The following is a 193,000-nucleotide window of genomic DNA, read 5'->3' as shown; positions in this document are numbered from 1 at the left end:
ATCTGGCGCCATTGCTTCTCTACTCCAGACCTGCACATGGCTGTAGCCCAGGCAGCGGCCAGTATCCGCTTGCACCACCAGCGAAGGATGCAGGAAAAAGCCTAAGGACTGCTTATCTCCAATTACGCCTAATTGCTGCTGGTCGGAAATGTTGCGCCGGTTGCGTTCAAAGTTAGGCTGCGTCGTATCCTGAAATACTAAATAATGGGCGCCCACCTCCACTTGCCGCGCACAGTCCGCTTGCAAGTACGAAATGATTTGACTGGTCTGCAAACGGGGGTTATGCAGCAGACGGTAGTAACTCCGCTGCTCGGCTTCGCTCGCACTTAGCTGATGTATCACCACACTTTGCTTTTCTATTATCTTTTCTACTACTTGCTTGACCCGTCGCTCTATCCGAATGTTGCTAAATATTGCATCTGCCATTTACCCCCAACAGCTCCCCGCTCCATTTTGTGTCCTAATCGTAGCCCTAATTTAGGGAAGGTGCCCGGAGGGCGGAAGGGTTAAGCTACGCCAGAAGAAAAGCCACACCAATAAAAGCTAAAAAGGCCGAAAAAGCTCCACAGCACACCAAAGAACCTTCATTTAAAAAGAACACCTGTTCAGCCTTCCTCTGGAATATTGCTAATAGGAATTGGTATTCCCGAAACAGCTATTAGCAAACAGCAATAAAGTGTTGTTAACAAAATTTCAAAAAACAGTTTTAAAAGAGCTGTAATAGAACTCTAACTAAATTCTTTAGCCCCTGATAATTATAAATATTTAAAATAATTATTTTTTTTACCCCCACATTAAACTTATCCTTCCGGGCACCATCTAAAAACAACACCGGCCAAAATTTAGGTGTTAACAGCAACATTAAATGAAACCAAAACATCTACTCGTCCTCCTGTTTTTACTGCTTAGTCTGCCGGGCTTTTCCCAGACTTTTCCTGTCTCTGGCAAGATAACCGATGCCAAAGACAACTCAGCCCTGCCCGGAGCCACGGTCATGCTTATCCGGCTGCCCGATTCCGTTCGGAGTGTTTCTATTACCGATAACCAAGGTACTTTTAACTTTCAGCCGGCAGTTGGGCAATATTTGCTGCGGGCCAGTTTCCTGGGTTTCCAAACGCTGCAACGGCGCGTAGTGGTGGCCGATAAGCCAATTGCCTTGGGTAACTTAGCCTTACAGGTAAATACTACCACCTTAAAAGAAGTACAGATAACCGAAAAAGTGCCAACAGCAGTGCAAAAAGGCGATACCACTGAGTTTAACGCCAAAGCCATGAAAGTAAATACCGATGCCAACTCCGATGAGTTGGTGGAGAAAGTGCCTGGTGTGGTGATTCAGGATGGTAAAGTAACGGCCCGGGGCCAGGATGTAAAGAAAGTGCGGGTAGATGGCAAAGAATTTTTTGGTGACGATGCCATGGCCACCCTCCGGAATTTGCCGGCCGATGTAGTAGATAAAATTCAGTTGGTAGAAGAGCAAAGCGAACAGGCCCGCTTATCGGGTGTAGACGATGGTAACCGCAACATGACCATGAATATTGTAACGCGGCCAGACCGCCGCAACGGTATTTTTGGCCGGGTGGCTGCCGCTGCCGGTACCGACGACCGGTACCAGGCCGGTGGTACTATAAATATATTTAAACCTAAGCGCCGGCTTACTTTGCTGGGCGGAACAAATAATATTAACCAGCAAGGCTTTGGCATGGAAGATTTCCTGGGCGGCGGTTTTGGCGGCGGCCGGGGTAACCGCGGCGGCGGCATGGGCGGCGGTGGTTTTGGTGGTGGCGGCTTTGGCGGCAGCGGTATTACTACAACCCACAATGCCGGTATAAATTATTCCGAAGAATGGGGTAAAAAAATAACCTTAAGTGCGTCTTATTTTGGTAACTACACCGATAACAGCGGTTATAATAATTCTTACCGCGAATATTTTCAGCCCGATACCTTGCAACGTAGTAACGAAGCGGAAAAAGAAAATTTTGCCCGTCGCAACACCAACCACCGGATTAATGCCCGTTTTGAGTACAAGATAGACTCCGCCAACACCTTATTTTTTCAGCCTCGGTTAAGTTTCCAAATGAACGATGGCTTTTCTAACTACAACCAGGACGTGTTTTACCGCGAAAACCCGGTTAGTATTTCGGCCAACGAAACCAGCAGCGATTTATCGGGTTATAATATTGGCTCCGATTTAATATTCCGGCACCAGTTTGGTAAAAGAGGCCGCAGCGCTTCGATAGGCATTAATTTTGGCGCCAACGAAAACGACAACGATAACTACACTACCTCCGATAATACCACTTACAACGCCAGAACTGGTTTACCTAATTATATTTACACCGATCGGTTCCGCGATCAGGTAAGCGAAGGGGTAAACTTTAGCACCAATTTAACTTATACCGAACCTATTTCTAAAACCAGCCAGGTTAATTTAAATTATAATTACGCTATAAACCGCAACGACTCCGATAGCCGCACTTACGATTATTCGGAAGTGGACGAAGCTTATTCTTTGTTTAACGAGTCGGTTTCCAATGTTTTTAACAACAACAGTTTTGCGCACCAGGTTGGGTTAGGCTATAATTACTTTAACGCTAAAATAAATTTCAGTGCCCGGGGTTCTTACCAATATTCCGAACTGGATAACCAGCGTTTGCTGCCGAACAAAACCCAATTAGGTAAAAGCTTTGTGCGGTTTATTCCGAATGCCAATTTCCAATACCGGTTTTCCCGTTCCAAAAACCTGCGGGTTTTCTACAACGGCAATACCGTTAATCCATCGCTGGAACAGTTGCAGGACGTAATTGATAAAACCAACCCATTGGCGCACCGCATTGGTAATCCGGATTTAGACCAATCGTACCGGCATTTTCTTAATTTCCGGTATACCGCTACTAATACCGAAAAATCGACTACGTTTGTGGCTAACGTAAGCGGTAACTTAACGCAGAACCAGATTGTAAACAACCGTTTTGCCAACAACACCGGCGACTTGCTGTATATTTTCGGCGATACCCTGCAGGATCGGGCAACGCTTTCGCGGTACGAAAACCTGAACGGCCAGTACAGCCTGCGGTCTTTTATCAGCTACAGCATTCCGCTTAAATTTATTAAATCAAACCTTAATTTCGATGTTTCGGCCGATGTTAACCGCACACCTGGTATTACCACCCCCATCCGGAATGCCGATGCGATACAGTCCATTAACACGTATTCTTACTCGCAAAATTATGGTGGTGGCGTAACGTTGAGCAGCAATATTAGCCAGAACCTCGATTTTAATATTTCCTCACGGTCGTACTACAACAATGCTTATAATACCTTAAACCCCGACCAGAAAACCGGTTATTTCAATCAATTCAACCGCGTTCGGTTAAACTGGGTGTTCTTTAAGGGTTTTGTGTTCCAGACCGATTTTACTAACCGGGTTAATACCAGCGTAGCCGCAGGTGCCGAAAATATTAACTTTAACATGTGGAATATGAGTGTAGGCAAAAAGTTGTTCAAAAAACAAAACGGCGATTTACGCTTATCGGTATTCGATTTATTAAAGCAGAACCAAGGCTTCCGGCAGGTAGTAACCGCCGATTATTTAGAAGAAGTACAAAGCCAGGTACTGCAGCGTTATTTTATGCTAACCTTTACGTACAACATCCGCAAATTTGGTACTGGCAGCAGCAATGCACCTGAGCCCGGCGAAAGAGATGGTATGCGCGAAAGAGGCCGGTTTGGTCCGGGCGGACCAGGTGGTGGCCCTGGTGGCGGTGGCCCCGGCGGTGGCGGCTGGAATGGCGGCGGCGGCCGTGGAGGGTTCTAATCAGAAAAACACACTGAATATTCTTAAACAAAAAGGCAGCTTACTTAGCTGCCTTTTTGTTTTGTAAGTGTCGGGTAAAGCTGTTTTATTTGCCAGCCTTTGCAACAAAACTAGGCCGCATTAATATTAAACAACTTTAATCGCCTTATACTCGTCTGCTCAAATAATTTTATCCTTGGTTTGTTTTATGAGAAAGATTTTCCTGCTGTTCTTTTTTTGCAGTATTTGGTTTAATGCCTTGGCCCAGCGCCAGGTGGCAGGTAGGGTACTGGATAGCCAGTTACGGCAACCGCTGGCAGGCGCTTCGGTAGGAATATTAAATACCGGCGAAGGTACCATTACCGACGAAGGCGGCCGTTTCTTGCTTACTGTTCCTTCAGAAACCGACAGCCTGGTAATTTCGATGATTGGCTACCAGATGCGCAACGTAAAATTACCCCGAACTGAACGGGATATTACCGTACTGCTGCAAACTACCAATGCGCTCTTAACCGAAGTAAAAGTAACCGGCTACGAAACCAACCGGCCCCTGATGGAAACCGCCGGGGCTATTGGCGTACTGCACGCCCGCGATATAAACCGCTTTAATACTACTACCTTGGTGCCGGCCTTAAATTTAGTGCCAGGTGTGCGTATGGAAGAACGCGCTACCGCCAGTTACCGGCTTTCTATCAGAGGCAGCAGTTTGCGGGCGCCGTTTGGGGTACGCAACGTAAAATTATACCTGAACGAAATTCCGCTGGTAGAAGCCAACGGCACCATTCCGCTAAATTTATTAGATGCCGCTACCATTGGCCGGATTGAAGTAATTAAAGGACCGGCCGGCAGCACTTACGGGGCCGGTACCGGCGGCACCGTGTTACTGGAAACCTTACGCGCTCCCGCCGGCGAAACCAGTGCCGAGGTAGGCGCTATGATAGGTTCTTTTGGTTTACTCCGCTACAATGCCACGGTAGCCGCCGGCTCCGATAAAGCTAGTTTCCTGGTGCGTTATACCAAACAGCAATTAGATGGCTACCGGCAGCAAAGCGCCATGGACCGCGACGTGTTGTTAATTTCCGGCCAGTTATATCCTTCCGATAAACAAACCTTTTCTTTCCACGGGTATTATTCTGATTTGTACTACGAACTGCCCGGCGCGCTTAACCGCGAGCAATACGAAGCCAATCCGCGGCAGGCCCGCCAACTAAATGTAGACCAAAAGGCTGCGCTTAACCTGAACGGGGTAAATATTGGCCTGAACCACAAATACGATTTTAGTCCGCAGGTAAGCAACAGTACTTCGGTTTTTGGGGTTTTCAGTTTCCTGAACCACCCGTTTACGAACGACTACGAACGCAATACTAACCAGGCTTTTGGCGGCCGTACCAAAACTACTTACAAAACGGTTATTGGTGGCGTAGGTACCCGGTTTATGCTGGGCGGCGAGTGGCAACGCAGTTTTGTTAATTCGCGGCATTACGAAAATATTAAAGGCGTATCGGGTAAGTTAAATTTTGACGATGAGGTTACGCTGGAGCAAGGTTTTGTTTTTGCCCAGGCCGAAGCCGACTTACCCAAGAATTTTATTTTTACCCTCGGGGCTAGCCTAAACGACATGCAGTACCGCCTGGACCGCGTAACCGGCCCGGGACAGACCAATATTATGGAGAACCGCCGGCAGTTCGATCCACAGTTTTCGCCGCGGGTAGGTTTGGTAAAAGTATTTTCGCCGCAGTTAGCCGCACACGGCAGCATTAGCGCCGGCTTTTCGCCGCCCACCGATGCCGAAATTCGCCCTTCCGATGCCAGCTTTAATAGAAGCTTAAATCCGGAGCGCGGCACAAATTATGAACTAGGTTTGCGGGGAAATTTATTTAACGAAAAACTTACTTTTGATTTAACCGGTTTCCAGTTTCAGCTAAACGAAACCATTGTGAGCCGCGCTACTTCTACGGGCGTAGTGGTATTTAACAATGCCGGCGCTACAGACCAGAAAGGTGTAGAAGCGGCTGTTTCGTATAATATTATTCAGGCGCCTACGCTGCCCGTTTCGCTGTTAAAAGCCTGGAGTACCTATGCCTACAGCCACTTCCGGTTTAAAGATTACCAACGCGACGACCAGGATTATTCGGGCAACGAACTTACTGGTACGCCGCCGCACGTGCTTACAGCCGGTCTGGATGCTGAAAGCCGCCTGGGCTTCTACCTGAATATTACAGGTAACTACACTTCGCGCTTGCCGCTGAACGATGCCAACACAGTTTACGCCGATGAATTTGTATTGCTGGGTGCCCGCGCCGGTTTTAAACGTACCCTGAGCCAACGCTGGCAAACCGAAATTTATGGCGGCGTTGACAATGCGCTGGATAAAACCTATAGTTTGGGCAACGACTTAAACGGGTTTGGTAACCGCTATTTTCAGGCAGCGCCCGGCCGGAATTATTATACCGGAGTACAGGTAAAATATTTACTCGTAACGAGATAGCGTAGTAATCTCAATTTTTCCCAAAGCTTAATCCGTAAGAATAAATATTTGAGATTAAGCAAATATTAAAAATGAAAGTTTAAGTAACTCATCTCTGTCATTCAGGAGGAACCTATTTGGTTGCCTGCTAAATAGGTTCCTCCTGAATGACAATTTTGGATTACTTAGGCTTACAGACTGTTCTCATCTTAGTTTAACTTTAATGCCGATAAAATATAATTGGTAAGCCAAGAATATTGCTGGCATGCCTGCAGCCGTAAACCGGTTTGGCATAAGCTTAAATTATTACCTTTAAAGCATGAATTTGATTCAACGAATCAGGATAAAGCTTAATTATTTTTCGCGGTGGCGGAAGCAGGCTTTAAAGGTAGTGGAGCAAATTACCTTGTTTCTGAGCCTGGTAGCCATGCTGCTGATGCTTTATAATATTGGGTTTACTTACACCGCCGAAACCGAAAGAGCTATTCATAAAGCTAATTCTTATTTGCTCGTTACTTTTTTTGTGGTGCTGGGTATGCGGTTTCTGGCTTTGTTTAACCCCCAGAATATTACCCGCAAACGCACCTTAGAAATTATTCTGCTTTTGTTCTTTTTTGTGGCCCTGTGCCTGCGCTTTTTTATGCGCGATACGCATTTCGGCAACCTGGGCTGGGTTAATTTTTTCGACCGCCGGGCTTTTACCCACTTGGTTTTTATTTACATTTTTCTGGTACAGTTATCCCGGGTAAATTTCCGGCTTTCCCGGTTTAACTTTAATCCGGCCCTGCTCTTTATTTACAGCTTTTTGTTTTTAATTTTTGCCGGCGCTGGTTTGTTGCTATTGCCGCAGTCAACGCACCACAATATTTCTGTTTTAGATGCTTTTTTTACCGCTACCAGTGCCGTTTGCATTACGGGTTTAACAGTAGTAGATACAGCTACTACTTTTACGCCTTTCGGTAAAAAAATAATTATCCTGCTGGTGCAGTTAGGCGGATTAGGCATTATGACGTTTACCAGTTTTGTAGCGTTATTATTCCAGAGAACCAGCACTTTTAAAAACCAGTTGTTTTTGCAAAGCATGGTAAACGAAGAGCATCTGGGCCAGACTTTCCGGACGATTGTTAAAATTGTGGGCATTACGCTTGGCATAGAAGCTATTGGCGCATTACTCATTTATTTAAGCATGGATAACCAGCTTTTTTATAACCAACCCGAAGAGCAATGGGCTTTTGCGGTTTTCCATGCAATTTCGGCTTTTTGCAATGGTGGTTTTTCTACGCTTAGCCATGGTCTTTACGACATAAGAATACGCTATAATTATAATTTACAGCTAACACTGGCCTGGCTAATTATTTTGGGCGGCTTGGGTTTTCCTATCATGTTTAATATTTATAAATATTTAAAGCAGGAAATATTAAAAGTATTTTATTCTTTTTTTAAGTCGCATGCTTATAAACATAAGCCCCGGCTCTTAAACATCAACTCCAAATTAGTACTTATAACCACCACCATTCTGCTAATATTAGGTACTATTTTGTTTGGTTTACTAGAATATTGGCATGCCTTGCAGGAGCACTCCTGGTACGGTAAAGTGGTAGTTTCCTTTTTTGGGTCGGTTACGCCGCGCTCGGCGGGTTTTAATACCGTAAACATGGCTACGCTTACTACGCCCACCATTTTAGTTTATTTACTCCTCATGTGGATTGGCGCTTCGCCGGCTTCTACGGGTGGCGGTATTAAAACCACTACCCTTGCGGTCGCTTTTTTAAATATTATTAGTATTGGCAAAGGCCGCGACCGCTTAGAAGTAATGAACCGGGAAATTCCGAACGAATCGGTTAAAAGAGCTTTTGCGGTAATATTTCTATCTTTTATGATTATCGGGCTGAATATTTTTCTGGTAACCCTTTTGGATGCCCGCCATGATTTAAAAGCGGTAATATTCGAAGTTTTCTCGGCATTTGCTACGGTAGGGTTAAGCCTTGGCCTAACGCCGCAATTAAATGATGGCAGCAAAGTTATTATTATGCTTACCATGTTTCTGGGGCGGGTGGGCCTTATTACGTTTGTATTAAGCTTTATTAACCGCGATATAGCCATGCACTACCGTTATCCCAGCGAAAATATTATTATCAGCTAATACAAAGCACCGCCATGAAGTACATAATTGTGGGTTTAGGTAATTTTGGGGCAACCCTGAGCATGCAGCTTACCGATATGGGGCACGAAGTAATTGCCATTGATAAAAGCCTGGAGAAAGTAGATAATTTCAAAAACCAGATAACCCATACCATTTGCCTCGATGCCACCGACCAGCAAGCCCTTTACACGTTACCGCTGAAAGAAACTGATATTGTGGTAATAGGTATTGGCGAAGACTTTGGTGCATCAGTAATGGCTACGGCCTTGTTTAAACAACTTAACGTAAAGCGCATTATTGGGCGGGCTATTTCGCCTATTCACCAGAAAGTACTCGAAGCCATAGGCATCGACCAGATTGTACGGCCGGAGCAGGAAGCTGCCGAGCGCCTGGCCAAACGCCTGGAAATGCGCGGCGTAATAGATTCGTTTGATTTAGGCGAAGATTACAATATTATAGAGGCTACTGTGCCGGACCGTTATATAGGGCAAACAGTTATAGAATCTAACATCCGGAACGACTATAAGGTAAACGTACTAACCATATTGCGGGCCGATAACAGCATAAAACTGTGGAACAGAAGTGTACAACGCCGGGTACTGGGTGTAGTAACTGCCGAAACCCGTTTCGAGCAAAACGATATTCTGGTTTTATTTGGCCGGATAAAAGATATTGAGCGGCTACTGCACGCCGATTAATATTTTTTCTATTTACCCCAGTTCCTCGTTTTCAGGATTGTTCTGTCTTTTCAATCTTCCCAATTTTCGGGATTACCTGTATCAGGAAGCGTTTGTTGCTGTATTCGCGCTTACCGGTATAGCGCCCGGTGCCGTAAAAACCACTACCGGCAATAATTATTTCAAACCGATTGGGGTTAAACTGAATATTGCGGGCCTGCCAGAAATTAAGCAAAGCCAGCGCCCGGTTATAGCTTAGCTGATAGCCGTAATCGCGTTTATCCACGTGAAACCTGGGGTTATATGGATCGCGAGCAGCCATGCCTTCAATAATAACCAGGTACTTTACGCCCTGATCTTCTTTAATATCTTCAATTATTTTTTTTAAGGTTAAGCCGGCCTGGTATAGTACTTCTTTATCTTTTTCCTTAATTACCCAACTGTCTTTGTCAAAAGTTATATCCACTTTCAGTTCGTGGCGTTTATTTACCGGATCGAAGCGGAAATATTTGCCTTCCAGGCCTTTCAACGCCAGTTCTATCTCCTGAATTTTGCGGAGTTGCGCTACCTGCACCAGCAACTCGCTCTGCTTATCCTGAAATAATTTATAACTCAGCACAAACAACACCAGCATCACAATAAACAATGCCGTCATGAGGTCGACGTAACTGGGCCAGAAAAAGTCTTTATTATCTTGTTTCAAAATTTAATATTTAATACCTGCACAGCAGATTAACTCATGGTGAGAGTTGTATGATAAATTAATTTCAATCTGATTTATCTGATTATTTCTTTCGAACAGATGTTATACAATAACTATAATAATTGAGGTTCAAGTAATTCACTCGTGTCATTCAGGAGGAACCTATTTGGCTACCTGCTAAATAGTTTCCTCCTGAATGACAGGGATGGACTCCATAGGCTTAAAAAAGTAAACAGGCAGAAAGTGCGTAATATCAATTTTTAATAAACCAAATTAATTTAAGTACTGATACACCAACTAAAGAAAGCCGAATAACGGATAACGACCAACGAATAACTACTTTCCTATCATCCGGTTCATCATTTTCTTAAACATGCCGGGTTGGGTTAGTTTATCAAGGTTGTGGTTCATTATTTCCATTTGCCTTAACAAGCGGGTTTGGGTTTCGTTGTCGCGGTCTATTTTTTCGAGCAGGGTGCGTTGCGTTTGGTTCAGTTCCTGGCGCATGGTTTCCTGCTGGCGATGGAGTTGCCCAAAAGGCTCCAGGTAATTAACAATGCGCTCGTAAATATTATCGCGGTTCAGGTGCTCGAAATGGTTGGCCCAGCGTTCGTAAGCATTTTGAGCATCTTGCTCTAAATATTTCATCCGGGCGTCCATGAGTTCGGTTAAGCGGCCCGCCGACTGGTCGTAAAACTGCTCAATCTTGGCCGAAATATCTTCCATTTCGCGCTCGTGCTTGCTGAAAAAGTCGAGCTGCTTCTGAATCAGGTTGTCGTGCTGACCAATATGTTGCCCCAGGTTGTTAATGCCTTTCTCAAAGCTGCTCATGCGATCGAGTAAACCATGAATTTTGCTTACCGTCTGGTCGCCCATTTCCAGTGATTTATTCAGCGAAATCTGGTAACCTAAAAACTTCTGAAATTCCTCGGTACTCCGGGTAACCTTATCGAACACCTGCACACTGGCGTTGGCGATTTCGGTGTAGCCTACTTCTTCCATCTTCACCAGGAAATCGCGCTGTACCTTAATATTTTCGGTTATGCCGGCAATAATGGGTTTAAAATCGGCTACCTTATCAAAAAAATCTTTGTTAAACGCATCCAGCACCGATTTTAGGTTACCTAAACTGGTAGCCATATCGGAGTGCAATTTGGGCAGCAAGCGCGCCTGCAAAAAGGTGTAGTAATTGTTTTTTAGACGGTCGCGTTCGGAGCGGGCATTTTTAAACAGGTTGTTGCCCCATAAAGTAAAAAGCAAACCGGCAAAGCTGCCCACCATGGCCACCACCACACCCGTTATAAAAGTCTGGATGGATTCGTTGCTGACACCTTCGCCGAAAATAATGCCTGATAAGCCCAGGATTACACCCAAAAAAGTACCCAGCAAACCAATGTAAAGCGGCGTAGCCACCGTAGCTTGTATTTCACTTTCTAGCACTTCCGATTGCCGTTCCGCAATATCTTTTAAAATATTAAAATCGGCGGCTGCGCCTTTGTTGTGCCGTAAATAATCGTTTGTATCCTGAATAATTTCGGCAAAAGCCGAAGAAGGCCGGTCGGCGGCGATAATGTCAATTTCTACTTCCGGTGCAGTGGTGGTTGATGCCGGCGGAACATTATTTCCGGCAGTTTCCAATCCTACTATTTGGGTATCGGTGTTCTGGGCAATATTTAGCAGCCGCAGGTACGGCATCTGGTAAGTTTCGGAGGTTGAAGTAAAACCATCGTAAACGGTTTTCTTCATTTCTATTGCTTCGCCGCGGTTATTCAGGTTTATAACCTGGTGCAGTTCCGAAGGCTTGCTCAGAAATAGAAATTTTTTGCCTTGTTCCAGTAAGGCTAGCTTTTCGGCAGCAGCCGGCTGTAAACTATTACGGGCTTCGTTGGGCGTTTTGCCGCTCGCATCTACGTATTCTTTGGCAATTCGCAACCGGTTTTTTGACGGGAATAACTCCGCCAGCCGGGCTATCTTTCCACGGTTCTGGAGAAAGATAAAGCCTTGCAGGAGTACAATCCCGATGATTACGAATATCTCTAATATTACTTCAAACATGTTTAGTTTAAGGTCGAATTTTACTTTTGTTATAAGTATTCCTCCTTTGTTATTCAGCAGGAAACTATTTAGCTGTTTTTTATCCTGTTGCTACCCTAAAACTGCTATAAGGTTGGAATGCAAATGTAAGGTACTATTTTTTATAGGATTGATAATTACCCAAATAATGGATTTACTCTCTGGAAAAATTTACCTTTTAAATTTCAAGTCGCTGAAATAATAAAATGTCATTCGGGAAGAACCATTACTGCTACCTGCTAAATAGTTTCTTCCTGAATGACACCTACAAAGTGAGAAACAGCTATCAAATAAATTAAGTAAATTAAGCTAAAAAGCCATCAACTACTTGCAAGTTAGCTTTTACTCGAAATGAATATTCGCCTTTTTATCAATACGCCAAAAACCATCCTGGTAAGTAAGGGTGCCGGGCTCATCCGTAATAATGCGGGTTGCATGCTGGTTGTTTAGCTGGTACGTACAAGCATCTTTCAGCGATAGATAAGCACTCTCGATAGCGGTACGGTGTACCGGCGAGTTGGGTACAATCCGGAAGGCAGCTTTGCTGGGGTCCTTACGGCTTACCCGGATTTCGTAGATGCTGTCGTGCTGCTGCGTCGGGTGTAAATCCTGCTCGTGGAAGCCGCCGTTTACGGGTACCCGGGCAAATTTGCTTTGGGGTTTATCCGGGGCTGGCGCAGGAGCGGGTTCTGGTTGAACGGCAATTGGTGCTGGTGGCGGGTTTAACAAGGCTTCTTCTAATTCAGCAGGCAATTCTACCTTTGGTTTAGGCGCTTCTTTGGGCGGAGCAGGGACCGGAACCTCGGCTTTAGGAGCTGCTGCAGGTGTTGAACCGTTTTTCAGTTTGGCGGTTTCGCGGGCAACTGCCTTCTGCACCAGGCTTTCTATTTCTTCGCGCGAGAGTTGGCCGTTGCCACCGTTTGTTTTCCGGCCAGGGGCATTTGCCTGTTGCGTTAAATAATCAATATCTTTTTTGCGTTGGTCCATGCGCTTGTTCAGCGCATTAATTTTGGTATACAGGAAATATATTAATCCTAAACTTAGTATGCTTAACAATAAGGCCGCAGTCGTCATCCAGTTGGTGGTTTTAGTTTGGTCTTGTGGTTGTTTTTTCGATAAAGAACTCAATTGATTCTCGGCAAAGGCACTTTCAACCGCCGTGTCCGGATCGGTTTCGGTGGCATCCGGGGCGGTAAACGCTTCGTCGCCGGTGGTAGGGTCATCGGGCAGGCCGGCACCGGCTACCGCAGCCGGCGGATTTACATAATCGGAGGCAATTTGCTGTAATTGCTTATATAAATCGCTTAGCTGTTGCCGCCGGTTTATATCTTTCATGCGCTGCTCATTTTCGCGAAGCTTTGCATTAATAGATTTAATTAATAAGTCGAGCTGCGCTTTCGCATCTTTACCGCGCTTGTAAGTACCGGTTTGTTCTATGGGCCGATACAGCTTAGAATAAATCTGCGATTTGCTGTCTTCCTGCCGGATAGCTTCTTCAAACTGCTTTAAAGTAGTTGAATTACTAATATTCTGCGGCTCGGTTAACTTGGCATCGCGGTAAACAAAAGAGGCGGTTTCGGTCCAGATATCCAGCTTGGCCTGCTCCATTTGGTTCGGCTGCTGGGCCAAAGCTATGCTTTGTAATCCAACGAATAAACCTATAAATACAACCAGCTTAAGCCTCTTTAAACCCGACGCGTAATTACTTTTAACTTTTAGCTTTGCTTTAAACCGTTGCTTTATGGGCATAATGCTTTTCATACAACTCTCTCGATAAATTAAATAATGTTTGCTTTAACGGGTAGAAGAACAGCGTTTCGGGCAGTACTTCATCCTGGCGCAAGTGTTTATGTAGTTGGTTCAGGCCGATGCTAAGGCTGTCGGAAATCTGCTGCCGCAAATATTCCCGCATAAAGTTCATGTCTACCTGCACGCCTAAATCCGGTAGCAAGGATACCACTTCCGGGTCTTGTAGAACCAAGTTCAAATATGCTTGGGAATTAGCCAGCACCGATTCGCGCACAGCGGCATCTACCTGCTCGCCGGTTGTAAAATTAACCCGGATATCCTGGGGCTCGGTGCCGCCCAATAATTTGGTTTCCTGGATATAATCGTAAGCCCCGTGCTCGGCCGACCCATCGAATAATACGCCACCGTTGGCCGTAGCTTCTTTGGGGTTATTAGCCAAAATAATTTTAAAGTTGGCTTTCGGTTCCTGGCCGGTTACTTTCTTCAGAATCGCTTTGGTCAGGCGTTCTACCACCATCATGTTGGCGCCGCCGCTGAGTAATTTCACGTACAAACTGCCCTTGCCACTGAAACAGAAATACCGGGGGGTATCTATGCCCAGGTGTTTAATCAGTTGCCCGATGTGGTAAATAATGGCGGTGTAATGCAGGTAAAAAATAATGCGTAGCTGCCGCGATTTAAGCAAGTGCTGACTAAACCGCAGTTCATCGTCGTAACTGAATAGTAAACTCACCACGTCGGCCGAGTGGAACTGCTCGTTATTCATGGCCAGTTCAAAGGCCTGACGGGCTTCCTGCTCCTGGCTGGAGGTAGGCATAGCGCGGCTTTCCTGCCGGTAAGATTGCAGGAAACCATTTTGCTTGCCGTTGCCCTGCATCCGGTTATAACCTTCGCTCCACAGGTCGTCGCCGGCAAACCTAAACGAGGTACTGAAAGCGGGTTGCTGGCCTTTCAGGAACAATAAATCGGTGGTACCACCGCCTATGTCAATATTTACCACGTTTTCGTCGCGGTTGGCTACTACCTGATTGGTGGCCGTTAAATAATAGTAAGGCGCTACCGATTCGGTAATATTGATGGTAGACTGGCTGGTTTTAAAAGTTTGCTGATACGCCTCGTCCCACTTGCTTTTAAACTGGTTCAAAGAAAACATATCGAAGCTGAGCGGCCGGAACCAGATAAGCTTAGTGTTTTCGATGATACCGTTGTTCAAAGCAACCTTGTGCTTCATCATCCAGAGCAATTCCCGGAAAAAAGCTTCGATCCGGTCCTCGCCGTGCGTATCCAGTTCCATCGACCACTTTAAATTCGTTTCGTAACGGGCCTGCTGCACCGCCGATACTTCGGAATTAATGGCAAAACCAATATTTATATTGCCAAGTACCTGGGTAGGTTCGTTCGGGAAATTAGGGGTTTCGCAGGTAGCCGTCCGGATCGGGAATTCAAAAATAGAACCCTGCTCGCCAATAAACGAGGGCACAAATTCGCGGTTCTGAATCAGCAGTACCGGGAATAATTCGCCGAAGCCGGCCCGGTAGCGTTCATATACCGTTTTATTCGCGTCGGCCGAGGGGCTGTTGAGCAGCACCACCTGCATATCGCTGAGGCCAATAGTAAAGGTTTTCGGGTGGGCACCCGGTTGGTTGTTGTAGGCTACGTGCGTATTGGTCGTGCCAAAATCCACCGAAAAAGTGAAATTCTGGGTGCCACGGTCTAACTCCGTCCATTTAGGCACTACCAAGCCTTTTACATTATCGCCCTGCGGACAAATCAGCTCTAAATAATCAAAGTGCGTATGCCTTACTTCAAAATAAGTAGAGCCCGCCGACGCCATGGTTTTGGAAGTACGCTGTATTTTATTCGCACTGCGGCTGCCGCCTTCCGGGGTTATCAGCTGGTTCTGCACATAGAAATTCAGGTCGTAGCGTTTGTTAACCAGACTCGGAGCAGTATCATCATCTACCAGCATCACCTTGTACAAATCGTTGTGCTGCGGCTGGCTGCGCATTTTGTAGAACGGGAAGAACCCTAAACCAATTTTGGCTTTGATAATAGCCCCTTTTTCCGGTACTTCCTTACCGTACTGGTCTTTGGGGTTTTGCGGATTGGTGTAATAACTGCGCTCGTAGGTAATAAAGTCGTTGCCCTGCACCGGAATGCGAAGGCTTACTTTAATATGATTAATATCGATGGCAAAAGTCAGATTCTCATACAAATCGTGCACATCAAAATAATCGAAGAAAGTGCGTTTGATGGGCAGCAAATACGGAAACTTGTGTTTTAAGCGGGTATCGGCACCGTAGCTGTAGGTAACCTGGCCGGTATGGAAGCGGTCGGTGTTTACCTCGTAAGGCATCTCGATTAAATGTTCTTCCAGAAAATCGCCGATGGTCAGGTACGGATATTTATATTTCTTGCCCGGCAGAATACGGTTTTCCAGTGGCGCATGCTCTACCCAAGGCACGGCCGTAGCGGCATCCCAGCGCTGTCCGTTTAGGTAATTTGCTTCAATCTTCAGGTTCGGCTTCAGCACGATTGGCAACACTGAAGGCTGCGACACCGTTGGGCTAACCCGGATAAATAAATCGCTGCTGATTTCGATGGCGTTGGACCTAGTAGGCAGCACCAAATCCTTAATCGTAACGGGATTGCCCTGTACATCGGCCAGGGTACTGTAGGTGCTGGCAAAGCTGGTAGGCGTAATATCGCCGCGCAGTTCCAGGGCATTAAACCGCTCCAGGTTTAAATTGGCAAATACGCTGCCGCTAAAGTTTTTCTGCCGGAGCTGCGGTTTGGTCAGGAACAGGCTGTAAACAAATTCCTGAAAAGCCCGGTCCCGGTCGTGCAGCAGCACAATATTTTTATCGAAATAATGGCCGCGGGCCTGCGGGCGCTCAATATCCAGAGGCTGCACCGCTGGTGTGGTAAAGAGCAGGGTAAACGGCGAGGTGCCGCCAATCAGGCGTTCGGCGGTTTCGCCGTTGGGCCGGGTATATTCGTAATAAATCAAATACAAATCGGCAAAGCCCTGGAAGCGGCCATCGTTTAAGAACAACCGCAGGGTATCGCCCAATAATTTGGTGCCTGGGTTGGTTCTTAATATTTGCAGCTCGCTCTCAATATTCCAGCGGCGGATGCTGATTTTTTTGCCGGCTTCCTGGTAATGGTGGTAGTTAAACAGCAGCTCGAACAAATCCCAGTAATGCGACACCAACTCGTGGTACAGCGATTGCTGGTGCCGTCCTTTATCGGCGTTCACAAAATCAAATGCCGTCTCGAACAAGTGCATCCGCGCAAAAGGCGTAGGGATAGACGTAACAATTTTGCTCGCCTTGGCCCCGGTCGGGTCGGTGATATCGTTAATTTCAATGTGCGTTATCTGCGACGATTGCTGCCAGCCTTCTATCTGCTGTTTTCCTTTGTCGTGTAAGCGAAATACCTTTGGCATAAGCTAATTTTTTAGTTAATAGTGCGGGTGTTAGCCCATCTTGGTTTGGTAACAGGCAATATTTTAAAGCCTATTGTTTCTATTCTTATTTCCTGCTGTTTAGAGAACCATTTATAAAATATAGTTTCTAAAACAGGTTGATTTTGGATTATATTTTAGTAAGCAATAACTGCTATTCCTTTAACCTTCCGCCCTCCGGGCACCTTCCCTAAAACAGGGAAGGAGTTGGGGCTAATGCATTGGATAGGTCTAAAATTATAGTTAGCCGCAGTTCCCCGCCTATTTTAGGAGGGGTTAGGGGTGGTAAAATTTTGTCTAATCTCCTCTAGCACGCCCTCTAATTGTTCAAATACTGCTTTATTCTCAAACCGAATAATTTTAATATTCAAGCTGTTTAAATATTCTGTTCTTTTACTATCAGCTTCATAGGCACTATCTGTAAAATGAACCTGACCGTCTAATTCTATGCCTAATTTCTCCTGCGGGCAATAAAAATCTAAAATGTAATTACCAATACTATGTTGTCTTCTGAATTTCCGGCCATCTAGTTTGCTGCTTTGCAAATGCTTCCACAACTCGGCTTCGGCAGGTGTTAAGCTGCTTCGGTTTTGCTGCCGCAGGTCTTTTAGGTTTTTACGGTTGTGAGTATTGTCGGCCATAATTCAATATGTGTATCAAACCACCCCCTGCCCCTCCTTATCCAAGAAGGGGAGCCTTTGATTACCTTTTCTGCTTACCTGATTCCAATAATTTATTCTCTGGTTATTAACATCCTTTTACCAATATCTAACTTCCAAAATCCAACTACACCGCCTTTACTTTTTCCGAAAATGCTTTTTGGGTGGCGTTTTCGAAGAGCATGATGAATTTGCGGAAGCGATCGGGTTCGGTTATTTTCTTTTCGGTGGCGTCGAGCTCGTTCCGGAAAAAACCGTGGCTGATCCCTTTGTCAAAAGGGTTCCAGGCTTTGGTGATAATTTCTTTGCCCCGGATCATCAGGTTGAAATCATCGGTGCTCAGGTTGAAGGGCGCGAACGAGCGCTGGTTGTGGTTAAGTTCTTTTAACCAATTCAGGAAGCCAAAATCGTTGCTGTTGATAATCTTATCTAAATCTTTGAACAGGCTGTCTTTACCTATTAGGTTATTTAGTTCCAGGGTTTTGTAGTACGGCGAGTCGCTGTCTTCGCGCAGGTAATTGTTAAAGTAAGTGGCAAAATACAGGAAGCGGCTCAGGCTTTCGGCAATTTTCTCTTTTGATTCCGGCGATAAATGACCAAACTGAATTTCCCGGGCATCTTCGGTGAGGCCAAACTCGTGGTATAGGGTATCGTTGCCAAAATCAGCTGGACCGTAATCCATGAAATCGAGCACGGCCATGGCGCTGAGTAATTCTATAATATGGGCGCGGTTTTGCTGACCGCTGCCGCCGGGCTGGTTCTGGTAAGGCGCATCGGGCGTATCGGCAATGTAATACAAAGCCTCCAGGCCGTTCAGGTGCTGCTCGTAGTACGAGAGGGCCGCCCGGGTTTTGGTAATAAAAGTGTTCGAGTCGATTACGCTGCCGTCGTCGGCTTGCAGGGCAAAATAAGGCAGTACGGTAATGGCACCCGTTAGCGCATCCTGAATGTAACCGGCGTTGGCGAGCGGCGAATTGGCATCTTTTAGATTTTTAAGGAGCAAAGGGAAACCCGCCGCGCCGGTACCGCCAAATATGGAGCTTACGAAAAAGATGCGATCGCCTTTCTGGAAGTTCTTTGCAAAATATTGGATCTCCGCCGACTCTACTACTTTGTTCAGAACGATGCTGCCAATGTTGGGGCTGCCCCGGAAACCAATGGTAAGCGGACTTTCCAAGTTATCTTCGGTGAAGAGCAAATCCACGACGCTTTTGGTACCTGGCGTGAGATTATTATACTGAATATAATCGCGGAAACGCTGGTTAATGCCGCCAAAGTCAAAAACAAAAGTATCCTGCACCGCGCCGTCGGTGTCGTTGGCCAGGCTCGAAAGCGTGCTGATATCGGTTTTGAAGAACCCGTTGGGGCGGTTGCCCAGGTGCTTGTGCAAGCGGCGGTATACTTTTAATAATTCTACCGTCCGGTTCATGTCGCCGTTCTGCGCATCCGGATCGATGATGATGGGAATTATTTTTTCACAGTTTTTGATTTCGGCTCCGGCGGCCAGCAACATCGTTAAAGACCGGATAACGCGGGAACCGGTGCCCCCTATTCCGAATATAAAGAGTTTAGACATAGTATTTAGTGGTTAATAGCAGAATGAAGCTTTTAGTATCCATCCCTTTCATATTTTATTAGGGCTTACAATTTTACGTCCGCAGCAGAAAGTTCTCTTTTTGCTACTTTCACCTCGCTGGTTTCTCATTATTAAAATTAACCCTTCCGCCCTCCGGGCACCTTCCCTAAATTAGGGAAGGAGTTGCAGAAGCACCCTGGTTTATCCAACTTGCTGCTCGATTTAACAATTCTAATTATTGCCGCTTCGGCTCATCATACCGGATAATCTTGTGCTACTGCCGCTCCCCTCCTTGGATAAGGAGGGGCAGGGGTGGTTTGATTTCTACCACCTCAAAACAGTTCTTAAAACCGAACCGGCGTTGTACTAGCACCCCTGGACCATCTACGGAATAGGAACGAGAAAATAATGTAAAATAATGCCCCGTATAAAGCATTAATTGTGGCAAAGCTCCAGACGTACGAGTTTTGTTCTACTTCTTTGGTATCGCAATATTGCAGCGCATACCCAAAACCAATGACAGCACTCAGCAGCATAAATAGCGCCCAATGCCAGGCTTTCCGGAAAAAAGCAACCGGTAAAATGTGGTTGATGAGGTAATAAAAAACAAACATCAGCAGCAGGCTGGTAATAATATTAACCAGGCCCACATTCGGGAATATTTCGTTCCAGAATACTGGCCGGGTTTGCGGCGGCTGCGGCGATGACAAGAATAACTCGTAAATAAATTTAAAGAAACCTGGTAGCATATCGTTTATTTTTCTTTTTGTAATCCTATTGCAATATCAAAAATATTCCCGCCGGTGCCCGCGCCAAAAGCCCGTTCAACGCCATCCATAATGCCCGCCAGGTTAAAGGTTTTAGCCCCTTCCTGGTTTATCTGGCTATCGTTGGGGGTGGTCCATTGTTGCACCCAAGTTGGACGTTGGTTAGCCAATTGCAGGTGCATCTCGGTTTGCGGCGCATTTAGTTTGGTAAATTTTATTTTGATAAAGTGGGTAAAGGGTTTTAGCGGATCAGTGTTTTTGCCGCTAACGCCGGGCAAAGTCCGGAATTGCGCCGCCGGGTAAATATTTGTTATTTGGGCATCCGTATTTTCGGCCTGAATTTTTAAATTTTGTTTCAGGTAACCGGCGCTGGTAAAGGCGCTGGGTAACCCGTTAAAGTTGGCCCCCACAATCATTTCTACCGGCGCTTTCATGTCGCTGATGGTAATGGCCTGGCAACTGCCGTTTTCGGCCACGCAGTACCAGTTGCCAGCCGGCATGTATTTATCTAATACCGAATAAGCCGGGGCCTCAAAAGTAAAACCCGAATGTACTTGTTCCGGAAAGGTATTTTTTACGAGTTCCCGGTTAAACAAACTTACCAACTCGGGTTTGCCCATTACCCAAACGTAGTACGGAACAGGTGTGTCGCAGCAATTAGCAATGGTGCGCTGGGCTGATTTTTCGGCTGGGTAAAAAGTGCCGTCGAAGTCGGAAGTGGCAGCGAAAACCGACACCGCTTGCCCTTGTTGTTTCGCTTTGGATAAAACGCGGTAAATATCGGTGCTCACGAAACTTACGGCCCGGTTATTCTCCGGTGAATAAATAAAATCGGAAATTAAAATATTAACGCCGTCCTGGTTTTGCGAAATAATAGAATCCAGAATAGCCGGAATGGTGGTGCTGGAAGCCGATTGTTGAATGCCGTAGCGCACGGTGCGCGATAATTGTTCGTAGTTAATCGGGTAAGGCTTTTCGCGCACTTCAAAATAGCCCTTGTTTTGAATAATATTGCTTTGCTGAATGGTAGCCAGAAAAGGATCGATGGTTTTCTGAAACTCGGTAATGCCTTCGGCCTTGTTGGTAGGCATAAAACCTTTCATGCTGCCTGAAACTTCCAGAAATACGTTTACCTGCCCAATATTGGTGTTAGCCGCTGGAGTGGCTGGCTTTTCTTTATTCGTGGTTTTACTGGTTGTAGATGTTGTTTCAGATGTCTTTTCGTTCTTGCCACAAGCCGACACAAAAAGCAACAGGAAGCACGCGAAGACAGTGAGTAGCTTCATCGGTAAAAAAATAGAACTGTGGGTCATGTAGCTAATATTTTTATATCAGAGGCAAATTAAATACCAAAACTGCAATGTATGTCTTACGAACGAACGATACGAGTGTTGTTAATTGTATAAGTGTAAAAGGCTGGTTACAGTAAATATATAGTAATGTACTTATATTTTGGCGGTTAGCGTTTTTTATATCTGATTATTTAATCCAACGTTGCTGCAAATATTTTAAGAATATTTATGCGGAATGGCAATTAAATTATTCGCTGAAATTAATCTCGGTATTATCGCCGATGTTAAAGCTGTGAGTTAAGCCCAGCAGAGAAGCATCGTTGCCAACGATAGAATCGTGCATAACGGCATTACGCAATTCGCTGTAAGAGCCAATAATAGAGTCGTGCAAAATGGTGTGCTGCACAATGGTGTAATCGCCGATGGCTACGTTGGGGCCAATAATAGAGTTGGCAATGGTACAATTCTGGCCAATGCTCACAGGCGGAATAATAATCGTATTCGGAAACTGTAAATTATCGGCGTTCAGGTAAGGTGGGCGGTTGAGCAAAATGGCATTAGCTTGCAACAAGGTTTCTTTCCGGCCGCAATCAAACCAATTATCTACGGGCAGGGTAGCTATTTTTTCGCCGTTTTTAATCAGGTGCATCAGCGCATCGGAGAGGTGATACTCGCCCAACGTTTTTATTTCTTCCTGCATCATATACGCCAGCGCCGCTACCAATTTTGCCGGGTTATGAATTTTATAAAGCCCTACCAAAGCAATATTCGACTTTGGTATTTTAGGCTTCTCTACAACTTTGGTTACCAGTTCATCCGGGCCCAGCTCGGTTACCCCAAAAAGCGATGGCGTATCTACTTTTTTCACGCCCAGCATCGTGCCGGGGTGTTCCAGCAGCTTTTGCATATCCACATCTACCACCGTATCGCCCAATATTATAATAATATCGGTTTCGTTTTCGTACGTTTCCCGGGCTACGTATAAAGCATGGCCCAGGCCTTCGCGCGGTTCCTGCACCACAAACTCCGCCCGTATATTTGGGTATTCGCGCTTTACAAAAGCTTCAATTTTTTCGCCCAGGTACCCAATTATAAATACAAAATCTTCGATGCCGGCCGCCAGCAAGCGTTTTATAATATGCCCCAGAATAGTATTGCCCGCTACCGGAATTAGTGCTTTGGGTTGGGTGTGGGTGTGCGGGCGAAGCCGGGAACCAATACCTGCCACGGGAATAATAGCTTTCATGCTGGTTTTGTTAGGTGGTGCAATTTAAATAATTAAATGGCTCGTGAAAGTGCTTTAAGTATAAACTGAGCGCAATTGGTTTAAACTACCGGGCAAACTAAACTTAAAAGAAAACTTAAAAACAGATTAATTAATAGGCCATATTTAATATTTATAACTGTGATTACCTAAATTCGTACCTCTAAGGCGTTATCATATATAAATGCCGTAATTTAATTTCTAAATAATAAACAGAAACTATGAAAAAACTGATGCTTTACTTTTTTGGGTTAGTCGTGTTGCTTTCCCAGACCTCCTGCGGATACAACGAAATGGTATCTAAAGACGAAAACGTAAGTGCAAAATGGGCCCAGGTACAAAATGCCTATCAGCGCCGGGCCGATTTAGTGCCTAACCTGGTAAATACCGTAAAAGGAGCCGCTAATTTCGAAAAAACCACTCTTACCGATGTTATAAATGCCCGGGCCAAAGCTACCAGCATGCAAATAAGTCCGGAGAATTTAACACCCGAAAATATTGCCGCATTTCAGGCCGCGCAAAGCCAGTTAAGTGGTTCGCTGTCAAGGTTATTAGCCACCGTTGAGAGTTACCCCGAGCTAAAAGCCAACCAGAACTTCCTGGAATTGCAAGCCCAGTTAGAAGGTACGGAAAATCGCATTTCGGTAGAACGGATGAATTTTAATAATGCGGTGCAGGATTACAACACTTATATCCGATCGTTTCCGCGCAATATTTTTGCCGGTTGGTTTGGCTTCGAACGCAAAACGCCTTTTGCCGCCGACCCAGACGCTCAACACGCGCCAACGGTACAGTTCTAAATTTTAGTTAAGCGTTATGAGTTAAGAGTTAGTATTTCCCAAAATACGTTTATTTCAGCTCTTAATTCATAACTCTTAACTTTTAACTACACAAAGCATGAGAGATACTATAACGCCCGAGGACGAGCAGCAGATAGTAAACGCGATAAAGGAAGCCGAAAATAATACTTCCGGCGAAATTCGCGTGCACATAGAAAATACCTGCGACATAGCTGTACTGGATAGGGCTACCCAGGTATTTGCTTACTTACACATGCACCAAACGGCGTTGCGCAACGGGGTACTTTTTTACGTGGCCCTCCAGAGCCATAAATTTGCCGTACTCGGCGATGCCGGTATAAATGCCGTAGTGCCGCCTAACTTCTGGAACGAAATAACCAGCCTCGTAATTGGCTATTTTAAGCAGGAACAGTACGCCGAGGGTTTAGCCAAAGGTATTTTAATAGCCGGCGAACAGCTAAAAGCTTATTTCCCGCACAAAGGCGAATCTGATGTAAACGAATTGAAAAACGATATTTCCTTCGGGAAAGATTGACAACGGCAACCATTAAAGATGCAGCCGGGTTAGGATATATTTTAAATTCCTGCACGGCTAAACTGGTTGCCAACACCCAGGTCATGATGATGAAAAAAGGTTTTCTGTTAATATTATTTTATGCCGTTCTTAGCTTGTCGGCCGCTTGGGCACAGGAAGGTACAGAGCTTCCGCCGCGCCCCAATCCGCCGCGTTTGGTAAACGACCTGGCCAATATTCTGAGTCCCGATGAAGAAGCAGCCCTCGAACAAAAGCTGGTGGCTTATAACGATTCCACTTCTACCCAAATTGCGGTTGTAAATATTACCTCTATCGGGCCTTACGATATTTCGGATTACGCCGTGCGGCTGGCCCAACAGTGGGGCATTGGGCAGGAAGGCAAAAACAACGGTATTCTTATTTTAACGGCGGTAAACGAACGCAAAGTAAATATTACCACCGGCTACGGCATGGAAGGCGTAGTGCCCGATGCCATTGCCAAACGCATTACCGAATATACCTTAAAACCCAATTACCGCAACGGCAATTATTATCAGGGCCTGAACGAAGCCACCAGTTTTATTATTGATGTAGCCAGCGGCCAGTACAAAGCCGACCCTAAGGATAGTAGCGGCGACGGCGGTTCATCCATTTTCTTCTGGCTGATTATTGGTTTCCTGGTGCTGATTGTGCTCATAAACCTGCGCAAGCGTGGCGGTGGTGGCCGGGGTGGCGGCGGTATGCGCACCTTGGGCGGACCATTCTTTCCACCGGTTGTTTTCGGCGATTTTTCCGGTGGCCGTGGTCCTTTTGGGGGCGGTGGTTTTGGGGGAGGCGGGGGTGGCGGCTTCGGCGGTTTTGGCGGCGGTTCTTTTGGTGGCGGCGGTGCCAGCAGCGATTGGTAAAATTATTTAGCCCGGTTTATACCCAATATACCTTCATCCATTCGTAAACATTTCTATGAATATTATAGAGAAAGGTACCGGCAAACAGATAGAATTTCTGGAAAAGGTAAATAAAAGTACCTGGAAGAAGTGGTTAGCCGTGGCCATAGTTCTCTTATTGCTGGCTGGTGGTGTGTTTCTGTTAAAATTATACCCACTGGTTTTTTCGCCTTACGATTTTATTTTCATTGCCTTTTTTATTGTGGTAGCCAGCTATCTTTTAGTGCGGGTGCTTCGCATGAAATAATTGTAGTCAGATGAAATCTTCGGTCTTTATCTTTTTTCTTGTACTTATAATTCCGGTTTGCTGTGATGCACAAACTAATAATGCTGCTAAAGCTCCCGGCGATAGTATTATGATTACCATATTCCTGAAACATCAGCAGGATAAAAATTTAAAGGAAATTCAGAAAGTACAGGAAGCTAATAAATTATGGGAAATATTTCCGCCCAAAGAAGCCCGGGTAGTTTCGTGGTATGTTATGATGGGTATTGGGCAGGTAGTTACGGTAAAAATACCAGCACATGCTTTAAGAACCTTAAATCTGGCTATTGAGAACGGCGCCTGGGGTGCTTTCGACACTGAGTTTTACCCGACCTACGATTACAAACCTATTTGGCAGGATAGAGTAAAAAATAAAAGCACTCCTCTCAACCATAATATTCTAGAATATGCCGTCGGACAGAATCTACTATACCTTACTCGTTTATCTCCGCGAAGGGCAGGACCCTATTTATCAGGCGTATGAGAATAAGGTATTACCGCTTTTACCTAAGTATAACGGCAGGCTTGAACTCCGGCTAAAATCGAATAAAACAGCACCCAATCAGCCCGACGAAATTCATGTGGCCTCTTTCCCATCCGTAGCTGATTTTGAAGCTTACCGGGATGACCCTGAAAGGTTGAACAGTGCCGGTATGTTCCAGGATTCTGTTGCAGAAGCGGTGTTGGTGCAGGGCGTTAGGATTGATTTTTAGAAAGATAGATTATAGGTGTTGAGGAAATTAGATTAAGATAGCTTATACCCTAGAAAATATCTCACCCCAAACTCTTCAAAAACACCTCGGCCCATAATAAGTCTTCGGGAGTAGTAATTTTAATATTATCGTAACTGCCGGCCACCAGGTTAATCTTCTGGCCAAACCGCTCTACTACCGAAGCATCATCGGTAAAAGTAGGTTCTTCGGGAAGTTCGTATGCGCGCCGGAACAAGGGTAACCTAAAACATTGGGGCGTTTGCACCAAACGAAACTGGCTGCGATCCAAGGCTTTGCTCTTGGTTTTAAATACCTGCCGGATAGATTCTTTTAAAGGTACCGCCACCACGGCATTCCCCTTTTCGGCGGCAACGGCAAAAGCCGCTTTTATAATAGCTACTGGTACAAACGGGCGCACACCATCGTGCACGGCCACAATGCCATCTGATGTTTTAATAGCGGCTAATCCATTTTTTACGGAAGCAAAGCGGGTTGCACCACCCGTTACCACTTCGTGTTTAACCTCGAAAACGTGGGTATAACATAAAGCCTGCCATTTGGCAATCTGGTTCTGGGGCAACACCACTACTAATTTTATTTGGGGATTATATTCGTAAAACCGCCGGATAGTATGCATCAGAATAGGCTGCCCGCCAATAGCTATAAATTGCTTGGGCACCTCGCTTTGCATACGCGACCCTGTACCGCCTGCCACCAATATTGCTGCCTCCGGAAGTTCTACTGCCATAGATAAAAATTTTATTATCTTGAATAATTAGCTAACACTACGCATAAATAAATCCGTTGTAAATGTAAAAACAAAACCCGCCTGACCTTAAATCAAGCGGGTTGTTGTTATACCAATTTGGTAAAAGCTTATTTATTTAGCTACCAAACTCCTGTTACAAATATCTAAAGATTAATTACAGAATTAGCATTACATCGCCGTAGCTAAAGAAGCTGTATTTTTCCTTAACAGCCACTTTGTAAGCATCCATAATTAAATCGTAACCACCAAACGCACAGGTCATCATCAGCAACGTAGATTCGGGCATGTGGAAGTTGGTAATCAGGGCATTCGGAATTTTAAAATCGTGCGGCGGAAAAATAAATTTATCGGTCCAGCCTTCGGTAGCCTTCAGGCGGGCATTCGCCGATACCGACGATTCCATGCCCCGCATGGTAGTAGTACCTACGGCACAAACCCGTTTTTTATTATCGAGCGCCTGGTTCACTACCTGGGCCGTTTCATCCGAAATAATAAAATGTTCGGAGTCCATTTTGTGCTTGGTCAGGTCTTCTACGTCTACGGGCCGGAAAGTACCCAAGCCCACGTGCAAAGTAACCGGCACCACGTCTACACCGTTCAGTTCCAAACGCTTTAGTACCTCGCGGGTAAAATGCAAGCCGGCCGTTGGAGCCGCTACCGCACCTACGTGCTTGGCGTAAACGGTTTGGTACCGCTCCCGGTCTTCGGGTTCTGCGGCCCTTTTTAAATATTTAGGCAGCGGTGTTTCGCCTAAATCGTTAATGGTTTTGTAAAAATCTTCGTCGGAGCCATCGTACAAAAATTTAATGGTGCGGCCGCGCGAAGTGGTATTATCAATTACTTCGGCTACCAGGTCGCTGTCGCCAAAATATAATTTATTGCCTACCCGGATTTTCCGGGCGGGGTCTACCAGCACATCCCACAAATGGTTTTCTTTGTTTAGCTCGCGCAGCAAAAAAACTTCGATTTTAGCGCCGGTTTTTTCTTTGTTGCCGTACAAGCGGGCCGGGAACACTTTGGTATCATTTACCACCATTACATCGCCCTCATCAAAATATTCCAGGATATCCTTAAATACTTTGTGTTCTATTTTACCGGTACTCCGGTGTACCACCATCATACGCGCTTCGTCGCGGGCTTTAGCCGGGTGGGTAGCCATTAAATTAGCAGGCAGGTCAAATCTGAATTCAGAAAGTTTCATCTTTAAATATTACGGTATTTAACTTAAGTGTATAAAGCAATTAGGAGAACAGGTGTTGGAGGAAGTGGTGGTATTCCGCAACAAAAGTTTGTGTGCACTTTGCAGATAACTGTTCTAAAATTGAGGCGCAAATTTAGTTACTTTTACCGGACTTTTGTTTAAATTTAAAAAATTTAGTTTATCAACCACCATTGTGATATACCTCCGGCTCATATTCGAAAGTTTTCGGTTTGCCTGGCAAGCGTTAAAAGCTAATTTACTGCGCACGATTTTATCGTTGTTGGGCGTAACCATTGGAATATTTGCCATTATTTCGGTTTTTACCATTGTCGATTCCCTAGAACGTAATATTCGCAGCAGTGTTAACTTCTTAGGAAATAACGTTATTTATATTCAAAAATTTCCCTGGGCTTTTGGCGGCGATTACCCGTGGTGGAAATATTTTAAACGGCCCAGTACTAATATTCGCGAGTTCCGGCTCCTGGATCGCAAAATCGAAAACGACGAAGGCGTAGCTATTTTCTGGGGGCGGGGCGGCAATACCCTTAAGTTCGGCAACAACAGCATGTCGGATGTAAATTTGCAAGGAGTATCGTACCAATTTAACCGGGTATCGGATGTGCCCGTAGGGCAAGGCCGTTATTTTACCGTAGCCGATGTAGATGCCGGCCGCAATGTAATTATAGTGGGGTACCAGGTAGCCAAAAATCTTTTCCGTGATTTAGACCCGTTGGGCAAAACCCTAAAAATACGAGGTTTAAAATTTACAATAATTGGGGTAATGGAAAAGCAGGGCGATAGTTTTTTGGGTATGCCCACCAACGATAAAAATGCTTTTGTTCCTTACGGTGCTTTTAATAAATTATTCTCGATTGGGCAGCAGGGACTGGAACCGGTAATTGCCATAAAAGGCTGCGAAACCGATATTGGTTTGCAAGAACTGGAGTACGAAATACGCGGCGTAATGCGCAATATTAGAGGCTTAAAACCGCGCGACGATGATAATTTTGCGCTTAACCGCCCCGAGCTGGTAGCCAACCAAATTTCGAGCATGTTTCAGGTAATTGGTTTAGCCGGTTGGGTTATTGGGGGCTTTTCTATTTTGGTAGGCGGCTTTGGTATTGCCAATATTATGTTCGTGTCGGTTAAAGAACGTACCAATATTATTGGCATTCAGAAATCGCTGGGCGCTAAAAATTACTTTGTGCTTTTCCAGTTTTTATTCGAATCGGTGTTTCTGAGTTTGATTGGGGGTGGTATTGGCATTTTACTCGTGTTCCTGCTCACCCTTATTCCGCAGGACGCTATGGAAATATTACTCTCAATGGGAAATATTGCCCTGGGATTAGGTGTATCGGTGGTAATTGGCGTGTTATCGGGTATTATTCCGGCCGTGCTGGCCTCTAACCTCGACCCCGTAATTGCCATTCGATCGAAGTAATATTTTCTGGCCTGTAAAATATATAATTTTTAGTATATTTGTTCTTTGCTTAGACCCGGCATCTTTCAAGAGCAAAACCAACGTGCTTAAAATTATTCTTAAAACTTTATTTATACTGCTGCTTGCTCTTCCGGCATATAGCCAGGCAGTTGATACGCTAAATACACCGGCCAAACCCAGGGACGGTTTAACGCAATTAGCTTTAGCTTATTATAAAATAAAATTTACTAAAGAGCAGCGCAAGCAACTGGTAGGCGTAGAACTGGAATTTATTTATAGCGTTACCCCAGATGGCACTCCTACCCTGGAAGAAGTACATGGCACAAACGAACCCGCCATTATAGATAGCCTAAAACGCATCACCAGCTTATTACCAAAATTTCAGCCTAAAAGAGAAAATGGTATAAACGAAAGCGACCTTTTGTTTATGAAGCTGCAATTTCCGCGTTACCGGGTAGCCGCGGAACCGCTGCACAACTACAACTTTGGTTATAAAGCTTTTACCCTGAATGATTTAGAATATATTCACAAATCGGGCAGCCGGATAGACGGACTGATTGGTGTTTTAGGCAATGGCTTTGCCGGTAATGCCGGTAAGCATTTAGGTTTGGGCGGCGGCATGAAAATGGATATGCTTTACACCGGCAAAAATGGTTTTGGCGGCGGCATGACCATGAGCTTTTACGGTAATAAATTAAAAGAACCTTACCCCCTCCAGGTTACCCGCGCGCAAAATAATGCACCTCCTACCCTGTTCTTGGGTATAATTGCCAGTAAACTACTGTCGCAAAAAGAACAAAGCAATTTTAATTTACAGTTAGAATTAAATTATGCTATTCAGAATGTTACGCCCAAAGAAAGCGAAAACGATAAAGACTGGGTACAACTCCAGGGTTTTAGTCCGGGCCTGGTAGCTAATTATGCGCTTAAAATAGGTAAAGACAAACTGTATTATTACTACGGCAGCCCCATGCTGTATAGCAATTACTTTAATTTAAATGGCGGTATCAGGCCAATATTTTTTAACTTAAAAGAAGCCTCCGGCTTAATGCTGGAATTTGGCATTTCGTTCCGGATGGGCATGCACGGCGTAACCGAATACAAACTAAAACCCGAAGCTTTAGTGCCAGGTAAATAATCGTTGCTCAGCCGGCCCCAAACCGTGCCTGCTTCAACTGCTGGCTACTATTGCTATTCTTTTGTTCATTTTCAATCAGCTTTTGTTTCATAAGAGTACCCGCCGGGCTTATCTTTCGGTTGGGTGTAACTTCTTTTTACCAGATTAAGTAGACCAAGAGGTACGGCCGGCGCAAAGCATTAAACGTTCAGGCAAATGGCTAATTATAGCCTTTAAACGCCGTCTTAAGCTTAACCTAACAACAGCGCTTGCTATTACCATAAATAAAATATTGTTCTTTTTTTCAGAACAAACTACTTTAACCGTTACCGGTAAAAGAATGCTCATTTTAAAATACAAGAATACGCCGGCAGCAAAAGAGGCCCTGACCGGCATTTAGCAATACCATATGACCAAACTCAGAAAAACCAGTAAAACCAAACTCCAGGAAGAGAACACCAACGTAGGCAGCGGGCAAACCATTATTCAGCCCGAAGTAAACGAGAATAAGGCCAAATCTATTAAAAAGGCCCGGCAAATGGCCCGCGAGGAGAATATTCAGATTTCGGAAGAAGATCAGAAAATCCGGAAGGCTTTTGTAGATAAAGACTGGAACGAGATAAAAATTGCCGATTCCTGGCAAATATTTAAAGTAATGGCCGAATTTGTGGAAGGCTTCGAAAAGCTTTCGCGCATTGGTCCCTGCGTTTCTATTTTCGGTTCGGCACGCACCAAACCCGATAGCCCGTATTACATTATGGCCGAAGAAATTGCGGCCAAGCTGGTGCGCCACGGCTACGGCGTTATAACCGGCGGTGGCCCGGGTATTATGGAAGCCGGTAACAAAGGCGCCCACGCCGAAGGCGGCAAATCGGTAGGTTTAAATATTGAACTGCCGTTTGAGCAGTTTCATAACATTTACATCGATTCGGATAAACTGATTAATTTTGATTACTTTTTTGTGCGCAAAGTTATGTTTATTAAGTACGCACAGGGCTTTGTAGTAATGCCGGGCGGCTTTGGCACCCTCGACGAATTATTTGAAGCGATTACGCTTATCCAAACCCGCAAAATAGGCCGTTTCCCCATTATTCTGGTAGGCAAATCCTACTGGCAGGGGCTCATGGACTGGATAGAAAGTGTTATGCTAACCCAGGAAAGCAATATTAACCCCGAAGACCTGAAGCTGGTAAATATTGTAGATACGCCCACCGAAGCCGTTAAAGTGATTGACGAGTTCTACAGCAAATATTTATTATCGCCCAACTTTTAAGGTTGCGGCTTAGTAAAATAGTTAATGCAAAAGCCGCTTTCCCATTGTAAAGTGGCTTTCCTAATACTTCACGCAATAATTAAGCTACAGTAGCTCTTTATTTCTAACTAAATCCATAGCGTACCATTGCCTTTAAGAGCATTATACAAAAAGTACTTAGTATATGTAACAAGTATATAAATATACCTGTTATACTTGTGTTGTATGGTTATCATACCGTGGTAAATTTAATAATGCAGTTGCTCCTAAATTAGAGCAAATAATGTAGACAGGAGGCTTCATGAAACTCACATTAGTTATAGAAGAAGGCAGAAGTGGCTTTTTGGTTGGTCAAATAAAAGAGATTCCTGGTGTTATAACCCAAGGCACTACTATTGAAGAAGTAAAAGAAAATATCTTGGATGCCCTGGAGTTATATTTGGAAGATATGCGCGAAGATTTCAAAGGCTCTTCTGAAAAAAAGGTTTATGAAGGAGATGTAGAGCTTGCTTAGTAAATGAAGCGCAACAAATTTATTAAGCATTTAAATGATAATAATTGTATACTTCATAGAAACGGAAGTAAACACGATGTCTTTATTAATATCCTTACTAAAAAGAAAACCACAGTACCAAGACATGCGGATGTAGACGATTTATTATGTGATACTATCTGTAAACAATTAAGCATTCCGAAACCATAAAATTTATAAGGTTCTAAGCACGCTCAATCAAAAGAATCTGCTACTCGGAGTTTTTTCTTCTTAAATACTTCTCTAAAGAGAAACTCTAAGGTTAACCTTTTTGGCTTTGTGCAATCAATTAGTAGAAGATTAAACCTTAATATTTTGGTAACGCTACAGCTTTAAATATTATTCAAGCTAAATATTGGAATTACCAAATATATTATTGATATTGTTTTCACAAATTCGAAGAAGAGCGGTAATGGTGATAACTTTTAAGATCCGAAAGGATAGTTAATAGCACACTCTGAAAGTATTTGTTAAAACCCGCGGTAAGCAAGCACATGCTTATGAGGGAAAGGTTAATGCTAATGTGCTCAGCTATTAACGATTCCTTCTTTCCGTACACGCACAAACAATAAAAAATAAAGGAGCCAATCTTAATATTAAGATTGGCTTCTTTTATGCGCTTAACTTTAATATAACAGATAATTCTGTTCCAATATTTGTTACCAGCAATTCTTCTGAAAATTGGTAGAAAGCAAAAAAGCCAGTCATCTTACGGGATAACTGGCTTTTTTGCTTCAGGTTTCTTTTGGTTACCTAACGTTAGCTAAGGTATAAATTTATTTTTTATGAAACAAGCTCTTTATCAACAAAATACATATCTACATCGCCCTTATTTTTAGCCAAAACTTTACCCCGGTGCAAACAACTAAACCAATCTTTTACCATGGCAAAAGTAGCGTCCGATATATTTACCCGGCCACTCTCGCCACTCGATTCCATGCGACTGGCAATATTTACGGTATCGCCCCAAATATCGTAGGCAAATTTTTTGCGCCCTACTACACCCGCCACTACCGGACCAGTATGAATGCCGATGCGCAAATCCCAGGGCGGCTGCCCGTCGGCTAAGCGGCTTTCGTTCAACTCCCTAATATATTCCTGTATTTCCAGAGCCGCCAGAATGGCATCTACAGCGTGCGACTGGTTTGGTACCGGAATACCGCCGGCACACATGTAAGCATCGCCAATGGTTTTAATTTTTTCGAGGTTATGTTTTTCAATAATAGCATCAAAGGCCATAAAACAATCGTTCAGTTCGGCTACCAGCTTTTGTGGCGAAAGCCCTTCAGCAATTTTAGTAAAACCTACAAAATCGGTAAATAGCACCGAAACACTCTCGTAATAGCGGGGTGTAGCTACACCTTTTTCTTTTAGTTCGTGGGCTACTTCGGCGGGCAGAATATTCAGCAGCAACTTTTCTACTTCCATTTTCTGCAGGTTTACTTCCAGGGTGCGTTCTACTACTTTCTGCTCTAACTCTTCGTTAGCGTCTTTTAATTCCTGTATTAGTTGTTTATTCGCGCGCCGCAACCGAAAAGCCTCAATGGCGTTGTCCATGGTAATTTTAAGCTCTTCTTTATCCCAGGGCTTTACAATGTAGCGGTAAACTTTGCCCGTATTAATGGCCTCAATAATCGATTCCATATCGCTGTAGCCCGTCAGAATCATGCGGATCAAATCTTTTTCTTCGGGCAGGTTCTGTAAAAATTGCACGCCGGTCATGCGGGGCATGCGCTGGTCGGTTATTACCAGCGAAACGTCTTTATCTTGCAGTATGGCTAAACCTTCTTCACCGGATATGGCAGTGTGCACTTTATAATACCGCCGGAAAGCCGATTTAAAAACCAGTAAATTATCTTCCTCATCATCGATGTAAAGAATTTCGGGCTTTTCGTACGCATCTACCGCCGCCGCAACCGGTTTATCTAAAGTTAAATTTTCCATGATAAGGGTAAATATTTAAATAAAAGCGTAATACTTTAAGGCCTAATATTTTATGTAGGCTAGGCTGTTGCTACTGCCAGCGGTTTGGCCGTTTCAGATAAAATAAGCGGAATTCGGATGATGAATTCGGTTCCAGCGCCGGGCTGGCTTTCTACTTCTATTTTGCCTTTATGCTTTTCAATAATGCCGTACGAAATAGATAAACCCAAGCCGGTGCCCTCTCCTACATCTTTGGTGGTAAAGAAAGGCTCAAAAATGTGCTTTTTCACTTCCGCGGTCATGCCGCTACCAGAGTCTTTAATGCGGATTACAGCAAAATCGTCTTCGGTGTAAGTTTTAATGGCAATAGTGCCCTCGCCTTTTATGGCCTGAATAGCATTGCCCAGAATATTCATAAACACCTGATTTAACTGGCCCGGATAACAATTAATGGGTTCCAGGTGGCCGTAGTTCTTACTTATTTTAATTCTTTCTTTTATCTGGTTGTTCAAGATTACCAGGGTAGAATCCAGTCCTTCGTGAATATCGGCCACTTTCAGGGTATTTTCGTCGAGGCGGGTAAAGTTTTTAAGGCTTCTTACAATTTCTTTGGTGCGGGTAGCACCGTTTTTTATGCTCCGCAGCAGTTGCTCCGATTCTTCAATGAGTTCATCCAGATCAACTTGTTTTTTCAGCTTGTTTAGTTTTTGCAGCGTTTGTTTATTGTCGGTATCGGGATCTAAAGCCAGGTAACCTTCTACCACTTCCATTATTTCGGTAAAATTATGCCGCAGCGAATCAATGCCGGCCGAAACAAAGTTGATGGGATTATTTATTTCGTGGGCAACGCCGGCGGTAAGCTGGCCCAACGATGCCATTTTTTCGGCCTGAATAAGTTGGGCCTGGGCACTAATCAGGTTGTTATACATTTGCTCCAGGCGGTCGCGCTGCGTGGCTATTTCTTCTTTTTGCTGATTTATTTCTACGTTTTTACGAGTTAGCTGCCAGTTTACCTTTACTTTGTTCCGGTAGTTGCGGTATAAAATACCGGCCAAAATCAGGATAAAGGCCAAGCCGGCAAACAGCGCATTTTTAATAATTTTTTGCCGTTGCAAATCCATGTGCTGCAAGGCTTTATCTTTGGTTAAGAGGTTTATCTGGGCTTGTTTTTTTTCGCTTTCGTAGTTGGCTTGCAGGTCTACAATTTTTTCGTTGGTTTCGGTATTGTAAATCTGGTCTTTCACGCTCGAGAGTAGCAATTGGTAATCGTAAGCTTTTTTATAATCGCCGGCTTTGCCGTAGAGGGTGGCCAAGCCTTCGTAAATAGCCTTTAGCTCGTAATTAGAACCCAACTCCTGCGCAATTTTCTGGGCTTGATTATAGGTATTTAAAGCCGCTTCCGGTTTCTCTTGTTTATCGTAAATTTGAGCAATACCTACTAAGGATTGGGCCATTTCGAGATTGGCTTTTACCTTTTGCGCCGTGGCGAGCGCCCGCTGGTGGTAGTTCAGGGCCTGCGTTAAATTGCCCTGACGCGTGTAAACTTTAGCAATATTATTTAACGCGTAAGCTACTTTGTCCTGCTTATCGGTTTCTTCCAGGGTTTTAAGCGATTTCAGAAAATATTGCAAGGCAGCGGCATCGTCTTCGCGGGCCAGGTATATTTCGCCAATATTTACCAGCAAGGTGCCAATGCCGGCTTTGTAGCCTATTTCTTCGCTTATTTTCAGGGCTTTGGTATAATATTCCAGCGCTTTTTGGTGCGTAGCTTTGTTGTTGTTATACACCGCCCCAATATTACTCATGGTAGTGGTCATGCGTTGTTTATCGCCTATTTCTTCGGCCACCTGCAACGACTGCAAATAATATTCAATAGCCCGGGCATCATCGCCTTTGTTAAAATAAACCGCCCCAATATTACCCAGCAGGTTAGCTACGCCGGCCTTATCGTTTATAGACTTAAACACCCGCAACGATTGCTGCCAATATTTAAGCACTTCTTCGTACTTGCCTTCCTGGTAATAAGCCAGCCCCATATTTTTCAGGGCTGCCGCCGCTCCTTTTGGGAAATGGTGCTGCTCGGCGAGTTGTTTGGCTTCCTGGGCGTATTTTACCGCTAATGCCAGATCGGTGCCCGCGTAAGATTTACTAATCGAAAGCAGCAGGTTAACCTTGGTGGTATCTTTGGCCGCAGCCAGGGCGGTAACTAGGCTATCGGGTAAGTTTTGCTGCGCCAGCAGGGTTATTTGGCTGAAAAGGAAAAAAGAAAAAAGTAAAAGTTTCTTCATAAATCCGACTGATTAAAACAGCTGCTTAACTAATATTAAACCAGTCGGCCGTAGCGGCTGATTATGGTACTAATTTTACTTAAAAAATACCTAAAAAGCAATCAGCAAACACAATTATAATTTGATTTTCAATACCTTACCGGTTTTAAACGCACCCCAAAGCAGCACCGGCAAAGCCCACTATTTAAGTTAGCTTTGCCGGTAACAGAAACGCGTTCGGGATTTAACCGAAAGCACCAGGTAGCATATTTATTCTTTAATAATTTTCAGTTGCTTCAATTGGTCGCCGCTTTCGATGCGCAGCAGGTATACACCGGCTTTAAAACGGCTCAGATCCAGGGCCACCGCATTTGCTTTTACTTGTTGCGCAGGTATACAAACCCGGCCCAGCATATCGAATAAGGTAATTCTGCTTTCCGGCAAGTTGCCGAGAGTTACCGATAATATATTTGAAACCGGATTGGGGTAAGCGGCTATTTCGGGAGCTGCCTTCAGATCAGCTTCTGCGGTTTGGTCGCGGGTAGCCAAGGCCGCCAGGCCAGAGGAGCTTTTACACCGCGCTGAGGAAGAACTCGCATCAGAAGCCACGGCAGTTTTACGGGTGTTGTTGTTGCTGGTTAAGGTCCAGGTTAGCTTAGAGCCATTAAAAACCACGGCCAGTTGTCTTGTATTTAGCCCTGGCCGGAAAAGTGTAGGCAATTGCCCGCCAATAACCTGAATTACACCCGTTCCTACTAAAGTATTAAGCGCGCCTGCCGGAATATAAACGGGCCCTTTGTTGCCATTGTCGTAACCAAAATGCGCAATATATTTACCACCGCCAATATCTTCTACGCATTCCAGAATAGGTTTAACTGCTTTTACGCCTGCACCAATGGGATTTACGCCCAAAATACCGTTTACATAATTAACAACGTAATTGGCCGGCCTGGTTGCGCTAGGCGGATTAACCGTTAAACCACCAGGCATAATCGCGTAAGTGCCGGCACTGGTTATAGGCAGCGGCGGATTTAAGCTGTAGCTAATGGCTCCGGAAAATAGGGGAATAGTGGTGCCGGGGTTGTTAGAAGTTATGGTTTGATTATAAGCAAAACCGGTTACGGTGGAGGTAAACGGCGGCAGCGGGGCACCCAAATCTATTACTTTGTCATCGGCTTTAACGATTAAGGTTTTGGGGTTTACTTTAAGCTTGCCTAAGCCATACGCCACATCAAAGTTATACGAGAGCAATGCGCCCGGCACAATCCAGTGAAATTCGGTTTCCTTCGTTACCGCAATACCAGAAATCAGGTTAATGGCATACACATCTGAAAGCATGCGTTCGCCGGGGCTGTAAATAATAATGGCATTGGTGTTACTAGCGGCATTTACAATATTGCTATTTACCAGGGCAGTGCCATTTACCAGTGCCGTAGCATCCACCAAAGCCGTGGCATCTACTAAAGCAGTTCCGTCTACTAAAGCAGTTGCGTCCACCAGCGCTGTGCCATCTACTAAAGCCGTGCCATCCACCAAAGCCGTTCCGTCTACTAGAGCCGTGCCATCTACCAGGGCGGTGCCGTCTACTAAAGCTGTACCGTTCGAGAGGGTGGTGCGGTTAACCAAGGCCGTGGCACTAACCAAAGCACTCCGGTTTACCAAAGCAGTTCCGTCTACTAGCGCCGTGCCATCTACCAGGGCGGTGCCATCTACAATAGCCGTAGCATTCTGGTCGGTGGTATATTTTAGGGCGGCGGTATGGGCGGCGGCGGCTTTGCTTACCAAGGCGGTTTTTACCGCATCAGAAACCGGAACAGCACCAACGGCATAGTTAAACGTGATGCCCTGAATTTTATCGCCGTAAGCCAAACTAAGATTATTGGGCGTAATGGTAAGCGGGACTTTTTTAACCTGGAGCGTGCCGTTTAAGAACACCAGCGCGTATTTAGCCGGATTGGTCAGCACCTCTTTTAGTTCGCCGGTCAGGCCATCGGGCAGCGGAGTTAAGGTTGGGCGCAAGAGATAAGTACCGGCATCCAGAAAAGCGCCTTGGTCGGTGGTGCCATTGGCTGGGTTCGAAATATTGATATACTGTTTAACCTGAGCTTCGGTAACGCCGGCCGGCAAACCCGAAATAGTGGCCGTAATAGCCGGCATGGGCTCACCGTAATATTTAGTAGCGTTACTGGCTTTAACTGTTACCACAGTCCGGTTGAAGAAATAAAGCGCATTCGACAGGCCGCCATCGTTGCCGTTGGGTACCGTTGCCGGATTCTGCACCTGAATATAAGGATTACCGCCTGGCCAGGAAGCAATCGTTACTTCTAACCGCTTTGCGTTTACAAACCGGAAATTGCTTTGGTTTAATTCGGTACCGTTAAGTAAAACCCGGGAGCCAGCCGATAAATAATTGCCTTCTACGGCTACTACAAAAGGCGTAGTAACCGGCGTGGTTGGGGTTACTGCGGGCGGTAAAACTAACCGCGATAGTACCGCTGCCGGATTAGCCAAATAACTTAAAGCGGCATCGGCCTGCACAAAACCGTACCCACTCAGCACATCAAACCCAGTGGTTTCTATATCCAGCGCTCTTTGGGTTAAAATATCTTTTACCTGGGTTGGGTTTAAAAAAGCGGGGGTAGCCGTTGTTCCGTAAAATTTATTGCGGGCACTTTGCAGCAAGGCCGCAATACCGGCCGCGTGGGGAGCAGCGGCCGATGTACCCGAGAAATTCGGAAACTGATCGTTATCAATGGTGCCGTCGCCGCCTACTGGCACGGTAGTATTCGCGCCATTGGGGGCTACAATATCGGGCTTGGCCCGCAAGGCTGGACTAATAGGATTGCCGTTCAGGTCGCGCAAAACAGGCGTTCCGCCTCTCGACGAAAAGGAAGCAACGGTGGGGGTGTTCTGGCCAAAAGCCGGCGTATTTTTGTATAAAACTGCGCCTACAGTAATCGCGCCGGTGGCATTGGCCTGCCCCACAATGGTAGAAGTATTATTATTGTATTCCAAAATACCGGCATCGCCGCGGAAAATCACGTATTTAAACCGCACGTTGGCACTAGCCGAACCGGCCGCTTTTACCACCATAAGATTGGTAATGGCGCCGCCGGCAGTAACCCGGAAAGGCAATATTTCTATGGGGTCGCCGCCCAGGTTGTTCCGGTTAAACCCGTAAATTGGGGTACCCGCATCATTGGCCAGGTAAATATCTAAATCGGTGGTAGTGCCGGTAGCGGTTTGGCCTAAAGAATAAAACGGATTATCCCATTGCAGCATAATGGTATATTTGCCCTCTGGTAAGGAAAGCCGCTGCAATACATCGCCGGTACCAAAAGCGTGCGGCTGCCCCAGGCTGTTGGCCGGAGCGGGGGTAAAAATATTGTCGTAAGACTTTACACCGTAGTTCCCGGCGGCCGAAAAATAAGTTACGCCCTGGCTACTAACTTGGTTAACGGCGCGAGCTACGGCTCCATCCTGGTAAAATGGTTCGGTTATATAGGTAATATCGTCTACAATAATATTGCTGCCAGCATTTTTAAGCTCAATAATACCATTAGCAAAATCGCCGGCACTAATAAAGCCAGTCCGGAAAGCCAGTGTTGCTTTGGGCGCTACATCGTGAATAATTTGCAGCATAGCCCGTCCTTCATCGGTGCCGCTACCATCTCTTAAATCTTGTAAAACTTGTACCGGTACCGAATTAAGCGAACTGCCCGAGCCGGGTAAATCGCCGGTACGTTCGTCTTGGGCGGCTCCGCCCCGGTTGTTATAACTATCCGATATTACACCTACTTTCACGCCTTCGCCCTGCACTTTAAAAGCCTGCCGCGCTAAACCTGATTGCTGAGCCGAATCGCCGGCACTGGTTACGCTGCCCGCATTAGAAATAGGGGTAAAAGCCGGCCTTACGTAATTAACCAGTTCGGGTAAATTATTTAATTTGAGTAAGTTAGCCACCGGGAAATAGCCGGTTATAATGAGGGTGTTGGGCGCATTGTAAATATTATTGCCGAGCAACCCATAAGCTACCGGGTCGCTGTCCAGGTCTTTCAGTTTTGCTAACAAAGCATCGTATTTCCCGGCATTTGCAATTACTTCTATCAGCACATAATTAGATTGAAACTGAAAAACATCTTCGGAAGGCGGTATACTTGGGTTAGGATTTTGGACCAGCGAAGTTAGTTCGGAACCCAGTTTGGTATTGGTTTTCAGGGCCGGCGGCACATAGCCCGGCACAATATTGCCCGTAGTAGGGCACGGACTAGCATTGGCACTGGTAGAAACTGTTCGGGATTTGCCATTGGGCAGGCTAATGGTCCAGGTGATTTTACGGCCATCATATTCCACGTCAAAAGCATTTTGCACCCGACCGGGTTTAAAAACAGTTAAAGGTTTGCCTATAGGCTTTTCCCCTTCGCCGGATAATAAGCTGCCTGTTTCGGGTATTATTAAGTCAGCCTTACCTTTATTGGTGTAGCCAAAGCTTACCACAAACTTATTATTGCCTACATATTTGGTGCAATTAGGGGTAATGGTAAGGTCATCTAAAGAAGTAGTTTGGGCTAGCGCTAGCCGGGGCCCCAAAGCAAGCCAGCTAAAAGCCGCCAGCCACAGAAAACAGACTGGTGCCACCAAGCGGGTAGTCTGATACCGAAAAAGAAGATAAAGGTGTTTCATGGTGATGCATATAGTTTAGGCGGGAAAAACGTGTTGTAAAAGTAAATGCGGGCACCCAACAACCTAGGCACCTGGATTTGAGGTTAAAATGTATGCCAAACCGGCATACAAGTAATTGTTTTATAAAAACGGAATAATCTTAGCCAGCCCAGATTAACTACTGCCCAAGCTATGGGTAAATATGCACCAAATTATCAAACTAAATACTTGATAAAAAGACGATTACACGGCTTAAATAATTCGGACAAATAATAATCAGTTGGTTTATATTTATTAATACAACCTGATTTATACACGCAATTGGAAAAATATTCTTTTGTATAAGATGTTCCTGTTTTTTGTATTCCGGCTATTTACCGGGTAATACATTAACTGTCACCACGAAAGAACTATAAATTAGGTAAAAAAATAAGCAAAAACCAAGAACTCATTGTAGTATTATAATATAGTTTGGCAAAAGTGCTTGTATAATTAATACAGGCCTTTATTTTGCTAGAATAATTTTAAACCTGGCAGTACAAGGAGTTCGGCAGCCAATACCAGAAGTTTAGCTAAATATTCATTTAAAACCGTTTATGCACCTGGAACTAGTAAATAAATTGTATGATAATGACTGGTTTTAAGAAAGGGAATAGCAATATTATTAAGTTAGCTTTAGTTGAATAAATTTATAAAACGTGTTTGGCTTACCCTGCGGGCAATTGGGCAATTTATCGGGCAATATTTGCTACACCCAATTTCCAGATTCTTCCGCCCACAATCCGGTGTATTTAACGGTAGGCATAAATCTAAACTAAGCGCTGCTTATTGGCAAAAACAATGGCAGCATCTCCGGGCTTTTAATTGGCGAAATCTACGAACAGGTAACTTTAAACCGGTTCTCCGGGGGGCGTACAAGTTAATTTTACTGGTTCTACTTTTCTGGGTGGGCTTATACCTGGCAATTTACGTAGGTTTATTTGGGCGCGTACCCTCCCGTACTGCGCTTAAAGCCCGGCAAAACCATACGGCCTCGGAAGTATACTCAACCGATAATATTTTGCTGGGCCGCTACTACATCCAGGATCGCACCAATGTAAACTTCGAAAATATTTCGCCGACGGCGGTAAAAGCATTAATTGCCACCGAAGATGCGCGCTTTTACGACCATAGTGGCGTAGATTACCGGAGCTTGCTGCGGGTATTATTTAAAACCATGCTACTGCAGGAAGAAAAATCGGGTGGGGGCAGTACCATTAGCCAGCAATTAGTTAAGAATTTATATCCGCGCCGGCAATATTATTTCTTAAGTACGCCCATTAATAAGCTGCGCGAAATGATAATTGCGCGTCGGCTCGAAAATATTTATTCTAAAACCGAAATATTAGAACTTTACCTGAATACCGTACCCATGGGCGGTGATTTATTCGGGATTGAGCGGGCGGCCCGGCGCTTTTTTAATACCACTGCCGACTCGGTTAAAACCGAAGAAGCGGCCGTTTTAATTGGCATGCTAAAAGCCACCACTACCTACAACCCGCGTCTGAATTTAGAAAAATCGCGGCAACGCCGAAACGTAGTGTTGAACCAGATGGCTAAATACGGTTACCTCCCTCCGGCCCAAGCCGATTCTTTAAAGAACCTGCCCCTGAAATTAAAATACCGTTACGAAACTCACAACGATGGCCTGGCCCCTTATTTTCGGGAGCAGTTGCGCCTGGAGCTGGTAAAATGGTGCGCTACCCAAGTAAAAGCAGATGGCAAGCCTTATAATTTATACACCGATGGCCTGAAAATATATACCACCTTGCACGCGGGTATGCAAACCCACGCCGAACGCGCTATGCGCAAACGAATGGCCCGCCTGCAAAGCCAGTTTGATGCGCACTGGAAAAACCGCTCGCCGTGGGGCAACAACCCCGAAATAATGCGGGCTGCCATGCGGCGCTCTAAACATTACCAGAAACTAAAAGCTGCCGGCTTAACCGATGCAGCCATTCAGGAGCAGTTCCGGCAACCAAAAGAAATGAATTTATTTAGCTGGCGCGGCACCATTAAGCGCACCCTAACGCCCAACGACTCGTTGCGCTACTACGAACGCTTTTTAAATACCGGCTTGCTGGCCGTAGAACCCGAAACCGGTTACGTGCGGGCCTGGGTGGGCGGTATCGATCACCATACGTTTAAATACGATCATGTGCGCTCGCGCCGCCAAGCCGGTTCTACGTTTAAGCCCATTGTTTATACCGCGGCCCTGGAACGAGGCCTGGAGCCCTGCACTTATTTCCCGAACCAATTGCAAACCTACACCGAAAGCGACAACTGGACGCCGCATAATGCCGATAATAAATACGGCGGCGAATATTCGATGCGGGGTGCGCTGGCGCACTCGGTAAATACTATTTCGGCGCAGGTGCTCATGAAAACCGGCCTGGAACCCACTATTTCGCTGGCCCGGCGCTTGGGTATTCAGAGCCCATTACCCAAAGTACCGTCGCTGGCCTTAGGCACCGCCGATTTATCGCTGCTGGAACTGGTTACGGCTTACGCTACTATTGCTAATAATGGCTACCGCATAAAACCAGTTTACATTGCCAAAATAACCGACCGTAACGGTAAAATATTACGGCAACACCGGCCCGGCGCAGGCGTAGCAAAAGCGGTAGCTACTGAACACGCCGCTACTATGCTGGAATTACTAAAAGGCGTTGTACAAGAAGGTTCGGCTAACCGGCTCCGTTCAGAATTTAGCTTAACCCTGGATATTGCGGGTAAAACCGGCACTTCGCAGGACCACGCCGATGGCTGGTTTATTGGCATTACGCCCCAATTGGTAACCGGCGTGTGGGTAGGCGCGGAAAACCCGGCCGTACGTTTCCGAACCTTAAGCCTGGGACAAGGGTCTAACACGGCTTTACCTATTTGGGGCGATTTTATGAGCCGCGTGGTCCGCGACCGGGAATTTGCTAACTGGCGCAACAGCCATTTTCCCCTTTTACCACCTGAGTTGCAACAACGCTTAAATTGTCCTTCTTTTCTGGCCGAACAGCCTGCCGTTATTAAACAAACATCTTTCCTGGATAAACTTTTTGATGTATTTAAAAGCAAAAAGAAAGAACGGAAGGAACGGAAAAAAGAAGAGAAAGAGAAAAAGAAAGGCCGGGGAAGATTCTGGGATTGATATAGCCACAGAAACAAAAAAGCTCCTGTTTAACCAAGAGCTTTTTGTAAAATATTTATTCTCAATATTTAATAATTCGGGTTCTGGGTTAAAGTAGGTTTGCCCGCTACGGTGCTGTTTAATATTTCTTGTATGGGAATCGGGAAATATTCGTGCTTACCCTTTACAAACTGTACCCCTTTTAAATAAGAGCGCTTGTTGCCTTCTACTGCGTAGTAAGCGTTCAGTACCTGGTCGGCAATGCCCCAGCGCACCAAATCAAACCGCCGGTGGCCCTCCATGCCAAATTCTAGCCGCTGCTCAAACTGAATGGCTTTTCTGGCTTGGGCCTTATCGGCCCAAGGGGCGGTATATTCTTTTATTACGTAGTTAGCGGCCGGGGTACCATCGGCCTTTTTCACGAAGCCATCGGGGTTGGCGGCTCTTCTTCTGATTTGGTTTACGTAGCCCCGGGCGGCGTCCAGGTTACCTAATTCGGTTTCAACTTCGGCCAGCCAAAGCAATACGTGCGAGTACCTAATCATGCGGTAATTATTGGCGTTTAAGCGCGGGTTACCGGCAAAGGTATTTGTGCCCACATCGGTGCGGTACATCACGTGTTTTTTAGGCGAATAAGGTCCGCCGTAAGCCTGGTCGCGCACGTAAGTTTTACCCGGATGTACGCCCCAGTCCAGGAACGGAATGCCGCGCCGGCCAACGGTCCAGTCCAGGCGCGGATCAAAAGTACCTTCGTCGGGGGTAAATGGTTGCGTGGCTTCTATGCCCTGGTCGCTTTTGACGTCGCTGCTGTTAAAGGTATCGAGCAAGGGCAAACCATCGGCACTGGTTTTAAAAGCATTAACCAGGTTTTGCGAAGGCTGAAAGAACCCGCAGCAGGTAGTTACGCCGCCGCCGCCGTAAGGGTAATTAAGCGTAGCGCCAATATTGCCGTTTTCGCCACCCGGCGCCCCATCGTTCACGGAATTTTGTATTTCAAAAATAGACTCCGCATTATTATTCGTAACCGCCTTGAAATTATCGTGGTAGCGATCTACTAACCTAAACTGGTCGCTGTTTACAATAGCTTCGAGCAAAGGCTTGGCTTCGGTGTATTTCTGCTGAAAAAGATACGCTTTGGCTAATGTAGCGGCGGCCGCCCACTTACTAGCCCGGCCGGGTTGCGCTTGTTTGGCTGGTAGTGTATTGTAGGCAAAAGTTAAATCTTCTACAATTTTCGGCCAAATATCGGTGGTATTGGGCTGCTTGGTACTTTCCAGGTTGTTGGGGTCGTAAATGGTTTCATCAATATACGGCACGTTGTTAAACATTTTCTTCAGCTCTAAGTGGAAATGCCCCCGTAAGAACCTAGCCTCAGCGGTAATTTGCTTAGCGTCTGCTTCTGATACATCGGTGGCTTTTACTAAATTCTGAAGTACATCGTTTGTGCGGGCAATGCCATCGTACATGCCCCGCCACTTGCCCCGGAAATAAATATTATCGGAGGCAATATTATGCTGCTCAATTAACGAAATAGGTGGCTGATCGCCGGCAATGGTACCTTTGTAAGCATCATCCGAAGCCACACTGCCATAAACCCAGTTATCGGCAGAAGCCTGGTAAGAACGGTAAGCCCCTTCGGCGGTGGCCCAGCCATCGAGCAAAGAATAGGCGCCTACCAGCAAAGAATTAATGCCTTTGCTGTTTTGCAGGGCCCCACCGCTTAAAGCGGCCTTGGGTTGTACATCCAAAAATTTATCGGAGCAGGCGCTAACTATACTCAGCAGCACCGCACTTATTATAATTGTAGTCTTTTTCATTTCTTTAAAAATTTACTTAACAGAAAATAAGAGGAAACTGCCCTACTTAAAAACTAACATTTACCCCTATCAGAAATTGCTTGGCTACCGGGTAAGATCCGCCGTCTACGCCAATCTGACGGTCGTTACCCGAGGTATAATTGCGCAGGTTTATTTCGGGGTCCATGCCGGAATAATCGGTAATGGTAAACAGGTTCTGTGCCTGCAAATACACACGGGCGCTGCCTAAGCCAATTTTGGTAAACAAGGTTTGGGGCAAGGTATAAGTTAACTGCACGTTCCGCATCCGGAAATAAGATCCGTCTTCGAGGTAATAAGTAGAAGGCAAAATACTTACCTGGTCGCTGGAAGTGAGTTGGGGCAGAATAGCATCGGTTTTACCGGGCCGCCACGAATCGTACAACATGCGGGTGCTCCGGTTACCGCCAAAAGTCGGGAAATCGGTCCAATATTTTACGTAGTTAAATATTTCGTTCCCTTGCGAGCCCTGGCCAAATAAAGTTAAACCAAAGTTTTTGTAGTTCACATTAATATTCAGGCCATAAGTAAAATCGGGGTGCGGGTTACCGATGATCGATAAATCCTGGGTATTAATAACTTTATCGCCGTTAATATCTACAAAGTGGAAGCGGCCGGCTTTATTCTGGTTAGTGCCCAGGTTGTTTTTAGGCGCGGCCGCGGCTTCATCGTCGGTTTGGAAAATACCATCCAGGGTGTATCCAAAGAAAGAAGAAATAGGATGACCTTGCTGGGTTACCACAAAATTCTGAATCCGTTCGTCGTTAATGCCAAAATATTGGGTATTGGGGTCGCCGGTGGTTTTGGTTACCTCGTTGCGGTAGGTACTTACATTACCGGTAATGCTATAGGTAAACTGGTTATCCATGGCCTCACCGCTATAAGTTAAAGCCAGATCTACGCCCCGGTTGCGCATTGAGCCAATATTCTGGAAAGGCGCGGTAGCTACCCCGGCGGTAAGCGGTGCCGGCACCGGAAACAGCATATCGGTAGTAAGGCGGGTATACCAATCGAAAGAAGCATCTATTTTATTGCCCAGTAAACTTAAATCCAGGCCAATATTAGTAGAAGTAGTGGTTTCCCATTTAGCCCGGGCGTTGCCAAACTGCGTTAGCTCGTAACCCGGTATTGCCGAGGTGCGCGAACCGTTTAAATCGTAGAAAGAGTTGGCCGGGCTGGTGGTAAATTGGGTAACCGAATTATAATTACCAATTTCCTGGTTTCCGGTTTGTCCCCAGCCGGCTCTTAACTTAGCCCGATTAAGCCAGGTGGTTAGGCTTTGGGCAAAAGTTTCTTCGGAGAAAACCCAACCCGCGCTTACCGCCGGAAAAATAGCTGTCCGGAACTGCGGCGCAAACCGCGAAGAACGGTCGCGACGCAACGTACCTTCGAGTAAATATTTATCGCCGAACGAATAGTTTACCCGGGTAAATTCCGAAGCTAAAGCCCAGTTAGAAGCGCCGCCATTATTGGTTTGTACGCCCGTGCCGCCGCTTAAATAACGGTTCTCAATATCGTCGGAAGAGAAGTTGGTACGGGAGGCATCAAAAAATTCGTAATAATCTTTAATCGATTCAGTACCAATCAGGAAATTAAACCGGTGGCGTTCGCCCAGGTTAAGCGTGTAAGCCAGGGTGTTATACCAGGTCCAGGTCCATTCGTAATTATTGGTGGTTTGCAAACTGTTAGAGCCCCTGGCCTCGGCCGATTCAATATCGCGGATGGTATAATTGCGGAAGTTATAGGTATTGTAGTCAATCCCGAAACTGGTTTTGGCCGTTAAGTCTTTCAGAATATCTATTTCGGCGTAAGCATTACCAAATAAGCGCAGTTCTTTCTGGTCGTTATCTTTATTCCGCCACAAATCGCCAACGGGCTGGCGCGAATTATCCAGGTCAGTACCCCGGGTACCGGCAAAGGTTGTTCCGGACACATCGTAAACCGGCACAATGGGCTGAATGCGGTAAGCAAAAGATATAGGGTTGCTCTCGCTGTTGTTACCGCTGGGCTGACCAATGCGGCTACTATGCCCAAACTGGAAGTTCTCGCCTATTCGGATGCGTTTGTTCACATTAAACTCGGTATTGGCGCGCAGCGAATAACGTTTAAATCCGGTATAAATCATAATGCCTTCCTGGTCGAAATAATTTAAAGACATGGCATACCGGCCGCTTTCGTTGCCGCCCGAAACCCCTAGCTGGTGATTCTGAATAGGAGCCGGATCAAATATTTCGTCCATCCAATCGGTACCGGCTTTATTGGCTTTGGTAATCATCCACCTGGTGCGGTTAAAGTCGGCGGCATCAATATTATTGCTGTAGTTAATATAATTGCCGTTGGCATCCTGGGCTACGCGCGGGTCGCCTTCCATGGCGCCGGCCGGAAATATATAATCCGGAATTACCGGCTCCGGCCCGTTGCCAAACTGCGCGTGCACCGGGTTGCCGTTAGGCCCTACGGCGCCAGCATTTTTCCGCGATTCCCATACTAGTCGGGCGTATTCCTGGGTATTCAGCATATCTAAGAACTTGCCGGGCCGCTGGGTGCCAAAGTACATATCGTAAGTAAACATGGGTTTACCCGCTTTACCCTTTTTGGTCGTAATAATTACCACGCCGTTACCTGCCCGCGAACCGTAAATAGAAGCCGCCGAGGCATCTTTCAGAATCTGCATCGACTCAATATCGTTGAGGTTCAGGGTATTCAGGTTGCCTTTGGTGGGTACGCCATCTACCACGTACAGCGGCGAGTTATCGTTAATGGTACCAAAACCCCGGATGCGCACCATCACGCCGCCCCCCGGACTGTTTTCGTTGCCTACTGTTACCCCGGCTACTTTACCCTGCATGGCTTGCCCCAGGTTGGTAGATGGCGTAGATAATAATTGCTGGGCATCAATGGTAGATACGGCACCGGTAATATCTTTTTTAGACTGGGCGGTATACCCCGTTACCACTATTTCCTGTAGCGCTTTGGCATCTTCTGTAAGCGTTATATTTACGGTGCCGGGCCCGGAAAAATTTTTCTCCTGGGTAGCGTAGCCAATAAAAGAAAATACCAGGGTACCAGCCGTTTCCGGTACGCTTAAACTGTAAGAACCATCTGGGCTGGTGGTAGCGCCGGTAGAGGAGCCTTTCAGGAGCACCGTAACGCCGGGCAAAGGTTCGCCGGTTGGTGAAGTTACCCGACCGGTTATTGGCCAGACAACCAGTTTATCGGCCGTTAAAAGATGGGAAGCAGTAATTTTAGTACCCGCTTTGGCATTAGTACCAGCAAATACCGCTGCAGGAGGGCTATTTGCCAAAAAACCGGCAAAAACCAGTAGGCAAATATTCCGCTGCCATTGCTGGGAATTTTTTGTTTTTTTCGACATGGGAAATGGGTGTTTAGGTGAGATTGGATTGTAAAATTTAATGAATTCTAAGGTATTTTTTCTATATATAAATATTACTTGTAAAAAATTTACATTTTTAATATTTTATATAGATATTCTTTGAATTTTTATTAATAAACAGCTATTACTTATAAACAATTTACATTGCATTTAACTAAATTATCTTACTCATTATTAATACCTTACCGGTTATAAGCGACCAAACAGACGGGCAAACGGCTACTGAAAAAGAGTTGAACGATTTAAAAGTTGTATGAACAAATATTAGCAGCCAGTTTACTTTAGGAAGCAGATCACCACCTTGGCTTACAGAAATTATTTCTTTCGTGCGGCAAATTTTTATAGCTTGGTATTATTTTTTTGATGTTTCCTGATTAGTTTATGAATACTTACCCGCTGGTGTCGGTGCTGATGCCCGTTTACAATGCCGAAAAATACCTGGCAGAAGCCATAGAAAGCATTTTAAACCAAACCTACCCGCACTTTGAGCTGCTGCTTCTGAATGATGGTTCTACGGATGCCAGCGCTGCCATTATTGGCCGTTACCACGACAATCGCCTGCGGGTTATGCATTCGCCGGAAAATATTGGTTTAATCGCGCAATTAAATAAAGGGTTGGCGCTAGCTACGGGCCAATATATTGCCCGCATGGATGCCGATGATATTAGCTTGCCGAACCGGCTTGAAAAGCAGGTCGGGTTTATGGAGGCGCATCCGGAAGTAGGTATTTTGGGCTCGGCCATAAATCATTTTAAACACAACAAAATAATATATACCGAAACTTTTGCGCTGGAGCACGACAAAATAAAGAGCTTCTTAATATTTGATACCCCTTTTGCCCACCCGGCAGTAATTATGCGGCGCCAGGTATTGCTAGCTAATAATTTAAGTTATCAGCCGCAGTACCAAGCTGCCGAAGACTATAAATTTTGGCTGGATATGCTCCTGGTAACGCAAGGGGCAAACCTGGCCGAGCCGCTGCTGCTTTACCGCGATTCCGGCACCCAGGTATCTAAACAGCACCAAAGCCTGCAGGTAACCAATGCGGGTAAAATTCGGGCAGAAGCGTTTCAGTTACTCAGCCTGCAGCTCACCCCCGAAGAATTTAATTACCATAACCAGCTTTGGTACCACCCCTGGGAACCGAATGAATTATTTTTTAGCCAAGCTATAAATTGGTTTACCTACTTACTGGAAGCAAATAATAAAAGAAAATTATTGCTGCCGGCTGCTTTGGGCTACACGTTGGGTTTATTATTATTTCGGCAATGCCTGCAACATGCCGCAGTTGGGTTTAATGCGTTTAAAATTTACCAATCTTCGCCGCTTTATGCTTATTACCAGCCTACAGCAGCAGCGTTATTTAAACTTAGATGGGCGCCTTTTTACCGGCACGCCAATTATTATTTTCGTTACAACGGCTCTTTACTAAAGCAAAAACTCAAAAAGCTGCTGCCCCTAAAAAATTAGATCTCGACCTAATATATCGCTTTAAATTTACCCTAAAGTGCTGAATGCAAAATATTGCCACTGCCCGGCAGCATGTTGTTTTAACCGTGCTAGTGCTCCAAATAAAATACATTTAACTTAAGCCGAAGCCATTTTATCGGATTTAAAAGCAATCGGAACCGCATTTAGCCGTTTATTCGTAAACACCCAAAACCAACCTGCAAACTCTGATGATGCAATTACAGCCCTACTGGAAATATTTGTTTTTACTGGCCTGCCTTTTGGGAGTGGTAAATTTGTGCAGCCAGCAAGTAATACCCAGTCAACCCGGTAGTGGCGTTTACCGTCCGTTTCCGTTGCCCCAATCTTTAACCTTTGCCGGCGAACCAGTGCCCCTGGAAATACCAGATGTAGCCGAGCGCCTGGACCGCGAACTGCAATCCACAGCTTACTTTCATTCGAATACCTTACTGGCCCTAAAACGGCTGCAACGTTATTTACCCGAATTAGACCGTTTGCTCCGCGAAAACGACATGCACCCCGATTTTAAATATTTAGCGCTGGCCGAAAGTTTATTAAGCAATGCTACTTCGCCTAAAGGTGCGGTGGGTATATGGCAGCTAATGCCTGCTACGGCTCAAGCCCTGAAACTAACCATAAACGACGAAGTTGACGAACGCTATCATTTTGAGAAATCTACCATAGCCGCCTGTAAACACCTGAAATACGGGTATAAACGCTTTGGTTCCTGGACCAGCGCGGCGGCCGCTTATAACCGGGGAGCGGGCGGCCTCGATGCTGCTTTTAAAACCCAAAAAGTAACTTCTTACTACGACCTGTACCTGAACGATGAAACATCGCGCTATTTATTCCGGATATTAGCGTTAAAAGAAGTACTGGAAAACCCTAAACGGTATGGCTTCAGCATGATGGACGCCGATAGCTACCCTGCTACGCCTACCCGAGCCCTAACTGTAGCCACCACCATTACAGATTTACCCGAATTTGCTTTGGCACAAGGCACCAACTACAAAACCTTGCGGCTGCACAACCCGTGGCTTCGCGGCTACAAACTTACTATTAACGATACTACCTCCCGCTATACGCTTTTAATTCCGGCGTCAGCAGCCAAAGAATAATATACACTTTTAACCAATTAAAATTCGCAATAAAGCCCATAATTTATACAGCACAGTTAAAAGGCTACCCAAAACAAGCGTTTCCGGGTGGCCTTTTTTATATTTACTTAATTATATTCCTGCGCTAAAGCATTGTATACCGGTAATTGCAATTATTCTATAGAATAAAACAGGTATTTTCTTTAAGCGCGGGTTTACTGGAATAAAGCTTCATGAAGCGCAAACCCAAAATAAAGCAGAAAAAATAGTTTAGCCCTAATCTTTTGCTAAAGCTTTACACGTAAACGAATCTTACAGGAATTAATATCCGGTAAAACAGAACCAAACCACTTTACGAGTAAGCTAAGGCATTTTTCTTTTTTATAGTGGCTTTAGATTTGTTTATAACAAAATATTCTTGTTATTTTTAAGTTCTGCTTTTTAAAAAAGATTTCTTCCGGGAGTTTTTTAAAATATTTAGCTCAGTAAAGCGTATTTATAAAAGAACAGAATTAGCAGATTATAACGAGTAAAGCAATTTTAAAGCTGTTTTAAAGAAAATAAATATTATATTATTTATATATATTAAATATTAAATAAATATATTTGTATTGTTTAGTGCTGTTGGTTTCAGGAATTATTTATTTTGTATGTACAATATTGTTTTTTAAATGAATGCAGGAATATTAATTAAGTCTTTAAACTGCATTAAATACTATTTAACTTCTTCGCAAAAGCGGGAAGGAATGGCCATGCTGTTTTTATCTATATTTTCGTCTTTACTAGATGTAATTGGGTTAGCAGCACTGGTACCCCTTATTATTGCTGCTTCCGAAACCGGTTACATCCAAAAAAATAAGTATTTTTCGTTTTTGTTTTCCAGCCTGGGCTTTTCTTCCGAAAGTGCTTTCCTGATTTTTGCGGTACTGGTAATCTTTTGTTTCTTTTTGCTGAAAAACCTTTTTTCTACCTGGATAAACTACCGGCAGGTAAAATTTTCGGCAGCTATTGCCAATACTATTATTCACCGGCAGTATACCAAGTTTACCGGCTTACCTTTCTGGCTTTTTAACAACATGGGGCATATTAATATTATGTATTACATAATAGATATTCCGTCGCAGTTTATAAGTGGTATTTTCCGGGGCTTGTTCGTTATTTTTTCCGAGTTCGTTATTTTAATTATCATTATTGCGGGTATTCTGCTTTTTAAGCCCACCCTGCTAATCTTGCTCGTGGTTATTCTGGGGCCAACTACCATTTTAACCTATAACGCGCTCAAAAAGCGGGGCAGCAAAATAGGGCAGCGAGCCAACGAAATCAGGCCGGTGGCCACCGGCATTACCGCCGACTCACTTTTGGGCCATGTAGAAATAAAATTAGCCGAGAAAGAAGAAGAATTTAAAAATATTATCTCGGGTTATATTAAGGAACTGCAAACCTTAGAGGCCAAAGGCTATTTACTTTCGCTTATTCCTATTAAAATTATTGAAATGGTAACCATTTTGGGTGTGGTAACTATTTTTATTTACTCTTTAATATTTGTAGACAACCCCAAAGAGTTACTGGCCATTCTGGGCTTATTTACAGCGGCGGCTTACCGGCTAATGCCATCGGTAAACCGGCTGATGGTGGGCATGGTAGAACTGAAAAAAAACCAGTATACCATTAATTTGCTCAAAGAATTTGATGAATACGACGAGCAGGTTACCGGGCCAACGCCGCAAAAGCCACTGCAGTTTAAATCCGAAATCAAACTAGACCAGGTAAGCTTTTCTTTTCCGGGCAAGGATATACCGGTTTTAAAAGAAGTTTCCTTAGAAATAAAAAAAGGCGAAAAAGTTGGTTTTATAGGTAGCTCCGGTGCCGGCAAAACTACTTTAATGAACTTGCTATTGCGGTTTTATACCGAAAGTAATGGCGGCATTTATGTAGATGGAGTGAAATTATCGGACAAAAATTTAAAAGCGTGGCGCCGGCTAATTGGCTATGTAAAGCAAGATGCCTTTTTAATGAATGCCTCCATTAAAGATAATATTACCTTATTCGACAAAGCGGTAGATGAGCAACGCTTAGCCGATGCCCTCGAAAAAGCCTCGCTTCAAGAGTTTGTGGCCGCTTTGCCCAATGGCGTAGAAACACCCATCGGCGACCGCGGCTCTAAATTATCGGGTGGCCAGCGCCAGCGCATAGGCATTGCCCGGGCCTTATACAAGAAAACCGAAATACTAATTTTTGACGAAGCTACCAGCGCTCTCGACAACACCACCGAAAAAGAAGTAAACGAAGCTATTAAGAATCTTTCAGATACCAATATTACCATTTTAATTATTGCCCATCGGTATACCTCTTTAAAGGAGTGCAACAGAATATTTGAATTAAAAAACGGAGAAATTATATCGCAGCGGAGCTATTCAGAATTAATAAAAGAAGCAATTTAAATTTTCTGATAATTTTTTTTACAAAATATTTATATATTAAGATTTACATATTTAACTTTATATAAATAATTTTCAACTTACTGCCCAATGGTAAGCAGCAACCACAAAAGTATGGCCATGCTGCGCTTAAAGCAAAGAGTCTAATTTTTTTAGTGGCAATATTCATGTTTCATTTTTCCGGCCCTTTAGAAGATATTGTGTGTTACAAGAATGCAGTTGGCATAACGCATCGCCCTGTTCCCATCAACCAGGCGAGTCCTTCCTTTCCTGAACAGCCATTAGTTTCGGTTATTATTCCGTGTTATAATCATGCGCACTTTTTGTCCGAAGCCATCGAGAGCGTATTAAACCAAACTTACCCGTTCATAGAAATAATTGTGGTAGACGATGGTTCAAAAGATAATACCAGAGAGGTAGCGCAGCGGTATCCGGAGGTTACTTATATATATAAGCAAAACCAGGGCCTTTCGGCAGCCCGCAATACCGGCATAGACCAGAGTAAAGGCGCGTACCTGGTGTTTTTAGATGCCGACGACTGGTTATACCTGGATGCTATTGAAACCAATGTAAAATATTTGCAACAAAATCCGGATTTAGGTTTTGTTTCGGGCGGGTTCGACGAGGCAGATGCAAATAAAAACAGAAATATAATAGGCTCTTATCCGGTAACCCAGGATCATTTTGTGTGGCTGTTAAATGGCAATTATATCTGTATGCACGCTACCGTTATGTTTCAGCGCTGGATTTTTAAAAAATGGCGGTACGATACTTCTTTAAAAGCCTGCGAAGATTATGATTTGTACTTGTCGGTAGCCCGCAACCACCCGGTTATGCACCACCAGCACAAACTGGCCGTTTACCGGCGCTACGATACCAGTATGTCTTTTAACATACCGCTAATGCTGCGCAATTCCTTAAAAGTTTTGGAAAAACACAGCAAAGACTTGCGTAGTGATAATGAAATAGAAGCCTTTAAAAAAGGAATATTGAATTATCAGAAAAACTATGGGCCGCAAATAATTAGTAGCTTTTTAAAGAACAGCGCTAAAACATCGCAAAACCTGGAGAAAGAAGATTTTCGTCTTTTATCAAAATATTTACCCCGCTTAATGGTTAATTTTATAAAACACCTGGCTCTGGGGCCGGTTAAAACGCTAATAAAAAAATATTCGCCGCAGTTTTTCCTGCGTTCGTTGCACAAAGCTGGTATTTACAAAGAATTTTACGAAGCACCCCGGCATATAAATAAAGGCGATTTTGACCGCACCATGCCTTTTAGCATCCGGTATGGCTTTGACCGCGGCGGGGCTATAGACCGTTATTATATCGAAAACTTTTTGCAGCAGCAGGCTAACTGCATTAAAGGCAACGTACTGGAAATAGGCGATAACGAATATACCATGCGTTACGGCGGCAAAAAAGTAAGCAAAAGCGATATATTTCACGTAAACGCCGATAACCCCAAGGCCACCATTATTGGCGATTTAAGTAACGCCCCGCATGTACCCGATAATAGCTACGATTGCATTATCATGACGCAAACGTTACAGTTTATTTATGATTTTAAAGGCGCTTTACAAACCTGCTATCGTATTTTAAAACCGGGCGGCACTTTATTATTAACGGTACCGGGCATTAGCCAGATAGAATACGGCGAACTGGAAGAAAGCTGGTTCTGGTCGTTTACCAGACCGGCGATGCAGAAAGCTATGACCGAAATTTTTCCAGTTCCTAACGTAGAGGTGCAGAACTTTGGCAACGTTTTCGTAGCTACTGCCCTGTTATACGGCATGGGTCTGCCCGAAATAAAAAAAGAGCAGATGGACTTTACCGACCCGCATTACCAAGTTATTATTACCGTTAAAGGTACAAAACCAGCAATTGCTTGAACCAGAAGTGGCATAACCGGCTAAAAAAGGTAAAAGGTCTGTGGGGTAACCGGGCGGTGGTACTCATGTATCATCGCATTGCTAGTCCAGCCTGCGACCCGTGGGGCTTGGCGGTAAGTGAGGCTAATTTCGAAACGCAGCTGCAAATAATGCAGCAAACCGGCCACGTGGTATCGCTGCCAAACCTGCTGAATCAGGTAAAAACCGGTACTATCCGGCACAAAAGTATTGTGCTTACCTTCGACGATGGTTACGTAGATAATTACTTAACTGCCAAACCTTTGCTGGAGCAATACCAGTTGCCGGCTACTTTTTTTATCCCGACCGGCAATTTAGGCCAGGCAAAAGAATTTTGGTGGGATGAACTGGAACGGATTATTCTACAAACGCCAATATTACCCGCCCGGTTATCTATTAAACTACTAGGTAAGCAACATAATTTTAGCCTGGAACCCGAAACCGAACTAACGCTCACAATCCGGCAGCAACACCAGCAATGGCACGAATCGGTACCGCCGCCTACTACCCGCACCAAAGTTTATATGTTGCTGTGGCAGGAAATAGTTCAGGAAACGGCCGCGCGGCAAAGCCAGCTACTGGCCGAACTCCGGGCCTGGGCCGGTTTGCCGGATGCTGCCCGCCCCGATTACCAGTGCATGTCGGAGCAACAACTGCTGGATTTAGCCCATCACCCGCTGTTTAGAGTTGGCGCGCATACCGTAACCCATACAGCTTTAGGCTTTCAACCGCCCGAGGTGCAGCAGCAGGAAATTATTGGCAGCAAAAACACGCTCGAAAAAATAACAGGCCGTGAAATAGACTTGTTTTCTTTCCCGAACGGCAGTTATAACCAATCGGCACAAAATATTTTAAAAGCAACGGGTTTTAAAACCGCTGTAACCACTTTTCACAGTGCGGTTAATAAAGCAGCTAATCCTTTCGAGATGGGCCGGTTTCATGTAAATAATTGGCCCGAAGCCGAATTTCAGGGTTACTTAAACCGTTGGCTGAAAGGGTATTAATATTTTAATAAATTTATAAAAACAGTCTTTTTGCCATACCCTTTAAACAATTAATTAATATTCACTAAAATTATAATGAGTAATTCGTTTAATCCTTTGGTTTCAGTCACCACCTGTTTTCTGAACTTAGAAGAATATATTGGCGAAATGATTGAGAGCGTTCTGGCGCAGGATTATCCTAACTGGGAGTTAATTTTACTTGATGATGGGTCAACGGATAACAGTACGGTTATCGCAAAAGACTACGCGCAACGGTATCCAGATAAAATTTTTTACCACGATCATCCGGGCCACCAGAACTTAGGCCTCAGTGCCAGCCGTAATGCGGCCATTAAGCTAGCCAACGGCGAGTTTATTACCTTTCTGGATGGCGATGATGTTTTCTTACCGCAATATTTGTCTCATCAGATTTACTTACAGCAAAATAATCCGGAGGCAGGTTTAATTTGTGAAGCAACAGAATATTGGTACACCTGGACAGAACAAGATAAGGAGAACGTGGTGGTGCAAGTAGGTGCTGCACCCAATCAAATGTATTATCCGCCCCAATTAAGTTTACAGTTGTACCCCTTGGGCAATGGCGCTTCACCGTGCGTTTGCGCCTTGTTAATAAGAAAATCGTTGCTAGAAAAATATGGCATGTTTAACGCCGCATTCAAAGGCATGTACGAAGACCAGGTGTTAATGACCAAAATCTTCTTAAACGAACCAGTATATATTTCTGCTACTTGTAATAACCGTTATCGGCAAAGAGCAGATTCTATGTTACATTCATCGCATGCTACCGGTGGCTACCAGCGCATCCGGAAACGCTTTTTAAGATGGATGCTGAGCTACCTGCAGGAAGAAAATTTAAATTTTCCGGAAGTAAAACAACTGGTAGAAGAAAATTTAGCTTATAGCCGGCCATTTTACCTGTTGGTAAAAGATTATTTATGGAAGGTTAAAAAGCGGATGCAGGGCAAAAAAGTTTTATTTCATTAAACCATACCTATTAACTTTTAATATTAATAAGCCATTTAAATTTACCGGTACATTTAATTTTTACGCAATATTAATGACTTTCTTTTGAGTTAAGAATCCAGAACTTCTTATTCAGATTAACAGTCCGGTAGCAACACCAGCTTCGTTTAGGTTTTGCTACCGGGTTTATCTCCATCCTAATATTCAATCTGTTTTCCCGGATTTAATATTCATTGCCTTGTTGCGGGTAATATTTTCTTCTGATATAAGTAAGCTTATCGTCTTAATTATTCAGCGAAAAAATATTACAGCTTTCCCCGCTAAAATACTTTAGCAGCTACAACTGGCACTATTGCCGCTGTTGCAACTTCTCTTCCTAATATTTATTACTGGATTTATTACTGGTTTATCTGATTTTTGGCAGAACCAAAGCCCCGGCAAATCTGTTAAGAAATGATTCACCTTAACCTGCACAAGATTGGGCATTTGCGTATCTTTGCAGATTAATTAAGACCAGCAATGGCTCAGACAAAAGAAGAAACTCCTGCTATAAATAATAACCCGGCTTTAGTTACCGAAACCCAACAAATAGAAGTTTACGGTGCCCGGGAACATAATCTAAAAAATATTAGCCTTTCTATACCGCGCAACAAACTGGTAGTTTTTACCGGCATTAGCGGTAGTGGCAAATCGTCGCTGGCTTTCGATACCATTTACGCCGAAGGGCAGCGCCGCTACATGGAAACCTTTTCGGCGTATGCCCGCTCTTTTCTGGGCGGCCTGGAACGGCCCAACGTAGATAAAATTGAAGGTTTAAGCCCGGTAATCTCCATTGAGCAGAAAACCACCAGCCGCAACCCGCGCTCTACCGTAGGCACCATTACCGAAATTTACGACTTTATGCGCTTGCTTTTTGCCCGTACAGGCGAAGCGTTCAGCTACGTAACCGGCAAAAAAATGATCCGGCAAAGCGACGAGCAGATTGTGCAGCACATCCTGGAAAATTTTAACGGTAAAAAGTTAATTATTCTGGCGCCGGTGGTAAAAGGTCGTAAAGGTCATTACCGCGAATTATTTGAGCAAATCCGGAAGATGGGTTTTGTGCGCGTGCGGGTAGACGGCGAAATGCTGGAACTGGTGCCCAAAATGCAGATAGACCGTTATAAAATTCACGACATTGAAATTGTGGTGGATAAAATAGTGGTGAACGCTGATGATCGCTACCGGATTTCCAGTTCCGTGCAGAATGCGCTTACGCACGGCAAAGGCACCATCTCTATTCTGGAGCCCGATACCAACCAAGTGCATTTTTTCTCGCAGCACCTCATGGACCCCGAAACCGGTATTGCCTACGACGATCCGGCCCCAAATACTTTTTCGTTTAACTCGCCTTACGGCGCTTGCCCAACCTGTAACGGCTTAGGCGAAATTCAGGAAATTACCGAAGAATCGATTATTCCGGATAAAACCTTAAGCATTAGCCGCGGCGGCATCGCGCCCTTAGGCGAATTCCGCGACATTTGGATATTTAACCAAATACAGGCGCTGCTCCGGATACATAAACTAAATATTTCCACTGCTATTCAGGATTTACCTGAGCCGGTATTAAACCAGTTGCTGCACGGCGTAAAAGAAGAACTGGAAGTTAAAGCCAAAGGCCACAGCTATACCATCGAGTTCGAAGGCATTATTAGCTTTTTGCGCAAGCAAATGGATTCTGATTCGGATGCTATCCGGAGCTGGATAAAAGAATTTACCCAAACCAGCGAATGTCCAGAATGTCACGGACTACGCCTCAAAAAAGAATCGCTGCACATAAAACTAGATAGCAAAAATATTGGTGAGTTATCGCAGTTTAATATTGGCCAGTTAGCCGATTGGTTTAACAACCTCGAAGAGCGTTTGAACGAACGCCAGAATTTAATTGCCCGCGAATTGTTAAAGGAAATTAGAAAGCGGATCGGTTTTTTGCTGGATGTTGGGTTAGATTACCTGAATTTGCACCGCTCGGTGCGTACGCTTTCGGGCGGCGAATCGCAGCGCATCCGGCTGGCTACCCAAATAGGTACGCAGTTGGTGGGTGTGCTGTATATCATGGATGAGCCGAGTATTGGGTTGCACCAGCGCGACAACGAAAAACTAATAGCGGCTTTAAAAAACCTGCGCGATATTGGTAACTCGGTAATTGTAGTAGAGCACGACAAAGACATGATTATGCACGCCGATCACGTGCTGGATATTGGTCCGGGAGCGGGCATCCACGGCGGGCACATTGTAGCAGCCGGCTCGCCGCAGGAAATATTCTCGTCGGGTAGTTTAACCTCGCAATATTTAAGTGGCCAGAAGCACATTGAAGTTCCCGCCGAAAAACGTCCTGGGCACAACAAAATATTAACCTTGCGCGGCGCCACTGGCCATAATTTAAAAAATGTAACGGCAAACTTTCCCTTGGGTAAGTTAATTGCCGTAACGGGTGTTTCGGGTAGCGGGAAATCCACGCTCATCCACGATACACTGTTTCCGATTCTGAACCGGCACTTTTTTAACGCCAAACGCGAGCCACTGCCTTTTAAAGGCATCGAAGGGCTGGAGCATATAGATAAAGTAATTGAAGTAGATCAATCGCCGATTGGCCGGACACCGCGCTCCAACCCGGCTACCTACACCGGCATGTTCACCGATATTCGGGCTTTGTTTGCCCAATTACCCGAAGCCAAAATACGCGGTTACTCGGCGGGGCGCTTTTCGTTTAACGTAAAAGGCGGTCGCTGCGAAACCTGCGAAGGCGCTGGCATGCGCGTAATCGAAATGAATTTTTTGCCCGATGTAAACGTGCCTTGCGAAACTTGTAAAGGCAAACGCTACAACCGCGAAACCCTGGAAGTACGTTTTAAAGGCAAATCTATTACCGATGTGCTGGACATGACCGTGGAAAAAGCCGTGGAGTTTTTTGATAACCAGCCCCGGATATTGCGCAAAGTAAAAATATTGAACGAGGTAGGTTTGGGCTATATTACCTTGGGCCAGCAGGCTACCACGCTATCGGGCGGCGAAGCCCAACGGGTTAAACTGGCCACTGAGTTATCTAAAAAAGATACCGGTAAAACCTTCTATATTCTCGACGAACCTACCACCGGTTTGCATTTCGAAGACATCCGGCATTTATCTGATGTAATTCATAAACTGGTAGATAAAGGCAATACGGTTTTAATTATTGAGCACAACCTGGACATGATTAAGGTAGCCGACCACATTATTGATATTGGCCCGGAAGGTGGCGAAGCCGGCGGTACCATTGTGGCCGAAGGCACACCGGAAGAAGTGGCTAAAGTTGATAAAGGTTACACCAGCCGCTTTTTACGGGAAGAACTAGCCACGAGTAAATACCGCGATGTGCCTGCTTAATTTAGAGCAGGCACCGCTTTAAGCTTTTTTAAAGAGGTGTTTATAACCCTATTACTTGGTTCTGGTTAATTAAAAACTTTATTAATTCTGAAATAAACAGCAAAATAATACAACCTTAAGTTATTTAGCACGTAAACCTACACCGAAAAATAGTTTTTAGTTATTTTAATTGAGGATTGGAAGGGAATGAATTATACCGATAATTCACGAATAGTAACAGATTGCGGAAAGGAATTTGATTTAAATAAACTGGAAGTAATAGGAAATGGTAGTTTAAATTCGAATAAGAATTATACTTATATTATTTACAGAACACCTGCGCAGGAATATATTCAGAAAAAGAGTTTTTATAATCCGTTAATGAATCATACGTCCATTAATTATCAACTGATTCCGGAAACAGTAGTCAAAAATTATACATCTTTTTACTAAAAGGTTAAAGGTACTTTTATCCATAAAAATGTGCTGATTTAGAAAGCCGCTAGTAGAGCGGCTTTTTTTATTTCTGATTATCAATAAATTCTAAATTAATTTGCAAAAGATTCAACTGGTATTACTATTGTACCGTTAAAGCAATTTGATTGCAGAATGGAGTTTGTATGAAAGATAAAAATAATCTTAACCTGATTACAACGGAATGCGGCAAGCAATACGTAATTGATTATTTAGATCAGGTTGCCTTGGGCATTATTAATACCGAGGAACACACCCGCAACGCCCTGTTTATTCCGCCTACTTACTCGTTGTACAAAACAGTTTCGGAGGAATATTTGCTCGAAATTACCCGGTTCAACACCCGAACCCATTTATTAAATACCACCTATCGCCTGATAACACCGGCAGAAGCAGTTCCCTTTCTCGAAAACGGGAATATAAATGTATTGCTTCACTAACCTAGCCTAATGTGTTAGCTAAATTTTATAAGAACTGCAGAAGAGGTATAAGCCGGTGCTCGCATCAGCTTGGTTAGGAGAAATGCCATAATGTAAAAAGCTATAAATAAATAATCCGGCTAATGCATTAGCCGGATTATTTATTTATAGCTTTTTCCTTACTTAACTTTTGCCTGGGTTTGCTGTGCCAATTGCAAGTGGCTTTTTAAAACCGGTAAGGTTTTCTGGGCAAAGGCCTTCAGCTCAGCATCCTGGCTATTATCGTTGGCAGTAGTCTGAAACAAGGTTACATCTTCCTCGTGATCTTCTACCATCATGGTCATGTAATGCTTATCAAATTCAGCTCCGCTTAAACTACCCATGTGGTCGATGTGTTTCTGATGCTTCGGCAAGGGGGTAGACGGAAGTTGAATATTTTTAGCAGCAGCAAGGGTTTTTAATTCGGCATTGGCTTTACTGTGGTCGGTTACCATTTGCTGGCCAAACTTTTTCACATCGGCATTAGCGGCTTTCTGCTGGGCCATTTCTCCCAAGGCTACTTCCATTAAACCGCCACTGGCTGCTTTTACGGCAAAACTAGTGGTATCTAATTGCTGCGTAGTGGCCGCGCCGCTGTTATTATTAGGGTCATTGCCGTAACCCGACTGGGCATTATTTTCGGCAGTGGCCTGGTTATCGGGCTCCTTAAGTTCTGTATTTTTGTTTTGAGTATCAGTTGTTTTAGTATTGCAGCCAACACCCCATACCAGGGTTAGGGCTACTAAAACAGGTAATATTTGCGTTTTCATAGTTTGTGGTTTTAGTTTTTATACTAAATTCTTTACGATTGCCTAAAACCAATGTTGTTGTATTTTTATATTAGCCACGAATAGCTGATAATAGCCCGAAAGATTACGCTTTATTGCCCCTTGAAATTTGGTTTACGCTTCTCCCGGAACGCTTTTATGCCTTCCCTGAAATCTTGGGTATGGCCGGCTATTTCCTGGCAATACGCTTCGTAATCCAGCATCTGGTCCAGGGTAGCGGCATGCGATTTATTCAGCATTTTTTTAATTAAACCAATGGCTTTTGTAGGCGCAATTGCGTACCGGCTGGCCAATGTTGTTACGGCTGCCGTTAAGTTTTCGGGTGCTACTACTTGGTTTACCAAACCCAGTTGCAATGCTTCTTCGGCTTTTATCTTGGTGCCCAAAGTACTTAATTCAAACGCTTTAAGCGAGCCCACCATCCGGGGCAAAAAAAACGCCGAACCCGAATCGAGCACTAGGCCAATATTAATAAAGGCTTCGGTCAGGCTGGCCTCGGCAGAGGCAATAATAACATCACAGGCTAAGGCCAAAGAACAGCCGGCCCCGGCAGCCACCCCGTTTAAACCGCAAATAATGGGTTTAGGCAAATTTCGCATAGCCTTAATAACCGGATTATAACGCTTATGCAACGATTCTGATAAAGAACGGTTACCCAGTTCTGCCGCCTCATTCAAGTCCTGCCCGGAGCAGAACGCTTTGCCGGCACCCGTAAGTACCACCACCCGCACCTCTGCATCTTTAGCAACTTGCTTTAAAGCATCCTGTAGCTCAAAAGTTAGTTTGGTGTTAATAGCATTATACAGTTCGGGCCGGTTTAGCGTAATAGTGGCAATGCCATTATTTATTTCGTAAAGCAGGTGTTCGTACATAAGCTTTTGCAGATTAAAGGATAAGCACTAAATATAATAAAAGAGTAAGCCTGACACAGGTTAAAAAAGTAAGTTATATTTTTACGATTACTTGAAAAATCTGAAGCTGCCAATGTTGCCTTTCTTAAAATCTATATTTAGTCTGGTTAATTTAAGAGTATTGGCTTGGCTAACATTGGGGGCAGCTATTTTTCCTTTTCTGGTAGTGGCTTTTTATACCCATCCTTCGGCCGATGATTACTGGCTTACCAATATGGTTATTGCCACCGATGCCTGGCAAGCCCAATGGGATATTCGGCAAAATTGGAGCGGCCGGTATATGTCTATGTTTTTGGGCAGCTTTAATCCGCTGGTTTATCGTGCTTTTGGCGCATATAAGCTAATGGCTTTCCTGATGTTTATACTTACTTATGCGGCGCTGTTGGCATTTGTAAAAACCTTCCTTTATCGTGCTTTCCCCATGAGCATGGCGGCTCTGTTAAGCCTGTTACTATTGGTACTGCACGTTGGCTTTATGCCCACAGTGGCTCAGGGTTATTACTGGTTGTCGGGTTCTTTAAGTTACCAAACAGCCAATATTTTTATGCTGTTTTTGCTGGCCACCCTCTGGCATTTTTATCAAAACCAAAATACTCCCAAAAAAGCATTCTATATTTTCCTGATTACAATTTTGTTATGCATCAACATTGGTTTAAACGAAACCAATATGGCGTTACTGGCTTTTCTGATGACTGCATTTTTGCTGGTTGATACCTTCTTACACCGGCGCCTTAATTTTACGCTAGTTTATTTTCTGATAATTACAGGTATTTGCTGTGCCCTGGTATATTTTGCCCCAGGTAATTTAAACCGGTTAAAAGAATATCCCGACCACGGAAACTTAATATTTGCCGGTGCTTATGCTACTGCTATTGCGGTTAATAATAGCCTCAACTGGCTTGCTACTACGCCTATACTGCCCCTTACTGTATTGTTTATTCCGTTTAGTTTAAAACTAGCGCATTACCAGAAATATCAAAAAAATATTCACCCGGCCACTGCCATCTTTTTGTTTTTCCTGAGTTTAATTATTTGCTTTTTTGTTGCTTACTGGAGTAAAGGCGATCATGCTCCGCCCAGGGTACAAAACAATATTTACCTGGTGTTCTTTATTGGCTGGTTCTTAACTATCCACACCACCGTGGCTTATTTAGGAGGAAAATATTCGTTACAAATATTGCCCGTACCCATTTATGCACGCTGGCTTATTTGCCTCTGGATAGGGTTGCTACTACTCTACAGTAAACAATCTAATATCCGGCAGGCTTACACTGATTTATTTTCTGGTCGGGCGAGCCATTATAACCAGCAAATGAATGCCCGCTACACCTACCTCCAAAAAAGCGATTGTCAGGTATGTCCTATTCCGGAAATCCAGAATATTCCCAGAACTATATTTTTTGAAGAAATACCCGCCGATACCACTTGGAAAAACCGCTATTTCTCGGAATATTTTGGCAAGAAATTAATGCTGCTGCAACCTGATACAGTATCGTCAGGGAAGCAACTAAAATAAAAAGCAGCGTAAGAACAATCTCCTACGCTGCTTTTTTATTCTTTACTATTCTTATACAAATAGTCTAATAATTATAGCTAATGTTTAAAACTCCGCACTTTTCGGGAAGCGAGGAAAAGGAATAACATCGCGAATATTGCCCATACCGGTAACAAACAGCATGAGGCGCTCAAAGCCTAAACCATAGCCGGCATGCGGGGCCGTACCGAATTTGCGCAGCTCTAAGTACCACCACAGTTCTTCTTCGTGAATACCCATTTCCTGAATACGCTGGGCTAGTTTCTCGTAGTTTTCTTCGCGCTGGGAGCCACCAATTATTTCGCCTATACCCGGGAACAGTACGTCCATGGCCCGTACGGTTTTGCCATCTTCGTTCTGCTTCATGTAAAAAGCTTTTATGTGTTTGGGGTAGTTTATCAGGATAACCGGTTTCTTAAAATGCTTCTCTACCAGGTAGCGTTCGTGCTCGCTCTGCAAATCGGTACCCCACTCTACCGGAAACTCAAATTTCTGTTTGGCCGATTTTAATATTTCAATGGCTTCGGTATACTCCAGGCGCTGAAAACTGTTTTGTACCACAAAGTTCAGGCGGTTTAGCAGTTCTTTGTCGTACATGTCGTTCAGGAACTGTAAGTCGTCTTTGCAGTTGTTCAGGGCGTACATCACCAGAAATTTCAGAAATTCCTCCGCCGAATCCATGTTGTCGGTCAGGTCGGCAAAAGCCATCTCAGGTTCAATCATCCAGAACTCGGCCAGGTGGCGCGTCGTGTTCGAGTTTTCGGCCCGGAAAGTTGGTCCGAAAGTATAAATCTGACCAAGCGCCATAGCGGCTACTTCGCCTTCTAACTGCCCCGATACGGTTAAGTTAGTTTGCTTGCCAAAGAAATCCTCGGTATAGTCAACTTCACCGGTTTCGGTTTTGGGCGGGTTAGCGGGGTCTAAAGTAGTAACCTGGAACATTTGCCCGGCGCCTTCGGCATCGGAACCCGTAATAATGGGCGTATGCACGTAGTAAAAACCGTGGTCGTTGAAATATTTATGCACCGCAAAAGCCATGGCGTGGCGCATGCGCAGTACTGCGCCAAAGGTATTGGTACGCGGGCGCAGGTGCGCTATTTCGCGCAAAAACTCCAGCGAGTGCCCTTTTTTCTGCAACGGATATTTCTCCGGATCGGCGGCACCTAAAACCTCGATATTATTAACCTGAATTTCAACGGTTTGGCCTTTGCCCTGCGAAGCCACCAGAATACCGCTAGCCGCGATGCAGGCGCCGGTAGTTACCTCCCGCAAGCTATCTTCGCTAAACTTTTCGGCATCGGCTACTAACTGAATATTATTTATGGTAGACCCATCGTTCAGGGCAATAAAACTGACAAACTTATTTCCTCTTTTAGTCCGGACCCAGCCTTTTACCAGTACTTCCCGGTCTATTTCCGTAGTCGCTAATAATGCGGCAACTTTGCTTCGTTTCATGTTTTTTTAGTATCAGGTAGCACGTAGCAGGTATCAGGATTTAGTTAAAATGAAAGAAGGCTAACTACCCGGTACTTGCTACCTGCTACAATTTATGCGACGCAAAGTAACGATATTTTAACCTTTTTTATTAAACGCTAGTAAAAATAACCTAAATTTGAATATAAATTTCATACATGCCTTGGGTATGAAAACCGTATGCAGCGACTAGATTTAAAGCAACTTTTATCGCAAAAACTGTCTCCCCAGCAGATTCAGTTCATTAAGCTGTTGCAGATACCAACAGCCGAATTGGATATGCGCATAAAAGAAGAAATGGAGGTAAACCCGGCGCTGGAAGAAGGTCCGGAAGATGAATTTGAGCGCTCCGAGGAAGAAAACGATAGCGGCGATGATTTTGACAGCGACGACAGCCTGGACGAGGACTTTGATAACAACCGCGACGATGATGGCCCGGGCCTGGAAGACGACTACCGGCAGGATAACGACGATATTGATTTAGGCGATTACATTCACGATGATGAAATTGCCGGTTATAAAATGCAGGGCGATGGCCCGGGTGAGGAAGAAGACCGCGATATGCCCATTGCCGGCACTTCTACCCTTACCGATGCGCTCCTGGATCAGCTTAATTTTCTGAACCTGGATGAAAAACAACACGCCATTGGCGAGCAACTTATTGGCAGCATTGACAACGACGGCTACATCCGCCGCGATTTAAGTGCCATTGTAAACGATTTAGCCTTCTCGCAGAATATTGAGGTAGATTTGGAAGAAGTGGAGGCTGTGCTGCGCGAAATTCAGACGTTTGACCCACCAGGAATTGCGGCGCGCGACTTACAGGAATGCTTGTTATTGCAACTGGAGCGGCGCGAGCAAGATTATATTGCCGAAATAGCGGAGCAAATAATTCAGGATTGCTTTGATGAGTTTACGAAAAAACATTATTCTAAAATTCAGTCCAGGCTGGATATTGAAGATGACGAACTGAAAGAAGCCCTGAATATTATTCTGAAGCTGAACCCCAAGCCCGGTGGCACCTCGGCCGGGTTGGCGAAAGCGCAATATATTGTGCCCGATTTTATAATTACCAACGAAAATGGCCAGCTTAATATAACGCTTAATGCGCGTAATGCGCCCGATTTGCGCGTAAGCCGCTCTTATTCCGAAATGTTTGATGCCTACGACAAAGGCGCTAAAAAAGACAAAAAGCTTAAAGAAGCTGTAACGTTTGTAAAGCAGAAACTGGATTCGGCAAAATGGTTTATAGATGCCATTAAACAGCGCCAGAATACGTTGCTGCGCACCATGGAAGCCATTGTGCGTTTTCAGCACGACTTTTTTCTGGACGGCGACGAAACCAAACTGCGGCCCATGATTTTAAAAGATATTGCCCAGGAAATAGATATGGATATTTCTACGGTATCCAGGGTGGCCAACAGCAAATGGGTACAAACGGAGTTTGGCGTATATCCGCTTAAATATTTCTTCTCCGAAGGTATTGCCACCGATTCGGGCGAGGATGCCAGCAGCCGCGAAGTAAAGCAAATCTTGAAAGACATTATTGATAAGGAAAGCAAGAAAAAGCCTTTATCAGATGATAAACTGGAGAAAATGCTGAACGAGAAAGGCTACAATATTGCCCGCCGCACCGTAGCCAAATACCGCGAGCAACTAAATATTCCGGTTGCCCGGCTACGGAAAGAATTATAAATTAGTTATGAGTTAAAAGTTATGAGTTAATCATACTTAATTTTATTGGGAAGGCGGTTAAACTTAGAATATACTCTTTTAGTTGTTTTAAATATAATTTCAATATTTAACAACCTTTAACTCTTAACTTTAAACTCTTAACTTTTAACTCTCTTCGTGAACCGCACCCTGGCGCTGGCGCTTTCTGTTGTATTTCACCCGCTGCTGATTCCGACTTACTTGTTTGGGTTGGTGCTTTATGGGCTGCCGCAGTCTATGATTACTTTTCCGGCCGAAAGCCGCTGGGTAATTATGGCAATTATTTTTTTCACGACGTTTATGGTACCGGGTTTGGGCACCTACTTTATGTACCGCAACGGGTTTATTAGTAGCATGCACGTAGAAAACCGGCCCGAAAGAAATTTACCTTTTTTCTTCACCACGGTTTGTTTTGCAGTAACCAGCTATCTTTTTTACCAGGAACAGGTATTCGACCGGCTGCTTTTTTACATTATGTTCTTAGTTACGCTTTCGGTATTTTTAGTTTACCTGATTTCTTTTCGCTGGAAAATAAGTGCCCATAGTGTGGGTTTGGGCGGCGCGTTAGGAATTTTGTTTTTTCTGCACGCCAACTTACCCGAAAACTTTTTGCTGTACGTTATAGTAGCTGCTGTTTTAGTGGTTGGGGCAGTTATGTCGGCACGATTGGCTTTACAGGCGCATACCCCCGCCGAAGTTTATACCGGCTTTTTGCTGGGTTTTCTGGTAGGTTTAAGTATTTGGCCGCTTATTCGTTAAGTTGCTCAGAAGAGGTTAGAAATATTCAGTACCGTCATAAAAAAGATAAACAAGGCCATAGCTTCCATCCCAATCAGCATATTTAAGGTTGTTTCGGAAGGCTCGCGTATTCTTAAAGCTATTAAAGAAACCAGTATAAGCGCCAGCGGGAAAAATATACCCGTTAAGTAGCGCGTGTAATAAACATGAGTTGCCAGCTGATTTTTTAGACCGTATGCCTCTATTATTTTCAGCATTCTGGATACCTCTACGTTAATGGTATCGCCCACCTCCGAATCAGACAGAAATTCGTCCGAAATAGGAAAGGTATATTTTTCGGTAATAATATTATACGTGGTAGCAGAGCCGCCCCGAACCCGGGTAGTAAAAACATCATATTCCTGAATAACTACTTCTTCCAAAGAACCCGGTAATAAATAATCCAGGAAAAGCAGCAAAGAACAGAAAAGCACCAGCACCGCTGCTATTTTGTTAATAGCATTTAGCAGCGCGGAGGCATCATTCTTTCCCACTATCAGGGCTTTGTGCTGCTTTTAACTAAATCGTCGTTGCCCAATATTTGCTGCCGGATTAAATTTTGCACTCCCGGCTTGTCAAAATCAGCTTCGGATTGAATTTGCGGCATTATTTGGGCCATTATTTGTTCCTGGCGTTCGCCGGCGGCTTTGGCCTGGGCGTAAGAAATATCGCTAAAGGTTACCATGGAGTAAAGTGGCAGCCAATGTTCCGGATACAAAGTACTTATTTTACTTTCTATTTTTTTCTGTAACAAAAACCGTGGGTCGGCCACTTTATCGCGCATTTCCAGAAAGTTATAGATAGCCAAATCGGCCATGGCATCGGTATCGGGTTTACGTATTTTCTGAAACTTATCGAAAATAGTATGCCAGTCGCCGGTATGCTCGTTTAGCAAATCGTTAAAAACCGTACAATCTTCAAAGCCAGCGTTCATGCCCTGGCCGTAAAAAGGCACAATACCGTGCGAGGCATCGCCCAGCAACAAAACTTTATCCTGAAAAGCCCACGGAAAACACCGAATGGTAACCAAATCGCCGACCGGATTCTTAAAGAATTCATCTACCAGGTTTGGCATCAGGGGCATAGCATCCGGAAATTGCTTCTTAAAAAACCGCTTTACATCGCTTTCGGTTTTCAGGTTGGCAAACGATTCGTGGCCTTCGTAGGGGTAAAACAAGGTACAGGTAAAGCTACCGTTCAGGTTGGGCAAGGCAATCATCATAAAATTACCACGCGGCCAAATATGCAAAGCTTCTTTCTCCAGCAACCACCGCCCAAAAGGCCCGGGCTTAATAGTTAATTCTTTGTAGCCGTAGTTCAAATAGCATTGCGAAAAATCAAACCGCTCAGTTTTTTGCATGGAGTAGCGCACCATCGAATAAGCACCATCCACACCAAACAAGCGATCGGCATGAATTACTGATTCTTCGCCGGTAGCCGAATCGCGCAGGTGCACTTCATTGGTTTTCAAGTCTACGCGTTCGCATTGTTTGCTAAAGTGCAGGGTAATATTATGCTCGGCCTCTACCAAATCGAGCAAGGCAATATTTAACCCGCCCCGTGAAACTGAATAAATGGCCTGCCCTTCTTTGCCGTAAGGCTGAAAACTTAGCTTACCCTGCAAATCGTGAATCATGCGGCCGTACATGGGAATGGCTACTTTCCGGATTTCGTCGCCAATGCCAATGCCATTCAGGGCTTTCCAGCCGCGGTCGCTGAGAGCCAGGTTAATGGAACGGCCGTATTCTTTGTAAGCTTTCCGCAGGTCGGGTTTGCGCTCGTATAAATCTACTTTATACCCTTTTTTACCTAGGTATAAACTCATGAGGCAGCCAACCAATCCGCCCCCCATTACGGTAATATGTTCTCTTCTTGACATGCCTTTGGTATGAGCAGATGCTTTTGTTACTGGTAAAGATATAAATTTAAAATATTAGCCGGGTACCTCGATATTCTTAAATAAAAATACCCGGCTTACTTGAGTCGGGTATTTTTATTTTTCCTTTTGAAAGATTACATCTTTCAATGGCTAGGTGCTAACTGAATTTATAAGCCTAAGTTGCCTCCTGCCCGGCGGGGCCCGTTTGGTCATTCGGGCTGCTCATCTTTCCTTTGCTCGTACCTCGCAATGCTGCGCACCGGAAACCTGAAAGGCCCTCATCGCCCAAACTGCTGTCGTTTGCTTCGTAGCTGCTGCTTTTCGGTTTAATATTTAAATATGTGAAAAGCTTTCACTATTTGCATTAACCCATAGAACATCCGTTGGCCGGGCTCCCCGCCTATTTTAGGAGGGGCTGGGGGTGGTAAATTTAACCTACGAAGCTAGACCAGTCTTATAAATAATGGTTAAAGTGCAGGCCGTAGCTTTCTTCCTGCAATACGCCTCTCCATTGCTTAATTATTTTCTTGTACTCTTTACCAACAGCCCGAATATTACGGTCCATGTCGTACAGACCCAAGGCATTAATATTACCGGCATCGTTGCGCAGCGCCGAATCCCAGTCTACCTGGTCGATGAGGCTGTACCAGGTAAAACCAACTAATGGAATACCGTCGCGTTTGAGGCGTTTGGCGTTGGCCCATTCTTTGCGCAGCCAACCCACGGAGTTGGGTTCAATCATGTTGGTTTCGGTGTGCATTACCGGCAGGCGGTAGCGGCGGTAATATTGGTGCGTAATAACGTAGTAACCAAATATTTCGCCGGAGGCACTGGTGGTTCCGTTGGGGTGCACCATGTGCTCGTTGGTATAATAATAATCGTTACCCATAATACAATGGGCTTTAACCTGGTTATCGCGGAACCACTGGTACTCTTCACGGGTCATGCCATTGTCCTGCAAATACAAAAACATTTCAGCCGAAATAGGATAACCGTAGGTTAAATCGAGTGACAAGAAACGCTTTTGATTCAGGAAATGGGCCAGCTTAGAACAACTTGGGTCTTCGGCATGGAAATATTCCGACGACTCGCTTTGTATGAAAATAGCATCGGGCTGCACCCGCATAATTGCTGCCATTGCCAGCACATTGGCTTTACATAAATTTTTTAAAGCCGTAACGTAAGCCCGGTCGCTGGCCAAACACTCGTTCCACCAGCCATATTGGGCCGAGAACATTGCCGTAATAAATATCTCGTTAATAGGCGTATAAAACTGCAAATATGGGTACCGGCGGGCAAACGCTAGCGCGTACTCCGCAAAGTAAGCCGGGAAATCGGGGTTCTGGAAATTACCCAGCCAGTTAGGCATCCCAAAGTGGCAAAGGTCCACAATCGGGATAATATTCATTTCTTTCAGGGCATTAAACGTTTCGTCGGTAAAATCCCAGTTGTACCGCCCCGGACCTTCAAAAACCGAGTAAAAGGGTGGTCCGTAGCGCAAAAACTCAATACCCATTTCTTTTACCAGGTTAAAATCCTCGCGCCAGCGCTCGTAGTGGTTGGCTTTCTCCATCTCATCTACCCGTTTTACGGTACCATCCGGCAAGATTATGTTCGGATAACTATTCTCGATGCCGGTGGCAAACATGAATTGACTGATTGGTTTCATATAAAAAGCATTAAGTAAGTACTACGCTGCTTTTTTAGCTATCTTAAAGCACCCGCAGGTTTAACATTTATTTCCGATTATTATTTTAATTCAAGGTTGTCCGGTGGCAATAGCGGTAGCTTATTACCCAACGGCTTAACACCACTTCAGATTCTTAATTTAAAACTGCACATACGATAGAGCGCTTTATACTGGTTGCAATGCGTATTCTTAACTTGGGCCAACCCTACTGGGTATCAGGTTGTTTATTTTCGAAACCATTTATTCGGGAAAGTGGCCCCTTAGGTTTTAATTAGGCGCTTAAAGGTTTATTTTATCTCCCGGAAAGTAAGATTAAGGCGGGGTTGGGTTAATTTAGTAGCTTTTGGCACTTGGTGCTGCCAGTAATGCTGGGTTGGGCCTTGCATTAAAAGTAAACTGCCGTTTTCTAGCCAGATTGATTGCTTTGGAATATTTTTATCGTGCCGGTAGCGGAAATCGAAGCGCCTGGTTTGCCCAAACGAAACGGAGGCAATAACTGGATTTTGGCCTAGTTCGGGTTCATCGTCGCTGTGCCAGCCCATGCTGTCTTGCCCCTGGCGGTAATAATTTAGCAGTACACTGTTAAAAGTATGGCCGGCGGCCGCCTCAACCGCTTCTTTCAGGGGCAATAAAACAGGCAGCCAAGGCAAAGGTATATTGGTAATGCCGGAATAACGGTAACTTTTGCCAGGGTCGGCGTACCAGGCGGTTAAACGCGGCAGCGGTAGCTCTTTGCCAAACATTTTTATTTTATCTTGCTGCCAGGCCACTGTGTCAATAAGTTCGGTCAGGTAATAATTGCTCTGCACCGGGCTAAAAAACTGCGACCAGAAATAAATTTTGGCATTAGGCATGCATAACTGCGTTTTCATTTCCTGACCAAATTTGTTTTATTTTTCGTTGGTATAATTATCTTGCTGCTATTATTCACCAAAACAGGATACGAATGGAAAAAATATTTCGGGCTTATTATCTTTCTCCTATCGGCACGGTAGAAATAACAGCTACGGAAGAAGCCATTGTATCGGTGCTGTTTACGGAAGAAACTGCGCAACCCAACGCGCCCAATTTACCAATTTGCCTAACAGATTGCCTGCAACAGTTAAACCAATATTTTGCGGGTGAGCGTAAAACCTTTGAACTACCCGTTGCTTCGGCCGGCACTAATTTTCAGGAGCAGGTGTGGCACCAACTCGAAAAAATTAACTTTGGGCAAACGTTATCTTACTACGATTTATCAGTGCAACTAGGCAATTTAGGTGCTATTCGGGCAGTGGGCAGCGCCAACGGTAAAAACAAATTATTGCTAATCCGGCCCTGCCACCGGGTTATTGGTGCTAACGGACAATTGGTAGGCTACGCGGGTGGCTTGTGGCGAAAAAAATGGCTGCTGGCCCACGAGCGCAAAATAAACGGCACGCACCAGTTAACGTTGTTTGGGTAATATTTTTACCAGAACTTAATTTTCCGGTATAATAACCAAAACCAGGCACCACTAATTTCTTTTGGCTCAACGCGCCGCCGCCAGCTGTTTTATCCAAGATCTAACCAATTTATACCAAATAGTATTAGTTTTCTTCTATAACAACCCTCTCTCTGTCATTTTGAAAAAATCTATTGTTTAAATGACCTTACAGGCAACTACAGATAAAGGCATATTACCTACTTAATTTTCTAACCAAAAGATCCTTACAGGATGACAACAATAATGTGTTATTTTATGGAAGGTAATATTTACTATTTAGTATTATTAGCGTTTAATATTCCAAACTCTTGCGCAATATTTCGGCAAAGCAAAAAACATCTTCAAAAGTATTATAAAGCGGCGTGGGAGCTACCCGGATAACGTTGGGCTCGCGCCAATCCAGAATAACGCCGGCTTGGGTAAGTTTCTCGAATACCTGGCGGCCGTTTTTATGCACCAGCAACGATAACTGGCAACCGCGCCAGGCCGGGTCATGCGGCGTAATAATTTCTAATATTTCCGGCGAAGCGCCTATCTGGTTGATTAAATATTCTAAATAACCGGTCAGCTTTTCACTTTTAGCGCGTAAGGCCGGCATGGTAGCCGCATCAAAAATATCCAGAGAAGCTTTGTGAATAGCCATGGGAAAGATAGAAGCATTGCTTAACTGCCAGCCGGAAGCGCCCGGCATGGGTTTAAAGCCTTTGCGCATCTGAAAACGTTCTTCTTTGTTGTGGCCCCACCAGCCGCCAAAGCGGGGTATACCCGGAGTATTGCCGTGCCGGGTGTGCACAAACGTGCCTGCTACGCCGCCAGGGCCGGAGTTCATATATTTATAAGTGCACCACACCGCAAAATCTACGTTCCAGTCGTGCAGGTTTAGCAAAATATTGCCGGCGGCATGGGCCAGATCAAACCCTACCTGCGCACCGGCTTCGTGGCCGGCTTGGGTAATAGCCGCCATGTCGAAAACCTGCCCGGTATAATAATTAATGCCGCCCATCATAACCAGGGCCAGATCGCGGGCATGTTCCCGGATAGCTGCTAAAATATCTTCGGTGCGCAAAATATGTTCGCTGGGTCGGGGAATTAGCTCAATAATGGCTTCTTCGGGGTCCATGCCGTGGTATCTTGCTTGGGTTTCGAGGGCATATTGGTCCGAAGGGAAAGCGCCTGCTTCGGTAATTATTTTGTAGCGCAAGGGGGTTGGCCGGTAAAAAGAAACCAGCATCAGGTGCAGGTTGGTAGTCAGGTTATTCATTACCACTACTTCTTCGGGGCGCGCGCCAACTACGCGTGCTTCTTTTTCCTGCAAATATTCGTGGTAGTGCAGCCACGGATTGGTACCATGAAAATGACCTTCTACCCCTAAATTCTGCCAATCCAAAAATTCCTGTTCGGCAGCGGCCCGGGCGGTTTTAGGCTGTAGCCCCAGCGAATTTCCGCATAAATAAATGGAATCTTTGTTGTTTACCGGCGGTATATAAAACTGGTCCCGGAAATGCTGTAACGTATCCTGGCGATCTAAATCTCGGGCAAAATCTAAGGTATTCTGGTAATTCATATATTAATAAATAGACTTAAAGGCATGGTTAGGCTTACGCAACAACCCCGCAAAAGTCCGACTCTAAATATTTTTTTACTATTACAATTACAACGGCCATAGTAATTTTTCCCTTGTAAACTTTTTAATTTTTAACTGATACTTCCCAAATTAATTAATTCACCTGCTTTGCTTAGCGCTGATTAGGCTTATCTATTAAATATTCTGTAACTAATAAAGTAAAATATTAAACTTTTTTAGCTAAACAGGCGGAAAAGTCGTATAGGCAATTTATCTTTACAGAAATATTTAAATAACAATGACCTTAATCAACCTTTCTTCCGTTCTATCTAACTACAACTGCCAGGCATGTTGTATGTGTTGTATGGCGCTTGCGTGAGGGAAGGTTATATATATAGCACAAAACTATAAAACTTTAAAAAGTCTTTCCTCATATAACCAGGAAAGACTTTTTGTTTTTTAAAGCTATAAAAAAGAAGATGACAAGCTTTTTAAGAGAAGATGCAATGTGTTGTTGCTGCCGCAATTCGGCAGAGAGGCTTGATGATGCTTTTACTTTTTAAAAGCAACTAGTGTAAAAGCCTTTCTGCTAAACCAGAAAGGCTTTACTGTTTAAATAAGAAACTAATAAAAAGAATATACCAATGCTTAGTTTTCGTTCCGAGTTAGAAAACCCGATAGTTCAGAAAGAAATTATCGATTTAGATAAAAAAATACGGATGTTCCGGGGCGGCCAAATGCCCGAAGAAAAATTCCGGAGCCTGCGGTTAACCCGGGGTATTTACGGCCAGCGCCAGCCGGGCGTGCAAATGGTACGCATTAAGCTGCCGTTTGGCCGGCTTACAGTAAAGCAGTGGTACCGTATTTGCGATGTTTCGGATGAATATGCGTCTAAAAACCTGCACTTAACTACCCGCCAGGATATTCAGATTCACTTTGTGAGCCTGGATCGCACGCCTGAACTTTGGGAGAAATTAGCCCACGATGATATTACCCTGCGCGAAGCCTGCGGTAATACCGTACGTAACGTTACGGCTTCGCCTAACGCCGGCATCGACCCGAACGAGCCATTTGATGTATCGCCGTACGCGCACCAAACCTTTCAATATTTTGTGCGCAACCCTATTTGTCAGGAAATGGGCCGCAAATTTAAAATTGCTTTTTCTTCCAGCGACGAAGACACGGCTTTTTCTTACATCCACGATATTGGATTAATACCCAAAGTACAAATACAGAACGGCGAAGAAGTGCGCGGTTTTAAAGTTAAAGTGGGTGGCGGTTTAGGTGCCCAGCCGATGCTGGCTTACACTGCTTACGAGTTTTTGCCCGAAGACCAGGTTATTCCGTTAATTGAAGCTGTAATCCGGGTTTTTGACCGCCACGGCGAGCGTGTGAGCCGCAACAAGGCCCGCATGAAATACCTGATTCAGAAAATTGGCTTTGATGCTTTTATGGAATTAGTGGCCCAGGAACGTACTGCCATTAAAACCAAATCGTACGTATTCGACCGCAACAGCGTACCACAGGCTGACCCCGCGCCGGAAAAAGAAGTACCGGCCGTAGAAATATTAAACCAGAAGCATTACCAAGATTGGTTAAAAACCAATGTGGTAGAGCAAAAGCAAAAAGGTTTTTACGCGGTTTGGGTGCGGGTATTAAAAGGCGATATCCCTACCGATAAAGCAAGAATATTGGCCCAACTGGTTAAAGATTACGCCGCCGACGATGTGCGGATTACACCTAACCAGGGCTTGTTGTTTAAATATATCCGCAAAGAAGCGTTGCCTTATGTATTTCACGTGCTCGATACCTTAGGTTTTGCTTTGCCTGGTTTTAACAGCACTACCGATATTACCACCTGCCCTGGCACCGATACCTGTAATTTAGGTATTACCAACAGCATGAACCTGGCCGAGGTATTGGAAAAAATGATGCTAGATGAATATCCGGATTTAATTTACAACAACGATATTAATATAAAAATAAGCGGTTGTATGAACTCCTGCGGGCAGCACGGTCTGGCCCAGATTGGTTTCCACGGCAGCTCTATTAAACATGGCACCAACGTTATTCCGGCTTTACAAGTAATGTTGGGCGGGGGCACGGTGTCCGACGGCGAAGGTCGTTTGGCCGAACGGGTAGTTAAAGTACCTACCAAGAAAGGCCCGGATATTCTGCGCACCTTGTTCAACGATTTTGAAGCCAACGGCCAGGAAGGCGAATTATTTAATCAATATTACGACCGCCAGGGCAAAAATTATTTCTACCAATTATTAAAGCCATTGGCCGATTTAACCAAACTACAGCCGGGCGACTATGTAGATTGGGGCCACGTAGAAGAATTTGTTACCGCCATTGGTGTAGGCGAATGTGCCGGCGTAATGATTGACTTAGTAGCTACTTTGCTGTTTGATTCGGAAGAAAAAGCCGAATGGGCAGCCGAAGCCTTAAAACAAGGCGCTTATGCCGATGCTATTTATTACAGCTACAGTGTGTTTGTAGGTACAGCCAAAGCGCTTTTATTAGCCAAAGGCCTGAGCGGCAACACCCAGATTGGTATTATCAATGATTTTGACACCAACTTTGTAAAAGACGGTACTTTCACGTTTGAGCCGGATTTTAAAACGCATGTAATGCAAATTAACCAGAACGAGCCTTCGGCAGATTTTGCGGCCAGCTATTTAGCCGATGCTTTCCGTTTTCTGGAAGCGGCCAGTGCGCACCGCGGCGCGGAAGTAAGACGGCCCGATGTATTAACCGAAATATTAAAAGTAAACGCTTAAGCTTATAAATCTTTATTTTATTTCGGTTTAGAAAGCGTTAAATCAACTTAAATGGCAATAATCCGAAAGAAAATATTAGCAGTTTCAGGTAGTCTTAGAAGTAATTCTGTAAACGAATTGCTTCTAAGCTATTTAGCTGAACGTTATAAAGAAACCCTGGATATTCAGCTTTATAACGGCCTTGCCGAGCTACCCCACTTCAACCCCGACTTAGATAACGAAAACCTTCCGGTTAGTGTCAGAAAATTGCGGGCGGAAATAGAAGCGGCTGATGGCATTATTATTTGCACCCCCGAATACGTGTTTAGCTTACCTGGTGTATTAAAAAATGCGCTGGAATGGACCGTATCCACTACTATTTTCTCCGGTAAGCCGGCTGCTTTAATTGTGGCTTCGGGGCAAGGCGAAAAAGCTTATGAAGCCTTAATTTTGATTATGAATACTTTAGGCGCAAAAATTGGCGAGCACGCTAAACTGTTAATTTCGGGAGCCAGAAGCAAAATTAGCAAAATTAAAACCCAAGGCAATATTTCCGATGCGTTAACCGCCAAGGAGCTTGATACATTAATGCAGTCTTTGCTGGAAACCATTACCAATGAGCAACCGGTTATAAATTCAATATAAAAGTAACAAGCAAGTGAATTTGGCTTTTAGTATCAAAGGCAAAATATTAGACAGATTACCCTAAATCATCTTCCTGCCCTTTTAAACCTACCTTTCTTCACCCAGGAAAGGTAAGGGCGGAACAAAAATTAAATACGTGTTAACCGAAACCGAGCAGAAAACTTCCGCCGCAGAAAACCACTTATTTCCGGTTTTTCTGAAATTACATGATTTGCATACCCTGATAGTTGGCGGCGGTTTTGTAGGCGAAGAAAAACTTACGGCCGTTTTACGCAACAGCCCGGAGGCCACCATAACCTTAGTAGCACCCGAAATCCGTACTGAGATTATCGACTTAGCGGCCCAATACCCCAAACTCACCTTAATTCAAAAGCCTTTCGAAGAAACCGATTTAAATGGCAAAGACCTGGTTATTGCGGCCACCAACGATAAAGGCGTGAATACCTACGTAAAACAGGTAGCCCGAGCCCGCAAAATATTAGCCAACGTAGCCGATACGCCGCAGGAATGTGATTTTTACCTGAGTTCGATTGTTCAGAAAGGGAATTTAAAAATTGCTATTTCTACCAACGGCAAATCGCCGACGGTAGCCAAACGGGTAAAAGAAGTTTTAAACGAAACCTTTCCGCCCGAAATGGATAGCCTGCTGCAAAATATTGAGCGCATTCGGACTACTTTAACCGGCGATTTTGCCGAAAAAGTTAAACAACTGAACGCAGTAACGGCTTCGCTGGCTCCCGATGTAGCTCCCGCAACACCTACCCCACCAGTACCACCAACCGCCATTACCACGCAAAAAGTACCTTTTATCCGGCATAGCTGGCGTTACCGGGTGCTCATAGGGTTTTCGGCCATTGCCTTAATGATTCTCGGGCACTTGCTCTTCAGCTTTATTCCTTTAGCAACTATTGGCGGCTACGCGATGGAAGCTGCCGGCAGTATTGAGTCGGATATTTTGTATTTTATGCTGGCCGGTTTTATTGCCCAAATGATTGATGGCGCACTGGGAATGGCGTACGGTGTAAGCGCAACTACTTTTCTGCTTTCGTTTGGTATTCCGCCGGCAGCCGTAAGTGCCAGTGTACACGCCTCCGAAATATTTACCAGCGGCGTATCGGGTTTAATGCACTTGCGCTTCGGCAACGTAAACAACAAATTATTTAAAACCTTGCTGCTGCCCGGGGTTTTGGGCGCTATTTTGGGTGCCTATATTTTAACTTCGGCCGAAGAATACGCCCATATAATTAAGCCTTTGGTAGCTATTTATACCTTGGTGCTCGGGTTTATTATAATTCGCAAAGCTATCCGGCGAACCATAAAGAAAAGAAAGATTCGCAAAATGGGCTTATTGGCCGTAACCGGGGGCTTCCTCGATTCGGTAGGGGGCGGCGGCTGGGGACCAATTGTTTCCTCTTCGCTTATTGCCAGTGGTCGGCACCCCATGTATACCATTGGGTCCGTAAACCTAACCGAGTTCTTTGTGTCGTTTGCGAGCTCTGTAACATTTATCACCCTAATTGGCTTTTCGCATTGGCAAGTAGTGCTGGGCTTGGTACTAGGCGGCACCGTAGCTGCCCCGTTTGCTGCTCTTATTGCCCGCCGGCTGCCCGTTAAAACCATGATGATAATTGTAGGTCTGGTTGTAATTATCCTTAGCCTGCGCAATATTTACACTTCGGTGTTTTAGATGTTGGATATTGGATGTTAGATATTAGACGCTCGATATTAGACTTTGAATATTACTTATAAATTAAATATTGCCTGTTAAAGGAACTGAAGGTTTAACCTTCAACTATTTTTATCACTTTAAACCTGAATTAAATTGAAAAATAAGAATAAAGAAACGCAAACCATTCGTACCCAGGCTGCCCGCTCCGAGTTCCGCGAGCACTCGGTACCTTTGTACTTAACGTCCAGCTTTACGTTTGAATCCGCGGAGCAAGGCCGGGCTTTGTTTGCCGATGAGCAGGAAGGCAATATTTATTCCCGGTTTTCGAACCCGAATACCTCGGAGTTTATAGAGAAAATGTGCTTGCTGGAAGGAGCCGAAGATGGGTTTGCTTTTGCATCGGGTATGGCGGCGGTTTTTACGGGTTTTGGCGCTTTATTACAAGCCGGCGATCACATTCTGGCCTCCCGATCGGTGTTTGGTTCTTCGCACCAGTTACTTACCCGAGTACTGCCTAAGTGGGGTATTACCAGTACTTACGCTGATGCGGCCCGTCCGGAAGAATGGGAAAGCCTGATTCAGGAAAATACCAAAATGATATTTATTGAAACGCCTTCTAACCCGCAACTGGAACTGATAGATCTGGAATGGCTGGGCAAGTTGGCGCGTAAGCATAATATTATTTTGAGCGTTGATAATTGTTTTGCTACGCCTTACCTGCAAACGCCCATCCAGTACGGCGCCGATTTGGTTATTCATTCGGCCACTAAATATATAGATGGTCAGGGCCGGGTTTTAGGGGGTGTTATTGTGGGCCGCAAAGATTTAATTTCCGAAATCCGGTTTTTCTCCCGCCATACAGGTCCGGCTTTGTCGCCGTTTAACGCCTGGATTTTATCAAAGAGCCTCGAAACCTTACCCGTACGTATGGACCGCCACTGCAGCAACGCTTTGGCTTTGGCCCAGCACCTGGATAAACATGTCGAAATGGAACTGGTTTTATACCCGATGTTGCCATCGCATCCGCAGTACGAACTGGCGCAAAAACAAATGACGCAAGGTGGCGGCATTGTAACGTTTGTAGTAAAGGGCGGCTACGAGCGGGCCCAAAAATTTATGGATGCCCTGCAAATTGCCTCTAAAACGGCCAACTTGGGCGATACCCGCACCACGGTTACGCACCCGGCTTCTATGACGCACTCTAAACTAACCCCGAATGAACGGGCAGCCGTTGGCATATTTGATGGCCTTATCCGGATTTCGGTTGGCTTAGAAAATATTAACGATATTATCCAGGATATCGAACAGGCGCTGCAAGCTTCGGCCTAAATAATTCTTCAGAAAACCTGATTCTGCTCTACCGGAAATATTTTTTAGCTGGTAGAAGAGAAGCAGGTTTTCTGTTTTATTTATCTGTTGTAATCTCAGAAACGTAACATACTAAAACATTGAAAAAGCTGCACTATTATTTAGCCGATGTTTTCACGGACGAAGTATTTGGCGGTAACCAACTGGCTGTTTTTCCGGAAGGACAGGAAGTACCGGAATATTTAATGCAAAAAATTGCGAAAGAACTTAACCTTTCCGAAACCACCTTTGTACTGCCGCCAGCCAACCCCACCAATAATATTAAACTACGCATTTTTACGCCAGGCAAAGAACTGCCCATGGCCGGACACCCTACCATCGGGACGGCTTTTGTGCTGTTGCAGCAAAATATTTTAAAGCCCACTGGCAACCGGCTAATATTTGAAGAAGGCGTTGGCGACATTGCGGTAGATTTCAGGAAAAAAGAAGATAAACTGGACCTGATTACAATGGGGCAACCGCTACCCCAGTTTGGCGCTACTTTTACCGATGTGCAGATACTAGCCGATTTACTTTCTTTAACGCCCGCCGATATAGATGCTACTAATCCTACCCAGGTAGTTTCGTGCGGAGTGCCTTTCTTTTTTGTGCAGCTTAAGTCTTTGGCGGCTGTTAAAAAAGCCAAACTGCGGCAAGATGTACTGGAAAACCAGTTAAAGCACATTGGAGCCGAAAGTGTTTTTCTATTTTCTACCGAAACAGAAAACCCGGCTCATACCGTACACGGCCGTATGTTTGCGCCTGCTTTTGGCATACCCGAAGACCCCGCTACCGGCAGCGCCTGCGGACCATTGGGCTGCTATTTGGTACATTATGGGTTGGTGCCAGCGCAACCGGAAGCGCAAATTATTTGCGAACAAGGTTACGAAATGGGTCGCCCCAGCCTCCTGTATATTACCATTGGGCAAGTAAATAAAAACATAACATTGGTGCAGGTAGGTGGCAAAAGTGCATTGGTTGGTGAAGGGTATTTTTATCTGTAATCCTGAATAGGGGCAAATAGTTTTTATTTTTTACTCCAGGCTTATCAAACTCGGTACCTTGTTCAAAGCTGTAGTGTTAAATAGCAGCGCTAAATTATTTATTGGTTTGATGCTGCCTTCGATAATTGCTATTACGCAAAATATTCTTACAAATAGTTTTTAGTCGAAGGAAATCATCTCTGTCATTCAGGAGGAAATTATTTGGTTACCTGCTAAATAGTTTCCTCCTGAATGACAGAGATGTATTTGTATTGCTTAAACCTCTTTCTTTTACAATTGCGTAAAATTAGCCAGCAATATCTACGCTAATTATTATTTCCCATTTGTCTGAACATTTCTGGAATATTCAGGTTGTAGTTCCGGAATATTTATCGAGCACTTTAAATTAAAGAGTTTCACCCTTTTATTAATATTTCAAAAGTTAAAGCCAGAATATTTATTTATTTGGCTTAAAGTAGGTTTACAGATACCTAAATTGAAATAAATACAAAACTTTAGGCAAAAGCATTAAAGTTTACAGTCAGTACTTTTTTGTTTGATAAATAATCTTTAATATACATTAAGTTTTATCTAACTCTTGGCACTATGAAAAGAATCCTACATTTTAGAATCTTACATTTTCTTATGATTTTGGCCCTTGGTTTAGGGCAGGCATGTAAAGGCCCGGAAGGCGATCCAGGACCAAAAGGTGATCCAGGCACGCCAGGTGCTCCTGGAGCTCAGGGCCCGGCTGGTCCTGCCGGCCCGGCAGGTACACCCGGTACTGCTAAAGTTTTTGAATTTGCATGGGATTTTACTGCAGCCGATGGTTACGAGTTAGGTTTTGAATTTGGTGATTTAGAAGAACCAATTGAAGTAGGTGAAACAGATGTGGTTCTGACATATATGGCTTATGGCACTTACAGTGATCTGCCCATCTGGGCTCCTCTACCACAAAATTTTAGCTCTAATTTGGGGCCGTACAAATTTAATTATGCTTTCAATGATTTAGCTATGTTTATCTTTATTGAAGGAGCTGCTAATGTTCTGGCCGGTCTTACCCCAGCACAATTGAATGACCATGGCTTCAGAGTAGTAATTATTCCAGGAAGCCCAGTTAACGGCAGAGTTGTTAAACCTAATATTAATTTAAAAGACTACAACGAAGTTGCTAAATATTACAATATCACCGAAGCTAAAGTAAAAAAGATAAAAGTAAAATAACTAACCATATCGGTTACATAAAAAGGAGCAACTTCATTAAGTCGCTCCTTTTTTATTACCGTTCTTCTTACAAAACATGATTGTACACTCATTTGTACTTACCAAAAAGCATTTTAAGTTTTAGGCGAACTTTCATTATTCTAATTTTTAAACCACTATCTGATAAATATTTTAGGGGCTTTATATTAGAATAAAACTGTAAATATTACTTCGTAAACCGGCCTGTAAACCAAAACTTTCAATACTTTAAAACAATTTAGAACCAGAACGTAAAATAGGGCTAAAAGAAGAAAATTTTAATTAGATTTAATCGTTTTCATAAGAAACCCAAACAACCCAACTGCTTACAAAAGAACGCTTATGAATAAAACCATTTACTCAAAAGTAAAAGGTAAAGTCTTACTGTTGCTGCTGACCGGTATCTGCCCGATGGTAACCAATAATGCCTATGCTTTTAAAGACGAATCAGAACATATAATTCTGGCCGATATTGTGGTTAAAGGCACCGTGCGCATACAAGGAAACGGCGCTACAACCGAAACTGTACCGGGCATAAACGTAATTGAAAAAGGCACCCAAAACGGAACCATTACCGATGCGCAAGGCAATTTTCAGCTTACCGTTAAAGACAATGCGACGCTGGTTTTCTCGATGGTGGGTTATAAATCACAGGAAGTTCCGGTTAATAACCGCACCTCCATTATCATAACCCTGGAAGAAGAAGGCAAAAGCTTAGACGAGGTAGTAGTTACGGGTTACCAAACCATCGACCGCAAAATGTTTACCGGTTCAGCCACCTTACTCAAAGGCGATGATGCTAAAAGAAGCGGTGTTACCGATGTGAGCCGGATGCTGGAAGGCCGCGTAGCGGGAGTTTCGGTACAAAACGTTTCGGGTACTTTTGGTGCTGCCCCTAAAATACGGGTACGTGGTGCCACTTCTATTACCGGCGATAACAAACCGCTGTGGGTGGTAGATGGTGTTATTCTGGAAGATGTGGTAAACGTATCGAACGAGCAATTATCTACCGGCGACCCGGCCACGCTAATTGGTTCTTCGGTAGCCGGCCTGAACCCCGACGATATTGAAAGTTTCCAGATATTGAAAGATGCTTCGGCTACGGCCATGTACGGTGCCCGCGCCATGAACGGCGTGGTAGTAATTACGACCAAAAAAGGTAAAATTGGTAAGCCTATTGTGTCCTATACCGGTAACTTCAGCACTTACTTAAAACCTACTTACCGCAACTTCGATATCATGAATTCAGCCGACCAGATGTCGGTTTATGCTGAGATGGAACGCAAAGGCTGGCTAAACCACGCCGACGTATCGCGGCGGCAGGATGGCGGGGTATTTACCAAAATGTACGACCTGATAAATACCTTTGATCCTGGCACCGGCACTTACGGTTTAGAGAACAGTCCGGCGGCCCGCGCTACTTTTTTAGAACGCTACGCCCGCGCCAACACCAATTGGTTCGATGAGTTGTTTCAGAATTCTTTTATGCAGGAGCATTCTTTAAGCATTTCGTCGGGCACCGAAAAATCGCAGCTATATTTTTCTACGAGTTATTTGCAGGATAATGGCTGGAGCATTGCCGATCAGGTAAAACGCTTTACGGGCAATGCACGGGCTAACTTTAATATTTCGGATAAAATATCGGTGGGTTTAATATCGCAGGGTTCTATCCGGGACCAGCGCGCACCCGGTACTTTGGGCCGGCTCAGCAATCCGGTTTCGGGCCAGTACGATCGCGATTTCGATATTAACCCTTTTAGCTACGCCATTAACACCAGCCGCACCTTAACCGCTTACGACGAAAACGGCAACCGCGAATTTTTCCGCCGCAATTTTGCGCCTTTTAATATTCTGGATGAACTGGAAAATAATACCCTCGACCTTTCTTTACTGGATTTAAAACTGCAAGGCGATTTTTCTTATAAGATTCGGAATAATCTGAAATATTCTTTTCTGGGCGCTTTGCGTTACGCCAAAACCAACCAGGAACACAAAGTGCGCGAAAACTCCAACATGGCCAATGCTTACCGCGCCAACCAAAACGCTGTTGTAGAGGAAGAAAATAAATTTTTGTACCGCGACCCGGATAACCCGGATGCGCAACCCGTAGTGGTTTTGCCGTACGGCGGTTTTTACAATACCAACGACGATAATTTAGTAAGTTATAACTTCCGGAACACGCTGGAATGGGATAAAACCTTAGCTGATATTCACACTTTTCGTCTTTTTGCCTCACAGGAACTCCGCTACGCCGACCGTCAGAATAAAAGTTTTAACGGCGCCGGTTACCAGTACGACAAAGGCGGCGTGCCCTACATTGATTACCGCATTATAAAGCAAAATGTGGAAAGCAATTTCAATTATTACAACATGAGCATGCGCTACGATCGGTTCCTGGCTTATATGGCTAATGGCGCTTATTCGTACCGGGGTAAGTATAATTTAAATGGCACCGTGCGTTACGATGGCTCCAATGCTTTGGGCGAAGCCCGCACCGCCCGTTGGCTACCCACCTGGAATGTGAGCGGCTCCTGGAACGTAGACACCGAACCTTTTATGGCGCGCCAGAACACAGTAAACCGACTGACTTTACGGGCTACTTACGGCCTGACGGCCAGTATGGGTAACGCCACCAACTCCAGTTTGGTCCTGCAAAACACCAGTACCCGCCGGCCTTATTTAACCGAGGTAGAATCGATGATATATATTCAGAACCTGGAAAACTCGGAGCTGACCTGGGAGAAACAATACGAAACCAACGTGGGCGTAGATGCCGGATTGTTTAACGAAAAACTAACTGCAACCGTCGATGCTTACCTCCGCAACGCTTTTGATTTAATTGGCCCTATTCGCACCTCCGGTATTGGCGGCGAAGAAATAAAAGTAGCCAACTACGCCGATATGCAATCTTACGGACTGGAAGTAGCGCTGGGCGCCGGCATCATCAACACCAAAGACTTAGGCGTAAGAACCCAGCTTACTGCCGGTTACAACAAAGGCAAAATCACCAACCTGGCAAACAACCCGGATATCTGGTCGCTGGTTATTCCGGAAGGTGGCCCGAAAGAAGGCTACCCATACCGTGGCTTGTTTTCTATTGATTATCAGGGCTTAGACCCTGAAACCGGTATGCCCCGTTTTATTAACGAAGAAGGCGAAACCAGCGGCAACGTATATTTACAAAGCGACGACACCCAATATTTAAAATACGAAGGTCCGGTAGATCCGCTCCTGAACGGTGGCTGGTTTAACTCGGTGCGTTACAAAAACTTTTCGCTATCGGCACTGGTAACTTACAGCGGCGGCAATAAAATACGTTTAACCCCGGCTTTCCGGACCAGTTATACCGATTTAGATGCCATGCCTTACGACTTTGTTTACCGCTGGACTTTACCCGGCGATGAAGAAACCACCAATATTCCTTCTATTTTGGATCGCATAGCCGCAGCCGGTTTAGAAGGCTATCCCTACAACAACTATAATTATTCCACAACCCGCGTAGTAGACGGTGATTTTGTCCGTCTGAAACAGGTTTCGCTTACCTATGCTCTGCCACCTACCCGCTTAAGCACGATTGGCCTGAATAATTTATCGTTAAGTCTGGTAGCCAACAACATGTGGTTAATTTATGCCGATAAGCGTTTAAACGGTCAGGACCCGGAGTTCTTTAGTTCGGGAGGTGTAGCCATGCCTATTCCAAAGCAATTTACACTCTCGCTGAAAATAGGCTTATAAAATATTAAAAGGTAAAGGCTGAAGATTACGGGTTAATATTTTAAGTAGTAAAACTTTAAATATAAAACTAACTACCAAATACTATCAGCAGCATAAGCAACATTAAAAATGAAAAAAGTTTATATATATACTACTTTTCTTTTCGGCCTGGGCATTTTGGCAGGTTGCGAAAAATATTTAGAGCAACCCGTAGACCAGCGAACCCAGTTAGACACAGTAGAAAAAGTAAGCGAATTATTGGTGGGCGCTTACCCTAAAGCCGATTACGCTACATTTACCGAAGCCATGTCGGACTTAGCTTTAGATAAAGGTACTACTGGCCCGGTTTTAATTGAAGAAGAAAACCGCAACCCTTATTTTTTCCAGGATGTACCCACCCGCGCCCAGGGAACGCCTAACAATTACTGGAATGCTTGTTACGCGGCTATTGCGGCGGCTAATCATGCTTTAGAAGCCATTGAGAATGCGCCTAATCCCGCCGAATACCAAGCCCAAAAAGGCGAAGCTTTAGTAGCAAGAGCTTATTCGCATTTTATGCTGGTAACGCTTTTTGCCAAAGTTTATAACCCTGCTACCGCTGCTTCTGATCCCGGCATTCCTTACGTTACTACTCCGGAGAAGGTAGTAATGGGCCAGTACGATCGCGGAACCGTGGCTTACGTGTACGAACAGATTGAAAAGGATTTAACGGAAGGTTTGCCTTTGCTGAATAACAACGCCTACCGCATTCCAAAATATCATTTTACTACTACTGCCGCCAATGCCTTTGCTACCCGGTTTTATTTGTTTAAAAAAGATTACCAAAAAGTAGTGCAGCACGCCAACCAGGCTTTCCCGGGCGGCAATATTGCTCCTAGTTTACGCCCGTGGGTAAGTGTTTACCTAAACCTAACTGTAAACGAAATGCTGGCCAATTACACCAAAGCCGCCGAAAATGCTAATTTACTTTTGGCCGAAACTACTTCGTGGTGGTCGCGGTATTATGGCCGGTACCGCTATGGTTTGGCTACACCCATTGTAAACACTTTAATTACCGGCACCAACGTAACCGGCACCCGGTTTGCGTTCCCAACTTATACCCAAGGCGACGACAACTGGCTTATTCTAAAATTTAATGAACACTTTGTGCGGGAAAATGCCAATGCCAATATTGGGGTAGGCTACACCATTTTTCCGTTGTTTACCGCCGAAGAAGTGTTGTTTAACCGCGCCGAAGCTAACCTGGAATTAGGTAACCTGGAAGCTGCCCGCACCGATCTTAATTTATACGCCAGTACCCGCATTGAAAATTACAGCGCTACTACCCACAATATTACCAATATAAAACTCCGGAATTTTTATGGCACTACCAACGTAAAAGATGGGTTACTAAGCACACTGCTTGATTTTAAAGCCGCCGAATTTGTACAGGAGGGCATGCGCTGGTTCGATATTTTACGACATAATATTACCGTTGAACACCCTACCACCGATGGCCAGGTTATTACTGTTGGTCCTGACGATCCGCGCCGGGTACTTCAGTTACCGCAGGAAGTAGTGCTGGCCGGTATCGAACAAAATCCACGTTAAAAGCAAAAAGTACTAAAATGAAAATAAATAAATTACCCTTATTGCTGTTGTTGTTTATGGCAGGTTTTATAACAGCCTGTTCCGAAGACGACGATAATTTAGATATGCCTATTACCGGCTTGGGCGGCGATAGCTGGGTTAAAGGGCCAGTAGATAACTGGATTGACGAAAACTACCTGAAGCCCTACAACATTGAAGTAAAATACCGCTTCGACCGGTACGAACTGGCTTTAGACAAAGTACTTACCCCGCCCCGCGAAGACAAAATTATTCCGGTAATGGAAACCATTAAAAAAACATGGATAGAACCTTTTGAGCAGGAAGGCGGCGCTAATTTTATTAAAAGTTTAGCACCCCGGCAGTTTGTGCTGGTGGGTAGCCCTCAATTTAACACCGATGGCACCATAACACTAGGTACCGCCGAATCTGGCCGGAAAATAATATTGTATGTTATAAACGATTTCGACAAAAAAGATAAGTTTCAGGTAAAACAGATGTTGCAAACCATACATCACGAGTACGGCCATATTTTACATGAAACCATTATGTTTCCGGCAGAATATGCCAGCATTACGCCGGCTTACACCGCCAACTGGTTCGATTACTCGTTGGCCGATGCCCGCTCCCGCGGTTTTGTTTCGCAATACGCCCGCAACAACGTAAAAGACGATTTTGTAGAAATGATTGCCCTGATGCTAACCGAAGGCCGTACTGGTTTTAATACTATGGTTAACAGCGCTCCGGCATCGGCCCAACCGCTTTTAAGACGCAAAGAAGAACTGGTGGTACGGTATTTTAAAGAAGCCTGGAAGATTGATTTTTATAGCTTGCAAACCAAGGCCCAAGCTGCTATTAATGCTTTATAAAACGGCCGGTTTAGTTAAATCAGAATTATTAATATGAAAAAAATATTACACTTGGGTCTGCTGCTGATTTTGCTGCTTTCGGCATGCGACAACAAAGACGAGATTGCCCCCGGCGAACGGCCGGATGAACGCCTGAACCAAACCCTTAGCGATTACAAAAACCAATTAGTAGGCGCTGAAAACGGCTGGAAAGCCATTTTATACCCGGCGGGCGGCGCGGCGTACAGCTTTTTCATTAAGTTTAACGCCAACGATCGCCTGTCTATGGCAAGCGATATTAACGCCAACACGGCAGCTACACCACTCGAAAGTACCTATCGTTTAAAAGCCATGCAGCAGCCGGCTTTAATATTCGATACGTATAATTACATGCACATTTTGGCCGATCCCGATCCCAGACAAAGCAACGGCGATGTAGGAGCTGGTAAATATTCTGATTTTGAATTTTCGTTTGAATCGGTAACGCCCGAAACAATTACCCTGAAAGGTAATTTGCAGGGCAGCCGCCTGGTTTTAACCAAAGCCACTAAAGACGGAGCCGATAATTTTATTAGCCGGATAGCCGAAAGCGTAAAGACCTTTGAAAGTATAAATAATTTTACCACTTATTTTAAACGGTTACTTATTGCTAACCAAACGTTTGATTTTTCGGCGGATACCAACCTGCGGCAAATTACCATAACTTATTCTGAAGGCGGCACTACCAAATCCTTTACTACAGAATATTATTATACCGAAGCGGGCATTGAATTTTTAACGCCATTTGCGGTGGGCAGCACCAACATTACCGGCCTGAGTGCCATGCAATATAATGCCAGTAATAAAACTATTCAGTTTACGGTTAATAACGTGGCCGGTACCATCCGGGAATCTACCAGTCCTGCTGCCGTAGATTTACAAGCTGCCCGCCGGTTCTATAACAACCCGCCTAACGGGGTATATTGGGTAAACTTTACAGGTTTTACTGTTGAAGGGGTAGAAGATGCTTTTGGTGTAAACAATATTAATGGCTTCGAAATTATTACTTTTTATAAACAACCCGATCCGCCTTATGACGGATTTATATTCTGGACAGCGGATGATTTTTTCGGGCCAGCAATCAGAACTCAGTTTAGAAACGATGGCAGAATAGTATTTGCTTACGACGGTGCAGAATTTGGCACCCCGCCTGCGGCGGCCGAAGCTGTTGTGGATGCTACCCGCGCGCAATTAATTATACCAGAAGGCTACTATGTAATACAGGTTGGCCCCAATAGCTACGATTTGGTTAGTGCCAAAGACGCAAAAACATGGATTAGCTTTTAATAAAAAGCATCAGCCTACGGCAACAACCTGTCAGATAAACTAAAAGCGGCCCCAAGGGGCCGCTTTTAGTTTATAGAGAAAGAATGGGTAATAACGGCGGTTTTATTTAGAATAGCCGTAACGGAGCAATATTTATCCATTGATAATTCAATCGCCCGTTTAACTTTATCTTCGTTCAGGTCGCCTTTAAAGTTGTAGTGCACATGAATATTTTTGAAAACCGAAGGTGTTTCGTTGGGTACCCGCTCGCCTTCAATACTAATACTCATGTCTTCAATTACCTGGCGCTGCTTTTGCAGAATTAATACAATATCAATGGCGCTGCAACCACCTAAGCCCATTAATATCATTTCCATAGGCCGGGCACCAGCATTTTCACCGCCTATGTCCGGCGAGCCATCTATATGTACGGGTACGCCAGCGGTACCTACTGCTTCAAAATGAAAGGCTTCGTTTACGCGCCTTAATTCTACTTTCATATTTATAAATCTAGTGTTTCTGAATTATTTACTGCCGGCAAAATTAATCTTTTCGGCTTAATTCATACTTATAACACCAGTACATTCAGGATAATTTCAAATATTGAAACCGCTATTACGGCGGGTGCTGTTTAATAATATTACGTTGCCTTAGGCGGTTTTGGCGGTTCCATTACGGTACCGCAGTTTTTGCAGGTGCGTTTATCTTCCGAAGCATAAAATTTATTCATTACTTCGGGCAATTGCTTTACAATATCGGTTACCTCTAAATATTCTTCGTACAGCTTTTCGCCGCAATTTTCGCAGAACCACAAAAAGCCATCCTGCTCGCCGGGCTGTCGGTAACGCTCAATTACCAGCCCAATGGTGTTAGCGGGCCGCTGCGGCAAATGCGGCACTTTAGCTGGCAACAGAAATATTTCGCCTTCTTTTACCGGCACATCCACGGGCTTGCCATCTTCAATAATCCGCACGTTTATATCACCTTGAATCTGGTAAAAGAATTCTTCGCCTTCGTCGTAATGAAAATCTTTACGCGAGTTTGGGCCGCCCACCACCATCACAATAAAATCCTGGTTGTCTTTAAATACCTGGGCATTGCCAACGGGGGGCTTTAAAATATGCCGGTGCTCATCAATCCACTTCTGAAAATTAAAAGGTCTGGTTATCATGGCGTTGTTCGTTAATCGTTGTTCGTTAATTGGTTTGGTGCTTACCAAAGCAATACTGTTTTTATAGCAAGCTAATTTATACGGCTAAAAGTATAAAAAAGCATTTACCAGAACTATAAAACTTGCAGCTAATAACCTCCTTTATTAAAAAGAGCTAAAAAATATTAAGCCTAATTACTTATTTGCCGATACCGAACAACGGTTAACAAATAACAACTAAATTTAGGCATGGATTTAAACTTACACCAGAAACAAGCCATTGTTTGCGGCAGTACCCAAGGCATTGGCAAAGCCACGGCGGTAGAATTAGCGTTACTGGGCGCTTCGGTAACCTTGGTAGCCCGCAACGAAGAAAAGTTAAAAGCCACCGTAGCCGAACTCGACACCAGCCAAGGCCAGCAACACGATTATATTGTTGCCGATTTTACCCAACCCGAAATATTAGCCGAGAAAATACAACAGTATGTGCAACAGAAAACCGCCGTGCATATTTTAGTGAACAACACGGGCGGCCCGGCTGGCGGCCCTATTCTGGAAGCGAAATTAGAAGAATTTACAGCAGCCTTTGCCAGTCATTTAATTTGCAACCATATATTGGTGCAGGCAGTTGTGCCTTTAATGAAGCCGGCTAACTACGGCCGGATTATTAATATTATTTCTACTTCGGTTAAGCAGCCGCTGCCAGGTTTAGGCGTTTCGAATACTACCCGGGGCGCGGTAGCCAATTGGGCCAAAACCTTATCTTTTGAGTTAGCGCCTTTTAACATAACTGTAAATAATGTGTTGCCGGGCGCTACTATTACCGGTCGGCATACCTCTTTAATTCAGGCCAGAGCCGAAAAATCGGGCAAATCCGTAGCCGAAATTGAAGCCGATATGTTGAAAAATATTCCGGCCGGCCGCTTTGGCGAGTCGAAAGAAGTAGCCGCTGCCGCGGCCTTTTTAGCTACGCCGGCCGCCGCTTACATCAACGGCGTTAGCATGCAGGTAGATGGTGGCCGCGTTAGCAGTTTGTAAAGACCTTAAACTTAATTTACACGAACTTTAAGCTTTGAGTATTCACAAACTAACCATTATTATTCCGGCTTATAACGAAGCCGCCACCATTGGGCCGGTACTGGAAACCATTACCCAATTAAAACTAAACGCTTCTGTTCAGAAAGAAATATTGGTAGTAGACGATGGTTCACGCGACGGAACTACGGCCCGCATTCAGAATTTTATACAGGAATATACCGGCGAAAATATTCAGTTAATCAGGCATGAGCAGAATCGGGGAAAAGGGGCGGCCATCCGGACGGGCATTAAATTAGCTACCGGCGATTGCATTATTATTCAGGATGCCGACTTGGAATACGACCCCGAAGAAATTAATATTTTGCTGGAACCGGTTTTAAAAGGCAAGGCCGATGTGGTGTATGGTTCGCGTTTTCAGGGCGGGCAAGCGCACCGGGTGCTGTTTTACTGGCACTCTGTTGGCAATAAATTTTTAACCTTTCTCTCCAACATGTTTACCGACTTGAACCTGACCGATATGGAAAGCGGCTATAAATTATTCCGGCGCGAAATGCTGCAAAATATTAACCTGCAGGAAAATGGGTTTGGTTTTGAGCCCGAAGTAACCGCTAAAATGGCGCGGATTAAAGGCATTCGGGTGTACGAAGTGGGTATTTCGTATTATGGCCGCACCTACGAGCAAGGCAAAAAAATTAATTGGCGCGATGGCATTTGGGCTATTTGGTGCATTGTAAAATATGGCCTGCTGCGGAAATAACTACATTTACCTGATTATTCTCAAAACTGAAAAAGATTAGCTGTAGTCATTTCAAATAATTACATCTTTAAAATAGAGGCGCTGCAATATTATAATACTTAAACAGATGGGTTAATGCAGCTTTATAGTGGTATATAAGCTAATTTTACTAATTCCTTCGTTAAATACTAAGTATTAAGTAAGTCTCAAGAAGAAATTTAGAATATAAATGCGCCCACAATCTGTTTTATTATCTTATTTATTAAGCCTCTGCGTGTTGCTTTTTACCAGCTGCGATAGTCCGGAACCCCGCACCCGGTTATTATTTGCCGCGGGCAATGGGCTAATTACCGGTAACCAATCCGTAACCGGGGGTAATATTCTCTCCACCTCGGTTTATGCCGAAACCGGCACCGGCAACACCTTAAAAAACTTTAAAATTACCCGCATCTACGACAACAAAGATTCGCTTACTTACCTGGACTCTACCTTAAATGTACCGGAGTTTGGTTTATTTTTCACGTTTGCTACTCGCAGCCTAAATGGTAAAGAAACCTGGCGGTTTACGGTTACCGACGAAAAAAATACGGTTTACGAACGAAAATATACCCTTACAACCACCTCCAGCAATGCCGCCCGGCAACCTTTTTATACTTATTCGAGCTATTTTTACCAAAAATCGGCGGTTGAGAACCTGCGGTATTTTTCTTTAGCTGATGGTACGGCTTACCCGGGCTATGCCGGCCGCAATAATCCCGAAATTAAGAATAAAGTCGATTTTTATTTTAGCCAACTAACCGATAAAAGTATTTCGTTGCAGGCGGTGCCAGGAGCTGGCATCCGGTTCAAGACTACGCCGCTTACGCCCGCCGACTTTAGCGATATCCGCACCGAAGAAGCATTGACCAGTGTTTATGCCAATAGCAGTGCAACTCCTACCGAAGTGTTGCCGCGTTTAAGTAAAAACCAATTAATTGCTTTCCGTAACAACACCAAATCGGGCATTATCCGGATTGCCGGCTTCGATAAAGCTTTTGATGCTGAAAAGAATGACTCGGTGCTGGTGCGGATGCGCTACGAAGTAAAAACCCAGAAGTAAGATTTACCCAGAGGAATATTTTGCAATAGTATACTGTTACTAAGTAGAATATGCGCTTAAAATATTGCGGTCCTGTTGAGCTTATCGAAATAGCTAAATTTCACTTTACAATGCTGTTACAGATCCTGCGACCAGCTCAGGATGACAGGAACGCTGTTTAAAGCGCAATTTCTACATAAGAGAATATTATTTCTGCTGGCCAAAATAATTGACGCCACAGTATTTTTCAGCATAAATCATAAAAAAGGAACTGCTCAACAGCAGTTCCTTTTTTTATTTAGGCAATAACTAACTTAAAAGTTTAAGCCAACGGTAAATAATAAATTATTGACCCGGCTTTTGGTATTAACTACTGGCTGGTCGGCTACATCGTTAAGGGTGTACGGCGAGTAAACCGAGTTAGCCGATGAGGTAACAAAAGCCAAATCGGCAAAATAATTGGCTTGCCGGATACCGGCCCCGGCGGTAATAATTGATTGCTTCCGGTCGATGGTGCCATTTTTATAAGGGTCGCCTAACAAAGCGTAACCCGCCCGCAACCGGAAAATATCGTAACGGCCTTCGGCACCCAATTTCAGGTTTACAGCCGATTTAAAATCGGTGCTTATCCGGTTATTGGTCGCACGAAAAACATCGCTATCAGTATCATCGTTTAACCGGGCTTTGCTGTAATCCACGTATTCCAAATCGCCGGAGATAAATCCGTTTTTACCTAGGATAAAGGCTAATCCGCCATTCAGGCGCATGGGCGTAGTCAGGTTATAACTGTATTCGCCCGGATCGGTGCTTACATCATGGTTTTCAAACTCCTGCACTTGCAAAGAAGTTTGGTAACTATCGTTCATGGCGTAATAAGTGGGCGTTTGGATGCTGGCTCCTACCCGGAATAAATCAGTAGGTTTAAAAATAACGCCCAGCCGGCCATTTATACCATTACCGGTGGTGGTAAACTCATCGCGCAAAGTCAGGTTCTGGAAAACCGTGGTGCTATTATTTTCTGCTTCTTTAAAAGTACTAACCTGGTTGTAGCGCAGCGTAGAGAGCCCAATAGAAGCACCTAAGTATAATTTATCGCGGTAGCTGGCCCCATAAGAAAAATCCCACTGGTTTTGCGCACCCTGGCTCAGCACATCTTCCGACTGCTGCACTACGCCAATCCGGTTGGTAGCATAATATTCTTTTGCATCCTGGTCGTAATTTATCAGGAAAGTTTCATAAGCTAATCCTTCGCGGTTCTCAAAATTGGTATCGCCAATGCCGTAGCGGTTGGCACTTTCGGCCAGCGATTCCACAATGGTAGCGCCACTGGCAGCGCGTTGGTAATTAAACTTATGCTGAAAAGAATTTTGCCTGGTAAAGCCAATGCCAAAGGCGCCACCCCGCCAGGCACCTTCGGTACCATCGCTTTTACGGCGGCCAAATACCAAGCCCAAACCCGAAAGGTGCAAATTTTGGCGCTGATCTACAGACTTATTGCCATCTACGGTACTGTTGGTATTGCCAAACTGAATGCCCGGGGTAAAAGTAAACTCAGACCGCCGGTAAAAACCCAGGCCAGCCGGGTTACCCGCTAAGTTGCCGGCATCGGCCCCAAGGGCTACTTGCGAGCCACCAATAGCCTGCACACGGGCAGTTCCGCCTAAACCCAACCGGGAATAACGCAGCGCGTCGTTTTCGTTTTGGGCCATTGCTGTACCGGAGAGGCAAAGCAATGCCACCCCGGTTAAAATATTAATCGATTTCATGATAATTTAAAGCTAAACGTAACTAATTAGTTTCGGGGCCGGCCACCACGGCCGCCACTACTGCCGCCACTATTGCTACCACCATCGTTGCTGCTGCCCGAAGAGGGCCGACTGCTGGGCTGTTCGTAAGAACGAGGTGCTTCATAACGTGGTGCCTCATACGTTCTTTCCCGACGGGGAGCCTGGTAAGTAGGTTCCGGACGAACCCGCTCCTGGCGCTGCGGTTCATACTCGCGGCGTTGTGGCTGGGTAGTAGCCGGGGTGTAATTCTCCATATTTCGCCGCTCACTACGCGGACGTACCGCTGGGCGTTCTTCTACGTTGCGTGGCTGATCCGGAATATTATAATTATCGGTTTCTATCCGGGCACGGCGCGAAGGACGTTCACCAGGTTGTACGGTAGTACGTTCGGCCTCATTTCCGGAAAGGTTTTCATCGTTCCGGCCTTGGCGGCCCACGCGCGTAGCTCTTTCAGGAGAATTTGTTGGCCGGGCCATATCCGGCGATGTATTACGACTAGTACCTTCTACATTTGGTGTACCCTCGGTACTGGTAGCTCGGGAACGGGTAGAGCGAACATCTGCATTGGCAGGACGAGCACCCCGGTTATCGCCGGGAGCAACTACCCCACCGCCGCCACCTGGCACAACGTTACCACCATCACCCCGCGGACGGGCACCGGTGTTGTTGGTACCGGCGCTTCCGGTTGGTACTACACTACGCTCGCGGCGCGGTCCATACTGTACTTTAGTTGGTGCATTGGTATCGTTGCGGTACCAGCCGTTACCAGCATAATACCGGTTGCCACCGCCAAACCAACCCCGGTTAAAACCACCGTAACCACCATAGCCACCATAATATGGATTACCGCCGTACAAACCACCATAATAAGGCCGGCCGATTACCACGGTTAAACCAGTATATATGCGCGGATATCTAAACCCATAATCGTAAGGGCTGTAAAAAGGATCGTAATAAGAATATGGGGAATAAAACGGATCGTAAAACGAAGAACGGCCATACAGGTAAGGGCTGCGGTTATACCAGTAATCTGAGTAAGCTAAATCGTAGTAAGAAAGGCCAGACCGGTAAGGCGCATAACGCCGCAACGAGTATAAGTAATCATCAGAATAATAATCTTCTGTATTCGCATAATCGCGCGAACTATAACCCGTACCGCTGTTTTTCTCTGAATATTCCGGATTAGGCACTGCATTTTCTTCTGGTGCCTGTTCTGCTACCGCAGATTCAGTATCAGCAGAAGCAACTACCCTGTCCTGAATAACCGTGTTATCTTTAGAAGAATAATAAACATCGTCGTATTCAGAAGACTGAAAGGCAACGGGGCTGCTACACCCAACTGCCAGGGCCGCAAACGCGGGTATTAAAAGTAATTTGTTTATATTTTTCATGGCCTTGCTGATAATGAATAATACCTGGAACAAAATTTAAAGACAATCGCGCTTCCAGGTAACAGTTATGTTATTTATTAACGTAATTTTGACCCAGATTGGTGCAACTAATATTTATTTTTATATAGCAAAACTTGTACCAAACCCATAAGTTTTAATATACTACAAATATAAGAATAAAAATGAGCAAAAGCTTACCTAAAAGAAGCGAAGATTACTCTCTGTGGTACAACGAATTAGTTAAAAGAGCCGGCTTGGCCGAGAACTCTCCGGTGCGGGGCTGTATGGTAATAAAACCTTACGGTTATGCTATCTGGGAAAAGATGCAACGGGTGCTCGATGACATGTTTAAAAGAACAGGCCACACCAATGCTTACTTTCCGCTTTTTATTCCAAAATCTTTCTTTAGCAAAGAAGCCAGCCACGTTGAAGGCTTTGCCAAAGAATGCGCGGTAATTACGCACTATCGTTTAAAAAATGCCGAAGACGGCAGCGGTGTAGTGGTTGACCCGGATGCTAAACTGGAAGAAGAACTAATTGTGCGCCCAACTTCCGAAACCGTAATCTGGAATACGTATAAAGGCTGGGTGCAATCTTACCGCGATTTACCCTTGTTAATTAACCAATGGGCCAACGTGGTGCGTTGGGAAATGCGTACCCGTTTGTTTTTGCGTACCGCCGAATTTTTATGGCAGGAAGGCCATACCGCCCACGCTACTGCCGAAGAAGCTATTGCCGAAACCGAACAAATGCTGGATGTATACGCTGACTTTGCCGAAAATTTTATGGCAGTGCCGGTGGTAAAAGGTATTAAAACGCCCAACGAGCGCTTTGCCGGGGCCTTAGAAACTTATTGCATCGAAAGTTTAATGCAGGATGGCAAAGCCTTACAAACCGGAACTTCGCACTTTTTAGGACAGAATTTTGCCAAAGCATTTGATGTAAAATTTGCGACGAAAGAAGGCGGTTTGGAATACGTATGGGGAACGTCGTGGGGCGTGAGTACCCGTTTAATGGGCGCTTTAATTATGGCGCACTCCGATGATGAAGGTTTGGTGCTGCCGCCTAAATTAGCGCCTATACAAGTAGTAATTATACCAATCTTCTTTAACGATGCGCAGTTACAGCAAATCAGCGAGAAAGCGAAACAAATAAAGAAAGCGCTGGAAGCCAAAGGTATTTCGGTAAAGTTCGACGACCGCGATACGCAAAAGCCCGGCTGGAAATTTGCCGAGTACGAGTTGCAGGGTGTACCGGTGCGCATTGCCATTGGCGCCCGCGACCTGGAAAACGGCACCGTAGAAGTAGCCCGCCGCGACACCAAAGAAAAAGCTGCTTACCCCCTGGAAAATATTGAAAACAAAGTAGAAGAATTATTAGAAGCTATCCAGACAAATATTTACCAGAAGGCTTTTAAATTCCGGGAAGAAAATACCACTAAAGTAGATTCTTACGACGAGTTTAAGCAAGTCCTGGATACCAAAGGGGGTTTTGTGCTGGCTCATTGGGATGGCACCTCCGAAACAGAGGAGCGCATTAAAGAAGAAACCAAAGCAACTATTCGCTGCATTGCTTTAGATACGCAGCCCGAAGAAGGCACCTGTATGGTTACCGGTAAACCATCTGCCCGCCGGGTATATTTTGCCCGGGCTTACTAAAGGATTTTGGTATCTGGTAATAGGTATTTGGTAGCAGGTATCTGGACTATAATAGTTAAAAAGGAGCAGAAAATATTTTTTGTGCATTTTTTATATTCTCTGGCAGGTTTACCACTCCCCGGCCTGTGCCCTGACAGGCCGAACCCAAAACTTGCAATTTCATAGCCTGTCAGGGGGCAGGCTATGGATAAGTAGTTGGAAGCCGGTAACTAGACTGTAATAATAAAAAAGGCGCTGCAAATATTTGCAGCGCCTTTTTTATTATATGGCTGTTTCTATTTTTATCAGCCATTAACTATAAATTATTTCTTCAGAATCACGAAATCTACGCGGCGGTTCATCTTCCGGGTTTCTTCTTTCGCGTTGCTGTATATTGGTCTGGAACCACCGTAACCACGAGCCCGAATACGCTTCTTATCAATACCTTTGGCAATTAAATATTTCCGTACCTCGTTAACCCGATTCTGCGATAGTTGTACGTTTAACTTGGCATCACCTTGGTTATCGGTATGGCCCTGGACTTCTATCTCCATGGTTGGATTATCGGTCATGTGCTTCACAAGTAAATCTAACTCGGTAAATGAGCTTTCCAGTAAATCGTATTTACCGCGGTCAAACACCAAATTTTTCAGGTTAAGTTTTCCGCCTACTTCTTTTGCTACCAGTTCTAAATCTTTCGATTCTTCTTTGTAAGCTTTGGTGTCAATGGCATCTACTTCTTCGTTCATGGCAATATAACCTTCGGCTTCGGCGCGGTAGCCGTACTTGGTACCTTTGGGTAATACAATGGTGTAGCTACCGTCTTTAGGGTTGGTACGAGCTGTTCCAATTTCTTTGCCGCTCGGGTACTCTACGTACACAATCTTGGCATCAATCGGCTTGCCGGTAGCTTTGTCAATTACTTTACCGGTTACCAATATTACTGCTTCCGGTTTGAAACGCTCTTTGGTAGCAATCCGGAAAATATCGCGCGAGCCCTGGGTGCCTTCTTTCGACGAAACCAGGTAAGCATCGGTACCAGCTGCCGATACGGTATAATAAGCCTCCCAGTCTGGGGTATTTACATTAGGCCCTAAGTTTACGGGTGTCGACCAGTTCTGCCAGGTATCATCGAGGCGCTTGGCATAGAAAATATCGCTTTTACCAAAACCTTTATGACCTTCCGAAGCAAAGTAAAGGGTTTTTTCGTCGGCTGCCAGGAAAGGTGCAAAATCAGCTTTACCGGAGTTTACCTGTTTTCCTAAATTTAAAGGCTTCGTCCAAACGCCAAATTTTTGCTGAAAGCTCACAAATAAATCCAATTCACCTACGCTTTCTTCGCGCTCAATGGCCATCAGCAATATTTTACCGGAGTTCGACAAAAAATAATCTACGTTTTCTTTATTGGTGTTGTAATAATTCAAAATATTCACCTTGGCCGGCAGGCTCCAGCCTTTTTTGGTGCGGGTAGTAATAGAAGCGCCTTCCATTACCATCGAACCATCAGGGTTATAATTATTAATGAGCAACAAGGAGTTGCCATCGGGTGTTACAGCGCAAACGCCGTTAGGATCAGCGGTATTAACCGGCGAACCCATACTGCGGGCTTCCGACCATTTTTGTTCTTTGGTGTTGGAGCGGGTAGAATACCAAATATCCTGCTCATCTTGCTGGCCACCTTTGTTCTTAGGGAAGAATTGCCGGGCAAAGTACAAGGTTTTACCATCCGGCGAAATAACAGGTCGCACTTCGGTAAAACGGGTATTAATAGCCGGCCCTAAATTTTGCAACACCGAATCGTACCCAATTACCTCTTTCTCACCTATTTCGGGGTTTTGTGCTTTGGCCAAAAAGGCCATACAGAACAGAAAAGCTACAAGCGTAAAATTTTTATACCACATAACTGAAATTAAAATAATACTAAAAGTATGAATTTATTTTCAGTTTAAACAAACAGAATGGAATATTAATTTAATATAAAAATAAAAAAGCCAGATAAACCTGAAAATATAGATTAAATCCAAGTTTACCTGACTTAAACCTCTTAAGGGTTAAGAAAATATTAAGAAGCTTTCAGCATAAATTTACGCTCTACGGTATTAAATGGTCCTGGCACTACCTTGCCATCTTTATCTAATAACTCTAATTTAATGGTATTTTCGCCCATAGGCAAACCCTCTATGGTATAAGGCAGCCATTCGTGCAGCATAAACTCGGTGCCATTAATAGTAGCTCGTACTTTATTGCCATTCTCCGACAGGTCGGTATTTACCAGGTAGAAATCCAACATTACTTTTTTGGTATCATTACCCGTATAATCCCCTTTTGGCCGGCTGTAAAACAGGTGTTTCCCATCTTCATCAAAGTTAGCGCCTGGCCCGGTAGTACTATTTCCTACGTTAATTACGCTCAAGTCATAAGCATCTTTGTGCTTTAAGCTTTCGTGGTAAGAGCGCGACAGGAAAGATAATATTACGTGACTGCCATCTTTTATAGGTTTGGTAAAAGAGGTAGTGTAATGCGCGGTATAAGGCTCGTTGTCTACAATATTATGAATGTGCTGACCTTCTTTGGAGTTGGCGTGATCCTGGTGGGCGGGCCCTTCGGCGGTTTGGGCCGTTAACTGGTAATTTTTCAGTTCGTAAACAAATTTAACTTCGCCGGACGGCACTTTGCTATCATCGTCTGGTTCTTCCAAATCCAGGTCGGCATCCGGAAACTTAGGCGAGGTATTAAAAGAATAAACTTTCAGGCCATTCTTTTCCATTACGGTACCGGTACCACCCGTTGCCGAAGTATCAGTGGCGGTGGTGGTTGCTTCACCTGCACTTTGCCCGGTTTCAGTTGTTTCGGCTTCGGTTTGCCCTTTATTACCTGAATTACAGGCGGTAAAATTAACGGACGCTGTTAGGGCGGCAAAAATCATTAGTTTCTTCATAGTTTGGTAACGTTAATAATGGTTAAACAGTAAATCAAAATTATAAAATTTGGTAACTTGCAGGGTTTATTTCCCCCCATTATTTGTGATTATTATAAGTATACGATATGAACGACCAGTTAGTAGAAAAAATACCTTCGCTGGATTTGCATGATTTTACATCGGGCAATGCGGAGCAGAAAAATAAATTTGTGCAGGACTTAGGAGAAGCTTTCCAAACGATTGGTTTTGTGGCTATCCGCAACCATGGTTTAAGCGATACCCTTACCAGCGATTTATACGAATCGGTTAAAAAATTCTTTTCTTTACCCGACGAAGTAAAACAAAAGTACGAAAAACCAGAATTAGCGGGCCAGCGCGGCTACATTGGTAAAGGTAAAGAACACGCCAAAGGCCGCAACACCGGCGATTTAAAAGAATTTTACCACGTGGGCCAGGAGCTGTCCGTAGCAGAACTTAAAGCCGAAAATTACCCGGCAAATATCTGGCCCGACGAAGTACCGGAATTTAAAGAGAATACCCTCACTGCTTATAAAGCCCTCGAAAAAGCCGGCCAGAATATGTTGCGGGCCATTGCGCTTTACTTAAATCTGGAAGAAAATTATTTCGACGACAAAGTGCATAACGGCAACAGCATTCTGCGCCAGATTCATTATTTCCCGATTGAAAACCCGGATAGCGTACCGGCCGATGCCGTAAGAGCCGCCGAACACGGCGATATAAATTTGATTACGCTGCTAATGGGCGCCAGCGCCGATGGTTTACAAGTACTGCGCCGCGATGGCAAATGGATACCTATAACGGCTTTGCCGGAACAAGTGGTGGTAAACGTAGGCGATATGCTATCGAGGCATACCAACAACAAATTAAAATCTACGATTCACCGGGTGGTAAACCCGCCACGCGAACTCATGCATACTTCCCGTTACTCTATTCCGTTTTTTATGCACCCGCGTACCGAAATGGATTTAACCTGCCTGGAAAGCTGCATTGATGCCGAAAACCCCAAAGCTTACACCGACATTACCGCCGGCGAGTTTTTAACCGAACGCCTGATAGAATTAGGCTTGCTTAAAAAATAATTTGTTTTCTATTTCTAAAAAAAGCTTGTTAACAGATAAAAAGAGCATTTCTGAAAACCTGAACCGGGCATAAAAGTTTACCAATAAGGTAGCTTTTTGTACCCGGTTCTTTTTTTATGAGACCACTTAATGTAAGCCAGTAGCAGGATGTTAATAATAATTTAATTTTTTAGTTTTAATTAGCCACAGAAATTACTTACTTCAATACCAAGTTCTTAACCCAGGTCATTTAAAGCTAAAAATATAGTCAGGCATAGCGCGGGTAATTATGAAATTAACTTCTATTGAACAACGTATTTCTAATAACCAGCCCCTTAGTTTGAGCCTCCGCCATTATATTTTTCTGAAAGATGTTTTAAAACTGGCCCTAACCGCTTTTGGGGGTCCGCAGGCCCACATTGCCATGATACTTAAATTAATGGTGGAAAAGCGCCGGTACCTGACGGAGAAAGATTTAATTGAATTAAATGCCTTGTGCCAAATATTGCCTGGCCCTACTTCTACCCAAACCTTAACGGCCATTGGTTACCGCGTAGGCGGCGCTAATCTGGCTTATCTCACTTTAATTGTCTGGATTACGCCTACTGCCCTATTTATGACCGCCGTAGGGTTAGCCATGACTTACCTGACCCGGCACAATATTTCGCTCCATTTTTTGCGGTTTATTCAGCCTATAGCGGTAGGGTTTGTGGCTTTTGCCGCTTACCGGATAAGCACCAAAGTAATTGCTACCAAAACCAGCATTTTTTTAATGGCAACCTCGGCAATTATTTCTTACTTTTTTAATTCGCCGTGGGTTTTTCCGGCTTTATTATTAGCCGGTGCTTTTACCACCTCTTTAAGGTTTAGAAAACACCCGAAAGAGCAAAACAAAAAGCTAAATATAGACTGGCGCAATTTTATTTTATTTGGCGCAGTCCTCATTTTTGCGGCGGCACTGGGGGGTGCTACCCGCTGGTTACCGGTTCGGCTGTTCGAGAATTTTTACCGGAACGGCAGCCTGATATTTGGGGGCGGCCAGGTACTTATTCCGCTCATGTACACCGAGTTTGTAGAATTTAAGCGATATTTAACTTCTCAGGAATTTTTATCGGGTTATGCTTTAGCCCAGGCTATTCCGGGCCCTACCTTTATATTTTGTACATATATTGGTACGCTGGCCATGCGGGGCTATGGTTTCTGGGGACAAATGCTGGGGTCTTTTGTAGCTACTACCGGTATTTTTTTACCCGGCACTTTTCTGATTTTCTTTATTATTCGGTTCTGGGAAGAACTTAAAAAATACCGGTTTATCAAAGCCTCTTTAGAAGGAATAAATGCCGTTAGTTCTGGTATGGTGTGCGCGGCGGCCCTGTTACTTTTTCACCCAATCGAATCTTCGGCGCTGAATATTGCTGTAATACTAATAACGTTCGGGCTTCTCCTCCGAACTAAAATTCCACCTTATGCTGTAATATTTACAGGTATTCTGGCGGGGGTAATTATTCCTTAAACAATACAATTAAAAAAGCTGAAACAAAAAGAGCAACTTTGTATTAAGCTGCTCTTTGAATAATCTGGAATCCTAAATTTCCGTTTTCTCCACTATTTTATCTTCCAACAGGCGCAATAAATATTCACCGTAACCGCTTTTTACCAGCGGCGTAGCTACCTGCCGGAGTTGTTCCGTCTCAATAAAGCCCATGCGATAAGCAATTTCTTCGATGCAGCCAATTTTAAGACCTTGCCGCTCTTCTATTACCTGCACAAAATTACCGGCCTGCATCAACGAATCGAAAGTACCGGTATCGAGCCAAGCCGTGCCACGCCCCAAAATACCTACTTTTAGTTTGCCCCGGCGCAAATATTCCTGATTTACATCGGTTATTTCATATTCACCGCGCGGGCTGGGCTTTAAATCTTTCGCAATTTGAATAACCTCGTTGTCGTAGAAATATAACCCAGGCACCGCGTAATTAGACTTGGGCTGTTTGGGTTTTTCTTCAATCGAAAGCGCTTTTTGGTTTCCGTCGAATTCTACTACACCGTAACGCTCCGGGTCGTTTACGTGATAGGCATATACCACGCCCCCCTCGGGGTTGTTGTTGCTTTGCAATAATTTGGCTAAGCCGGCTCCGTAAAAAATATTATCGCCTAACACCAACGCCACCTTATCCTGACCGATAAATTCTTCGCCGATTACAAAAGCCTGCGCCAAGCCATTGGGTTTCTCCTGAATGGCGTACTGGAAATTACACCCTAAACTACTGCCGTCGCCCAGCAATTTTTTAAATAATTCATTATCGTGCGGCGTGGTAATAATTAATATTTCCCGGATGCCGGCCATCATTAATATCGATAACGGATAATAAATCATGGGTTTGTCGTAAACCGGCATTAATTGCTTGCTTACGGCCAACGTGAGCGGATGTAATCGGGTGCCGGAGCCACCAGCCAGAATAATTCCTTTCATGTTTTTTAATCGTTGATTGTTAAATTGTTGAATTGCTGAATAGTTGCATGGTTTATTTGCTGGAAAGTTGAATGGTTGAATTGCGGGATGGTTGTGTCCTAATTTTAGCTTTGGCAAGTAGTGTACAAATTTCTCTTACCTGTTATCCTATATTTCCGGTAACCATTCAACAATTTAACCATTCAACTATTCAGTAATTCAACTATTATTGCTCGTTATAAATAAACGCCTGGTTATTGCGGAACCAATCTAAGGTTATTTGCAGCCCCTCTTTTATTCTGATCTGCGGATTATACCCTAACAGCCTTTGGGCTTTCGAAATATCGGCTAAACTATCGCGAATATCACCCGCCCGGTCGGGGCCGTATTCCGGTGAAATATCAGAACCAGCTTCTTCCTTTAAAATATTAAACAAATCGTTTAACGAAGTACGATCACCAACGGCAATATTATAAACCTGGTTTATGGCTTCGGGGTTCTGCACCAGCGCAGCCCTGATATTAGCCTCCACGCAGTTCTCCACGAAAGTAAAATCGCGGGTTTGGCCGCCATCGCCGTTAATGCGCGGCGAATTACCTTTTAGCACCGCATCTATAAACAACGGAATTACCGCGGCGTAAGCGCCATTCGGGTCCTGGCGCGGCCCAAAAATATTGAAGTAGCGTAAGCCAATAATTTCCATGCCGTAGGTTTTGCCAAACACATCGGCGTACAATTCATTGGCATATTTGGTAACCGCATACGGCGATAAGGGCTTGCCAATATTATCTTCCACCTTGGGTAAGGCTTTGCTGTCGCCGTATGTAGACGACGAAGCTGCGTACACAAAACGCTTTACACCCTGATCTTTGGCGGCCAGCAGCATATTTACAAATCCGCCAATATTAACGTTGTTGGTGGTAACCGGGTCTTTGATGCTGCGGGGTACGGAACCCAAAGCCGCCTGGTGCAGTACCACATCTATACCAGCACAGGCGCGGGTACAAACTTCTACATCCCGAATATCACCTTCAATTACTTCGAACGCCGGATTATCTAAAAAGAATTGAATATTTTTCCGAAAACCATTCGATAAATTATCTAATATCCGCACTTTACCGGCTTCATATTTTAATAGGTACTCTACTAAGTTAGAACCAATAAATCCGGCTCCACCGGTTATCAGAAATGATTTATTTTTTAAAGACTCTTGGTGAAATGGCTGTTCGTACACTATTTTTTTAATTATGAATTAGAAATGATGAATTATGAATTAATTATTGAATCAGAATATACGAAGTGCCCAATTGTGCATTCATAATTTCTAATTTATAATTCATAATTATATTATCGGGTGTATTGCTGCTCGTAATAGGCTTGATAACTGCCGGAAGTTACGTGCTGCAACCAATCTGTATTAGCTAAGTACCAATCTACGGTTTTAGAAAGCCCTTCCTCAAAGGTTACTGAAGGTTGCCAGCCCAACTCGCGCATTATTTTAGAAGAATCGATGGCATAACGTAAATCGTGGCCGGCCCGGTCGGTTACAAACGTAATTAGTTGTTGCGAAGTACCTTTTTCTTTACCGGTTTTCTCATCCATAATATCGCATAATAACCGGATGAGGTCAATATTTTTCCATTCGTTTACGCCGCCAATATTATAGGTATCGCCAATCTCGCCTTTATGAAAAACAGCATCAATGGCGGTGGCGTGGTCTTTTACGTACAGCCAATCGCGCACATTTTCGCCTTTGCCGTAAACCGGCACCGGCCGGCCATTCTGAATATTATTAATAGCCAGCGGAATTAGTTTCTCCGGGAAGTGGTTGGGACCGTAATTATTAGAACAGTTAGATACTTTTACCGGCAAGCCATAAGTATGGTAATAAGCCCGCACAAAATGGTCGGAACTGGCTTTAGACGCAGAATACGGCGAACGCGGGTCGTAAGAAGTTTCTTCGGTAAACATGCCATCTTCGCCCAAAGAACCATACACTTCATCGGTAGATACGTGGTAGAAAACATGCCCGGCAAAGTTATCCTTCCATAATTCTTTAACAGCATTTAGCAGATTAACCGTACCTATTACGTTGGTAAAAACAAACGCCAGCGGGTCAGTTATAGAACGGTCTACGTGCGATTCAGCGGCTAAATGAATAACGGCATCAAACTGGTGTTCCTGAAACAAACCGTTAATAAAATCTGCGTCTACAATATCGCCTTTTATAAAAGTATAATTAGGCGCATCTTCTATGTCGCGCAGGTTTTCGAGATTGCCGGCGTAGGTTAATTTATCAAGGTTATAAATCTGGTATTCAGGGTATTTGGTTACGAATAACCGCACCACGTGCGAACCAATAAATCCTGCCCCGCCGGTAATTACTATCTTCATGTATTACTTTTTATTGTTTTTCAGGTTCAGTTCCCATTGCCAGGCACTGGCTAAACCTTCTTCCAAACCTAACTCCGTTTTAAATCCTAGTTCCTGGGTTGCCTTGGTTACATCGGCGTATATTTTAGGCACATCGCCCGCGCGGCGCGGACCAATTTCGTAGTTGAGCTTTTGGCCCGATACTTTCTCGAAAGTTTTTACTACTTCCAGCACCGAATTTCCCTGACCGGTACCAATATTAAACATTTCAATCTGTTTGGCTTTGCCCGCTAATAACCGGTCGATGGCTACTACGTGCGCTTTTGCCAAGTCTACCACGTGAATATAATCCCGAACATTACTACCATCTGACGTATCATAGTCGGTCCCGAATACCGTTAATTTCTCGCGGATGCCAATAGCGGTTTGGGTAATAAAAGGCACTAAATTATTGGGTACGCCCAGCGGCAATTCACCAATTTTAGCCGACGGATGCGCGCCAATAGGATTAAAATAGCGTAAGGCAATGGTATGGATTTTACTGCCGTCGCTGTTGGCCAGATCGGTTAAAATATCTTCGCAGATTTGTTTGGTGTTGCCGTACGGCGAATTGGCTTTTTTAACCGGCGTTTCTTCCGTAACGGGTAACTGATCGGGTACACCGTAAACGGTACAGGAAGAAGAAAACACCAGGTTGGTAACGTTAAATTCTGCCATTACCTGAAGCAGCGCTACCAAAGACCCAACGTTGTTGTGGTAATATTTCAAGGGCTCGCGTACCGATTCGCCTACGGCTTTATAGGCCGCAAAATGAATAACGCCGGCAATATTCCCTTCGTTTTGGAAAACTTCCCGTAAGGCAGCCACTTCGGTACAATCAATACGGTGACAAGTTACATCGGTATTTAAAATAGCCGCAATACCCGCCAAAGCAGATTCTTGTGAATTGACGAAATTATCAATAATTACTGGTTCGTAACCAGCCTGAAACAATTCTATAACGGCATGGGAGCCAATATAACCAGCACCACCGGTTACCAATATTTTACCTTTTGTTTCCAACGTTTATCTTTTTATCCGGAGTGTTTGGGTTAATGTGCTAATTTCTTAATGTGCTGATGTGGTAATTTGCTGAACATGAGCCTCATCTAAATAATGACTTAATGAATATGCAATATTTTTAAAATATCTACAAATCTGCCTAGGTTAGCTACTGCCTTATTAGATAACTTTTAAATTAACAATCAGCACATTCAAAAAATCAGCCTATTAATTCTACAAACTCCAGTAAGTTAATTTACTATTTATTTTATCGCGGTAAATGCCTTTCACATCAATGAACACGGCTTTATCTTGAGTGATAGACTCAAAGTAAGCTTGCTCCAGATTGGCATAAGGCCGGTGGTTTACCGCTACAATAACCGCATCGTAATCTTTGGCGGGTTCTGCTATTAAGCCAAAGCCATATTCGTGCTCCAGTTCTTGTGAATCAGCAAAAGGGTCTATTACGTCTACATTCACCGAAAAGCCTTTCAGTTCATTGATTACATCGGCTACCCGGGAATTGCGGATATCGCCTACGTTTTCTTTAAAGGTAGCACCCATCACCAGCACTTTCGCCTTGGAAATATCTTTGCCTTGCTTCACCATAAACTGCACCGTTTTTTTAGCAATGTAAGCGCCCATGTTGTCGTTAGTCGTCCGGCCGCTCAAAATTACCTTGGCATCGTAGCCCAGTTCTTTGGCTTTGTAAGTAAGGTAATACGGGTCTACGCCAATACAATGTCCGCCTACCAATCCCGGTGAAAACTTCAGGAAATTCCACTTGGTACCGGCGGCTTCCAGTACTTCGTAGGTGTTAATTTTCATCCGGTCGAATATGAGCGAGAGTTCGTTCATTAAGGCAATATTTACATCGCGCTGGGTATTCTCAATAATTTTAGCGGCTTCGGCTACTTTAATAGAAGAAGCCCGGTGAATACCGGCTTCAATAACCAGTTCGTAAGTTTTAGCAATATTATCCAAAGATTCTTCGTCACAACCCGAAACGACTTTTACGATTTTAGCCAGCGTATGCTCTTTATCACCCGGGTTAATCCGTTCCGGCGAATAGCCTACTTTAAAATCCTGCTTAAACTTCAAGCCCGAAAGTTCTTCCAGAATGGGAATACAATCTTCTTCGGTACAACCGGGGTAAACCGTAGACTCATACACCACATAATCGCCGGATTTCAATACTTTGCCAACGGTAGTAGAAGCCCCAATTAAGGGTTTTAAGTCCGGCATAGCGTGCTCATCAATGGGAGTAGGTACCGCCACAATAAAAAATTGCGCTTGCCGCAGTACATCCAAATTATCAGTAAAGGTAATATCGCACTCGGTAAACGCCTCGGCTTCCAGTTCTCCGCTTGGGTCTACATTGTTGCGCATCATCTCCACGCGAGCTTTATTTATATCAAAACCTATTACCTTTATTTTACGGGCAAATTCCAAAGCAATTGGCAATCCCACGTATCCTAACCCGATTACTGCCAGCGTGGCTTCTTTGTTAAATAATTTATTATACACAGAAAAAGAATTTTAAACTTTTATGAAAGCTTACTTAATGTTTATTGCCCTGACTGATTAACTTGTTAACCTCTAAAGTATTTGGAGGTTTAGCTATTCTATACGCCATTGGGTTAATAATTTTAAAACAGAAACCTATCTATTTTATTAATTAACTTTCAAACCTTGCCTTAATGAAATTGCTTAAGCAAACTAGTTGGGCTAATAACCTGATTATCTGTTTCGGCACGCAAATTTATAGGTTTATCCGGAAAATAAAGCATCTAAATTAAATACTATTAATTGTGGCGCGAATAAACCGATCTTTGCCAAACATATCTTTTAATATTTTAATTGTTTTATAACCCATCTCCTGCAACATAAGCGTAAGACTGGCAGCTTTATTCTCGTTTATTTCAAAATACAAAATACCGGTTGGTTTCAGCAAGGTTAGGGCTTGGATGGCAATTTGCTCGTAAAACTGTAAGGCATCCTCATTGGGCACAAAAAGAGCCAAGTGCGGTTCAAAATCAATTACATTGGCGCGCATTAATCTTTTTTCCTGCTGTAACACATAGGGCGGGTTACTCACAATAATATCAAAGCTGCGAGGTGGTAAATTTAACGGACCGGCTAAAATATCCTGCTGAAGCCATTTTACAGGCTGCTGGTACTTTAAAGCATTGTGTTGGGCAACAGCCAGCGCTGGCTCCGAAATATCTAATCCGTACACAGCTTGAGCCTTCAGGTGCGCCGATAAGGCAATGGGAATACAACCGCTGCCGGTACAAATATCCAGCACCTGTAGATTGTGGCCGGCAATATTTTCTTTAATAATAATATCTACCAGTTCTTCGGTTTCGGGCCGCGGAATTAGTACAGCCGGCGATACTTTTAGTTCCAGTCCGTAGAAATGAGCCGTTCCCAATACATATTGCAAAGGCTCGTGCTGTTGCAGGCGGCTAATTATTTTTTCAACGCTGAGCCAGGTTTGTTCGTTTACCGGAGTTTGACGTTCGGTGCTCAATTGCAACCGCGTAAGCTGCAATACGTGTTCGGCAACCTGCATAGCTAGGGCATCAGCCTCTGGTTTTTCGTAAATATTACTAATGGCGGTACGGATATGGCTTATGAGATCTTGGATATTTTTCACGCAGCAGGTAAGGGTTCCTGTTTCCTTTTATAATTTTGTAAAAATAAGAAAGTCAAGTGACATCCTCCGACGAAATATTTATGCGCCGTGCCCTGGAACTGGCTTTACTGGGCCAGGGCAAGGTGGCACCTAACCCCATGGTTGGTTGCGTAATTGTACACGAAAATAAAATAATCGGCGAAGGTTGGCACCAGCAATACGGCGGACCGCACGCCGAGGTTAATGCCATTAATGCCGTAGCGGATAAAAGTTTGTTGCCAGCCAGTCGGCTTTATGTAACCTTGGAGCCTTGCTCGCACTACGGCAAAACGCCGCCCTGCGCCGATTTATTAATTCAACACGGCGTTAAAGATGTAGTAATCTGCAATACCGATCCTAACCCTTTGGTAAAAGGTGCCGGCATCCGGAAATTATTAGCTACTGGTTGCCAGGTGCACGTAGGTTTATTAGAGGCCGAAGGACTGGATCTGAACCGTTTCTTTTTTACTTACCATACCCAGAAGAGACCTCATATATTATTAAAGTGGGCCGAAACCGCCGATGGCTTTATTGGTAAAACAGACGGCACCAAGCTTTGGATTTCGAATAATTTATCTAAAAAACTGGTGCACAAATGGCGCACTGAATTACCGGCCATAATGATAGGCACCCGCACCGCGTTAATAGATAACCCCCAACTAAATACCCGCGCCTGGACCGGAAAAAACCCAACCCGGATTATTCTGGATAAAGATTTACAACTACCCGCTTCTTTAAATTTATTCGACCAAAGCCAACCCACCCTGGTTTATAATTATAAAAAACAAGAAACTTTGCCTAACCTGGAATGGGTGATGTTAGATAAAAACGAGGATTTAATACCCGCTCTGCTGCACGATTTATACAAACGCCAACTGAATGCCGTTTTAATAGAAGGGGGTGCGGTATTGCTGAATAGTTTTATTCGGGCGGGCTTATGGGATGAAGCCTGTGTATTTAAAAGTAACGCTAACCTGGCAGATGAAGGCATCTTGGCACCCATTTTGCCCTTAGCCTTGTTAAAACACGTGAGCCACGTAGCCTCCGATAAACTATTAATTTATTTAAATAATCAGACAAAATTACCCGAAACCGGGGAAGCATAGCCCAGTTCACTTTTAAAAAGCAGGTTAAAATATTACCATGGCAGACTCAATAATAATAGATAACACCTTAACCAAAGAAGAAAAATACCAGGCTTTGCTGCCCCAAATAGAAGCGCTGGTAACCGGCGAAACAGACTTAACGGCCAACCTGGCAAATGTGATGGCAGCTCTAAAATATAGTTTAGGTTTTTTCTGGGTGGGCGCTTATTTGGCAAAAGAAGGCGAATTGGTGTTAGGGCCTTTCCAGGGACCGGTTGCTTGTACCCGTATACCGTTTCATAAAGGCGTTTGCGGTGCCAGTTATACCCGCAAAAAAACCATTCTGGTGCCCGATGTAGAAGCTTTTCCGGGCCATATTGCCTGCAGCAGCGACTCTAAATCAGAGATTGTAGTACCGGTGCTAAAAGACGGCGAAGTAAAAATGGTGCTGGACGTAGACAGCAATAAACTGGATGATTTTGACGAAACCGACCGAATTTACCTGGAACGGCTAGCTGATTTAATGGCTGGTTGGTTTTAAGTTGAATTGGACGTTGGTAGCAAGTAGCAGGTAACAGGATTTAAGATTTATTTGAATATACCTAAAAACAAGAGAGCCGCTTTCTGAAGGAAGCGGCTCTCTTGTTTTATTAACTTTCAAAAATATTTATCCAACTACCCAATACCTGCTACCAATATCCAACCTCAACATCCAACCCTACCCAAAGAAAGAACCGGTTTCGGTTTTTATTTGCGCAATAACGGTTTGGCCGCCTTTGGTCTTCTGCCCGATGGTAACTTTAACCTCGGTATCAACGGGCACAAAAACATCTACCCGCGAGCCAAACTTAATAAACCCGAACTCCTCGCCCTGCGATACTTCGTCGCCTTCTTTCACATACCAAACAATACGGCGGGCCATAGCGCCGGCAATTTGCCGGAATAAAATATCGGGACCGGCGGTAGAGGAAACTACTACGGTGGTGCGTTCGTTTTTGGTGCTCGATTTAGGATGCCAGGCTACAAAATAATTACCCGGATGATATTTGAAATATTTAACCACGCCAGCTACCGGATTGCGCGTAATGTGCACGTTTATCGGCGACATAAAAATAGATATTTGCTTACGCACATCGTTGAAGAACTCTGGTTCGTGCACATCTTCAATTACCACCACTTTACCATCGGCGGGCGCAATAATTAAATCTTCGTGCAGAATTAAATTCCGGAATGGGCTGCGGAAAAACTGCAGCAACAGCAGGAAAACAATAACCGATATGGCCGAAAATATTTTATTAAAAGTAACGTGAATGGCATTAAACTGGTACAGCAACAGATTTACGACTAAAAGCCCGAGCAAGGTAAATAGTAATATCCTGCGTCCTTCCTTGTGAATTTTCATGTAACTTTGGTTAACCCGCTCCCTATAAACGTGATATCCTACCTAAATAGTTAGGATATTCTGTGCCGGCACGCAAATTAAAGGGTAAAATATGAATTTTAAAATAGACTTTGCTGCCGCTCCTGTATTTCTCAAGTTAGGTTTACTTTACCCGTAGCCTAAAATATTCCGAATAGCCTTGCCTAAAGTGCGTCCTGCAATTACGGAATATATACCGGCTTTAATGAAATACTTTTAAAAATGCCACTACAAAAGGCGTTATCATAAGTAAACTATCGAACCGATCGAGGATGCCGCCGTGGCCTGGTAACAAACTACCGGAGTCCTTAATCTGCATGCTGCGCTTTAGCATCGATTCTACTAAATCTCCGATTACCCCAAACACCGACACAATTAGGCCAATGCCAATCCAGGCGGTTAGGTCTAAATCCTGAAAAAATAAAGAAAGCAAATAAGCTACGCCCAGGCAAAGCAGCGTGCCACCCAGCCAGCCTTCCCAGGTTTTGCCCGGCGAAATGCGCTCGAATAATTTAGTGCGGCCAAATGATCGGCCAAAAATATACCCGCCCGTATCGGCCGCCCAAATTAAAAATATAGTACCCAGAATAATGTGCCAACTATAATAATCATTGGGAAAGCCCAATAAAATAAGCAGGGTAAAAGGCATGGCTACGTACATTACGGCCAGCAGGGTAAGGGCAATATTTATAAAAGGTTGCTGCTTTTTCCGGTAAAGTTCGGCTACCAGGCACAATAACATAACCGGCGGCAGCACAAACAACACCGAGGCGGCTATAAAATCTTTCTGAATAAGAAAAACCAGCACGTACAAACCGGCGCCTAGTATTAAGCCTATATTATGATTTGGCTCGAAACCCTTGGCGGCAATAATTTTATAAAACTCCAGCATTCCCAAAACGGTCAGGCCCAGAAATAAGGCCCCAAACGTCCACTCGTTAAACCAGATACTGCCGATAAAAACTGCGCCGCCTAAAATACCGGTTAAAACCCGTAGCTGCAGGTTTGATAAATTAGCTGATTTAAAACTCATGAATAACTGTTTAGGTATTTTTGTTACGGGTTTTAAGTACGTAAATAATATTAAAAAATAGTATCTGTTTCGGTTGGGTTATTTCCGGAGGTTGCCGGCATGGTTTTAAATTGCTGCCACAAATAATACAGCAACCCAGCGGTGGCTATAACGGAAAAAATAATGCTTTGGATGGGCATGGCTTCTTCGGTATCTATCTGGTAGGTAATAACTTTGCGCTGGAGCAAATACATGAGCAATACCGTGAAGCCATTGTTTACAAAATGCCCGATAATGGGCACCCAAATATTGCCCGACCACCAGTACAAATATCCGAGCAAGGCACCCAATAAAGTGCGGGGCAGCATGCCGTAAAATTGCATGTGAATGGCGCCGAAAATAATGGCTGTTACCCAAATACCTACGTGCGGCTGCCGAAACCAGCGGATTAGTTGGGTTTGCAGTACACCCCGGAATACCAATTCTTCGCCAATGGCCGGAATTAAAGCAAATACCACCATGCCCAGCACAAACTGACCTACCGAATCGAACTTGATTAAATAATTGGTTAACTCTTTTAAGGCTTCTTCTTTTTCTTTCGCCCACAACTCAAACCCGTGCAAAAAGTCTGGCAAAACCATATGGCTATTAATATCTATAAACCAGGAGTTTAGCGGCATAATAACCACAATAAGTAAAGCCGAAAGCAAAAACAATAAGGCCGGCACGTGCCATTTCGGCGATAAATACCGTTGCAGGTTAACTCCCGTAGCCACCAACAGCATTACAGGCCCCAAAGTAAACGCGCAGAAATGCGAAATGCCTTGAAATAAATTAACTGCTACTTTGCCGTTGGGGTAATCGGCCGGGTTTTGTACCACGTTGGCTAAATCTTGTAACCCGTAATTAAAAAAGCCATACAGCACCGATAACGAAATAAAATTGCCTACAAAAAAGCCTCCCAGCATAAACACCAGCAGCAACATAATATAATAAACCGGATGCATATTTTGCGGAATGAAACCTTTCATGGGTGTGTTTGAGTTTAAAATGACGTAAATTTACCCTAATTTTTAAATATCGCTACGCGTGGCACAAATTGGAAATATTACTTTACCAGACTTTCCGCTGTTATTAGCCCCCATGGAAGACGTAAGCGACCCGCCATTCCGGGCCGTTTGCAAAGCCAACGGGGCCGATTTAATGTATACGGAATTTATTTCGTCGGAGGGTTTGATACGGGATGCGGCTAAAAGCCGGCAGAAACTAGACGTGTTTGATTACGAGCGGCCCATCGGCATTCAGTTGTTTGGTTCCGATGTGGAATCGATGCGCGAATCAGCCGAAATCTCTACCTTGGCCGGCCCAGATTTAATTGATATTAATTATGGTTGCCCGGTAAAAAACGTGGCCTGTAAAGGTGCGGGTGCGGCTTTGCTGCGCGATATTCCCAAAATGGTAGAAATGACCTCGGCAGTGGTAAAAGCTACGCACTTACCCGTTACGGTTAAAACCCGCTTGGGCTGGGACGATGCCACTAAAAATATTACCGAAGTAGCCGAACGCTTGCAAGATATTGGCATTCAAGCATTAACCATCCACGGCCGCACGCGCGTGCAAATGTACAAAGGCGATGCCGACTGGACCTTAATTGCCAAAGTAAAAGAAAACCCGCGCATAAAAATACCTATTTTTGGTAACGGCGACATTGAAACCCCGCAAAAAGCCCTGGAATACCGGCAGCGCTACGGCGTAGACGGCATTATGATTGGCCGCGCTTCCATTGGTTATCCTTGGATTTTTAGAGAAATAAAACATTATTTCGAGACCGGCGAAATATTGCCGCCGCCTACCTTGCAAGAGCGCATGGAAGTTTGCAAAATGCACTTTACCAAATCGCTGGAGTGGAAAGGCGAACGCTTGGGAATATTTGAAATGCGCCGGCATTACACCAATTATTTCCGGGGTTTGGCTAATTTTAAGCCTTACCGCATGCGCCTGGTCCAAACCGAATCGCCGGAAGAAGTTTATAATATTTTGGATGAAGTAGCCGGTTCGCTGGTTTATGCCGATTAATTTCTGTACTTAAATTTATTAAGTTATCAATTCTTCCTCTTCTGCCAGTCGGGTTCCTGACCAAGCAATGGCCTGGTTTATTTTGCTGTTTCTCTCCCTGGTCTGGGGCACTTCTTTTATTTTAATAAAAAAAGGGCTGGCGGTATTTTCTTCGGATGAACTGGGAAGTGTGCGTATTACCATTGCTTGCCTGAGTTTACTGCCTTTTGCTTTAAAAAATATTAAGCAAGTACCGCCCGATAAGTGGAAGTATATTATAGGCAGTGGCTTTGTAGGCAATTTATTTCCGGCTTTTTTGTTTGCTTACGCCGAAACCAAATTAGCCAGCGGCCTGGCCGGCGTATTAAACTCACTTACGGCTTTGTTTACGTTAATTATTGGGGCAATATTTTTTCAGCAGAAAATTGCCGGCTTGCGTTTAGCCGGTATTTTAATTGGTATTGCGGGTACCGCAATTTTAATATTTGGCGGAGGCTCCCAGGCAACAGGTACGAGCAATGCTTTTTTCGGAATATATGTGGTAATTGCCACCGCCATGTATGGCCTTAGCCTGAACCTGATTAAACACCGCTTACAAGGTATTCCGGCCTTGACGATGGCCAGTATGGCTTTGTTTTCGGTGGGGCCGCTGGCTTTTGGTTATTTGTGTACTACTTCGTTCTTTTACAAACTTGCGCACGTGCCCGGCGCTTACGAAGCTTTGTTTTATATTGCTTTATTAGCCATATTCAGTACCGCCATTGGGTTAGTATTATACAACCGGCTAATTCACCTGACAAATACGTTGTTTGCGAGTTCGTCTACTTATTTAATGCCAATTGTGGCTTTATTATGGGGCGTGCTCGACGGGGAACAAATATTATTAATGCATTATATTGGCATGTTGGTTATTCTAGCCGGCGTTTTAATTGTAAACCGCAGTCGCTGATTCCAAACCCAGCTAAAAAGCAGAAGCGCCGTTTAGAATATCTTAATATTCTAAACGGCGCTTCTGCTTTTTACTTCTTACACTTCTGCTATGACACGTACTGATATGCTATAATTTTTTAGTGACAGTAAATCTTCAAATAGATATTATTAGAAAATAAAGCAACAAGATTACACCATCAGCAGAAACAAAAACTGATAAGAAAATTAACTAGTCTATCATCACCCCTTCTTTGCCTTATTAAGAGAGTCATACTCGTTAACTACATTTTCAACATAATGTTCAATATCTTTTTTTGATTTGGTATCAGCCTTAATATAATCTATTATCATCTCGTAAGCCATCAAGGACCTTGGTAAAGAGAATACTTTTATCTCTTTTTCTGACAGACTTCTTTCAAGCTTCTTTTCTAAAGCTTTTAAAATGGCATTTGTGAAGCTTTTATCTAATTTATCCAAATCTCCTAAGTTTGTATTACTGCCAACTGGTAATTATTTTATTACTTCCGAAATAGGCTTACCAATACTGCCGCTCGGTGCCTGAATACGCAGCAAGGCAGCTACCGTAGGCGCAATATCCGACATGTGGGTAGGACGGGTAAGTTTGCCGTGGTTAATGCCCCAACCCATCCAAACCAACGGAATGTGTGTATCAACGGGGCTCCAGGTGCCGTGCGAGGTACCGGTAGCGTTGGCCGAACCGCTGTACCAGCCTGGTTTCATAAATAATTGTATAACTCCGCTGCGCTCCGGGTGGTTGCCTTTTAACATCCGGGTCCGGAGTTCGTCGGGGATGCCGGCAGTCTGCACATCTTTTACATCTATGGCATATGCCACGCCTTCTTGTTTTTCCATAAACTGCACGCAATCTTTCCGGATAGCTACTTCATCTAACTTATTGCTGGCAATTACCGGATTATTCAGGTTTACCTGGTAGTTACTGAGGCTTAAAACAATTTTACCTACTTTGTATTTAGCTTCCAGCATATTATTTAGCTCCTTTAACTGAGCACTAGCAGGCCAGAAACCGCCCGGGATTTTATTATCGATCAAAAAATTAGGATTGTGCGATGCTCCGTGATCGGCGGTTAGGAAAACGGTATAATTACCTTTGCCCAGCGTTTTATCCAGGGTAGCAAAAAAATCGGCTAGCTCCCTATCCAGGCGCAAATACATATCTTCTACCTCAATGGCATTAGGGCCAAACCGGTGGCCAATATAATCTGGGGTAGATAAACTTACTGCCAGAAAATCGGTTACATCGCGTTGGCCTAGTTGTTCGTTTTGGAGTGCGGCTTTGGCTAAATCTAAGGTTAAGATATTGCCAGCCGGTGTAGAGCGAATAATGCCTACGCCTTTGGTACGAAATAATTCAGAAGTTTTTACCGGAAATACCGGACCAGCTGAGGCCACAAAGGCACCTTCGTAGCGGGTATTATCGGGGGTGCTTTGCACGTAAGTAGTTATGGGGTAAAGCGTAGTCCAGTCTTGTTGCAAATATTTTTCCGGTAATTTCTGAGCGTTAAACTGCTGCACCCAGGTTGGTAGTTCTTTCATGTACCAGGTGCTGGTAACCCAATTGCCACTGGCATCATCGAACCAATAAGCCGCATTAGCACTGTGGCCGGCCGGCAGAATAGAGCCCCGGTCTTTTAAGGCAATGCCAATTACTTTAGACCGAAAATTAGTAGCCAGCCGCAGTTCATCGGTAATGGTGCTAGCCAGCATGTTGCGCGGCGACATCTTGCCGGCTGCGGCCGTCGTGCCTACTGGTTCTACCGAATTATCTTCGGTGCAATACATAGATTTGCCGGTGGCCTGTATAATAAAATCGTTGCCGGCAATACCGTGTAAGGCCGGTACCGAACCGGTGTAAACGGTGCTGTGGCCAATAGCTGTAACCGTTGGTAAATAATCAATATTGGTATTTTCGCAGGTAAAGCCTTCGTTCAGCATGCGCTTAAAGCCGTTCTCACTGTAGCGGTCGTAGTAACGGTACAGAAAATCCCAGCGCATTTGGTCTACCATCAGCCCCACCACCAACTTAGGCCGGGCCAGCGTATTTACGTTCTTTTTTGTTTTCTTTTGAGCCGAAGCCGAAATAATTAAGGCAAAATAAAAGAGGCAAATTAATTTTAATCTCATGCGAGCATTTTTAAACTACCAGTAAAAATAATTTTGAGTTAAAGGTAAATAAGTAAGTTAAAACATAAAAGGATAAATATGCAGGCCCTTGCCGCTGGAAATAAGTAAAAACTGTTTTAGCAACAGGTAAAGCTATTGCCAAAACAGTTTAATAAATTTAACAAAACTTAAAGCAGGTATTAATCCTGTTTGCCTACTTGCTTTAAACCCAAATAGCATTTAGGTTTACAGGGCTTGTTGCATTATTTTTTACCACCGTAGGTTAATTCTACTAAAATCGGGAAATGATCGGAGGGAAATTTACCGTGGTAAGTATCGGTTAAAATGCCCCACTTGTTAACCTTAAAATGATTGGTAACAAAAATATGATCGATAATCTGTTCGCCATCTAACTTACTGCCAAAGGCATTAAAAGAAGCATTGCTGGCATAAGGGTACTGCACTTGTTTGTAGGTATCTTTTAACACACCGGAGTTGGCAATTGTCTGGTACCACTCGCTGCTATGGTCGCCGTTAAAATCGCCGGTTAAAATTACCGGTTCTTTGCCCGCGATTTCGGCTATTTTCTGCAATATTAGTTTGCTGCTTTCACGGCGGGCTTCTTTGCCCTGGTGGTCGTAATGCACGTTAAATACATAGAACTTCTTTTTATTTTTAATGTCTTGTAAATAAACCCACGAAGCAATGCGGTTGCAGCAGGTAGCATCCCAGCCCAGCGAAGGTTTATCGGGGGTTTGGGATAGCCAGAAATCGCCTTTATTCAGGAGTTTAAACTTATCTTTCTTGTAAAAAATAGCAGAGTGCTCGCCTTTTTCTTTACCATCATCGCGACCCAGACCGTAACGGGCATAAACCGGTAAAGCATTACTAATATCGTCTAGTTGGTTCTTCAGGGCTTCCTGGGTACCAAAAATATCAAAATCATGAAAACGAATTAAGTTGGCCACTACCGGCGCGCGGTCGGGCCACAGGTTACCTACGTCGTTGGTATTGGCATACCGCACATTATAAGAACCAACCCTAAGCCCCTGTGCCAGGGTCTGAAAAACTACAAATAAGATTAAAAACAGTGATAGCGCTATTTTTTTGATATTCATCAGGTATTATTAATTTGTTTTAAGATCTAATTTATTTAAATATATCGCCCGAAAGTATGTTTGTGACTGATTAAAGCAAAGGAAATAATTTCGAGCGATATATTTAAATATTTACCAACCTGTATTCTGTCCGAGTTTAGGGTTTGTTAGTAAATGCGTTTCCGGAACCGGATAGAAATATTTCTTTTCTTCCCATTTCCGAACAATATTAGGTAACCAAACAATTTGCCCACTGGTACCATTTGTTAATTTATAAGATTCGGTAGCTACGTTTATGTAGTTAACGCCGTTAATTTGGCTGGCTGGCGCTTGCGTGTAAAAATATACGTCAGGCGTACCGTCTTCATTTAAGTCCATTAATTTATTTGCTTCGGGCACGTAAATACCGGTCCAGGGCATTTCCATCAACTCACCTCGTTTCCACCGGATAATATCATAAAACCGGAAACCTTCCAGCGCCAGTTCAATACCTCTTTCGCGGCGAACCTCTAATATTACAGGGTCTGAAATACCAGGGAAATAGGTTGATTGCAAATAGGGATCAGCCACGGTAGGCAACGCAGACAAACCGCCGGTAATACCAGCCCGGCTGCGTAAGGCACCAATTGTTTTGGTCCAATCATCAGTGGTAAGCGTGCCTAATTCTGCTTTTGCTTCGGCGTAGTTCAGTAATATTTCGGCATACCTAAAAATTGATACGGCATTGGTATTGTTGTTACCGCCATCAATAGCTACATTATCTACACTCCATTTAATGGGTTGATAACCGGTATACGTGTAGGTAAAAGCGGGTGGCGCGGGCACCTGGTTGCCGGCGTTAACTCTTTTATAACTACCTGTCCGGATGGTTTGGGCAAGCCGCTTATCTCTGCCTTTTACTTCGTCCATAAATGTTTGGGTCTGGTAATCGGCTTCATCTGTAAAAGGGGTACCATCAATATTTAAGTAGGTATTAATAAAGGGCCTTATAAAGCTGAAACGGGTACCGGTAGTAGCACTGGTAAAATACCAGTTAGCGGCATGTCTTACATTTAAAGCCGTACTCGATACAACAGCCAGTATTACTTCAGAAGCAACCGGAGCATCGCTGATAAATAATTGCCGGTAAGATAAATCAGTACCTCCTCCTTTATACAAACTATATCGGCCACTATTCATTACAGTTTCTGAAGCATCGGTTGCGGCGGCCAGCCAGGTAGTAGCAGTATTGGCCAAACCTTTATCTGTATGATATTTCCGGAAGGTTCCTTCGAACAAAGCAATCCGTGATTTTAAGGCTAGTGCCACATCTTTGGTTATTAAAGTCCGGGAAGATTCATTAACCGTCCGGATGTTAGCAATGGCGTAGTTGATATCGGCCAGTACACTATCCATTACCAGCGTTCGCGGATCGCGGCTTCCGTAAAGTTGAGGGTCGGCTACATCCAAAGGTTTGTTTATCCAGGGCACTTCGCCGTATCTTTTAACCTTTTCGAAGTAAAACCATGCTCTGAAAAACCGGGCTAATCCATTGTAATGTTTTCTTACTTCGGGCGCAATTTTGGGGTCTTTATTATTTTCCAGGAAAAAATTAATGTTCCGCAAAGTTCCCCAGCCCCAGTTCCAGTCGGAGCCCAAAGCAACCATATCGTAACCGGAAGCCGAAGTATTATCGGTGGTTCTGGAGGTATACACATTGCCGGCTCTCAGGAAATCGGGCGCATTCCGGCGGGCCGAGTAATCCGATATGGCATCGGCCTGGTGAATATTATTGGCGCTGGGCAGCCAGTCGTAGAATGAGTTGGCATATAATTGCAAGCCGTTCTCACTGCCAAATACAGCGCCTTTGTTGGCGGTATCAACCGGCACTTCTTCCAGGTCGCAACCCAGCAGCACCGTACATATTAAAAAAAGCCAGCGGTAACTATTCTTTATAAAATATTTATTTTTCATAACCATGTATTTAGGAATAAGAAATTAAAAAGTGACGGATAACCCCAGGTTCACACTTTTGAGCATAGGATAATTATAACCGTCGCCGGCGTTGGAGCTGGAAAAAAGCTGGTCTGATGGTGCCGTTGCATTTTCTACATCCACGTTATCCAGAATTTTGTAAAGCGGCGACCAGGTCCAGAGGTTTTCGCCGGACAAATAAATGCGGGCACCTTTTACTACTTTAAGCCGCGCCAGCATATTGGGTGATAAATTATATCCTATCTGAATATTTTTCAGACGCAGATAAGCCGCATTCATTACATATTTGGTTTGCTGTTCGCGCAACGTACCACCGGCCCGGTTAGCTAAGCGCGATACGTATCTGGGGAAAAATGAATTTGGATTCTCCGGTGACCAGATATTACCATCTTCCAGGTGCCACTTAGGAATATCGCCATAAGGCCGGTTATACTGGCCCCAGAACACATTCGACTCGGCCTGCGGATACCAATCCTGCTTGCCTACACCTTGGAAAAAAGTGGAGATGAAAAAATTGCTCCAATCGGCGCCTAAGTTTATACCATAAGTGTAACGTGCCGCTCTATTACCAATAATTACCCGGTCGCCAGGGTTAGCTACGGTATTATCGCCGGGCGTTATTTTGCCGTCGCCGTCTACATCTTTAAACTTAATATCGCCGGGTAAATATTCGCCTCGGGCGGTAGAAAGAAATAAACTCTGGCTGGCGTGGTTTTTAATTTCGTCGGCAGAGGTAAAAAAGCCTTCGGTTACGTAGCCCCACATTTCACCAAGCTTCATGCCTTCGTAGTAATCGTTCAGGAATTTATTGGGGTTATTATACTTTAATATTTTAGATTTATTATCGGCCAGGTTAAACCCAACCCGGTAATTAAATGGTTTAGAACCTACCTGAAATTGGTCGCGCCAGTTCAGGTTTATTTCCCAACCGGTAGTCTTTAAATCGGCATAATTACCTCTGGGCGAAGTTGCTCCAAAGATGGCCGGCAAGGTCATGCCAATGGTATACATATCGGTGGTTTCCCGGATGTAGGCATCGCCGGCAACTTGTAATTTTCCCGAAATCATGGCCAAATCAACGCCAAAATTAGTGGTAGTGGCTGTTTCCCAGGTTAGGCCGCTAGGTAATACGGTAGGTCGACTGGTTTTTTGGGGTAAAATTCCGTTTAGTATTCGGCCGGATTGGGTTATATCAAAAGTTTCCTGAAAGGCATAAGAACCAATATTACCATTGCCGAGAGAACCATAGGAAGCCCGGAATTTTAAATCCGACACAATATTATCGGGTACTGGCCAGAAAGGCTCTTGCGAAACACGCCAGCCCACCGAAACCGACGGGAAAAACGCATATCTTTCATCGGCGGGGAATTTAGACGAACCATCGTAGCGGCCGTTAAATTCTACTAAGTAACGGTCGTTAAATATATAGTTTAACCGGGAGAAGCCCCCAAATATCTGCCATCTTTCGTATCCGCCGGAAGTAAGAATAGATTGACCTAACGCTAAATTTATATCGCTCGCATCTTCAAAAATAAGTCCGTTCCGCTGCGTTAAGTTACGCTGAAACGTAGACTGCTCGTAGTTGGTACCCACCATGGCTTTAAAATAATGTTTATCCCGGAAGGTGTTTTCGTATTCGGCATACAGGTTAGATGCATTATAGTTGGTGCGGTCATTTACGTTCCGGATATCGTTGTACTGAGTACCCACGTACTCTACTACGCCTGGCGCGGTGCTGTAGGGTACCTGTACCCGCTTTGTAAATTCATCGTTAAATATTCGCTGAAAGGTAAAATTCCCGATTACCCTGATTTTATCCTGGAATACTTTTGCTTCAAAACCGGTGGTATTGCGGAGAATACTTCTTTTAGTATCGATACCATTTTTTCCGTAGTAAAAATCGCCTACAGTATAAGCAGATGAATGGGTAAGCGTTCCGTCGGGGTTAAGCATAGGCGCCAGTACGTGTCCTTCATCGGCAATATTGCGCCAAATACCGGTTCCCTCGCCCACGTTTAGCGGGTTATGATAATTCCGGTTAGAATAATCGAAGTTGTTGTTTACCTGCAACCATGGGTACAATTCAATAGAGCCGCGAGCCCGCATATTATAGGTTTCAAAGTCATCAGAATTATAGCGGAACAAGCCCCCCTGCCCTAAATAACGGCCCGAAACTGCGAAATTAGCTTTATCGGTACTTCTGGAGAGTGAAATATTATGCTGGTTAGAATACAGTTGGTCTTTGTATAAATGCTTGTACCAATCGGTACTCTCATAATATACATATTTGCCATCAGGGCCAACCTCCGTTTTGGGGAGGCTCGGGTCTTTAGATCTTCTTTCTAATTCCTTCAGGTATTCCTGCGAAAAAGTAAGCGTTTTATTAACGTTTTGCGGATAGGTACCTTCCCAATTATAAAAAGACTCGTTAAACTTAGTAGCCCACAAAAAGCCATCTGTAACATAATTAGGCAATACCGTAGGTTCTTTTGCCCCAAAATTGGCGTCGTAGGTAATAGAAAAAGCATCTTTCGTTGGCGTTTTGGTAGTAATTAGCACCACGCCAAAAGCGCCTCTGGCCCCGTAAATTGCTGCCGAAGCCGCATCCTTCAACACCGAAATTGAAGCAATATCGTTCGGGTTAAGCATACTCGGGTCGCCTTCTACGCCATCAATTAATACCAGTGCACTACCACCCTGCCCAATAGAAGTAGTACCTCTAATATTAATGCTTGGTGAGGCATTGGGTTTGCCATCCATCATTCTGATGTTCACATTGGGCAATACCCCCTGCAATCCTTGGGTTGCATTGGGAAGCGGGCGGTTCTCGAAGGTTTCACTGCCTATCTGATCTACCGCGCCGGTTAAGTTCCCTTTTTTCTGGGTACCATAGCCCACTACTACTACCTCTTCCAGCGATTTTGCATCGGGGAGTAGTTTAATATTTATAGAAGTTCGGTTATTAATAGCTACTTCCTGGGTAGTAAAACCTATAAAAGAAATTACTAAAGTATTAGCGCCACTGGGTACTGGTAAAGCAAAGTTACCGCTTGGATCGGTAGTGGTACCATTATTGGTACCTTTTACCAGTACGGTTACACCCGGAAGCCCTTCCCCCATTTCGCCGGTAACTTTACCGGTAATATTTTGCGCTTGTTGAGAAAGGGCAGCAATGCTGTAACATAAAGTCAGCATTAGCAATAAGCCGGGTTTCCATCTAAAAAAAGGTAGCGTAAAGTTTTTCATAAGCATCATTGTTTTTGAATTAAAACTATTTTGAAATTAAGCCGGGCAAATCTGCGATGGTGTAGCAGTTATATTTAGTAGTTAAAGTTTAATGGTACTTAGTATAATAGCTACTAAGTACAGCCTATTTAACTAAATATTATTCTAGTTTTACTATTAAACCTACTTCTGCTTTTATATAAGTAGAATTACCTATATGCTAGCTTAATATAAATAATAATATTAATAAATTCAAAAATTTTAATAATGCAGCGTTTCTTTTCTAAAAAAATAGAAAATGTATAAAATATTTATCTCGCCCATGTTGCCAAAGCAAATGGATTAATAAAAAAGATATTCTTTATTTTAGTCTGTTAAAGAGAAGTATTATTGGAGGATGCGGCCTGGTTAAGTTTGCTGTGGCGGTTACCGTAAAAGAAATAAACTACTAAGCCCAGTCCTAGCCAGATTAAAAAGCGGCTCCAGTTGGTTATGCCCAGTTCGGTCATGAGGTAGAGGTTGGTAATAAGCCCCAGCACCGGAATAAGCGATAAATTGCGCAGAAAGGAAAGAATGGTAATAACTATACAAAATATAATAAACCCAATCATCGGAATTTTGTGCTTAAACACGTCCCAACCCTGTTCCTCGCCGTTGCTTAAACTAAAAAAACTTTGCAAACCGGCCTGGTTAAAACTATAAAGCAACACTATTAAAGCCACCATCAGCAGCGGCACAATATATTTACTATTGTAATACGGCACTTTAAACCCGGAGCGGCCTTTGTGCTGACCGGTACTATCCATGAGCAGAATGCCCCCGCACACCAGTACAAAAGCAAACAAAGTACCAATGCTGGTGAGATCGGTTACTTCGGTCAGGTTCATAAACAAAGCGGGCACGGCCACTACAATACCGGTAATAATTGTAGAAAATGAAGGTGTTTTATGGCGCGGGTGCAAACGGGCAAAAACTTTCGGCAGCAATCCATCGCGACTCATCGACATCCAGATGCGCGGCTGGCCCAACTGAAACACCAATAAAACACTGGTCATGGCAACAACGGCACTTACGGCCACTACCCCCGAAACAAAGTCTAAGTCTACTCTTTCAAAAACATACGCCAATGGGTCGCCAACGGCTAATTCCTGAAACGGCACCATACCGGTTAGTACCAGGGCCACCAATACATACAGCACCGTGCAAATAATTAACGAATAAATCATGGCCCGGGGCAAATCGCGCTGCGGATTCTGGCATTCTTCGGCGGTTGTAGAAATAGCATCGAAACCGATGTAAGCAAAAAATACAGCCGATACACCTTTTAAAATACCGCCTACGCCGTTGGGGGCAAACGGGCTCCAGTTAGCCGGCGTAACGTAAAATATGCCTACTAATATTACCAGCACAATTACCAGCAACTTTAACAGCACCAGCAAATTAGCCGTTCGTTTAGATTCTTTAATGCCAATATAAACCAAGTACGTAATGGCCACCACAATTAATAAAGCCGGCAAATCGGCTACCAGGGGCAGGTTACCCAGGCGGGGCGCATTGGCCCAGGCCTGATGTGCAGCTTGCAAATTAGGTGTTAAGTTGGCAAAAGCTGTTCCGCCGGCCAGCAGGGCTTCGGCTTCGTCAAAACCGCGGGAGGCACTCAAAAAATCCATGGTTAAGTAAGCCGGTACGTGCAGGCCCACGCCAGCTAATAAACCGGTAAAATAATCGGACCACGAAATAGCTACGGCAATATTGCCAATAGCGTATTCCATTAATAAATCCCAGCCAATAATCCAGGCAATCAGCTCGCCGAAAGAAGTATAAGCGTAAGTGTAGGCGCTACCGGCTACGGGTAAGGTAGAGGCAAACTGCGCATAACACAACGCCGAAAATGCGCAGGCAATAGCCGTAAAAATAAACAACAACGAAACACCTGGTCCGCCGGCGGCACTGGCATTGCCAATGGTACTAAATATACCGGCGCCAATAACGGCCGCAATTCCCAAAGCAGTCAGGTCGCGCAGGGTTAGGTTCTTTACCAGGCTTATACCGTGTCCTTCTTGTCCTTCGGCCTGTAAATCGGCCAGCATTGTATTTATATCTTTCTTCCGGAAAAGCTGTCTGAAACCCATGAACCCGCTAATTTGAGGCAAAAGTTAAGGAATAAATTAGAAAATACGGCGAATTTAACAACTACCAGCCTTAGTTAGATGCAGCCTAAAGTTATTTTTTAAATTTATTTAAAACAGCCGTTATCCGGTTTAGATTATATTGGGCAAAGAAAGTGTGTATTCAGGCCAATTAAAACTACTGGTTTTAGCCTTACCGATTAAGTAATAACCGGAAAGTAGTGCCTTTGCCTACCTCCGACCATTTTACAAAAAGTTTGCCGTCGTGGTAGTTTTCGATGATGCGCTTAGCCAAGGCCAAACCTAAACCCCAGCCCCGCTTTTTAGTGGTATAACCCGGCAAAAACACATCGTTTACTTTGGCTTTGGGAATGCCTTTACCGGTATCGCGAATATCAATGGCAATATTATTTTTACCGGCGTAAGATAAAGTCAGGTCTATTTTGCCTTTGCCTTCCATGGCATCAATGGCATTTTTGCAGATATTTTCGATTACCCACTCAAACAACGGAATATTTACCTTGGCGGGCGTATCGGACGGGAACTCGGCTTTAATCTTAAATTCTACTTTTTTAGACACCCGGTTTTGCAGGTAAGCAATCGCGTTTTCGGTTACCCGCAATATATTTTCGTCTTTTAAGGCCGGCACCGACCCAATATTGGAAAAACGTTCGGTAATAATTTCGAGGCGTTTTACGTCTTTGCCCAGTTCTTCCACAATGGGTTCATCGGCAAACTTAGAACTGGCTTTTAAATATTCGTACCAGGCCATAAGCGACGAAAGCGGTGTACCCAACTGGTGCGCAGTTTCTTTGGCCAAGCCCACCCAAACCCGGTTTTGCTCGGCTTTGCGCGAATAACTAAACGTAAAATAAGCCATCATAAAAAAACAGGCCATAACCGTTAGCTGCACATAAGGGTAGTAGCGCAGTTGCACCAGCAGGTCAGAATCTTTGTAAAATATATAGTTTTTGTTTTCGCCAAACGTTACCACAATGGGTTCGTGCTGCGCTTTCATACGCACTATTTCACGCCGGAAAAAGGCTTCTTTCCGGCTTTCCGGCATATTAGGCGGCAAATTCAGGTTAAGTGAGCTAATAACCTGCTCGTTGGCATCTGTTAAAATTACCGGCACCGATTTATTGGCCGTTATTACTTCTTCCAGAATAAAAACCAGGTTATCTTCGCTGCCCGTGTTGCGGGTCATAAACTCTTGCCCTTTGGCGTATAAATCAATAAGTTGCCGCTCGCGCTCGGTTAACTTAGAAACCAGAATATTGGTGTAAACCACCGTAGCAGTACCAATAATTAAGGCCACCAAAAGTAATAATAATTTTATTCGTGACTTTTGAGAATAAATTGGGAGCATTTTTTGTTAGGTAAATAGCCGCGAGCTTTAAGCTTTTGGTATTTTGTTAATTTTTGTAAAAATAAAATATTACTTATAGCAGAAGCACTAAATAAACGTATTCATACTATAAAAGTATATGTATGGTATAAAATTAGCTTGGCTATAAATTTTATAATTCAAAGTTCAATTTCCGGCACTTATTGCTGCTTTTTTGGCATTGGGCTTAATAAATTAGAAATAAAAGAAAATTTAGTTTTACTTTACCATAACTAGCAGTTAATTTTGCAGGCTTAGTTTTAGGACTTGAATATGCTTCACAACTTCAAGGCAGTAACCTTATCATACAAAAAAGCGCCTTTAGACATACGGGAGCTAATTGCATTAGACGAATCAGCGTGTAATCAATTTTTGCGTACCCTTAAAGATTTCATTCAGGCCAGCGATATTCTGGTACTATCTACCTGTAACCGCACCGAGGTTTATTATACCGCCGATGTAGATTACAGTCAGGAAATTATAAAGCTGCTGGGTATACAAAAAGGTATTGCGCATATTACCCAATATTTCGATTATTTTACCATTATTAATACCCACCACGATGCCGTACAACATTTATTTGATGTAGCTATGGGCCTGGAAGCCCAGGTGGTCGGCGATATTCAGATTTCGAACCAGGTAAAGCAGGCCTACCAATGGTCCGCGGATAACGAAACAGCCGGACCGTTTCTGCACCGTTTACTGCATACTATTTTCTTTACCAACAAACGCGTAGTGCAGGAAACTTCTTTCCGCGATGGTGCCGCTTCTACTTCTTACGCTACCGTGGAGCTGGTAGAAGAACTTACCAACGATATTGATAACCCGCGGATTTTAGTAGTAGGCATTGGCGAAATTGGGGCCGATGTTTGCCGGAACCTGAAAGACTCGGCGCTGAAAAATGTGGTAATTACCAACCGCACCAACGCTAAAGCAAAATTACTAGCCGAAGAATGTGGTTTTGAAGTATTGCCTTTTGAGAACCTGGTACAAGGCCTGAAAGAAGCCGATGTTATTATTTCGTCTATTTCGCGCGACTCACCTTTTTTTACCGCCGAAATGATAAAGCGGCTGAATGTGCTGTCTTATAAATTTTTTATTGATTTATCGGTGCCCCGCAGCATTGAACCCGAAGTAGAAAATATTCCGGGCGTGCTGGTATATAACATAGATACTATTCAGAACAAAGCTACGGCGGCGCTGGAACAACGTCTGGCTTCGGTGCCCAAAGTAAAACAAATTATTTCGGAGTCTATTGAGCAGTTTCAGGACTGGACCAAAGAAATGGTTGTTTCGCCAACTATTCATAAGCTTAAAAATGCGCTGGAAAATATTCGGCAGGAAGAACTAGCCCGCCATTTAAAGAAATTAACGCCCGAAGAAACCAAGCTGATAGACGATGTTACGCGCAATATTATGCAGAAAATAATTAAACTGCCGGTATTGCAACTAAAAGCCGCCTGCAAACGCGGCGAAGCCGAAACCCTGATTGATGTGCTGAACGATTTGTTTAACCTGGAAAATCAGCCGGAACCAACGCAGAAATAAATATATTTACCGATACTAAAAAAGGCGGCCGGGTTTAAAAACCTTGCCGCTTTTTTTGCGTCCTATTTTTAGTACCACTTCTTTGTATTACCACTTAAATTTGTGGCCAAATTTCCTAAACCACCATTGTTATGACTTTCCAGAAAAAATATGTACTCGTTTATTTAGTAGTTGCCACTTTTATAATTATAGCTAATTACGGTGCCCACGCCCAGCAGGTAATTCCGGATTATAAGCTTAAAACCAATATTTCTGCTTTAAATAATTCTTTGGAATATATTGTGCAACTGCAACCCAAACGGTTTGAGTACAACACCCAACAGTTCCGGCATTTGCAGCTACCGGCTGGCGGCTCTTACGGTTTTATTTCAGAAGAATTTAAGCAAGTAATGCCAAACCTGGTTAAAAACGAAGTTAAGTTTTATAACACCGGCAAAAACAGTCAGGCGGCAGCAGTAATCCCGATGGTGGAGATGGAGAAATTAGTACCCTTACTGGTGGGCGCCATTCAGGAACAACAAGCCATGATTCAGAAGCTACAGGAAGAACTCGCCTCGTTAAAACAAAATATGGCGCCGTAAGGAACAGAAAGGTACAGGCATTTTACCTAATATTTGTGATACCAGGTTTATTAGTTGCTTTTAGAAAAACACGAAAAAAGGGCTGCAAATAATCACAGCCCTTTTATAGAAAATCTGGTGATACATCAGATTACATGTCGGTACAACACTCTTCCAGGCAATCAATCACATCAATGAGTTTCGGGATAGACAAAGAATAATAAATCTTTGTACCCACCTTAAAAGATGAGAGCACCCCTTTGTCTTTGAGTGTAATTAAATGCTGTGAGGCAATTGCTTGTGGCAGGTCCAGGTACTGGTAGATCTCGGTCACGGTCATCTTCTCCTCTTTTCCTAAAAGATCCACTATAGCCAGCCGTTTGGGGTGCGCCAATACTTTCAGCATCGAAGCAGCTTTGTCGATCTTTTTGGACTCAACCCTGGACAATAAATTTCGCATACTCATAATTCAAAACAATTTAACACATCATTACTTACAACACTCACTACTTACACGTCAAATGAAACAAGTGCCACAATCCGCCGTATTATTTGCCTTATCTGTTTTACTAGCAATCAGTTCCTCCAGACACTCAAATACTAAATTAGTTAGCGGTTAAAGCCGGGCACCGCACTGGATGGAGTCGACTTAGCATACTGCCTGTTTACGCATAAAAATAACAATTGGATATATAAAATACTAAATACTTATAGATTTTTATATATAGCTGCCTAAAAATAGCAAAAAATTAATTTAAAAAAGCAATTTTTTTTGCAATTTATTGTCTGTCAAGATACTTACGGTCAAACACCACTCAAGTTTACAAAAAAATTCATCTATGTAAATATTTTAAAAATGAATTTCTTTCGTGGTACATGTAAATTTTCTAATACTTTAACTATAACCAGCTCTTTGCAACCTGTTTGGCTCTTATTAGCCAGTAGCAGGCAAACCCCAATTATAGTTTATGGTCCGGCAGCCGCTAAGCATCATACTTACAATTGCTTAAAATTACGGTAAAAACGGCGCTTAAAAGAAATTATTGCTTCTAGCAACTGCTGCCATAATTTCTGCTATTTTTACTTAATATACCGGTAGTACGCCTGCTTGTGCAATTAATAAAACCACTCCGGCATTAATTAATCTATAATCAAGCATTAGCGATGCCCACCTAATACCGAGCCCAGGATAGAACCAAGCCCACCGCTGTTGTAGCCTTGTTGCCGGCCCAAACCGCCTAACACTCCCATTAAAGACCCTAAACCGCCACTTGCCGGCTGTTGCCCGGCACGCCCAGGCTGCGCGGACTGGTTACCGCCGAGAATGCCACCTAAATTGCCTAAACCACCCATATTACCAGCACCGCCACCCATAACACTGCCTAATAATCCGCCTAGTAAGTCGCCGCCCATACCGCCACCGGTGTTGCCGGTACTCCCTTGCCGGCCCGCTAATACTTTAGAAATAATTATCGGCGCTAAAATTCCTATTAAACCTTGCATCATGCCGCCGGTAGGCACACCTGCCTGCCCTAAAGAATTGGCTAAGCCCGTTCGTTGCAAAAAATTAGGATCGGTGGGGTTTTCGCCGTGTTGCTGGGCTTCTTCGGCTTTGTGTACAAATTGCTGCAACGCGCCAAATTGTTGCTGGTTAATATTCAGGTATTGCGCCATTTCCTGAATTTTGCTTTGCTCCTGTGCATCCAGTTTACCATCGGCTTTGGCAAAACTCATGACATCGGTAATAAAAGAAAACCGCAGTTCGCTGTTTTTTAAAATATCTAAACATTGCCGGATGCTTATATTAGAAGAATCGTGCGCAGCCGCTACTACTTCTTGCTGTCCTTCGGCGGATAAGCCCGCCGATTGGGCAAGCAACGTTAAAAACTGAACTTCTTCCGGAGAAGCCACCCGGTCGGCGGAAGCTACACTGGCAATGGCTCCTAAATAAGCGGCTTTCTCTTGCTCTGAATAATCTTTTAGTAATTGGGGTTCCTGCTCATTCATAATTTATCGGTTTAAGGGTGTTTACAATTGGAGCTATACTTAACGCAGATAAAAAGTAAATGTGACGTTATGGGAAAACACAGGTTGCCTGCTAAAGTTAATTTGTAGGAAAGGTGAATATTAAAATAATTGGGGTGATTATCTTTTGAAAGATTACATCTTTCAAGGTGAAGGTGCTAACTGTTAGCTTCCGTCTAAGATTGCTCTAGCCCGCGAGGGCCCGTTTGGTCATTCGGGCTGCTCATCTTTCCTTTCCTCCTCCGTCGGAATGCTGCGCACCGGAAACCTGAAAGGCCCTCATCGCCCAAACTAGTGTAGTATGCTTCGTAGCTACTGCCTTCTCCTAATGATAAAGAAAATAATACGTTGAATTTAGATTAATTCGCTTAATCATGGCATCAACTTACAACTTGTAATAGCTTATTCCACTCCACAGGGAAATTAGGGTGGATGTATTCCTAATTCACTTGGTTATTAAATAATATTTAAGCGGATAAATATTAAAATAGGGTAAAATTTTCTGCTACGAGATTTAGGATGCTGAGGCAGGAATATTTTGGTAAGCAACTTCAGGATAAGTAATATTTCCGGATTAAAAAGGCCGGCAGGTTTCATTAGAAATCAAAATATTCACCTTCTTCGGGCTTTACTTCTTCTTTTCTCTTTTCGGGCCTTTTATTTTTTAGAACTTCTTTTAAACCTACTTTCTCTTTTGGGGCGGGCGTTTTACGTTCTTCCGCGTTGCCCGATTCAGGTGTGGGTGCGCGCCGTAGATTCAAGGTAATTTTATTTTTTACGCGCGATTTATCCATCGCTACTTTATAATCTTGCTCGTTGCCTTTCAACGTCAGGAAAAGATTAGGCGTACCAGCCGTAACCGCAACCGGCGTACCCGATTCTTCCGGCAAACGCACCTTCCGCAAAATTAAAGGTATCCGGAATTTATAATCCATTTCCTGGTCGAAGGTATGCGTGCCCTGCACACCAATAACCGAAGCCCGTGTAACATCGGTCCGGATTTCCATTTCGGGAATAAAAACAGTACGTTTCTGAATCCAGAAATTATTGCTTAATTCGGCAAACCGGATATTTTCCAGTTCCTTGCGTTTTAAAAATCGCGATAGCTTTTGCAACGGTTCAAAATTAAGAAGCTGCCCGTTCCGGACCATGGCCTTGATTTCCGCTTCCATTAAATCGGTTTTAGCCTGCAGGCGGCTGTTAAAATATAAATCAGAATTAATATTGGCGGTTAAGACGCCTCTGAGATGCTGTTGCAGAATAAATTGCTGCCCAAAATTTTCGAATTCATAAAATAAACTATCTACCTGCATATTGGCCAGGTTAGCCGTAGTTGTAATTTTAATATTATCGGGCACGTGGGCATCCATGCGGCCATGCAACGTAAATTTCCCGCCGGCCACGTTCATCGAAATTTGCGGCGAAGAAACTACCTGGCGTTGTAATTGCACGTTGCCTTTAATATTTTTAGCCCGAAACCGTCGGAATTGCAGATGGCGCACCGAGGCATTAATATCGAAAGAAAAACGGGGCGAAACCCGCAACCGGTAATTATTTATGCCTTTAGCCGAATTATGCTGGCGCTTATTTGCCGTTTGAGCCACCCCACCCCTTAGTAGCTGGTCGCCGTTTATAAATTTAGATTCCAGATCTGCTTCGATGCGTAAGCCCTGATTTTTGAGAAAAAGCCAGCTCAGCGCATTTTTAAAAAAGCCGTTTAATTTAAAATCAGAATTTCCCAGCCAACCCCTAAAATTGGTTACGGCTACATCGTTTTTGCGAATTAAGAAATTACCATATAGCCCCCGAAATGGGAGTTGGTAACCACTTAGTTGCAGCATGGCATTATGCAACGTTATATCGCCGTTAGCCTTTACAGCCGCCTCGCCACCGCCCGTCCGGAACAATTTAAGGGGTCCCGCAAATGCCACCGCCACCTGGGCCTGACCACTGCCGCTTTTTATTTCGGCAACCGGAAATATTCCCAGCACATCCGCAATGGCTAATTTCCCTTTCAGGTCCAGTTCCAGGTAAGGATTATCGAAGTTCCGGTATACCAGGTTGCCGACTATTGGCTCGCCGGCCAAACGTGCTTTAAAGTTTTTCAGCGCCAGCACCGAGGTAGCGCTTTTGTGGCGAGCTCCGTTGGTAAAGCTCCCATTCAGGCTTAAGTGCGTTATTTTTTGTTTATAATCGGGTTGGTAAAAAGCAGCATTGCGGCAACCAAAACTAATATTTACCAACGGCGATTCGGTAGGCGATAAATGCCCTTTTACCAAACCATTAAAATAAACCGCCCCGCTGCTTTCATACTGGCCGTATTGGCGGTAATATTTTTCGGGCAACAAAGCCACCACCGACTGCACACTGGTATTGCGGCCTTTAAATATTAAATCGTAATAAATATTGCGGGCGTAATTAATTTGCCCGGCCACCTCATAACTGGCTTTGTTTACCTGCACCAGCGAAGGCGCTAACCAAATACTTTTCGTATCCAGGTTCAGGCGCAACGACGATTTAATATAAGCCTCTTTATTTTTGAAATATTCGTTTTCGCGCAGCCGTACTGTGTGTACATAAGCCTGGCCTTCGCCCTGAATAGTTATTTCGGGTCCGTTAACCGTCAGGGCGGCCTGTACCTGGTGGGCCATTATTTTGTCGTACTGTTGCAGGGGTTGGTCGTTGTAGGTTACCAGCACATTCCGGAGCGAGATTTTTTGCAGGTTAAAGGCAAATTTCTCATTAGGTGCGGCGGTGGTATCTTTCCCGAAGATGCGGTAATTTATTTCGCCGGAAGGCAACACCTTTACGTGCACTTCGCCGTTTTCCATAAACAATTCGCGCACCTGGTACTTTTTCAGCAGAATATCCAGCATACTAAACGTGCAGAATATTTTATCGGCGCTGGCTAAGGGCATCTGGCTGCCCGCTACCGATTCCATTACCTGTACCCCGTCGAGCGTAACCGATACCTGCGGAAATTTATCGAACAACGAAAGCGCTATTTGCCTTACCTGCACCTTGGTTTTAATGTGCTTGTTGGCTTCTGCTACAAATAGCGCAATTACTTTGTCCTGGTAAAAATAAACCAAGCTGGCCGCCAGGCAGATAAGCAAAACCAAGCCACCTACCGTCCACCCCAAGAGCTTACCTATTTGTTTAGCCTTCAAGCAATTTACTTTTGTCCAGAGTTAAAGATACAGTAGTCTGTTAAACTACCCAAGCTTTTGAACGGCAACGGGGCTTAAATATTTTTTTTATTTTTTTTGAACAAGTACTTGCAGATTCAAAAAAAACCACGACATTTGCATCACCAAACAACAACAGCAGGTTGTTAACGGTACAAAAAGGGGTGTTAGCTCAGCTGGTTCAGAGCACCTGCCTTACAAGCAGGGGGTCACTGGTTCGAATCCAGTACGCCCCACAATAATTAAAGCCTTACGATATAAATCGTGAGGCTTTTTTGTTTTGGTGCAACTCAATTCAATATTAAATTAATGGTTCTGTAAGCAATCGCACAACAGGATAAATATTACCTGATGCAGCAGCTTAACCAAACAAGCAACAATATGATACGGCTCGGTTTCACCAGTTTAAAGCATTGCACATATCGAAGTACAGCACTTCATTATTTCCTTCTCTATATGCTACTATAATTTTTACTATCGATAGGCATCCCCATCCCCTATAGCTGACTAAAAAACCATTTGAGTTATCATTGGATTCTCTATTTCGCAGGATAAAGGTATCATGCCCAAACTGATAACTAACTTTGGAAATCTTATTTAGGGTATGCTGACTGGAAGTAACCCAGACCGTAAAATCATAAACTTGCCTTTTTTGTGAATCGAAAACTCCTGGTATTGCAACAGCCCGCACTTTTGGCTGAATTCTGGGGTCTTTAAGTTTATTAATTTCGCTGATTAAAGTATCTATTAAAACTTTCTTAGCTTTTATATCTTTATTCCGGTTCTTAATAAGCGCGTCGAGGGCATTAATTTCCTTGTTTTTGGCTGCTACTGCTGAATTTAATCTTTTTAATTGCCAGGAGGCAAAACCAAAAGCCAAAATGATTATTAAAAACCCAATAGCAGAAATAATTGCAGCCTGCCGCGACCTTTTCTTGATTATATTTTTATCTATCATTTTGCTCTAAGACTTTTTGGATAAGCTGCATTGCCTCAGACCACATTTTTAAAAGCCTTCCGGTTGAATATACAATACCGCCTGTAGATCCAAAAAGCCCCATAATAGCTATTGTATTCTCCTGGCTATCACTTCTTAGAATTAAAGAAATAGCGGTTACAATAAGCACCAGAACCGATACTAAAGTAATAGTTAAATAAACTGTTCTTTCAATTTTAAATAAAGCAACTAACTCTTTAATAGCCTTAACTGTATTGTCTAACTTAGTTGCCATTAGTTTTAAATTTATAAGGTTAAAGTCAAGTAAAGAATGCTTGCTTCGTTTTTACAATTTTATCTCCTTATTAAAAAAGCAAGTGTTTCTCAGGAGTTTAAAACCGAAATTAATATCAGCTTGTGGTTTTGTCAGATTGAATTTCTATATATCCTACTTAAAATAGTTATTAATATTCTAAAAAACAATAGAAATATATAAAGTTATATGCTTAAACGCTTCCTGGGTAGGGGAACTGCCAAAACAAGTCGCCATTTAATTGAAAGACTACCCAGCCATTTTAAGCAACTGGTTTAATTAAGCTAAAAGACCATTCTTTTCTTATTTAATAAGTTTAATTATTCCAGAAGAACTTACTTAGCAAGCGCTCAATATTACCCTCCCGAACAATTGACATGGTGCAGTACGGTTTTGGTTTTATATAAAAGCACATTAATCATTTCTGATGAATGTAAATTCTTTAGCTATTCTGGGAGAGTGTTGACAAGAATAAGACCAAATCGGAAGAAGTTTAAAGCAGGCCAGTTGCCCCAATTTAATTTTTAAGCTGCTATTCATAAATAATTCAGATATTCCGATTCCTTCAGGATACTGGAGTTATTATCTGTTTTAAATACATTACCTAATTTATGTTTTCTTTCCGGTCCTTAACTAATAAACTGGTACTGTTCCTCTTTTTTAGCTTGCTGTTAGTAGCCGGCTTAGAGCTTTATCCGGATTATGGCATTTCTTTCGATGAATTTTTTGAATTACAAACCGGGCTCGTTTCCTTAAAATACCTCGTTGAATTATTTGCGCCCCAATTGCTTACCCAACACGAATGGCTGAAAAATGTACCCCCACTGGAAACCTATGTGGATGCGGATCATGGTGTAACGGTATTGCTGCCTTTTGCCATCCTGAAAGCTGTTTTGGGTATTCATACCTGGCAAGAAACCTTTTTACTGCGGCACCTTTTAACTTTTCTAATATTTTACGTGGGGGTCTTCTTTTTCTATTTGCTTGCCCGGGAAAGATTCCGGGACCCAAAAGTAGCATTATTGGGGTGCCTCATACTGGTATTAAGCCCTCGGATATTTGCCGAAGCCTTCTATAACTCCAAAGATATTCCCTTTCTAAGCTTTATGATTATGGGTGCTTACACCTTAATCCGGTTTATGAAAGCGCCTTCTTTTAAAACAGCTTTTTTTCATGCCATTACCTGTGCGTTGGCAATAGACACCCGCATTATGGGCGTTATTTTGCCTTTTATTACAGCAGTACTGGTATTAATAGCAATATTCCGCTCTAAAAGTAGCCTTCGGACCTATGTACTTTACTTTGGGGTTTACCTTCTCTTATTGGCACCTATTATGGTGGCGCTTTGGCCTTACCTATGGGAAGACCCAATAGATCGGTTTATTTTAGTGTTCCGGAACATGCAACGATTTCGGTGGTATGAAACCGTTTTTTACATGGGCCATGCTGTGCTGGCCACAAATTTGCCATGGCATTATATTCCGGTGTGGCTGATAATTACTACGCCTTTAGTATATTCAATTCTTTTCTTTATAGGTCTGGGTTTTATCCTTAATCGTGTTTTTAGTTCTGATGGGGCTATTACCCAAAATATCTTTCAGTTCGATCTAGCCTGTATCCTGTTTTTATTTATACCTATTGCAGCAGTAATACTTCTAAACTCGGTCGTTTACGATGGCTGGCGGCACTTATACTTTATCTACTTCGCTTTTTTGCTGATAAGCTTAGTAGGACTGGAAAACCTGTGGCAATTAACAACTAAACTTACCTTGTACCAGCAGTACGGACGAATATTCTTGGTAACGTTAGTGGGCATTAGCTTGATCCATTCGCTTTGGTTTATGGTCCGGAATCATCCGCACCAAAACGTATACTTTAGTTTTTTAAAGGGCAAAGCCGTTGAACAGAATTTTGAAAGAGATTACTGGGGCTTATCTTATCGGCAGGGGTTGGAATTTATTTTGCAACAAGACAGCAGCGCCGTTATTAAATATAATTGTGCTAACCCACCAGGATTGTTAAATACCTTTATACTCCCGGAGCGGCACCGGCAGCGATTTAAACTTGTACCGCTATCAGAAGCTACTTATTTTTTAACAGAATATCGGTGGCACCCCGGCACCTATCCTTACCCCAACGAAATTTATACGATTCAAGTAAACGATTTTAAAATATTATCAATTTTTAAACTAAGATAAAATTACGGCGCGTTTTCCGGCAAAAACAACGCTATTCAACCATATTGGCAATAAAAATTTCCTAACTTAATTGCACCAATACCTCATGCAAGGCCAGCACCTGCGGAATAACGGGTTGCTGGTCGTTGTTGTAAATAATGTAATCGGCGCGTTGCTGGCGTTCGGCTTCAGTAAGCTGCTTATCTATGATGGCCTGCACATCGGCGGCTTTGCGGTGCGGGTCGCGCTGGAGTACCCGGGCCAGGCGTACCTCTAATGGCGCGTTAACGGTAATTACACGCTGCACCTGTTTATAGGCATTGCTTTCGTACATCAGAGCGGCCTCTTTTAAAATATAGGGGTGGTTGTGGTGTGCGGCAACCCAATTGGTAAAATCATCTTTTACGCGCGGGTGTACCAGGCCGTTTAGTAAGGCCAATTTATCGGGCTGGTTAAATACCAGGCTGGCTAAGTAGGGGCGGTCAAGCTCACCTTTAAGCGTATAAACTTTGTCGCCGAAAGCTTTGGTTAGTTCCTGCCGCAGCCAGGTATCGTGGTGCATGACCCACTTGGCCCGGTAATCGGAGTCGTAAATGGGTACGCCCAATAAAGCAAAAATTCGGCAAACAATGGTTTTACCCGAGCCGATGCCACCGGTTATCCCTACTTTCAGCATTTTATAAAACGGGTATTATTTTAACGCGCTGGGGCTTTATTACAAACTGATGCACCTGTACCGGCTTCCGGACAATTTCTACAGCTACGGTAGAATCGGCGGGGTTTAGGGTGGCGTAGTTGAGGGTAAGGCCAAACTGTTCGGGCTTAATGGGTGCGGCATTGCTTTGCCGGTACCCATACAAGATAGTAATAGCTTGGGGATACACCTGTAACTGCACACCTTCCGGCGCATTAATAATGGTAGGCGCAATCACTTTTTCTTCCCAGGTAAGCGGACTTACCGCAAACGAAACTTCTACCTCGGGTATATTTGCCTTTACCAACGAAGTATTGTTGTATGCCAATGGCACAAAACGCTTAAAGCTCCGATCAATGTTGGTAATAGGCAACTGAACCGGAAAAGGCGAAGGGAAAGTATTTATGATAGAAGCCGGCCCATCGAAGGTTACCGAATCCGGATTAATGGCAATAGGCGAAGCAATTACCACATTATTGGCAATTTTAATCTTGGTTGAATCTACGGCCAAAGGTATGTGCCGCTGTATGCGCCTATCGAAACTGAAATGAACGGTATCGGTTAAAACAAAATTTAGCTGCAAGCCGTCGAGCACGCCCGAAATACTAGGGCGCAAAGCCGAGCCTGTTAAATAAGGCTGGCGGGGCAACGAAAATACCACAATTTCGGCGGGGCGGACATCCAACATCAAACTTTTCCGGAGCAGTTTCCAGCCTTTGCCGCTTACATTTATTTCTACCTGCTCGGGCAGTGGCTTTAAAGGTATTAGTTTGGCTTCGTCGTAAACAAAATGAATGGGATAGGACGTCCGGATGTTGGAGTAATTTTTATTAAGCGCATTGAGAAACCAGAAAGTAGCGGCTGCCATAAAACACAGCAGCACTACTTTCCAGTATTGCCTATCGTTTGAATAAAATGGTTTTAGCAACCATAAAATAAATAATTTCGATCTCTCAGCCGGCAAATCAATGGTTATTATTTAGAAGTTACTTCCGGGGCGGGTACAGTTGCACCTGTCTTCTCCGAGGCAATAGCCGATTTTTCAAACGTTAAACGCATACCCCGGTCTACCTCCAGCACTACTGTGGTATCTTCTACGGCTACTACTCTGCCGTGCAAGCCGCCAAGCGTTACTACCTGGGCGCCTTTGGTTAAAGATTCCCGGAATTTTTTCTGGTCGCGGATTTTCTTTTGCTGGGGGCGCACCATAAAAAAATAAAAGACCACCACCATGGCTCCTATAAAAACTAAGGAGGAAATATTGCTGCCACCGGCGGGCGCCTGTAATAATATTTGAAGAAGCATGTTATTTTATAAATTAAGAACGAAAAGGCCCGTTAGCCCCTGCCGCAGGCTTAACATCGGCTTTAATATTAACCTGGGTAATTTCGGGCTGGGTATTGGCTTTTATGCTAATAACCTTCAGCACCTGCTGTCCGGCTTTACCAGCACTGTTAAACTCTACTTCTATTTTACCTTCGGCACCCGGCGCAATTGGTGCTTTGGGAACTTCGGGTACAGTGCAACCGCAGGTAGAAGTAGCGCTTTCGATTACCAGCGGCGACTTACCGGTGTTGGTAAACGTAAATGTATGCCTTACCACCTTGCCATCTTCAATGCTGCCAAAATCATGTTCTGTTTCCTTAAAGCTCATGGCTGGAGCATCGGCGCTGGCAGTTATTTCCTGCGCATTGGTAGTGTTGGGGTTATGCACCGTGTTGTGGGCTACCTCAGAAGTAGCGTTGGTTGCGGTTGCCTCATCGGCGCTGGCAGTGGTATTGGTTTTCTGATCGCAGCTGGTGGTAAAAAATAAAGCGGCTGCGGCAGCTAGTAATATATTCTTTTTCATTTTTATAATTAATAATATTTTGAAAATCTACTGTTTAGCTAATAATGCCAAAACGGGTAATACTGCTTAAAATTATATAGATTTCCGGTAAAGTAAAAATCTATTTATGCCTCCACGGCTATACCACCGGGAGCATAGGCAGCCAAATTATCAATTACGTGCTGGGCAAACTCCATGGTAGTTGCTTTACCACCTAAATCGCCGGTACATTGCTCTTTGTTGAGTAAAGTTTTTTCCAGAGCTGCTTCTATTCTAAACGCCTGGCCGTGCTCATCTATGTGGTGCAACAGCATTAAAGCCGAACGCAATATAGCCGTTGGGTTAGCAATGCCTTTACCCGCAATATCGGGCGCCGAGCCGTGTACGGCCTCAAATATAGCCATATCTTTGCCAATATTGGCCCCGGCTACTACGCCCAAGCCGCCTACCAAACCCGAACATAAATCCGACAGAATATCGCCGAACAGGTTAGTGGTTACCAGCACATCAAATTGCTCCGGCCGGTCTACGAGTTGCATACACATGTTGTCGATAATTTTATCTTCAAGTTTAATGTGCGGGAACCGGGCCGATGATTTAGCAGCAGCATCGAGTAATATTTTGCCGGCCGTTTTTAAAATATTGGCTTTATGAATAATGGTTACTTTTTTGCGGTTGTGCTTGTGCGCGTATTCAAAGGCCGCATCACAAATTTTCTGGCAGCCAACGTGCGTAATGCGGGCTATAGAATCCGAAATACCCAAACGCTCGTCGTACATTTCTAAACCAGAATACAGGCCTTCAGTATTTTCCCGGAACAGCACCAAATCTACGTTGCCGTAGCGGGTTTTAATGCCTTCGGTAGATTTAGCGGGCCTAATATTCTGATATAAATCAAATTTTTGGCGCAACTGCACATTTATACTTTTAAACCCTTTTCCTACGGGCGTGGTAATAGGTGCTTTTAAAGCTACCCGGTTTTTATTCAGCGAGTCTAATAGGGAGGCGGGTATTAATTCCTGACCGGCTTCTAAACTGGCTAACCCGGCATTATGCACATCCCATACCACCGGCACCTGCGCGGCCTCAAAAATAGCTTTTACGGCTTCTGTAATCTCCGGACCTATTCCATCACCAGGAATCAGTGTTACGTGTTTCATATTTATTTTTAGTTGTTGGTTGCTAGTTGTCGGTTATCGGCGTTTATGCTACAATAATCATAAATTGCTTTTTTTCTGGTATACTACAATAGAAGTAACCAGTAATACCTGGCAACCATTAACTAACAACCAATATTTATACTTCTCTTTGTTTGTTAATCTGGTTAATGAGTGAATCTACATCGCCCAGTAATTTTTCGGCTTTGTCTTTGGCGTCTTTTATAACGCGCTGGCCTTCCGATTTAGCTGTAGAAGGCACATCTTCTTTACCGTCGCGTAAGCTATCGGTTAAGTCGTTTAACATATCGCGGTAGCGGTAAAGCTGATACGTTAGGCGATCGCGGGTTTCACGGCCTTTATCGGGTGCATACAAAACACCAAAAGCCGCGCCAGTAGCGGCGCCGGATATAAAAGCTAATAAAGTATTAAGAATTTTCTTACTCATACTAGTATCTATGTTTAGGTTATGTAAGCCTGTTGCGCTATAAAACCGGTTTTAACCAATTTTATTAACCACTCTGGCCTTAATACCTGGTTATAACTGAGCGGGGCGGTTATTTATTATCTATTAAACCCCTACCGGATTTACGGATTGTCCCGTTTTCGGTTAATTCCTGGGCCAGTTTATCTAGTACGCCGTTAATAAACTGCTTGCTTTTGGGCGTACTGTAAAGCTTCGATATTTCTATATATTCGTTTATGGTTACTTTTACGGGAATGCTCCGGAAAATATGCATTTCGCAGAGCGCCATTTTCAAAATAATTTTATCTATTAAAGCCACCCGCTCTACATCCCAGTTCTGAATGTGGCTCATAATTAACGCTTCGTAGTGGGTGTCTTCTTCCAGGGTTTTGTGATAAAGCTCTTCAAAAAATGCCCGGTCGTCTTCCCAGTTCGACGAAAGATCCAGCAGCATTAGGTTTTCGTCGCTTTCTTCGTCCAGGAGCTTTACCGTTTTATTTACCAGATTTTTCACAATTACCCGGTTTTCTTCCCAGTTCATATCCCGCTCTTCAAACAAAGATTGTAAGTTTTTATCTTTAAAAATAATGTTTTTAAAAATATGTTTGATTAGCTGGTGGTCTTCTTCGTAGGTATGCGCACCACCCGAAATATAGTTTAAAAACGCCTCGTCTTTGCGCAACACGGTTTTATATAACTGCCGGATAACGTCTAAATCGCCTTCGCCCCATTTAATATTGCGCCGCACAATATAGTTTTGGTACGATTTATTAGCTAACAGTTTTTGCAGCACTTTGTTGTGTAAAAACGGCTCCGCGCTTTTCTCGGTAGTTTCGGTGTAGCGGTTGCTGCGGCGCTGCTGCTCTTCCCCAATCAGTTTTATAAAAACATCCATTATTTGCAGCGTACCAAGGTAGTGGTCGTAAATTTTTTCTACGGCCTGCAGCATCTGGTTACCAAAATATTTAAAATCTTTTTTTAGCTGATTCTGATAAAAAACAACAGCCTGGTTAACAGCAGCTTTAATTTCGGGGTCTGTTTCGTCGTTGTCGAAGCGGCGGGTTTCGTACCACTCTTTAAAAGAAATGGCGGCTATTTCTTTCTGGCCTTGCAATTTTTTGCGGTCCTGCGGCTCCATCGACATTAAGTCGGGCGCGAACTGATCTTCAATGCGGTCCAGGGCCATCAGGTAGTCCGAGCCTTCGGCCTGTTGATAAGCGTAAATGGCTTGCATGGCCTTTATTCGTAATGTTCTGCGGTTAAGCATAAGCGATATGTTAAAGAACGTGTAATACTTTTAAGAATACAGCTTTTCGGGAGCAGAAGTTGGCCTGTTTGTGTACTTTTTGCCAGCTCCGTTGCCTGCCGTAAATTTTTTATTATAAAAACTGTTACCAATCCGGCACCTTTGTTTTCGGCTGCGGCTGTTATCTTTGCAAGACCGTTTAAACGCGAGCCGGTAAATTGGGGTGCAAAATTAACGCTTTATTTTTAATAGCCCAATGCCGATTATTTACGTTTAACCGTTTTCTACTTAAAGTTGCTTTTGTGAAGTCTCTAAGCCATTTAAATAAATATTTATATAAGTACCGGTTCCGGTTTTTGCTGGGTATTTTGTTTGTAGTGCTGGCTAATATTTTCGCTATTATTCCGGCCCAGATAGTACGGCACGCTTTTGATCTGGTAAAAGAAGGCATTACCCTGCATAACCTGTATTCGGGCCTGGATAAACAACAGGATATTTACGATGTATTTGCCCGCAACGTAAGTTTGTACGCCGGTATTATTCTGGTAATGGCCTTGCTTAAAGGCGTATTTACGTTTTACATGCGCCAGACTATTATTGTAATGTCCAGGTTAATCGAGAACGATCTTAAAAACGAAATTTACCACCATTACCAAACGTTGCCGCTAAGCTTTTACCGGAAAAACCGCACCGGCGATTTAATGGCCCGCATTTCGGAAGATGTTAGTCGCGTGCGCATGTATTTGGGGCCAGCCATTATGTACGGTATTAACTTAATTTCTTTGTTTTTGCTGGTGGTGCCCTATATGTTTTCGGTAAACCCACGCCTCACGCTTTATACCTTGTTGCCGCTGCCAATATTATCGGTTAGCATTTATTACGTAAACAGCATTATTGAGCGCAAGTCCGATGAAATTCAGAAAAGTCTTTCGGGTATTACTACTTTTGTGCAGGAAGCTTTTTCGGGTATTCGGGTTATTAAATCTTTTGTGCGCGAAGACGATTCGCACCAGAATTTTACCGTAGCCAGCAACCACTACAAAGATAAATCGCTGGAGTTGAACTTTGTAAACGCGCTTTTCTTCCCGCTTATTCTGTTTTTAATTGGCATGAGCACCATTATTACGGTGTACATTGGTGGCAAAGAAGTAATAAACGGCAGCATTACGGCCGGTAATATTGCCGAGTTTTTAATTTACGTAAACATGCTTACCTGGCCGGTTACCGCCCTGGGCTGGACTACCAGCTTGGTGCAACGCGCCGCGGCTTCGCAGGAGCGCATAAACGAGTTTCTGCAAACCAAAACCGACCTTGTTTCGCGGGCAAATATTAAGAAGGAACTCACCGGCGATGTAGTTTTCCAGGATGTTAATTTTATTTACCCTGATACCAAAATTCACGCGCTAAAAGATTTAAGTTTCCGGATTAAGCACGGCGAAGCTTTAGCGGTAATTGGTAATACGGGTTCAGGTAAAAGCACGATTGCCAATTTACTTTGCCGGCTCTACGATGCTACGGACGGCGCTATCACCATCGATGGCACTGATATTCGGGATTACGACATACCTACTTTGCGCAGCCAGATTGGCTACGTACCGCAAGATGTGTTTTTGTTTTCCGATACCATCCGGAATAATATTGGCTTTGGCATGGATGAAATTAGCGAAGACAAAATGGTACAAGCCGCCAAAGACGCCGACGTATACGAAAATATTATGCGTTTCCCGGAAAAATTCGAGACAAAGCTGGGTGAGCGCGGCATTACGCTTTCGGGTGGGCAGAAGCAACGGGTATCCATTGCCCGCGCCCTCGTAAAAGAGCCACAAATTTTAATTCTCGACGATTCGCTTTCGGCGGTAGATACCAAAACCGAAAACGCTATTCTGAACAACTTGCAGCGCATTATGGAGAACCGCACCACCATTATTATTTCGCACCGGGTTTCCTCGGCCAAACTCGCCGACCATATTCTGGTACTTGACGACGGCGAAGTAGTGCAGCACGGCACCCACACCGATTTACTGGCGAAGGAAGGCCTCTACAAAGCCCTCTACGAAAAGCAACTCCAAACCGAAGACATCGAGTAGCTTATTTGGTTCAGTAAAGAAACACACGGGCTTAAATATTAATAAAGAGATTTTAGCGCCAGGCTTTTCGGATTATTAAAATTTAATTAGTTTTGCAGCACGCTCGGGATGTAGCGTAGCCCGGTATCGCGCCAGCATGGGGTGCTGGAGGTCGTCGGTTCAAATCCGGCCATCCCGACTAATAAAGCCTTCTAGACGTAAGTTTAGGAGGTTTTTTTGTTTTTCTGCTATAAATAATTAATCGCCTTTTCAAAATATTTAGTGTAAATTTTATCTTGAATTTAGATTGGCACCATAATTTTTAATGTACGCCAATTTTAAAAACGTACTTCTTTCCTTTACCGAAATTTTCCGGTAACTTATTACAGCTCAGTTATTCTACTTTATAAATTATCCATTAATACTATTTCGCAAATAGTTATTTACTGATGTTACGCAAAAGCCAAAGCAGTGAAACTTTAAGTAACCCACATTTGTCATTCAGGAGGAAACTATGTAGCAGGCAGCCAAATAGTTTCCTCCTGAATGACAGAGATGGGCTTCAAAGACAAATGGAAAGTATACCATTTAATTTTGCTTAATAGCAGTTATTTATTAGTAATTATTCTTTTTAGCATCTCCTTAACATGGGAATCATCTACAGCCGTTACGAATTGCTTTACCAAGCACTAGAATTTCGCCACAAAACACCCGCTTTACTTTGCGAGCAGTTTGATATGCCCCTTACAGAAATTCACGAAAACCTGGAACAAGGGAATATATGCTTTATTAAACAACTTGCCCATGCTCTGAATATACCGGAGGCATTTTTCTGGGGCGGCCTGCGCCTGGAAGGTGGGCAGTTGCGCCTGAACGAGCCAGTTTAACTTTAGCCGCTTCAATATTTTTACTTAACTGCCGCCGCAGTTCGTACGGGCTTCCGAAAAGCAACTTTAAGCAGAAATACTTGATTTAGAATAACTTTAATTTAGCGGCTATTAATATCATCATATGTCTAGCGTAATATTTTAGGGCTTTATTAGGATTATTTGGCAACTTTACTTTACTTATAAAAATTTGCATTAACAAAGGCTTGTAAAGCAGTAGTCTAAACAAGCTTAGTGGCTTACCTAGTACTAAATTTATTCTGGGTTTTTGGCAAATTTTTAAATTTATGGCAGAGCTAATGGAGAGAAAGAAAGCGCTTTGTTTTAATTAAACAGTAATAATATTAAATATAGGCGGCAATAGGCACGGGTTTAACCCAGGTACTAACAGAAACTGTTTTATTAAGCCTACTTCTGAAAAGCAGTTAATATATTAACTTCTACAATACGTAAGTAACCCAATGATTAACGATAAAGAGTATTCAGCAGCAATTACCGAAAAACCCAAAGAGGCCACCTTGGGTCTTCATGATTTTAAATTGCTGCCCTATTACGAACAATTAGATTATTTAATAACCGATGGTACTTACCTAGCTACTCGTTATTGTGAGTTATACCGCATAAACACGTACTACCTGAGCACCTTTTTTGCCGAAGTTTGGTATGATAATAAATCGAACGAAGTAGCAGGCATCCGGGCATTTACCAGCAAAGAATAAGTTTTCTCAAGGTTTCTGTTTATTAGATGGCGAAAGTAAAGCCGGCATTCTGGTGAATATTATTTTAATAGTGGCAATAAAAAATTTATTACGCTTTAGATTAACTTTTGCTTAACCTTTAGGCATAAAGTCGAAATAAATTTAATTCCTATCTGGGCTTATATTATTTAACCCTACCCAATAAATTGCATCCTGCCTCTTGCAATATTAGTACCCGGCTGTAAGCCAAAACACCTAATAACTATTTTACAAATTTTGGAAACGCTTATTAGCTAATACCGCAGCTTTTAAATATTAGTAAGTTTCCGGCTTAAGCTTCCTGCACAAACTTTTTACCAGAATTATCTTCCCGTATTTAACTTTTCAGGGCAAATTCTTAGCCCAATCAGTTTTACTTTCCCTGGTATGCACACCTGATTTTACAAGCAATATACTCCTCTTAATGTAGTTTAAAACGCTTTATTTCAAATATTTCCAAAATTTAGCACAGCTTTTCCATTATCTGGAAAGCTGAAGAATGCAGCAAAATTTTATATATAATTTTTTATATATAAAGTGCTCACTATTATCATTTTTATATAAACTTATAATATATAAGTATTTTGGTATATATGTTGTAATCCTTTCGGCAAATGCATTGGTTATGAAAATGGTAACAGCTTTGGGGTATTACGTTGTATTTGTTATGTTATTAATTACCATAAGCTTATGGGAATTACACGAGGCATGGATTAAAAATAAGAGCCTTAAACAGCGTAAAACCCACGAAAAAGAAGATACTCCTGGCCTAAATATAACCAGCGGCAATTTTACCAACAACTCCTGAACCACTACCAACACAACCATTAATTACTTTTTCTAAGCCCTTAATACTACACACGAATGAAACACACCATTAAAAACAACCGCGACTACGATGCTATTGCCAAGCGCATAGAAGAACTGGTAGATGCTGAACCCCGCACACCCGGAGCTTTAGAATTAAAAGAACATATATACTCTATAATTGCCTACGAGCAGAAACGAATAAAAAAAGAAAATAAAAAAGGCAGTAGCCATACTGGCATATAAAGAGCTGCACCAAAGCATTACGACCTTTGTAAAAGCAACAAGCCTAAGTGTATTTATATCTTTACACCAATATTGAATTATTATGCGCATTTAAGAACGGGAATAGCTAAAGTTAAATAATTTCTAAAGTTACCCCTGGCCCTTCCAGGGAAGAGAATGGGCCATTCCATTATAAAAGACGATGCTTCGATTGAGCGCACAAGTACTATTGGTGTATTAAGTAGCTGCTTAAGTTATAATAATTATGGTTTTATGATGGCTTAATACATACTTCCTATGCTTAAGATACCCATTAAGTATTTAGAGGAACGTTGTTGCCGGAAAAACTTACCGGATAATGTTGTTGCAAGTTCTGGTGCCTGAATTTTACAGGGCGCGTTCCCTGGCAGCTTTTAGGCAGTCTACTAAAACGCTCTGAATAAAACAGCCGGTAGCTACAGGAAAATTGCTGACAGCATGAACATAATGAGCATAGGCCTGTTCAGGTTTTATAATGGGTAAATAAATTTATTTGACTTGCTAGGCTATGGCGGCCAACAAACCTAACAGCAACGGGAGATAGTGAAGGTATAATAAATAAGCGCGGGCGGCTGAATAAGGCTCGAATTGGAACTGAAAAACCAGCCAGCTTTTACGCGCTTCATTGTCAACTATCTGAATTACTGCCACATTGTTGTATAGAAAAGTTTTAAGAGTGCAATGCTTTTCTTAAAAAAGTACCGTTTAAAAAATTAAAGCAGTCGTATATGTTTTCGGGTCAGAAACCTGCAACCCTTAATTAGGCGTGGGTAATCTACCATAATTGTCAGGCTCATAAACAAACAGGTTTGGCTATTCTTTTACCTTAACCGTATAGCATCATGAAAAAAGGAATAAGATTACCCTCAGAATTAAGTTACAGCAACCGGCTCAAAAATGATTTAACAGCGCGCATTTTATATAACAAAGAAGTGAAAGCTAACGATACCAATCGGTTTTATGCTTATATTATTATTCCGGATTTTGGCCTTTATGCTTTTTCTGAAAATTAATTAGTACCCAACACCACCTGTTAAACTAACTTTTAAGTATTAATTTGCCTATAGCCTGGTACTAACCAGGCTTTTCTGTTTACTACCGTTTTTTAATTAGCCGTTTTTTAAATGCCGCAGTTAAACTACTTAACTACCCCGCAACGTATAATACCTGTTGTACTTAAATTATTAAATATTTAGCCGCTAGCTATAAGCTAAGTTTGGCAATTGAGTTCTTACAACAGGCCTAAACGCCTGCTTTAAATATTTCCGGAACAGTTAAACACCTTGATAAAGATAAAAAATGGCAGCTAATTTAGAACAGATAGGAACCCGGCTTCGCTTTTTCATGAAAATTAAAGGCATGGATATTTTTGCCTTAGGCGAATTTACCAACACATCTGCCATTTTAATTTCAAATATTATTGCGGGTAAAAATTATTGCATGGACGATTTATTATCGGTACTGAATAATATACCCGAACTAAATCCGCATTGGGTAATTTACGGCGAAGGCAATATTTTTAAATCTGATACTACGCCGCACGATGCAGATAGCGCAACCATGCAAAAGCACCGCCTTAAGCACCTGCAAGAAATGCAGCACTTACTCGAAACGCTGGATGCCATTGAAAAATCGAAGAAAAATAAATCGCAGATTGATGATTTGAAAGCCCGGATTACCGAATTAACCCGCAAGTTGTAATAATTGCGCCTAAATTTATTTTAAGCCGGCAACTTACCGGATCGGCTAACCTTTTATAAAACCAAAAGCCTGCTTGTTTAATTAACTTAAACAGGCAGGCTTTGTTTTATAATAAATGGGCCAGGTGGGCAATAATCCTTGGGCGGCCTCCTTATTATGGGCTCTTCAGGAGAGAGAGCCGTTATCAGTTGATTAATTTCTTTATTTCAACCACACAAACTTAAAATTGGGTATGGCTAAAAAGGTGTTTTTTAAGAGTTCTGAAAAGTAAATTTAATCGATAAGCTGTAATTAAGATACTTGATAATGTGCCGATTCGCTTCTAGCTGAAGAATTTTTCGACTTAGAGCCGTTATAAGAGTTTTGGTTGTTAGGAGATTTAACTTCTTCTTTTCTTTGCTTTTTTTCTGCAGCTATATAGCTTAAGAAATTACCTTTTGTTTTCATACGCGTTTAAAGTTTATGTGAGTTAGTTACAATTTTAAGAGCTCGGATTTAATTATTTTCGTATTATTTATAAATATTACGATTTAAAGGTACAACTTAATTAGTGTATTGTCAACTACATGTTTGGGTAGGTTTAATTAAATTTTTTCTGACTTAGTTTCTATTACAATTTTTCATTTTTTACCCCCAATTCGCCGGTAACAACCTTGCTAATTACCTGCGCTTTGCTATGTACATTGAGCTTTTTGTAAATATTACGCAAATGGTATCGCACGGTATCCAGGGCAACATCCAGCTTAAAAGCGATTAATTTATAACTCATGCCTTCTACCAAACACTGGACAATTTCTTTTTCCCGATCGGTTAGTACATCTTCAAAATCTTCTTGCGACCGGAAAAAATCCAACATCCGCCTAACCATAACCGGTACAATGTAAGCCCCGCCCTGCCGGCTACCCAAGATCGCTTCTTTTAGTTGCGCCAGGGGCGTATGCCGGGGCAAGTACCCTATTACGCCGGCCCGCAATAGGGTTATAACCTTCTTTGTGTCAGGACTATTAGCCAATATTATTATTTCGATTTCCGGATTCGTTTCCTTTACTTTTCTTAACTGTGTCGGCGATAATTTGCTTAGGTTATCGTCGGCCAGGCTAATTAACAGCACGTGCAAAACTCCGTTTCTTGGTAGCATAGTAAGCGCCTCCAAAACAGAATTGCTAACCCAGGCACACTTTAACTCCCGTTGTGCATCAATAAAATTTTTGAGCTCCAGCTTGGTCTGTTCATTTTCATCAATAATAGCAACCTTAACCATTGTCAACTGCTTAAAAGTCTATCAGGATACTTATTGGTTGCTCTCTCTCAATCAATTTCTTTCAAATTTCTAAACCCACAGGAGGCGTATAGTGCCCTTATGACTTAGAAAGATTTAATTTATTCAAATTTAGGTGCTAGACAGATACGAGGGTATACCCAATTTTGGGTATTTATAGGAAAATAATACTTAATTTTTAGCTTTAGGAAAGTATAACTACGGAAGAATTTCGGTTTGAATGAAAGCGGAACGCTCGTTCGGGAATATTTCGAGATAGGTTTGCCGGTTTTTGAGGCTTTCTTTTTTAAGATATTCGAATAAGGCAGGGTAAAGTTTTTTAGGCGATAACATGTAGTGCGCGTTAATGGTAGCCTGCACTACTTTTTTGCCGCCAGGTAGTTTTTGTAACTGGTACCCGGCCGGCAGTTGCGCAGTTGTATCCTGAATAAGAATACCAATAAAAGCTTTCAGACTATCGGTTTGCTTTTCGGGGCTGTTATAATAAATATTGGCTAATTGGCCGGCTAATTCTTTTTTCTCTAAAACTTCTGCCGCTTTCCGGAACACAAGGCCCAATTCTTCTCCTTCTATAGGGCCCGCATAATAAGTACCGGCTATGTACTGGGTTTTGGATGTGGTAACTTTAATTTCAGGATTATTAAAACCACCTAAATAGGCATAAACCGAAAAACCTACCACCAGCACTAATAATATTAACCCTAAAAAAAATTTATTCACGTTCGTATTCTAACTAAATATTATGTATCTGATTAGCTCTTGGCTAATATTTTTTTAAACGTACCAATATTAACTCAGCACATCTTTGTATTGCATCTGGTACAATTGCGCGTAGTAACCTTGCTGTTGCAGCAATTCTTCGTGGTTACCAGTTTCTTTTATTTCGCCTTTGTCCATCACAATAATTTTATCGGCTTTCTGAATGGTAGACAAACGGTGCGCAATTACAATAGAGGTACGGCCTTGCATTAACCGGTCGATGGCGTAGCGAATCAGTTCTTCAGTTTCGGAATCTACCGAAGAAGTGGCCTCGTCGAGAATAATAATGCGGGGATTATACACCATGGCCCGCACAAACGAAATTAATTGCCGCTGCCCCACCGATAAAGTAGCACCCCGTTCCATTACTTTGTAATCTAACCCTTCGGGCAGGCGTTCAATAAATTTGCGGGCACCTACCATTTCGGCGGCTTCCCAAATTTGCTCGCGCGTAATATGGGGGTTACCCAAACTAATATTATCGGCAATAGAACCCGAAAACAAAAATACATCTTGCAGCACTACCCCAATATGCCGGCGCAGTACATCTAAATCGTATTCTGTTAAATCAACGCCATCGACCTTAATGGTACCTTTGTTTATTTCGTAAAAACGGCTTAATAAATTTATGATAGACGTTTTACCAGCGCCGGTAGCCCCTACAAAAGCAACCGTTTGCCCGGCTTTTACTTCAAAAGAAATATCGCGTAATACATACTCCTCGTTGTTATAAGCAAACCACACGCGCTCAAAAGATACATCGCCCCGAATAGTAGCGGGTGCATAGGTACCGGTATCTGATATTAATTCTTTGGAATCGAGTAGGCGCACAATGCGCTCGGTACTTACCACACCCAGTTGCAAGGTATTAAAACGGTCGGCAATTTGCCGGATGGGCCGGAAAAACATGGCTATGTACATGATAAAGGCAATAAGCGTACCCAGCGTTACTTCTTCGTTTATAACACCGCGTGCCCCGTACCAAACCAATAAGCCGGTACCGGTTGCCCCAATTACTTCGGCCACCGGAAAATATATAGAATAATAGAGTACCGACCGGATTTGGGCTTGGGTATGCTCCTGGTTTATTTTCTGGAATTTCCGTTCTTCGCGGGCTTCGTTGTTAAATATTTGCACGATGTTCATGCCGGTAATATGTTCCTGCACAAACGCATTTAAATTAGCCACGGCCGTACGCACCTCCTGAAAAGATTTCTTTACTTTCTCTTTGAAAATATACGTGCTGATAAACAAAAACGGGAAGGTAGCCAAACTCACCAAAGTCAGCTTCCAGTCGATGTAGAGCATATAGCCCAGGATAAAGACGAGCTGCAGAATATCGCCCGACATGGCCGCTAGCCCTTCGGAGAACACATCCGATAGCTGCTCCACATCCGAAACGTTACGGGTTACCAGCGTACCAATGGGAGTACGGTCGTAGAATTTAAGCCGGAGTTTTAAGATATGCTTGTACAGCAACACCCGTATATCGCGCACAATATGCTGGCCCAGCCAGCCGGCAAAATACGTATGCAAATATTCCACGCCCGTGTGCACAATCAGCAATACACCCAACCCGATAAACATTTTAGTGAGGCCATCTAAATCGCCGACCATAATGTGGTTATCTACGGTGTACTGCACCAGAAAAGGCCGCAGCGCCGCCAATACCGCCGAAGTAACGGTGAGAAATATAATGAAATAAAATATGCGCTTATAAGGCTTAACAAAGGCATAGAGGCGCTTCAGAGTTGTAAAATCGAAGGTGCTGCCTGCCTGTTTACCGGTTTTCTGTTCCAATAGTAAATTCCTTTTTTAAAACAGCCGGAAGGCTACCGGCTAAACGTTGCTGCTAAAAAATATAACGGCAAAGCTACTACTTTTATTCGTAGCCCGCAGCCTTAGGTGTAACTGCTAAAGCAAGGCAGAGGTTTTATCTTGTATAAATTTTTCTTTCTGGTCGGCAAAATAACCTTCCGGGTAAGTTACCTGGGTTAAGAATAAGCCGGCAGCCGGTGCCGCAGCACTAGCTTTTCGCCGATCCTGGGCAGTCAGAATATTCTTAAAATCTTTGGGCGATATTTTACCGGTTCCTACATCCAGCAAAGTACCTACTACCAGGCGCACCATACCGCGCAAAAACCGGTTAGCCCGGATGGTAAAGCGTAAGCCGTTTTCAATTTCTTCCCAATACGCCGCGTGCATGCGGCAGCGGTAATGCAAGGTATCGCCTTTAACTTTCGAAAAGGTAGTAAAATCTTCATGGGTTAAAAGTTGGGCTGCCGCTTCGTTCAATAAATGAATATTTACGGATCGGTTTAGGTAATGCGCGTATCGTTGCAGAAACGGATTCTTCACCTGCGTAATGTGGTATTCGTAGGTGCGGGCCACGGCATCGAAGCGGGCGTGTGCCTCCGGCCCCACCGGGTAAAGCTTGATGGCGCTGATATCTGTTGGCAACAAGCGGTTGAGTCGGTAACACAAACTAGCTTCCTCGGGTAAAGCTTGGGCCAGGTCGAAATGGGCAAACTGCTGGGCCGCGTGTACGCCGGTATCGGTGCGACCGCTACCCAAGGTTTCAATGGGTTGCCGCAAAATAGTTGAAAGGCATTTATCTAATATTTCCTGCACCGTACGGGCATTGGGTTGGGTTTGCCAGCCGTGGTAATCAGTGCCGTCGTAAGCCAGTTCTAAAAAATATCGCATTAATTTTAATGTGCTAATGTGCTAATGTGCTAATGTGCTGATGTGTTAATTTTTTAATGTGCTAATGTGGTAATTAGAATATTTAAAGAGTCTTAGGCTAAGAGAAACAGACAATGATTAATTTAGAAAAGAACGTAAAACTTACTACTTATAACTTAATACTTACAACTCTAAACCTAACACTTCTCATAAATAACGGCGGCTCCTTGTCCTACCCCTACGCACATTGTTGCCAGGCTGTAACGAATATTCTGGCGTTTTTGCATTTCGTGGATGAGCGTAGCCGAAATACGGGTACCGCTTGCGCCTAACGGATGACCAATGGCAATAGCACCGCCGTTTACATTTACTTTTTTCGGGTCGAGGTTTAAGTCTTGTATACACGCAAGCGCCTGTGCGGCAAAGGCCTCGTTCAATTCAATCAAATCTAAATCGTTGCTAGTTAGGTTGGCAAGTTTTAAAGCTTTTTGCGTAGCTGGTACCGGGCCCATGCCCATAATATCCGGCGAAACACCCGCTACTGCAGCAGCAACAATCCGGGCTAGCGGCTTTAAATTATAGCGGGTTAGGATATTTTCGCTCACCACTAAGCAAGCCGCGGCACCATCGTTAATACCCGACGAATTACCGGCGGTAACCGTTCCGTTCTCGGGCAGAAAAGCCGGTTTAAGGGCAGCTAATTTCTCGGGGCTGGTTAAGCGCGGATGCTCGTCAACGGCAAATAATACAGGTTCACCAGATTTTTGTGGTACTGTAACCGCTACCAGTTCCTGCTCGAAAGCCCCTCTGGCAGCCGCTGCTTGGTATTTTTGTTGCGAGTTATAAGCAAATTCGTCCTGTTGCTCACGGGTAATTTGCCATTGGCGGGCCACATTCTCGGCGGTTTCGCCCATAGAATACGGGTGGTGCAGTTGCGCTAATTTCTTATTAATAAAGCGCCAGCCCATAGTAGTATCGTAAATTTGCGGGTCGCGGGCAAAAGGGATTTCGGACTTAGCCATTACAAAGGGCGCACGGGTCATGCTTTCTACGCCGCCGGCAATATACACCTCGCCATCACCGCTCCTAATTGCCCGACTGGCATCTATAATGGCTTGCAAACCAGAAGCACACAAGCGGTTTACCGTTACGCCCGGCACTTCTACGGGTAAGCCAGCCAGCAAAGCCGCCATGCGGGCCACGTTGCGGTTATCTTCGCCGGCCTGGTTGGCCGCTCCCAATATTACATCGTCTACCAGCAACGGCTCAATAGCCGGATTACGAGCCAGCAATTCCTGTATAACATGGGCCGCCAGGTCATCGGGACGGACGGTACTCAGGGCTCCGCCTAACTTTCCGATGGGTGTCCGCACTAAATCCACAATATATGCTGCCTGCATGGTTTTACTTTCGGCTAGGTTTACCTAATTTTGTAACTGATTTGCAAGTTAATTAACGATACTATGATCCAAAGAATTCAAAGTGTATTTCTGCTAATATTGGTAATTGCCATGGTAAGCCTGTTGTTTTTGCCTTTGTGGGCTAAGACCAATCCGGATAATAACCAGGAAGTTGTTTTAACCGCTTTCTCTTTAAGCACCCAGGCCGTTACGCCTACTGATGCAGCCAGCACCATTGGCACGATTAACCGGAACACCATAGCCATTGGCGGGTTAGCCATTGTTATTGCCTTGGTAGCCCTTTACGAAATTTTTCAGTTTAAAAACCGGTTTACCCAAATTAAACTGGGTTTGCTTAACTCGTTGTTACTGGCGGCTCTAATTGGTACTATTTTTTATTATTCATCGTACGAGGGCGATGCATTGATAAAAACAACTACGCCGGGTAAGTACCAGGCCGGCTTTTATTTGCCCTTACTGGGGTTAGTGGTAAACTCCCTGGCTAACCGCTTCATCAAACGCGACGAGGATTTGGTTCGCTCCGTAGATCGGTTACGGTAAGCTTAAAAAGATGCTACTATTTTCCAAATGAATAAAAAAGCCCTTGTTAAAAACAAGGGCTTTTTTATTCATTTGGTCGCTACCATCCGGCAAGCAATCAATTCTAATTTTTTACTTAGCCAGGTCATTAATATATCTTTCGAGTTCCCGGGCGCTCGACTCAAAGGTAAAAGCATCGTAAACCAGGTAAAAATTGCGGCGGTCGCACACGTTGTTGTAAGCAAACTTAGCTAAATCAGTTTTCCGGTTATCAAAGCTAAACTGTTTCATTACCCGCTTCAAGTCCTCGGCGTAAATCGTGCTCTGGCCGATTACCTGCTTGGCCAACGATAACTTATCATCGTCGAAGGGGCGGCTGGACAGCGTATTAAAAAAGCGCTCAAATTCGGCGCCGGCCAATAAATCCGGACAAACATTATCGCGGTTGCGGTCATCATTCCGGTCGGGGTAATCCGGACGCGGACGCGGTGGTTCGGGTACCGGATACGGTGGAGGCACAACACCTCCGTTTATTGGGTAACGGCCTACTCTATTTAAAACTACCCGGGGGCGACGGCCAACTACCTGCACCACAAACTCCGTTTCGTAACCAGGCTCTAAGAATATGCGGGCGCGGTGTACTAATGCCCCATAACGGTCCGGGAACCGGATTTCCGCAGCATGGTACCCAGCCGGAATATCATTTAGCCGTAAGCGGTCAGTAGGATTGCGGTTAATTAAACGGCCGTCGATGGCTACCAGAAAGGGCTCTCCGCGTTTGGAGGCAAAAGCGACGCTGGCACGACTGGCATAGGCTTGTTGGGTCCAGAGGAGCATTCCGAAGAATAAGACCACTAAAGATTTCATAGGGGTAAGTGTTAGGTGTAAAGTTTATATCATACTTACCCAAAGCCAATTATTATGCCAAATAATCTATATAGGCTAGTGATATACTTAACCGTCGACGAACAGCAATATTAGGGGGTGAAATAAGAGAGCTAAAGCCAATTGGAAATACTTTCCTTTGACTTCGATTTACCGGCTTTCACCAGTGCAGCGGGCATCTCATTTTCTCTTGGCTGTACTTAACCCTTCCGCCCTCCGGGCACCTTCCCTAAATTAGGGGAGGAGTTGCGGCTAATGCTTTAGATAGGCCTAAGTTTTGCATTAGCCCGGCTCCCCGCCTTAGCTAAGGAGGGGCAGGGGTGGTTTGATTTACAATACTCCTTTCTCTGCTACTAATATTAGCAGCCAGCGTTCGGCAGACATCTCACTAACAGGACACAGGCGCTGGCCTTAGCTAAATTCTAGGCCTGATGATCCGCTAATACTCAAACTGGCCGTAAGGGCTTGTAATGGTTAGGCGGTTGGTATCGGAAGCTTCTACGCGGCCAACTATTTGGGCAGGTATGTTATAGCTGGCGGCAATATTTATTAAGTCCTGGGCATACTGCTCGGATAGGTATATTTCCAGTCGATGACCCATGTTAAATACTTTGTACATCTCTTGCCAACTGGTCTGGCTTTCTTCCTGAATAATGCGGAACAAAGGCGGAATCTGGAAAAGATTATCTTTAATAATATGCACCTGCTCCGTAAAGTGCAGCACTTTGGTTTGGGCGCCACCGCTGCAATGCACCATACCGTGAATATTGGCCCGGTGTTGTTGCAATGTTTCGCGCACCACCGGCGCATATGTACGGGTGGGAGATAAAACCAATTTGCCCATGGTAATCCCTACTTCAGGTACCACATCGGTTAGCTTATATTGGCCGGAGTAAACCAAATCAGCAGGCACATTAGGGTCAAAGCTTTCGGGGTATTGCTGGGCTAAATATTTGGCGAATACATCGTGGCGGGCCGAGGTGAGGCCGTTGCTGCCCATACCGCCGTTGTACTCGGTTTCGTAAGTGGCCTGCCCATCCGAAGCAAAACCTACAATTACATCGCCGGGTTGTATGGTGTGGTTAGAAATTACTTCGTCGCGGCGCATCCGGGCGGTAACGGTACTATCTACAATAATGGTGCGGACCAAATCGCCTACATCGGCGGTTTCGCCGCCGGTGCTGTAAATGCCCATACCGTTATCCCGCAGCAGTTGCAATATTTCTTCGGTACCGTTAATAATAGCGGCAATCACTTCGCCGGGTACCAAATTTTTATTCCGGCCAATGGTAGAAGAAAGTAAAATATTATCAATGGCGCCGACGCACAGCAAATCATCCACATTCATGATAATGGCATCCTGGGCAATTCCTTTCCAAACCGATAAATCGCCGGTTTCTTTCCAATACAGATAAGCCAGCGCCGATTTGGTGCCCGCGCCGTCGGCGTGCATAATATTGCAGAAATCGGGATCGCCGGCTAATAAATCCGGAATTATTTTGCAGAATGCCTTCGGGAATAAGCCTTTATCAATATTTTTGATAGCAGCGTGTACGTCTTCTTTAGAAGCCGATACGCCGCGCCGGAGATAGCGATTTTCCATGATTTCGTTGTTCGTTACTCGTTATTCGTTGTTCGATTTAATTAATTTAAAATCAGCAACGCGCACGACAGTGCAAAAATAAGAAAGCCGCTCTAATAAGCGGCTTTCTCATAATAATTCCTCAAAGATAATCTTAAAACATTTTCTCGAATAACGAACAACGAGTAACGAACAACGAAATTATTCCGTTATCCGGGTAACTTTAAACTCGGTACGGCGGTTGCGTTGGTGTTCTTCTTCAGTTTTAGCGTTTTTCACAATTAACCGGGTTTCGCCGTAGCCTTTAGCCGTTACCCGTTTAGGGTCGATGCCTTTGGATATAATATAAGCTACGGCCGATTTAGCCCGCCTATCTGATAAATCTAAGTTATAAGCATCTTTCCCGCGTACGTCGGTGTGGGAACTTAGCTCAATCGTAATTTTCGGGTTATCTACCAGCGTTTGCACCAGTTTATCTAATTCCTGCGCCGCATCTGCCCTAATATCGGCTTTATCTAAATCGTAGTAAATATTCTCGACCACAATGGGCTTGTTTTTCACTATTTTAGACAGCGTTAAGGTAGCCGATAAACGAATATCGGTTAAAGGTTTGGTAAGCGAAGCTTGCGGTGGCGTTTTACCTTGCGTAGTTACCGCTTGGCGGGCAGCAAAATAGCCGGGCCGCTGCGCAATAATAGAATACGTGCTGGCGGTATCGAGCGAAAAACTTAATACACCGGCTTCGTTGGTTAGTTCATCTTCTATGCGTTTGCCTTGCGCATCTTGTAAAGTAACCCGAATATTATTAATTGGTTTGGTACCGGCATTGCCTTCCAATTGCTCCAGTACTTTTACATCCAGAAAGAAAGCTACCAATTTAGGCTGATTCTTTTTGAAGAAGTAAATATCGTCGCTGCCCTTACCGCCTTCGCGTTCCGAAGAAAATAACCCGGATTCCGCGCTTAAGGGGTAAATACCAAAATCATCGCCGGTAGAATTAATCTCGCCCCCCATATTTACGACCTTGTTATCTACCACCTTGTAAATATCGAGTTTGCCCAAGCCTGGATGCCCATCCGAAGCAAAATAGAAAGTACCATCTTCGCCAACGGCCGGGAAGCTTTCGTTACCGGGGGTATTGATGGGCGCACCCAGGTTTTCGGGTGCCGAGAAATTACCGGCATCATCGAGGGTGGCTTTGTAAATATCGGTACCGCCCTGGCCCCCTTTGCGGTCGGAGGCGAAGTAAAGCGTTTTACCGTCGGGCGCTAAAAATGGCGTAGAATCCCAGGCATCGGTTTTGTTCAACCGAATCAGGCGGGGCTCCGACCAGGCACCAGATCTAAATCTCGAAATAAATAAATCTACATTCTCTCTACCTTTTTTAGTGCCTTCGTTGCCGCGGGCAAATATTACGGTTTTGCCATCGGGCGTAAAAGTTGCTACCGCATCGTGAATGCCGGATAAATTCAGGAGGGCTTCGTACTTGCGCACCGAACCGGCACTGAGCATATCGTTGGGGTTGCTGGGTTTAAAGGCGTATAAATCGGTAAAGCCCTGGCCGTTGCCTTTAAATACAGCACCGCCGCCGCGCGACGAGGCAAATATTACTTCACCTTCGGCCATAGCCACTCCAAAATCTGCTGCTTCGGAATTTATTTGCTCCAGCGGCGTTATTTCGTAATAATTTTTAGCTTTTAATACTTGGGGCAATTCGGCCAGGTTAGCTACTTCGCGCTTAGCCCGCTCTACAGCCACTTTGTTGGCCCCTACCTGAATATATTTACTTAGTTCGGTGCTGGCTTCGGTGTATTTACCGTTGGCCTGCAGTGCCAAACCGTAGTTCAGAAACACATCGTCTTTTTTATAGCCGTTATCCAGCGCCGCTTTGTAAAAAGGCTCGGCCAATTGGATGCGGTTAGATAACCGATACGATTCGGCTAGTTTGTAGTTAAGTTCAGCATTATTTTCCTTGCCTTTCAGGGCTTTCTGGTAAAGCGCAATCGCCGATTGATATTCTTCGCGGGCAAAGAGTTTATCGGCCTTGCTAACTTTATCGAGAACGGCACAAGCCGCCAGCGATACAAAAAGGAAGAGATAAAGGAGCGTATATATTTTATGCTTCATTAATTTTTCTGCAGCAGTTTATAAAACAGGGTAATAAAAAGGAATAAAAGCAATATTACAACGATTTTCTCCTTTATATATTATTTTAAAAATACCGTGCCAGCCAGGTTTCTTTTGCCGGTTTAGGCCAACTGTTTAATACCTGACCGGCCGTAGGCACGGTATTATCAAAATACAGGCTATCGGCTTGCAATTCGCCGCTGCTAATTTTTTCTTTTACGGCTTTAAGCGGCACTACTTCTACGCCGTTATCTTTAAAGAAAGCCAGTTGCGTCCGGTCGAAAAATGATACGTTTAATCTTTGTTCGAGTTCTTTTACAAACCGGACCGATGCATCTATGGAGCAACCACTGGGAGAGTTTACATCTTCGTTGTTGGCGATTACCAGAAACCGATTATGAAATATTTGGGCCGAAGCCTGCAAGGTCTCGCCATGGCTGGTCCATTCCGTAGAAAATTGCGCGAGTACCGTACCTAGCGCGGCTACTTCTTCTTCGGTTAAAGCACGACTGGCCTGGTAAATCCAAACCCGGGCATTCGCCGGTAATTGACTAAATGGGATATACATTTTTACTGTTAATTGTTGAATTGTTAGATTATCGAATTGTTGAATTGTTAGATTATCGAATTGTTAGATTGTTGAATTGTTGGATGGTTAATTGCTGAATTGTTGGATGGTTAAATTGTTTTATGAGTTGATTGCTGAATGATGGCAATATTAAATTGCTTCACCGGTTAATGAATTAATTAACTATTTAATTTCAACAATCAGCCATTTAGCAATTAACAATTTAACCATTCAACAATCTAACACTTCAACAATTCATTAAGCATTTATACCTTCGGCCGAGGCAATCAGTTCGGCAATATCAAAAACTTTAACGTCTTGCTCCCGGTCTTTATTTTTTACGCCATCCGAAAGCATGGTCATACAAAACGGACAAGCCGAAGCAATAATATTGGGTTCCAGGGCCAGGGCTTCTTCGGTTCGTTCAATATTTATGTCTTTGCGGCCGGGTTCGGGTTCTTTCCACATTTGGGCGCCACCAGCTCCGCAGCACAAACCATTAGCACGGCTACGCTTCATTTCTACCAAATCTACATCCAGTGCGGCTATTACCTCACGGGGAGCTTCGTAAATACCATTGGCCCGCCCTAAATAGCAGGAATCATGGAAGGTAATACGTTTACCTTTAAAAGCGCCGCCATCGGCCAGACGTACTTTGCCTTCGTTAATTAATTGCTGCAAAAACGTGCTGTGGTGAATTACTTCGTAGTTGCCGCCCAAGGCCGGATATTCGTTTTTAATGGTGTTAAAGCAATGCGGGCAAGCAGTTACAATTTTTTTAATGCCGTAGCCATCCAGTACCTGAATATTGGTCATGGCCTGCATCTGAAACAAAAATTCGTTGCCGGCTCGCTTGGCCGGGTCGCCGGTGCAGCTTTCTTCTAAACCCAACACCGCGTATTTAATGCCCACGTGTTCCAGTATTCGCACAAAAGCCCGCGTCACATTTTTGTATCTGTCGTCGAAAGCGCCGGCACAACCCACCCAAAACAATATTTCGGGCATTTCGCCGCGGGCCATGTAATCGGCCATGGTAGGTACCGTTATTTGTTTTTTGTTAGTCATTTTAGGTGATTAGGTGTTAGTAATTAGCTTTTAGTTTAATGGTCCGGGAATTCGCAAGCGTCAGCATATTCTCCATGTAAGCACTAATAACTAAGCACTAACTACTTTTTTCATTTAAGAACAAATTATCTGCCCAGTTCAATCTATCAGAAGGCGAAAATGCCCAGGGCGCGCCATTATTTTCAATATTGGTAAACATGCTGTTAAGGGCATTTGGCGCGGCCGATTCTTCTAATACCAAATAGCGCCGCATGTCCATAATAGAAGAAAGCTGATCGATATTCACGGGGCAGGCTTCTACGCAGGCGTTACAGGTTGTACAGGCCCAGAGTTCTTCGGGGGTTACGTAGCCGCGCAGCAAGGTTTTTTCTTCGGTAGTTTTTACCCGTTCTTCGCCTTGTTCCTGGTAATGGTTGGGCCGGAATATGGCCGGGTGTTCGCCTTTTTCTTCTAACCGGTCGCGGGTGTCCATAATTATTTTGCGGGGCGATAACAACTTACCGGTAATATTAGCCGGACAAACATCGGTACAGCGGCCACACTCGGTACAGGTGTAGGCATCCATCAGTTGCTTCCAAGTCAGGTCTTCTACGTCTTTGGCCCCAAATTTTTGCGGCTCAGTTCCTGCGGGTAGTACTGGCACCTGGTAGCTGGGGTCCAGCATGGCTTTTATCTCGTGGGTAATGCTCTCGTTGGTGGTAAACTGGCCTTTGGGTTCCAGTCGTGAATAATACACGTTGGGGAACGACATAATAATGTGGAAGTGCTTGGAACTGGGCAAATAATTCAGAAAAGCCAGAATACCCAGAATATGAATCCACCAGCCAGCCGTCCGGATAACTTCCAAAGTGGCTACATCGCTGCCAAAAATATTTATGAATAATTGACTGATAGGAAAACTACCCGCCAGTTCTTCGCCGCGTTGCTCGTAAATTTTTAAATCGGCAATATTAAAAGCAAATAAGGCCAGCATCAGCACAATCTCTACCACCAGAATGATATTCGCATCCAGCCGGGGCCAGGCGCGCATTTCGGGGCCGCGGGTAAGGCGGGGTACTTTGGTAATATTGCGGCGCGCCAGGAAAATAACACAGGCGATAATTACCAGGAAAGCCAATATTTCGTTTACCCCCATTAAAGCACTGTAAACCGGACCCAGAAAACGCAACACCCGGTGCGTACCAAAAATACCGTCTATCAATATTTCCAGTACCTCAATATTTATCACCAGGAAACCTACATAAACTACGGCGTGCAGCAAAGCCGGCCAGGGGCGCTTAAACATTTTCTGCTGCCCAAAAGCTACTAGCAACAATTTATTTAGCCGCTCAGAGGCGTTGCCGGCAATATTTTTAGCGCGGCCCAGGTTTATGTTTTTCCGGATTTTCCGGACTTGCCACACAAAGAGGCCAATACCCGCAATAACTACCAACAAGAATATTATATTACTAACCATGCAACAACAGCTTGGGGGTTCTGAATAGCGTTACGTAATGATAACAAAAGTAAACTATATCTTTTATAAAAAATTATTTCGCCGAACTATTGCGTAGTAGAATCAGAATACATACTTTTGCATACTTTTTAACCAAAAGGGCTGGTGATGTAGCTCAGTCGGTAGAGCAAAGGACTGAAAATCCTTGTGTCGTTGGTTCGATTCCAATCATCACCACCAGCTAAAGAAGCCTCAGAGAAATCTGGGGCTTTTTTTATGCATTCATCCCTCCGATTCTAAATTATTTGTACCGCAAACTTGCCCTATCAGGTAAGGTTAAGTTAAAAATAATTTTTGCTACAACCTTATTCCATTTAAACTAATATGTTTCTTTTTAACCAAGTTACTTCTTAACCAAGTTACTTCAGAAGCTGTTTTTAACTAAATGCAGTATTGCTTATTTGCTTAGCCTGATTCCCACGTTTTATTTTACTCAGCATAAATCAGAAACAAATACATATTGTTTTTACAATATTTGTAATATCCAAAATATTAATTTTAACATCTAAAATATAATTATAAGATAAGTCCTACGACAAAGCTTAAAATTGCGCTTAAAAGCATTTATAACGCAATTATTTACAACACCTGTTATAAAATATCTATTTATTTAAATTAAAAATATACATTTTTGTTACACAACACCTAAATTTCGTAGTTCTACAATCTTAAAAAAAGCTGTTTTTAAGCTACTAAGGCCATTATACCCAGAAAAATGCCTTAAAAAATACATGTTACAAAACACCCCACATTGTCCTTTTTTAAATATATAGCAACACCTATGTTTGTATAGTTAAAACACACAATGCCATGAATACTACCGAAATTCTGAACAAATCGTTGACCTGGTTATACTATAAAGAAAGAAAAACTACTGGTACCAACCGGAGCATTTCTAATCTGCAGCAGGGTAATAATGCGCCTCTGTCGGGCCGCATTACTGGTTACGACATTTACGAAAAGAATAAACGCAGTAATCATGCAATATCTTCGGTTAACCAAACAACTGAGGCGACCGATCTGGCTCAGGTAGCCCCGCAAGAACTGTATATTTTAACCCAGGTAATTCTGAATACGCTTAACACGGAGCCGGACAGATTTCACGATATGTCAGAGATTCCGGGTTTAGAAAATCGGGAATGGAACCAATTGGGCCAAATTGCTTTGTACCTGATGAAACAAGGCTGGATTGAGGCCAAAGGCACTGCTACCGGATTTTTGATAAAGCTAAGCATGCAGGGCAAAATTTACCTGGGCAACAACGAAGCTTGGGCATAATTACATTATGATTTAAGCAGGCAATATTTTAAAGCATAAAAAAGACTTATTGAGAATAATTTTTACAAATGCATATTTTTAGGGTTTAAGCAACTGCCCTTAGGTTAATTCCTGAGGGCAGTTCTTTTTTATACCTTTTGCTCCTAAATCAGCTTACTGCAGCATCCCGGTTATTCAGGTATTCTAACACTTCCTCAAACTGAGCCAAATCGCCTTGCGCCTGGTATTTCGCTATTCGTTCTGCCTCGCCCTGAATTAAATCTTTTCTGAGCGCCTTTTCGTTGCCTTGCGAATGAACGGCTTCGCCCAGCCAAGGCAAGGTTTCGCCGGGCTGGCTATAGAGCTTAACTTCGGGGTACAAACGCAAGGCAGCAGTAATAGCCGTCATGAAGGCGCGGGGTTGATGGAACGGCGGCGCTACCACCACCACAGTCTGGTAACCTTTGTGCTTTACTTGCTGCATCATGGCCTCTGCCTCCGATAAGGTATGTAATATTACATCGTAACCTACTGTTACTCCCTCCATGTTAGTTTCGGCTACATTCCAGGCTAGTAATTGCTTTTTCCAGGCATCGTACCCTAAATAACCGCTCCGCTCGCCAGTTTCGGCAAACATTATTTTAGGGGTAATACTTTTCTCTAATAATTGCCGCCCTTTAAATAATACCGAAGCCTGATTATCGGGCGTTTGGGCAAATAAATAGGTTGCATCTACGGTTCGGGGAATTGTATCGCAAAGCGCCCGAATTACCAGTTCAAACATGCTTTTTACTTTAAGCTTTATTTTTATTAAGGCTAATATACACGCCGAAGTCTAAAATAATGTTTTATTAAGTTGATCTTCAGCAATATTTCACTTAGTATATACCTGTAGTTTTATCGGTGGTATAGAGTATTTCCAGCGCTTCACAAAGCGAATGCAGGGTCATATACCACAGGTGTTAACCTGTAGCAAGCATTTCCGGGGTTTCGTTTTAATTATTCCGGCGAGCTAAAAATTGTTATAGCTTGTATAACAGCGGCATAGCCTTAATTCTTTTCCTCTGCTTAAATATAAATCAGATAAATCCTAAACAACCTTGCTAAATACGCGTTTTTAATAAGCAGAACTTTGTTTTATTAAATTCTTACATTTATGAAAAATTTATTTCCCTTATTATTAATCTTGTTGCTGGTTACAGGCAAAGTAGCAGCCCAGGATATTACCAGACCCCAGTCTACCGCGCCGGTAGCATTTGATGCAATACAAAAAGGTAATTGGCTGGTTGGCGCCGGCATTGGTAATATTAGTCATAACTTTAAGTCCGAGACTTTTAACCTTAATATTATGCCCCGGGCCGGTTATTTTATTAGCGACAATGCGGCTATTGGTGCCCAGGCTCTACTAGGAGCAACCTTTTACGATGGCGGCGAAAATTTCCTTTACGGAGCCACGCCATTTGTAAGGTATTATTTCCCGGAAGGAGCAGCCCCTACGCACCGTTGGTTTGGCGAAGCAACAGCTGGGTTTGCCGGTAGTTCTATGAAAGACAGCAGTGGTGATGCTATTTTTTCGTCGGTATTTGGTTTAAGCGCCGGCTATGCGCACTTTGTGGCCAGCAACGTAGCCCTAGAAGGCGTACTTAGTTATACCCGCACCAACGCCGATATTTCGGTGGGTAATGGCATGTCGGGCTTGTCGTTAGGTTTAGGTTTTCAGATTTACTTACCCGGCCGTGGTAACCGGTAATATTACCTAATATTTTTTCTGAGTAATAATTAGCTGCGGCAGGTTTGTTTAAATAATACCCAAGGTGGTAGAAAACAAGCCTGCCGTAATTATTGCTGCGATTTCCCTATTAAAAGAAGTTAACCGGGCACCGGAAAATTTAAGGTGTTTACTACTTTAAATATTTTAGCCTGGGCCAAGCCCTGGTATTGATAACTACCAAATTCCTCGGCTTTAAAATGCGGATTTTCATCTAAAAACTCCTGAAAAGCGCGTTTTTCGCCCAGGTTTAGGCTGGCCAGGTTACCAGAGCCCCAATCATCGAAGAATATAATAGCAATATCTTTAATTAAATCTTTACAGAAAGTAAGCGCCTCTTTTGCCGATGTATAAATATCACAATCTATCATAATCAGGCTGGCTTTTTGTATTTGGTGCTGCTGCTTTAACTCGGGGGTAAGGGTATCGGAGTACCAGCCTTTAATCAGAAAAGTTTTATTCCAATCTACGCCGTTATGGCTTAAGAAACACTTGGTAGCGGCTAATTCATTGCGAAATTGCCCCGGTTGCCAAAAGCCATTATCATCTTGGTTACTAATTGCGGGCATACCTTCGAACGAGTCGAAGCCGAACAACCGCACCGTTGAAAGCCGCTGCTCCTGTAAAACCTGGGACATGCAATTCAGCGAAGTGCCATGGCAAACCCCAAATTCCAGGTAATCGCCCAAATTATCCGGCCCAACAGTACTGGCCAGAAATAAGCAGGCTTTTTGGTACTGCGGCCACAGTTCATTAACAGATACTAACTCCCGAACGGTATTCTGCTCAGCCCATTCTTTTAATTTATGAGGCATTAATTTTTTAGCCGGACGCAGTACTTCGTGCACCTTTAGTTTGCGCAAAAAGGCTACAATTTCTTTTGAATTCATACCAGGCGCGTTAATTTTCTGTATTATTAAGGTAACTAAACTTGTTAATAAAACAAATTAATTTGCTTAAAATCAGAGAATTATCACCAAGGCAGAATAGCTCTTTTTCCTGGCATTGTAAACTACTGTATTTACCGAATACCAGGCCAATAAATTCAGGGAAGAAGCGGTTACGCACGTGGCAACCGCAGCTATTTAAATGAGCAGCTTTATATTAACTAATGTTTGCCGGCAAGCCAGTATTAACCGGACACCTTAAACTACCAGGCTCTCTTTTTTCTTTTCGGCAGCATAAACCGACGGCAAACAATTAAACTCGGTTTTAAAATATTTGGTAAAATATTTCGGATTATTAAACCCTACTTCGTAGGCGACCTCCGCAACGGTAAGCTGGCTTTCGGTTAATAATTGGGCCGCTCTTTTTAAACGAACGGTACGTATAAATTCTAAAGGCGCTTTACCTGTTAGGGCCAGTAATTTTTTATACAAATATACCCGGCTCATGCCCATTTCGCGGCTTAAGTCTTCTACCGAAAAGTCCGGATTGGCAATATTCTTTTCGGTGTATGCAATGGCCTTTCTGATTAATTTATCATCGAGCGAGGTAACCTGCACCTCTTGCGGTTTAACTTCTATTTTGGGCTGCAACGCATCCCGGAAATTAGCGTGCTGGTTAACCAGGTTGCGGATGCGGGAAAGCAGAATCTCGAAATTAAAAGGCTTAACAATATAATCGTTGGCCCCAGTTTGGTACCCGGTCATTTGCTGCTCTTCGGAGGCGTTGGCAGTTAACAGAATAACTGGCGTATTGGCCGTACGCGGGTCTTTCTTTATTTTCCGGCTGAGCGTAATGCCATCCATTTCGGGCATCATAATATCGCTTACCACCAAATCGGGGTTACAGGCCAGCACCTGCTGCCAGCCTTGTTTGCCGTCGGCGGCTTCTTTAATGGTATAATACGCCTGCAAATTATCTTTCAGGTAAAACCGAAAATCTTCGTTGTCTTCGATTAACAGCACCACCGGTTTTTTGCCGTTTTTATTACCAGTTAGCGCGCCATCCAGAGCATTATTTGCAGCAGAAATTGCTACCGGTGCCTGAATTTCTTCTACTACAGGTTTAGTAGCCGGCTTGGCGGTAAAGGTGTTGGTAACCGGTAATACTACTGTAAAGCAACTGCCCTCGCCCGGGGTACTCTGCACCGAAATATTGCCGCCGTGTAGCCGCACAAACTTTTTGGTAATAGCCAGCCCAATGCCGCTACCCTGGTTAACCATGGAGCCCGGAATATCGCTCTGGAAAAACTGCCGGAATATTTTTTCGTGGTTTTCGGGCGCAATGCCAATGCCGGTATCTTTTACTTTAATAATTATATGCTGGGCACTTTTGCCGTTTTTCCGGGAAGCCGCTACCAGGTTTAGCGCCAGGCTAATCTCACCGCCTTCGGGTGTAAATTTAAAAGCGTTAGAAAGCAGGTTAAACAATATTTTCTCCAGTTTATCCGGGTCAAACATTGTTTCTAATTCGTCAACTTCCGATACCAGGTTAAACCGGATATTCTTTTTCTCGGATAAATCGGAAAAAGATAAAGCCGTTTCTTTTATAAAATGAACAATATCGGCTTTAGAAGGATGTAAGTGAATTTCCTGCACTTCCATCCGCCGGAAATCGAGCAATTGGTTTACCAGGTTTAACAAACGCCGGGCGTTCCGGTGAATAAGTAACAAGTGGCTTTTCTGGCCTTCGTCGGTGGCGTTCTTAATAATTTTTTCGAGCGGCGTTAATATTAGGGTTAAGGGTGTCCGGAACTCGTGGCTAACGTTTGTGAAAAATTTAATTTTCATTACATCAAGTTCGTGGCGACGCTTGGCTTCCTGCCGCTCCTGCACAATCCGGAATTTAAGCCGTTCGCGCTCCAGCATAATATGCCGGGCTAGCCATAATAAAAGCAATGCCAAACACACGTAAGCCGCAATGGCCGGTATGGTTTGCCAAAAAGGCGGCAGAATGGTTATTTTTAATTTAATACCTTCTTCGTCCCAGAGTCCATCGTTATTAGCAGCTTTTACGCGCAACACATAAGTGCCAGGGTCTAGGTTGGTGAAGGTTACTTTCCGCAACTTACTATCGGCGGCCAGCCATTTATCATTAAAGCCTTCGAGCAAGTAAACAAATTGGTTTTTTTCGGGCTGCAGATACCCCAGCGCGGCAAACGCCACCGAAAACATGTTTTCGTGGTGTTTCAGGGTTATTTCTTTTTTTTCGGTAATGGCTTTATCCAGTACTACGCGCCCAGCCAGCGTATCGCCTACCTGCAGGCTCCGGTTAAATATTTCTAAATCGGTAAAAACCAGGGCCGGAATATTTTTATTTAAGGTAATGCGCTCGGGCTGAAAAATATTAAACCCCTGTACGCCCGCAAATACCAGTTCGCCACGCCTGGTTTTACAAACCGCATTATTGTTAAAAGCTTTGCCTTGCAAGCCATCTAGCTGGTCGTAGTTTTTAAAACTAAAACTGTACTCTCCATTGGGCTTTTTACCTATAACTAAATTAGATAAGCCGTTAGGCGTGCTAAGCCATAAATTATGCTGATTATCTTCTACAATGCTCAAAACGGTGTTATCGAGTAAGCCGTTTTCTTGCCGGAAACTCCGGAAACTATTGCGCCTTTTATCGTATAGATTCAGGCCCTCGTGCGTGGGTATCCAAATCAGGCCGCGGCTATCTTCAATAATGCTATTTACATTATTATTGCTTAACCCTTTGGGGTTGTTGTTATTGTTTACAAAGTGCGTAAACGTACCGGTAGCGGGGTTATATTGATCTACGCCGTAAGCCGTAGCAATCCATAAATAACCTTCGTGGTCTTCGATGATAGAAGAGATATAATCGGAATGTACCGAGTTTGGTTGACCTTGCCGGTGGTGCCGGAAAGTGTTTGTTTTTAGGTCGAAAAGGTCCAAGCCGCCCCCCAAAGTTCCCACCCACAAGTTACGTTTCGAATCTTCAAATATTTCCCAAACCCGGTCGTCGGCCAGGCTGTTGGGGTTAGCGGGGTTATTGCGGTAGCGGGTAAATTGCTGGCCATCGAAACTGTTTAAACCGCCAAAATAAGTACCTACCCAAAGCTTCTGGTCCCGGTCGAGGTGCAAACTCACAATAATATTATTGCTCAGGCTATTGGGGTCTTTGGGGTCGTGGCGGTACTGCTTAAATTGGTTAGTGGCCCTATCGAAATAAATCAGGCCGCCGCCGTTGGTGCCCAGCCATAAATTACCTTTGGCATCTTCTACTACCCGGTTTATATCGTTAAAGGGCAGGCTGGCCGTGTTGGTTGCCAAATGCTGAAATAATTTAAACCGGATAACATTTTCGTGGTAATAGTTTATGCCTTCTTTATAGGTGCCCACCCACACGGTGCCAATATTATCTTTATACAAGGCATAAATACTGTTCTGGCTCAAACTCCGGAAATCTTCGGGCTCGTGCACCAGGTATTTTATCGTAAAGGTTTTTTTATCTAATAAATTAACACCGCCGTGGTCGGTACCAATCCAAATTTTCTGGCGATTATCCTGGGTTATGCCTTTTACAATATTGGCGTTTAATTTTACTTTTTCCGATGCCTCGTGAATGTGGGTGAAGGTTTCGGCTTTAACATTATAGTAAAATAAACCCCGGGCCTCGTTTTTCATGTATATCCAGGGTTCGCCGTCGGCATCCGAAAACAGGCCATACCCATCGTGAGTTTGGCCATAACTCCGGTTCAGAAAATAATTCCGGGCAATAATTTTGTTTGTTTGGCTACTAATTTTCTCCAGCACCCCATCCTGGTGCATCAACCAGATATTACCTTGCATATCTTCGTCCAGGTCCGAAATCTGGTTCGAATGAATCGACAATGAATCTGAGGTGTCGCGCGCCAGCCGGATAGTTTTTTTTGACTTACTGTCATATTTAAAAATACCTTCGCGGGCATGTACAAACCAAAAGTTACCTTTCCGGTCTTTAACTATTTTCTGAATAGCCGCATCCGGAATACCGTATTTGCGCAGGTACTTTTCGGGTTTGCTCATAAACCGCTCGGTGCTGGGGTTGTAAATATTTAACCCCGACCACCGCGTAACCACCAGCAGCATTTGTTCCGGTCCTTCGGCTAAATCGCTGATGTAATTATTACGGATAGAAGTTGTATCGCGGATATCGTGCCGGAAAGCCTTAAAATTATACCCATCGAACCGGTTAAGGCCCGACATGGTACCAAACCACATAAAACCTTTACTATCTTGCAGCATGCAGTTTATTTGGTTATGCAAAAGCCCCTGGCTGCTGTTGAGCCGGGTAAATTTATACTCGCCGGTTTGGGCAAAAACCGCTAAACAAAGCGACCAAAGCAGAAAAGTACTTAAATAAATTTTATTACGCATGCGGGTTAAATCCACTACTAGCTTAAGGCAAAACGAAGATAAATATATAAAAAACAGCGCCCAAAATTCTGCCGGCACTACCGCTATAATGCTTGTAGAATAAAGTATTATCCTTAAAAATTACAAAATAGGTTTACCCACTACTAGTAAGAACAAGTACTTAGCCGGGGTATTACAAGAAAGGAAAAAAAAGGCAGAAAAGTTCTGCCAATGGGAGCTGCGCCCTTAAAATATTCAAAAACTGTAATAGATTACGTTTAAGGCCCGATTGCTTAAGATAAAGGCGCAATATTACTTGCCTGCTACCCATAAGCAATGAACCCGGGGAACCAACTAAAATATATTAGTTGATTAAATGTGGCACTAAATATTGCAGGTTGGTACTGCCAGCAAAAAGCTTTTAAACTGTAAATATTACGCTTTTTTACTTAACCGCTTAAAATAACGGGTCTTTTTAGCCGTATTCCGGATACTATATTTATCGGTTACCGCAACTTCTAAACCCCAATCTACTAAGCCGGCAAATTTACCGTTCTGCGCATCGTTGGTCATATCCATCAGGGCACAATCGCCGTTGTTTTGTAAGCCCCACGACCAAGCCAGCCAGCCAATCTGGTTTTTCTGGCATTCTTCCATAATAATTTTATGGTCGATGTATTTTTTGCAACCTACGCCCATCGGGGCAAATTCGCCTACTATTAAAGGCAGGTTCATTGCTACAGATTCTTTTATTTCGTTAATAATGCGGGTTTTAGCACCGTCTGGAGCAGTCCACCACATGTGTACCGAAAACAATAAATTCTTCTGCGGATCTTGCTGAATTAAATAAGGCCCGTTTGCCTGTAAAATATCAATGTTTTGCCCCCATCCGGTACCGTCAATTACCAGCGGGCACTTAAGGCCGGTATTCCGGATTTGGGTAATGGCACTGGTGTAGGCTTCGCGAAATTGCTCATCTTTTATTTCCCAGCCGCCTACTTCGTTGGCAATATTTAACAAGAGGTAAGGCTCATGTTTTTTTAGTACGGCTACTATTTCGGGCTTTACCCAATAATCAACCTGACGCTGCAATTTACTCCAATTACCCGTTGCACCGTGGAGTTCAGGCATCGGAATCATACCTTGAGCTATGCAGTTAGAAATAATTTTATCCAGGTTGGCGGCACTGCCTTTGGGGTTATCGTCGCTGCTAAGCCAAACCAGCCGTACCACATTGGCCCCGGTTTTGGCTATCTCGGCAAAAGTTTTTTCCCCGGTTAAATCCGAGGACCAGATAAACATTTCGTTTACCCCGCGCAATATTACTTGCTTCCCTTTGGGGTCGTACAAAAACCGCCCTTTTACCTGCATTGTACCTTGCGCCTGTGTGCGCGCGCAAATAGCAGTTAGCGATAACAACAGCATTAGAAAAAACTTTAACAACTTAGGATTATACATACACGAGCATTTAGCCGGAGTTCCGCCAATATATTGCTACCAAAGTTAAAGTAAAATGCCCCTTTAACTTGTTTAAAATGTTAAAATTTAAGATGGCATTTGTTAATACCTTATTCTTTTGGTTGTACGCCTCTGCAGTATTTTATTTATAAGGTCGCCTTAGCTTGAGAAATACGCGCTTATTGGTGCTTTTCTATCTGGTTGCCTGATGAAACCGGGTTGATGATTTGGTTATTTTTAACTGAAACTGATTCAGCACTGTTTTTAGCAACTGCTTTGGGTAATTGGGGCGAATATTTTGAGAACAGCATATCGTACATAATCTTAGCCCAGATTAATATACAAGGCACTGCTTTTACCACGTAAGGCTGAAAATATTCTTTGCGAATAAACCTAGGGAAAATATCGGTAGCGGCTAGTTGGGTAAATACAAAGGCCAGTACAAATAGCGCTAAGTTTTCGGGTTTACGTTGCTGCGAGAAATACCAGATTACCACGCCGCTCATGGCAATAATAAAAGTAGCCGATTCGGCCCGATGGTTAAATATAATTACCCAAATCAGCACCGAAGCCAAGGCTTGCAGCCGGAAAAAATAATTCTGGTAACAATTTACCCGCAACAGCGGCAAACAAAACAAGCAGGCACCTATCAGCAATACATGCAGCTTATCTGGTTTAAAATTAAACCAGGTTTTTAACCAACCCATCACCGAAAAGCCATCCGAAATAGAGTGGTCGTTTACCAGCAGGTGCAACCAGCTTTGGTATAAACCCCAAAATTGGTCTGCGGCTACTACGGTTAAGGGCAATAGAAAAAATAGGCCGGCCCAAATACCCGTATATAGCCCTATTTTCCATTTCTGCGGATAAAACAGGAACAAGGCCATGGCTACCAAGCCGAATAATTTGATGTAAACGCTAAACACAATACAGCCCGCCGCCCACCAATAATATTTCCGTTCCAGCAAACCAAACCCCAGTATAATTAAGCCGCCGGTAAGGGCATTACTTTGCTCGTTTTGCGTAGAGGTTAATAATTCATAAGCTACGGCCAACAGCATTATGGCCTTGGTTTTGCCGGGTAATTGCGGCAGGTAACGCATTCCCCAGAACAGCGTTAAGGCATTTACCAGATTCCAGAAGAGTAAGCCTATTAAATTGGGCAGCAGTGCAAACAGGCCGAAGAAAAGCGCAAAAGCCGGGCTATATTTATATAAATCCCAATGTTCCAGTAAATAATGCCGGTACAAATCTTTTCCGGCCAGCAGATGAAAAAAGGACTGCTTAAAAATTATATAGTTATTGTAATGGGTATAATATTGGCCGCTTCCGGCATTTAGCGATAAAGGTTTTAGATAGGCTTGTACAGAAGCAAAAACAGCAAAAGCGATAAAAACGATTAAAACTAATTTATAATCAACTTTAATTTTACTTAACCATCTCACCATTCGGCAGATACCTTTAACTTTTTAAGGTTCTACCAAATCAAAGGTTTTTGGTTACAGAAAGTTTAGGCCGCGGCTTTAAATTTATTTTTACGGCTGGTTCAGCTTTTCAAATTCCTGGCGGGTAACTTTAAATACGGTGCCGTGGCGCATTCCTTTCGGAAATACCATTTGCTCTGAAATATCGGTCCAGTTTTCTAAATCCGCGGATTGTACGGCTCCCATTTTACCCTCTGTATATTTATCGAAGTACACAATCCATTTCCCGCCCAGTTTTAAGCCTGTTGGTCCTTCGGCCCAATATTTACCCGTAATAGGCGGGCCGGCTTTGGTGTAAGGGCCGGTAAGATTCTTGGCTTTGGCTATTCGCAAATTTTTCTGGGCTGGCTCGCGGGTTTCGTCTTTCAGAAACATAATAAACTCTTTGCCATCGGGTACAATATTGGCGTCTATTACGTTAAAGCCGGGCTCGTACAAAAGCTTGGTGGGGCTGAAAGTTTTAAAATCTTTGGTGGTAACGTAGTACATGCGGTGGTTGTACCCATTATCTTCTTTCGATTGGGTTTCGGGGTAGAGGCCGGTAATAGTGGTTGCCCAGTAAATCAGGTATTGCTTGGTTTTGGGGTCATAGGTTATTTCGGGTGCCCACGTATTGCGGGCATTGGGCTCGTGCTCCATTACCGGAATATATTTCTGCTCCGACCAGTTAATTAAATCGGCGGAAGTAGCGTAACCAATACCCTTTTCGTTCCAGCTCACCGTCCAGACCATGTGAAATTTGCCGTCGTGGCCCCGAATAATATTGGGGTCGCGCATTAACTTGTCTTTACCAGCCGTAGGTTTCAGGAATATTTTATCGTTTTGTAAAGCTGTCCACTTATAACCATCGGTGCTGTAAGCCAGGTGCATGCCATCGCCGTTGCCTTTAAAGTACGAGAATAAAAGCACCTCATCCTTTTTTAATAATTGCTGGCTGTTAGCCGAAAAACTAAACAACAGCAGTAAGCCCAGCAGTAACTTTTGTGTATCTAAAAACTTCATACCTACACTTCTTAATTTTCGCTCTAATTTAATGAAATATTATTTTCCTATGCAGCCCTATTAGTCGGCAATTTATTTCGGTAGCAATAATTATTATGGAGGAGCAACCATACCGGAACTAAAATCCTGTAGAAAAGAAAGCGGCCACTTACCCGAATATTTTAGGTAAGCAGCCGCTCGTAAGTTTTAAAGCTACATTAAACTTGCTACAATATCTGCTTCATTTAAGAAAAATCAGTACCGGACAAGTTTTAGAGTTTTCCAGAAATTATTTCTTTGTTAAACTTGCTTTGTTCTGCAAGGCTTCGATCCCTGAGGCCAGGTACACAAATGGGGCATTCCAGTTAATGGCAATTTCGTTGGAAGCATAAGAGCAATCGTGGTCAATGTACATTTCGTCGGCGGAGGCATTAGAGGGGTAACCGGCGCATTTATCCTGCACATTGGCGCGGGCATTGGTGCCGCCCGATAACAAACCCGGTATTGGTTCTTTAATGCCATCGGCCACCGAAGGGCGGTGGTGCGGGTTCATAGTAGATTTTTTGCCGAAGCCGGTTAAGAAAGAAAAGCCAACCGCATTGCGCCCAAGTAAATAATCGAGGTTAGAAATGGCTCCTTCCAGGTATTTTTTGTCGTTGGTCAATTTATAGGCATTAATCAGGGCAATGCCTTGGTTGGCCGCCACCGAACTGCTGCCCCAAATGTAATCTTTCTCGGTTTTGCCCATTACCGTACGATAAGTACGCTCATTTGCGCCGGCTATTAATTCATCGGCGAAGGTTACTAAACGCTTTTTCAGCTCTGGCAAATCTTTTTTAGCTACCGGAGTTAAGCTGTTTTGGTGGCGGGCAAGCGTGTAATAACCCAGTAACCGCACCTGGTTCCAGCTTGGGAGCGGCATGTTGGTATCCGGAAATAAATTTACGGCGGTGTAATATTTATCCTGTTTGGTAGAAGCGTATAATTCCGAAGCGGCCCAAATAAATTCATCGCTGAACTCACGGTCGCCGTAAGCGCCGGTGGTTATTTTGGGTTCAAATTGATTATTATTAGTTTCCTGGTCGTAGATTACCTTCGGATTCTTCTGCGCCCACTCCCAGGCGCGGGTAGCGGCGGTTAACATACTATCGGCTAAACCCGGAAAATCTTTGTTGTAGTTTTTGTACACGCGGCTGGCCTGGGCCATAACGGCGGCAAAATTTAAAGCCGCGCCCGTTCCTTTTTGTACCACATAACGCGGTTTATCAGATTTATCGGGCATAACCATGCCATCGAAAGCCGGATTCGTTAACTTATGGTAAACGCCACCATCGTTCGGGTCTTGCATGGTCAGCATCCAGCGCAGGTTCCACAAGGCTTCATCTAAAACATCAGGCACCTGGTTATTGCTTTCCGGAATATTTAATTTTTGGGTTTTAAAATATGCCGGAAAGTCTTCGTAAGCTGCCAGCAGCGTGCCCGTAGTAATGCCACTGTTTACAATATATTTGTTGTAATCGCCGGCATCCAGCCAGCCTCGGGTTGAATAAATAACCGTACCAGTTGGGCGTTTGTCCGAAGCCGCCGAAGGATGCACGATAGCTTTGCTATCAGGGTGGCCGGCTTTCCGGTGCCATTTACCGGCGTATTTCTCCGGCAAATCAATCGACATGCGCTGGTAATAAAAAGCTTTTAAGCCGGCATCGGCCACGGCTTTATGTACCTCAGGTTTGATACTAAAGGTATAGGACTTACCTACTCCGGGAATTTCCAAAACATAAGTACCTGGTTTATTGAAGCCGGAAAAATCGGCAATGCGGGTTGGCTTTTTCGAGAATTCGTTGGGTTTGCTTTGGGTAAGCTGACCGGTAAAAACAGTTTTGCTGCCATCGGCGGTTTTCAGGTAAAACTTACCCCCATTATTTTCGCCTACTACCACAGCAACTTTGGTGGCCGCCGGGTAAAACCCAATTTGGTTAAGCCGGATATTATCGGCAATGCTCTGCGCTTGCACCGCCGAAATAAATAAAGAAAAGGAGGCAATAGAAAGTATTTTTTTTAATGCATGCATGTTTAGTAAAGTAAAGTAGGTTAAGCGTATGAAATGATTAGTGACATATTATTTATAATCGATAGCCTATACCTTAAAAGATTGGTTTTGCTTGTAAGTCCGGAAATCCTAAATAAGATTTTACTTTAAATGAAAAGGAGCTTTTAGGCCTTTGCCAGTAATAATTATTGTGGCAACAACTCCAGGTTGTTTGTGCCGGCATTCTTTTTGCAGTATAGGTTCTTTTATAATTTTCTTTTAATAAATAATGGCAAGCTCTCACTTGCCATTATTTATCAGGTTAGTCTTAATATTTGATTATAAAAATCAAACGTGGCAGAATAAGTAGCTGCCAACAGGAATATTACTTTGTTGTATTAATAATCCGGATATTATCAAAACCAAGGGTTACAGGCACATCAGCCGCATTGGTATTAAAAGCAGCAACCCGGATTTGTTTACTTGCCAGTGCATCGCTGTATTTACTATACTTAGTTGAGCCATTGGCTAAATTAGCAAGCGGAACGGCTACGGTATACCATTTACCATCGGTTGAACGAACAAAGTTTTTCAGGTCTACTTTAGCGTCATACTCTTTACCATCGGCGGCCGGAATCATTACCTGCACTTGAATACCGTTTAAATTAGTATTAGCTGCAGCTACTTCCATTCTAACTTCAAAATTAGCAATTGGGTCATTGGCATTATAGTTAGCGGCCGGCGTTGTTGGCAAAATCTGAGAGCCTGCACCATAATCGGCAAAATGCATTACTCTGGCGTTAGCCCAACCACCGTTACCCGGAACTGCCATTTGAACTGTTCCAAATTTACCATCAAGGCCATTTATACCTGGTGCGCTGGTTACAATATTTTCGCCAGGTATGCCCCAACCAAAAAAGCTCTTATTATCGAAATTAGAGATTAAACCTAAAGTGCTATAAAGCTGGGTTCTGGCATTAGCCGCAGACTTACCACTTTCTGAAGTTACAATAACACTTCCCTGAGCAGGGGTAACACCAGCAGGCACCGTTACAGTTAGCGTAGTTCCGTCTGCCGATGCAGTTACGTTTGTAGCTTTTACACCACCCGGGAAAGTTACATCTTTCACAAAGTAGAAATATTTACCGTAAAGCGTAAGTACATCGCCCGCCTTAGCAGCCTCATTACTCATGGCTTCTATTATTGGAGCAGGCGGCAATACCGTAAAATCGTAAACGGCTTCGCCTTTAGAATTACTAACAACCAGTTTATTAGAAACATTGGTGGCAGTAGCAACTGTAGGGGTTAATTCCGGAATGCGAACAATCACATAGTTTTCAGACGCATAAGCGGTATTAAAACTAGCATTGTACCCATTAAAAGTAATAAAACGGGTATCTTCCAGGTTTCTGCCCTTAATAACAATGATTGAACCTAAGGTTGATTGTTTAAAAGTACTATCGGCCTTGGTTGGGTCCATAGAGCGGACAGCCTCAATTACAGGGGCCGCCTTGGCTTCAGCCGGTGCCGTAGGGTCTTCTTCTTCACAGGAGAAAAGGGCTCCTGCCACGAACAACAGCAGCAGAAAGCTTATTCGATTGATTGAATTTATGGTAAACTTCTTCATACATTAATTTATTTTATCTGTCTGCCCTAAAATCCTAAAATATTAGTGCAGACAGCATATTAACCTTTATTGAAATTGATAAGGAACTGGCGTTTTCCGTAAGTTAGGAGCCCGGCTAAGCTCTGCCGCCGGATATGGCACAAAGAAGCTAGCCTCATCTACTGAATAAAACTGCGGCGTAACCGATTCGATGGTCCAGGAAGTAGCATTTACTTTGGTATTAGGAATAATCCGGTACGTTCCTCTGTCTTGCTGGCTTAACTTTTGTAAAGCCAAAGTCGGGTTATAATAATGTAACCGCGCAATATCGTACCAAGATTGGCCTTCCATAGCTAACTCTACCCGTCTTTCTTTGTAAATATCTTCCCAGGTAATGCTTGTTTTAGCCGGCACACCACCTCTTACGCGCACCGCGTTAAAGGCCTCCAAAGCTGCTACATTAGACGTAGAAGCATTATTACCCAAAACAGCTTCCGCGTAAATTAACAATATCTCGGCATAACGCATCAGGTAAGTCTGGATTTCGGTACCCATTTGGATTACTTTACCATCATTATCTTCCGGACGGCCTACTACATATTTTTTAATATTAGCCCGCGATTTGAAAGCATCTGCTCCATTATTATCGGTGGTTACCTGTAATGGCCGCTTCATTTTGGCGCCTGGTTTATTCGGGTCGTTTACTTCTTCGGTAATGTAAGAATAAGTATCGCCAGGGAACATGTAGGTAGCTTTCCGCCGTTTATCACCAGTTTCGTAGGTTTTTAACATATCCATGGTAGCACCGTGGTCGCCACCCCAACCATCGCCGAAGCCGGTAATGCTCGAAGAGAAAGCCATGTAAGCTTGCTGGGTATTTTGCGCACCCCAATAAGTATTACCACCGTTGTATACCCACTGCAAAGCCGCTACTGTTTCTTCGTTGCCATTGTTTTTGGTTAAAAACAAATCTTCATAAACTGGCAGCAACTTATAAGCATTGGCATCCATAACGCTTTTAGCATAGTAAGCAGCGCTATCTAAATCTGCCTGGCGGCGCGTGCCATTACTACCTACACCAGCCCGGGTCAGGAACATGCGCGATAACATACCTTGAGCAGCATATTTGGTAAGCCGCGATTTTTGTACCGGAGTGGCCGGTAATACTTTAGAGGCATATCTGATATCCCGGATAACAAACTCCCAAATACTTTCTACGGTATTGCGGGTTACAGAAGTATCTGTTAATATTTTCGTGTTATCCTCAATTAGAGGTACTGGCCCGAAAGTTTGCACCAGATAAGAGTAAGCCAAGCCCCGGAAGAACCGGGCCTCACCCATAGCATGCAGCTTAATATTATCTGGTACTGTTGGCGCCGCGTATTTCTGCACATTATTAATTACCGCATTTGATTGCCCAATAATGTTAAAAAATGACTGCCAAGCACCATTTACCGATTCCTGCGTAGGAGAACTGGCTAACCGCACGTGCTCCATTTCATAGGAAGGCGAAAAGAATGTTCCGCCACGGCCGTCACCAATACCAACAGCAGCTTTATCGTTGTAACCAAACCACACACCACTATATAAAGGGGCGGTTGCCATTAAAACCTGATCGGTGGTTTTGTAATATTCTATATCCGTAATCCTATCTAAAGGCGGACGGTCCAGGAAATCTTCTTTACAGCTGGTGAACAAACCTAATAGCATCAGGCCCGCTGCAAATTTTTTATAATTTATGTTAAACATTTTCTAAGCTGTTAATTATTAAAAATCTACTCCTACACTTAAAGTATACATTGGGGTTAATGGATAACGACCAAAGTCTACCCCAATGGTTTGCGCACTTACCTGCGCATCACGACCTACATAAGCGCCCACTTCCGGGTCGAAGCCTTTGTATTTGGTGAAAGTAGCTAAGTTCTGTATCCCAAAGGTTAAGCGGGCGCCTTGTACAACACCTTGTCTGTCTAACAGTGTTTTTGGAATATTATAGCCAATCTGCACGTTTTTCAAACGAAGGTAGGAGCCGTCTTCTACATACTTGCTGGTAATACGCTGGAAGTTACCGTTAACGTTAGCAGACGTAATCCGGGGCACATCGTAACCTGGGTTTAACAAGGTAGGATTATTGGCATCGCCTCCAATTCTGGCGTAGTTGAAGGTTTCTTTCATCATGTTCTGCCCAAGGTTAATGTTATTGGGGTTGGTGTTATAGAACCGAACATAGTTGAAAACATCATTGCCATAAGAACCAGTTATTAATACCATCAGGTCGAAGCCTTTGTAATTGAAGGTGTTGGTGAAACCGAAGGTTGCTTTTGGCCAAGGATTACCAATAAAAGCCTGGTCTCTTTCGTCAATTACATTATCGCCATTGATATCTCTGTACTTCGTGTCACCTACTGAAACGCCTTCAACTGTAATAACGCCATCAGCATTCTTTACTTCAATTGGTAACTCTACCCCGTTACGGGTTGGCAAGGCACTGGCCTCAATCTCTTGTCTCGACTGGAAAATACCATCTTCGATATAGCCATAGAACTGCCAAGGAGCCTGACCAACTACTGCCCGCTGCGTAAAGGCACGCATAAACCAGGCTGAACGCTCTACAATAGCCGAAGCGGAATAGAATTCGGTTACTTTAGGCCGGAAACCCGAAACATTGAAATTGGTATTCCAGGTAAAGCCGCCGCGGTCGATGTTAACGGTATTTAAGCTAATGGCATAACCTTTGTTTTCCAGTGCACCAATATTTACATTTGGTTTACCAATACTGCCGTTTCCGGTAGCACCCATGTAATCTGGCAAAGGCAAGGTCATTAAAAGGTTATCGGTTTTCTTAATATAAAAATCACCTTCTAACTGAATCCGGTTATCTAATAAAGCCAGGTTAAATCCAATGTTGTTGGTTTTGGTTTCTTCCCATTGTAAACTAGGGTTACCGTACTGACCAACCACGAAGCCTGAACCCCAGGTAGTAGGAATAGTAGTCATGGGGGCATAAATACCACCAGAGCCTTGGTTACCGGTTAAACCAGTTTCAAACCGCAGTTTAAAGTCGTTCACCATCGGTAACGATTTCATGAAAGTCTCCTGCGAAATATTCCAGGCGGCAGAAACAGATGGGAAAACGCCCCAACGGTTATCCGGACCAAAGTTGGAAGAACCATCGGTACGGATAGCACCTTGCAACACGTATTTGTCGTTGAAAGTATAAATAACCCGGCCTAAATAAGATTCTAAAGACCAATCGCTCAGGTTGCTATTATTAGTCTGGCCTTGGGTATTACCTGCTCTTAATACCGGAAAGTCATTAGATAAAAAGCCTTGTCTGCTACCCGAAATATCTTCGTAGTTTCCGGACTGAGATTCGTGGCTGGCCATGGCATTAATGGCGTGCTTGCCAATGGTTCTGTTGTATTGCAACAACTGGTTCCAGTTCCAGTAAGTGCTGGTTGAGTTGCTAGCATTTAAGGTAGCGGTTGGGTTGTTACGGCCACCAATCTGGTAAGAAGGAACAAAATAATTAGACTTGCCAAAATTAGCATTACCACTTAAAGAGGTACGGAAAGTTAAACCTTTAAAAATGCTGAAATCTGCGTTTAAGCCCCCAATAACGCCCCTTCTTTGCAGGGTGTTTTCCACTAAATTGGCCATTGCAATCGGGTTTAACGGAGTATATTGCACTGCCGCGCCGTTTGTTTCATCGGCACCACCCCAGCTACCATTAGGATTTACTACAGAAATACCCGGCGACATTTGCAGTGCCGTAATAATTACGTTTTCCTGCGTGGCCGCTAAGTTTTCATTTGTCTGGTTAACTGCAATATTGGTCGATAATTTAAGCCACTTACGCGCTTGATTGTCGGCATTTAACCGGAAAGAATAACGTTTGAAATTAGAACCAACGGCAATACCGTCCTGGTCGAAATATTCACCCGAAATATAAACCTGCGTTTTCTCGCCACCGCCTGATAAACTTAACTGATGCTTATTTAATGGCGATCTTCTGAAAAGCGCTTCTTGCCAGTTAGTGCCATTACCCAGAATAGAAGGGTCCTGGAAATCGAGGTTTGGCGTTGCACCGGTTAAGGCCCGCATTTCGTTGGTCATGATGGCATATTCCTGCAAATTCATTACCTCTACTTGCTTAGGTTTATCCTGCAAAGAATAGGTATAGCCATAATTAACCTTCATGTCGCCGGCTTTACCTCTTTTGGTAGTAATTAAAACTACCCCGTTCGTTCCTCTGGAACCGTAAAGCGCAGTGGCCGATGGCCCCTGCAGAATCTCCATCGATTCAATATCAGCGGGGTTTAAGCCGGCTAATGGGTTAGAAGAACTGGTTGAGCCAAAACTTACGTTACCTGGTTGTAATTGAACCCCATCAATAACATAAAGTGGTTCGTTGGTTCCGTTAATAGAGTTAATACCCCGAATATTTACCGAAACACCACCGCCCGGCTGACCGGTATTTTGGGTAACATACACCCCCGCAGCGCGGCCCTGAATGGCTTGCTCTACCGTAGTGTTTACTGTTTTCTGAATTTCGGCCGCTCCAATAGTAGTCTGAGCACTTGTTAAATCACTGCGTTTTACTTCGCCGTAACCCGTAACAACTACTTCACTCAGCATTTTAGCGTCTTCTTTCAGGCCAATGTTAATGGTTGTTCTGTTACCTACTGTTACTTCCTGGGTTACAAAACCCACAAACGATACTACTAAAACATCAGTAGGAGCCGCTTCTAAAGAGAAATTACCGGTTACATCGGTAGCCGCACCATTATTAGTGCCTTTAACTACAATACTAACGCCCGGTAAAGCCGAGTTATCGGTAGCTGAAGTTACCTTACCCGTAACGGCACGTCTGGCGGCTTGCGCCATACCGTCGTAAGCCTGGATAAAAATGGCCATTAAAATAGCCATAACTTTCCAGGCAGTTTTAAATCTAAAGACACGATTACTTTTTAGATAATCTTTGTCTGGGTACATGTTTTTACTCATAAAGGAATTTGAATTAGGTGGTAAATTTTAATTTGTGTGTGCATTAATTATTAGGTTGTTCAATCTTGGTGTTACTAAAGTTTTAAGGGTTTAACTCTATTTAAAAAATTACTATTTCAATTACTTATTACTTTAATGTTTGGCTTTTAAGCCTCAACCACGCAGAGCTTCCCGCTTCTTATATGTTTAAATTACCAGTGTATTTATTTGCACGCTTTAGTTACTATTCACTCGGAACTACTCAGAAAAATAAATCTTTGCGTTATTGGTCTGTTTATCAGTACCGGCAGCATCTATCTTTCTCTGCCAACCAGCTAATTGCCCAATTTTAAAATATTGTATTTTTCCGCAAACCCAGTAGCTACTTAAATAAATATTTAATTTCTGATTTTTGCTTTCTGCGGCCTAATGCTTTCGATAAAACCTTGCTACCTCCAATATTTCAGAGCACTTACTCCTTTCTGCTAACATAAATGTAGGCACATTCTGTTAATTAATGGATTTCAAATGTTTTAGATATAGGGTCGAAATGTTAACAACGTAGGCTTTTTGGTTAAAAACAGGTGTTTTTAAGCAAGAAAGAGGGCCAATTGCGGAAAGGTCAATAACCAAAGTAGTTTAAAGTGCTGTAATAGCTGTTTTAAGTTTAGGCTGAATATTTTTTGATAAGAGCTATTCTTAATTTAGAACATATTTAATAATATCGTTTTTTGAATTTATATCCTTTACGTACTTTTTACAGTATATTTTTCTAAAGAATCTGTTTATATCAGAATACTTTTCAATGAAAATAAAGCTTTATTGAAAAAGCACTAAACAAAGGCTTGGTTTAACTTATTTTATAAATATTAAGGATAAACCTACCAGTTAGGCAGTTTACATTTAGTACTTTTATGGGGTTAATCAGTAAAATATTGGTTGATATCTCTGCTGTTTTCGTCTAACTTCAACTTTATGTAGTGCAGCAAAATAAAAGTCTGCTGCTTTTTTTATTCTCCTCTAATCTATTCTATGAAATTTATCTGCTAATAATTCTGTTTTTCAGATTAAATCTTTAGCCGCAGATAGAGTTCTGCTTCGGATTGCTTAATTTTATATTTTCTTAAATATTTAAAATGCCATTGTTCCGTACTAGTCTGTTCTTATGCCTGCTACTAGCCGTATGTCTTTTACCAGGCTGTGAAAACAAGAAAACAACAGAAGTAAAAAATACGCCTCCCGCCGAAACTTTATTTTCTTTATTATCCCCCGAAAAATCTAATATACAGTTTAGCAATACGCTTACCGAGAGTGCCGCCGGCAATGTACTAACCTACCAATATTTTTATAATGGGGGCGGTGTAGCCGTTGGCGATATAAACAATGATGGCTTGCAGGATATTTATTTTGCTGGCAATATGACCCCAAACCGCCTTTACCTGAACAAAGGCAATATGCAGTTTGTAGATATTACCCAGCAAGCAGGTGTTGCGGGTAAAGAATATGCTTGGAAAACCGGGGTAACCATGGCCGATGTTAATGGCGATAATTTACCGGATATTTATGTTTGCTACTCGGGTAATATGCCCGAAGAAAGCCGTGTAAATCAGCTTTTTATTAACCAGGGCGCAGATGCTAACGGTACCCCTACCTTTATAGATCAGGCTAAAGCATACGGGTTAGCCGATTCGGCTTTCAGCACGCATGCCAGTTTCTTTGATTACGACCGCGATAATGACCTGGATATGTTCTTGTTAAATCACAATCCGGCCTTGTTCCGCAACCTCGACGATATAGCCTTTAAGGAAATATTAAAGCAAACCGAACCTATGATGCGGGTAAAATTGTTCCGCAACGAAAACGGGCATTTTACAGATGTATCGGACAAAGCCGGCCTGCACGGCTCGGCTCTTACCTACGGTTTAGGAGCCGGCATTGCCGATATTAATGCAGATGGCTGGCCCGATATTTATGTTTCGAATGACTACTCTGCGCCCGATTATCTTTACATAAATAATGGCAATGGCACCTTTAGCAACAAGCTACGTTCCGGCATCGGGCATATCCCCATTTACTCCATGGGGAACGATATTGCAGATATTAATAATGATGCCTTACCGGATATTTATACTTTGGATATGTTGCCGGAAGATAATCGCCGGCAAAAGCTGTTATTTTCACCGGATAATTACGAGCATTTTAACCTTTTTCTGCGCGCAGGCTTTCATTACCAATACATGCGCAACATGCTGCAGGTAAATAACGGCAATGGCACTTTCAGCGAAGTAGGGCAATTAGCCGGAATATCTAACACCGACTGGAGCTGGGCACCTTTGTTTGCCGATTACGACAATGATGGCTGGAAAGACTTGTTTGTTACGAATGGCTTTCTGCGCGATTTCACCAACCTCGATTTTATTAAGTACAGAAGTTCTTACATTCAAAGCATAAATGGGCAAGTTGGGTCGCAGGATATTAAAAATTTACTAGAGAAAATACCTTCGTCTAACGTAAATAATTATATCTATAAAAATAACGGTAATCTTACGTTTGCTAATAAAGGTGCCGATTGGGGCTTTAATATACCCTCAAACAGCAACGGAGCGGCCTACGCCGACCTGGACAACGACGGCGACTTAGACCTGATTACAAATAACCTGAACCAACCCGCCTTTATTTACCAGAACCAATCCAGTAAGCAACTAAGCCACCACTACTTGCAACTGCAACTGGCGGGCAGCGGCCAAAACACGGCTGGCGTGGGCGCCAAAGTTTTCCTGTACGCTAACGGGCAGCAACAATACTTAGAGCAAATGCC

142 protein-coding genes, 3 tRNA genes and 1 pseudogene are annotated in these 193,000 nt (G+C 43.7%); 65 read left to right on the top strand and 81 right to left on the bottom strand.

The features are described from left to right. Positions 1-426 (bottom strand): annotated as a pseudogene (locus F0145_RS15215) (hypothetical protein); the annotation flags it as partial. Between the two features lie 439 nt (positions 427-865). Between F0145_RS15215 and F0145_RS15210 the strand changes: the two are divergent. The 4 genes from F0145_RS15210 to F0145_RS15195 all read left to right on the top strand — a co-directional run bounded on the left by F0145_RS15210 (position 866) and on the right by F0145_RS15195 (position 9,101). Then, the gene (locus F0145_RS15210) at positions 866-3,814 is read left to right on the top strand and encodes a TonB-dependent receptor (RefSeq protein ID WP_150089392.1); all 2,949 of its coding nucleotides are present in this window, start codon (positions 866-868) and stop codon (positions 3,812-3,814) included. Between the two features lie 187 nt (positions 3,815-4,001). Then, entirely contained in the window at positions 4,002-6,281 is a 2,280-nt protein-coding gene (locus F0145_RS15205) for a TonB-dependent receptor (protein ID WP_150089390.1), read from the top strand. Positions 6,282-6,579: 298 nt separating this feature from the next. Beyond that, positions 6,580-8,403: a TrkH family potassium uptake protein gene (locus tag F0145_RS15200; RefSeq protein WP_150089388.1), complete on the top strand. Its 1,824-nt coding sequence runs from the start codon at positions 6,580-6,582 to the stop codon at positions 8,401-8,403. Positions 8,404-8,417: 14 nt separating this feature from the next. After that, the gene (locus tag F0145_RS15195; RefSeq protein ID WP_150089386.1) at positions 8,418-9,101 is read left to right on the top strand and encodes a potassium channel family protein; all 684 of its coding nucleotides are present in this window, start codon (positions 8,418-8,420) and stop codon (positions 9,099-9,101) included. Between the two features lie 31 nt (positions 9,102-9,132). Here F0145_RS15195 and F0145_RS15190 read toward each other — a convergent pair whose 3' ends face one another. From F0145_RS15190 to F0145_RS15150, 9 genes are all read right to left on the bottom strand, one after another. Continuing rightward, positions 9,133-9,783: a hypothetical protein gene (locus F0145_RS15190; protein ID WP_223816094.1), complete on the bottom strand. Its 651-nt coding sequence runs from the start codon at positions 9,781-9,783 to the stop codon at positions 9,133-9,135. A 336-nt stretch (positions 9,784-10,119) separates the two neighbouring features. After that, positions 10,120-11,838: a hypothetical protein gene (locus F0145_RS15185; RefSeq protein ID WP_150089384.1), complete on the bottom strand. Its 1,719-nt coding sequence runs from the start codon at positions 11,836-11,838 to the stop codon at positions 10,120-10,122. Positions 11,839-12,198: 360 nt separating this feature from the next. Then, the gene (locus tag F0145_RS15180) at positions 12,199-13,617 is read right to left on the bottom strand and encodes a hypothetical protein (RefSeq protein ID WP_150089382.1); all 1,419 of its coding nucleotides are present in this window, start codon (positions 13,615-13,617) and stop codon (positions 12,199-12,201) included. Next, a complete protein-coding gene (locus F0145_RS15175; RefSeq protein ID WP_150089380.1) occupies positions 13,583-17,053 on the bottom strand; it encodes a hypothetical protein in 3,471 nt (1,156 codons plus the stop codon). Before F0145_RS15175 ends, F0145_RS15180 begins: the two co-directional genes overlap by 35 nt. A gap of 284 nt (positions 17,054-17,337) precedes the next feature. Further along, the gene (locus F0145_RS15170) at positions 17,338-17,712 is read right to left on the bottom strand and encodes an endonuclease domain-containing protein (RefSeq protein WP_150089378.1); all 375 of its coding nucleotides are present in this window, start codon (positions 17,710-17,712) and stop codon (positions 17,338-17,340) included. Between the two features lie 145 nt (positions 17,713-17,857). After that, positions 17,858-19,306 (bottom strand): hypothetical protein, encoded by a 1,449-nt coding sequence (locus tag F0145_RS15165; RefSeq protein ID WP_150089377.1) that lies wholly within the window; start codon positions 19,304-19,306, stop codon positions 17,858-17,860. Between the two features lie 344 nt (positions 19,307-19,650). Continuing rightward, positions 19,651-20,055 (bottom strand): hypothetical protein, encoded by a 405-nt coding sequence (locus F0145_RS15160; protein WP_150089375.1) that lies wholly within the window; start codon positions 20,053-20,055, stop codon positions 19,651-19,653. Between the two features lie 5 nt (positions 20,056-20,060). Next, positions 20,061-21,359: a hypothetical protein gene (locus F0145_RS15155; protein ID WP_150089373.1), complete on the bottom strand. Its 1,299-nt coding sequence runs from the start codon at positions 21,357-21,359 to the stop codon at positions 20,061-20,063. A gap of 253 nt (positions 21,360-21,612) precedes the next feature. Continuing rightward, positions 21,613-22,611 carry a sugar phosphate nucleotidyltransferase gene (locus F0145_RS15150; RefSeq protein ID WP_150089371.1) on the bottom strand — a complete coding sequence of 333 codons (999 nt, stop codon included), beginning with the start codon at positions 22,609-22,611 and terminating at the stop codon, positions 21,613-21,615. 239 nt (positions 22,612-22,850) lie between these two features. Here F0145_RS15150 and F0145_RS15145 point away from each other — a divergent pair, with 239 nt between their 5' ends. From F0145_RS15145 to F0145_RS15120, 6 genes are all read left to right on the top strand, one after another. Beyond that, positions 22,851-23,429 carry a LemA family protein gene (locus F0145_RS15145; RefSeq protein WP_150089369.1) on the top strand — a complete coding sequence of 193 codons (579 nt, stop codon included), beginning with the start codon at positions 22,851-22,853 and terminating at the stop codon, positions 23,427-23,429. A 97-nt stretch (positions 23,430-23,526) separates the two neighbouring features. Further along, on the top strand, positions 23,527-23,964 hold the full coding sequence (locus F0145_RS15140; protein ID WP_150089367.1) for a TPM domain-containing protein: 438 nt from the start codon (positions 23,527-23,529) through the stop codon (positions 23,962-23,964). Further along, positions 23,961-24,848: a TPM domain-containing protein gene (locus F0145_RS15135; RefSeq protein ID WP_223816093.1), complete on the top strand. Its 888-nt coding sequence runs from the start codon at positions 23,961-23,963 to the stop codon at positions 24,846-24,848. Before F0145_RS15140 ends, F0145_RS15135 begins: the two co-directional genes overlap by 4 nt. Positions 24,849-24,903: 55 nt before the next feature. Further along, the gene (locus tag F0145_RS15130) at positions 24,904-25,134 is read left to right on the top strand and encodes a hypothetical protein (protein ID WP_150089365.1); all 231 of its coding nucleotides are present in this window, start codon (positions 24,904-24,906) and stop codon (positions 25,132-25,134) included. Between the two features lie 10 nt (positions 25,135-25,144). Further along, entirely contained in the window at positions 25,145-25,636 is a 492-nt protein-coding gene (locus tag F0145_RS26635; RefSeq protein WP_223816091.1) for a hypothetical protein, read from the top strand. Next, positions 25,560-25,865 (top strand): DUF1330 domain-containing protein, encoded by a 306-nt coding sequence (locus F0145_RS15120; protein ID WP_150089363.1) that lies wholly within the window; start codon positions 25,560-25,562, stop codon positions 25,863-25,865. The genes F0145_RS26635 and F0145_RS15120 overlap by 77 nt, the downstream gene beginning before the upstream one ends. Before the next feature lie 61 nt (positions 25,866-25,926). On the opposite strand, the gene F0145_RS15115 is transcribed toward F0145_RS15120, so the two are convergent. Together F0145_RS15115 and queA are read right to left on the bottom strand one after the other, a co-directional pair. Then, positions 25,927-26,613, bottom strand: coding sequence for a 2-C-methyl-D-erythritol 4-phosphate cytidylyltransferase (locus tag F0145_RS15115; RefSeq protein ID WP_150089361.1), 687 nt, complete (start codon positions 26,611-26,613; stop codon positions 25,927-25,929). Positions 26,614-26,788: 175 nt separating this feature from the next. Then, entirely contained in the window at positions 26,789-27,835 is a 1,047-nt protein-coding gene (gene queA, locus F0145_RS15110) for a tRNA preQ1(34) S-adenosylmethionine ribosyltransferase-isomerase QueA (RefSeq protein WP_150089359.1), read from the bottom strand. 193 nt (positions 27,836-28,028) lie between these two features. On the opposite strand from queA, the gene F0145_RS15105 reads away from it, so the two are divergent. The 5 genes from F0145_RS15105 (at position 28,029) to F0145_RS27015 (ending at position 32,348) form a co-directional block, all read left to right on the top strand. Continuing rightward, positions 28,029-29,276: an ABC transporter permease gene (locus tag F0145_RS15105; RefSeq protein WP_150089357.1), complete on the top strand. Its 1,248-nt coding sequence runs from the start codon at positions 28,029-28,031 to the stop codon at positions 29,274-29,276. Positions 29,277-29,358: 82 nt separating this feature from the next. Further along, on the top strand, positions 29,359-30,414 hold the full coding sequence (locus F0145_RS15100) for a hypothetical protein (protein WP_150089355.1): 1,056 nt from the start codon (positions 29,359-29,361) through the stop codon (positions 30,412-30,414). A 517-nt stretch (positions 30,415-30,931) separates the two neighbouring features. Further along, entirely contained in the window at positions 30,932-31,666 is a 735-nt protein-coding gene (locus F0145_RS15095) for an LOG family protein (RefSeq protein ID WP_223816098.1), read from the top strand. A 280-nt stretch (positions 31,667-31,946) separates the two neighbouring features. Continuing rightward, positions 31,947-32,159: a type II toxin-antitoxin system HicB family antitoxin gene (locus F0145_RS15090; RefSeq protein ID WP_150089351.1), complete on the top strand. Its 213-nt coding sequence runs from the start codon at positions 31,947-31,949 to the stop codon at positions 32,157-32,159. Positions 32,160-32,162: 3 nt separating this feature from the next. Beyond that, positions 32,163-32,348, top strand: a complete 186-nt coding sequence (locus tag F0145_RS27015) for a type II toxin-antitoxin system HicA family toxin (protein WP_150089349.1) — start codon at positions 32,163-32,165, stop codon at positions 32,346-32,348. Positions 32,349-32,960: 612 nt separating this feature from the next. On the opposite strand, the gene F0145_RS15080 is transcribed toward F0145_RS27015, so the two are convergent. From F0145_RS15080 to F0145_RS15070, 3 genes are all read right to left on the bottom strand, one after another. Beyond that, positions 32,961-34,121, bottom strand: coding sequence for an adenylate/guanylate cyclase domain-containing protein (locus F0145_RS15080; protein ID WP_150089347.1), 1,161 nt, complete (start codon positions 34,119-34,121; stop codon positions 32,961-32,963). Between the two features lie 59 nt (positions 34,122-34,180). Continuing rightward, a complete protein-coding gene (locus F0145_RS15075; RefSeq protein ID WP_150089345.1) occupies positions 34,181-36,388 on the bottom strand; it encodes a tetratricopeptide repeat protein in 2,208 nt (735 codons plus the stop codon). Positions 36,389-36,637: 249 nt separating this feature from the next. Further along, positions 36,638-41,050 carry a S8 family serine peptidase gene (locus tag F0145_RS15070; RefSeq protein WP_150089343.1) on the bottom strand — a complete coding sequence of 1,471 codons (4,413 nt, stop codon included), beginning with the start codon at positions 41,048-41,050 and terminating at the stop codon, positions 36,638-36,640. Between the two features lie 658 nt (positions 41,051-41,708). Between F0145_RS15070 and F0145_RS15065 the strand changes: the two genes are divergently transcribed. Beyond that, complete coding sequence (locus tag F0145_RS15065) at positions 41,709-44,210, top strand: penicillin-binding protein 1A (protein ID WP_223816090.1); 2,502 nt, start codon at positions 41,709-41,711, stop codon at positions 44,208-44,210. A 68-nt stretch (positions 44,211-44,278) separates the two neighbouring features. On the opposite strand, the gene F0145_RS15060 is transcribed toward F0145_RS15065, so the two are convergent. Both F0145_RS15060 and F0145_RS15055 read right to left on the bottom strand, forming a co-directional pair. Beyond that, a complete protein-coding gene (locus F0145_RS15060) occupies positions 44,279-46,006 on the bottom strand; it encodes a RagB/SusD family nutrient uptake outer membrane protein (RefSeq protein ID WP_150089341.1) in 1,728 nt (575 codons plus the stop codon). Between the two features lie 46 nt (positions 46,007-46,052). Continuing rightward, positions 46,053-49,397 carry a SusC/RagA family TonB-linked outer membrane protein gene (locus F0145_RS15055; RefSeq protein WP_150089339.1) on the bottom strand — a complete coding sequence of 1,115 codons (3,345 nt, stop codon included), beginning with the start codon at positions 49,395-49,397 and terminating at the stop codon, positions 46,053-46,055. A 402-nt stretch (positions 49,398-49,799) separates the two neighbouring features. Here F0145_RS15055 and F0145_RS15050 point away from each other — a divergent pair, with 402 nt between their 5' ends. From F0145_RS15050 to F0145_RS15015, 8 genes are all read left to right on the top strand, one after another. Beyond that, positions 49,800-50,888, top strand: coding sequence for a glycosyltransferase (locus F0145_RS15050; RefSeq protein ID WP_150089337.1), 1,089 nt, complete (start codon positions 49,800-49,802; stop codon positions 50,886-50,888). A gap of 209 nt (positions 50,889-51,097) precedes the next feature. Then, positions 51,098-52,006: a lytic transglycosylase domain-containing protein gene (locus F0145_RS15045; protein WP_150089335.1), complete on the top strand. Its 909-nt coding sequence runs from the start codon at positions 51,098-51,100 to the stop codon at positions 52,004-52,006. A gap of 650 nt (positions 52,007-52,656) precedes the next feature. Beyond that, positions 52,657-54,426 (top strand): ABC transporter ATP-binding protein, encoded by a 1,770-nt coding sequence (locus F0145_RS15040; RefSeq protein WP_150089333.1) that lies wholly within the window; start codon positions 52,657-52,659, stop codon positions 54,424-54,426. A 164-nt stretch (positions 54,427-54,590) separates the two neighbouring features. Beyond that, the gene (locus tag F0145_RS15035) at positions 54,591-56,315 is read left to right on the top strand and encodes a glycosyltransferase (RefSeq protein ID WP_150089331.1); all 1,725 of its coding nucleotides are present in this window, start codon (positions 54,591-54,593) and stop codon (positions 56,313-56,315) included. After that, on the top strand, positions 56,312-57,337 hold the full coding sequence (locus F0145_RS15030) for a polysaccharide deacetylase family protein (RefSeq protein WP_150089327.1): 1,026 nt from the start codon (positions 56,312-56,314) through the stop codon (positions 57,335-57,337). Before F0145_RS15035 ends, F0145_RS15030 begins: the two co-directional genes overlap by 4 nt. A 75-nt stretch (positions 57,338-57,412) precedes the next feature. Further along, a complete protein-coding gene (locus F0145_RS15025) occupies positions 57,413-58,321 on the top strand; it encodes a glycosyltransferase family A protein (protein WP_150089325.1) in 909 nt (302 codons plus the stop codon). Positions 58,322-58,819: 498 nt separating this feature from the next. Then, positions 58,820-61,705, top strand: a complete 2,886-nt coding sequence (uvrA, locus tag F0145_RS15020; RefSeq protein WP_150089323.1) for an excinuclease ABC subunit UvrA — start codon at positions 58,820-58,822, stop codon at positions 61,703-61,705. A 599-nt stretch (positions 61,706-62,304) separates the two neighbouring features. Beyond that, entirely contained in the window at positions 62,305-62,598 is a 294-nt protein-coding gene (locus F0145_RS15015) for a hypothetical protein (protein ID WP_150089321.1), read from the top strand. 158 nt (positions 62,599-62,756) lie between these two features. On the opposite strand, the gene F0145_RS15010 is transcribed toward F0145_RS15015, so the two are convergent. Beyond that, complete coding sequence (locus F0145_RS15010; RefSeq protein ID WP_150089319.1) at positions 62,757-63,386, bottom strand: DUF4142 domain-containing protein; 630 nt, start codon at positions 63,384-63,386, stop codon at positions 62,757-62,759. A 110-nt stretch (positions 63,387-63,496) separates the two neighbouring features. Then, positions 63,497-64,276 (bottom strand): enoyl-CoA hydratase-related protein, encoded by a 780-nt coding sequence (locus F0145_RS15005; protein ID WP_150089317.1) that lies wholly within the window; start codon positions 64,274-64,276, stop codon positions 63,497-63,499. Between the two features lie 160 nt (positions 64,277-64,436). Here F0145_RS15005 and F0145_RS15000 point away from each other — a divergent pair, with 160 nt between their 5' ends. Then, positions 64,437-65,831, top strand: a complete 1,395-nt coding sequence (locus F0145_RS15000; protein ID WP_150089315.1) for a DUF6056 family protein — start codon at positions 64,437-64,439, stop codon at positions 65,829-65,831. A gap of 84 nt (positions 65,832-65,915) precedes the next feature. Here F0145_RS15000 and asnS read toward each other — a convergent pair whose 3' ends face one another. Then, complete coding sequence (gene asnS, locus F0145_RS14995) at positions 65,916-67,304, bottom strand: asparagine--tRNA ligase (RefSeq protein ID WP_150089314.1); 1,389 nt, start codon at positions 67,302-67,304, stop codon at positions 65,916-65,918. A 198-nt stretch (positions 67,305-67,502) separates the two neighbouring features. Between asnS and rpoN the strand changes: the two genes are divergently transcribed. Continuing rightward, complete coding sequence (gene rpoN, locus F0145_RS14990; protein ID WP_150089312.1) at positions 67,503-69,017, top strand: RNA polymerase factor sigma-54; 1,515 nt, start codon at positions 67,503-67,505, stop codon at positions 69,015-69,017. A gap of 156 nt (positions 69,018-69,173) precedes the next feature. Further along, positions 69,174-69,794, top strand: a complete 621-nt coding sequence (locus tag F0145_RS14985; protein ID WP_150089310.1) for a hypothetical protein — start codon at positions 69,174-69,176, stop codon at positions 69,792-69,794. Between the two features lie 5 nt (positions 69,795-69,799). Here F0145_RS14985 and F0145_RS14980 read toward each other — a convergent pair whose 3' ends face one another. From F0145_RS14980 to F0145_RS14965, 4 genes are all read right to left on the bottom strand, one after another. Further along, a complete protein-coding gene (locus F0145_RS14980; RefSeq protein WP_150089308.1) occupies positions 69,800-70,306 on the bottom strand; it encodes a hypothetical protein in 507 nt (168 codons plus the stop codon). 2 nt (positions 70,307-70,308) lie between these two features. Further along, positions 70,309-71,691, bottom strand: a complete 1,383-nt coding sequence (locus F0145_RS14975; RefSeq protein WP_150089306.1) for an FAD-dependent oxidoreductase — start codon at positions 71,689-71,691, stop codon at positions 70,309-70,311. 454 nt (positions 71,692-72,145) lie between these two features. Continuing rightward, a complete protein-coding gene (locus F0145_RS14970; RefSeq protein WP_223816088.1) occupies positions 72,146-73,360 on the bottom strand; it encodes a family 1 glycosylhydrolase in 1,215 nt (404 codons plus the stop codon). A gap of 308 nt (positions 73,361-73,668) precedes the next feature. Beyond that, positions 73,669-74,235 carry an alpha-ketoglutarate-dependent dioxygenase AlkB family protein gene (locus F0145_RS14965; RefSeq protein ID WP_223816086.1) on the bottom strand — a complete coding sequence of 189 codons (567 nt, stop codon included), beginning with the start codon at positions 74,233-74,235 and terminating at the stop codon, positions 73,669-73,671. Between the two features lie 92 nt (positions 74,236-74,327). Between F0145_RS14965 and F0145_RS14960 the strand changes: the two genes are divergently transcribed. Next, positions 74,328-74,825 (top strand): methylated-DNA--[protein]-cysteine S-methyltransferase, encoded by a 498-nt coding sequence (locus F0145_RS14960; RefSeq protein WP_150089302.1) that lies wholly within the window; start codon positions 74,328-74,330, stop codon positions 74,823-74,825. A gap of 313 nt (positions 74,826-75,138) precedes the next feature. On the opposite strand, the gene kynU is transcribed toward F0145_RS14960, so the two are convergent. Next, positions 75,139-76,410, bottom strand: coding sequence for a kynureninase (kynU, locus tag F0145_RS14955; RefSeq protein WP_150089300.1), 1,272 nt, complete (start codon positions 76,408-76,410; stop codon positions 75,139-75,141). Positions 76,411-77,054: 644 nt separating this feature from the next. On the opposite strand from kynU, the gene F0145_RS14950 reads away from it, so the two are divergent. From F0145_RS14950 to F0145_RS14905, 10 genes are all read left to right on the top strand, one after another. Then, positions 77,055-79,193, top strand: coding sequence for a nitrite/sulfite reductase (locus tag F0145_RS14950; RefSeq protein WP_150089297.1), 2,139 nt, complete (start codon positions 77,055-77,057; stop codon positions 79,191-79,193). A gap of 51 nt (positions 79,194-79,244) precedes the next feature. After that, positions 79,245-79,817: an NADPH-dependent FMN reductase gene (locus F0145_RS14945; RefSeq protein WP_150089295.1), complete on the top strand. Its 573-nt coding sequence runs from the start codon at positions 79,245-79,247 to the stop codon at positions 79,815-79,817. Positions 79,818-79,953: 136 nt separating this feature from the next. Then, the gene (locus tag F0145_RS27010; RefSeq protein ID WP_190277560.1) at positions 79,954-81,504 is read left to right on the top strand and encodes a TSUP family transporter; all 1,551 of its coding nucleotides are present in this window, start codon (positions 79,954-79,956) and stop codon (positions 81,502-81,504) included. Between the two features lie 135 nt (positions 81,505-81,639). After that, complete coding sequence (locus tag F0145_RS14935; protein ID WP_150089291.1) at positions 81,640-82,815, top strand: O-succinylhomoserine sulfhydrylase; 1,176 nt, start codon at positions 81,640-81,642, stop codon at positions 82,813-82,815. A 119-nt stretch (positions 82,816-82,934) separates the two neighbouring features. After that, positions 82,935-83,837: a PhzF family phenazine biosynthesis protein gene (locus tag F0145_RS14930; protein ID WP_150089289.1), complete on the top strand. Its 903-nt coding sequence runs from the start codon at positions 82,935-82,937 to the stop codon at positions 83,835-83,837. Between the two features lie 585 nt (positions 83,838-84,422). After that, positions 84,423-85,040: a hypothetical protein gene (locus F0145_RS14925; protein WP_150089287.1), complete on the top strand. Its 618-nt coding sequence runs from the start codon at positions 84,423-84,425 to the stop codon at positions 85,038-85,040. A gap of 360 nt (positions 85,041-85,400) precedes the next feature. Beyond that, the gene (locus tag F0145_RS14920) at positions 85,401-88,793 is read left to right on the top strand and encodes a SusC/RagA family TonB-linked outer membrane protein (protein WP_150089285.1); all 3,393 of its coding nucleotides are present in this window, start codon (positions 85,401-85,403) and stop codon (positions 88,791-88,793) included. Positions 88,794-88,901: 108 nt separating this feature from the next. Continuing rightward, a complete protein-coding gene (locus tag F0145_RS14915; protein WP_150089283.1) occupies positions 88,902-90,362 on the top strand; it encodes a RagB/SusD family nutrient uptake outer membrane protein in 1,461 nt (486 codons plus the stop codon). Positions 90,363-90,379: 17 nt separating this feature from the next. Continuing rightward, the gene (locus tag F0145_RS14910; protein WP_150089281.1) at positions 90,380-91,228 is read left to right on the top strand and encodes a zinc-binding metallopeptidase; all 849 of its coding nucleotides are present in this window, start codon (positions 90,380-90,382) and stop codon (positions 91,226-91,228) included. Between the two features lie 33 nt (positions 91,229-91,261). Continuing rightward, a complete protein-coding gene (locus F0145_RS14905) occupies positions 91,262-92,533 on the top strand; it encodes a DUF4302 domain-containing protein (protein ID WP_150089279.1) in 1,272 nt (423 codons plus the stop codon). A 65-nt stretch (positions 92,534-92,598) separates the two neighbouring features. On the opposite strand, the gene F0145_RS14900 is transcribed toward F0145_RS14905, so the two are convergent. Beyond that, positions 92,599-93,012, bottom strand: coding sequence for an OsmC family protein (locus F0145_RS14900; RefSeq protein WP_150089277.1), 414 nt, complete (start codon positions 93,010-93,012; stop codon positions 92,599-92,601). 140 nt (positions 93,013-93,152) lie between these two features. Beyond that, positions 93,153-93,683, bottom strand: coding sequence for a 3-hydroxyanthranilate 3,4-dioxygenase (locus tag F0145_RS14895; RefSeq protein WP_150089406.1), 531 nt, complete (start codon positions 93,681-93,683; stop codon positions 93,153-93,155). Between the two features lie 228 nt (positions 93,684-93,911). On the opposite strand from F0145_RS14895, the gene F0145_RS14890 reads away from it, so the two are divergent. From F0145_RS14890 to F0145_RS14880, 3 genes are all read left to right on the top strand, one after another. Then, entirely contained in the window at positions 93,912-94,700 is a 789-nt protein-coding gene (locus F0145_RS14890) for an SDR family oxidoreductase (protein WP_150089275.1), read from the top strand. A 34-nt stretch (positions 94,701-94,734) separates the two neighbouring features. Further along, positions 94,735-95,457, top strand: coding sequence for a glycosyltransferase family 2 protein (locus F0145_RS14885; RefSeq protein WP_150089273.1), 723 nt, complete (start codon positions 94,735-94,737; stop codon positions 95,455-95,457). Between the two features lie 208 nt (positions 95,458-95,665). Continuing rightward, complete coding sequence (locus F0145_RS14880; RefSeq protein ID WP_150089271.1) at positions 95,666-96,535, top strand: hypothetical protein; 870 nt, start codon at positions 95,666-95,668, stop codon at positions 96,533-96,535. A 293-nt stretch (positions 96,536-96,828) separates the two neighbouring features. Here F0145_RS14880 and F0145_RS14875 read toward each other — a convergent pair whose 3' ends face one another. Further along, positions 96,829-98,280, bottom strand: coding sequence for an OmpP1/FadL family transporter (locus F0145_RS14875; protein WP_150089269.1), 1,452 nt, complete (start codon positions 98,278-98,280; stop codon positions 96,829-96,831). Positions 98,281-98,306: 26 nt separating this feature from the next. After that, on the bottom strand, positions 98,307-99,692 hold the full coding sequence (locus F0145_RS14870) for a hypothetical protein (protein ID WP_150089267.1): 1,386 nt from the start codon (positions 99,690-99,692) through the stop codon (positions 98,307-98,309). Positions 99,693-99,874: 182 nt separating this feature from the next. Here F0145_RS14870 and proS point away from each other — a divergent pair, with 182 nt between their 5' ends. After that, on the top strand, positions 99,875-101,350 hold the full coding sequence (gene proS / locus F0145_RS14865; RefSeq protein ID WP_150089265.1) for a proline--tRNA ligase: 1,476 nt from the start codon (positions 99,875-99,877) through the stop codon (positions 101,348-101,350). 302 nt (positions 101,351-101,652) lie between these two features. On the opposite strand, the gene F0145_RS14860 is transcribed toward proS, so the two are convergent. Together F0145_RS14860 and F0145_RS14855 are read right to left on the bottom strand one after the other, a co-directional pair. Further along, a complete protein-coding gene (locus F0145_RS14860) occupies positions 101,653-103,230 on the bottom strand; it encodes an OmpA family protein (RefSeq protein WP_150089263.1) in 1,578 nt (525 codons plus the stop codon). Between the two features lie 161 nt (positions 103,231-103,391). Continuing rightward, positions 103,392-104,267: a hypothetical protein gene (locus F0145_RS14855; RefSeq protein ID WP_150089261.1), complete on the bottom strand. Its 876-nt coding sequence runs from the start codon at positions 104,265-104,267 to the stop codon at positions 103,392-103,394. Positions 104,268-104,374: 107 nt separating this feature from the next. Between F0145_RS14855 and F0145_RS14850 the strand changes: the two genes are divergently transcribed. Next, on the top strand, positions 104,375-105,349 hold the full coding sequence (locus F0145_RS14850) for an isopenicillin N synthase family dioxygenase (RefSeq protein ID WP_150089259.1): 975 nt from the start codon (positions 104,375-104,377) through the stop codon (positions 105,347-105,349). Positions 105,350-105,617: 268 nt separating this feature from the next. Continuing rightward, the gene (gene chrA / locus F0145_RS14845) at positions 105,618-106,841 is read left to right on the top strand and encodes a chromate efflux transporter (protein WP_223816084.1); all 1,224 of its coding nucleotides are present in this window, start codon (positions 105,618-105,620) and stop codon (positions 106,839-106,841) included. Between the two features lie 72 nt (positions 106,842-106,913). Here chrA and rfbA read toward each other — a convergent pair whose 3' ends face one another. From rfbA to prmC, 6 genes are all read right to left on the bottom strand, one after another. After that, positions 106,914-107,801: a glucose-1-phosphate thymidylyltransferase RfbA gene (gene rfbA / locus F0145_RS14840; protein ID WP_150089257.1), complete on the bottom strand. Its 888-nt coding sequence runs from the start codon at positions 107,799-107,801 to the stop codon at positions 106,914-106,916. Between the two features lie 205 nt (positions 107,802-108,006). After that, a complete protein-coding gene (locus F0145_RS14835; protein ID WP_150089255.1) occupies positions 108,007-109,014 on the bottom strand; it encodes an SDR family oxidoreductase in 1,008 nt (335 codons plus the stop codon). Between the two features lie 113 nt (positions 109,015-109,127). After that, positions 109,128-110,174, bottom strand: a complete 1,047-nt coding sequence (gene rfbB, locus F0145_RS14830) for a dTDP-glucose 4,6-dehydratase (protein WP_150089253.1) — start codon at positions 110,172-110,174, stop codon at positions 109,128-109,130. A 3-nt stretch (positions 110,175-110,177) separates the two neighbouring features. Next, complete coding sequence (gene galE / locus F0145_RS14825) at positions 110,178-111,215, bottom strand: UDP-glucose 4-epimerase GalE (RefSeq protein ID WP_150089251.1); 1,038 nt, start codon at positions 111,213-111,215, stop codon at positions 110,178-110,180. A gap of 213 nt (positions 111,216-111,428) precedes the next feature. After that, positions 111,429-112,721, bottom strand: coding sequence for a nucleotide sugar dehydrogenase (locus F0145_RS14820; protein ID WP_150089249.1), 1,293 nt, complete (start codon positions 112,719-112,721; stop codon positions 111,429-111,431). A gap of 268 nt (positions 112,722-112,989) precedes the next feature. Beyond that, positions 112,990-113,853, bottom strand: a complete 864-nt coding sequence (gene prmC / locus F0145_RS14815; protein ID WP_150089247.1) for a peptide chain release factor N(5)-glutamine methyltransferase — start codon at positions 113,851-113,853, stop codon at positions 112,990-112,992. Positions 113,854-113,909: 56 nt separating this feature from the next. Here prmC and ribD point away from each other — a divergent pair, with 56 nt between their 5' ends. After that, complete coding sequence (ribD, locus tag F0145_RS14810; RefSeq protein ID WP_223816082.1) at positions 113,910-114,977, top strand: bifunctional diaminohydroxyphosphoribosylaminopyrimidine deaminase/5-amino-6-(5-phosphoribosylamino)uracil reductase RibD; 1,068 nt, start codon at positions 113,910-113,912, stop codon at positions 114,975-114,977. Positions 114,978-115,014: 37 nt separating this feature from the next. Further along, positions 115,015-115,497 carry a GAF domain-containing protein gene (locus F0145_RS14805; RefSeq protein ID WP_150089245.1) on the top strand — a complete coding sequence of 161 codons (483 nt, stop codon included), beginning with the start codon at positions 115,015-115,017 and terminating at the stop codon, positions 115,495-115,497. Positions 115,498-115,674: 177 nt separating this feature from the next. On the opposite strand, the gene F0145_RS14800 is transcribed toward F0145_RS14805, so the two are convergent. From F0145_RS14800 to F0145_RS14790, 3 genes are all read right to left on the bottom strand, one after another. Continuing rightward, entirely contained in the window at positions 115,675-116,358 is a 684-nt protein-coding gene (locus tag F0145_RS14800; RefSeq protein WP_150089243.1) for a phosphatidylserine decarboxylase family protein, read from the bottom strand. A gap of 220 nt (positions 116,359-116,578) precedes the next feature. Next, a complete protein-coding gene (locus F0145_RS14795) occupies positions 116,579-117,409 on the bottom strand; it encodes a phosphatidate cytidylyltransferase (protein ID WP_150089241.1) in 831 nt (276 codons plus the stop codon). 50 nt (positions 117,410-117,459) lie between these two features. Further along, positions 117,460-118,419, bottom strand: a complete 960-nt coding sequence (locus F0145_RS14790; RefSeq protein ID WP_150089239.1) for a CPBP family intramembrane glutamic endopeptidase — start codon at positions 118,417-118,419, stop codon at positions 117,460-117,462. Positions 118,420-118,477: 58 nt separating this feature from the next. Here F0145_RS14790 and dusB point away from each other — a divergent pair, with 58 nt between their 5' ends. Both dusB and F0145_RS14780 read left to right on the top strand, forming a co-directional pair. After that, the gene (gene dusB, locus F0145_RS14785; RefSeq protein ID WP_150089237.1) at positions 118,478-119,464 is read left to right on the top strand and encodes a tRNA dihydrouridine synthase DusB; all 987 of its coding nucleotides are present in this window, start codon (positions 118,478-118,480) and stop codon (positions 119,462-119,464) included. Positions 119,465-119,531: 67 nt separating this feature from the next. After that, complete coding sequence (locus tag F0145_RS14780; protein ID WP_150089235.1) at positions 119,532-120,392, top strand: DMT family transporter; 861 nt, start codon at positions 119,532-119,534, stop codon at positions 120,390-120,392. A 221-nt stretch (positions 120,393-120,613) separates the two neighbouring features. On the opposite strand, the gene F0145_RS14775 is transcribed toward F0145_RS14780, so the two are convergent. From F0145_RS14775 to F0145_RS14745, 7 genes are all read right to left on the bottom strand, one after another. Continuing rightward, positions 120,614-120,850, bottom strand: coding sequence for a hypothetical protein (locus F0145_RS14775; protein WP_150089233.1), 237 nt, complete (start codon positions 120,848-120,850; stop codon positions 120,614-120,616). Between the two features lie 33 nt (positions 120,851-120,883). Beyond that, positions 120,884-122,536, bottom strand: a complete 1,653-nt coding sequence (pafA, locus tag F0145_RS14770) for an alkaline phosphatase PafA (protein WP_150089231.1) — start codon at positions 122,534-122,536, stop codon at positions 120,884-120,886. 242 nt (positions 122,537-122,778) lie between these two features. Next, entirely contained in the window at positions 122,779-123,633 is an 855-nt protein-coding gene (locus tag F0145_RS14765; RefSeq protein WP_190277559.1) for an endonuclease/exonuclease/phosphatase family protein, read from the bottom strand. A 111-nt stretch (positions 123,634-123,744) separates the two neighbouring features. Beyond that, the gene (locus F0145_RS14760) at positions 123,745-125,565 is read right to left on the bottom strand and encodes a RagB/SusD family nutrient uptake outer membrane protein (RefSeq protein ID WP_223816081.1); all 1,821 of its coding nucleotides are present in this window, start codon (positions 125,563-125,565) and stop codon (positions 123,745-123,747) included. A 24-nt stretch (positions 125,566-125,589) separates the two neighbouring features. Continuing rightward, positions 125,590-128,832 carry a SusC/RagA family TonB-linked outer membrane protein gene (locus tag F0145_RS14755; protein ID WP_223816080.1) on the bottom strand — a complete coding sequence of 1,081 codons (3,243 nt, stop codon included), beginning with the start codon at positions 128,830-128,832 and terminating at the stop codon, positions 125,590-125,592. A 353-nt stretch (positions 128,833-129,185) separates the two neighbouring features. Then, complete coding sequence (locus tag F0145_RS14750) at positions 129,186-130,943, bottom strand: amino acid permease (RefSeq protein WP_150089225.1); 1,758 nt, start codon at positions 130,941-130,943, stop codon at positions 129,186-129,188. Positions 130,944-131,133: 190 nt separating this feature from the next. Continuing rightward, entirely contained in the window at positions 131,134-132,309 is a 1,176-nt protein-coding gene (locus F0145_RS14745; RefSeq protein WP_150089223.1) for a sensor histidine kinase, read from the bottom strand. Positions 132,310-132,600: 291 nt separating this feature from the next. Between F0145_RS14745 and hemA the strand changes: the two genes are divergently transcribed. Both hemA and F0145_RS14735 read left to right on the top strand, forming a co-directional pair. Beyond that, entirely contained in the window at positions 132,601-133,875 is a 1,275-nt protein-coding gene (hemA, locus tag F0145_RS14740; RefSeq protein ID WP_150089221.1) for a glutamyl-tRNA reductase, read from the top strand. Positions 133,876-134,006: 131 nt separating this feature from the next. After that, positions 134,007-134,456, top strand: a complete 450-nt coding sequence (locus F0145_RS14735) for a tail fiber domain-containing protein (protein WP_150089218.1) — start codon at positions 134,007-134,009, stop codon at positions 134,454-134,456. A 130-nt stretch (positions 134,457-134,586) separates the two neighbouring features. Here the strand turns inward: F0145_RS14735 and F0145_RS14730 are convergent, their stop codons facing one another. The 3 genes from F0145_RS14730 to F0145_RS14720 all read right to left on the bottom strand — a co-directional run bounded on the left by F0145_RS14730 (position 134,587) and on the right by F0145_RS14720 (position 139,630). Then, positions 134,587-134,841 carry an ArsR/SmtB family transcription factor gene (locus F0145_RS14730; protein WP_223816095.1) on the bottom strand — a complete coding sequence of 85 codons (255 nt, stop codon included), beginning with the start codon at positions 134,839-134,841 and terminating at the stop codon, positions 134,587-134,589. Between the two features lie 752 nt (positions 134,842-135,593). Then, positions 135,594-136,442, bottom strand: coding sequence for a TerB family tellurite resistance protein (locus tag F0145_RS14725; RefSeq protein ID WP_150089216.1), 849 nt, complete (start codon positions 136,440-136,442; stop codon positions 135,594-135,596). Positions 136,443-137,056: 614 nt separating this feature from the next. Next, positions 137,057-139,630: an AsmA-like C-terminal region-containing protein gene (locus tag F0145_RS14720; RefSeq protein WP_223816079.1), complete on the bottom strand. Its 2,574-nt coding sequence runs from the start codon at positions 139,628-139,630 to the stop codon at positions 137,057-137,059. A gap of 179 nt (positions 139,631-139,809) precedes the next feature. Here F0145_RS14720 and F0145_RS14715 point away from each other — a divergent pair. Further along, positions 139,810-139,884 (top strand) — tRNA-Val (locus F0145_RS14715). Between the two features lie 161 nt (positions 139,885-140,045). On the opposite strand, the gene F0145_RS14710 is transcribed toward F0145_RS14715, so the two are convergent. After that, positions 140,046-140,606, bottom strand: a complete 561-nt coding sequence (locus tag F0145_RS14710) for a pYEATS domain-containing protein (RefSeq protein ID WP_150089214.1) — start codon at positions 140,604-140,606, stop codon at positions 140,046-140,048. Next, positions 140,596-140,880: a hypothetical protein gene (locus tag F0145_RS14705; protein WP_150089212.1), complete on the bottom strand. Its 285-nt coding sequence runs from the start codon at positions 140,878-140,880 to the stop codon at positions 140,596-140,598. The genes F0145_RS14710 and F0145_RS14705 overlap by 11 nt, the downstream gene beginning before the upstream one ends. Positions 140,881-141,509: 629 nt before the next feature. Between F0145_RS14705 and F0145_RS14700 the strand changes: the two genes are divergently transcribed. Further along, positions 141,510-143,096, top strand: coding sequence for an ArnT family glycosyltransferase (locus tag F0145_RS14700; RefSeq protein ID WP_150089210.1), 1,587 nt, complete (start codon positions 141,510-141,512; stop codon positions 143,094-143,096). A gap of 61 nt (positions 143,097-143,157) precedes the next feature. On the opposite strand, the gene coaE is transcribed toward F0145_RS14700, so the two are convergent. The 7 genes from coaE to nusB form a co-directional block, all read right to left on the bottom strand. After that, a complete protein-coding gene (gene coaE / locus F0145_RS14695) occupies positions 143,158-143,751 on the bottom strand; it encodes a dephospho-CoA kinase (protein ID WP_150089208.1) in 594 nt (197 codons plus the stop codon). A 1-nt stretch (position 143,752) separates the two neighbouring features. After that, positions 143,753-144,697: a YbbR-like domain-containing protein gene (locus F0145_RS14690; protein ID WP_150089205.1), complete on the bottom strand. Its 945-nt coding sequence runs from the start codon at positions 144,695-144,697 to the stop codon at positions 143,753-143,755. A gap of 47 nt (positions 144,698-144,744) precedes the next feature. After that, positions 144,745-145,074: a preprotein translocase subunit YajC gene (yajC, locus tag F0145_RS14685; protein ID WP_150089203.1), complete on the bottom strand. Its 330-nt coding sequence runs from the start codon at positions 145,072-145,074 to the stop codon at positions 144,745-144,747. Between the two features lie 13 nt (positions 145,075-145,087). Beyond that, positions 145,088-145,618: a DUF1573 domain-containing protein gene (locus tag F0145_RS14680; protein ID WP_150089201.1), complete on the bottom strand. Its 531-nt coding sequence runs from the start codon at positions 145,616-145,618 to the stop codon at positions 145,088-145,090. A 104-nt stretch (positions 145,619-145,722) separates the two neighbouring features. Next, on the bottom strand, positions 145,723-146,757 hold the full coding sequence (locus tag F0145_RS14675) for an isocitrate/isopropylmalate dehydrogenase family protein (RefSeq protein WP_150089199.1): 1,035 nt from the start codon (positions 146,755-146,757) through the stop codon (positions 145,723-145,725). A gap of 136 nt (positions 146,758-146,893) precedes the next feature. Beyond that, positions 146,894-147,202, bottom strand: a complete 309-nt coding sequence (locus tag F0145_RS14670; protein WP_150089197.1) for a YtxH domain-containing protein — start codon at positions 147,200-147,202, stop codon at positions 146,894-146,896. A 109-nt stretch (positions 147,203-147,311) separates the two neighbouring features. Next, complete coding sequence (nusB, locus tag F0145_RS14665; RefSeq protein WP_150089195.1) at positions 147,312-148,487, bottom strand: transcription antitermination factor NusB; 1,176 nt, start codon at positions 148,485-148,487, stop codon at positions 147,312-147,314. Positions 148,488-148,768: 281 nt separating this feature from the next. Here nusB and F0145_RS14660 point away from each other — a divergent pair, with 281 nt between their 5' ends. The 8 genes from F0145_RS14660 to F0145_RS14630 all read left to right on the top strand — a co-directional run bounded on the left by F0145_RS14660 (position 148,769) and on the right by F0145_RS14630 (position 154,928). Next, positions 148,769-150,553 (top strand): ABC transporter ATP-binding protein, encoded by a 1,785-nt coding sequence (locus F0145_RS14660; protein ID WP_150089193.1) that lies wholly within the window; start codon positions 148,769-148,771, stop codon positions 150,551-150,553. A gap of 104 nt (positions 150,554-150,657) precedes the next feature. Next, a tRNA-Pro gene (locus F0145_RS14655) sits at positions 150,658-150,731 on the top strand. A gap of 448 nt (positions 150,732-151,179) precedes the next feature. Continuing rightward, entirely contained in the window at positions 151,180-151,419 is a 240-nt protein-coding gene (locus F0145_RS14650) for a hypothetical protein (protein WP_150089191.1), read from the top strand. Positions 151,420-151,880: 461 nt separating this feature from the next. After that, the gene (locus tag F0145_RS14645) at positions 151,881-152,138 is read left to right on the top strand and encodes a hypothetical protein (RefSeq protein ID WP_150089189.1); all 258 of its coding nucleotides are present in this window, start codon (positions 151,881-151,883) and stop codon (positions 152,136-152,138) included. A gap of 643 nt (positions 152,139-152,781) precedes the next feature. Next, a complete protein-coding gene (locus F0145_RS26620; RefSeq protein ID WP_150089187.1) occupies positions 152,782-152,964 on the top strand; it encodes a hypothetical protein in 183 nt (60 codons plus the stop codon). A gap of 56 nt (positions 152,965-153,020) precedes the next feature. Next, positions 153,021-153,209 (top strand): hypothetical protein, encoded by a 189-nt coding sequence (locus F0145_RS14635; RefSeq protein ID WP_150089185.1) that lies wholly within the window; start codon positions 153,021-153,023, stop codon positions 153,207-153,209. A gap of 860 nt (positions 153,210-154,069) precedes the next feature. Beyond that, the gene (locus F0145_RS26235) at positions 154,070-154,240 is read left to right on the top strand and encodes a hypothetical protein (protein ID WP_190277558.1); all 171 of its coding nucleotides are present in this window, start codon (positions 154,070-154,072) and stop codon (positions 154,238-154,240) included. Positions 154,241-154,526: 286 nt separating this feature from the next. Next, a complete protein-coding gene (locus tag F0145_RS14630) occupies positions 154,527-154,928 on the top strand; it encodes a hypothetical protein (protein WP_150089183.1) in 402 nt (133 codons plus the stop codon). Positions 154,929-155,219: 291 nt separating this feature from the next. Here F0145_RS14630 and F0145_RS26230 read toward each other — a convergent pair whose 3' ends face one another. From F0145_RS26230 to F0145_RS14605, 6 genes are all read right to left on the bottom strand, one after another. Next, positions 155,220-155,375, bottom strand: coding sequence for a hypothetical protein (locus F0145_RS26230; RefSeq protein ID WP_190277557.1), 156 nt, complete (start codon positions 155,373-155,375; stop codon positions 155,220-155,222). Positions 155,376-155,538: 163 nt separating this feature from the next. After that, complete coding sequence (locus tag F0145_RS14625) at positions 155,539-156,189, bottom strand: response regulator transcription factor (protein WP_150089181.1); 651 nt, start codon at positions 156,187-156,189, stop codon at positions 155,539-155,541. A 216-nt stretch (positions 156,190-156,405) separates the two neighbouring features. After that, entirely contained in the window at positions 156,406-156,927 is a 522-nt protein-coding gene (locus F0145_RS14620; protein WP_150089179.1) for a hypothetical protein, read from the bottom strand. Positions 156,928-156,996: 69 nt separating this feature from the next. Next, on the bottom strand, positions 156,997-158,766 hold the full coding sequence (locus F0145_RS14615) for an ABC transporter ATP-binding protein (protein WP_150089177.1): 1,770 nt from the start codon (positions 158,764-158,766) through the stop codon (positions 156,997-156,999). Between the two features lie 114 nt (positions 158,767-158,880). Further along, complete coding sequence (gene truA / locus F0145_RS14610) at positions 158,881-159,672, bottom strand: tRNA pseudouridine(38-40) synthase TruA (RefSeq protein WP_150089175.1); 792 nt, start codon at positions 159,670-159,672, stop codon at positions 158,881-158,883. Positions 159,673-159,848: 176 nt separating this feature from the next. Next, on the bottom strand, positions 159,849-161,051 hold the full coding sequence (locus F0145_RS14605) for an acetyl-CoA C-acyltransferase (RefSeq protein ID WP_150089173.1): 1,203 nt from the start codon (positions 161,049-161,051) through the stop codon (positions 159,849-159,851). 63 nt (positions 161,052-161,114) lie between these two features. Between F0145_RS14605 and F0145_RS14600 the strand changes: the two genes are divergently transcribed. Further along, entirely contained in the window at positions 161,115-161,612 is a 498-nt protein-coding gene (locus F0145_RS14600; RefSeq protein ID WP_150089171.1) for a DUF4293 domain-containing protein, read from the top strand. Between the two features lie 111 nt (positions 161,613-161,723). Here F0145_RS14600 and F0145_RS14595 read toward each other — a convergent pair whose 3' ends face one another. The 6 genes from F0145_RS14595 to F0145_RS14570 form a co-directional block, all read right to left on the bottom strand. Continuing rightward, on the bottom strand, positions 161,724-162,458 hold the full coding sequence (locus F0145_RS14595) for a DUF4476 domain-containing protein (RefSeq protein ID WP_150089169.1): 735 nt from the start codon (positions 162,456-162,458) through the stop codon (positions 161,724-161,726). 457 nt (positions 162,459-162,915) lie between these two features. Continuing rightward, positions 162,916-164,079 (bottom strand): AIR synthase related protein, encoded by a 1,164-nt coding sequence (locus F0145_RS14590; protein WP_150089167.1) that lies wholly within the window; start codon positions 164,077-164,079, stop codon positions 162,916-162,918. A gap of 180 nt (positions 164,080-164,259) precedes the next feature. After that, positions 164,260-166,185 carry an OmpA family protein gene (locus tag F0145_RS14585; RefSeq protein ID WP_150089165.1) on the bottom strand — a complete coding sequence of 642 codons (1,926 nt, stop codon included), beginning with the start codon at positions 166,183-166,185 and terminating at the stop codon, positions 164,260-164,262. Positions 166,186-166,270: 85 nt separating this feature from the next. After that, a complete protein-coding gene (locus F0145_RS14580; protein WP_150089163.1) occupies positions 166,271-166,753 on the bottom strand; it encodes a hypothetical protein in 483 nt (160 codons plus the stop codon). A 258-nt stretch (positions 166,754-167,011) separates the two neighbouring features. Then, positions 167,012-167,818, bottom strand: coding sequence for a (Fe-S)-binding protein (locus F0145_RS14575; RefSeq protein WP_223816077.1), 807 nt, complete (start codon positions 167,816-167,818; stop codon positions 167,012-167,014). A gap of 97 nt (positions 167,819-167,915) precedes the next feature. Beyond that, a complete protein-coding gene (locus tag F0145_RS14570; RefSeq protein ID WP_150089161.1) occupies positions 167,916-169,274 on the bottom strand; it encodes a (Fe-S)-binding protein in 1,359 nt (452 codons plus the stop codon). A gap of 143 nt (positions 169,275-169,417) precedes the next feature. Between F0145_RS14570 and F0145_RS14565 the strand changes: the two genes are divergently transcribed. Beyond that, positions 169,418-169,493 (top strand) — tRNA-Phe (locus tag F0145_RS14565). 630 nt (positions 169,494-170,123) lie between these two features. Beyond that, the gene (locus tag F0145_RS14560) at positions 170,124-170,591 is read left to right on the top strand and encodes a hypothetical protein (protein WP_150089159.1); all 468 of its coding nucleotides are present in this window, start codon (positions 170,124-170,126) and stop codon (positions 170,589-170,591) included. Positions 170,592-170,739: 148 nt separating this feature from the next. Here the strand turns inward: F0145_RS14560 and F0145_RS14555 are convergent, their stop codons facing one another. After that, positions 170,740-171,354 (bottom strand): YdcF family protein, encoded by a 615-nt coding sequence (locus F0145_RS14555; protein ID WP_150089157.1) that lies wholly within the window; start codon positions 171,352-171,354, stop codon positions 170,740-170,742. Between the two features lie 372 nt (positions 171,355-171,726). Between F0145_RS14555 and F0145_RS14550 the strand changes: the two genes are divergently transcribed. Then, complete coding sequence (locus F0145_RS14550; protein WP_150089155.1) at positions 171,727-172,320, top strand: porin family protein; 594 nt, start codon at positions 171,727-171,729, stop codon at positions 172,318-172,320. Between the two features lie 119 nt (positions 172,321-172,439). Here F0145_RS14550 and F0145_RS14545 read toward each other — a convergent pair whose 3' ends face one another. The 9 genes from F0145_RS14545 to F0145_RS14505 form a co-directional block, all read right to left on the bottom strand. Further along, on the bottom strand, positions 172,440-173,228 hold the full coding sequence (locus F0145_RS14545; RefSeq protein WP_150089153.1) for a class I SAM-dependent methyltransferase: 789 nt from the start codon (positions 173,226-173,228) through the stop codon (positions 172,440-172,442). Between the two features lie 255 nt (positions 173,229-173,483). Then, entirely contained in the window at positions 173,484-177,659 is a 4,176-nt protein-coding gene (locus F0145_RS14540; RefSeq protein WP_150089151.1) for a hybrid sensor histidine kinase/response regulator transcription factor, read from the bottom strand. A 414-nt stretch (positions 177,660-178,073) separates the two neighbouring features. Continuing rightward, positions 178,074-179,096, bottom strand: a complete 1,023-nt coding sequence (locus F0145_RS14535; RefSeq protein WP_150089149.1) for a glycoside hydrolase family 5 protein — start codon at positions 179,094-179,096, stop codon at positions 178,074-178,076. Between the two features lie 179 nt (positions 179,097-179,275). Continuing rightward, positions 179,276-180,544, bottom strand: coding sequence for a glycosyltransferase family 87 protein (locus F0145_RS14530; RefSeq protein WP_150089148.1), 1,269 nt, complete (start codon positions 180,542-180,544; stop codon positions 179,276-179,278). Positions 180,545-180,631: 87 nt separating this feature from the next. Beyond that, positions 180,632-181,582, bottom strand: coding sequence for a glycoside hydrolase family 43 protein (locus F0145_RS14525; protein WP_150089147.1), 951 nt, complete (start codon positions 181,580-181,582; stop codon positions 180,632-180,634). Between the two features lie 268 nt (positions 181,583-181,850). After that, positions 181,851-183,632 carry a glycoside hydrolase family 9 protein gene (locus F0145_RS14520; protein ID WP_150089146.1) on the bottom strand — a complete coding sequence of 594 codons (1,782 nt, stop codon included), beginning with the start codon at positions 183,630-183,632 and terminating at the stop codon, positions 181,851-181,853. Between the two features lie 343 nt (positions 183,633-183,975). After that, complete coding sequence (locus F0145_RS14515) at positions 183,976-185,217, bottom strand: glycan-binding surface protein (protein WP_150089145.1); 1,242 nt, start codon at positions 185,215-185,217, stop codon at positions 183,976-183,978. A 66-nt stretch (positions 185,218-185,283) separates the two neighbouring features. Then, positions 185,284-186,945: a RagB/SusD family nutrient uptake outer membrane protein gene (locus tag F0145_RS14510; RefSeq protein ID WP_150089144.1), complete on the bottom strand. Its 1,662-nt coding sequence runs from the start codon at positions 186,943-186,945 to the stop codon at positions 185,284-185,286. A gap of 18 nt (positions 186,946-186,963) precedes the next feature. Then, positions 186,964-190,203: a SusC/RagA family TonB-linked outer membrane protein gene (locus F0145_RS14505; RefSeq protein ID WP_223816076.1), complete on the bottom strand. Its 3,240-nt coding sequence runs from the start codon at positions 190,201-190,203 to the stop codon at positions 186,964-186,966. A gap of 1,115 nt (positions 190,204-191,318) precedes the next feature. Here F0145_RS14505 and F0145_RS14500 point away from each other — a divergent pair. Further along, the coding region (locus F0145_RS14500) for an FG-GAP repeat domain-containing protein (protein ID WP_150089143.1) at positions 191,319-193,000 on the top strand (1,682 nt) is incomplete at its 3' end.

It is taken from the genome of Adhaeribacter rhizoryzae, from assembly GCF_008629685.1.
Taxonomy (GTDB): Bacteria; Bacteroidota; Bacteroidia; order Cytophagales; family Hymenobacteraceae; genus Adhaeribacter; species Adhaeribacter rhizoryzae.
The sequence above is the reverse complement of the archived record's forward strand: the minus strand, read 5'-3'. Positions and strand labels throughout refer to the sequence as shown.

Coding starts and splice junctions, on each gene's coding strand:
- F0145_RS15210 (WP_150089392.1), top strand. CDS start 866: ATGAAACCAAAACATCTACTCGTCCTCCTGTTTTTACTGCTTAGTCTG.
- F0145_RS15205 (WP_150089390.1), top strand. CDS start 4,002: ATGAGAAAGATTTTCCTGCTGTTCTTTTTTTGCAGTATTTGGTTTAAT.
- F0145_RS15200 (WP_150089388.1), top strand. CDS start 6,580: ATGAATTTGATTCAACGAATCAGGATAAAGCTTAATTATTTTTCGCGG.
- F0145_RS15195 (WP_150089386.1), top strand. CDS start 8,418: ATGAAGTACATAATTGTGGGTTTAGGTAATTTTGGGGCAACCCTGAGC.
- F0145_RS15185 (WP_150089384.1), bottom strand. CDS start 11,838: ATGTTTGAAGTAATATTAGAGATATTCGTAATCATCGGGATTGTACTC.
- F0145_RS15180 (WP_150089382.1), bottom strand. CDS start 13,617: ATGAAAAGCATTATGCCCATAAAGCAACGGTTTAAAGCAAAGCTAAAA.
- F0145_RS15175 (WP_150089380.1), bottom strand. CDS start 17,053: ATGCCAAAGGTATTTCGCTTACACGACAAAGGAAAACAGCAGATAGAA.
- F0145_RS15170 (WP_150089378.1), bottom strand. CDS start 17,712: ATGGCCGACAATACTCACAACCGTAAAAACCTAAAAGACCTGCGGCAG.
- F0145_RS15165 (WP_150089377.1), bottom strand. CDS start 19,306: ATGTCTAAACTCTTTATATTCGGAATAGGGGGCACCGGTTCCCGCGTT.
- F0145_RS15160 (WP_150089375.1), bottom strand. CDS start 20,055: ATGCTACCAGGTTTCTTTAAATTTATTTACGAGTTATTCTTGTCATCG.
- F0145_RS15155 (WP_150089373.1), bottom strand. CDS start 21,359: ATGAAGCTACTCACTGTCTTCGCGTGCTTCCTGTTGCTTTTTGTGTCG.
- F0145_RS15150 (WP_150089371.1), bottom strand. CDS start 22,611: ATGAAAGCTATTATTCCCGTGGCAGGTATTGGTTCCCGGCTTCGCCCG.
- F0145_RS15145 (WP_150089369.1), top strand. CDS start 22,851: ATGAAAAAACTGATGCTTTACTTTTTTGGGTTAGTCGTGTTGCTTTCC.
- F0145_RS15140 (WP_150089367.1), top strand. CDS start 23,527: ATGAGAGATACTATAACGCCCGAGGACGAGCAGCAGATAGTAAACGCG.
- F0145_RS15130 (WP_150089365.1), top strand. CDS start 24,904: ATGAATATTATAGAGAAAGGTACCGGCAAACAGATAGAATTTCTGGAA.
- F0145_RS26635 (WP_223816091.1), top strand. CDS start 25,145: ATGAAATCTTCGGTCTTTATCTTTTTTCTTGTACTTATAATTCCGGTT.
- F0145_RS15120 (WP_150089363.1), top strand. CDS start 25,560: ATGCCGTCGGACAGAATCTACTATACCTTACTCGTTTATCTCCGCGAA.
- F0145_RS15115 (WP_150089361.1), bottom strand. CDS start 26,613: ATGGCAGTAGAACTTCCGGAGGCAGCAATATTGGTGGCAGGCGGTACA.
- queA (WP_150089359.1), bottom strand. CDS start 27,835: ATGAAACTTTCTGAATTCAGATTTGACCTGCCTGCTAATTTAATGGCT.
- F0145_RS15095 (WP_223816098.1), top strand. CDS start 30,932: ATGGCCCGCGAGGAGAATATTCAGATTTCGGAAGAAGATCAGAAAATC.
- F0145_RS15090 (WP_150089351.1), top strand. CDS start 31,947: ATGAAACTCACATTAGTTATAGAAGAAGGCAGAAGTGGCTTTTTGGTT.
- F0145_RS27015 (WP_150089349.1), top strand. CDS start 32,163: ATGAAGCGCAACAAATTTATTAAGCATTTAAATGATAATAATTGTATA.
- F0145_RS15080 (WP_150089347.1), bottom strand. CDS start 34,121: ATGGAAAATTTAACTTTAGATAAACCGGTTGCGGCGGCGGTAGATGCG.
- F0145_RS15075 (WP_150089345.1), bottom strand. CDS start 36,388: ATGAAGAAACTTTTACTTTTTTCTTTTTTCCTTTTCAGCCAAATAACC.
- F0145_RS15070 (WP_150089343.1), bottom strand. CDS start 41,050: ATGAAACACCTTTATCTTCTTTTTCGGTATCAGACTACCCGCTTGGTG.
- F0145_RS15060 (WP_150089341.1), bottom strand. CDS start 46,006: ATGAAAAAGACTACAATTATAATAAGTGCGGTGCTGCTGAGTATAGTT.
- F0145_RS15055 (WP_150089339.1), bottom strand. CDS start 49,397: ATGTCGAAAAAAACAAAAAATTCCCAGCAATGGCAGCGGAATATTTGC.
- F0145_RS15050 (WP_150089337.1), top strand. CDS start 49,800: ATGAATACTTACCCGCTGGTGTCGGTGCTGATGCCCGTTTACAATGCC.
- F0145_RS15045 (WP_150089335.1), top strand. CDS start 51,098: ATGATGCAATTACAGCCCTACTGGAAATATTTGTTTTTACTGGCCTGC.
- F0145_RS15040 (WP_150089333.1), top strand. CDS start 52,657: ATGAATGCAGGAATATTAATTAAGTCTTTAAACTGCATTAAATACTAT.
- F0145_RS15035 (WP_150089331.1), top strand. CDS start 54,591: ATGTTTCATTTTTCCGGCCCTTTAGAAGATATTGTGTGTTACAAGAAT.
- F0145_RS15025 (WP_150089325.1), top strand. CDS start 57,413: ATGAGTAATTCGTTTAATCCTTTGGTTTCAGTCACCACCTGTTTTCTG.
- uvrA (WP_150089323.1), top strand. CDS start 58,820: ATGGCTCAGACAAAAGAAGAAACTCCTGCTATAAATAATAACCCGGCT.
- F0145_RS15015 (WP_150089321.1), top strand. CDS start 62,305: ATGAAAGATAAAAATAATCTTAACCTGATTACAACGGAATGCGGCAAG.
- F0145_RS15010 (WP_150089319.1), bottom strand. CDS start 63,386: ATGAAAACGCAAATATTACCTGTTTTAGTAGCCCTAACCCTGGTATGG.
- F0145_RS15005 (WP_150089317.1), bottom strand. CDS start 64,276: ATGTACGAACACCTGCTTTACGAAATAAATAATGGCATTGCCACTATT.
- asnS (WP_150089314.1), bottom strand. CDS start 67,304: ATGAAACGAAGCAAAGTTGCCGCATTATTAGCGACTACGGAAATAGAC.
- rpoN (WP_150089312.1), top strand. CDS start 67,503: ATGCAGCGACTAGATTTAAAGCAACTTTTATCGCAAAAACTGTCTCCC.
- F0145_RS14975 (WP_150089306.1), bottom strand. CDS start 71,691: ATGTCAAGAAGAGAACATATTACCGTAATGGGGGGCGGATTGGTTGGC.
- F0145_RS14970 (WP_223816088.1), bottom strand. CDS start 73,360: ATGAAACCAATCAGTCAATTCATGTTTGCCACCGGCATCGAGAATAGT.
- F0145_RS14965 (WP_223816086.1), bottom strand. CDS start 74,235: ATGCCTAATGCCAAAATTTATTTCTGGTCGCAGTTTTTTAGCCCGGTG.
- F0145_RS14960 (WP_150089302.1), top strand. CDS start 74,328: ATGGAAAAAATATTTCGGGCTTATTATCTTTCTCCTATCGGCACGGTA.
- kynU (WP_150089300.1), bottom strand. CDS start 76,410: ATGAATTACCAGAATACCTTAGATTTTGCCCGAGATTTAGATCGCCAG.
- F0145_RS14950 (WP_150089297.1), top strand. CDS start 77,055: ATGCTTAGTTTTCGTTCCGAGTTAGAAAACCCGATAGTTCAGAAAGAA.
- F0145_RS14945 (WP_150089295.1), top strand. CDS start 79,245: ATGGCAATAATCCGAAAGAAAATATTAGCAGTTTCAGGTAGTCTTAGA.
- F0145_RS14925 (WP_150089287.1), top strand. CDS start 84,423: ATGAAAAGAATCCTACATTTTAGAATCTTACATTTTCTTATGATTTTG.
- F0145_RS14920 (WP_150089285.1), top strand. CDS start 85,401: ATGAATAAAACCATTTACTCAAAAGTAAAAGGTAAAGTCTTACTGTTG.
- F0145_RS14915 (WP_150089283.1), top strand. CDS start 88,902: ATGAAAAAAGTTTATATATATACTACTTTTCTTTTCGGCCTGGGCATT.
- F0145_RS14910 (WP_150089281.1), top strand. CDS start 90,380: ATGAAAATAAATAAATTACCCTTATTGCTGTTGTTGTTTATGGCAGGT.
- F0145_RS14905 (WP_150089279.1), top strand. CDS start 91,262: ATGAAAAAAATATTACACTTGGGTCTGCTGCTGATTTTGCTGCTTTCG.
- F0145_RS14900 (WP_150089277.1), bottom strand. CDS start 93,012: ATGAAAGTAGAATTAAGGCGCGTAAACGAAGCCTTTCATTTTGAAGCA.
- F0145_RS14895 (WP_150089406.1), bottom strand. CDS start 93,683: ATGATAACCAGACCTTTTAATTTTCAGAAGTGGATTGATGAGCACCGG.
- F0145_RS14890 (WP_150089275.1), top strand. CDS start 93,912: ATGGATTTAAACTTACACCAGAAACAAGCCATTGTTTGCGGCAGTACC.
- F0145_RS14880 (WP_150089271.1), top strand. CDS start 95,666: ATGCGCCCACAATCTGTTTTATTATCTTATTTATTAAGCCTCTGCGTG.
- F0145_RS14875 (WP_150089269.1), bottom strand. CDS start 98,280: ATGAAATCGATTAATATTTTAACCGGGGTGGCATTGCTTTGCCTCTCC.
- F0145_RS14870 (WP_150089267.1), bottom strand. CDS start 99,692: ATGAAAAATATAAACAAATTACTTTTAATACCCGCGTTTGCGGCCCTG.
- proS (WP_150089265.1), top strand. CDS start 99,875: ATGAGCAAAAGCTTACCTAAAAGAAGCGAAGATTACTCTCTGTGGTAC.
- F0145_RS14860 (WP_150089263.1), bottom strand. CDS start 103,230: ATGTGGTATAAAAATTTTACGCTTGTAGCTTTTCTGTTCTGTATGGCC.
- F0145_RS14855 (WP_150089261.1), bottom strand. CDS start 104,267: ATGAAGAAACTAATGATTTTTGCCGCCCTAACAGCGTCCGTTAATTTT.
- F0145_RS14850 (WP_150089259.1), top strand. CDS start 104,375: ATGAACGACCAGTTAGTAGAAAAAATACCTTCGCTGGATTTGCATGAT.
- chrA (WP_223816084.1), top strand. CDS start 105,618: ATGAAATTAACTTCTATTGAACAACGTATTTCTAATAACCAGCCCCTT.
- rfbA (WP_150089257.1), bottom strand. CDS start 107,801: ATGAAAGGAATTATTCTGGCTGGTGGCTCCGGCACCCGATTACATCCG.
- rfbB (WP_150089253.1), bottom strand. CDS start 110,174: ATGAAGATAGTAATTACCGGCGGGGCAGGATTTATTGGTTCGCACGTG.
- F0145_RS14805 (WP_150089245.1), top strand. CDS start 115,015: ATGGCAGACTCAATAATAATAGATAACACCTTAACCAAAGAAGAAAAA.
- F0145_RS14800 (WP_150089243.1), bottom strand. CDS start 116,358: ATGAAAATTCACAAGGAAGGACGCAGGATATTACTATTTACCTTGCTC.
- F0145_RS14795 (WP_150089241.1), bottom strand. CDS start 117,409: ATGAGTTTTAAATCAGCTAATTTATCAAACCTGCAGCTACGGGTTTTA.
- F0145_RS14790 (WP_150089239.1), bottom strand. CDS start 118,419: ATGAAAGGTTTCATTCCGCAAAATATGCATCCGGTTTATTATATTATG.
- F0145_RS14780 (WP_150089235.1), top strand. CDS start 119,532: ATGGCCTGGTTTATTTTGCTGTTTCTCTCCCTGGTCTGGGGCACTTCT.
- pafA (WP_150089231.1), bottom strand. CDS start 122,536: ATGAGATTAAAATTAATTTGCCTCTTTTATTTTGCCTTAATTATTTCG.
- F0145_RS14765 (WP_190277559.1), bottom strand. CDS start 123,633: ATGAATATCAAAAAAATAGCGCTATCACTGTTTTTAATCTTATTTGTA.
- F0145_RS14760 (WP_223816081.1), bottom strand. CDS start 125,565: ATGAAAAATAAATATTTTATAAAGAATAGTTACCGCTGGCTTTTTTTA.
- F0145_RS14755 (WP_223816080.1), bottom strand. CDS start 128,832: ATGAAAAACTTTACGCTACCTTTTTTTAGATGGAAACCCGGCTTATTG.
- F0145_RS14750 (WP_150089225.1), bottom strand. CDS start 130,943: ATGGGTTTCAGACAGCTTTTCCGGAAGAAAGATATAAATACAATGCTG.
- F0145_RS14745 (WP_150089223.1), bottom strand. CDS start 132,309: ATGCTCCCAATTTATTCTCAAAAGTCACGAATAAAATTATTATTACTT.
- hemA (WP_150089221.1), top strand. CDS start 132,601: ATGCTTCACAACTTCAAGGCAGTAACCTTATCATACAAAAAAGCGCCT.
- F0145_RS14735 (WP_150089218.1), top strand. CDS start 134,007: ATGACTTTCCAGAAAAAATATGTACTCGTTTATTTAGTAGTTGCCACT.
- F0145_RS14730 (WP_223816095.1), bottom strand. CDS start 134,841: ATGCTGAAAGTATTGGCGCACCCCAAACGGCTGGCTATAGTGGATCTT.
- F0145_RS14725 (WP_150089216.1), bottom strand. CDS start 136,442: ATGAATGAGCAGGAACCCCAATTACTAAAAGATTATTCAGAGCAAGAG.
- F0145_RS14710 (WP_150089214.1), bottom strand. CDS start 140,606: ATGATAGATAAAAATATAATCAAGAAAAGGTCGCGGCAGGCTGCAATT.
- F0145_RS14705 (WP_150089212.1), bottom strand. CDS start 140,880: ATGGCAACTAAGTTAGACAATACAGTTAAGGCTATTAAAGAGTTAGTT.
- F0145_RS14700 (WP_150089210.1), top strand. CDS start 141,510: ATGTTTTCTTTCCGGTCCTTAACTAATAAACTGGTACTGTTCCTCTTT.
- coaE (WP_150089208.1), bottom strand. CDS start 143,751: ATGCTGAAAGTAGGGATAACCGGTGGCATCGGCTCGGGTAAAACCATT.
- yajC (WP_150089203.1), bottom strand. CDS start 145,074: ATGCTTCTTCAAATATTATTACAGGCGCCCGCCGGTGGCAGCAATATT.
- F0145_RS14680 (WP_150089201.1), bottom strand. CDS start 145,618: ATGAAAAAGAATATATTACTAGCTGCCGCAGCCGCTTTATTTTTTACC.
- F0145_RS14675 (WP_150089199.1), bottom strand. CDS start 146,757: ATGAAACACGTAACACTGATTCCTGGTGATGGAATAGGTCCGGAGATT.
- F0145_RS14670 (WP_150089197.1), bottom strand. CDS start 147,202: ATGAGTAAGAAAATTCTTAATACTTTATTAGCTTTTATATCCGGCGCC.
- nusB (WP_150089195.1), bottom strand. CDS start 148,487: ATGCTTAACCGCAGAACATTACGAATAAAGGCCATGCAAGCCATTTAC.
- F0145_RS14650 (WP_150089191.1), top strand. CDS start 151,180: ATGGGAATCATCTACAGCCGTTACGAATTGCTTTACCAAGCACTAGAA.
- F0145_RS14645 (WP_150089189.1), top strand. CDS start 151,881: ATGATTAACGATAAAGAGTATTCAGCAGCAATTACCGAAAAACCCAAA.
- F0145_RS26620 (WP_150089187.1), top strand. CDS start 152,782: ATGAAAATGGTAACAGCTTTGGGGTATTACGTTGTATTTGTTATGTTA.
- F0145_RS14635 (WP_150089185.1), top strand. CDS start 153,021: ATGAAACACACCATTAAAAACAACCGCGACTACGATGCTATTGCCAAG.
- F0145_RS26235 (WP_190277558.1), top strand. CDS start 154,070: ATGAAAAAAGGAATAAGATTACCCTCAGAATTAAGTTACAGCAACCGG.
- F0145_RS14630 (WP_150089183.1), top strand. CDS start 154,527: ATGGCAGCTAATTTAGAACAGATAGGAACCCGGCTTCGCTTTTTCATG.
- F0145_RS26230 (WP_190277557.1), bottom strand. CDS start 155,375: ATGAAAACAAAAGGTAATTTCTTAAGCTATATAGCTGCAGAAAAAAAG.
- F0145_RS14625 (WP_150089181.1), bottom strand. CDS start 156,189: ATGGTTAAGGTTGCTATTATTGATGAAAATGAACAGACCAAGCTGGAG.
- truA (WP_150089175.1), bottom strand. CDS start 159,672: ATGCGATATTTTTTAGAACTGGCTTACGACGGCACTGATTACCACGGC.
- F0145_RS14605 (WP_150089173.1), bottom strand. CDS start 161,051: ATGCAGGCAGCATATATTGTGGATTTAGTGCGGACACCCATCGGAAAG.
- F0145_RS14600 (WP_150089171.1), top strand. CDS start 161,115: ATGATCCAAAGAATTCAAAGTGTATTTCTGCTAATATTGGTAATTGCC.
- F0145_RS14595 (WP_150089169.1), bottom strand. CDS start 162,458: ATGAAATCTTTAGTGGTCTTATTCTTCGGAATGCTCCTCTGGACCCAA.
- F0145_RS14590 (WP_150089167.1), bottom strand. CDS start 164,079: ATGGAAAATCGCTATCTCCGGCGCGGCGTATCGGCTTCTAAAGAAGAC.
- F0145_RS14585 (WP_150089165.1), bottom strand. CDS start 166,185: ATGAAGCATAAAATATATACGCTCCTTTATCTCTTCCTTTTTGTATCG.
- F0145_RS14580 (WP_150089163.1), bottom strand. CDS start 166,753: ATGTATATCCCATTTAGTCAATTACCGGCGAATGCCCGGGTTTGGATT.
- F0145_RS14575 (WP_223816077.1), bottom strand. CDS start 167,818: ATGACTAACAAAAAACAAATAACGGTACCTACCATGGCCGATTACATG.
- F0145_RS14570 (WP_150089161.1), bottom strand. CDS start 169,274: ATGGTTAGTAATATAATATTCTTGTTGGTAGTTATTGCGGGTATTGGC.
- F0145_RS14560 (WP_150089159.1), top strand. CDS start 170,124: ATGAATACTACCGAAATTCTGAACAAATCGTTGACCTGGTTATACTAT.
- F0145_RS14555 (WP_150089157.1), bottom strand. CDS start 171,354: ATGTTTGAACTGGTAATTCGGGCGCTTTGCGATACAATTCCCCGAACC.
- F0145_RS14550 (WP_150089155.1), top strand. CDS start 171,727: ATGAAAAATTTATTTCCCTTATTATTAATCTTGTTGCTGGTTACAGGC.
- F0145_RS14545 (WP_150089153.1), bottom strand. CDS start 173,228: ATGAATTCAAAAGAAATTGTAGCCTTTTTGCGCAAACTAAAGGTGCAC.
- F0145_RS14540 (WP_150089151.1), bottom strand. CDS start 177,659: ATGCGTAATAAAATTTATTTAAGTACTTTTCTGCTTTGGTCGCTTTGT.
- F0145_RS14535 (WP_150089149.1), bottom strand. CDS start 179,096: ATGTATAATCCTAAGTTGTTAAAGTTTTTTCTAATGCTGTTGTTATCG.
- F0145_RS14530 (WP_150089148.1), bottom strand. CDS start 180,544: ATGGTGAGATGGTTAAGTAAAATTAAAGTTGATTATAAATTAGTTTTA.
- F0145_RS14525 (WP_150089147.1), bottom strand. CDS start 181,582: ATGAAGTTTTTAGATACACAAAAGTTACTGCTGGGCTTACTGCTGTTG.
- F0145_RS14520 (WP_150089146.1), bottom strand. CDS start 183,632: ATGCATGCATTAAAAAAAATACTTTCTATTGCCTCCTTTTCTTTATTT.
- F0145_RS14515 (WP_150089145.1), bottom strand. CDS start 185,217: ATGAAGAAGTTTACCATAAATTCAATCAATCGAATAAGCTTTCTGCTG.
- F0145_RS14510 (WP_150089144.1), bottom strand. CDS start 186,945: ATGTTTAACATAAATTATAAAAAATTTGCAGCGGGCCTGATGCTATTA.
- F0145_RS14505 (WP_223816076.1), bottom strand. CDS start 190,203: ATGAGTAAAAACATGTACCCAGACAAAGATTATCTAAAAAGTAATCGT.